Genomic DNA, 198015 nt, shown 5'->3' with positions numbered 1-198015 from the left:
AAGGTCGATTCGACCCTCACCACAGTGCCGGGAATCTGGGGAGCTGCACCAGTCGCTCTTGCCTACCAGTGGAACGCAAACGGGACCGCAATCCCCGGTGCCAACGCCAGCACCTATCGCCCCCTCCCATCCGACGCAGGAAAGACCCTCACCGTGACCGTCACCGGCACGAAGACCGGCTACACCACCGTCACAAAAACCTCCACACCAACCCCACCAATCACGCACTAAACAGGGACTTCCGAGGAATTGTTCACCGATGGCCCAAGCTCCTTTCATGCGGGATGCTCGTGAATTCAGCGCGAAATTTGGCCCCGGAGTACGCGGCATCGTTTTGCGAGCCGCCGGGGTCCTCAACCCAGGGCCAATTCGAGTTGTAGCCGCCACGCAAAATCGCGTACCCGATCCTTGGAACAACAAATTGCGAGTAGTGATCCCAAAAAATATGGGTATTTCCTACGGTGGCTCGAGCAATTACACGAACTTAGCGTTACCACTGTCGACCTACAGCAGGGATCAACTGGATAGCGGTACAACTTAGGCCAAGGACCGCATCCCTAGATTGCCTGACCTCCGCTGGGCTGGTGGACACGTCTCATCAGTTCATCGGATTGGGTGTGCAACCGTGACCAAAGAAATTAGCCAAAGTACGTCATCGCCATTGTTTCAAGGTGAGAGCGACATGAAACGTCGCGGCCTTCTAAGGCTCGGCACATTGGCGAGCGCAATTACAGGGGCATTAGCTCTGGCAGGTCTCAATGCCAATGACGCCAAAGCAGCGCCGCCCCTTTCAGAGAAGGACCTCTCCGCCTCCTACGTCCGAAAGGTCGCCATACGGACGCTGGTAGTTGAAGACTATTACCAGACAGGTGACAGCGACAATCAAACATGGCAGCGCGCGGTAAACGCAGCGATAGTTGCGGGCGGCGGCGTCAGACTGCTTGGGACGAAGCCGGTCTACGAATTCAAGGCGACTGTCGACCTTCGCAACTTAGTCAATAGCGTCATAGCGGGAAATGGCCAGCATGCCACGACATTCAAAGCAGCTAACGGTGCAGGCGCGCTGGGAAGCCTCTTCAACGTCGCTAAGTACTTCGGCGGAGTTGCTTCAAACATCACACTCGAGGACTTCTCCGTTGACGGGGGCTTGCAAGCAGAAGTCACTGGACACACCCGAGATCTCGGTCGTACTTTTGGAACCGACTACGTCGAGACGGCCATCCAATTCAACGGGCTTAGGGTGCCAGGCGAGAGCAAATCCGCCGAGGTCTCTCGGATAACTCTCCGTCGCCTGTCAATTACCGGTTGCCATGGGATGCCAGTACTGTTTCGAGGCTGCCGCAGCGTTTCAGTCGAAAGTTCTCGGTTTCGCCGTAATTACGATCCCGGTTTTACATTCACAGACGGAGTCCAGGTAATCAACAATATATCTGAGTGGTCTGGAGATAATGGGTTCTCAGTATCGCGCGGAAACACGAATGTAACGATCACAGGGAATACCGTTACGGGTGCTTACTTTGCAGGAATTCATGCCGGTGGATACGACGCTGATGCCGGACCGGTCAACGTGGTTATCGCGGATAACATCATTGTCGATTCCGGGACGGTGGGGATCTCCCTTGTAGAGGGACCTCAAAATGTGATGGTGAGTGGAAACGTCATCAAGACTGTACATCGGGGTTTGGATGCATATGCACTCGATGACTTGGGCGTAGGCATCCGCCTCCGTGGCCTAGAAGCTGTGCAGGGGAGTCAGGAGTACACTTTGAAGGCGCGAAACATCACGATCGTGGGTAATCTAATCGAGGATGCACACAATTCCGGTATTCATCTACTCGGCGTAGATACAGTGCAGATAAATGGGAATACGGTTGTTAATGTTGGTTCCGCGCTGACCGTTCATGGTGTCAGCATCGACGCAGGAAACACCGTTCGTAATATAGGAATAGGCGCGCCTGGAACCACGAGTCCACGGCACTGCACCAACGTCATGGTGACGAATAACCAAGTCATCGACACCCGGACGGCTCCCCTGACGAATAGAGCTATCTGGGGTCCGGCATGTAGCCCTGCACCTGTGAACTGGCTTAGCTTCGGGAATCGAGGCATAGCTATGCGCAACATATATACCGAGGATTGGGGCCCTGACTCAGCGGCAGAAAAATTTAGGGTCGGAACAGCCACTGCCACAAATGCTACGTACACCCTCCGCGGCTCGGGCTCGTCAATTCGGTCCTTCCTGTTCCAGTCTGGAATAACAAACGATTGGTCTCTGCGGGAGTCTACGACGAAGTCACTCGAAGTGTTTCACTACGCTACGAACCGTACCCCCCTGAAGTTCAACAATGACACAGGGGACGCCATTATGGACTTACCCACAATCACGGGTGTTTCGGCAAACGTATTTTTGGACATCAACGGCGTCCTGAAGAGGATCGTTTAGCCTCGTTGCGGGACGCGACTTTATAGATCGGTCCGAACTGTTAGGTGGCTCGAAGAGTTTTCTCCTTACGATTTAGATCCACTTTTGCCACCGTAAGGTGGCGGTATTACAAGTCAGCAAGTACTGCTCCGGACCTCAATCGAATCCGAGACCAGGTTCAAGGAATCTGCCAGTCGTTCCGCCGTCACATTCGAAGATCAAACGTCACGTAAGTTCCGAAAACTTCGGACTTCCACTCACCCCCAACCACCCGCGATTTGTCGAGGAGCAGGCCCGCCCCAAGAGTGGCCACCTACCGAGATGGTTTTCGATCATGGTCCATGCCACTGATGGCCGCGCCCACGATGATCGACTCGGCGGCGTGTCAAAACAGCGCTGCTCCCCGAAGGTCGGCTGGGGCTCGACAGTGCTGCGAAAGACCCTCCGCCCAGCATCCCGCCATCCTCACCAATCACCATAACGGAACGTTTAGTCCTGGATGCACAGCCATTCCTCGTATGTGAGGAACTAGAATATCCTGATTCGAGCCCCGGGTCTGCGGGAACAAGTAGTTGTGCCTAAGTTGCCAGCTGCGACTCATTGAGGTGACACACGTCGACTCAAAAAGCACATCAATGAGGCCGGGTACAATTGACGCAACCGCAACAGCTTGCCGTTCTCGTGGGGCCATTGGGCTGCCCGGCAATTTATTACAGGGGGACGTTGGTTTGGACCTACGCGATTACGTGCGCATTTTGAGGCGCAACTGGATCTTGATCGTCGCCACAACTCTGGCAGGTCTACTGATTGGTGGCACAGCCTCCGTTCTCACTAAACCCACTTACACGGCAGATACACAGCTGTTCGTTGCCATCACGAACTCTGGTTCGGTCCAGGAACTTCAGCAAGGCAATACCTTTAGCCAGGCCAGAGTGCAATCGTATGTGAAGACAGTAAGCTCGCCTCTAGTTCTTCAACCTGCGATCGACGCCCTAGGTCTATCCACTACAGCGGAAGCTCTGAGCGGTCGCGTTACCGCAAGCAAAGACCTAAACACGGTGCTGATCAATATCTCCGTTCGGGATCAATCGCCTGTTCAGGCCGCTGCTATCGCTCAGGCTGTGGCTAATAGCCTCATCAACACTGTGGACGCTCTTGAAAAACCCAAAACCGGTGGATCATCACCCGTCAGCTTGTCAATTACGAAACCTGCTGTGGCTCCGTCTACACCGTCAGCACCGAACACCCGGCTGAACTTACTGGTGTCGCTAGTGCTCGGTCTCGCCTTAGGGCTGGGTGCAGCGGTACTTCGCTCAACCTTAGACACGCGGATACGCGGCGAGGCCGACTTGCGCCGCGTTACGGACGCACCCCTACTGGGGGCTATTTCGTTCGATCAGGATGCGTCAAAGCGTCCGCTACTCACTCAGTCGGCTTCTCAAAGCCCTCGAGCTGAGTCATTTAGGCACCTGAGGACCAATCTGAAGTTCGCAAAAATCACCGGCAACTCAAACGTTATTCTTGTTACGTCATCCCTGCCCGGCGAAGGGAAGAGTACAACTGCCACAAACTTGGCCATAGCCACTGCTCAATCGGGCCAGTCCGTCTGCCTCATTGATGCTGATCTGCGCCGACCTATGGTAAACGACTACCTTGGGCTCGAACGGAACGCTGGTCTTACGACGGCGTTACTGGGGCAGGTAGACGTGGATGACCTCCTACAGCCTTGGGGCGAAGATCAGCTCTTTGTGCTGACTTCAGGACAAATACCTCCGAATCCCAGCGAACTCCTGGGATCTGAAACCATGCTGGATTTGCTGACTCGTCTAGAGCAAGTGTTCGACACAATCATTATCGATGCTCCTCCGCTGTTACCAGTAACCGATGCAGCAGTGCTCGCGCAGCATGTGGGAGGCGTTGTACTCGTAACTGGCGTGCAAACTGTTCGCCGGCAAGATTTGGAAAAATCGCTCAGCGCCTTGGATTTGGTAAAAGCAAAGCTCCTCGGTGTGGTTCTGAATCGACTGCCGGTTAAGGGCCCCGACGCATACGCATATAGCTACTACTCAAACGATGAAGCTTCATCATCTACAGAGCAGCAGGGTCAGGCCAGACGAACTAACTCAGACAGAGATTATGAAGAAACTGGCGAGCGGCGGGCGGCCTCTTACCAGACCGACGAGTACAGCCCGGAGAACCTTCAAACTACCGAACGCACTGCCGAGCGCTTTCCTCTAGCAGCGCTGAAGGATCGGCGGTAATACGAAGACGAAGCAGGCTCGGAAGTCACGTCCGCCAATTGCCGGAGAAATTCGAGATTAACGTTAGGCTAGATGCACCAAAGTAGGCAGGGTGTGACGGCTGTGGCAACGTCTGCTAGCTACGTAAATGTGTGGTGCGTCAAGCTGGGAGCTGTGTGACAGTTACTTGGTGTCCAAGCTGTTTTAGCCGGTGGAGCGCCGGTTCTCGCTCCGGTCAGTCTCGAGCCTCAGGAACTGATCCGGTTCTGGAACCGTGTAACACTCGCCCTTGGCGAGCATGTTCCAAGCTGCCGTCCGCAGGGAGTGTTCGGCGGCTACAAGGGCTTCCATTGGACCCCCGCGGCTGGAGATTCGCACAAATCTTGCCGCGAGGTATGTACCTTTGGGGCGGGAAGCCGCCAGCGCTGATATGTCAAGGGCTGCCTTGAGGTGTGACAAGTTAAGCCTGCGGATGATGGGCATTGATGAGCACCGGTTCCGGTCCGTGCCCTACTTATACGACGCGTCAACGAACGCGTGGACCCGGTTCGAACCATGGATGACAACCATCGTCGACTTGGACTTACCGGGCAGGTCCTGAGTGTGGTCGACGGCCGCGAATACTGTGGCGTCGGAGACTGGCTGTTCGCCGCTTCTGGAATGGCGCCTGGCTGTGCAGGTGGTCGCGATCGACCCCTCGCGGAGTTCCGGAAGGCGCTGCGGATCTGGTTGACCGGCACCGCGGTCGCTGTTGATCCCGTCCGCCTGATCTCGCTCGCCAACCAGGCCAGGACCGAGACGAGGCAGCACCTCTCCCAACAGGTCAAGGGGCGGCCCGGCCGAGCCATCGACAAGGCTCGGGCGCACTCCACGCTCCTGCTGCGCGGCGGCGACACACGCACCTACCGGGCCGCCCTCCGACTCGAGGAGGTGTTCGCCTTGGACTATCAAACTGGCACCCTCCAGCCCGTCTAAAAAGTCAAGGAACAGCTCGATGCCCTGCTCCGCACCGGCTCCCACGACACTGCGGCGGCAAAGAAGGTGCTCCAGGAGCTGGTCAAGGCAGCCGCTCGGCCGGAAATCAACAGCCTCTACCGCACTATCTGCAGATAGGTGTAAAGAGATCCAGGTGCTGATCATCACCGGTGCCACGACAGGCAAGGTCGAGGCCAACAACACCGCGATCAACAACATCAAACGTACTGCGCTGAGTTACCGCAACCCAACCAATTGCAAATTGGCGGTTCTCTTGAGACGTGCCGCTCGGACGGCAGACAGCGGAATAACGCTCATCTCAGGGATCCATTTCACCGGGCCCCGTGAAGAGCCGCCTACATTGGTTTAGCAAAAGCGACCGCCGGGAGGGGCGAAAAATTTATCGTCAAGAATAGATGACAACTTGCCGGAACGCGATTGCCGGCAGTGACCCAGAGAAAACCAAGCGAAGGAAATGGCTGCCGATCCTCAGTAAGCCCCACCCAGCAGTGAAGATGACCGTGGAATCCTATCGTCTGCCTGCACTTTGCTTGCAGCAACGCCGGAACTAGGTCCGGCGATATCGAGAGTCCGCCGGGAAGTCTTAGCCGCCAAGTAGGCCAAGAAAACCCATATCGGAATGAATGTCCACGACGACTGAGTCGTGATTGAAACGGCTACGAACACTCCCAACGCGAAGTCAAGGGGCTCAGCCTTGCGAAGTTTCATCAGAAGTAGAAGAATAAATAGGGTAAAAATAGCAAATGCTATGACCCCGAATTCAGATCCAATGTGTAAGTACACATTTTCAGCAATCGCACGGTTTACGCCGCTGAAGTAGTATTCAGGCGCTTCAGAGGCGGATGGATATGTGTAAAACCAAAATCCGAATCGACCTGGCCCCACGCCAGCAATAGGACTATCCATCATCATTTGTACAGCAATTTCCGACTTGATAGTCCGCAGGTCCAGGGACTGACCCGCACCCTCGATACTGCCCCCGTAGCCAAAGAGATCCAATTTTGCGAACTGCAGTTGGATAAGCGATCTGAGTTCAGGAACTATTGCAACAGCACCAGCTGCTCCCAGCAACGCCAGAGAAACTCGTCCCCACACTTTCCGCCCAGGCTTTACGGCTGCCATCACGCCGATGGAAATTGCCAGGCCAGCAATCCCTGTCGTTGACTGTGAGTACGCCAAAGTGATGGCCGCAGCCAGCATCGTCCACCTCGCGCGACACTGCCAGGCAACTATCAAAGCCCCTCCACTGAAGAAACCAAGGTGCTGACCCTCGGTAAAGGGTCCAGAACGCATCGCGCCGCCTTCACTACCGTCCAGGGCAGCACTTCGAATCTTCGTTTCGAAATTGAAGAGCTCCAATAAGTCGACTTGATTGAAAATAAAAAGCAGGAATTGCATAGCTGTTGCCACAAAAGTGACCCACACGGAAAAGATCAATGCACGTCGAAGCAATTCGGGACAGAGTCCAACGGCCAGTAGCCAAAAAACAATGATCAACCCGCCATAGGCGAGATAGAGCCCTGCATCAACTTCGGGCGCGCGTGTGAACCCAGGGTAATCTCCACTGGGCGCGGGCCTGAGAAGGTGGAAACAACTCGTCGCGAACACTACCGCTCCTAGGGCGACCACCAAATAACGCTCCGCTGAAGATTTCGAATCAGTCCTTTTCGAAAACGGAAACGCTATCAGTGCACACACTATAAGGAATTCGGAGACTTTTAGGGGAAACCCCACATTGACCGTAAACGCGGCTTGCAAGGGGGCAAGAACGACGGCCCAAAACAGGAGCTTTTTGTAGGCCGGCTGTCCACTGTAGAGGGATGCTGGCTTGGGGGCAGATCGGCCAAGGTCCATAGTCAATCCTAATTGTGATCGCGCCTGAATAAGAGATGTACTCGGATCCAAGCTCGCCGCTGCCGATGGATGATGCTGAAGTCCGCTCGCACCTAATGCTTTTGTAATCAAGGCATGCGCCTACCGCCGCCACCATCCTGTCAACGGCAAACCATCCCAGAATATCATTCGTGTGATGCTACTTCGTCATGCACCGCCACCAGCGGACGGCGCGTGATCCGCCAATGGCCAAAGCCTCCAGGATCCAGGAACAGCCCATGGGGCCGGCCAGAACATCTTCAGCCCACACATTCCTAACCGCAAACGGTACATAGCCCCTACTTCATCCGCTTCCCTCTACAGGGCCGCAGACATTAGGCATCCATGTTCGCCCTCGTGGTTCAGTGATGGGACCCATTCGAAACCTCACCCAAGACCTAGCCAGGACTTCTGGTAATGTGAGCACGGGATCCATGAACAACAAGGCCCTGAAAACTTAGCGACCTGGGGGCTTTTTTGAAATCCGTCGTCAAATCCTGGCTGATGCCAACTGTCCGAAAAGTGTGGCAATCGGACCCATACGCGAAATTGATGTTTGGGCTTGATTCCTTGGCCCAGCGGACCGTGCCTCAGTCGCAGGAAAGAGTCGCCGAATTCTGTGTTCTTATGTCTCCGGCCGGTGACGGCAACATTGGTGATAACGCAATGTTGAACGCCTTTCTTGCAAACACTACCGGTCGAGTCAAGGTTTTCATCAAGTTGCCAAAGAATCCCTTGGATTCCGCATTGGCAAGAAGCCTGGTCGCCAAACACGGTGACCGCATTCGTCTGTACCCTGCTAAGAGTCTATACAGGGCGATGCCATTCTTCAGGTTCGGACACGTGCGGCGATTTGCCAAGGAACTCAACGGAGCCACGCGCTTCTTTATTCACGGCGCGGACACAATAGACGGTGGCAACGCCTCGTCCAGTCTTGCTGGCTGGAGCCTTTGTAACGTAGCCAACGAACGCGGCGTAGACACTGCAGTTTTGGGCTTCAGTTGGCGAGACAAAGCGCCCAAAAATGTTGGGCAAGCGATGGTCAGGGTGAGTAAGTTTGGTACCCTGTTCCCGCGAGACGGCCTGTCGTACTCAAGAATGGTTGAGCTGGGTGCGAGTGACGTCGTTCAGGCAGCCGATATGGCGTTCTCGCTTCACGATGTTGAAGAGCCGCCCAACTACATAAAGTCTTGGGTCGAAGAAGCCTCATCGCATCCTGGTGGCTTTAGCATTCTAAATGTCAGCGGGCTCATCGCCAAAAAGCTCGACCAAAGGCCAGAAGTTGAGAAGATAGTGGCCGCCATGCACTCTGAGGGCAGTCGTGTACTCTTTCTTCCGCATGTCATTCGGCCCCAAGATTCCGATTTACCTGCATGCAAGGCGTCTTACAACGCTCTTGGCCTTCCCGGAGATCTCTTAGTCACTGACCTGCTGACCCCAGAGCAAGTTCGCTGGATAACACAACGAGCACAGATGACAGTTACGGGTCGTATGCATCTATCTATTCTTACCTTCGCCAATGGTGTTCCAGTTATCGCCTTGGCAACGGCTGGAAAAGTCGAGGGCCTCTTCGACTTCTTCGACCTGCGACGGTTTGTCGTAGAACCCAGCAAAGGCTTCGGCGACGAAGTAGCCGAACATGTGCAGATCATTCTCCGAAACCGACAATCGGTTGCGAGTGCCATCGATGCCAGGCTCGGACACATCCGACAACTCTCAGCCAGAAATTTCAGGCACGAAGAACTCACCCACTGAGTTTTCCGCCCAAGCTGTATAAGGGACCAAGGACACTTCAGTGTGACTCCCTTAGACATGTCTCGGATGTCCCAAAAGGGCTGCACAGCTAATGCTTCCAGACATCCGAAATCATCAAGACTCGAAGGGGGAACCAGATTGTGAAGCGGCTAGCTGGGATGCTCGCAAATTTGGGTGGTTTCGGACTCGCGCCTTTACTGGTTAGTTTTGCTTCGATTGCTTCTGTCCCGATTCTTCTGACAACCGTCGGGGAATCTGCATGGCTAAGTATCGCGATCGGCCAAGCAATGGGTGATCTTGCACGCTCCGTCACCCTATGGGGTTGGAATTCCGTTGGACTCACGACAATTGCCCGACTTAACAGGGGGGAAAGGATCCAGTACTACCTGGATTCCATTCCTCCTCGTTTGATGTTGCTTGCTCCCGTAACTATGATTTTGCTGGCGATGTCTCTCATCTGGCCCGTGGAAGACCATCTTGGCATGTTCGTTATGGCAGTGGCGGGGGCAATATTTGGCCTAAATGGCACTTGGATATTTATAGGTTCTCGAGAACCACGAAATCTAATCCTATTCAATGCCGTGCCACGGAGTCTTTCGATAATTGCCGGTTCACTTCTTACGTTCATAATTCCGTCCAGCGTACTCTTTGGAGTATTCAATATTTTCGGCAACATGGTGGCAGCGGTGGCACCGACAGTATTGCTCATGCGTCGTGCGAAGAGTATGGATCTGGATATCAAATGGCCTTCCTATCGCGATTCTATTCGAGAAATTAGAACTGGCTTCGCTGGCTTCAGCGTCGGTTTCGTCATGGCCGCCCGCATGAGTGTCCCAGTTATCGTAACGCCCCTTGTGGCACCCGCGGCCGGACCGACAATTGCATTGGCAGAGAAATTTATCAGATGGTCAAATACCGGAATGACCCCTCTGATTCAATATATTCAGACGGGAATCCCCCGCGGAAATAGATCTCTCGCCAGTCGCATTTTGAGAGGGACGACCATCACTTGGACGTTAGCTGTCGTGATGGGAACGACTGTCGCATTGCTGGTGCCTTTCGGTTCGGGCATCATGTCAAACGACACCATCAATCTTGATTGGCGTGTTGGTTGCCTTATCGGAGTTATCATCGCAATGATCTTCGTATCGAGTGTCACAGGCAATGCGAGTCTCGTCCTCCTCGGGCGAATCGGAGCAGTTGCCCGCTGCGCAGTTTCTGGGCTCGCCATCCTTATTTCGCTGACTCTCCTCTTGGCAAATACCTTTCAGACAAATGGGGCCATGATCGCATTTGCTACTGCGGAAATATTCATCGCCCTGTATCTAACTGCCATGCTTTTCCGCGAGCTGGGCACGGGGAAATACAATTGATTTGCCACCCGCCTTGGCCCGAATACCCCTATGCACGATGAAAACAAGACCGAGGATCACACATGAGAATCCTACATGTAACCGCAAGTCATGCCGGGGGCGTGAGTCGTGCCCTGGAAACCATTGCCTCAGAATACGAGGCGGAGCACCATTTGCTCTGGGCAGGTTCAGAAGAGCCAAGACTTGGGGTTCCCTACATGTCAACTCGGGAAATGCCGGACTCCCACATTCGGAGAGTCCTGGCATTTCTAAATACGGTTCGAGAACTAAAGCCCGACGTTGTGCACGCACATTCGAGTTGGGCTGGGTTTTACGCCCGTGCTCTTCCGATCAAAACACCTATTATTTATGAGCCTCATTGCTTTGTCTTCGATGATCCACAACGAAGTACCTTGGCGCGAATGACTTACCGTATAGCAGAGTCCGTTTTGAGTTGGAACACAAAGCTGACTGTGGTGTTATCGCAGCACGAACAGCGGCTTGCTCGGGGCTTGCGCCCACAAAATCCCACTAAGTTCCTGCCTAACGTCGCCTCTTTAGGCAATTCTGGCAGTAGGCCGCCTCTTAGCTCCAACAGGGTCGTTATGATAGGTCGGATAGTCCCCCAAAAGGATCCTAAGTTTTTTGCCGATGTAGCGAGATTGGTCAAGGCGCAAGGATTCAATGCCGAATTCGTTTGGATCGGCGATGGTGATGATTTCGAACTGACCCAGCGATTAAGGGACCAGAACGTGAGAATAACCGGGTGGCTCGATAAGGAAGGATTAGGTCAGGCACTCCTGGAGTCCTCTATATACTTACACTCTGCGGCATATGAGGGCTTCCCACTAAGTGTGCTAGATGCTGCTGCTCGAGGACTGCCTGTCGTTGTGAGAGACATCTCCTGCTTCGAGGATACAGGGCTGGTTACCATCCGATCCTCACAAGAAGCTGCAGACAGAATCATAGAGCTCTTGACCTCTAAGTCCGCACGGGAAGAGAGCGTGGCACTGAGCCACGAGGTAACCAGAACAATGAACATTGACGCGCATCTTGCGGCATTGACCGGCATTTACAGAGAGGCTGTCGACCAGTGATTTCAGTTCGCATGCCCGCACGTATCATCGACCGACATGTGGGAGGCAACACCACCTACGCCCGGAACATTGAAGCAGGCCTCTTTGAAAGAGGGCACGAAGTCCTTCGAATACCTTCCGGCAAGAACGCGCTTTCGACAATGCTTAAGGAGACCATATTCGGCCTGAAAACAGTCCCGACCGGGGAGATTCTGCATTATGTTGCGGACACCGGGCCGCTAGTTCCTACGCGCGGCCCATCGGTTGTGACTGTTCATGGCGTCGCGAGTCGCTGGATCTCAACAGCTCGAAACAGGCGACAAGAAGCCCTTTGGCGCCTTAGAGTGGCTCAAGCGATAAAGAGTACCAACCGCGTCATCACAGTGTCCGAGTCAAGCGCTCAAGATGTAGCATCTGTTTTTGAACTTCCACCGGAAAAAATTTCGGTTATTCCCCACGGAATTGATGCCGCAATGTTCAGGATTCCGCGTTTACTCTCGCAGGAAGTATCGTCCCGGGTCCCTTCCGATTTTGTCCTGTATCTCGGAAATGTAGAGCCCAGGAAAAATTTGCTTGCCTTGGTTCAGGCGTTTCAGGATCCGCGAATCCGACAGCTGCAACTACCTCTTGTAATTGCTGGGCGCCCGGCATGGAATTTCGAAGAAACAATGAAGGCAATCGGCGGCGTCGATAACGTTATCCACCTCGGTTTTGTTTCCGATGACGACCGAGTTGCTCTGATGCAAAAATGCACCGCCTTCGCCTTTCCTAGCCTGTACGAGGGCTTTGGTTTTCCTGTTTTGGAGGCAATGGCAGCTGGCGCCGTTGTTGTCACAACCGATCGTGGATCACTAGCGGAGGTGGCCGGACCTGCACTCCGCTTCCCAGGGACGGAACCGGAACAGCTCGTTGTCGGACTTCTGTCCGCCATCACCGACACTGCCGCCCGACAGAAATTGCATCGCGCATCCGATGACTGGGTGAACCGATTTTCCTGGGCCAATTCAGTTGACAAGCACATTGGTATCTACGAAGAGGTTTTAGGGCTTTGAACATACTCGTAATTCACGGCTATAGCGCCAAGAACCTCGGCGACGGACTTTTGGTTCGCGAAACATTGTCCTTAATTCGAAATGCGTTTGGGTCAGATGTTGAGATAACTGTTGCAGCCTCTCACCCTGAAACTTTTAGCGAACTGGCCGAAAACGTCGTTGATTCAGGTGTTGGACGCATGGGCTATAGCATCGGCTACCTTAGGCTGCTATGGGGAATAAGAAATTATGACCTCATTGTAGCGGTGGGCGGAGGTTACCTGCGAGCGGGGACTCCACTGGAGGCGCTGAAGTCAGCCCTCATCCACGGGCCGCAACTTATAGCCGCTCGGTATAGTAGGCGTGCGACAGTTTACCTGCCGCAGAGCATTGGTCCCGTGCGATACGGTTTGCGCCGGCCGCTTGCGAGCTTACTGCGTGGAATGTCCGTCGTCGCCTTACGGGACGACAGAAGTATGGTGGAATTCGCCGACGTTAATCCAAGGCGATATCCAGATTTGGCTCTCATCGGCGAGCAGAGTATCGAGCCACGCCGTCTGGATCCGGATCCCACCCCCATTCTTTCCGTGCGCAGCGTTCGAGGTAAAGTACCGTCGGGCGTCATGAAATTGGCCAATGTGCTACCAGAGTTTGACGTCTACATTCAGAGCACCACTTCGGGGAACGATGACCGGCCCGCCACGAACCAGTTGGGCGCCCGTCATGTTGTATCCCGCCCGGATTTGCTCGATTCGCAGGGCAAACCACCAAGGATCATTGTCGCAGTTAGACTGCACGCCGCTCTAATGGCCATGCAGGCTGGTCACTATGTAGTTCATCTGGCCTATGAGCGGAAAGGCTTCGGTGCCTTTTCAGACTTGGGATTGTCAGAGTTTGTCCATAACGTAAACACATTTGACCCGCAAATTGTCCTCGCCCAAGTGAAGTTGTTGCTGACGTCGGAAAGTGAACGAGACCGGTATCGTCAAAGCATTGAATCCACATCCCAGAGGCGCAACAGTGCTCGAGGGGACTTGGTCGAGGCAATGAAGGTTTCGGTGTACAGGTAACGAGGAGCGCCAGTCCCTGAATGCGTTGCTAAGGTGGTGCCAGGGGTTCTTGGACGCAACCTAGTCGTCTCACGAACTCTCGCGGACGGAAAGTCGAGGGACTCCGGAAGGACAGTCTAATAGTGCGGATGAGAAACTGTTCCACCACTTTGCACTGCAACTACGTCTGACGTCCGGAATTTATATAGGGTCCACGATGGGCGCGCGGGGTCAAAATTTAGAGGCATTCGTTTAAAACACCCCGTAAAGCCTTGGCTATGGAAACTTCAACGGAATTCGCTGCCACAAATTCGACCAAGAACCCTATTCACGACGAGTAATGTTCGACGATATTTGGTCCTTCGCAGGAGTCCGACAGATGGCTGACCCCGGCTTGGGTTAAGATCGTGAAGGGGTGCCTGACGAGGGAGAAACTCCTAGATCAGGGAAGGCAGAAGCAAACATGGAAAGCAACAACGATTGGCGAGTTAGAACCTCCCGCATAATACGGGCTGTTGACGCGTTCGTTGTGACCTGGGCAGTGCTCGGAGCGTACATCGTTCGTTTCGGATTTGACCCAAATCTAGACTCGATGAGCGACGAGACAGCGTATGCGCTCTTCTCTATAGGACTCATAGTCGCCTGGTGGCTCATGTTGGGAGCTTGGAATAGCCGCCAGAGCAGGATTCTTGGAGCTGGAACCGACGAGTACAAACGCGTTGCAGCTGCTTCGCTTTGGTTGTTCGGACTGGTAGCGATTTTCTCCTACGTGCTGAGGATAGAAACTGCACGCGGCTACGTGGGACTGGCCCTTCCCCTCGGCCTAGTTGGATTACTTCTGGCCCGTTGGTTGCTCCGTCAGCACCTGAGTATCAATCGCCAGACCGGCAAAAGCATGTCCCGGCTCCTTATCCTCGGTGGTCCGGGCGCTGTCGCCCATTTGGACAAGTCATTGACGAATTCGAGAGAGGCCGGCTATTTGCCGATAGCTGCGTACACGCCAGGCGTTCGAAACGACGACACTTCAGAGATGGAATCTAAGCTGCCAGTACTTGGTCGGGCAGCCGATACCGAGTCGATATTGCGTGCCATCGACCAATGTGGGGCCGACGCAGTCGCGGTTTCCGCTGGAGTACAGCTTCACCCACAGATACTTCGGCACTTAGGCTGGGAGCTGGCAGCGCGCAACATTGGCCTGATTATGGCTCCAGCCCTCACGGACATTGCAGGACCTCGCATTCACACCCAACAAATCGCGGGCCTGCCTCTCATCCATGTGACCACTCCTTCTCTTGAAGGGGGCCAGCGCGTAGCGAAGCGACTGTTCGACGTGTTCGTTTCTGCGGTCCTTATCGTGCTGACGTCTCCCATAATGGCGCTCGTCTGTCTCCTTGTGAAGGTGGACAGCCCTGGACCGATCCTCTTCAGGCAGAAGCGTGTAGGAATCGAAGGCGCGCCGTTCTCCATGCTCAAGTTTCGATCGATGGTTACAGATGCCGAGGAACGTCTCGCTGAACTGGCGGCCCGAAATGAGGGTAGCGGCGTTCTCTTTAAGATGAAGAACGATCCACGAATTACGCGGAGTGGCAGGCTTCTGAGGAAATACAGTCTGGACGAGCTACCGCAGTTGTTCAACATTTTTTCGGGATCCATGAGCTTAGTTGGTCCTCGCCCCCCGTTGCCTCAAGAAGTTGATGCATATGAGCACGACGTCCGCCGGAGGCTCCTCGTCAAGCCAGGACTCACGGGTCTGTGGCAAGTGAGCGGGCGGTCCAACCTTTCGTGGCAGGACTCCGTGCGACTTGATTTGTACTATGTGGAGAACTGGTCGTTGGCTGGCGACCTCGTCATCCTATTGCGCACCGTGCGCGCGGTGTTTCGTAGCACCGGGGCTTACTAACAACTTAACCACGGCGCCCTTGACTCCGTGCTGGAAGGATCATCTGAATGATCGAGGATAACGTCACGATCGCAAGAGCTAGCAAAAGGTCCCACCGTGGGGCACGAGCGACTAAGAGGCGCAATCGGCGACTATTTACGGTTGCTCTCTCAGTTACGGCGTTGGTTGTCTTGGCTTTGTCGTCGGCGGCCTGGCTAGGACACCGAGCGACCACTCTTCGCCAAGAGCTCACAGCAGCCACAGCCCTTGTCCCCCAACTCAAGGGTGACATCCTCAAGGATGACCCCGCTGCTGCTTCCGCTACCGTCGAGGAATTGAAAGGCCACGCATCAAGGGCAAGGGCAGCCTCCGAGGACCCGTTGTGGATCGCTGCCGGCACCTTGCCATGGATCGGTCCGAATTTCCAAGCTGCCAGTGTGGTCGCGCAAGCAGCTGATGACCTAGCCAATCGGGGAGCTGGGCCTCTGGTCAGTGTGTATCAAACCCTTGATTGGCGGTCGCTGACGCCGAGCAATTTAGAGGCTGGCCTAGCATCGCTGGCTGCTGCCGAACCCAAGGTCGTCTCGGCGGCTTACACAGTTACCCAGTCCTCCAACAGATTGGCAGGGATCGATACAAATGCTTTGTTACCGCAGGTATCGGACCCACTTATCCAAGCCAGAAGCGAACTTGACTCATTCCGCGATGGCCTCAATGCAGCAGCAAGCGCAGCGAGCATCCTACCGAGCATGTTGGGTGCGGAGGATCCCCGTAGCTACCTCCTGCTAATACAAAACAATGCTGAAGCACGTGCTTCAGGTGGTATTCCTGGCGCCCTCGCCGTTCTGAACGTTGACAAGGGAAAAATGGCCCTCGGTGCGCAGAGCAGCGCAAGTGAAATGGGCGCTACACTTCCCAGCGTTGACGTTGACCCGGAACAACAGCATTTGTTCTCGGGGCGTCTCGGCAAGTACATGCAGGACGTCAACTTGACGCCCGATTTCCCAACCTCGGCGAGTACTGCACAGGCCATGTGGGAGAAGAAGACTGGACAGAGAGTTGACGGTGTGATCTCCATGGACCCTGTCGTTTTGGGGTACATTTTGGACGCCACTGGACCCATCAAGCTGACTAATCCGGAAGTCATGGGGCTGGCAAGCACAGGGCTTCCAAAGGAACTGAGTGGAAAAAACGTCGTCCCGACACTGCTGTCTGACGTATACGCAAAGATTGAAGAGCCGAGGCTGCAGGACGCGTACTTTGCCGGCGTAGCCGAGGAGTTATTCAAGGCGCTTTCTGAAGACCGAAGCGATTCCCAGAAGTTGATCGACGGCATTACCCGAGGAGCGGCGGAGGGCCGTCTAAGTCTGTGGTCCTCGGTGAAGAATGAGCAAGAGACGATATCGAGGTTCCCGGTTAGTGGCTCAATCGCAGGGCCTAGCATCTCTCCGGCCCAATTTGGCGTCTACTTCAACGATGGAACTGGTGCCAAAATGGACTACTACATGAGGCGAACCGTTCAATTGGTCAAAGAATGTGCCCACGACGGCTATGAGCAGACAACCGTCCGCGTGACGAGTACGAACACGGCACCCGCTGACGCAGCAAGCTCGCTGCCCGCATACGTGACCGGTGCCGGACTATTTGGTGTGCCCCCAGGAACCGTACAGACAAATATCGTTGTCTATGGACCATCGCAAGCAACTGTTGAGACTTCAAAGGTGGACGGACAAAAAACTGATTTTGCACCCTACCGCCACAGCAATCGGCCCGTCGGAGTCTTGGCGGTGAAGCTCGCGCCGGGTGAGAGTAGGACGGTGGAATTTACCTTCGGGAAAATCGTTCAACACACTGAACCGAACGTGGTTGTCACACCTGGTGTACAAGCGGTCAAAGATGTGATTCAGCCCACGCAAATAGCCTCGTGCGGGTCTTAGACCTAGCCGATGCGTTAACACTATGTAAACCGACTGGATTGACGTTGCTCATGGTGCGTGCCGAATGGTACCGTCTTTTTGGGATAACTATCCGGCATTTCCGCACGGGTCTCGTGCGGTGAGGAACCCTCCTCAATTCGGGTACATCTAAGAAACTTAAACGTCTCCGGGGGGACACTAATGAAAAAAACATTCGCCGCACTTGCGCTCGCCGCATCCATCGCCCTTATCGGTTCGGCTCCTGCCGTAGCAGGTACTTACCCGCCCCTTCCGCCTCAGGCAGCCGTTTCCGACGGCACCGTAGGTCCGGGCGAGCAGTTCGTCTTCCGCGGCCAGGGCTTCCTGGCCGGCGAATCACTGACCATCAACGTTACGCCCGGCAACCCTCCGGCAGCCTCCGGAGCCAACATCGCCGGTGGTACGTCGTTCTCTGCCAAGATCCCTGTCTTCTTCGAAGCGCAGACTCATAAGGCCACAGCAGACGCACAGGGTGCCTTTGCTGTCACTCTTGCTATTGCCGAGCCCGGCACTTATCTTCTGACGGCTACCGGTGATACTTCGGGCATCAAGGTTGGTCCCGTCACCGTCGTTGTTGCAGCACCACTGGCCAACACCAGTGGCACGGTGACCACCGGCGCTGGCCTGGCCAACACCGGTTCCGGTCTCGCCAACACGGGTGCTGACTCCGGTTTGGTCCTCTGGACCTTGGTTGGCGCTGGCGCACTGGCTGCCGGTGCAACGTCCGTAGTGGTTGTTCGTCGCCGTGCCAAGGCTGAGGCTGCTGCATAGTCTGTAAGATCCAAAGCACCAAAGAAGGTGGGTGGTTCCCCGGAAACGGGAAACCACCCACCTTCTGCTTTTAAGGCTCGATAGGATTTCGATAGGTTCAACCACTGGGCCAGCGGGAGTCCTGCACGGCGTTGTGGTATCTATTAGGGCTATGGGGAGACATTGGAACAGACCACCGAGAGAATTCGATTTCTCCGTGCCGCTCCCCCGTCCTCAGGCAGGGCGGTATATCCCTCTGGCGATTCTGACAACTGTTGCCCTGGGAACAGCGGCAGTAGCCCTTCTAAGGACCGGCTGAGGCTGGCTTGAGGCACCTCCACAATCGCAGGCTTGGGCGATTCATTCTTGCCCTGATGCTTATCCCGCTAGCCTTGATCGCATTTTGGCCGTCTCCGGTAGATGAGCCAGTCCAAGGACAATTGATGAGCGTCCTGATGTTCCTTCACCGTCATGGGACCCCAACCTGGTTCAATTACAGGTTTGTGGAAGCTACAGCGAATGTTCTGCTGTTCATCCCGCTCGGATTTGCCAGCCGGCTTGCTTTTCCAGAAAAGTTCTGGTGGCGCATTGGCGCTTTTGGATTGGTCATATCGGGCTGCATGGAACTTGGTCAGTTGCTGTTTCTTCAGAACCGGTTTGCGAGCCCGTTAGACCTTGTCACAAACACGTCCGGCGCCATTCTCGGCGCACTCTTAGCCCCTAAAGCACTAACAAAAATAGAGGCCCGCCGCCTTCCGGCAACGGACCTCTAACAAGTCAAAAAGCGCCCGTCAGTTGACGAAAGCCTTCATCCAGGTCTTCAGGTCCTCGCCGAATTCAACGCGTTCGGATGCAAGAGTGATGACAGCTTTGAGGTAGCTCAGCTTGTCGCCTGTGTCGAAGCGGCGGCCCTTGAAGACCACACCATAAACGCCTGACCCTTCGCCCTCGCCAGCGGCTAGGGTCTGCAGCGCGTCGGTTAACTGGATCTCGTTGCCGCGGCCCGGCTCCGTGTTCTCCAGAACGCCGAAGACGGACGGGTGCAGCACGTACCGGCCGATCACGGCGAGGTTGGACGGCGCGTCAGCCACGGACGGCTTCTCCACAAGGCTGTTAACCCGGACATAGTCCTCACCCTCAACAGCAGTGATGTCTGCACAACCGTAGGCACTGATCTGGGAGGGATCCACCTCGATAAGAGCGATGACCGAACCGCCCGTCTTCTGCTGCACCTCGATCATGGTGGTCAGCAGGGACTCGGCCTCATCGATCAGGTCGTCACCCAGCAGCACAGCAAAGGGCTCGTCCCCTACATGCTGCTTGGCGCAGAGCACTGCGTGCCCCAGGCCCTTGGCCTCGCCCTGCCGGACGTAGTGGATGGGTCCCAGCTCTGACGCGTAGCGAATGGACTCCAAGCGGCCGTTATCGCCCTTTTCCTCAAGCACCCGTTCCAGGCCTGGAGCACGGTCGAAGTGATCCTCAAGGGCGCGCTTGCTGCGGCCTGTAATCATCAGGATGTCGTTGAGGCCGGACTTTACGGCTTCCTCCACCACGTACTGGATGGCCGGACGGTCAACCACCGGCAACATTTCCTTCGGCATTGCCTTGGTGGCGGGCAGGAAGCGAGTTCCCAATCCGGCAGCAGGAATGACGGCTTTGGTAACAGCTTTCCCCGTAGTCATAGCTGAACCTTACAAATCAGCCATGGCCGATGGCAATTTATCGCCGGCGTATAGCCGGTTTCTCTCGTCCAGCGACCATCTATACGTGCCTACGCCTCACTCCACCGAGAACGTAGTCCCGCCTTCATCTGTGACCATCTGGTCCGATTCCCGCAGGCCGGCCGGCCCGGAACAGTCGTCACACCGGCCAACAAACTGGTGGGGGCAGGTGGCAAGGTTGAAGTCGTCCCCCGTGGATAATCTGATGCGCATGGGATCCCGCCGTTCCTGGGTGCTCCCGGTCCGCCGGGAGACTCATTGTTCTAGCCGCCACGATGATGGTGCCGGCGAATGATGCGGTGGGTGCCCTCGTCGTCGAAAGCTCTCTCCTCGCCGGCACTTCCCAGTGAACAACCAACCGGAACGGAAAACACGAGTAAGTGATACCCGTTTCCTGCAGGCAAACCGTACCTACCTAAAAGTAGGGAAGCAGGGTTTACCTAAGCCCCCAGCCGGTTGCTAGCCCCAGGACCTCAACCACCGAACTGCGGCTCGCGCTTTTCCTGGAAAGCCCGGAATCCCTCGGTGTAGTCGTCGGTTTTGCAGAGCCTGGCCTGCTCGGTGTTTTCCTCCGCCATGGCCTCCCACAGGCCCAGGCGCTGGTCCCGAATGTGCGCCACCAGCTCCTTGCTCGCGGTGAACGCACCGGTAGCGCCCCGGGCCACCTTGCCCACGATCGCCCGGGTGTTCTCCAGCAGCTCGTCCGCCGGCATGGCGCGGCTGAACAGGCCCTGCGCCACTGCCTCGGTGCCGCTGATCAGCTCGGCGGCGTAGATCAGGTCCAGCGTCCGGTGCATGCCCAGCCGCTCGGTGAAGTACCAGTGCCCGCCCGAATCCAGGGTGGCGCCCAGCTTGGCGAACGGCGAGCCGAACTTCGCGTTCTCCGCCACGTACACCACGTCCGTGGCGAGCAGCAGCCCTAGCCCCACGCCCAGGCAGGCCCCGTGGGCGGCCGCGAACGTCGGAGCCGGGAACTGGCTCATCTTCTTCAGCAGCGGCTCCACCAGCCCGCCCAGGTACGCGGCGGCGTCGTCGCTCTCCGGCGTGACGTTCTGGATGTCGCGGCCCGCGCAGAAGGCTCGGCCCTCACCCCTGAGCAGCAGCGCCCGCACCTCACCGCGAGAGGCGGCGGCAGCAGCGTCGTCGTACGCCTGAGACAACTCCGCCAGCGCCTGCTCATCCAGCGAGTTCAGCTTCTGCGGGGCGTCCAGGACAACTTCGGCGACGTTGTTGCTGATGGAGAGGGAAATCATGCGGCTCCTTTATTGGTCCCCACCCGCACCCTAGCCTCGCAAGCTCGGCCAGGGAACCCTGCGGGCGTGGACCCGATTTGAAAAATTATTGGATTACACGTCGAAGTCGACGGTGACTTCCTTGCTGGTGGGGTGGCTCTGGCAAGTCAGCACATAGCCCTTGTCCAGCTCATCCTGCTCCAGCGCATAGTTTTCGTCCATGGTCACGCTGCCGGTGACCACCTTGGCCCGGCACGTGCCGCACACTCCCCCGGCGCACGCGAACGGCACATCCGGGCGGACCCGCAGCGCGGCGTTCAGGATGGACTCGCGGGCGTGCGTGGGGCTCGCCACCTCGCCCTGCAGACCGTCCAGCTTGAACGTGAACATGGCGTGCTTCTTCCAAGCTGCGGTGTTGGGGCAGACTACCTGTTTGCGTCGAGTCAATTACTTGTTTGCGTCCAGAACAGTACTCGAGTCCCGGAGATCCTCTTCGCTTCCCTGCCGTTGTCTGGTGGGGCTGCTAGTGTCGCCGGATCCCGCTCGCGCGGGTCCATCACAAAGAAGAGAGTCAATGATGCGTTTATCTTCCTTGGTGGCCGCGACGACGCTGGGACTTGTCGTCGTATTGGCACCAGCCGGACCGGCATTAGCTGGTCCCGCCGAACGGCAAGCCAACTGTACTGCGATAGGCGGAACGATCACCGGCACCGGCAACGGTACAAGGTGCACAGTCACCACACCCGTCGTAGGTCCTGATGTTCCATCAGGGGCTTCGACAACGACGTTCAGTGCGGACCGCCGCGTGGGTGATCCTGTCACCGTGGACACAGCGCTTCCCGCCAGGCAGCCAAATCCCACTGTGACATCCGAGGAACGGAATGTCGGTGAGGCGACTGTCCTTCGGACCGAGCGTCCCGGCCTAGCGGTTGTGACCCGGGAGGAGCGCAATGCAGGCGAGGCTGTCAGCGTGGACGCTGTTGTTCCCGGCACGCCGACAACCACAACCCGGACGGAACAGGGCACACCGACGAGCACGGAGTCGCCCACGACCACCAACTGCCAAAGGGTAAACAACGAGCGGGCAGCACGGCCTGTGGAAAGGTGCGAGAGGGCCGTCCTAACCACAACAACAACCCCCACGACGATCGTTGCCACGACAACCACCCCTCAGGAACAGGTCACCACCAGTACCCAGCAGCGGGAGACGCTGATTACCACCACAACGCCTTACACGGAGGTCTTCAGCAGCACGCAGCAACGTGAATCATGCACCACCACGATGTACCAGACGGTCATCGCCACAATGACGACGCAGCAGACGGAGCGCACGGCGACCACCACCCAGCCGACAACGCGGACCACTGTCACCACGACCACCACCTACAACTTCCTCCCCGGCAGTGACGCCCCCACCCCTACCGGAACACCGGTGGTGACGACGTCAACGGCTACAGGGACTCCAGTGGTGACTGAATCCGTAGTTCCGGGCACTCCGATCGTGACCACGGGAACCCGACCCGGCTCCGAGGAAGCGGACATTGTGTGCACGCCGATCGCCCCGGTAGTAACGGTTACCGAGGGGAACACCAGGGACGGGGTTACGACGGCAACCACGCGCGCAGCTCCTGTTGTCACCGTGACCCGTGAAAACATCGATCCGCTTGTCGCCGAGGCTCGAACCGTGGGAACTCCAGTGGTCACAACCGGCGTCCGCAGCGCCGGCGGGACCTGCTACAACAATCCTTCAAACGCTGAGCAGCGAGCCAACCGCTGCAGCTAACCGGTAAAGCACCGAACTCTAACGACGACAGCTGCCGCCTTCCAACCAGGAGGGCGGCAGCTGCCATGCTCACCCTACTCTGACTACGACGGAGTCCCGCCGCTAAACCGCGGCTCACGCTTCTCCTGGAACGCCCGGAAACCTTCGGCGTAGTCGTCTGTTTTGCAGAGCCTGGCCTGCTCGGTGTTTTCCTCCGCCATGGCTTCCCACAGGCCCAGGCGCTGGTCCCGTATGTGGGCCACCAGCTCTTTGCTCGCGTTGAAGGCTCCGGTGGCGCCGCGGGCCACCTTGGCGACAATCGCCCGGGTGTTCTCCAGCAGCTCGTCCGCCGGCATGGCGCGGCTGAACAGGCCCTGCGCCACGGCCTCGGTGCCGCTGATCAGCTCGGCCGTGTAGATCAGGTCCAGTGTCCGGTGCATGCCCAGCCGCTCCGTGAAGTACCAGTGACCGCCCGAATCCAGCGTGGCGCCCAGCTTGGCAAACGGCGAGCCGAACTTCGCGTTCTCCGCCACGTACACCACGTCCGTGGCCAGCAGCAGCCCCAGCCCCACGCCCAGGCAGGCCCCGTGGGCCGCCGCGAACGTCGGTGCCGGGAAGGATGCCATCTTCTTCAGCAGCGGCTCCACCAGCCCGCCCAGGTACGCGGCGGCATCGTCGCTCTCCGGCGTGACGTTCTGGATGTCGCGGCCCGCGCAGAAGGCGCGGCCCTCTCCCCTCAGCAGCAGCGCCCGCACCTCACCGCGCGAGGCGGCGGCAGCAGCGTCGTCGTACGCCTGCGACAACTCCGCCAGCGCCTGCTCATCCAGCGAGTTCAGCTTCTGCGGGGCATCCAGGACAACTTCGGCGACGTTGTTGCTGATGGAGAGGGAAATCATGGGGCTCCTTCGTTGAGACCGGGTCAAGTGTTTACACGTCGAAGTCGACGGTGACTTCCTTGCTGGTGGGGTGGCTCTGGCAAGTCAGCACGTAGCCCTTGTCCAGCTCATCCTGCTCCAGGGCGTAGTTTTCGTCCATGGTCACGCTGCCGGTGACCACCTTGGCCCGGCATGTGCCGCACACTCCCCCGGCGCACGCGAACGGCACATCCGGGCGGACCCGCAGCGCGGCGTTGAGGATGGACTCGCGGGCGTGGGTGGGGCTGGCCACCTCGCCCTGCAGGCCGTCCAGCTTGAACGTAATCTTGTACGTCTCTTTGGACTCGTCCACCACCACGGGCCGGCCCGCGTGCCCCTCCGGCCGGTCCGGCTTGCCGCTCGTAAACAGCTCGAACCGGATGTTCTCAGGCTTCACGCCACGCTCAGCCAGGGTGTCCCGGCACAGCTGCACCAGCTCGAACGGCCCGCACAGGAACCACTCGTCCACGTCGTCCGCGTGGATGGCGGTGCCCAGCAGCTGCTGGAGCTTCCCGGCGTCGATCCTTCCGGACAGCAGCGGCGCGATCCGCTGCTCGCGCGACAGCACGTGGTGGATGGCCAGCCGCTGCGGGTACTTGTCCTTCAGGTCCGCCAGCTCCTCCAGGAACATCACGTCCATGGCGGCCTTGTTGGCGTAGATCAGGTCGAACCGGCACTGCGGGTTGGCGGCCAGCAGCGTGCGGGCGATCGCGATCACCGGGGTAATCCCGCTGCCGGCAGCGATGGCCACAAAGCTAGCCTCCCCCTGCCCGGCGACGTCCCCGGCCAGCTCCTCCGGGTTGTTCATCGAGTTCATGCGGTTCTGCTCCACGGCCTTGCCGTCCCGGCCATGCTTGGACACAAACGCGCCCATGGGGCTCATCACGTCCAGCGTGTCCCCGGCCTTCAACTCGGCGTTGGCCCAGGTGGAGAACAGTCCGCCCAAGTCTTTCTTGACCGCCACGCGGATCTCGCTGCTGCCGTCCTCGAAGCTGCGCGGCTCGGCGCAGATGGAGTAGCTGCGGCGCACCTCTTTGGGTACTCCGGTTTCGTCCGGGAGCTTGGTGCGCAAGGCCACGTACTGGCCGGGCAGGTAGTCGAACCGGCCGGCGAGCTCCTGCGGCACGTGGAACGCCACCTCGATGGCGTCCTCGGTGAGCCGGCGCACCTCCTTCACGGCGAGCGTATGGAAGGACGGACGACGGCGGCCGGTGGCCTGCGCCGATTCGGCGGCAGTCTGGCGGACAACGGGCATGGGGCTTCCTTACAGCACTTTGAAGTAGTCGAACGGTTCCTTGCAGTCCTGGCACACGTACAGCGCCTTGCAGGAGGTGGAGCCGAAGCGGGTGAGCTCTTTGGTGTTCAGGCTGGCGCACTGCGGGCACTTGACCGCCATCTTCAGGCGGATGGGACCTGCGTGCCGTGCTGCATCGGACATGCCCGACGGCGGGGCGATGCCGTACTCCTGCAGCTTCGCCTTGCCTGCCTCAGTCATCCAGTCCGTGGTCCAGGCCGGGGCGAGGACCAGGTCCACCTCAACGTCCGCGTAGCCCTCTTTGGCGAAGGCTGTTTTCAGGTCGTCGCGGATGGCGTCCATGGCCGGGCAACCGGAGTAGGTGGGCGTGATGGTGACGATGACTTTTCCTGTTTGAGTCACCTGCACGTTCCGCAGGATGCCCAAGTCCTCGATGGTAAGCACGGGGATCTCGGGATCACACACGGTGGCCGCGATGTCCCACGCGTTCTGCCGCGGGGTCCGGGTGCGGCTTTCGAAGTCCGAAATGTACACGGCAGTCACCAGCTTGCTCCGGGATGCTCGCGGGCCAGCACCTGCATCTCGGCGAGGATATAGCCCAGGTGCTCGGAGTGCCTGCCGTGCCGGCCGCCGCCGGGTGCTGCCGGGACGTCCGGCACCTCGAGTTCGGCTTCGGTGAGGACTTCGCCCGTGAGCCGGTCAAAGTCCTCGCGCAGGCTGGAAGGCGCGACGGCGGCACCCGCCTCGGCGAGCCGCTGCGTCAGGTCATCGTCCTGGAACAGTTCGTTGACGTACGGCCACATCAGGCGCAGGCCGTGGATCATCCTCTTGCGGGATTCCTCGGTGCCGCCGGCCAGGCGGAGGATCCACTGGGCACTGTGGTCCCGGTGGTAATCCACTTCCTTCACGGCCTTGGCGGCGATGGCGGCCAGTGTGGCGTCCGTGGATTGGGTGAGCCGGCGGTACAGCTCGAACTGGTAATAGCTCACGATGAACTGGCGGGCGATGGTCACCGCGAAGTCGCCGTTGGGCTGCTCGAACAGCTGGACTGAGCGGAACTCGTGTTCGCGGCGGAAGTAGGCGAGGTCATCCTCGGACTTGTCCCAGGCGCCGCCGGCGTAGCTGAGGAAGCTCCGGGCGTGGCCCAGCTGGTCCAGGGCGATGTTGCCCAGGGCCACGTCCTCCTCCAGCTCCGGGGCGCGGGAGATCCAGTGGCCCAGGCGCTGCGCGAGGATCAGGGCGTCGTCGCCCAGGCGCAGGGCGAATTCGGCGACGTCTTCACTGGGTTTGGCGAGGCCGGTGCGGACCTCAAGCGCGATGTCCTCCGGGCGCAGGGCGTTGCCGGGCGTGATGCGGGTGGCGGAGGCGTTGGAGTCGCCACCAGCGACGCCGGTGGAGATGTCGCCGTGGCCGGTTGTGGTTTCGGGGGCTTCGGGGTTCACAGGTGCTTTACCCCTTCGCTCTTGGTGTAGTACGTGGCATGCCGGTAGTCCTTGCCCTGCGGCGACTCGAAGAACGAGCCCTTGGCATCCGGGTCGCTGGCGGCGATGGCGTCGGCCGGGACAACCCAGATGGAGACGCCCTCGTTGCGGCGGGTATAGAGGTCGCGGGCGTTACGCAGGGCCATGGCGGCATCCGGCGCGTGCAGGCTGCCGGCGTGGACATGGCTCAAACCGCGGCTCGACCGGACGAAAACCTCCCACAACCCCCAGGCACCGCGGTCTGCGTGGTTGACGGCGGGCTTGATCGAGGGAACCTGGTTCTCCGAGGCCGGGGTTGTTGCGGCGGCCTTGGTCTCGGTGGCGGCTGCCTCCGGGGTGGGGGCGCCGGCCGGAACCTGCTCCGCGCCGCGGATCACTTCACTGGCCGAACTTGCGGGGACTTCCGGGTTGCCGTGAGGGCTCATGCTGCGTATTCCTTCGTCTTCATTGACTGTTTTGCTGCGTAGGCTGCTGCTGCCTCGCGAACCCAGGCGCCGTCGTCGTGCGCTTCCCTCCGGCGCTCCAGGCGCTGGGCGTTGCAGGGGCCGCGGCCGGCAAGCACTTCCTGGAACTCATGCCAGTCCAGCGGGCCGTGCTCCCACTTCCTGGTGTCCTCGTTGTAGCGGACCTGGTCATCGGGGAGGGTCAGGCCCAGGACCCGGACCTGCTCCACCATCATGCCCACGAAGCGGCTGCGGAGTTCGTCGTTGCTGAAGCGCTTGATGTTCCAGGCCATGGACTGCTTGGAGTTGGGCGAATCGTCGTCCGGCGGGCCGAACATCATCAGGGCCGGGGCGTACCAGCGGTTCACGGCGTCCTGGGCCATCTGCTTCTGTTCGGGGGTGCCGTTGGAAAGTTCAAGGAGGATTTCGAAGCCCTGGCGCTGGTGGAACGATTCTTCCTTGCAGATGCGCACCATGGCCCGGCCGTAGGGGCCGTAGGAGGCGCGGCACAGCGGGACCTGATTGCAGATGGCGGCGCCGTCCACCAGCCAGCCGATAGCACCCATGTCCGCCCAGGTCAGCGCCGGGTAGTTGAAGATGGACGAGTAGCGGGCCTTGCCGGCGATGAGGTCTTCCATCATCTTGTCCCGGGTCTGGCCCAGGGTCTCGGCGGCGCTGTAGAGGTAGAGCCCGTGGCCGGCCTCGTCCTGGACCTTGGCCATGAGGATGGCCTTGCGCTTCAGGCTGGGGGCGCGGGAGATCCAGTTGGCTTCGGGCTGCATGCCGATGATCTCGGAGTGCGCGTGCTGGGAAATCTGGCGCAGGAGGGTCTTGCGGTAGGCCGCCGGCATCCAGTCCTTGGGCTCGATGCGTGAGTCCTCGGCCATGACGCGGTCAAAGTTGGCCTGGCCTGCCGCCTCTGCGGTTTCGCTGGTTCCAGCCGTTCGCTCAGCCGGCACTGACTGCAAGTTCTGCGCTGCCATGGTTGCTCCTCTGCAAAGACCTTCTGGGACGTGCCGAATTATTTACCGACCGTTCGTTCAGGATATGCGGAAGCGCTCCGGACCGTCAAGCGCCCACCCCCTGCCCTCCCCCTTGCGACGCTCTCTCACTTAATGCGCCCTTTTCCCAAACGCTCTCTCACTTGATGTCGGGTTTTCCCGAACGCTCTCTCACTGGAGGGCGCGCCCGCGCAGGCTCAAGTTTTCGTGAATGTTTCCTAAAGAGGAGCGGACTATTGATTGCAGTACGGCAGGATGAACGCTATTCGGGTACAGGGATCTTTTATTGCCGGAGAGTGGGAACGCATGCATAGCGAGAACGCGGGGATAGGTCTTCAGGGCGTGCCGGCGGGCCCGGAGTCCGGGGGCACACTGGTCATACGCACCTGGTTTGAACCGGACGAGGTCCCGCCTGGGTTTCGCGCCAGGATAACCTACGGACCTGCAGTTGGCGCCGAGACGACCCTCTACGCTGCCGATCCCGACGGAGCATTAAGCATTGTGCGTGAGTGGCTGCAGACTCAAACTGCTGGCCACGGCGGAGGATAGTCTTTCTGCGCTGACGCGGCTCTGGCTGTGCAGTATTTCCTGAACCAGACGGCGCAAGCCCTCGGAGGGGCCGACGCCGATGTCCGCCTTAAGCTGACCCTGGTACCTGTCGTAGGCGGACAGTGCCAGAGCCACGTTTCCCTGGGCCAGCTCTGAGGCAATGAGCACCCGCACGGCACTCTCATAGAGGGGTTCGATTTCCAGGGCCGCAATGGCGGCATCGGCGGCGGCCTCATTCTCGCCCCGGGCAACAAGTTGGCGTGAAACCCAGGTAAACGCCCTGACCCGGTCGTGCTGCAGCCTGCTCTGCTCGAACACCACCCAGTCCTCGTACCAGCCCGGCAGCAAGTCCACATCGCGAATCTCAGGCAGGACAGACGCCGGATCGCCTTTGCCCGCGCTGGTCGCTTCCGCCAAGGCGGCGCGCACGCGGTGCAGATCCACCTCGACCCTGGCGTCCAAGGAGAGCAGCGCGCCTGTCTTGACGAGCAGCCCCGGCATCTGCCGTGTCACCAGATGCACCGCCACCCGGAGGCTTTCCAGCGCGTTGGCCTCAGGACAGTCCGGCCACAGCATCCCGGCCAGGTAGTTTCTGAGGCAGGGCCCGCGGACCGCAAGTGCTGCGATAAGCCGCTGCTGACGGGCCGCCACATAGACTGCTGTTCCATCTTGGCGCAGTTGCCAGGAATGCATGAGGTCCAGTTTGAATATTCCACAGTCATCGTTGCCCATGGCTACCCGATCTCGGTTTTCACACTAGTCGTGCAAGTTCGAGGATCCTCACCTTGAAGTTGAAAGTCAATGCGGCGCATCCCCCTATTTCAGTAGGGAGAGGCGTCTATCAGACGCCGAATTTGTTGTCTGCCGCAGTCAGCTGCCACTGCCCATACGGGGTGAGCGAAAGCCCGACGGCGGCCGTGCGGCACCCAGCCGCGCCTCTCCACCCATGGTGCGTGCCGCCGTCGTGCCTTCCTGCGTTCCTGCCTTCCTGTCTTCCTGGAGAGGCGGCTCAGAGGCCCGAAAGCAGTTTCACGATGGGTTGTCCGAGCGGGCCCAGCCATGCGGCCAGGTTCTGGATGGGTCCGGCGAGCCCGGCAAGGGCCCCTGCAGCACTTGCGATTTCCGTTAGTTTCCGCAGGGGCCCTGCCACTTTGTCGGGCTCGGGGTGGGCGCTGCTGACTTCCTGGTCAATCTCCTTCAGGTGCCTTGAGATTGCCGCGAGCTGGCCGCCGGAAAGGCTCGATGCGGCGACGCCCTGTTCCAATTCCTGCACCGCTGCGCGCAGGGCGCGGGACTGGACCATCCCGCTGTGCTGGCCACCGCGGATGTACTGGTTCCCCTCGACGTTGTTAACCACTCCGCCTGTTTGATGATTGATGTTGAATCCCATCCAGATCGTCCTCCTTACTCGTTACCGGCCAACTGGCCTCCCGGAAAGGGCAACGGGAATTCGCGGTCCACTCTCTTCCGCCGGGACGTTGCCACTACGTGCAGGACAATGCCGATGATCATGAGGATTTGTCCTGCGCCTGCCATGAAAATTCCGATGATGTAGGAGCGAAAAGAGTCAGGCGGTCCCTCACCGGTGAAACTGGAGACGTCCTCCACAAATTGCAGGAAGTTGACTCCGGTCACCACCACTCCCGCGATGGTCAGGGCAAGCCCACTCCAGATGAGCCAGCGGGCCCTGGTTTTTGTGGCGGCAATGTCCCGCAGGAAGCTTTCGCGTTCCTGCCGCACGTGGCTGACGTAGGCCGTGTATTGGTTGCCTGCAACGTTGCTGATGTTCCCGGCGCGCTGGTTAGCAATCTCGTAGTTGCCCTGGATGTTTTCTTCGCGCGGGCGGTAGGCGGCCGGCCCCTGGATGGGGAGGGCGGCCGTGTCCTCCCCTTGGTCCGGCGGGCCCTGGTATTGGAAACGGGCGTTCCCGAAGGACACCACATCGCCTGAGTGCAGGACCACCTCGCCAGATGCCGGGCGTCCGTTGACGGTGGTGCCGGCACTGGAACCGAGATCATGGACGGACACCCGCCCTGCAGGGTCCACGGAGAGTGACGCGTGCACCCTGCTCACGGTGGGCTCCAACAGGACCAGGTCATTGGAGTGGCTGCGGCCCAGCGTCATCCGTCCGCGTGTCAGATCGAGGTCACCGCCCGTGCTGCCGCCCGGTCCGAGGGCAATGAGTCGGGAAGCCTTGGGATCCACTGTTTCAGTTTCCTTAGCTGTTCTCCATGGTGCGCCGGTGAGCATCAGGCTAAGGACATCGCGTTACTGCCGCGTTACCGGGCTTCGCCACCGATTGCCCTCCTGGTGAGCAGTAACGCCGCAATAACGCGGGAGGATGTGAACTCCCACTTAGAGCCTCCCCTCTCAAGTGGGGTGGGTGAACGGGAGAGGACTATTCCATGGAACCGCGAAGAAGCTGTGATGCGGGCAGCGGGGTCGCCCTCGACCTTCGGCTCCTGGGCGACTTCCGGCTGGGAGATGAGGCAGCAACAGTGGAACTGACGCCCCGCGCTGAGCATTTGTTAGCCTTTCTGGCGTTACGCAGCCATATGACCCGGACAGCAGTCGCCGCCCAGTTGTGGCCGGATCTCGACGAAGCCCAGGCACGGGGATGCCTTCGCTCAACATTGTGGAGGCTGCCCAGGCCGGACGGGTTACCGCTGGTGGCCACATCGGGTGACAGGCTGTACCTCACCGCGTTTGTGCAGGTCGATGTGACCCGGTTACGCGAAGGGCTGGATCGGTGGCTGCCGGGCGATGCACCGCCGGTGCAGATCGGCCCGCTCAGCGGGGACCTGTTGCCGGGCTGGTACGACGACTGGCTGGTGATCGACCGCGAGCGCCAGCGCCAGATCCGGCTTCATGCCTTGGAGCGGATATCCGCCTGGTACGTGGGCGCCGAAAGGTTTGACAAGGCGATCGAGGCAGCCTTGCAGGCGATTGCCGGTGACCCGTTGCGGGAGAGCGCGCACCGTTGCCTCATCCAGGCCCACCTGGCTGAGGGCAATGTCAGCGAGGCCCGCCGGCAGGTGGATATCTACAGGAGCCTCCTCGCCGAGGCCGGGATCCCCGCGCAGCTCTCGGCTCGGATGTACGAACTCATGCAGCCGGCCCGTGCCCGGACACCGTCTGCGGTGACTCCGCTGGTGAGAGGCCCCCGGTGTGGAGTCGCATTTTGAGGTAGCGATCATCGGCGGTGGGCCTGCCGGCCTGGCCGCCGCCCAGGTACTCGGCAGGCAGCGCCGGCGTGTGGTCCTGGTGGACAGCAGCCACGGGCGCAACGCCGCAGCCTCGCAGGTGCACATGGTGTTGGGCCGGGAAGGAACGACGCCGGCCGGCTTGGTTCTCGCCGGCGTCCAGGAACTTGCCGGGCTACCTTCGGTGTCCATCCTGAGTGCCGAGGCCACCAGCGTCCTCCTGGCGGATTCCAGCATCCTCGTGCGGGCACCGGCACGTGAGATTACTGCTGACTTCCTCATCCTGGCTACCGGCGTTGTTGACGAGCTCCCGCCGATCCGGGGCATCGACGCTGCCTTCGGCAAATGCCTGTTCCACTGTCCTCTCTGCCACGGGTTCGAGGCCAGGGATGAACCGCTGGTTGTGCTGGGCAACAGCGAACACGCCGCCTTCATGGCGGCTTACGTGCAGGACCGCATCAGCCGCGACGTACAGCTGTGCAGCAACGGGGAGCCGTGCTTCTCACGCGGGACCAGGGCCCGGCTCCACCGGAACGGCATCCGGATCATCGAGGACCCGGTGGCGGGCATCCACGCCCAAGCGGACGGTCTCACGCTGGTTCTTCCCCACTCCGGATCGATGACATACCGCGCTGGCTTCGTCTCCTCCACATACCGGCAGCGGTCGCCTTTCGCCCGGGCACTCGGGTGCGCCCTGACCGACGATGGCCGCGTCCGCGTGGACCATTTCCAGCGCACATCGGTGCCGCTCGTTTTCGCGGTGGGAGACATGGCAAAGGTGGCACCGGGCACCGGAAACATGACGTTCGTAGCCACGGCAATCGCCAGCGGCGTCACGGCGGCCGCGTTCCTGGACGAAGACATCTTCGCGAAGCAGTGGAACAGCCAGGAGACCCCCCGCTAGGCAATGTGTTCTGCTCCCCTACCCGCCAGCGGCAGGTCAGGGATCGAATTCATTACCCTTTACACCGGCAAGAAAAGCCCGCCACTCCTCCGCGGAGAATTCAATCCGGGCTGCAGGATCCGCGGAATTCCTTACATACACCTTTCCCATGTGCGGTGCCTGTGCCACCTCGACGCAACAACTGTTGGCGCAATAGGAAGAGCGCTCGAAGGTCAGTTCGCCATCCACTTCCACTCCTATGGTTCATTGGTAGCTCTATGAGTGTGGCCCGGCCAAGGTGTGTCCCCGTCCGGGCCCTGAATGAGTTGCTGCCACACCCGGCGGGTACGGCGTCTCAGCCGCTTACGGGAAACACTTGCTGGCGATTTGCTCGCCCGCGACGTACAGCTTGACGCAGACACCCGTGGGGATCCCCCACGAGGTGCGGGTACTCAGGCAGGCCCTGACTGCGGTGCCATTCGGAAGGTCAAACGGCACCGGAAGACAGACATTGCCGATTCCCAGCGGGAGCCTCAGGCAAACCCTGTTGTTGCCCGAAGTCACTGAAATGCATGACGCGCGGAGTTCGAGTTCCCCGCCGTCCATGGAGGTGAGGTCCGGGGCCGTCTGCCGGTTCCGTCCCTCGAACGGTTGCCTGGAGGCTTCAAGTGTGGCCGTGACCGCCTGCTCGTCGAACTCGGCGTACTCGTCGTTCGTTTCGTTTGCCATGGTTCTCCCCTTCGCGATTTTTGGTAAGCCATTTTTGGGCGGATCCGGATTGACCCGTTCCTGCATGGTTCCAACCGCTCGTCACCGGAGCGTCACGCTGCCCCAAGGTGGTTGCCCAGGCGGTGCTGCCGTGACGCCAGTGTGACGGGGGCGCGTCAGACTCGTCTCGGTTGTTCCGTTCCCTTATGGTGCGGGCCACTCAACTGCAGGACACTGGTGTGGCCGGAGCGTTCCGGCCACCGGATGGAGGTGGACCATGATCCCGGACGATTACCACGCCCTCTACGACCGCGGCGTTCAGGCTGCACGCAGCGCCGACCTGCCGGCCGCCGAGGCGCCTGCCGACGGGCGGGAGGAGTTCGCTGCCGACGTACCGGACTTGATCATCGAGGAGGACGAAACCACAGGACTCCCCAACCGGGTGATTAGCCGGCAGCCCGCCGGCAGGTTGTCGGAACCGGGGCCCGAGGACCCGGCCGAAGCGGCGCGGCAGTTCATCCACCGCAGGCGCGGCGTCTGGAACATGGCAGAAGAAGACGCCTCCAGTGTGCAGGTGCGCTCGGTCAGCCGCACCGGCCTCAAGACGGCGCAGTTGTACCAGAGCATGGACGGCGTGGACGTATTCGATTCCGAAATGACAGTTGCACTGGATGAGGGGAACGGCGTGATCTCCCTCGCTGGCCAGTTCTTCCCGGGCGTCGGGGCCGCGATGCGGGAGTCCCGCAGGTCACAGGGGCGGACACGGGAGGACGCGATCGCCCGGGCGGCGTTCGACCTCACCCGGGTGATCTACCAGGCAGCTGACTTCGTGGCCGCCGAAACGCAGCCCGAGGACGGGCCGTACCAGTCCTACGAGTTCAGGGCCGCCGACAACGATCGACGGCCCAGGTTCGAGCGGCCCGCGAGGGTCAAGGACGTGATGTTCCCGCTGGGAAACCAGCAGTTCGCAACAGGCCACTACGTAGAGCTGTGGATCGCCGGTTTTCCCGCGTTCAGCTACGTCATCGACGCGGTGGACACCCCCTACGTCCTCTACCGAAAGAACCTGTCCAGCGAGAGCGCACCGTTCACCTACCGGGTGCACAACACCGGCGGCACGCTGTTCCGGCCGCACGACGGCCCGGCCCCCGGCTCCCCCCATCCCACGGGGATACCTGACGGTTTCCAGGCGGACCCCGTTGAGGAACGCCTGGTCCAGCTCGAGAGCCTGCCGGGCCGGGATCCCTGGCTCCCGCCGGATGCTACGACAACACGGGGGAACAACTGCGTGGCCTACGCGGACCTGCAGGGACCCACAGGGCTGGGGACAGGTGATGTGTTGGGAAAGATCACCGCACCAGGGACCTTCGACTACACCTACGACCACTCCCGGGATGCCAGTGAGGCAACAAATCTGCAGAACAGCCTCGTAGGAATGTTCTTCCATGTGAACTGGCTCCACGACCGCTGGTATGAGGCCGGCTTTGACGAGGCGGCCGGCAACGCTCAGGCCGATAACTTCGGCCGCGGCGGGGCCGGCGGAGACCCCATCCTGGCGGAAGGCAACGACTTCAGCGGCACTGACAACGCGAACATGTCCACCCCTGCAGACGGGGCCAGCCCCAGGATGCAGATGTACGAGTTCCTCGGTCCGCAGCCGGACAAGCCCACCCGCACCAGCAACCACGAGGCGCTGATCACTTTCCATGAGATGGGCCATTACATCACCAACCGGCTGGTGGGGAACGCCACCGGCCTGACCAACCAGCAAGGCCGCGCCATGGGCGAGGGTTGGGGCGATTTCTTCGCCGTCAGCATGACGTCCGAGCCGGCGGACGACTTCGTTGCCGGGGTCTTCCCGGTAGGCGGCTGGACTGACCTCACGCCCACCTTCAACGACAACTACTACTACTCCATCCGGCGGTACCCCTACAGCGCAGACATGTCCAAGAACCCGTTGACCTTCCGCCATATCAGCGCCGGACAGATGCTCCCGGTGGGCCCGCCCATCAGTCCCAATGCCGGCGGGCCGAACAGTGCTGTACACAACGCCGGCGAGATCTGGTGCGCAGCGCTCTGGGAGGTTTTTGTGAACCTGGTGGCGAAGCACGGGCACGAAGAAGCGGAACGGCTGGTTCTGCTGGATGTTGTGGGCGGCCTCAAATTGACGCCGTCCCGCCCCACCTTCCTGCACGCCCGCGACGGGATCATCTCCGCGGCCGCCGCCCTCAATCCCGACGACCTCCCCGAGATATGGGCAGGCTTCGCCAAACGCGGAATGGGAGTGGGGGCGGTTGCGCCCGCCCAGAACTCGACCGATCTGACCGGGGTCACTGAAAGCTTTGCCGCACCGGAGAACTAGCAGTCCCACACAGCTTGTAATACTGCCCAACGGGGAGAGCCATGAATGCACAGGTGCCCACTTCAGGTTGCCGCGGCCAGGCGGCAGGGCGGCCGCGGCCGGTCCTGCTGCCGCGGACAGAGCGGGCCCCGCTCCGCCGCGCAGAAACTGCGACGACGACCCTGGCCGACGGCGTCTCCGCCGACACCTACCTTGAGGTACTCAAAGAGCTCACCGCCCACCCCACCCGCCATTCGTTCTCGCCGTCCTACCGCGACGCGGCACAAAGGGTTGGTGAACGGCTTACTGCGCTTGGCTACGCCACCCGGGAAGAGCCGGTCTCCTTCGGCGGGCGCCAGACCCTCAACGTCATTGCCGAGAAGCCCGGCACCGCCCCCGCAGATGAACGGCGGCTGGTGTACGTCGTCGCGCATCTGGACTCGATCAACGAGGCCGGCGGAACCAACGCACCAGCACCCGGGGCAGATGACAACGCCTCGGGCGCAGCCGGAGTCCTGGAAATTGCCCGCCTGTTGGCCGCCACCACAGCGCGGGACGACCTCCGCCTGGTCTTGTTCGGCGGCGAGGAACAAGGGCTGCACGGGAGCCGCGTCCACGTCGCAGGCCTGCCTGCCGCCGAAAAGTCGAGGATCAGCATGGCCGTCAACATGGACATGATCAGCCGGCGCAACACTGCAGCACCATCAGTGCTGCTTGAGGGCGCCACCGTTTCCCAACACGTCATCGACGCACTGGCACAGGCCGCCCATGACACTTCCGATCTGGAAGTGTTCGTCTCGCTCGAGCCCTTCGCCTCTGACCACGTGTCCTTCATCAACGCCGGCCTTCCTGCCGTGCTGACCATCGAAGGCGAGGACCAGTTGAACACCGATGAGCACACCGTCCGGGACACCCTCGAGGGACTGGAATTGTCTGTGGCAGTAAGTATCCTCCGGATGAACACCGCTGCCGTGGCGTCCGGGCTTGGTGCCTCAGTGTGACGGCTCCGTCCTGACATCGATCGAAAGGCAAGCACATGGAGGACCTCATCGGGCGCCTGCGGGCCGCCAACGCCCGGATAGAAAGCCGGGATGGCCAGTTGGGCGAGGAAATGCTCGAACGCCGTGCGGCCACCCCGTCCGTTCCAGGAGGGGCCGCGGGTGACCTTGAACTGGCCCAGCCGGGCCGTGGCCCGCAACTGGAAATTGCCGGGCAGACAGTGGGCAGGTTTGAGTTCGCGCAGGAGACCATCGTGTTGCGGACCGGGCGGCCGGTGCTGGCGGTGATGGATGATGAGGCGCAACTCGTGTTCTCCGATCCCGAAAGCAGCGTTTGGGAATCCCGGCTGCGGGACGCCGCAGAGCACCTGGAGGCTGCCGCCCGGGCCGTGGGCCGGATCGAGGTTGAGGGGCACAGCCTGGCATGGCTCGGCACTGGCTGGCTCGTGAGGCCCGATGTGGTGGTGACGAACCGGCACGTGGCGGCCGAATTCGGGCGCCACGACGGCACGGTATTCTCGTTCAAACAAGGCCTTGGCGGCAGCCCGATGAGCGCGTCGATCGACTTCCTCGAAGAGATCGGCAGCACCAGGGAGCGGACTTTCCGGCTGAACCGCATCCTGCACATCGAGGATTCGTCCGGACCGGACCTGGCGTTCATCGCCGTCACACCGAACAGGGGAAACGCTCTGGCCGCGCCGATCAGGCTGGCCGGCAATGCAGCCGAGGATGAAATGGTCGCGGTGATCGGGTATCCGGCCCGCGACAGCCGGATCCCGGATCAACAACTGATGGATGAAATCTTCGGGAACGTCTACAACAAAAAGCGGCTGGCGCCCGGACAATTGATCGGGTCCGATCCTGCGTCCGTCCGCCATGACTGTTCGACCCTTGGCGGCAACTCCGGGTCAGTGGTGCTGTCGCTCGCCACAGGCGAGGCGGTGGGCCTGCACTTCGCGGGCCGGTTCCTCCAAAGCAACTTCGCGGTACCGGGTCCCGTCGTGGCGGAGCGCCTGGACAACGTTTTGAATGGCCGACGCCGGCCGGTTCCCGTTGATCAGCAGGTTCCGGACAGTCCGGCGCCCACAGCCCACCCGGCGTCACCGGGCCCCCGCACGGAAGCGAAATTCTCCTTCGTGGTTCCACTGCGGGTGACAGTAGAGGCCGGGACCCCCTACGCCGAGGGCGAAGACCAGCGCGGCCGGGCGGTTTCGCCGGCCAACGCCGGGGACGAGGATGTATTCACGGAGGCAGTTGCCGCGGACTACAACGACCGGCTGGGCTACGAGGAGGCTTTCCTGGGGACTCCCGTGCCCCTGCCGTCGCTGACGACGCGGCGGGAGGATGTCCTGACCTTCACCGTCAACGGAAGAACAGAGGACGTGCTCCGGTACGAACACTTCTCCGTGATGATGAGCCGCAGCCGCCGGTTGTGCCTGTTCAGTGCCGTCAACATCGACGGGCTCCAGTCCGTCTCACTGCCCCGCACGGGCTGGCGCACGGATCCGCGCATCCCACTGGAAGCACAGATCCAGAAGGAGTGCTACGGCGCGGAACCTAAATTCTCGCGGGGACACATGACACGGCGGGAAGACCCGGTATGGGGGCCCCCGGCTTCCGCGTCGAAAGCAAACGCGGACTCCATGCACGTCACCAACGCCGTGCCCCAGATGCAGCCGTTCAATGGCGGAGTCTGGCTTGAGCTCGAAAATTACGCGCTGCAGAACGCACGCAAGGATGACATGCGGATTTCCGTCTTCACCGGTCCATTCCTGGCGGTGGAGGACCCGGTCCGGTTCGGCGTGCGGATTCCCACCGAATTCTGGAAGGTCATCGCGTTCATCCATGACGGGACGGGCCAACTCTGCGCCACCGGCTACACCATGTCCCAGCAGGATTTCCTTCGGGAAGAGGAATTTGTGTTCGGCAAGCATAAAACTGCCCAGCGATCCATTGCCTCCATCGAACAACGCGCGGGCCTCTCGTTCGGGGCACTCACCGCCTTGGACCCCTTCGAAGACATCGAAGGCCTTGCCACCGAGCTGACGGATCTCCGACAGATCCGGTTCGTGGCCCGCTAGGGACCGGCACCGGGTTTCCCTGATCCGGACGGCGAAAGCTGAACGCATGAACGCCCAACTAACCACCGAGCAACTGGCTTGGCTGGCCGCCGAGAACCTGCGGCAGGAACTTCTAGGCAATGCCTCCAGCACCTACCTGCGTGCCGTCATCGAGGGGGCAGCGCAGGAAGACAGCCTGCTGGCCACGGCGTTTGCGGAACTCCAGCGAAACCCCGCCGACGCGGGACTACTCAAGGCGTTTGCCACGGCGCTTGCAGAGGCCATAAGGCAGGATGCCGGCTTAGCGGAACGCCTCGTAAACTGGGTCCTGCGCAAGGTGCCGCCCCGCTACAGCGGCGACATCGAGGCTGAAGCAGTTCCGGCGGAGGCAAGCTCCGACGCCTTAGCCCCGCTGCCGCCGTCGAACGCGGCGCAAGCCTGGCTCAACGCCGAACTCGAAGACGCCGACGCAGCCCAGCCCCTGCAGGTGGGCGGAACGTACGCCCTGGCGATCAGCCTCGACCAGGCGGCAAGAAACACGGTCATTGCCAGCGGCGCCCCGGTCAACCTCCTGTTTCCCCCGGGAACTGACGAACTGACCCTCACGGTACAGCTCGACAGCGACCACTTTGAGGTCCGCGAACGGAGCCTGCCCCTGCGCTTCCGCCGAGGTGCGGCGGGCGGCAAGGCCACATTCCACATCGTTCCGCGCACGGCCGGCCGGCACGGCCTGGTGGCCACCGTGCATCACGCAGGGAACTTCCTTCAGCAGCTGACCATCACCATCGACGTAGGGTCGGTTGCCGACCAGCCCCGTACGTCGTCGCAGGGGCGGCCCATAACGGATGCCGCGTCCCTGCAGCCACGCGACATCGGTTTCGCCATCGAACCGGCACCCGGCGGAGGGTACAACTGCACCGCGTGGGGGGCGACGGCGGCGCGTGTCTTCCTGCCTATCGAGCAGCAGGAACTTGCCTCCGCAATCGATCAGGTGCGGCGTGCACTTCTGGACGTCGTGGGAAAACAGAACTTCCGTACCCGGCTGGACATTCCGCCCGAGGACCGCGACGGCGCCCTGCGTATCCTCGCCAAGGAAGGATTCCGCCTCTACCAGAAGATCTTCTACCACCCGGCCGGGGGCGCGGACGCCCGGCGCCTCGGCGACTGGCTGCGCCAACAAACCAGCGGCACGGACGAGGTACTAAAGATCCAACTTTTGACCCGCAACTTTCCGGTGCCCTGGGGACTTCTTTATATCGACGACGAGTGGACAGCCGGCGGAACGGATTGGCGGCGGTTCCTGGGCATGAGCCACATCATCGAGCAAATCCCGCTTCAAACAGCGATGACCACCCTCAACGGCCTGATCGACAACGGGCCGGGCGGGTTGTCCGTGAGCGTGAACTTCAACGAGAGCATCGACGAGCAGATGCACGCCGATTTCGTGGCCCGACAGGTATCGTACTGGGGCACCGCTGCCGACTTCACCCCGCCCGTCAACCTGGTGAGCCGCACAAGACGCGACGAGCTGGTTGATGCGCTCAAAGACGGAGCTACCCCGGACCAGATTCTTTATGTGTTCTGCCACGCGGTGGCGGCAGGCCTGACTGGTGACGGCCCGGACGCCTCCTGCCTGGTGCTCTCCGGCGATGAACGCATCACGCTGGGGGACCTGAACCTGGAAGCGCCCACCACCGTGCAACTTGCCGGCAGCCCGCTGGTGTTCATCAACGCCTGTGAATCAGCAGAACTCTCGCCTCTTTTCTACGACGGGTTCGTGCCCTACTTCATGGCAAAAGGTGCCCGCGGCGTCATCGGAACCGAGTGCAAGATACCTGCCCTCTTTGCTGCGGAATGGGCCACGTCATTCTTCGACCAGTTCCTGGACGGGGCCTCCCTCGGCGAGGTTTTCCTCCGGATGCGGCGCGACTTCTTCCAGCAGCACGGCAACCCGCTGGGCCTGATCTATGGCATCCACTGCGACGGCGATACCCGGGTCCACCCGGCCACGAGCCGAGCAGGTCACTGAACCCGCATCCCCTAGCAACGCACAGGAAGGACACCCCATGGTCATCAGGCACATCCCGGACAGGCCGGACCTGGCGTACCACCTCATCCGCTACGACAAACACGGCACTGAAATCCCCGAAGACTCAAACATGTTGGCGAGCCAGGCCGTACGCACTGAGCTGGAGTCCCCTGAAGCCGGCATCACTGACGTTTTCCTCCTCAGCCACGGTTGGAACTCCGATGCCGATGGTGCGATGGCGCAGTACGACGCCTGGGTGTCCACCACCAGGGATACCAGGCCAGCCGATATCGGACGCCCCTTCCGTCCCCTCATCGTTGGATTGCACTGGCCGAGCAAGGCGTGGGGCAATGACGCGATAGTAGCTGCCGGAGGTGACGGATTGCTGGGAGCTGAAGCGCCGCCGTCGGACGCCATCACCGTGGACGATGCCGTGGACAGGTACGCCGGCATCCTCACCGACACACCCGACGCACGGGCCGCCCTCCGCACCATCTTTGAAGCCGCCGCCGATTCCGGCGCGGATGGACACCTGACCGCCCACCTGCAGGCCGCGTACCAGACGCTGTTCCGCGAACTGCATGTCGGTGAGCTACCGGATGATGACCACGCCGCCGCTGGGGCCTGGGACGCCGAGAAGGTGTTCCAGCAGGCGCTCGAAGACACTGATGCCGCCTCAGGCCTCCTCGGTGGTACCTCATCGAGCCGGCTGAAGGACGCAATTCTCGCACCGTTCCGCCAGCTGTCATTCTGGGTGATGAAGGCCCGAGCCCTGACGTTCGGGGAGACCGGCGCCGCGAACCTGCTGCGCCAACTTCAGGACGCAGCAGACCAGAACGTGCGCTTCCACCTGATGGGACACAGCTTCGGATGCATCGTGGTCAGTGCAGCGGTGGCAGGCGCCGACGGGTCACCTGCCGTGCGGCCGGTGGATTCGCTGTTCCTGGTGCAGGGTGCCCTGTCCCTCTGGGCCTACGCCCGCGCCGTGCCGGACGAGGTTGAGCCCGGGCACTTCCACCGCATTGTGCGGGAAGAGCTGGTACGCGGCCCCATTGTGACAACCCGGTCCACGTTCGACTACGCGGTGGGGCGCTTCTATCCCCTCGGCGCCGGAATTGCCGGCCAGGTCCTCCTCGGGGACCTTCCCCGCTATGGCGGCCTGGGCGCCTTCGGTATACAGGGTGTACGGGACGCTGTTGATCGTCAGATAGGCGATGAGGGCACCGACTACCACCTGCATTCCGGGGTGGTCTACAACATCGATGCGTCCACGGTGATCAACAGGGTCAGTGGACCCGGCGGGGCACACAGCGACATTTCCCACCCTGCCGTTGCGTCGCTTGCATGGCAGGCCGCACTCGCCGGAACGTGACGCACCCTTGCACCGCCGCCGTAACGCGGCAGTAACGGCCCAATAACGCCAAACGGCGTACGAATGGGTGACGCGTCACTGGATGCCGGCAACAACAGGCACAAAGGAGAAAGAGATGGCCGAGAAGAACCAAAGTCATTACTGCTCAATTCCGTCAGCACCGGCCCATGCCAGCAAAGAAAGAGCGGCGGTGCTGAACGAAGCAAAGTGGCCCGAAGGCGCCACCATCAAGGTAGGTTTCCTGGGTGGAGATGGTGACCTTCAACGGCGCGTCCAGGATGTTGCGCAGGAATGGACCGGACCCCAGATGGCACGGCTGCAGTTGAACTTCGTGGATGGCGCCACAGCCGATATACGCATTGCCTTCGACCAGGGCAACGGCTCCTGGTCCTATCTGGGCACCGAAGCGCAGCAAATTCCCGCCGCAGACCCCACCATGAACTATGGCTGGCTGACGCCGGACTCAACAGATGACGAACTCCGGCGTGTGGTGCTGCACGAGTTCGGCCATGCGCTGGGCCTGATCCACGAGCATCAAAATCCGGACAAACCGATCGCCTGGAACAAGGCCGCCGTCATCGCAGACCTTTCGAAGCCTCCCAACTCCTGGACCCCGGAGGTGATCGAGAACAACATTTTCAAGACCTACGACAAGTCCGAGGTGGACACCACCTCCACCGACCCTGACTCGATCATGATGTACCCGATTCCCGCCTCGTGGACCACGGACGGGTTCTCTGCCGATCTCAACAAGGAACTATCCACCACGGACAAGGACTTCATCCGAACCGCGTACCCGTGGTGATGTGAAGGCGGGAGCGAATCATGGAAGACTACGCCGTCGTCGTTGGTGTGGCGCAATACCCGGAACTTTCCGCCGCGGGCATAGCCTCGGACCTGGACGGACCCAACAATGACGCCACGGCGATAGTGGACTGGTTGCTGGACCCGGGTGGTGGCGGCCTGCAACCAGGCAACGTCAAGGTCATCAGGTCCATTGACTACGTCCCGCCGGATCCGTTCGATCCGCAACCGGCCGAAGCTGAAGTGGAGCGCGCACTGCGGTGGGTGGAGGCGCAAACCCGCAACGCAACAGGACGCAGGCTGTACCTGTACTTCTCCGGGCACGGATTCTCCCCCGTCAGCCAGGAGGGAGCGCTATTCACCGCCGAAGCAACCCAGGTCAGCATGTCCTACGTCTACGCCCATGGCTGGCTGAAATGGTTCCGCACGGCCCAACGGTTCAAAGAACTTGTCCTGTGGATGGACTGCTGCATGAATTACCAGCAGTCCATCCCCGTCCGTCCCATCAATATGCGCCCGCAAATTGGGACCGGAGACCCGGGAGCGGAATTCGTCGCTACGGCAGCCGAAACCAAGAGCGCCATCGAAGGCCAGATGGCCGACGGCCTGGTGCACGGCGTGTTCACCTGGACCCTGCTTCAGGGCTTACGCGGCGGCGCCGCAGATTATCGGGGGCTGGTCACAGCTGACGGCCTGAAGAATTTCCTGCACACCGTGATGCCTGAGTTTCTCCCCGAGCCCGTAAGGGCAGCCAACACCGTTGATTTGCAGGCCTCCGTGCGCTTGGGTGGGGATATCCTCTTCGCGCGTTTCCCGGCTCGGCCAACGTACCCCGTGCGCCTCACCTTTCCTGCAGCCGCGGCCGGAGAACTGCTCAAGGTCTGGACGGGAAGTCCCCATAAGCCCGTTGTCGAGGCACTCCTGACGGGCGCGGAATGGACCGGCGAATTGGTTCGGGGCCTCTACGTGGCGGAGGTCACTGCGGCCGGACTGCGCCACGGCTTCCAGGTGACGGGGACCGGGAGCGTGACGTGTGCTGTCAGTGATCGAGGCAGCGCCGTCATCGAACCGACCGGTGAGGGGCAGTTCATGCTGGACGTTGTGGCACAGAATGCGGCCGCCACCATCACGGTCCTGGACCACACCTTCACAAAGAGGTACACGTCTACCGGAGAACTGCACGAGCGCGACGTCCCCGGGGTCTACAAAGTGCGAACCCAGATCGGACGCGAAATAGGAACCATAAAGGAGGAAATCCTCGTCCTCGATTGGGATACGGCCCGGGACAGCATGGCGGCGCGCGCACTGCCGTCCCCCGCCCCCATCCCGGGAAGCGCCTTCACGCACGAGTCCCACGTCTGGCCGTTTGCTGAGGCCGCGGCAGGCAGGGGGATGTTCGCGGACCGGAGAGCCGGCAGTGCCCAAATCTCGGTTCTCTCGCGGTATTGGACGGAGGAGCCGCTGACAGGTGTCCGGGCGCCGTCGTTGCACCCGATGCAGGGGCTCGATATCTTCCAGTTTGATGGAAAGCTTCTCGCGCACATGGCTGCGGAGTGCAGCTTTGACGACAAGTCTCCAGTGGACCGCGTGGCCGTATGGGAAAAGAACGTCGAGCCCGGCGTTTACTTTCTGCGGATCACGCCGCCCTCCGGCGGGCAACTGGAAGCAAGCATCGTTGCTGCGCCCAGCTGGCTGACACAGCTGGCCATCAAGCGTCCGACACCGGTTTCCGGGCAGTCGAAAATCAACAGGCTGGTGCCAACAGGCGATGCCGCCATCTTCATGCGTGACATCTGGAAGAAGCCGGAGACATCCGGGCAGGAAGCCGTCCAGGAGTTGTACGCCCTGGCCTCGACGGATGACCGGGAGCTCCCGCAGGCTGGGCAGGATGCTGTCATCGAAGCCGCGAGGATTGCCTTCGCACAAGGGCGCAACCTGCTCGGTGGTGCACGGGGCACCAAGCTGCAAAAGCTGCTGCTGGAGGAGTTTGATGACCCGATTGCCGGGATCATCGGCGGACACCTGCTGCTCATGGCCATGGACAGTGCCACTGAACCAGACCCGGCACTGGACGAGGTTTTCGCTGCCGCCGTTGCAAGGCTTCGGGGGCTGGTCCGGACCTGGCATCCCGACGTCGAGGCTCTGGCCTTGCGGTCCCCTGATCCCGCTGCGCGTCCGGACAAGCCCTTCACCGCGGCCCCCATGTTCAGCCGCAGTTGGCAAATCATCGTCGAGGCCAGTTACGACAAACCTGATCTTGTTCCCGCAAGCCTTTGGTCGCGGGTTCACGCCAACCGTAGCATTGGCCCGTATTTCGCCTGGGCCACCGACGAGGCCAGCCGCTCAGCACACGCGCAACAACTTGACCAGTGGAAGGCAGCGCACAGACCGCGAAGCAAGGGATCCAGCGGACGCCGGCCACCGGCCGCCATGCCGAACCCCGCCGGTCGGCCCCCGGCCGCTATGCCGGAGGAACTGCGGGAGGACGCGCGACGGCTCGGCATACCTGCTGTCGCAGCAGAGAGTATATGGCGCGGGACGGTCTCCGGCGAACCGGGGCAGTAGGCCCCGTGTACGAATATGAGATCGGCGAGGGCCTGTCAGTCTCTTTCCAGCGTTACCCGTACCCCGCAACCGGTTCCTTGTCCGCCTTGCCCTCCAGCCATGGCGCCCTGCCGATTCACGTCTCGGGGTCTGCGCGGCTTCACGTGCCCTCCCCGGCAAGCGAGGCATTCTGGATTGCGCTTCTGGGGAATTCCCGCGGTGCGGCCGCAGAGGTTGCACTGCTGGCGCACGGCCGCACCGGAACGCCGGTGGACGTCCTTACCGGAATGCCTGCCGCCGTACCCACTGCGCGGGTGGTTCTGCCCCCGCATCAATTCATTGCGGGCATTCGCATTCGCCAGGGACCCGGAACTTGGTGGCCCTTCGCGCGTGATCCGTCTGGCCCTGCCCCGGCCACAGCCGCCGTCGATCTCTTTGTCCGGACCTGGCCCGGCCCTGGTGCGGCAACTGCCCGGCCGGCATCCCCCACTCCCCAGCACATGCCCGGAGAAGAATCCCCTGACGATGGATTGGGGCCTGCCTCCGTGGCCGGTGTGGCTGAAAACTGCACCTTACGGATCGTCTTCACCGACGAAGCCCGCTTCAGGACGATCAGCGGCCAACAGGTTGCCCCGCTAAGTCATGATTCAGGCCTTCGGGATGGACGACTCCCCTAGACAGCAAGCACCCGCGTTGGCCGCTTCGCTGGGCGACGCGCAAATTCGCTTTCGACGCGGACATTCCGTTGCGCATCCCATATTTCGGGTGTGCCGGGGAACCTGCGCCTCGAGATGGAATATGCGCGTCGCCAGCAGTTCTCCACATGGCGGCACACACCCCTCCCGAAGCCGCCCTGCACCGGGCACCGTGGCTTTATGACAGACCTTCCGCCGCTTTTGTTGTCCCGCGACCGACTGATGCACGGATTCTCCCCCAACGAGCTCGCCAAAAGCGTCAAGGCCGGGCGGTTGGTGCGCGTCCGCCACGGCGTCTATACCGACGGGCCGGCCTGGCGGGAGCTGAAGCCGTGGGAGCAATACCGGCTCCGGATCCAGGCCGCCGCGGAAACGTTCGAGAAGCCAACGGTTTTCGCCCGCCGGTCCGCCGCCAGCGTTTGGGGAATTCCCACCATAGGGCTGCACCACCCGGTCCAGGCGCTCACGTTGAAGAACGACGGCGGCCGGTCGCGTGCCGGGGTCAGCCGCCACTTCAGTGCACGTGAGGGTTTGCAGGTGGCGCGGCGGGAGGGCCTCCTGGTCACCGACCGCATCCGGACTGTCCTGGATCTGGCGGCCTTCCTGCCGTTCGCCGAGGCGGTTGCACCCCTGGACCATGTGCTTCGCCCGGACAACATGCGGCACCTGCCCGCCCTGACCAAAGCCGAACTGGAGGCGGGCATCGGACCGATGTATTCGGCGGCTGCCGGCCGGAGAATCCGGGCTGCGCTCAGATTCGCGGATCCGGCTTCCGGTTCGCCCGGGGAGTCGTGGAGCCGCGGTTTGATACATGTGGCCGGATTTGAGGTTCCAGTCCTCCAACAGAAGCTTTCGGACGCTGACGGCACGGTGGGCTACACCGATTTCTACTGGAAGGAGTCCAGGGTGGTGGGCGAATTCGATGGCGTGGAGAAGTACGTCAAGCCCGAACTCCTCAAGGGGCGGACAGCGTCCCAGGCCGTTGTGGCGGAAAAGGCGCGTGAGAACCGGATTCGCGCTATGGGGATCAACGTCGTGCGGTGGGACTGGACCGACCTCATCGAGACGGGGACGCTGGAACGCAAGCTGGCGGCGGGAGGGGTGGCCCGCCGTCGTGCACGTTCCGCAATTCTCGACGCGCAAATGCGAAAGTGACGCGCACATTCCCCGGCGCGACCTTTATCCGGGGGTCGAAAGGGAATATGCGCAGCGCAAACGCGACGCCTGCGCCGCCCTTCCCCGTCGAAACGCCCGCGCCTACGATGAACACCTGCGGCGGCTCCGCATGCCGGGAGAAGAGCCGCGGACATCAGAGCTGATACCAGAAGGGAAATCGACATCATGGCTGAAACTCCGAACCCCATCCAGATCCAGAAGTTCCTCGGCGGCGTGGACTATCCCGCCAGCCGAGAAGCGCTGTTGTCCAAGGCGAAAGACTCGGGCGCCGGCAGCAACGTCATCCAGGCCCTCGAGGCCATCCCCGACAAGGAATACGACAGCCCGACGGCCGTAAGCTCCGCAGTTTCCGACAACTCCTAGACAGGTCAACGCGGAAGGCACCACGAGGCCCCCTCATCCCACATGCACCCACGGGCGTTTGGTCACATCCGGGACGGCCTCGCGCAGCACCTCCCGCGTGACGGGTGCGATTTCGCCTTCGCCCAGGAACAGGAACCGCAGCAGGTTGGTGACGGGATTGCCTTCAGTCCAGCGGAAGTAGATATGCGGCATCAGCCCGGTGACGTCCCGGATGTGGAGCAGGACCGACGCGATGGTGTTGGCAACCACCGGCCCGTGGACTTCGAGGATCCTGTACCCGTGCCGGACCACGCCGCGGACGTGGAGTTCGGTTTCAAAGTCGGAAGAGTCATCCACCACAACCTCCAGGAACAGGGCTTCCTGGGCGAGCGGGAGGTGGCTGACCTCGATGGCGTTGGCGAGCTTGCGGCGGTAGGCCTCCCGGGATTTCCGGAGCGGTTCATGGGCGATGATCGCGATGGGGCCCTCAAGGGCATCGGACATGAACTCCAGCGCCGGCCGGTCCAGGTGGACGTGCGTGGCGTGCAGTTCGAAGGAGCGGCGGACCCGCGAGAGCAGGGAGATCGCGATGATGCCCAGGATAAAGACTCCTGCGATCCGGATGCCCTCCGGCCGCTCAAAGATGTTCGCCACCGTGGTGTAAGTGAAGACTACAGCGATGGCGCCGAAGCCTAGGGTGCGTTTGGGCTGCCGACGCCGGCGGGCCGAGAGGGTGACAGCGACGGCTGCGGAGGTCATCAGTACCAGGACGCCGGTGGCGTACGCGCCGCCCTGCGCGTCGACGTCGGCATCGAAGAGGAAGGTGATCAGGAAGCCGACCACGGTGAAGACCAGCACCAGCGGCCGCACGCCCTTGGCCCAGGCAGGAGCCATGCCGTACCGGGGCAGGTACCTGGGCACCAGGTTCAACAGGCCTGCCATGGCGGAGGCCCCGGCGAACCACAGAATGGCGATGGTGCTGGCGTCGTAGATACTGCCAAAGCTGACGCCGAGGTATTCGTGGGCTAGGTAGGCCAGGGCTCGTCCATTTGCCTGGCCGCCCGGCTGGAATTCCCGCTCCGGGATCAGCACCACGGTGATGAAACTGGTGGTGATCAGGAAGCCGCTCATGATCACGGCGGCAGCGGTGAGCATCCGCCGGGTTCCCCGGATGCGGCCAGCAGGGTTCTCCTCGGTGTCGCCTTCGTCGCCCCGCACCTGGGGCATCACGGCGACGCCGGTCTCGAACCCTGAGAGGCCCAGGGCGAGTTTGGGGAAGACCAGCAGGGCGATGGCAACGGCCATCAACGGGTTGCCGTGGGACGTCCAGAGGCTGGTCCACCAGTCGCCCATGGCCAGTGGATGAGTGAAGACCTGGGCGAGGGTCACCGCCACGACCACGGCGTTGAGGGCCAGGTAAAGGACCACGAGGGCGACGGCCACGCCGATCGCCTCCCGGAAGCCCCGCAGGAACACCGCGGCCAGCAGCGCAAGCAGGAAGAGGGTGACGGGGACGTTCTGGCCCTGCAGCCAGCCGGGTGCCACCGGGTTCTGGATGAGGTGCGCACTGGCGTCCGCGGCGGACAGGGTCATGGTAATCATGAAGTCGGTGGCGGCAAACCCGAGCAGGACCAGGACGAACAGCTTTCCGCCCCAGCGCGGCAGGAGGCGCTCCAGCATGGCGATGGAGCCTTCTCCGCGGTGGCTTTCGCCTGCCACCCGCCGGTACACCGGCAGCGCACCCAGCAACGTCACGGCTACCAGCACCAGCGTGGCAAGTGGCGAGATGACGCCCGCGGCGAGGGCTGCGATGGCCGGCTGGTATCCGAGGGTGGAGAAGTAGTCCACGCCGGTGAGGCACATGACCTGCCACCACGGATGCTTTTTCTCGTGGTGGGTTGTCCTCCCGCCGGGGCCGGGGTGGGTGCCCTTGCTGTCCTGCAGTCCGAACAGCAGCCAGCTCCTGAAGGTGCCGTGCGGCCTGGGGGCGGATGGATCAGCCGGAGGCCTGCTCAACGTGGTCATGAAATCCTTTCCGCGGTGCGCAGTGCAGCGCGTTCAGTGCCGAAGCTAGCACCGGCGAAAACCGTGGAACCGGGAAACGGAGCTTTCTTAACGACTCCTTGACGCCGCCCGCCTGGAAGCCCTCTTGACCCGCCGCTATTCAGCGATACTATGTACTGGTAGTCATCATCACTAAGTAGCAGGAGGGGAGGTCCCATGGGCAAGCAAATGACCGAGATGCTCAAGGGGACGCTGGAGGGCATAGTCCTGGCGATCCTCGCGGGCCATCCGGCCTACGGCTACGAGATCACGGCCAGGCTGCGCGACCAGGGCTTTACCGACATCGCCGAGGGCACCATCTACGCCCTGCTGGTCAGGATCGAGCAGCGCGGCCTCGTCGACGTCGAAAAGGTCCCGTCAGAGAAGGGGCCGCCGCGCAAGGTCTACTCGCTGAACGCACAGGGCAGCGGATACCTCGAAGAGTTCTGGAAGTCGTGGAGCTTCCTGGCCGAACGCATCGAACACCTCCACACCGGGCACCCGCAGGAACAAGGAGAGAAGTAACCATGGCCGCAAAATGGATCGAAGCAATCACCGGCTCACTCGAGCAGAAGAAGCAGTTCAAGCAGTACAAGGCCCGGGTCGAGGCGCTCCCCGAGCCGCACCGCACCGCCGCCAAAGCCTTCGAGCGGTACTTCATGTACTACGGCGGAGTGACCGACGGCGACACCATGGTCCGGATGTTCGGCGACTTTGCGGACCTGTGGGAACGCGCCGCCGTCGACGGGACCCCGGTGGCCGACATCGTGGGCGAGGACCCGGTGGAGTTCGCCGAGACGTTCACCCAGGCCTACGGCGGCACGCGCTGGATCGACAAGGAACGCGCCCGCCTCACAAAAGCCATCGACGCCGCCACCGGCCGCACCGCAAAGGAGACGGAGCATGGCCATTGACCAGGCCCTGGAACCCGCCATCCGGGTGCAGGGCATTGAGAAGTCGTTCAAGGACTTGCATGTGCTGCGGGGCGTCGACTTCGAGGTGAAGGCGGGCAGCATCTTCGCCCTGCTCGGCTCGAACGGCGCGGGCAAAACCACCCTGGTGCGGATCCTGTCCACGTTGCTGAAAGCGGACTCTGGCACCGCCACCGTCAACGGCTTCGATGTTGCCGAAAGGCCCGACGACGTCCGCGAGTCGATCAGCCTGACCGGCCAGTTCGCCGCTGTGGACGAGGTGCTCACCGGCCGGGAAAACCTCATCCTGATCGCCCGGCTCCGCCACCTAAAAAACCCGGCAGCGATCGCCGACGACCTCCTCTCCCGCTTCTCCCTCACCGAGGCAGGGAACCGCAAGGCCGCCACCTACTCCGGCGGTATGCGGCGCCGGCTGGACATCGCGATGAGCCTGATCGGCAACCCGCCGGTCATCTTCCTCGACGAACCCACCACCGGCCTCGACCCCCAGGCGCGCCTCGAGGTATGGCAGACGGTGAAGCAACTCGCGAGCCGCGGCACCACGGCGCTGCTCACCACCCAGTACCTCGACGAGGCCGAGCAGCTGGCCGACCGGATCGCGATCCTGCACGAGGGCACCATCATCCAGAACGGTACCCTCGCCGAACTCAAGCGGCTGCTCCCGCCCGCCAAGGTGGAGTACGTGGAGAAGCAGCCCTCCCTCGAGGACGTCTTCCTGGCCCTCACCGTCCCTGCAGGAAAGGAACTCCGATGACCGTGCACGCCCTCGGCGACACCCGGGTCCTCACCAGCCGCTCCCTGCGCCACATCCTGCGCAGCCCGGACACCATCATTACGACGGCGGTCACCCCCATCGCGCTGATGCTGCTGTTCGTTTACGTGTTCGGCGGGGCCATCAACACCGGATCTAACCAGTCCTACGTCAACTACATGCTTCCCGGCATCCTGCTCATCACCATCGCGTCCGGCGTCGCCTACACCGCCTACCGCCTGTTCCTGGACCTGCAGGGCGGCATCTTCGAACGCTTCCAGTCGATGCCGATTGCGAGGTCCAGCGTGCTCTGGGCGCATGTGCTCACGTCCCTGGCGGCGAATGTGGTGTCAGTGGCGGTGGTCATCGGTGTCGCCCTGCTGATGGGGTTCCGCACCGGCGCATCCCCGGCCGCCTGGCTCGGCGTGGCCGGCCTCCTGGTCCTGTTCATCCTGGCACTGACCTGGATCGCGGTGATCGCGGGGCTTTCCGCGAAGAGCGTCGACGGCGCCAGCGCCTTCAGCTATCCGCTCATCTTCCTGCCGTTCATCAGCTCCGCGTTTGTGCCCACCGGCTCGATGCCCGGTCCGGTGGCCTGGTTCGCCGAGAACCAGCCCGTCACGTCCATCGTGAACACCATCCGGGCCCTGTTTGCCCAGGAACCCGTGGGCAGCGACATCTGGATCACCCTGGCCTGGCTCGCGGGAATCCTCCTCATCGCCTACGCCTTCGCGACTTCCATCTACCGCCGCAAGATCAGCTAGGGCGTCATCCGGTATCCGAGGCCGTGAACGGTTTCCAGCCAGCGGGGTGTCCGCGAGCTATCCCCAAGCCGTTTGCGGAGGTTGCTCAGGTGCACCTCCACCGCACGCAGTTCCCGGAGGCTGACGGACGAGCCGGTGTTGTAGGGCTCGTTGCGCAGCCACCGGACAAGGTCAGCCTTGGTTTGGATGGTCCGGCCGTTCTTCAGAAGGCACAGGAGAACGTCGAACTGGGTCTGTGTGAGTTCCACCGGCGAGCCGTCAACCGCAACACGGCGCAGGCCCTCGTGGAGCGTCAGCCCGTTGTGGGCGAAGTCGGGTTGGGGAAAGGGTTGCGCGGCTTCTTCCTCGGGAACCTCCCCCGCGGGCTGCAGCGTCAGGGGCCGGCGGAGCAGGGCGGCGATCCGGGCCCGCAATTCCCCGGGCCGGAAGGGCTTGGGGACGTAATCGTCAGCGCCGGCCGTCAAACCCATCACGGCGTCGGCCTCGTCAGCCCCGGCGGCCAGGATGATGAGGTAGGCGTCGCTGAAGAGGCGGATCCGGCGGGAGGCTTCAACGCCGTCGAAATCAGCGAGCGCGAGGTCCACGATGACAAGGCGCGGCTGGTGCTTCCGGACCGCCTCGACGCCGTCCAGGCCTGAGGACCTGGCGTGCACGGCGAAGCCGGATGTTTGCAGCAGTGCGGTCAGGCTGGTCCTGGTATCGTCGTCGTCCTCGATTACTACGGCAACACCGCGCTCCCCCATCTGGTACTAATCCCTCTCGCGCACTCTTCGGCCCGCCGGATTGGCAGGCACAACCAGATGGCATTCGGAGGAGCGGAGCAGTTGGATGGGTTCAATCAGAGATGATGGTTCCTAATCGTCCAGAACAGAGCACCGATTTCCGCAGAAAGAGCCACGATGAATACTGACCAGGGCGCCCATGGGCAGCTAAGCAGGCGGCTCAAGCGGGTGGTCCTGATCGTGGCAGGCCTCAACCTGGCCTATTTCTTTGTCGAGTTCACGGTGGCCTTGGCCATTGGATCGGTATCCCTGTTTGCCGACAGCGTGGACTTCCTCGAAGACACAGCGATCAACCTGTTGATCTTCCTGGCGCTGGGCTGGTCGCTGCACCGCCAGGCGCTTGCCGGGAAGGCCATGGCCGTCTTCATCCTGGTCCCAGCGTTGGCGGCGGCGTGGCAGGCCATCAGCAAATTCAGCAATCCGGAGCCGCCGGATCCCCTGTCGCTGGTAGTAACAGCCGGCGGTGCAGTGGCGGTGAACCTGGCTTGTTCGCTCGTCTTGGCCAGGTTCCGCCAGCACGGCAGCTCGATGGCCAGGGCGGCATTCCTCTCGGCCCGGAACGACGTGCTGATCAATCTCGCCATCATTGCCATGGGTGTCCTGACGCTCTGGACGGCCTCCGGGTGGCCCGATCTGGTGCTTGGCACGATTATCGTTGTCCTCAATCTCCGCGCGGCGAAAGAGGTCTGGGAGGTCGCTGAGGAAGAACGTCTGGCCGCCAAGGCGTTGGCTGGGGAAGAAATCGACTAAAAGGTGCCCGCGCAGGACTTTTTCAGAAGGATGCGACAAGCCGGGCCAGCGGCGGGGGCGCCTGTCCAGGCGGCAAGGCCTCGACGAGCAGCCGGGCGTAGCGGATCTTGTTGCCGCTGCGCCCCGCCAAGAACCGGCGCAGCTGTGCTGAAACGGGCTGCTCCCGCTGGGACGGCTGCTGTTGAAGGACCCGGAACGACGCGAGCTCGCCTTGAGCTGCGATGACCTTGAGGACCGCATCAATCCCCAGGCAGCTGATGAGTTCGTCCTCCAGGTCGGCCTCGCACACATGGAACCCCAGCTCGTCCAACGGACCGGATCCGATGCCTGACTTCGCGAGCGCACGGGCAATACCCGGCGACTCCCCCACATCACACAGGCCGAGCAGCCGGTGGCCTGCGCCGTAAGGGCCGTAGCGGTTGAGGAAGTGGACGATGCTGGTTGCGCCGCCCATCGGCACCACGGTCACCAGCTTGGACGCCAGGTCATGGCCAGCGCGGTGGGCCAGCGTCTCGACAGCAATCCTGTCGCTCTCGCCCTCGACCAGCACCGTCGTCGCCTGCATAGGACCAGTATGCCGAACGCGGACGACGCCGGCACTGGGCCGGGCGCCCGGCTGCCCCTTCAGAGGAGCCGGGCCTGCCTCCACAAGGTGAGTGCCGCCGTCGTACTTCCCTGCTTTTCCACATATGCAGGGAATTAGCAGCCCACGCACAGGTTCTGCAGGTATTCTCAGCACCATCAGGGCGGGCGGCTGAGGCCGGGCGCCCGTACGGGGTGGCAGGCGAAGGAGTCGGTTTGCGTCAGAGAATCTTCCCGCTGGCGGGGGTGCTGGCCTTGATTCTGGCGGCTGGCGCTTGTTCAGCCCCGCCCCCGCCGCCACCGCCGTCAGAGACGGAAACTGTCAGCGGACCTGGTACAAAGGTGTACCTGACGGCCTACACCTGGTTCGATAACACCCCTGCCGGCTCGCCTGTCATCAGCAACCCCGTGGTCCACCAGAGGGCCGGCGGAAGGGGAACCTACGACGATCCGGTGACCATCGCTGTGGGGCACTCGCTGGCCACCGGCAAGGACATCCTGGACTACGAACCGGGCACGCGCATCTACGTGCCGGACCTGCGCCGGTACTTCATTGTGGAGGACACGTGCGGGGACGGCCCCACGCCCGAGGACGGTCCGTGCCACTCCGGTGCCGAAGAATTCGGGGACGCCTCCATCTGGCTGGACATGTGGATTGGCGGCGAGGAGCAAAGTTCGGAGTTTGCCCGCCGCTGTACCAGGAAAGTCACAGGCGTGCGGACGGTGGTGTTCGATCCCGCCGACAACTACGTGGTGGCCGAGGGCAGCGGCGTGATCCACGACGGCAAATGCGATTCGGGATACGGAGACGAACTGGTTACCAAGTGACTTGCCGGGGAAGGCCGAAAGGTCCTGCTATCGGGCTTCCGGGACGACGAGGACGGGCCGCTGTTGTTGTCGGGCCAGTGCTGCAAGTACCGAGCCTTCGAGGGTTCTGTCCAGCCAAGCCAAGGTTCCCGTCCGGCCTGCGCCAACGACGAGTAAAGCTGCGTGGGTGCTTTCGGCCAAGCGGTTGAGGGCCTTGGGGACATCGCCATTGAGGACGCGGAAGGACCACGAGTCCCCCGGTTTTCCAAGAATGGCTTCAAGCCTTGCTTGCAGCTGCCCTGAAGGGAATTCGGCTTCTTCGTTGATGCTTGGGTCCAGGGATAGAGCCGCGCGTTGGTTCACGGGTTCCCATTCGATGAGGTAGCTCGCAGGGTCGACGAACGCGCAGACGAGATGCACTTTCAGGGCGGCCGCCAATGCTTCGGCAGTCCTGACCAGGTGCTCCGGGAAGTCCCATTCGACGCCGAGAATGATGGGACCCTCGGGCCATTCCTCAAGGGGCATTGGAACCCTCAGCATGGACGCTGCGGCGCGGGGGCGGACATGATCAGTTCCCGGCGAGCTCCGTGTAGAGCGCCTGGACCCGGGCCTTGATGTCGTCCCGGACCAGGCGCATCCGCTCCATGCCTTCGATGCCGCGCTCCGACGGTTCGTCCGTCTCCCAGATTTCGAACCGCTTGCCCTCGACCGGTTCAAGCTTGGCCTCGGTGCCCAGGACGATGACGGCGTCCACGCTATCCAGGACCTCGCCGGTGACGGGTTTTGGGTATTCGCCGGCGACGTCGATGCCCAGTTCAGTCAGCGATCCCACCGCCTGCGGGTTCAGGTCCTTGGCCGGTTTGGTGCCGGCCGAATAGACAGCAATTTTGTCTCCGCCGAGGTCACGCATCAGGCCGGCGGCGAGTTGGGACTTGCCGCCGTTCTTGCTGCAAACGAACAGCACGGACGGAGTCTTTTCCTGGGTCATGAGTACTTTGTTTCCTTTGTACGTGGGAAGGGGGGGTTAGTTGTTGGCGCCGGAGCGGCCGTGGGCAAGGCCCGTCGGGAAGCCCAGCAGCACAGGTTCCGGTGCGGCGCAGCATCCGGACTCCGTATCCGCGGCGTCCGCCGCAGTAGCGGGGACGTCGCAGCTGGTGCCGGCGTCGGTGGAGCAGACGCCGGTTTCGGGGAGTTCGAGGTGGACGGTGTCCGCTGATTCCTGGTCCCCGGCGAGGGCTGCGGCGACGGAGCGGACCTGTTCGTAGCCGGTGGCGAGCAGGAAGGTGGGAGCGCGGCCGTAGGACTTCATCCCCACGATGTAGAAGTCCTTGTCCGGGTGGGCCAGCAGCTTGGCGCCGTGCGGCGGGACAGTGCCGCAGGAGTGGAATTCGGGGTCGATCAGCGGGCCCAGTTCCATCGGCGCCTCGACGGCGGGATCCAGGTTCAGGCGGAGCTCGCGCAGGATGTCCAGGTCCGGACGGAAACCGGTGCAGGGAACCACGACGTCGGCCTCTATGGTGCGGCCGTCCGCCGCGCCGACGCTGACGGAGGAGTCCAGCGATTTGATCGAGCTGATGCCGAAGCCGGTGTGGAGTTCGATCTTCCCGGCCTCCACGAGCCGGCGGACCCGGCCGCCGAGCTGGCCGCGGGCAGGCAGCCCGTCGAGGTCGCCTCCGCCGTAGACCTTGTCTGCAGAGGCACCCCGGATGGCCCACAGGATCCGGGTGCCCGGCTCTTCCTTGGCCAGGTCAGCGAGGTTGATCAGGGTGTTGGCCGCAGAGTGGCCGGCACCGACCACCAGGACGCGGCGGCCGGCAAAGGCGGCGCGGTCGCGGCCGGTCACATCGGGCAGCGGCGCGGAGATCCGGTCCTGCGCTGCTTCTTCGCCGATGGCGGGCAGGCCCGAGGTGCCCAGCGGGTTGCGGGTGGACCAGGTGCCGGAGGCGTCGATGACTGCCGCCACGGTGTGGTCCCGGGTTTCGCCGTCGGCGTGCTCCACCCGCACCACGAAGGGGGTGCTGTCGCGGCCCTTGATGTGGGTCTTGTCCATGCCCTGCCGTGTGACGGCGGTGACCCGGGCACCGGTCTGCAGGCGGGACGAAATCTGCGGAAGCGCGGCCAGGGGCGCCAGATAGTTGTCGATCAGCTCCCCGCCGTAGGGCAGGGCCGTGGGCCGGGGCGCTTCCCAGCCGGCGGCTTCGAGGAGGCGGACGGCCGCGGCGTCCGTGTTGAACCGCCACGGTGAGAACAGACGGATGTGGCGCCAGTGCTCGATGGCCGCGCCCGCCGTCGTGCGTGCTTCAAAGATCAGCGGCTCCAGGCCCCGCTCGAGCAGGTGGGCCGCGGCGGCCAGGCCCACAGGGCCGGCGCCGATCACGGCGACCGGGAGGTTCTTCGCTGAATCCATCGTGTCCTCTTTCATCCGTAGTGGTGGTTTGGTGGTGCGGTTAATCCGACCCCCGTGCTATCTGGCGGCGGGGATCAGGGAGTCGATAAGGCCCTCGATGCGGGTTTTGATCTCGTCGCGGATGGGGCGGACGGACTCGACGCCCTTGCCGGCCGGATCCTCCAGCACCCAGTCCTCGTAGCGCTTGCCCGGGAAGTAGGGGCACTCGTCGCCGCAGCCCATGGTGATCACCACGTCGGACTCCTTCACGGCCTCGGTGGTGAGGACCTTCGGAACCTCCGCAGACATGTCGATGCCCACCTCGGCCATGGCTTCCACGGCGGCGGGGTTGATCTTCTCGGCGGGCTGCGACCCGGCGGAGCGGACCTCGATCTGGCCCTTGCCCAGCGTGGTGAGGAACGCGGCAGCCATCTGGGAGCGGCCGGCGTTGTGGACGCAGACGAACAGGACGGAGGGCTTCTTGGCGGTTTCGGTGCTCACGGGTTTCTCCTGGATCAGTTGGTGGATCGGTCTGGTTGAAGTCGTCCCACACATCCGAAGCAATATTGATGTTGATCGATGTATGGAGTATCGGACTATTCATTGATGGTTGTCAATATATGGCGCTGATCCTTCCCGCCACTGCTTGGCACCGCGGACGGGAGCGGCGTCTCAGGCCGCGTGCAGCCGGGGCGCGAGGTCGCCGATACGGCGGGAAATGTCGCTGAAGGCGTTCTCGAAGGCCTCCTCCGTGTTGATCCGCAGGGGATCCGGCACCGACCAGTGGGTGGCCCGGAGGCCGGGGAGTTCCTCGTGCGCGTTGTCGCAGACGGTGACCACAAAATCACCGTCGACAACAGGGCCCAGCCTCCGCGGCGGAACCTCCGGCAGGTCCACGCCATGGCGCCGGGCGACGTCGATGGCTCCTTGGGCGATGCGCTCCGCCGGGTGCGTCCCGGCTGAGCTGGAAGGAATGTCGCTGACCTGCCCCCAGAGGGCGGCAGCCAGCTGGGAACGGGCACTGTTATGCGTGCAGACAAACAGGATGCGGCTGGCCCCCTGCTCGACGCCGGGAGCGAGTCCGTCCAGGGCGCCGGCGGCGAGCCGGATGTAGCTGCGGCGCTTATCGGCTTCAGAGCGGTGCCTGATGGCCAGGCCCGCGCCCTCGAGGGCGCGCAGGTGGTGGGACAGCAGGTTGGAGGGCATACCCAGTTCGGCCTGGAGCTCGGTGGGCGAGAAGTCCCCGAGGGTCAGCAGGTCCACGATGCGCAGCCGCGCCGGATCGGCGAGGGCGGCGTGCTTGGCCACCCGCGTCCGGAACACCTCTGCTGGGTCAGTTTTCATTGCCTCAACTTTGACTGAGGTAATTCCTTGCGTCAAGCTTGGTGGCATGCCTACAAACCAGCCGCCGCTCTGGCGCCGTGCCGTCGCCGAACTTCTGGGCACCAGCCTGCTGGTGATGATCGTCGTCGGGTCCGGGATCATGGCCCAGCAGCTCTCGCCCAACGACGTCGGCCTGCAGCTGCTGCAGAACAGTACGGCCACCGTGTTGGGCCTGACCGTCCTGATCCTCGTTTTCGGACCCGTCAGCGGGGCGCACTTCAACCCCGTGGTGTCGCTGGCGGACTGGATCCTGGGCCGGCGCAGCGGCACCGGCCTGGCCCTGCCCGAGCTGGGAGCCTACGTGGCTGCCCAAATCCTCGGCGCCGTCGGCGGCAGCGTAGTGGCGAACGCGATGTTTGAGGTGGGGACGTCCATCTCCGGCAAGGACCGCGCCACGGGTGGACACTTGCTCGGGGAAGTGGTGGCCACCGCGGGCCTGATCCTGCTGATCTTCGCCCTTGCCGCCACCAAGCGGGGCGTGCTGGCAGCGCCAGCCGTCGGCGCCTACATCGGGGCCGCCTACTGGTTCACGTCCTCCACGTCGTTTGCGAACCCGGCGGTGACCGTGGGCCGGATCTTCAGTGACACCTTCGCCGGCATTGCACCAGGCTCGGTCCCCGCCTTCATCCTCGCCCAGCTGGCGGGAACTGCAGCAGGCCTGGGCCTCCTGCTCCTCCTCTTTCCCGCCGCAGGCCGGGCCGCGGACGACCTCGTTCTCCCGCACGCTGCGGGCAATGCCGGTTCCTAGCCCGCTTCCCCCGACCCGTCGATGCATTGATGATGATCGATATTGGCGCATAATAGGTAGATGACTTTGCCCGTTCTGGATCAGGCCACGGACACCTCCTGCTGCCCGCCTGCAGGAGAGCCTGCCCTGGGTGCGAAGGAAGCGAAACAGCAGGCGCTGGTCTTCAAGGCCCTGGCCGACCCCAACCGGCTCCGGCTGCTTTCCATCATCAAGGCTTCCCCTTCCGGATCCACCTGCGTGTGCGACCTTACCGACCCGCTGGACCTTAGCCAGCCCACGGTGTCCCACCACCTGAAGGTCCTGGTAGAAGCAGGGCTGCTGCTGCGCGAAAAGCGCGGAACCTGGGCCTATTTCTCGGTTGCTCCCGGCGCCTTGGACCGCACCGCCAACCTCCTGGCAAACCTGTGACTTCTACCCTGACCGTCCGGGCGATGGAACCGGGCGATTGGCCGCGGGTGCGGAGTATCTATCAGGAGGGCATCGATACCGGGTTTGCCACGTTCGAGTCCTCCGCTCCGGACTGGGAGTACTTCCACCAGTCCAGGCTTCCCAAGCACCGACTCATCGCCGCTTCTGCCGACGGCGGCGTTCTGGGCTGGGCGGCCGTCTCGCCCGTCTCCGCCCGGGCAGTTTATGCGGGCGTGGTGGAGCACTCGGTGTACGTTGCCGCGGATGCACGCGGCCTGGGTGCCGGCAAAGCCCTGCTCCAGGCGCTCATTAGCTCCACCGAAAGCGATGGCATCTGGACCATCCAGGCCAGCGTCTTCCCCGAGAATGAAGCCAGCCTCAAACTGCACCTGGCCAACGGCTTCTCAATTGTGGGCCGGCGCCAGCGCATCGCCCGGATGACCCACGGGCCGCTCAACGGCCAGTGGCGTGACACCCTCCTCATCGAACGCCGCTCCCCCGTCGTCTGAACAGCAGCCGGCACCGCGGAACCGACAAAGGAAGAAATCCGGGCGGACTACAGCCGGGTACGGACCGAACTGGACCAGTGGCTGGCGGGCGCCACCGCCGTCGGCCTTCGCTCCAGGAGCAACGGCACCATGTGGACTGCCATGATGGGACCCGTGACTATCGCCAAAACCATCCTGCTCTTCATAATTGCCGCCGCCGCTGAGATCGGCGGGGCATGGCTGGTGTGGCAGTCCGTCAGGGAAGGCAAAGACTGGTGGTGGGCCGGCCTGGGCGTCATTGCCCTGGGCATCTACTAATTCGCCGCCACCCTTCAGCCCGATGCGCACTTCGGCCGGATCCTCGCCGCCTACGGCGGGGTGTTCGTTGCCGGGTCACTGCTGTGGGGCATCGCCTTTGACGGCTTCCGGCCCGACAGGTGGGACATTGTGGGCTCGGCGATCTGCCTGCTGGGCGTCGCCGTCATCATGTTCGCGCCGCGCAACGCAGGTTGAACGTCTTTGCCTTTAGACCCATCCATCGTGAGTGCTGCTTCGAACCAGCCATAACGCCACGCATTGGGTGATTGACGACGGCGGCGCCTAGGTGAATTCAGCAGGCTCTACTCCGAGGACCAAGACTATGACCGTCCCCAGCTACCGCCGTTTCCTGGCAGAGTGCATCATCCATGATCCCTCCCAACAGCCCGGACTTCGTGAAGACGAGATGTACGGGGTGTACCTGAGCTGGTGCTTCCTGAACCAGGAGCAGCCGGCCCCTGACGCCGCTTTCTGGGCCGCCATGAGCGACTCCGGATACAAGAAGTCCAATACTGCCGGCCGGAAGGTGTGCCCCGGACTGGGCATGAAGGGCCCGGCGGCCGTGGACTACATCCTGTCCAGCCAGCCGAGTCTTATCTGAGCCGGAACGTCCCGGGCTTGGCGCGGACCGCCGTCGGGCGTTCCTGCCTACATGCGGCGGTTACGCGGCGGGCGGGCCTGGCCGGCGCGCATCTGCTTGGCTTTCCGGGCCTGCAGGATCCGGCTGATGATGGTGGGAAGCAGGGCAAAGAGCAGTTTCTTCATGGAATTCGTCCTTTGGTTGATCGTCTGTTGTCGGTTTTCAGCTGTAGCCGCTTACGGCTGGCGCTCCGCTGCCCGGACTTCGCTGAACGGGTCGTCCGGATCCTTCAGCGGCACACCGCCCGTTTCCGTGCCTGAGTAGGACGGACGGGCAGGTTCCCCGTAGATGGTTTCGCCGTAGGTGGGGGCTGCAGGGGTTTGGTCCCGGTAGACCGGCTCCGCACCCCACGGCGGAGCCTTTGTTCCGGCAGTTGGCGCCTGCTCGGGCATTGGCGGGACTGTGCGCTGCGCCTGCGGGGCCCCGGCCTGCAGTCCTCTGGCCACCCGGCCGGCAAGGATCCCCGCGCCGGCGGCAAGGAGCAGGAACGTGCCCGGATTGCGGCGGGCGAAGGACTGCACGTCAGCCAGCAGCGCAGACGGTTCCTTGCCCTCCACCCAGGACGCAACGGAAGACGCCCGGCCTGCGACCTCCCGGACCAGGTCACTGGCCACTCCCTGTTGCTCCGGGGAATCAGCCATGGCGTGCAGCTGGCTGGAGAGGGTCCGGATCCCGTCGGCGGCTTTCCGCTGCTGTTCGCCGGCCTGGCTGCTCACGCCCCGCTTCGCCTGCTGCAGCAGATCCTGCGCACTGGACTTGGCTTCGGAGGCGACGTTTCCGGCCTCAAGCTTGGCAGTCTGGGCCACATTGCGGGCCGCACCGGCCGCCTCCCCGGCGATCTTGGACGTCTCCTCCTTCGCTGCATCCTTCTTGGTGACGTAGGTGCCCGGCTCCGACGAAGCATCGGCCGGGGTGTGTCCGTACTGGTCGAGAGGGCTTCCGGCAGAAGCCTCAGGCCACTGGTTTTCCGTCATCGTCGCTCGTTTCCACTGACTGGCGGCCGGATCGTGGAAACCCGGCCGGGTCAATTAGTAAGTAGGGTTACTAATTGAATGGTACTCACACTTGATGCCTGTCGCGCAAGACGCCGGGCCGGGAAGGCGTGGTCACCCTGGCGTCCGAACCCTGCGCGAGATGCCACTTCACGGCTGTATTGGGACCTGGGACTGCCGTCAAATGCCCTCTCGCTGTGACAGCTATGTCAGAATATGCGTATGAATGCAGATAACAGTGCTTGCTCGCTGAGCGCCGACAGCCAATATGTGGAGCTGGCCGTCGAGGTCTTCGCGATGCTTGCCGACGCCACCCGCGTGCGGATCATCCTGGCCCTGCGCGACGGCGAGATGGCAGTGGGTGCGCTGGCCGACGTCGTGGGTAAATCACCGGCCGCCGTCTCCCAGCATCTGGCCAAAATGCGCCTGGCCCGCATGGTTTCCACCCGGCAGGACGGCACCCGAGTGCTGTACCGGCTGGAAAACGAGCACGCGCGGCAACTTGTGGCGGACGCGATCTTCCAGGCCGAGCACGCCCTCGGCGGCGAGCCGGCACACCACCGCCGCGAGCGGAAGGCGGCGTCATGAGCCAGCAGGATCACGTTCACGAGCATGCGGGCGCGGACGCCGGGCATGATCATGAGCATTCGCACGAGCACGATCACGGGCCTTCCCATGACCAGGAGCATGACCACGCCCATCACCACCACGGCGGCTTCAAGGGCTGGCTCTTCGAGCTGTTCGTCCCCCACACGCACGACGCCGCCGACTCCATCGATGACGCCATGGAAGCCAGCGTCGAAGGCATCCGCGCCCTGAAGATCAGCCTTCTCCTGCTTCTGGCTACCACCATCCTGCAGTTCCTGGTGGTGCTGGTCAGCGGTTCCGTGGCACTGTTGGCGGACACCATCCACAACTTCTCGGACGCCCTCACCGCCGTGCCGCTGTGGGTGGCTTTCATTCTGGGCCGCCGCGCCGCCACCCGCCGGTACACCTACGGCTTCGGCCGGGCGGAGGACCTCGCGGGCTTGTTCATCGTCGGCGTCGTGGCCCTGTCCGCCGTCGTCGCAGCCTGGCAGTCCGTGGACCGCCTCCTGAACCCCCAGCCGCTGACCAACCTGTGGTGGGTGTTCGCCGCCGGCCTGATCGGGTTTGCCGGCAACGAGGCAGTGGCCATCTACCGCATCAGGGTGGGCCGCCGCATCGGCTCTGCCGCCCTTGTGGCCGACGGCGTGCACGCCCGCACCGACGGCTTCACCTCCCTGGCCGTGGTGCTGGGCGCCGTCGGGGTGATGCTGGGCTTCCCCCTGGCCGACCCCATCGTGGGCATACTGATCTCCGCAGCCATCCTCGTGCTCCTGTGGGGGACGGTCCGCAGCATCGGGCGCCGCCTTATGGACGGCATCGAACCCGATCTGGTCGATGCGGCACGGAAGGCGCTCGAGGGTACGCCCGGCGTCCTGGCCGTGCCGCGGCTGCAGCTGCGCTGGTCAGGTCACCGGCTGCAGGGCGCGGCAACGTTGGTAATGGACGACGGCGTCACGCTGGCTGATGCTGACCAAGTCACCCGGGAGGCCGCGCACCGCCTCAAGCATGCGCTGCCCAAGGCGGACGACATGATCCTTACTCCCCTGCGTGCGATGGGCAGCAGAGCCTAGTCAGAAGTATTTGTGACTGTCGTGCTCGGGCGGACGGTCCTTTGGCCCAAGGTGTCCGGACCACGTATCGGCGCGGCGATCTGGTTTGCCGCATCGCGTACAGTGCCGGCGAAAAGTTCCTTTCGGATCCTCCACGGTCAACCAGTGGTGCCCCAGGTTCAGCTTACAAAGCAGCGTCTGCAACATGATGAAATCCATTCAAGGGTGCCCGGCTTCAAACTGATTCGGCCGGGTGTTCCAATTGTCCGCCCCTGTAGAGTGGCGCACCAGCACAACGCATTCTCTTCGGACTAGTCCACCTCCGGCTTACTGGTTCACACTGAGCTGTTGCCGGCGGACACGCCAACCGCGAAGCCCCATGAGGAGGCTCCCGCTTTCGGACATTTGCCGCGCCGTGAAGCATGCGGCTGCGGCATCAGTAGGCTTGGCTGATGGCCCTCCTCGCTGCCCTGGCACCTACCTTCGCAGCTGTGGCCATCCTCATGCTGCTCACTATGGCCGTGCTCCGGGGCGCGCGGACTTCGCAGTACTTTGCACCGGCCCTGGCCATCCTCCGCGGGGCCGCCCAGCTCGCCCTCATCAGCCTGATGCTCGGCGGCATCATCACCGATCCGCTGTGGGTGGCAGTTGCGCTCGCGGTGATGTTCACGGTCGCTGCCGTCACCGCAACGCGCAGGCTGACGTGGTCCTGGCCGCGGTTCCTGGTGGTGGCAGCGACCATGGCCGCGGGCATCACGGTGACTCTCGCCGTCGTCTTCGGCACGGGGGCCATCGACTTCGCGCCACGGTACGTCCTCGCCGTCGGGGGCATCGTGATCGGCAACTGCATGACCATCGCCGTCCTTGCCGGGCACCGGTTCTTCGAGGCCGTCCGTGAGCAGTGGGACCAGGTGGAAGGCTGGCTGGCACTGGGCGCCACGGCCCGGCGCGCCACACTGACACAGGCGCGCTACTCGGTCCATGCGGCCCTGATTCCCTCCACCGACCAGACCAAAACCACCGGCCTCATAACCCTGCCCGGCGCGTTTGTGGGCGCGATCTTCGGCGGCGCGTCCCCGCTGGAGGCCGGCCGGTTCCAGGTGGTGGTCCTGGCCTCGATCATGGCGGCAGGTGCCATTACCGCCGTCGCGCTGATCCGTTCCCTCGGCGCGGTGCGGGAACGCCCGGAACCTCTCTAAGCCCGCTCACTTCGGAAGCAGTTGATGCAGCTCTGCCGTTATCGCGTTGACCAACTCCGGCCGGCCATGGAACTGGGCGGGCGTGTTTTGGAAGAGTTCGATGCCCCAGACGCCGCCCTCGCGTACGGCCACCGTTGTTTGATGCGCGTTGGTTGCCGGCGAAATGTCCACCCGGCCCGGGGGCACAAGTCCGCTGATAGCGATCAGCAGTGCGGCATCTGGACCGAGCCGGCGTACTTCACGCACCTTGGTGACGTACGTGGCGGTGGCGTGATCCTTGAAGATGGGATCCAGGTGCCGGAAGATCTCCTCCGGTCCGGTGGCGGTGCTGCCGTCGAACCCGATCTGGAGGCCGCCTTTCCTGAAACACTCCGCCATTGCCCGGGCGTCCCGACGGTTCCAGGCACCAATCAGCGCCTCGTACAGGCTGCGGACTTCATTGAGTTCCGACTCACCCATCGCCGCCCCCTAGAAAAGTCCGGATAGTCTCTGCCATTTTCGGTGACTGCGTCCAGTGCAGGTAGTGGTTGCCTTCCAGCTTGACGATCTCGTGGCGTTTGACGTTACTCAGCAGGTTCTCGGCCGCGGCTGTTTTTTCCGCCGTGTGCTCGGTCTTTTCGTCGGCGATGAAAGCCAGCACGGGCAGATCATCCGGATACCTCACTCCCCGCAGGGCAACCGAGTTGTTCCCGATCCGGGCCGTTTCATCCACCACGGCCGGGTTGCCGAAGTTCCAATTCATCATCATCCGCATGCGCCGCAGCTCGTCGTCCGTGTAGGCCCTGCTGTCCGGGTCGATGAGGCCGGGCGCCACCGCAGTCACCGCGCGGACCACCCCGGTAACGGCCAGGGCCCGCTGCCAGTTGAACTCCGGCTGCGGGTCCGGCACCGGCCCATTCCCGGGCTTCGGAATGGTGGCATCGATGCCCACCACCGCAGCCACTTCCGAACGGTACCGGTTGGCGTAGTCGAGCATGTAGAAACCGGCGATCGAGTGCCCCGCCAGCACGTACGGCTGCTTCACCTGCAGCTTGGCCAGCGCGTCGTGCAGCTCATTGCTGATGTTCTCGTTGGTCCGCGGGCCGGCTTCCGGGTCGCTGTAGCCGTATCCGAAGCCCTCCACCACGATCGCGTCAAAGCCGTTGAGCTCACGGATCAGCGGCTGGAAATCGAGGGCAGGAGCCGGCGTTCCCAACCCGCTCAGGAGCACGATCGGCTGGCCCGCCTGGCCGTTCCGGTACACGTTCAGAAAACCGCTTCCGACGGCGACGCGCTCACCGTACACAGGCGTGTTCGCCTTTTCCGTCTGCTCCAGGATCAGGTTAACCGCGGTGGAGAGAAGGATCAGCCCCAGGATGATGAGGGCCGCGATGCCGGCGCGCCGCAGCCCGCGCCGCGGCTTTTTGGGGGCACCGGCGCCGGTTGGGACCGGCTGATTGGAGGTCATCCGCGGAGATGGCCGCATGCTAGGCCTGCTCTTCACTTCCTCCCGACTTATTGGTTGCGCCCGGTTGGTTGCGCCTAGGCAGGCTTTGCGAAAACGGCTGCGCTCATGATTTCGTACGCCACGAACGGCTGGTCGCCTTCGACCCACGCGTCATGGCCTGCGGGGATGGTGTAGGCGTGCCCGGCGCTGACCGTGGTCCGGGTGCCGTCATCCATTTGTACTGTCAGCGTTCCGGCCGCGCAGATCCCCACATGGTTGACCTGGCAGCTGTCCGTGTGCACCACGGTCTTGATGGTCTCGGACCACCGCCAGCCCGGCTCGAAAGTGAACCTGCCCAGGGTGGTGTCTCCGACGTTCACCACGTCCACGGCGGTCTTGGGCGGGCGGCGCCGTTCATCGGGTTCGTCGAATGACTTGGCTTCAAGGGCTCTGACTGTTTCTCCGGCCATTTCCTTCTCCTGAGGGGAGTTATTGGAACTATTCATCCGGAGCGCCCAGACCGCTCCCGGGCTTCGTTGGCCGGCCTAGGCGAGGCCTAATGCCGTGCCAACACTGGCACCCAGCGGTATCAGAGTGCGCCCAGGAGTGGATCGTGTCAATAGATCCGCCGCCGCGCCAGAACGGAATTAGGTCAAACAATTGGGTCTTTTTGATCCGCTCCATCGGGCCTACCGTAGGGAAACACAGGACGGCCAACCCGGGCTGCCGAAGTACGGAGGGTCTTCAAGATGACAACGCACGTCGCAGACTGCAGCGTAACCAACTGTTCCTTCAATGACCACACCAACTGCAACGCCGCCGCCATTACGGTCAGCGGCGCCGAAAGCCACGCCCATTGCGCAACCTTCATTGACACCGGCATGCACGGCGGCCTCCCCAAGGTGCTGGCCGACGTCGGAGCCTGCCAGCGCAGCGAATGCGTCCACAACGACCACCTGATGTGCCAGGCCCGGGAAATCCATGTCGGTCCCGGCGCGGATAATGCCGACTGCCTTACGTACGCCCACCAATAACCGTCAGAAGCCCTGGTGGTTGAGCCCGTCGACATTGTTTCGACCGGCTCAACCACCGGGGCTTTCCGCTGCCCGGCCTAATCCGCCGGCACCCAGACTGTGCAGTTGGCGGCGTCCGCCACCACGGCCTCAAGCTCCCCGGCGCGGTGCAGCACTTCCAGCTGCCGTGAAGCCCCGGTGCCCTCGTAGAGCAGGTTGTCGATCAGTTCCTCCACGCGGCCCACGTCCCCGGTGTCCTCCAAGGCCTCACGGATGTGGTCCAGCAGCACATTCACCACGGTGATGGCGGGCGCGGGTTGTAAGGTCAGCGGATCCAGCAGTTCCCCGCGCAGCCCCCAGCGGCTCGCTTTCCAGCCGGCCAGCCGCACCAGTTCCGTGGGGACCGCCACCGGCGGGACGCCGTCCCGCCACTCCCGGGCCGCCGTCTCCACCAGCCCGCGCACAATCCCTGCCAGCAGCACGGCGTTCTGCGGCCGGAGGCACACGTCTGCGATCCGGATCTCGACGGTGGGATAGTGCCGGGACAGCCGCGCGTCGAAATACACCATCCCTTCATCCAGCAGGACGCCGGTGCTCACCATGTCATGCACCAGCTGGTGGTACGCCTCCGGCGAGCCGAGGATATCCAGCGGCCCGGCGGACGGCCACCGGCTCCACACCTGCGCCCGGTAACTGGCGTATCCACTGTCCTGCCCATGCCAGAACGGCGAATTCGCACTGAGCGCCGACAGCACGGGAAGCCATGTGCGGATGCGGTCCAGCACCGCCACGCCCTCTTCGTCCGACTCCACTGAAACGTGGATGTGGCAGCCGCACGTGAGCTGCTCCCTGGCCGTCAGCCCGTACTCCTCCGTCATGGCGATAAACCGGCGAAGCTGCACCGGATGGGGATCGGTGGGCAGGGGCGACGTTCCCAGCGCAGCAGCCCGCACCCCGACCCTGCGCGCTTCGGCGTCCGCCATGGCCCGCCCCAGGATGATGTCTGCCTCCAGCGATGCCATGGTGGAATGCGGAGGAGTGACCACCTCAATCATTTCCTGCTGGAATTCGGCGGTGAGGACGGGCCCGCCGCCGGGGCCGGCCGGGCGTTTGTACCCCTCCAGCAGCCCTGCGGCCAACGGAACGGGCTCCCCCGTTTCGGGGCTCACCAGCAGCAGCTCCTCCTCCATACCAAACGTACGACGGCGGCGCTCGCCTCCGCTCCTGCCTTCAGTTGCCGCAGGGGTGCTTTCCGCTCCAGAGCCGCCCATCGCCGTCGTCCTTCTGTCATTCCATCCGGGCCAGTTCGTCCCAGAAACATGCAAGCGTCACCGCGCCGTTCACCAGGACCGCAAGGTTGGCACTCTCGTCGCTGTCGTGCCAGTGGTCCTCCCCCAGGCCGGTGCCGAAGAACAGGACAGGGGCGTCGAGTGCCCGGGCGAGCAACTCGGCCGGTCCGCCGCCGGCATTGCCCATCCTGCCCACGTTGGTGGACTGGAAGCCGGTGGCCATGGCCCGTTCCGGCGCGGAAACCGACGGATACTCCGGGGTCGGGTGCGGTTCCTGCGCCGTCTCCAGGTCCACGCTGAGGGTGTGCGAAAAATTGTCCCCCACAGTAGCTTCCACCCACTGCCGCAGCTGCTCCGCCACCTTTTCCATCCGCTGGCCCGGTTTGGACCGGATGTGGCTCATGCTGTTCTCCTGTCCCCTGGTCGCCGAGCCGCCACGCTGGCTTCGGACTTCAGGTGCGGCACGTGAGGCGAGGCCGTTTGAGGACGACTTTCCACGGACGGCGGTTTTGCGCTCTTATTTACGGAGCGGTATATGGACCTATTCCGGCACGCCATCCAGGGCGTGCCCGCCCAGCGCGCTTGAGGGAATCCGCAGGGCACCGCCATCGCTGCCGCCATCCACATGGCTGTACACCAGGTTCAACAGCTCCGCAGCCTTAAGGTTCAGCCGGCGCGATTCCTCCAGGTTCCGATCCAGCCGGGCAACCTCGGCCCGCAGCTCTGCGATATCGGTAGCGGCTATGGCCAGGCGCAGATTGATCTCTTCCAGAGGATCATTCAGAGGCTCGTGGTCGTGAATGGCCTCAATCAGGGGGTCATGCATGGCATGGCCTCACTTTCAATGGACTGGCAGCCATGCCCGTCTGGTTTCCCAAGCGGGAACTGGCGCGGTGGGCCATAAGGCCGCGGTCGCCGTCGGACTTAACGGCATCCCGCCCCGCAACGCTGCGGGCGCCGGCACCCCATAAGGCACTGGACTGCAAATGGTCGGGCACGGAAAGCATTCAGACTGCAGCAGGGCACAAGGAGCTTCCCTCCGGAGGGAGCCCATGAACAATGGGCGCCCGACGGGCTCTGCTTGCCGCCGAATGAAGAACATCATAAGCATGCTTATAAATCTTGGGAAGACTTGCTTTTGTTGCTGCCCGTTTATGACCATGCGCTGCTGGCCGGTGAACCGGCGGAAGTCCGTTTCAGCGGTCCCGGCGCTTCCGGGCACACCCCCGCATCCATGTACGTACCCGCACGCCGCGAGTAAATTCGGAGGTGGGACGTGGCTTGTTCCCGTCCCTCCGCAGCCCTCCTGCATAGCTGCGGGAGGGCTGCTGGAGCAGGCCGGTGGCACATGATGCAGAACCGGAGAGAGCGTGAAATGCCGTCCTCCCACTGCCAGCAGTTCCTTGATGAAGCCACCACTCCCGATCTGTCCGCGGACCACCCGCTGGGCCCCGATTGCCTCTGCGGCCTGTACGTCAGCTGGGCCTCGCTGCACGGTTTCCGGCCGAAACCGGACCAGGCCTTCCGCGCCGGCATGCTCCGGTGCGGCGTGGATCCACCTGCCAGCTGCACATGACAGGCCCGGCGGCCGCCGACTACATCCTCTACAGTTACCCCCGCCGTAGCCTGACGGCAGGTCCCCCGGCCGGAAGGGGGCAGCCATGGGATTCGATGTGCACGAACTGGAGGAACGCAGCCAGCTGAACCGCACGCTCCCTGCCGCTGACATCACCGTTTCGGAGCTCTGGTTGCGGTACTTCAGCATGAGCGGCATGGCCGCCGAGTATGAGGTCCAGGCCTACCTGGAGGGACTGATCTCCCTGCCGGCCCTCCAGCGCGACCTGCTGGCCATGGCCGCCGACGAACTGAACAGCGAGTCCCCGGGAACCCTGGGTCCGCCGGCCTGAGCCCGGGTGTTGCCGGCTACTCCGGCGCTGCTTGAAAACCCTTCCCCTGCGGCTCCTTTCCGCGCTACTGTGGGCACAACAACCCACTGGCCATGTGCCATGGGTTATTGGGCTCATGCAGTTGGGCCTCTGGAGCATCTCCGGAGGAGAACCGCGCGGTGAGCACCCCTAGACGAAACACTCCCGGTTGGCGGCGCTGGGCTGCCCTGTCCGTTGTCCCGGTCCTGATGGCGCTGACCTCGTGCTCGGCCGAAGTCCAGCGCGGGTGGCTTCCCGGTGAAAGGGACACTACCGATCACACTCCCCTGGTCACGGACCTGTGGGTGAACTCGTGGATCGCCGCCCTGATTATCGGCGTCATCACCTGGGCCCTCATCCTCTGGTGCGTCATCGCCTACCGCCGCAGGAAAAACACGGAGGGCTTCCCGCGGCAGATGAGCTACAACCTCCCGCTGGAAGTCTTCTACCTCTCCGTTCCGCTCATGATCATCATGGTCCTGTTCGTCTTTACCGACCGGGACCAGCGGGCCATGGACGACCGTTTCGAGGACCCGGACGTGGTGATCGACGTCCGGGGCAAACAGTGGGCGTGGGACTTCAACTACGTCAAGGAAGATGTCCACGAAGACCCGGGTGTACAGGCCCACCTCGATGGCAACTGGGGCACGCCGGACCGGCTTCCCACCCTCTACCTGCCGGTCAACAAAAAGGTTGAACTGCAGCTGAACTCCCGCGATGTCCAGCATTCGTTCTGGGTGGTGGAGTTCATGCAGAAACGGGACTTGTATCCCGGCGAGAACCAGTACAACAGGTACATCGACATCGTTCCCACCCGCACCGGTGAGTACACCGGCAAATGCGCCGAACTCTGCGGTGAATACCACTCCGAGATGCTCTTCAAGGTCCGGGTAGTCAGCGAGCAGGAATACAACAACCGCATTTCCGAATTGCGGGCAAAAGGCAATACCGGAATCCGGGGCGACGAATACGACCGTAATCCCGAACGGCCGGCCCTGGAGCAGGCACAGCAAAGGACGGAACCCTAAATGACCACCACCGGGCAGAACCTGGGCGCAACGTCGGCCACCGCCGCACCGGCGGCGGTCAAACGGCCCAAAGGCAGCATTGTTGTCAGCTGGATCACCTCCACCGACCACAAAACCATCGGGTTCATGTACCTGATCGCATCTTTTGTGTTCTTCTGCCTGGCCGGCGTGATGGCGCTGCTCATCCGGGCGGAGCTCTTCGAACCCGGCATGCAGATTCTGCAGACCAAGGAGCAGTACAACCAGCTCTTCACCATGCACGGCACCGCCATGCTGCTGATGTTCGCCACCCCGCTTTTCGCCGGCTTCGCAAACGTGATCATGCCGCTCCAGATCGGCGCACCCGACGTCGCGTTCCCCCGGCTGAACGCGCTCGCTTTCTGGTTCTTCCTCTTCGGCTCCATCATCGCAACCGCTGGCTTCATCACCCCGCAAGGTGCCGCTTCCTTCGGCTGGTTCGCCTACGCGCCGCTGTCCAACACCACTTTCACCCCCGGGGTGGGCGGGGACCTGTGGGTGTTCGGCCTGGCACTGTCCGGCTTCGGCACCATCCTGGGCGCGGTCAACTTCATCACCACCATCATCTGCATGCGCGCCCCGGGGCTCACCATGTGGCGGATGCCGATCTTTACCTGGAACACCCTGGTCACCGCCATCCTGGTGATCATGGCCTTCCCGCCTCTAGCTGCAGCCCTGTTCGCACTGGGTGCGGACAGGAAGTTCGGCGCCCACATCTATGACCCGGCCAATGGCGGGGCCATCCTCTGGCAGCACCTGTTCTGGTTCTTCGGCCACCCCGAGGTGTACATCATCGCGCTGCCGTTCTTCGGCATCGTCTCGGAGATCTTCCCGGTCTTCAGCCGCAAGCCGATCTTCGGCTACAAGGGCCTGGTCTACGCAACGATCGCCATCGCCGCGCTGTCCGTGACGGTGTGGGCGCACCACATGTACGTCACCGGCGCTGTGCTGCTGCCATTCTTTGCGTTTATGACCATGCTGATCGCGGTTCCCACCGGCGTGAAGTTCTTCAATTGGATCGGCACCTTGTGGGGCGGCTCGCTGACGTTCGAGACGCCCATGCTCTGGAGCCTGGGCTTCCTGATCACGTTCCTCTTCGGCGGGCTCACCGGCATCATCCTGGCTTCCCCGCCGCTGGATTTCCACGTCTCGGACACGTACTTCGTGGTGGCGCACTTCCACTACGTGGTGTTCGGCACGGTGGTGTTCGCGATGTTCGCGGGCTTCTACTTCTGGTGGCCCAAGTTCACCGGGACCATGCTGAATGAGCGCCTGGGCAAGATCCACTTCTGGATGCTGTTCCTCGGCTTCCACGGCACGTTCCTGATCCAGCACTGGCTCGGCGTGCTGGGCATGCCCCGCCGCTACGCGGACTACATGCCCGAGGACCAGTTCACCTTCATGAACCAGTTCTCCACCATCAGTTCCTACCTGCTGGGGGCGTCCCTGATTCCGTTCTTCTGGAACGTGTACATCACCTGGCGCAGGGGCAGGAAGGTCACGGTGGACGATCCCTGGGGCTTCGGCGCCTCACTCGAATGGGCCACGTCCTGCCCGCCGCCGCGGCACAACTTCACGTCGCTGCCCCGGATCCGCTCCGAGCGCCCCGCCCTCGACCTACACCACCCCGAGCTGAGCGTGCGTGAGAACGCGGCCGCTGACAACCCGGCCGCCGACATCCTGGGCGCCGCGGACATCGGGGAGCGGAACGTCAGGGATCCGGACCCCAACACGTAACAGCCAACGAAGCCCCTGCCGGCCGGTCCCGCGACCAGCCGGCAGGGGCCGCGTCTGCCCGAAATATCCCAGGCGCTTTGACCCAAACACATAACAGCTACCAGCGAGTCAGGCGGTACCGCCTGGCTCTGAATCTGAATTGAGGGAACAGCATGGCACAGTTCACGGATAAGGGAGCCCTGGTCACAGGCGGTGGCTCGGGGATCGGTGAGGCCACCAGCAAAGAATTGGCAGCCAAGGGCGCCAAGGTTGTTGTGGTGGACCTGAACCTGGAGGCCGCTCAACGGGTTGCCGGCGAGATCGGTAGCGCCGGCGGCTCCGCGGCCGCATTCCAGGCCAACACAGGCAGCAAGGAAGACAACGAAAACGCCGTCCGGTTCGCGGTGGACACCTATGGCAAGCTCAACTACGCCGTTAACAACGCCGGGATCGGTGGCAAACCTGCCCCCGCCGGAGACTTCGACCTGGACGAGTGGGACAAGGTCATCAGCATCAACCTCAACGGAGTCCTCTACGGCATGCGCTACCAGATCCCCGCCATGCTCGAGGCCGGGGCCCGGCAAAGCGCGATCGTCAACATGGCGTCCATCCACGGCGTGGTGGCCTCACCGTTCAGTGGTGCTTACACAGCTGCCAAGCACGGTGTTGTGGGCCTGACCAAAAATGCGGCGGCCGAGTACGGTGCACAGGGACTGCGTATCAACTGCGTGGGCCCCGGCTACATTGCCACGCCGCTGCTGGAGAACAACCTGGACGAAGAAGCCCGGAACGGCCTGGCCGCCAAACACCCGCTGGGCCGCCTGGGCACGGCCGAGGAGGTGGCCCACATGGTGGCCTTCCTGCTCTCGGACGAGGCCTCGTTCTCCACCGGTGGCTACTACCTCGTGGACGGCGGCTACACCAGCCTCTGACGGGTCAGCCCACCGCGACCCGGCGGCGCTCCCGGAATTTCGGGGGCGCTGGGCGTTTCGGCGCGTCGGGGAACGCTGGGGGGACGGCTGCCCGCTGCTGGACAGCCGCCGGTCTGTTCCTAGGCCTTCGGCCCTGTGGGGTTGTCTGCTTCCTTGAGCTCGATCTCCGCCGTGGCCTGGATAAGTGCGAGCAACTCCGGATCGAGTCCCGGGGCGAACTCCTCCTTACGCTCGGGGGACATCGTTGCGGGGACGCCCGTGGGCATGACTTCAGTGGTCAGCTCGGTGCCATCGTTCGACGGCGATGCTCCCCGATACAGTTTTCCTGCCTGGCTGAGGTTGTCGGCGCTGAAGGTGTACTGCACGCTTTGCAGCCCCAGGTCGAGCAGCTTCTTGACCTCAGGAAATTGCTCAGCGTTGGTTTTGGGGATCGGCAGAACCTTGCCCCAGTTCACTCCGAGGCTTTCGAGCGCCTTGGCAAAGGCGTTCTCATGCGCCTGGTCGCGGACAATCAGGTACGCAATGGTGGAGCGGGCAGTCTTGTTGTCCGTCATCTCGTAGATGCGGCATTTCTGCAGGCGGCCCGTGGATTCCAGCATCAGGTTATACAGCAGGTCCAGGACGAGGTTCCCGCTGTTGTAGACGTAGGATCCACTCCATGGGTTACCCGCCGCATCCACGGGCAGCGCGCCCTGGGCACCCACCAGGTAGTGATGGATGTTGCTGGTGTCCAGCGCGATCTTAAGCGGGGTGGCACCCTTGGCTCCAGGCTCGTCCACGGGATCGGTCTTTTTCCCCTGATACCGCGGGGATCCGTCTAGGAGTTGCGAGATGGTGGTGCCGATCAGCTCAACGTGGCTGATCTCCTCGGTCCCCACACCCTGAAGAAGGTCCTTGTAGGGCTTTGAGGCCGGATCGCCGCGAAAGTTTATGCTCTGGAACAGGTACTGCATCATGGTGCGCATCTCACCAAACTGGCCGCCCAAGCCTTCCTGCAAGGCATTTGCCGCTGCCGGATCAGGTTCATCGGCAGCAATTTCGTTGATGAGAAGTTCAGTATGCAGATACATGGTGATTCCCTTCTTGTCCGTGGATGCCGTGAGTATTTGCAATTCCGTGCCGGCCGGAACTGATGGCTCCTGCTGCTGATTTAATCAGCATGCTTACTATCTTGACCCAGCCTTGGCGATATGGCCATACGTTGGACTACCCCGAAACAGCAGCCACCCGGCCAACGCAAGAACCACGCTGAGTCCCAGGAAACCCAGGTCCCACGCGAGCGGCCCGCCCAGGTCGTCCCGGACGTGGTGGATCTGTAGCAGCTGATGGTTGACCAGGCCCTCGACGATGTTGAAAGCGCCCCAGCCGCACAGGACCAGTCCGGCGTGGAACCGCCGGCTGGCGGACAGGCGTCCCCGCCGGCGGGCGCGTACGGCGAGGATCGCGGCGGCCACTACCAGGACCCACATGGCGCCGTGGAACAGGCCGTCCGCGAGGGTGTTCAGTTCCAGGCCTGCCACGGTTTTGGTGTTGCCGGCCTCGGTATGACTGAGCATGTGGTGCCACTGCAGCAGCTGGTGCAGGACGAGGCCGTCCACGAACCCGCCGATCCCCGTGCCGAAAAGGAAGGCCGGCGCTTTGGCGGGCACCTTGCGGGGCACTTTCGACGGCGCACCAACCGGGAGGCCGTCAGCCGCAGGCACGCTTCGCTCATCCTGTGACACTCTTCGGTACCCCCTGTTCCGGCGTGCCTTTCACCTTGTCCCTACCCGCCGTCGGCCGCCCTATGCACTCTGGGCTCCGCTGTCGGTGACCTTTTGTAGAACCCTTGACCGGCTCCGGCACCAGGTGGAAACGTAGGGCACGCGGTGCGGCTCAAGCAGCGGGGTGGTTCCTGCAGGCGAGGGAACGCACTGCGAGCCACGACATTCGAGGTGGCGCTCATGCGAGCAATGGTTTACCGCGGCACGAACAAAATCCGGGTCGAAGAAAATGTCATGCGGCGGGTGTCAGGAGTGCGGCGGTGACGCAGGCTGCCGCCGGGCGGGCGGCGTTCAGCACCGTGGCCGAGGGCGTGCACCGCGTCTCCGAGGCGTTCGTCAACTTCTACGTGGTGGAAAGCGCTGACGGGCTCACCCTGGTGGACTCCGGGCTGCCGGCCATGTGGAAGTCCCTGGCGGAAGCCGTCCGGGGACTCGGGCATTCGGTAGGAGACATCAAGGCAGTGGTCCTCACCCACGCGCATTTCGACCACCTGGGCCTGGCTCACCGGCTGCACACGGAGTTCAAGGTGCCGGTGTGGGTCCATGGCGGCGACTCCTTCATCGCCCGCCACCCGTACCGGTATCAGCACGAGAAGTCCCGTTTTGTGTTCGCGTTGGCCCACCCGCGGGGCTTTCCGGTCCTTGCCAGCATGACCAAGGCGGGTGCACTGCGGGTTCGGGGCGTTGACGATCTGACGCTCTTCCCTGCCCAGTCCGGCGCCCTGCCCGTGCCGGGCCAGCCCGAGGTGGTGTTCTCACCCGGCCACACAGCCGGGCACTGCGGCCTCTACCTGCGCGACCGGGACGTGCTGTTCAGCGGAGACGCACTCGTGACGCTCGATCCCTATTCCGGCCGGACCGGTCCGCGCATCGTGGCCGGGGCCGCCACCATGGACACCCGGCAGAACCTGGACACGCTCACCCAGCTTGCGCAGACGGGCGCTTCCCTGGTCCTGCCGGGCCACGGTGAGCCCTGGACCGGCGGCATCGAGGAGGCGGTGGCAGCAGCACGGCGCGAGGCAGCCTTCTGAATCCCGCCGAAATTCGACACGCAGGTGCCCCTTCGACGCGCAGATTCACATGCGCACCGGTTATATCCAGCGCGCCAAGTAGTCTGCGCGTCGATGGTGCATTTCCGCGTCGAGGATGCTCCTGCGCGGCGGTGGCCCTCCGGAAAACATCAACCCGCGGCAGCCCGCCGTCGCACTCCCCTTGCTGGTCACAGAAAAAACACCCGGTTGAAACATTTCAGCAATCTCGGTTGGGCAAGCTGTGACTACGGGGATACAACAGCAGGAGGCACCGCATCATGGAGGCACAAGGAGTACGTACGGCCCAGCTTCGCATCGGCGATCAGATCGAAGCGTGGCACAACGGCAAGCTTTTCCACCGGGGGCGCGTCACCGACGTCGTTCCGGCCCTGGAACTGTTCTGGATTTTGGACGCCCGCACCGGCACACGCAAGTTGCTGGATCCCGAGGCGCTGGAGATCCGGCATGTGGAGGCGCCGGCACAGCCGCTCGCCACGGCCTGACCCTCTTTCCCGCAGCGGCCGGAAGACAGTAACCTCTGAAACCAAAGAAGTTTTTGGTGAAGGAAGCCGGGTTGGGCGAAAGTAGACCGCACGGCAGTGGGGAGTCCGGTGGCGAGCCGTGGGTCTCCGCCGGGGAGCGCCATCGGCAGGAGCTTGTCCTGAACAGTGTGGACGTCGGTGCGTTCTTCAAGGAACTCGCCGTCCTCACTGCGACATGAAGTGGCGGTGCAGGACGTCAGCCGGGAGAGGCGCCGGCCAGATTACGTCGGCACCGCACGGGAGCAGGGCATCGGTCTGGAGTTTGCCGGCGAGGCCGACGCAGTGGTGAACCTTACGTCGAGGAGCCAGCCTCTCCCCTCCGGACATCGATACTGCCCGGAACTTCTTCAAGGCTCTGTCTGCCGGCCGGTGCTTAGAATGAAGCCCATGCGGAACCACCGCGGCAGTACGGGCGCCACATGCCCGCAAAACCGAAGGAGAACACCGTGATTGGATTTATCGTTGCCGGCCTCATCATCGGCGCGCTGGCCCGCCTCATCAAGCCGGGCAAGCAGAACCTGGGCCTGCTCGCCACCCTGCTGCTGGGCCTCGTAGGCTCGGTCATCGGCGGAGTGGTGGCGTCGCTGCTGGGGACAGGGGACATTTTTGAGCTGAACTTCCTGGGCTTCATTGTGGCCGTCATCGCCTCGGTGCTCCTGGTGGGCACGGCTGAGGCTATCGCGGGTCGCCGGTCAGTGCGCCGCTAAACATCACCTGGGAGTTTTTTCCACGTATGCGGACTTCCGGGTAGCGGAACCCTGCCTAGCTGGACAAAAACTCCCGCTTAGGGGCGCTCCTGGTACACGTCCGGGATGCCGTCCCGGTCCGCGTCCAGCTTTTCGGCTTCCTCGGCCGCACGGTACTGGCGGTTCCTGGTCCGCAGCACGGCGGTGGCCAGCAGCGCCGCCAGCAGGGAGGCGGTCAGGATTCCCACCTTGGCGTGGTCATCATGCAGGCTCCCGTGCCCGAAGCTGAGTTCGGCCACCAGCAGGGACACCGTAAATCCGATCCCGGCGAGGAGGGCCACGCCGAAGACGTCAATCCACTTGAAGGACTCGTCCAGCCGTGCCCTGCTCATTTTCGTGAGCAGCCACGTGGTGCCCATAATGCCGATCGGCTTGCCCAGCACCAGGGCCACGATGATGCCCAGGGCCACCGGGTCAGCCAGGGCAGAGCCAAGCCCTTCCCAGCCTCCCACTGCAACCCCCGCGGAGAAGAACGCGAAAATGGGAACCGCGACGCCTGCCGAGATGGGCCGGAACCGGTGCTCGAAGATCTCCGCCAGGCCCGGTCCGGCATCCGGTCCGCCGGCGGCCTGTGAACGGATCACCGGAATGGCGAAGCCCAGCAGGACGCCTGCCACCGTTGCGTGGATGCCCGAGGCGTGGACCAGCGCCCACGTCACTACCCCGAGCGGCAGCAGGATTAGCCACGCAGCCGCCGTATGCCGGCCGAAGAAGTAGCGGAATTTCTGCGCCAGGAAGGCGTAGATGGCCAACGGGATGAGGGCCAGGAGCAGCGGCATCATGTGCAGGTCACTGGAGTAGAAGAACGCGATGATGCTGATGGCGATCAGATCGTCCACCACGGCCAGGGTCAGCAGGAAGATCCGCAGCGCGCTGGGGAGGTGTGAGCCGATGATGGCCAGTACTGCCACCGCGAAGGCGATGTCCGTGGCCGTGGGTATTGCCCAACCGCGCAATGTGTCCGGACTGGCGAGGTTGATCAAGGCGTAGATGACTGCCGGGGCCAGCACACCGCCGCAAGCCGCGGCCACGGGAACAATGGACTTGTTGAGCTGGCGCAGGTCCCCCGCCACGAACTCCCGCTTGAGCTCAAGCCCCACCAGGAAAAAGAAGATGGCAAGCAGCCCATCCGCCGCCCACGCGCCCAGGCTGAGCTCAAGATGCCAGGGCTCGTACCCGACTTTGAAATCCCGGAGGGCGAAGTAACTGTCCGACGCCGGCGAGTTGGCCCAGACCAGGGCGATCACCGCTGCGGCAACGAGCAGTGCCCCGCCCACGGTTTCCTTGCGCAGGATCTCCCCGATCCGCAGGGCTTCGGCATAACTGCCGCGTCCAAAGATGGTGGAAAGGCTGGGGCCGGAACGGGGCGTTAGGCTCATTAAGCGTCCTCAAACTTGGCTCGACAAAATCATGCCGACCAGACTTCCCGGCGCACCTTCGATCCATCCTACAGGGGCCCTACCCTGCCCGGCGCCGCCCGCTTCCCAGCCGGCTGTCCTGAACAATGGCAGCAACGGCGTCGTTCAGGTAGCGGTGCGTCCCTGTGGAGTTGGCCAGCTTCACGAGTTCGGCGGCCACCACGACAAGCTTCACGTTGCGGTGGCTGCTGGTGCTGACCAGCACCTGGAAGGCATCATCGGAGTTCATTTTCAGCTGGCCCATGAGGATTCCCCGCGCCTGGTCGATGACACTGCGGGTGGATGTTGCCCCCGCCACCGCTTCCCGGGCCGTTTCCTCGGTTTCACGCCGGAGGGTTGAGGTCAGGTCCACCATTACGCCGTCGATGGCGATGACTTTCCCGGTTGCATCCACTATCCCGTCGCCGGAGGTGAGCACCCGCCGGGTCCGCCCCCGGGAATCGATGATGCGGTGGTACATGCAGAAGTATCCGCCGGTCCTGCACACCTGCTCCACAATGTCCTGGCAGCGCGGCCTGTCCTCCGGATGCTTGTGCGAGAACAGCAGCTCCATGGAGGGGACCACTTCGCCCCGCTCGTAACCATGCAGCTGGAACATGCCGTCGGACCATTCAAACTTCCAGCCGTCCAATTGCACGTGAAAAGTACCAGCAATGCACTGGTCGTCCCCCAATGCACTGGAGTATGTGTAGGGGCCGCTGAGTTCAGCCACAAAGCCACCTCCGGTCTAAGTTTCCGGTTTCCGCCAACCGGGGCAGGCGCCATTGCCTTTGGACTCAAGTATGGCCACGAACACTGCCAAAGGCTAGGTGTGCCGGACGCCCGCCCTCTTGACGCGAATACCCCCTAGGGGTATATTTCGGAGTGTTGTCAGTGAAGTGGTATGTCCCGGCCGGTGCACCGCACCCGCTTTCACAGCCGTTCAACCCCAGCGCCATTAATCCTTCGCCAAGGAATGGAAACTGACATGCTCAACATCGAAAACCGGACACCGCTCCCCCTCGCCTCCGCGGCCGCCTGCAGTTGCTGCGGGCCGGCGGGGCTCGGGCCCGAGGCGCCTGCCGCCGTCGTGATTTCCGACGCCCCATCACCTTCCCCAGGCAACGCTCTCTCACTTAACGCGTAAATCCAGGCAACGCTCTCTCACTTAACGCGTGAATTCCGGCGACGCTCTCTCACTTTCCGCCCCTCAAGCAACGAGGGCGACGTCCTCCAAGGAGGAACCAATGCAGGACCATATGCACCATCACGACGACGACGACAGCCGGGCCAGCGGCACCCTCACCGAATCCGGGGCTGCTGCAGCCCCTGCCGCGGCTGGTGCCGACCATAGCCACGAGCACAGCCACCACCACCCCCAGCACGACGACGACCACACCGTCCATACCCACGGCCAGCACGCCGGACACAGCACGGCCATGTTCAAGAACAGGTTCTGGCTGACCCTGGCGCTCTCCCTTCCCGTGGTCTATTTCAGCCCCATGGTTGGCCACATCCTGGGTTACATGGCCCCGATGTTCGCCGGTTCCACCTGGATCCCGCCGGTCCTCGGCACGGTCATCTTCCTCTACGGCGGCCAGCCGTTCCTCAAAGGCGGGCTGCAGGAGCTGAAGGACCGCCGGCCCGGCATGATGCTCCTGATCGGCATGGCCATCACGGTGGCGTTTGTCGCGTCCTGGATCACCAGCCTGGGCCTGGGCGGGTTCGACCTGGACTTCTGGTGGGAGCTCGCGCTGCTGGTGGCCATCATGCTGCTGGGCCACTGGATCGAAATGCGCGCCCTCGGCTCGGCCCAGGGCGCCTTGGACGCGCTCGCCGCACTGCTGCCCGATGAAGCCGAACGTATCACGGACAGCGGCACCGAAACTGTGCCCGTCTCCGAACTCCGCCCGGCAGACCTCGTTCTGGTGCGCTCCGGCGCCCGGATGCCCGCCGACGGCACGGTGGTCCAGGGCCAGGCGGAGTTCGACGAGTCCATGATCACCGGCGAATCCAAAACCGTACCCCGGGGTCCCGGGGATGCGGTGGTAGCCGGGACCGTTGCCACGGACTCGAGCGTGCGCGTCCGGGTGGACGCCGTGGGCGAGGACACCGCCCTGGCCGGAATTCAGCGGCTGGTCGCCGAAGCACAGGCTTCATCGTCCCGGGCCCAGGCACTGGCCGACCGCGCCGCCGCCTTCCTGTTTTACTTTGCAGCGGGCGCGGGCGTCATCACCTTCGTTGTGTGGACGCTGCTGGGCAGTATCCCCGAAGCCGTGACCCGCACCGTGACAGTGCTGGTGATCGCCTGCCCGCACGCCCTGGGCCTCGCCATTCCGCTGGTCATCGCCATCTCCACTGAGCAGGCTGCCCGGGCCGGCGTCCTGATCAAGAACCGGATGGCGCTGGAGCGGATGCGCACCATCGACGTTGTCCTCTTCGACAAGACCGGCACCCTCACCACGGGCGAACCGGAGCTGAAGGACGTGGCCGCCGCGCCGGGTGTCGACGCCGATGCGCTGCTGGCCCTTGCCGCCGCCGTCGAGTCCGACAGCGAGCACCCCGTGGCGCGGGCCATCGTCCGCGCAGCCCGGGAACGGAACCTTGCCCTGCCTGCCGTCGCCGGCTTCGCGTCGCTGACCGGCCGCGGCGTCCGGGCCGCCGTGGACGGGCGCACGGTGCACGTCGGCGGGCCCGCGCTCCTGCGCGAGCTTGGCGCCGTCGTACCTTCCGCCCTGGAAACCACGACGCGCGGCTGGATGGACCGCGGCGCTGCCGTCCTGCATGTAATTGACGACGGCGGGACCGTCCTCGGGGCGGTCAGCCTTGAGGACGCGGTGCGGGCTGAGTCGCGGCAGGCGGTGGCTGCCCTGCAGCAGCGCGGCGTCAAGGTGGCCATGATCACCGGCGACGCGAGGCAGGTGGCACAGGCTGTCGCGGCCGACCTGAACATCGACGAGGTGTTTGCCGAGGTGCTGCCCGCGGACAAGGACAAGAAGGTGGCCGAGCTGCAGTCGCGCGGCCTGAAGGTGGCCATGGTGGGCGACGGCGTCAACGATTCACCCGCGCTGGCCCGCGCCGAAGTGGGGATCGCGATCGGGGCGGGGACGGACGTGGCCATGGAATCGGCCGGCGTGGTGCTGGCCGGGAACGACCCCCGCGCCGTGCTGTCCATGGTGGACCTGTCCCGGGCGAGCTACCGCAAGATGTGGCAGAACCTGGTGTGGGCCACGGGCTACAACGTCCTGTCCGTGCCGCTTGCCGCGGGAGTCCTGTCCTTCGCCGGCGTGGTGCTGTCCCCCGCGGCCGGGGCGGTGCTGATGTCGGTTTCCACTATCGTGGTGGCCTTGAACGCCCAACTGCTCCGGCGCGTCCGGCTCAACCCGTCCGAGGTGCGCTAGGGACACGCCCGCCCTCTCCAGACGCTCTCTCACTTAATGCTGCTAATCGAGTGACGCCCTCTCACTTAATGCTGCTAATCGAGTGACGCTCTCTCACTTCCAAAGGAAAGACCTGACATGAAGATCAGTACGTTCACCCTCGCCGCGGCGCTCGCGGCCTCGCTTGGCCTTGCCGGTTGCGCCGCCGACTCAGGAACCCCCGGCGGAGGCATGCACTCCAGCCACGCCAGCTCCAGCCCGATGTCCAACATGATGCCGGATGCCAACGCCGACCATAACCAGGCAGACATGATGTTCGCCCAGATGATGATTCCGCATCATGCCCAGGCTGTGGAGATGAGCGACATCGTCTTGGCCCAGCCGGACCTGCCCGCGGACGTCAGGGCCCTGGCCACCAGGATCAAGGACGCCCAGGCGCCGGAAATCGAGACCATGACCAGGTGGCTCAAGAGCTGGAATGTCCCCACTATGGCGGCTGACCACTCGGGGCATGGCATGTCCGGCATGGTGGACGCGGAGGGCCTCAGCAAGCTCAAGGCCGCCCAGGGAACCAAGGCTGCCCGGCTTTTTATGGAGCAGATGACCGGCCACCATGAAGGAGCCGTTGAGATGGCCAAGGACGAGATCGATGGGGGCAAGTACCCGGAGGCCGTCCAGTTGGCCCGCGACATTGTCACGGCCCAGGAAGCGGAGATCACCGAGATGAAGCAACTCTTGGCAGGTCTCTAACCCAACCCTCCCCCCCAAACGCTCTCTCACTTAATGCAACAAATCGACCAACGCTCTTTCGCTTTCCTTACGAAAGTGAGAGAGCGTCAGTCGGGAAGCCACGCTAAGTGAGAGAGCGTCAGTCGGGAAGCCGCGTTAAGTGAGAGAGCGTCAGTCGGGAAGCCACGTTAAGTGAGAGAGCGTCAGTCGGGAAGCCACGTTAAGTGAGAGAGCGTCAGCCGGAAAACCGCGTTAAGTGAGAGAGCGTCAGCCGGAAAACCACGTTAAGTGAGAGAGCGTCGCATCGGGTCGGCGGGTGGTGAGTCAGGCGCGGTGGTTGACGTGCTCCGGTCGGATTCCCAGCCCGACGAACCGTGCCGTGATCCTGCGCAACAACGGTGAGGCGGCACGAAGAACCATCACCAGCCAGCGGGGAGCGATCCGGTTCCCCGTGGCGGCCTTGGAGAGCACGCGGTGTCCGTTGCGCTGCAACTGCTGCATGATTTTCACTGGCTTCTCCCGCCGCTTCTGCACGTCGGCAAGCTTCCGCGTTGGCACCGTTCCAGCGGTTAGGTCCTCCGCAATAGTGTTGGCCAGCGCGACGGCGTCCTGGATGGCGAAGTTCACGCCCACGCCGAACATCGGCGACATCGCGTGGGCAGCGTCGCCGATGGCGATGAACCCGGGACGGTACCAGCGCCGCAGCCGGTTGAGCTGGACGGAGAGGAGCTTCACCTGGTCCCAGTCGGTGAGGTTCTCGACGACTGGGCGCAGGAATGGCGCGGCGCCAATGATCCGGGTTTGCAGGGCGCCCACCTCCCCCGCCCGAAGCTCGTCGAAACCGCCTTTGCGGATCACCATGCCCGACTGGTACCTGTCGCCGCGGTCGATCGTGAGGACCATTCCCTGCGCGGAAATGTAGCCAAGCGTCGGGGGCGGAGGGTCCGGCGGCTTGGGCAGGTTGAACCAGAGTACGTCGATGGGCACACCGAACGTCTCGGGCGTCAGCCCGGCAGCGGCACGCAAGGCCGACGCACGCCCATCGGCAGCGACGGTGAGCGTGGCACGGATCTCCAGTCCGCCGTCGGACGTGAGGACCCGGACCCCGCGCACCTGGCCCTCTTCAATGATGAGGCCGGTGGCCTCGGTGAGCATGCGCAGCTCGAAGTTGGGGAACGCATGCGCCTCGCGGGCAAGGAAGTTCAGGAAGTCCCACTGCGGCGCGAGGACGAGGAAGTTGTCCGGCGCGGGGAGGGTGCCGAAGTCGACGATGGTGACCCGCTGGCCATCAACCACGGCGTCCAGCGTGGACAGCTTGGTCAGTGGAAGGTCCAGGAACTTTTCCCGCAGCCCGAGTTCGCCCAACAGGGTGACTGTGGAGGGGTGGACGGTGTCGCCGCGGAAGTCGCGCAGGAAGTCGCCGTGCTTCTCCAGGACGGTCACCCGCAGGCCTTTTCTCGCGAGCAGGTATCCGAGCACCATGCCTCCTGGGCCGCCGCCGGCAATCACGCAGTCCCGTGTGATCTCGCTTTCCACAGTCATATCATCGTGCTTCCTTGCCTCAGGTGATAGAGCGTTGCCCGGAAGGCAGCCAAAAGTGGGCGGGCGTGCGGGGTGGGGCGGCCGCCGTCGGGCCGATGCGTGTTAAGTTGAAAAGCACGGACGCACCGGCTGGAAAGAGAAATCTCCCTTGGACTCACCCGCACCAGTAAGAATCCTCACTGTCTGCACGGGCAACATCTGCCGCTCACCCGTGGCCGAGCGGCTGCTGCAGGCGGGTCTGGACCAGGTGCTGCCGGGCGGTTTCGAGGTGCGCAGTGCAGGGACCCGCGCCATGGTGGGCGACCCCATCCAGCCCATCTCGGCCGACATCATCCGCACGTTCGGCGGCGACCCGGAGCAGTTCGCCGCCCGCCAGCTCACGCCCAAGATCCTGCGCGGCGTGGACCTGGTGCTGACCATGACCTCCGGGCACCGCGGCGAGGTCCTGCAGCTGGACGCCTCCCTCCTCAAGCGCACCTTCACCATCCGCGAGTTCGCCCGGATGCTCGACGTCCTGGACCAGCGCGCCGAGTCGGCGGGCACCGCACCGGAGGGGCCGTACGACGACGGCGATCCCCTGGCTGCCAACCTCACCTTCTGGCGCGGCTTGCCTGCGCGGGCTGCCGCTGTGCGCCATTTGTCGCTGCCCGCGGACTCGGCCGAGAACGACATCATCGACCCGTACCGCCGCGCGCCGGAGGTGTACCGGCAGATGGAGGACGAACTCGCGCCGGCCATTGTGTCCATCCTGCGCCACGCCCGCCTCAACGCCCCCGTTCGCTGGAACGGTGCACCGACGCCGTAGCGTTCCGGCGCACCTGCACCGTTCCGGCGAACGCGGCGCCCGTCACCCCAACTGCTGCCGCACGCTCGGCTGGGGTGCCCGCCCGACCCGGCCCGCCGCCGTCGTAACTACTGTGCGGAGAAGTGTGCGGTTCTTCTGTGGATTCCCCTGATGTATCGCGTTTCCGCCGCTGCTAATTTTCGGAAATGGGCAGCCAGCGACAGCACCCGCGCACGCAAACTCCCGGCTCCGAACCCCGGTCCGGGCGCCGCCCCCACCCCCTGCGCACCATCTTCCTGGTCCTGCTCGCCGTCGCGGTCCTGATCCCGGTTGCGGCCGGAGCGTACCTCTACAACCTGGGGCAGATCTACGAGTCCAAGACCAGCACCATCGAAAGCCCCTTCCCCGCAGAGTCCACAAGGCCCCAGCCGCGCGCCCCCGGAGCAGCAGGCGGATCCGGCGGTTCCGGCGCCATCCCGGGGCCCGGTCCCGCCGCGGGTCCTGCAGCGGGACCAGCCGCGGGACCAGCCGCGGGCGAACCGGATCCCTACGCCGACACGTCGCTGAACATCCTGGTGATGGGCAGCGACAGCCGGGGAGCAACGGCGGACGAGGCCCTCTCCGGCGCCAACTCAAACCAGCGCGCCGACACCCTGCTGCTGGTCCATATCCCGGGCGACCGGTCCAAGATCTACTCCATCTCGCTGATGCGGGACCTGTGGATCAGCATCCCTGACCACGGCCAGGCCAAGATCAACGCGGCCCTTGCCTTCGGCGGTGTTCCACTGATGGTCCAGACGGTCGAATCCCTCTTTCAGGCGCGGATAGACCACGTGGCCATGATCGACTTCGAAGGCTTCAAGGGAGTAACCGACGCCCTCGGCGGGGTGGAAGTCAACGTTCCCCAGCCCTTCGTCTCGCGCCACGACCACTACGCTTTCAACGCGGGAACCCAGACGCTGGACGGAGAGCACGCCCTCGAGTTTGTCCGCGAGCGCTACGCCTTTGCCGACGGCGACTACCAGCGGGTCCGCAACCAGCAGGCGTTTGTGCGCGCGCTGTTCGCGAAGAACCTCAGCCCGGAGACCCTCCTCAACCCGGTCAAGGTCCACAACGTACTCAGCGCCATGGCCCCGTTCATCAGTGTGGACGGCGGGCTGGACGCCGCAACCCTGGCCCGCCTGGCCCTCGAGCTCCGCGACGTTCGGGCCAACGACATGGTGATGTTCACCCTGCCCACGCTGGGCATCGGCACCTCCGCGGACGGCCAGTCGATCGTACTGCCGGACCCCTGGGCCGTCGAGCGCATTTCCGAGGCTTTGGCAGATGACAGTTTGGACACGTGTGTAGCCAGCGGGGCCCTGGCGGGCGGACACTGATCCCACCACACGCACAATGAGGTGAGGCACAATGAGCACGCCAGGCGGTTCTGACCCTTCCGGCACGGGCCCGTCCGGCTCCCATCCGCACGGCCTGGGCTGGGTGGCGCACGGACGGCGGCGCTGGATTGCTGCCCTGGTGGCGCTGGCACTCGTGGCCGTGGCCGTCGTCGCTATTGTGAACCTCAACCGGGCCGGCACGGTGGCGCAACCCGCAGGAACACAGAGTGCCTCGGAAACACCGACGCCCAGCGCGACGCCGACGGAAACCACCCCGGCACCCCCTCCTCCCCCGCCGCCGCCTCCCCCAATTCCGGAGCTCCCGGCTGTGCCCATGAACGTGCTGGTCATCGGCAGTGACATGCGCGGCAACGCCCGCGACGCCGCAGCCCAGACGGCAGTTTCGGGCCAGCCGATGGACCAGCGCGCAGACGTCCTGATCGTGGTCCATGTTCCGGCCGACCGGCGAAGCCTCTACATGATTTCCATCAACCGCGACCTCTGGGTGGATATCCCGGGGTTGGGCGGCGCCAAGGTCAACTCGGGCCTGCAGTACGGCGGCATCGACATGCAGACGGCTGCGGTCCAGTCGCTGCTGGGTATCACCATCGATCACACGCTGATGCTTGATTTCGGCGGCCTCAAGGTCCTGGTAGACGGGTTGGGCGGAATCGACGTCAACGTTCCCGTCCCGTTCCAGTCCACCCACGACACCGGGCACGTCTTCACCCCAGGCGTAAACCACCTGGACGGGCAGGCAGCGCTTGAGTTTTCCCGCGAACGCTACGCGTTTCTTGAGGGCGATTTCCAGCGGGTGCGGAACCAGCAGATCCTGGTCCGCTCCGTCCTGGCCAGACTAACTGCCAACGGTGCCCTGAACGATGTCAACGCGGTGCGGGGACTCGTGGACTTCGCGTCCTGCTGCCTCACCGTGGACAAAAGCTTTGACCTGGTGCAGGCGGCCATCCTCGCGTACAGCCTCCGCAACCTCGACGTAAATGCCATCGGCACCATGACCCTGCCCACGGCCGGTCCCGGATTTGTGGCGGGCCAGTCGGTGCTGTTTCCCGATTATGGCGGGGTCAACGCCGTAGGTGCAGCGCTGCGGGAGGGCCGGATCGCCGAGTTCGCGCTGCCGTAGGAGCGGACCGGGGCGGCGTGGCCGGGACGCTGGCGACGCGCAAAGTAACTGTCGACGCGGATATTTTTTGGCGCGACCGGTATATGCGGTGCGTCAGGTATTTTGCGCAGCGCAAATCAAATAGGGTGTCGAATTCGCGCACGGCCAAGGCAATCCGGGTTGTTCAACCCGGGCTTACCGTGCGTTCACCCGAGGGCAACAGTCCGTGCGCCCGGCGTCGGCAGGCTGGGCCCATGACTGATATTTCCCGCCGCACCATCGTCAAGGGTTCCGTCCTCGCCGCTGCGCTGGCCGCCGCACCGACCGCCGCACAGGCCACCCCCGGGCCGCGCCAGTCGCCGGCCGGCATCGCGCTGGTCCGGAACCGGCTCACCCTGCCCAGCGGCATCGCCACCGGCGACGTCACCTCCGATTCGGCCGTGCTGTGGTCCCGTGCGTCGGGTGCCGGGCGGATGACGGCGGTGCTGCGCGCAGTGGACGACGGCGGCGAGGTCCTGCGCGGGCGCGGCGCCTTTGAACGCACCCTCCGCGGGCCCCGCGCCACCCAGGCATCCGACTTCACGGCCAAGATCCACGCCGGGAACCTCCCGTCCAACACACGCTTTGCGCTGGAGATCAGCTTCGAGGACGACGGCGGCGCAACAGGTGAGAGCGTACGCGGCACCTTCCGGACGGCACCGGACGCGGGAACGTCCAATGGCAAGGGCCGCACCGGTGACACCAGCGCGGGAGGTGAGGTGCCGGCGTCGTCCGCCCAAAGCTTTGTATGGACGGGCGACACCGCCGGGCAGGGCTGGGGCATCAACGAGGAGATCGGCGGGATGCGCGGCTACCGCGCCATGCACCAGACGCAGCCGGACTTCTTCATCCACTCGGGCGACACCGTGTATGCGGATGGCCCCATCCCCGAAACCGTGGTGGAGAAGGACGGACAGGTGTGGCGGAACCTGGTCACGGAGGAGGTATCCAAGGTTGCCGAGACCCTCACCGAATACCGCGGCCGGCACCGGTACAACTCGATGGATGCCAACATGCGCGCCATGTTCGCTGACGTTCCCGTCATCGCCAACTGGGACGACCACGAAACCACCAACAACTGGTACCCCGGCGAGATCCTGGATGATCCCCGCTACACGGTCCGCGACGTGAACACCCTCGCCGCGCGCGGACGGCAGGCGTGGCAGGAGAACATGCCCATCGCGGACGCGGCAGCGCTGTGGCGGCCGGGGACATTCGACGACGCCGGCCAGTACCAGCCTGCGCGCATCTACCGGAAGATCAGCCGGGGACCGCAACTGGATGTCTTCTGCCTGGACATGCGCACGTTCAAGTCGCCCAACACCGACGGCAAGGAAACCTACGCCACGAACATCCTGGGCCAGGAGCAGGTGGACTGGCTGATCAGGGAGGTATCGGCGTCGAAGGCCACCTGGAAGGTGATCGCCGCGGACCTGCCGCTAGGGATTATTGTGCCCGACGGCGCTGTGAACCAGGAGAGCCTGTCCAACCGCGATCCCGGTGCTCCTTTGGGCCGGGAACTCGAGATCGCCGGGGTGCTGAGCGCTTTGAAGCACAACCGGGTTAAGAACGTGGTGTGGCTGACCGCCGACGTCCACTACTGCGCCGCCCACCACTACTCTCCCGGGCGCGCCGCGTTCACCGACTTCGACCCGTTCTGGGAATTTGTTGCCGGGCCCATTGCGGCAGGGTCTTTCGGGCCCAACGCGATGGACGGGACGTTCGGACCGGAGGTGGTGTTCTCCAAGGCCGGGCGTTTCGCCGGGGAGTCACCGCGCGACGGCGAAAACCAGTTCTTCGGCCACGTCCAGCTGGGTGCGGATAACAGTTTCACGGCGAGCCTTCGCAACGCCAACGGTGCCACCGTGTTCTCCAAGGTGCTGATGCCGGAGCGGTAGATTCTGCTGGGCGATGCCCCTCGTGTTAACTCTGGCGTTTACTGCCCGTGCCCCGTGGGTACGCCGCTGGTAGTGTTCCTGAATTCGGAAACCCAGGCGGACGGAGTGATTTCTTGTGAAAGAGGACGGGCTGACGGAGGCTGTGCAGGAGGCCGGGGCGGTGGAGCTGCTCCTGGTCCGCCACGGCGAGAGTGAAGGCAACGTGGCAGCCACGGATGCGCGGCTGGCCGGGGCTGAAGTCATCGATGTGCCCGCCCGGGATGCGGACGTGAACCTGTCCGGGACCGGCCAGGAGCAGGCCAAGGCCCTGGGGGCGGCCCTGGCCCGGGTCGCCGATGACCTGCGGCCCGATGCCGTGGTGTCATCCCCGTACGCCCGTGCGCGGCAGACTGCTGAGATCGCTGTTGAAACGGCGGGCTGGCCGGTGAAGGTCCGTGTTGATGAACGGTTGCGGGACCGTGAGCTGGGCATCCTGGACCGGCTGACGCGCCTGGGCGTGGAGAAGCGCTTCCCCGAGGAGGCCGAACGGCGCGAATGGCTGGGCAAGCTGTACTACCGGCCGCCGGGCGGGGAATCCTGGGCCGACGTTGCCCTGCGCCTGCGGTCCGTCCTGGACGAACTGAACAACCTCAGCACCGGGCACCGGGTGATGCTCGTCTGCCACGACGCCGTGATCCTCCTCTTCCGGTACGTCCTGGAAGGAATGAACGAGGAACAGATCCTGGATCTGGCGGCCAGCACCTCCGTCCTCAATGCCTCCCTGACCCGTTATGTCCGGCCGTCGGGGGAAGGGCCGTGGACGCTGGAAAGCTTCAACGTGGCCGATCACCTCACCGAACACGGTGTAACGGTCACCGAGCATGCAGGGGATGCCAGTGTCCACCCCAAGTGACCCAACGCTGGTAACGCCGTCGCTGCTGCGCGACTGGCCGCTGCCGGCCGCCGGCGAGGACAAGTATTCACGCGGCTCGGTCCTGGTGATCGGCGGTGCACGGGCCACGCCCGGTGCGGCCCTGCTGGCAGGAACCGCTGCGCTGCGGGCCGGGGCGGGAAAGCTCAGCCTTGCTGTGGCGGAGTCGGTGGCTGTTCAGGTGGCAGTGGCCCTCCCCGAATGCGGGGCGATAGGGTTGCCCGAAACTACCGATGGGTCGGTAACAGGTCGGGGGCTGGAACGGATCGCATCCTATCTCGACGGTGCCGATGCGATGCTGGTGGGTCCGGGCCTGGACGATCCTGACCTTGCCGAGGAGCTGCTGCGTGTCCTCTTGGAGCGCGAGGCTGGCTCCGGGTCCCGCTCAGGTGATTCGCGCCCTGGTGGCGGGACAGCAAATGGAGGTCCCGCCGTCGTACTCGACGCCTTTGCCCTGGGCGGGCTGCTGAAGGTGGCCGACCTGCTGGAACCGTGGAAGGGGCGGCTGATCCTCACCCCTAATCCCAAGGAAGCCGCGATCCTGCTGGAGCGGGAGGTGGACGACCTGGCGGCGGATGTGGCCGCGATTGCGGACAAATTCCAGGCGGTGGTGAGCTGCCAGGGACTCATCGCCCGGCCCTCCGGAGGGGATGCACCGGAAGAGTCCGAACTGTGGAAAATCACCACAGGCTATGGCGGACTGGGGACATCGGGAAGCGGTGATGTGCTGGCCGGGGCTATCACAGGCCTCCGTGCGCGGGGTACCAGCAATGCGCAGGCCGCGTGCTGGGGAACGCACCTCCACGCTGCCGCGGCCGATCGGCTGGCCAGCAGGATGGGGCCCCTCGGTTTCCTTGCCCGCGAACTCGCCGACGAGCTCCCGGCGCTGATGCTCGAGCTCAACACCTGAGCCGCCACTGGGGCAACGCGGGGTCACTTTCAGCCCAATGTTTCCGATTTATTGGGCCGGATCCGACCCCGCGTTGCCTTCCGGGGCTGGAGACGGCATGGGATGGCCCCCGGCTGAAGCCGGGGGCCACCGTATCGGGAGGTTCAGGCGTAGGCTGCCGATGCGCTTTAAGCGCTGTGGCGTGCATACTAGCGATCCGCCCAAAAGGCAGTCAGCAATAAATGAATACCCGACGTCCCGATCCTGATGAAACTAGGCGGCGATTTCCTGCTTTGCCCCCTTCGTTTCAATTTCGATCTTGCGCGGCTTGGCCTTTTCGGCGACAGGAATCCGCAGCGTCAGGACACCGGCGTCATAGCTTGCCTTGACGTTATCGGTATCCAGCGTGTCCCCGAGGATCAGCTGACGACTGAAGACGCCGCGCGGCCGTTCGGAGGCGATCAACTCGGTATCCTTGCCCGCGGGGTCGGGACGCTCGGCCCGCACCGTCAGGACATTCCGTTCCACATCAAGATCCACTGAATCCAGTGCGACTCCGGGCAGATCAAAGGCGACGACGAATTCCTGGTCCTCACGCCAAGCGTCCATGGGCATTGCTGCCGGGCGCGCTGCCGTGCCGAGGACCTGCTGGGCCAGCCTGTCCAGCTCGCGGAACGGATCGGTTCGCATCAACATGGCTTCCCTCCTCGTAAGAGACGGTCCAACAATGGTTTGTGCTACCAGCCAATCTGTATTGGCTGATATAGATTTTTTACCACTGGGCCGGTAGGTCTGCAAGCGGTTCGGCGGAGGAATTTTTCCTGATTTTGGCGCCGGTTTCGGGAGCGGCGAAGGGGCCTTCCGCGGCGTGGGGAAGGTCCCTTCTGTTGCGCGTTTCGGCTGGTCAGCTCCGGGTGGGATCGGGGCGCAGCGGCGTGGGCCCTGGGTCCGGCACGGGCAGCGGCCCCGGCGGTTCCGGGGTCGGGAACGGATTGGGCGGCTGCGGGCCGGGATGGCCTGGCTGGGTGGGATCGGGCTGGTCCGGGCCTGGTTCCGGCGGGAACGGTTCAGGCTCGTGCACTGGCGGGATGGTCATATGCTTCCCCTCTCACGCTGGGCGGATGTGCCATAGCGTGAACAGGATACGCCTGCGGCCCGAACCCCACTAGGGCACCCGACCCCATACGACGCCCGCTCACCTAATGCTGCCCTCCCGCAAACGCCCGCTCACTTAATGCCGCGCCCCCGCATACGCCCGCTCACTCCTGGCGCCACAAGTGCGCCCGGGTTTACACATCAGCGGCCACAAGTGCGCCCGGGTCTGGGGCGTTATCGTCCGGTAGCGAACGGCCGGTGCATTGTCGGAGCGGGTCTATATATTGAAACCATGACCCAGACTCCGCTGCAGGACTCCGCCGGCACCGCGACTGCCACCCCCGCTCCCCCGGTTGCCAAGAAGATCCCCACCGAACGCACCCACCACGGGGACACCTTCGTGGACAACTACGAGTGGCTGCGGGAGAAGGAATCCCCGGAGGTCGTGGAACACCTGAAGGCTGAGAATGCCTACCAGGAAGCCGTTACCGCGCACCAGGAGCCGCTGCGCGAGGCCATCTTCCAGGAGATCAAGGGCCGCACGCAGGAAACGGACCTTTCCGTCCCGCACCGCAAGGACGGCTGGTGGTACTTCAGCCGTTCCGTGGAGGGCAAGGAGTATGGCATCCAGTGCCGGGTCAAGGCACAGGACACCGGCAACCCGGTACAGGACTGGACGCCGCCCCGCGTGGAGCCCGGCGTCGAAATTCCCGGCGAGGAAGTCCTGCTGGACGGAAACATCGAGGCGGAGGGCAAGCCCTTTTTCTCCGTGGGCGGCACGGCCGTGACCGTGGACGGCAACACCTACGCCTACGCCGTGGACAACAGCGGCGACGAACGCTTCACCCTGCGCATCAAGGACCTCCGCACCGGCGAACTCCTGCCGGACGTCATCGAGAACATCTTCTACGGTGTCGCCTTCTCCCCGGACGGCACCCGCATCTTCTACACCGTGGTGGACGAGTCCTGGCGCCCCTACCAGGTCAAGGCGCACACCCTGGGCACCTCCGTCGAGGAAGACGTGGTGATCTACCAGGAGGACGACGCCGCCATGTGGCTGGGCTTCGAGCTCTCCGGGGACCGGCGCTACCTGGTGCTGGGCATCGGCTGCTCGGAGTATAGCGAAACCCGCCTGCTCCGCTTCGATGACCCGGCCCAGGAGCTCACCACCGTGATCTCCCGCAACGAGCGGGTGCTGTACGAAGCCGAACCGTTCCTGCTGCCCGGCCCGGACGGCGGGAAGACGGAAAAGATCCTGCTCACCCACAACCGCGCCGCCGTCAACTCCATGGTTTCCCTCGCGGACCCGGCCGAGCTGCAGAAGCCGCTGGCCCAGCAGCAGTGGGCCACCGTCGTCGAACATTCCGACGACGTCCGCGTCAACGGCGCAGGCGTCACCTCCACGCACCTCGTGGTGTCCATCCGCAAGGACACCATCGAGCGCGTCCAGGTGATCGGGCTGGCCGGGCTGGGCACCGCCGCGCAGGAGCCGCCGGTGGAGCCTGCGTTCGACGAAGAGCTGTACACGGCGGGGGTGGGCGGTTCGGACTACGAGGCCCCGGTGATCCGGCTGGGTTACACGTCCTACTTCACGCCGTCGCGGGTTTATGATTTCGTGCTGCCCACCGCGGAGCAGCCGGACGGCGAGCTGCTGCTGCGCAAGGAAAGCCCGGTGTTGGGCGGCTACGACGGCAGCGACTATGTGGCCACGCGCGAGTGGGCGCAGGCCCAGGACGGCACCCGCATCCCGCTTTCGGTGCTGCGGCACAAGGCCGTCAAGCAGGATTCGACGGCGGCCGGCCTGGTGTACGGGTACGGCTCCTATGAGATGAGCATGGACCCGGGCTTCGGCATTGCGCGGCTGTCCCTGCTGGACCGCGGAGTGGTGTTCGTGATCGCCCACATCCGCGGCGGCGGCGAGCTGGGCCGGCACTGGTACGAGAACGGCAAAAAGCTCACCAAGAAGAACACCTTCACCGATTTCATCGACGCCACCGACTGGCTGGCCGGCTCCGGCTGGGTGGATCCCTCCCGGATCGCTGCCCTGGGCGGCTCGGCCGGCGGGCTGCTCATGGGTGCCATCGCGAACATGGCACCCGAAAAGTACGCCGCGGTTGTGGCGCAGGTGCCGTTTGTGGACCCGCTGACCAGCATCCTGGATCCGGACCTGCCCCTGTCCGCGCTGGAGTGGGAAGAGTGGGGCAACCCCATCACGGACCCCGCGGTCTACGCCTACATGAAGTCCTACTCCCCTTACGAGAACGTGCGCCAGGCCGCCTACCCGAAGATCGCCGCCGTGACGTCGTTCAATGACACCCGGGTCCTCTACGTGGAACCCGCCAAGTGGGTGCAGGAGCTTCGGAACAAGACCACCGGAACCCAGCCGATCGTGATGAAGATCGAAATGGACGGCGGCCACGGCGGTGCCTCCGGCCGCTACGTCCAGTGGCGCGAACGGGCCTGGGACTACGCCTTCATCGCCGATTCCCTCGGAGCCACGGAGCTGCTTCCGGGCGCGGGCCTGAAGTAGGGGCAAGCGCACGACGGCGGGCGGCCCCGCCGTTGTTCGCTTGCCTCACGCCCGCCCGGCGTCCGGCCTTAGCCCTGCGGGTGCTCCGCCAGCCACTCGGCCAGGGTTTCGAGATTGGCGCGGACGGTCCTCCCCTGGGCCCGCTCCACCAGCGCGTCCGCCAGCTTGCCGAAGACCCCGCCCAGGCCGGAGGCGGCGTCGATCCTCTGGGTGACCCGCGTACCGCCGTCGGCCGGTTCGAGATCAAACGTCACGGTAAAGTCCAGCTTGCCCTCGACCGAACGGGACACCATGCGCCGCGGCGGATCGAACTCGGCGACCTCCACAACCCAGTCGAACTGCTGCCCCATGACTTTGCTGGTCCCGCGCCCCCGGGAACCCTTCCCGACAGGACCGTCCCCGACCTGCCCGGACGAGGTGACCGAGGAATCGTAGACTGCGATGTTTTCGAATCTTGACAGGAAGTCGAAGACCTCCTGCGGCGGCCTGGCGATGACAACGCTTTCTTCTACAACAGGCACTGCAATCTCCTTTGAAAGGCACCTGATGCCGGCCCGGCTTGGCCGGCGCAATGGCAGGCACAGCGCCAGATTGGACCCGCTGCCCGCCTCTGTCAATGCCCTTGCGGGAAGGTGCTTAACTACCGCCGAGTCAGGCCTCGCCCCGGTCAGCCACCTTGCGCCACCGTCCCTGACCAGCAGCAACATTCACGCGCGACCGATCCTCCGCAGTACCCAAAGAAGGTAATCATGCTTACTATTGTCTGGCGCCGGCTGCCCGCTGGGGGCAGGTTAACCGGCGCCGTATGTGGAGGTTTGAGTGAGCATGGAACAGGAAATGCGTCCCCTGACCGACGACGAACTGATCGCGGAACAGGTAACGGCCCTGCCGGACAAGGAAGTGGCCTCGGTCCTTGACCTGAATGCGGATCTGGACCTGGGCATCGATGCGGCAGCGCCCATCGACCTCGCCGTTGCAGCCAACGCCAACGTGGCAGCGCCCATCGACGCTGCTGCCTCTGCCAACATCCTTTCCTACGGCTCTGACGCCCAGGCCCTGGCGGACCAGGGCGTCATGATCGACCAGGGCATCGTGGCCGACGCGAACGCTGAGTCCACCCAGGACAGCGTCATCGACCAGGGCAACGACACCGTCGACGGCGGCACTGCAGCCAGCGGGGCTACGGGCACCGAGGGCACGGCTACTGGCACGGAAGGTACGGGAACAGCGATCGACGGCGGCACCCTCCTTCCGGACGGAACCGGCACCGACGGGCTCGTCCCCGAGGACGGCCTGGGCGAAGCACTGCCCGACGTCGGCGCGCTGCCGGTGGACCCGGCCGCCGCGCTGGACGGGGACCTGCTCAACGTCAATGTGGACCTTGCGGCCGACGCGGACATCGCCGCACCGATCAACGGTGCCGTGGCAGCAAACGCCAACGTGGCTGCCCCGATCGACGCCGCCGTGGCCGCGAACATCGGCTCCATCGACAGCCAGGCCTATGCCGTGGCGGACCAGGACGCGCTGATCACCCAGCACATCGAGGGCGAAGCCAACGCTTCCGCTGACCAGCAGTCCGACCTCGAGCAGTAAGCCCAGATGACCCACACCAGCGGCGGGCCGCGCTCCCAGGCCGGCCCGCCGTCGTCCGCTGCGCCCCTGGCCGAGGCGCCGCTGCCTGTCCCTGCCCGGGCTGACGGCGTCCAACTTATTGGCCGGTCGGAGGGCTCCGGTTACCGGGAGCCGCCTTCGCTGGTCCGCCGAGCGGACGGCCAGACCCTCCAGCTGACGCCCTTGCTGTACGCGGTGCTGGAGGCAGTGGACGGCGTGCGCACCGAAGAGGAGATCGCTGCGCACGCCAGCGCGGCGTCGGGAAGACTCATCAGCGCCGACAACGTGCGCACTTTAATGGGCTCACAGCTGCTGCCGCTGGGCCTGTTGCGGCTGGCGGACGGATCGCAGCCCGAGGTGCGCAAGGCCGACCCCCTGCTGGGCATGCGCTTCCGCTACACCGTGACGGATCCTGAACGCACCCGCCGGATCACTGCCCCGTTCACCGTGCTGTTCAACCCGCTGATCGTGGTGGCGGTGACGGCGGCGTTCCTGGCCTCGTGCTGGTGGGTGCTGATGGTGAAGGGGCTGGCGTCGGCCACGCACGAAGCGTTCGAAAAACCGGTCCTGCTCCTGCTGATTTTTGCCGTCACCATCCTGTCCGCTGGTTTCCATGAGTTCGGGCATGCCGCCGCTGCGCGCAAGGGCGGCTCCACGCCCGGTGCCATGGGAGCGGGCCTGTACCTCATCTGGCCGGCGTTCTTCACGGATGTCACCGATTCATACCGGCTGGGCCGCGCCGGCCGCCTCCGCACGGACTTCGGCGGCCTGTACTTCAACGCCATCGTGGCCGTGGCCATTATGGGACTCTGGTGGGCCACCGGATTCGATGCGCTGCTGCTGGTGGTTGTCACACAGATCCTGCAGATGGTCCGGCAACTGCTGCCCCTGGTCAGGTTTGACGGGTACCACATCCTGGCGGACGCCGCCGGGGTCCCGGACCTGTTCCAGCGCATCAAACCGACTCTGCTGGGCCTGCTGCCGTGGCACTGGGGCAAGCCGGAAAGCAGGGCCCTCAAGCCCTGGGCCCGGGCAGTGGTGACGCTGTGGGTCCTGGTCACCGTGCCGTTGCTGCTGTTCAGCCTGGCAATGATGGTCATTTCCCTGCCGCGGCTGCTGGCCACCGCCTGGAGCAGTGCAGCCAAGCAGCAGATGATGCTCGCCGAAAGCCTGTCCGGCGGCGACCTTGCCGGGGCTGCTGTGCGCGTCCTGGCCATCGCGGCCGTCGCCCTGCCCATGATTGGCATGCTCTACATCCTGCTGCGGCTCCTGCGGCAGCTGGTCACCGGTCTCTGGCAGAAGACCCGCGGAAAGTTTCTGCAGCGCATCGCTGCGATGGGTGCCGTCGCGGCTTTGCTGGCCGGGCTGGCCTGGGCATGGTGGCCCGACGGCGGGACGTACCGTCCGGTGCAGCCTTACGAACGCGGCACCCTGGCTGATGCGACCGCCTCCATCCTGCCGTCCGGGGGCACGGCCCTGCGTGAGGGCCGCAGCGGGAGGACCGTTGCGCTCTGGCCCGAAGGAGCCGTGAGGCCCACCCGCGAGAACCCGCAACTGGCCATGGTGCTGGTGCCGGTGGAGGGTTCCGCCACGGATTCATCCACCGGGTCTCCGGGCGGGTCCGGAAGCTCAGCCGCTCCGCCATGGGTATTCCCGTTCGACCGGCCGGCCGCGCCCGAAGAGGACGGCAACCAGGCGCTGGCCGTGAACACCACCGATGGTTCGGTGACGTACAGCGTAGCCTTCGCGCTCGTGTGGGCCGAGGACGGCGAACCGGTGGACACCCGGAACGAGGCTTATGCCTTCGCCAACTGCACCGGCTGCGCGGCAGTGGCCGTAGGGTTCCAGGTGGTCCTCATCGTGGGGCAGACGGACGTCATTGTCCCGGAGAACCTGTCAGCCGCGGCCAATTACAACTGCATGGACTGCCTCACCTACGCCCTCGCCAGCCAACTGGTCCTTACCCTGGACGGCCCGCTCGGCGAGGCCAGCCTGGCCCAGCTTAATGCTTTGTGGGCAGAGATCGCGGAGTACGGCCGGAACATCCAGAATGTGCCGCTTTCGGAGATCCAGGGCCGGCTCACTGCCTACAAGGAACAGATCACTGCTGTCATCCAGGCCGACCCCGGTGCAACGAAAGGCAAGACGGCGGGCAGCACATCGTCACCCGCAACACCGGCCGTTCCGGGTTCATCGCCCTCCGGTACCACCGCGTCCGGCACAAGCACGGGAGGCGAAGCACCCGCTCCGGCAGGGACAGCCCCGGCCAACGCACCGGCCACGCAGCCCGCTCCCGGCGACGCGCCGCCGTCGTACGCTCCCGTTGAGACAGTGGCGCCGACGGCGGATACTGGGGGCACGGCCCCGGCCGTGGAACCTGTACCCACAGCAAACCCCCGCTAGGAGAGCAGATGTCGTTGAGCAAGGGAACGTCCGTGGAATGGAACACGCCGCAGGGCAAGACGCACGGCAAGATCGTGGAGAAAAAGACCAGCGATTTCGAACTCGACGGCAACACCCACCGCGCCAGCGAGGAAGAACCGCAGTACGTGGTGGAATCGGCGAAAACCGGAGCGCGCGCGGCCCACAAGGCCTCGGCCCTGACGGAAAAGAAGTAAACCGATGGCGGCCCAGCACGAGGTTGTCATCATCGGCGGCGGCAACGCCGGCATCTCCCTCGCCGCCCGGCTGGAGCGGTACGGCGTGAAGGACGTGGCCCTGGTGGAACCCCGGGACCACCATCTCTACCAGCCGCTGTTCTCGCACATCGCCGGAGGCAGGGCCTCGGCCAAGGAGGCCATCCGGCCGCAGGAACCGCTGATTCCGGACGGTGTCACCTGGATCCGGGACGCCGCTGCCGGGATCGACACCGATGCGAACACCGTGACCCTCGCGTCCGGCGCCTCGGTGTCGTACGGGCAGCTGGTGGTGTGCCCGGGCCTTCAGTATGACTGGGATGCCGTGCCGGGTCTGGCCGAAGCCGTGCATTCACCGCACGGCGCCTCGCACTACGAGTTCGAGCTGGCGCCCAAGGCCTGGACCCTGCTGAGCGGGCTGAAGTCCGGCACCGCCCTCTTCACCATGCCCGCCGGGCCGATCAAATGCGGTGGCGCGGCGCAGAAGCCCATGTACCTGGCCTGCGACTACTGGAAAGCGCAGGGCGTGCTGGACCGGATCCGGGTGGTGATGGTCCAGCCCTATCCCACGGTATTCGGGGTGCCGGAGGTGGACCGCGAGCTGGACCGCAAGATCGCCGAGTACGGCATCGAGCTGTGGACCAACAGCGAACTCGTGTCCGTGGACGCGGCCGGCCAGCTGGCCACCATCCGGAACACCGCCACCGGCGCCGAGGAGAACCTGCACTACGACGTCCTCAACGGGGTTCCGCCGCAATCGGCGCCGGACTGGCTGAAGGCAACCGACCTGCCCGCCGCCGGTGACGCGGGCGGTTTCGTCGACGTGGACCGGCAAACCCTGCGCCACATCCGCTTCCCGAACGTCTGGTCCCTGGGCGACGCCGCCGGGACCACCAACTCCAAGTCGGGCGGCGCCTTGCGGAAACAGACCAAGGTGCTGGCCAAGAACCTGGTGGCCGCCCGGAAAGGCAAGCCGCTGCCGGCCAAGTACAACGGCTACTCCGTGTGCCCCTTCACGGTCTCCCGGAACACGGTGGTGTTCGCCGAATTCGACGACCGCTACCGGCCCATGCCCACCGTCCCCCGGATCCCCACCTGGAACGAGAGCAGGCTGTCCTGGATAGTGGATCGGGACATCTTCCCGCAGGTGTACTGGAACCTGATCCTCAAGGGCCGCGCCTAGCCGCCTGATCGGAGTTTTTGTCCAGATATGCAGACTTTGCCGCGTCGGAACCCTGCATATCTGGACAAAAACTCCCTGGTTAGTGCTCCGGGCGTGTGAGGGACCGGGTTACCCGCCACTCGTCGGCCAGGATTGCATAGATCACCTCGGTGGCCCACTGGCCTTTGTAGTGCCACTTGTCCACCTGCCGCGCTTCCTGCCGCATGCCCAAACGCCGGCAAAGCCCTGCGGACGCGGTGTTGAGCTCGTCCAGCCGTGCCTCGATCCGGTGCATCCCCAGTTCCTCGAAGCCAAGCCGAAGCACCGCGTTCGCCGCTTCCGTGGCGTAGCCCTTGCCTCTGGCATCGGGCGCCAGGGTCCAGCCCACTTCACCCTGGCCATGGCCGGGCAGCCACTTGAGCACCACCTCGCCCTGAAGCCCCGGCTCGCCGCAGGCCTCAATGGCCAGGGCCACCCAGTCCCCCTCCTTCTCGAAGACGAAGTTGGCGTATTTGCCCACCCGCTCCATCGACTGCGTGTACGTTTTGGCCGGCCCGGGCAGGAACCGGGCCGTTTCAGGCAGTGAATGGTAGGCGTGGAAGGCATCCAGGTCAGTGCCCTCAAACCGGCGCAGGATGAGCCGCTCCGTACGGATCGGCAGGGTGATGTGCGCCATGGACCGAGGCTAACCCATCGCCTGGCGATCCCTCACCCGGGCAGCCATCCGGCAACGCCGACACGCTGAACCTCCGCCGCAGAATTTACTTCGCAGCACCACGACTGTGATCTGACGGAAATCTTCGAACTATGTACTTATGGACATTCAGTGGTCTATATATGAAACATACAGACATTGAGCACTTGTAGCACTAATAATTGGACACCCATCGAAGTGTGTCCTCTGATCCTCATTAGGAGGGCCCGTGGCCTCAACAGCCGTCGATCCTGGTTCCACAGACATCACCCCTTTAATCCATCATCCTGTCCTGTGGGCGTCCGCGGTGGGCGTCTTCGCCGTCGTCGTCCTGCAGTCCGTCATCTATTTCAAGGCCATCAGGAAAGCAGCGCCGGCCGCTGACCTGTCGCCGGCCCAGGTGACCGGCTCAGTCCGCTCCGGAGCCGTCGCGGCGATCGGGCCATCACTCGCCGTCGCACTCATCGCCATCAGCTTGCTCCCCCTTTTTGGTACCCCCGCCGTGCTGACGCGCATCGGCCTGGTGGGGTCGGCTGCTTTCGATGTCGCCGCCGCAGGCATCTCGGCAGGGACGCAGGGCGCCCAGCTGGGCGGCCCCACGTATACCCAGAAAATCTTCGCCCTCGCTTTCGCGGCCATGACCATCGGGGGGCTCGTCTGGATGCTCACGGCCCTTATCCTCACCCCCATCCTGAGCAAGGGCGACGCCAAGCTGCGCAAGGTCAACCCGGCGGTGATGGCCATCGTCCCGACGGCGGCACTGCTGGGCGCGTTCTTCACCCTGGCATTCCAGGAGGTGCTCAAGTCGCCCGCCCACCTGGGGACCATGCTCGCTTCCTCCGCCGCCATGGCCGTCTGCCTGGTGCTGGCCCACAAGTTCCGGCTTCCCTGGCTGCGGGAATGGGGATTGGGAGTGGCCATCATCGTGGCGCTCTCCGCCGCCTACTTCATGACCGCAGCCTGAAAACCACCTGACAGGAGCCGTTCCGATGCCTACACCGACAACCACCGAGAAGACCGCAGGATTTTCAGCTTTCGACCGCACCACCTCTGTTTGGGGACCTATCACACTGGGCCTTGGGCTCATCATTTCCCTGGCCGCCGCCCTGTACGCCGCCTTCGGCACCGGCGTAGGTGTGACCCCGCTCGAGTTGATCACGGCAGTCGGCGCCGTCCTGGCCACGTTCGGCATCATCGCCGTGATCGAGCCGGTGTCCTACTTCCCCATCCTGGGCCGCTCCGCCATGTACCAGGCGTTCCTGATTGGGAACATCGCCAACAAACTGCTGCCCGCGGCTATCGTGGCCCAGGCCAACCTCGGCGAAAAACCAGGCACCCGGCGGGCTGAACTCATCGCCGGCAGCGCAATCATCGGCGCGGTCCTGGTTCACATCACCACCCTCATCCTCTTCGTAGGGGTCCTGGGAACCTGGCTTGTGGGAATGCTGCCTGCACCGCTCATTGCCACTGCCCGCAGCTATATCCTGCCCGCCATTTTCGGGGCTGTAGTCCTGCAGAGCGTCCTGGCCATGAAGAGCCACCGCACTGGCTGTTGTCATCACCATCACCGTTTCGTGGCTGGCCCGCTCGAAGGCGCCTGCTGTGCCCGCTCCGGAAAACCAAGCCACCCCGATTTCCGAACCCACCCACTGAAGGGAAGCCAGATATGACCACCACCACCGACACGCGGCTCACCGCCGGCGTCGCCGTTCCTGAGGCATTTGTGGACCGCTACATCGAGGTCTACAAGCATCTCCACACCCACCCCGAACTTTCAGCCCAGGAATTCCGGACGGCCGAATACATTGAGGCCCACCTCGCCGGGCTCGGAGTCGAGTCGTTCCGGTGCGGCAAGACCGGCGTCGTCGGGATCCTCCGGAACGGCGACGGCCCCGTCATCGGATTCCGTGCCGACACCGACGGCCTGCCCATCGCTGAACAAACGGGCCTGGACTACGCCAGCGAAGCAACGGGCACCCTGCCCGACGGCACCACCGCGCCGGTGATGCACGGTTGCGGCCACGACACCCATGTGGCTGCCGCCCTTGCGCTTGCAGCTCTCCTCAAGGAACGTGACGAGCTGTGGGCGGGGACGCTGGTGTTCATCTTCCAGCCCGGCGAAGAGACCGCCTACGGCGCCAAGGCAATGATCGACGACGGGCTGTGGGACCGCGCGCCGAAACCGGAAGTCGTGCTCGCCCAGCACGTCATGCCGCTGAGCGAGGGCAAGCTCCTCATCCGCGGCGGCCACATGGCCAGCCTTGCTGACTCCTGGAAAATCACCGTCCACGGCCAGCAGGCACACGGATCACAGCCGGAAAAGTCCATCGACCCCATTGTTGCCGCCGCCGCGATGGTCCTCCGCCTGCAGACCATCGTCTCGCGCGAACTGGCACCGACCACCCCGGCCGTGGTTACCGTGGGGACGTTCCACGCCGGGCTGAAGGAAAACATCATTCCGGAATCCGCTGAGTTCTCCATCAACGTCCGCACCCCTGATGAGGAAACCCGCACCGTGGTCCTGGCGGCAATCCGGCGCATCATTTCCGCCGAAGCCGCGGCCTCACGGGCCCCCGAACCCGTGATCGAGGAGCTGAACAACTTCCCCCGCTGCTACAACGACCCCGCGGCAGCTGCCCGGGTGGCGGAGGCCTTCACAGCAGATTTCGGGGCCGAGGCGCTGATCGAGGCGCCGCTGGGGATGGGGTCCGAAGACGCCGGCTGGCTCAGCGACGCGATCGGCGTCCCGGGCGTTTTCTGGGCCTTCGGAGCCTTCGACCCGGACCTCTTTGAGGACGGTGCATCACCGGCCGGCAACCACTCGCCGTTCTTCGCCCCTGATGCCCGCGCGGCCGTCGTCGGCGGAACGCGTGCGGCCCTCTCCGGGGTGCTAGCCTATCTGGGCCGGAACTGACGCGGGCAGGGCGGCAGCCTGGTTGCCGCCCTGCACCTTCCGCAGATGCAGGCGGTACGAGGTGAGAGCGTCCGGTGCACGCTTGTCCCGCCCGGGCATCGGCAGTTTCTTGAAGGGATCCGTAACGTGGAACAGCTTGACCGGCTCGACCGGCAGATCGTGGCTGCCCTGGTGCGGAACGGCAGAGCCCCGTGGCGGGTTATCGCGGACGTCCTGGGCCAGCAGGAGCGCACCGTAGCGCGCCGCGGCAACAAGCTCCTCGAATCCGGTGAAGTCCGCACCAATTCCTTTCTCAACCCGTCCTATGTCAGCTCACGGACCAGCTTCCTGCTCCGGGTCAGTGCAGCGCCGCGTAACCTGCGCGCCGTCTGTTCATGGTTGGCCGCACAGGATGAAACCACCTGGGTCAGCGCCCTGACTGCTGCCAGTGAAGGCGTCGCGGAACTCTTCCTGTCCACCGAGGAACTCGGCGGGTTCCTTTACGGCCGGCTGGCGGAAGTGGACGGGGTCCAGTCCTTCGAGATGACACCCCTGCTTGACTACTTCCGAACCCCTTCCGGTTGGACACCGGACATCCTGGACAGTGAACAGTACGCCGCCCTCCACCCCGGCGAGGACGGCCGGCTCGCAGGCCTTTCGCACCCGGACTTTGGGGTGCCGCTTGATGAAACCAACACCATGCTCGCTGAGGTGCTCCGCCGCAACGGCCGCGCCACAGTGGATGAGCTGGCAGCAGAATTGTCCGTCTCCAAGGCGACCATCAGCCGCCGGCTGGATGCCATGACCAGCTCCGGCGTCCTGTTCATCCGGGCCGTTGTTGACCCGGCACTCCTTGGCTTCCCGGTGGAGGCGCTGCTGACCATGGTCCGCACCCAGGCCAAGGCCGACGGAGTGGGGGAACACCTGGCAAGCCTTCCGGTGACCCGCTGGGCCGCAGCGTCCGGTGAGAAGGTGATGGCGCAGGTGGCAACGGCCTCCCTGGCCGACCTGCGCTTGCTGCTGGCAGACCTCCTGGCGAGGGACGATGTTCATTCCGTCACCAGCTCGATCTACGCCGAGGTCTTCAAACGAAGCACCGTACGCTACCGGGACGGCCTCCCGGTAAAACCGTAAGACGGCTCACACCGAGGAGGACACGACGGCGGCCGTCGCCTCCGCGATGGCGCGTTCCTCATCAGTGGGAACCACCAGGACGGGGAGGCGGGACTGCGGCGTGGAAATGACGCGAGGTTCCTTGGACCGCTCGGCGTTCAGGCCGGCGTCGAGCTCCACACCCAGGGCACCCAGCTTCTCCGCAACGAGGGCGCGGAACTGGTGCGAGTTCTCGCCGATGCCGGCGGTGAACACCAGGGCCTTGGCCCCGCCCACCGCCACGTGGTAGCCGCCGATGTACTTGGCGAGCCGGTACGAGGTGACCGCGAGCGCCGTAGCCGCCTTCTCGTTGCCGGCCTCGGCCGCTTCCACCACAGAGCGCATGTCGTTGTTGCCGGCCAGGCCCTTCAGCCCGGATTCCCGGTTGAGCATGGTGTCGATGTCTTCCGGGCTCCAGCCGGCCCTGCCGAGGAACACCAGGATGGAGGGGTCCAGGTCGCCCGAGCGGGTCCCCATTACCAGGCCCTCCAGCGGGGTGAAGCCCATGGAGGTGTCCACGGAGTGCCCGCCCCGGATTGCGGTGACGGACGCGCCGTTGCCCAGGTGGGCGATGACGCCGTCGAACTCCTCCACCGGAAGGTCCAGGAGCGCGGCGGCGCGGCGGGTGACGTACTCGTGGGAGGTGCCGTGGAAGCCGTAGCGGCGGATGCCGTGGTTCGTGTAGAGCTCGTCCGGGACGGCGTAGCGCCAGGCCTGCTCAGGAAGGGTGCGGTGGAAGGCGGTATCGAACACGGCCACCTGCGGCATCTTGGGCCACTTCTTGCTGATGGCCCGGATGCCCAGCACGTTGGCCGGGTTGTGGAGGGGCGCCAGCGGGTTGAGCCGCTCGATGGCGCGGGTGATCTCGTTGTCGATCAGGACCGGTTCGGCGAAGCGCTCGCCGCCGTGCACCACCCGGTGCCCCACGGCGGCCAGCTCCAGGTTTCCCAGCTCCTGGTGGATGGCTGTGTCCACCAGCTCGAGCGCCTCGGCGTGGTCCCGCGGGCCCTCGATTTCACCGTCCCCGTCGCCGCCGTTGCCCATGCCGATCTTTTCGATCAGCCCCTCGGTGAGGACGCTCCCGGCTGCGACATCGCGCACCTGGTACTTGAGGGAGGACGAGCCGGAATTGATGACGAGCACGAGCATGCGGGCCTCCTGAGCCTGTCTTCTGCAGTTCAAACCCCACTATATGTGGGCCGGTTGGCGGTTTCCTTGCGGATGGGCGCGGGCAGTGCATAGAGTCGGCGGACAGGCTGGACCACGGCGAGAGGACATTTTTATGACGAACGAGCCCAACCAGATCGACGGAAACGACCCCACCAACACGGGTTCCAGCAGCACCGCGCCCCTGAACGCCGGTTCCGGAAAGAAGGACCCCACCGTCGTTGAGGGCGCCAACCCTGCCCTGGACGACACAGGCGGGCTTAAGGCAGCCGAGACCGGCGATGCTCCGACAGCGCCCGAGAATACCGAGGATCTCGACCTCACGCCGCAGGGTCTCTCCGATGAACCCGCGAAGGAAGAGGACAAGGAGAGCCTGGCCAAGCCGGACAACAGCTGACAGGCTACTAAAAAGCAACGCGGGGTCACTCCGCGCCCAATGTGGGACCACAATTGGGCGTGGAGTGACCCCGCGTTGCTGTTGACTAGGACGCCGGCGCCTGCGCCTGGATGGCCGTGATGGCCACGGTGTTCACGATGTCCTCAACAGTGCAGCCGCGGGAGAGGTCGTTCACCGGCTTGCGCAGCCCCTGCAGGACGGGGCCGACGGCGACCGCCCCTGAGCTCTGCTGCACCGCCTTGTAGGTGTTGTTGCCGGTGTTCAGGTCCGGGAAGATGAACACGGTGGCCTGCCCCGCCACCGATGAGCCCGGCATCTTGGACTCGGCGATGGAGGCGTCCACGGCGGCGTCGTACTGGATGGGCCCTTCGACGGCGAGGTCCGGGCGGCGCTTGCGCACCAGCTCGGTGGCCTGCCGCACCTGTTCCACCGCCTCACCGGAACCGGAACCACCGGTGGAGTAAGACAGCATGGCCACCCGCGGCTCCACGCCGAACTGGGCAGCCGTTTCCGCCGAGGCCAGGGCGATGTCCGCCAGCTGCTCCACGTTCGGGTCCGGGTTCACCGCGCAGTCGCCGTACACCAGCACCCGGTCCGGCATCAGCATCAGGAACACCGAGGACACGATTTTCACGCCCTCGCGGGTCTTCACAAACTCGAGCGCCGGCCGGATGGTGTGCGCGGTGGTGTGCGCGGCCCCGGACACCATGCCGTCCACCACGCCGAGCTGGACCATCATGGTCCCGAAGTAGCTGACGTCCTGCATGATCTCCAGCGCCTTGGGCAGGTCCACGCCCTTGTGCGCCCGCAGTTCCGAGTACTTCTCGGCAAACTTCTGCCTGAGGTCCGAGGTGGCCGGGTCCACGATGTTGATCCCGGACAGGTCGATGCCGCGCGCGGCCGCCAGCTCCCGGACATCCGATTCGGGGCCGAGCACGGTGAGGTCGCAGACGTCGCGCCGGTGCAGGATTTCCGCCGCCCGCAGGATCCGCACGTCCGTCCCTTCCGGCAGGACAACGTGCCGGCGCTGTGCCCGGGCCCGTTCGATGAGGTCGTGGAGGAAGCGCAGCGGTGTCATGCGTTCGGCCCGCGGCAGGTGCAGGCGTTCCACCAGCTCTGCTTCATCCACCGTGCGGGACCAGAGGCCCAGGGCGGAGGCCACCTTGCGCCGGTGCCCGGACCAGATCTCGCTGCGGACCTCGGAGACACGGCGCGCAGTCTGGTAGGTATCCTCGGTCGCCGCGAACACCGGGAACGGTGCCTGCGCCAGGAGCGGGTAGATGTTCGCGTCCGGCGCCAGCCCGCCGGTGAGGATCAGCGCGGATGCCACCGGGAACTCGGGTGAGAAGGACGACGCCAGGCACGCCACCATCACGTCCGCGCGGTCGCCGGGCACGATCACCAGGGCGCCCTCATCCAGGACGTTCAGGAAGTTGCCCACGTTCATGGCCGCCACCTTGATGTCCCGGACGTCGCGTTCCATGTCCGCCCGGCCGGCAATCTGCCGCACCCCCAGCGCGGCAGCCACTTCTCCGGTGGTGGGCCGGGCAATCTCCTCCAGCTCCGGCAGCACATAGACCGGCCGCTTGGATGCGCCGGGCTTCACGGCGGCGGCGATCGCCTCGACGTCGTCCGGGTCCGCGCGGTTCACCATGATGGCCAGCAGGGCGCATTTCTCGGCGGCGAGCTCTTTGCGGGCAACCTCGACGGCGGCCGCGGCCTCGGCCACGGTGCGCCCCTTCGCGCCCACTACCGCCACAACCGGTGCTGCCAGGTTGTTGGCCAGGCGCGCGTTCAGGTCGAATTCGACGGCGGCGTCCTGGCCGGTGAGGTCGGTCCCTTCGATGATCACCACGTCGCAGTGCCGGGACATTTCGGCGAAGATCTCCACGCAGCGGGAGTCGATTTCCTCGCGTTTGCCTTCCGCGAGAAGGGACCGGACCTCCTCGTGTGTGAGGCCGCCTCGGCACCGCTCATCATCGAGCTCGAACCGCGACTTCATCAGCGCCACCATGGGATCGTCGCCGGCTGAAGGGCCGTGGACCACCGGCTTGAAGAAGCCGATCCTGTCCGCGTGGCGGTACAGGGTGTCCGCCAGGCCGAGGGCCACGAGGGACTTGCCCGATCCGGGAGTGGTTGCGCTGACGTAGATGCCTTTGGCCATGGTCCGCCCTTTGCTGGTGTGCTGCTGCCGGTACTCCATCCTTGCACTTACCGCACCGAGCCGCCTGCCATCCACTCCAGCCCAGGCTTTTGGCTGTCCTGCCCTAAGGCGTCCCACAGGTTGGGTCTGAATCGGCAAAAACTGGGCTGGTCTGGACGTGCCCGTCGGTTCCCCTCCCCTTGACACCGGCACCCCTCATGGGATTACCTAATGAACATTCGGTAAATAAAGCTGGAGGCAATGACGCATGGCTGAAACAACAGTTTCCGGGGCTATCCACCCCATCCTGGAAAACGACTACGCCTCCATATGGATGGGGATCGAGGTCCTCGCCCTCAGTGACGGGCACGCCACCATCCGGATGACCCTCCGCCAGGAGATGCTCAACGGCTTCGGCATGGCCCACGGCGGAATGATCTTCGCCTTCGGCGATACGGCGTTTGCGCTCGCGTGCAACCCGGCCGTCCCGGCGACCGGGGAGGAAAACAACATCACCGTGGCCTCCGGCGTCGACATCAACTTCCTCAAGCCCGCCTTCCGCGGCCAGGTGCTGACCGCCGTCGCCGACCGCCGCTCCAGCGCCGGCCGCAGCGGCCTCTACGACATCCAGATTTTCGCTGCCGACGCCGGCGCCCACCCCAATCCCGAAAAGCCGGGTGAACTCATCGCCGAGTTCCGCGGACGCAGCCGGACCATCCCCAAGAAGTAGGACAACCATGACCCTCCACGCCCCCGAAACCCCCGCCTCCCCGGTCGCGGCAACAGACGCCCCGCTGGACCGCGAGGAAACCATCTCCCGCGACGAGCTCGAAGCCCTCCAGCTCAGCCGGCTGCAGCACACCGTGGCCTACGCCTATGACCGCGTTCCCCTGTACAAGCGCAAGTTCGACGACGCCGGCGTCCACCCCAGCGACCTGCGCGAACTGAGCGACCTGGGCAACTTTCCGTTCACCACCAAGGAAGACCTGCGCGCCGAATACCCCTTCGGCATGTTCGCGGTTCCGCAGAGCGAAGTAGCCCGCATCCACGCCAGCTCGGGCACCACAGGCCGGCCCACCGTCGTCGGCTACACCAAGCAGGACCTGGCCGACTGGGCCAAACTCGTTGCCCGCAGCTTCCGCGCCTCCGGCGTCCGCCCCGGCATGAAGGTCCACAACGCCTACGGCTATGGACTGTTCACCGGCGGGCTCGGCGCCCACGCCGGCGCCGAAGCGCTGGGTTGCACGGTCATCCCGATGTCCGGCGGCCAGACCGAACGCCAGATCCAGCTGATCCAGGACTTCAAGCCGGATGCCATCCTGGCCACCCCCACCTACCTGCTCACGATCGCCGACGCCATGGCGCATATGGGCATCGATCCGGCTTCCACCTCACTGAAGTTCGCGGTGCTTGGCGCCGAGCCGTGGACGCAGGAGATGCGGCACGAACTCGAAGTCACCATGAACATCAAAGCCTGCGACATCTACGGCCTGTCCGAGGTGATGGGCCCGGGCGTCGCCGGCGAGGCCGTTGAGACGCAGGACGGCAGCCACATCTGGGAGGACCACTTCCGCCCCGAAATCATCGACGCCTTCAACCCCGTAGTGGGCAAGGAGAACGTGCTGCGCGACGGCGAACACGGCGAGCTGGTCTTCACCTCGCTCACCAAGGAAGCCCTCCCGATCATCCGTTACCGCACGAAGGACCTCACCCGGCTCCTGCCCGGCACCGCCCGGCCCGCGCACCGGCGGATGGGCCGCATCACGGGCCGCAGCGACGACATGATCATCCTGCGCGGCGTGAACCTCTTCCCGTCCCAGATCGAGGAAATCGCGCTCCGCATCCCCGAGCTGAGCCCGCACTTCCAGCTCGAACTCACCCGCCCCGAGGGCCAGCGGATGGACCAGCTCACCGTGAGGATCGAGCGGCGGGACGCCGTCACCCCCGAGCAGAGCACGACGGCGGCTCGCACTTTGAAGGAGCAGATCAAGATCCACGTGGGTTCTTCCTGCGTAGTGGACGTGGTGGAGCCGGGCTCGCTGGAGCGGTCCATCGGCAAGCTGCGCCGGATCTACGACCTGCGGCCGAAGGGATAAGCGGGCCCTGCTTGACGGATGAGCGCTGACCGACCGACCGTTCGTGAGAAACTAGCCACTATGCCCAGCACCACTGACACAGCCAGCACCGCCGGCACCAAGCGCGGCCGCCCCGGATACGACCAGCAATCGGTGCTGCGCATCGCCGTGGACGTCTTCAACCGCCACGGCTACGATGCGACGTCCATGGGCATACTGGCGGACAACCTGGGCATCTCGAAGTCGGCGATCTACCACCACGTGCCGTCCAAGGGTGATCTGCTCAAGCTCGCCCTGGACCACGCGCTGGGCGGACTGGAGGCGATCCTGGAGGAGCCGCAGGCAATGTCCGGGGCAGCAGATGCCCGGCTGGAGTTTGTCCTCCGGCAGACTGTGGCAGTCCTCGTGGAGCGGCTGCCCTTCGTCACCCTGCTGCTGCGGCTCCGCGGGAACACGGAGATTGAACGCGATGCGCTGGAACGTCGCCGCACCTTCGACCACAGGGTTGCCGGGCTGATTTCCGCCGCGCGGGACGAGGGCTCGCTGCGCCAGGATATCGACCCCCGGACGGTCACCCGACTCCTCTTCGGCATGATCAACTCGATCGTGGAGTGGTACAAACCGGGCGGTCCCCTCTCCCCCAAGCGGCTCGCCGACGACGTCATCACCATGGCATTCGACGGGCTTCACTCCCAGCCCTAGTCCCGGGAATAATAAGCGTGCTTGGTATTTCTGTTGTTGCACGGCTACGGTGGTAGGACAGCCAGCATCCGCAGGAGGTCTTGTCCATGAGCATCAGCACCAGCCAGGGATTACGCCATCCCTCACGCCTCGGGACAGCAGCCGGAGCCGTCTTGCTCGCCGGTTCCCTCGCGCTCACCGCCTGCACGGGATCGCAGCCGCCGCCGTCGCCCAGCGAAACGTCCGGCGCTACTACCGCGGGCGGCAGCACCAGCGCCTCGCCCGGGGCCAGTAACGCGCCGGCGCCTGACGCAGCCGGCGGTATCCCCGAACTGGTGGAGAACCTGGCCCCGTCCGTGGTGACCATCTTTACCGAGGGCGGGCTGGGCAGCGGAGTCGTCTATTCGGCGGACGGGCTCATCATCACCAATGAGCACGTGATCAGCGGCAATACCAGGGTGGAAGTTGGTTTCGCTGACGGCCAGCGGGTTCAGGGGACGGTTAAGGCCAGCGATCCCGTCACCGATCTGGCCTTGGTCCAGGCGGACCGGAAAGGCCTGCCCAAGCCCACGTACCAGAGCACGCTCCCCCGGGTAGGCGAGGGCGCCGTGGTCCTGGGGTCTCCGCTGGGCTTCGAGAACACCGCGACGGCCGGGATCATCTCCGGGCTGCACCGGTCCATCCCGGGTTCGGCCTCCAACAGCCTGTCCCTCGTGGACCTGATCCAGACTGACGCGCCCATCAGCCCCGGCAACTCCGGCGGCGCCGTGATCAACATGCGCGGCGAGATCATCGGCATCAGCGAGGCGTACATCCCGCCGTCAGCCGGTGCTGTTTCCCTCGGTTTTGCCATCCCGGCGGCCACTGCCGTGCAGGTGGCGGAGGAACTGCTGGCCGACGGCACAGCCGAACACGCATACCTCGGGCTGACCCCGGGCGAACTGACACCGCAGATCGCCGACCAGTTGGGCATCGAGGCGAGCACCGGCGTCGTGGTTCTGGCCGTGGACGAGGACGGCCCGGCGGGACGGGCAGGAATCCGCCCCGGGGACGTGCTGGAGTCCATGGAAGGCGTGGCGCTGAACGCCCCCGAGAAGCTCCTGGCAGAACTCCGAAACCGCAACCCCGGCGATACCGTCAGCTTCAAAGTGAAACGTGGCGACCAAAGCCTCGACCTCAAAGCGGACCTGATCGACCGACCCACCCAGTAGCAAAAACCCGAGAGGAAGGTAGCACCATGAGCCACCCCAAGGACGAAGCAGACGGCGGATACATCATTCCGGACCCGTCCAAGCTCCGTGAGGACGTGCCCGGCGACGCCGGAGACGAGGCCAACGCGATCCGCTTCAGCGAAGAGCAGGCCCTGATCGAGGAACAGTCCCACGGCATCCGCCCGGACACCTACAGCGTCCCCTCCGGCGGCCCGACGATGGACGAGGCCCGCGGCAACATGGACCTGTCGGACCAGACGGGCGAGGCGCCGTCGGACGACAGCAGCGACGACGGCCTGCACGGCGGCGCCGAATCCTGACAAGTTCAGCCACCAACAACGGTAGGCGCGTCCCGGTTTCCGGGGCGCGCCTACCGCTTTTTGTAGGTTCAGACGCTCTCTCACTTAATGTGCCCCAACGGCCAACGCTCTCTCACTTAATGTGCCCCAACCCGAAACGCTCTCTCACTTTCCTAAAGAGAGTGAGAGAGCGTGGGGGAAAAACCCGCGTTAAGTGAGAGAGCGTTGGGGAAAAACCCGCGTTAAGTGAGAGAGCGTCCCAGGGGGTGGGCTACTTTTCGACCAGGGTGAGGACGTCGTAGGTGGCCACGATCTCGTCGTTCTGGTTGGTGAGGACGGCGTCCCAGGCCACCTCGCCGTACTCGTCGGTTTCGCGCGGGGTGATCTTCTTGGCGGTGAGGGTCACCCGGATGGAGTCGCCCGCGGCCACCGGCGTGATGAAGCGCAGGTTCTCCAGGCCGTAGTTGGCCAGGACAGGGCCCGGCGCGGGTTCCACGAACAATCCGGCGCCCCAGGCGAGCAGCAGGTAGCCGTGCGCCACGATGCCGGGGAAGAACGGGTTGGCTTCCGCGGCTTTTTGGTTGGTGTGGGCGTAGAACGTGTCGCCGGTGGAGTTGGCGAAGGCGGTGATGTCCTCAAGGGTGACCTGGCGCAGGTCGGAGCGGACGGCGTCGCCGATCCGCAGCGTGGCCAGTGACTTCCGGAACGGGTGCGTCCCTTCGGTTTCAATGGTGAAGTTGCGGTCCGCTCCGGCGTGCCAGATGCCGGTGACGGCGGTCAGCATGTTGGGCGAGCCCTGAATGGCGGTGCGCTGCATGTGGTGCATCACGGAGCGGATGCCGCCCAGTTCCTCGCCGCCGCCGGCGCGGCCCGGACCGCCGTGGACCAGGTGCGGCACAGGCGAGCCGTGGCCGGTGGACGAGCGGGCGTCCTCGCGGTTGAGCATCAGGACACGGCCGTGGTGCGCGGCGATTCCTGTGACCAGCTCCCGTGCCACCTCGGGGTCGTTGGTGCACACGGAGGCTACCAGGGAGCCGCTGCCGCGGGCGGCGAGGCGGACGGCGTCGGGAATGTCCTGGTAGCCAATCACCGACGAAACGGGCCCGAATGCTTCCAGCGAGTGCACTTCCTCCGCTTCGGGGTTGTTCCAGTTGAGCAGGACGGGCGCCATAAAGGCGCCGGCGTCAGCTAGGCCGGTGGAGCCGTCGGCAGCGGTAACCGACGGCGAATCGAGGGTTCCGTACGCAAGCTCACCGCCGGCGTCGAGCATTGACTGCACGGCCGCGCGCACGTCGTTCAGCTGCTCCACGGAGGCGAGCGCGCCCATGGTGACGCCGTCAGCGCGGGGGTCGCCGAGTACAACCCGTTCGGTGATGCGCTTGCCGATGGCTGCGGACACGGCGGGGACCAGCTCCTGGGGCACGATGGCGCGGCGGATGGCGGTGCACTTCTGCCCTGCCTTGGCCGTCATCTCGGTGACCACGGACTTCACGAAGGCGTCGAACTCGGGCGTGCCCTCCACCGCATCCGGGCCGAGGATGGCTGCATTCAGCGAGTCGGTTTCGGAAGTGAAGCGGACCCCGCCCTGGACCACGTTCGGGTGGGACTTCAGGGACAGGGCGGTGGATGCGGAACCGGTGAAGGCCACCAGGTCGCGGTAGTCCAGCACGTCCAGCAGCCCACGGACCGAGCCGGAGATCAGCTGCAGCGAGCCCTTGGGCAGGATGTTGGATTCGACGATCGCCTTGACCACGGCCGCTGCCACGTATCCCGTGGGAGTTGCCGGCTTGACGATGGTGGGGACGCCGGCGATGAAGGCGGGGGCGAACTTCTCGAGCATGCCCCAAACCGGGAAGTTGAACGCGTTGATCTGGACGGCCACGCCCGGGATGCGGGTGTAGATGTGCTCGCCGGCGAAGGATCCGTCCTTGGACAGCACCTCCATGGGCCCGTCCACCACCACCTGCGAGTTGGGCAGCTCGCGCCGGCCCTTGGATCCGAAGGTGAAGAGGACGCCGATGCCGCCGTCGATGTCGATCATGGAGTCGACCTTGGTGGCGCCGGTCTGGGCGGAGAAGGTGTAGAAATGGTCGCGCCGGGCGTTCAGGTACTGCGCCAGTTCCTTGAGCTTGAGGGCCCGCTGGTGGAAAGTGAGCCGGCCGAGCTCTTCTTGGCCGGTGGCGCGGCCGTACTCAACCACGGCGCCCAGGTCCAGCCCTTCGGTGCTCACCTTGGCCAGGATCTCCCCGGTGCTCGCGTCACGGACGGGGACAGCGGAACCGGCGGAGGCGTCGTCGGGTGTCCACCATCCGTCCATGATAAAGCTGGGCACTGTCTCCACGGTGTCGACCGTGGCCTGGGGAGCTGTGGCGGTGGTGGTCATCGTTGACGGGTCCTTCCAACAAGGGGGCAGACAACGGCAGGCCATGATTACTGACCGTCCGTTCGGTAATATATTCACCATACATGACGTGCCGTACTGCAGACTAGAAGGCCCGGACTGAAATGGCCACCCTGAAGGAGAACGAATGAGCGCCCCAGCACCGCAGGATGCCGCGGACAACCAGCCGTCAGAGCACGAACTGTGGAAGATCCACCTCGGCGAACTCGACGAGAAGATGGGTGTGAAGATCCTCGAGGAGTCGGTGGAGCGTGTGGTGGCCACCATGCCGGTGGAGGGGAACAGGCAGTCCTTCGGGCTGCTGCACGGCGGCGCTTCCCTTGCCGTTGGCGAGGCCGTGGGATCGTGGGCAGCGGTGATTCACGCGAGCACCATGGGCAAGACCGCGGTGGGCGTTGACGTCTCGGCCACCCACCACCGCTCGGCGCGCGAGGGACAGGTGACCATCACGGCCACGCCCATTCACCTGGGCGGCACGCTCACCACGCACGAGGTGGTCATCACCAACGAGGCCGGGCAGCGGCTCTGCACCCTCCGCATCACTAACCTGCTGATGCGGCGCCACAAAACCCGTTGACCTATCAGATATCGTCGCCCTTTGGCCGGTTTGGCGACGATACCTGATGGCTCATTTCCGGATGCGTTGCTTCCGGCGGCGGACCAGCACCATCAGCACGCCCCCGACGACTATCGCCGCCGCGGCAGCCGATGCCGCCGGGATCTGTGCGTTGGCTCCGGTGACGGCAAGGTTGCCGCTGTTGCCGCTGTTGCCGCTGTTGCCCCGGTTGCCCGAGGTGTTGGCCAGGTCAGCGGGGGCGCTGACAGGCGGGATTACGACGACGGCGGCCGGGTCTTCTGCCGGAGCCGGAGGTACCGGCAGGGCGGGGACAGCCGGGGCCGGGTCAGCGGGGATTGGCTCCGGTACCGGAGCCGGGGGCACCTGTGCTGGCGGGTCAACGGGCGCAGGGTCCCCCGGAGCAGGCGGCGAAGGAGGGGTTGGTTCAGCGGGCCCCGCTTTGTGGAACTCGAAGCTGCTGGCGCCGGACGTGCTGAACCCGTTCACCGTTTCGGCGGTGAACCGAAGTGTTCCGCCGCTCCCGGGAGCCGGGAAGCTCCAGTTGCCGTCGCCGTCGACCGCCACGTCGAACGGATCCTGCCCCTGGAGAGTGATCCGGACTTTCGACCCCGCTGCCACCCCGGACGCGGGGGCAGCAGGGACATTTCCGCTGATGGCCTGCCCGTATTCGTAAGTCGACCCAGCCGCGGGAGAGGTGACTGCCGGCTTGTTGAGGAAGAGCTCCAACTCGTATCCAGGCAGGACTGCCAGGCTGTCCCTGAGGGTGGCAGCTACTGCGAAGTTCTGGATGACGTTGCCGTTTTCATCCGGGGTGTCCCCCGCTGCGTGGGTGCCCACGGCGTAGTTGCCGCTGACATAAGGTCCGCCGGAGTCCCCGCCGCTCGACTGGACCCCGTAAGACAGGAACCCGCGGAATGCCCTCAGGTCAGTTGGATCCGAGAAATACGTCGGTCCGGGCACCACAAAAATCCCTACGGCGTCAACGGTGCCGCAGGACCACGCGGAAGTCCGGCCCGAACGGCACACCGGCATCCCGGCGACGGGATCGGCCGTGCCGATGATCTTGACGTCAGGTTCCGGCTCCGATGTATCGCCCCAGGTGCTGGCCGCCGGAAGCGGGTCGAAGCGTGGGCTGATCGATTCAATAACGGCCACATCAGTTCCGACATTTCCCGGGTTGTCCGGATCCAGCGGATCCTCGATGATCCTGGAGTTGCCGGGGCCGCCGAACTGGCTGAAGCCGAAACTGCCCAGCGGCTCGGACCTGTCTGATTCCAGCTCGGCCGTCTCGGCTGCGTCATCCGCAGCGCAATGGCCTGCGGTCAGGACGGCAGGAAGACCGGCCGGATCAAAGGCCGAGAAGCCCGTGGAGCAGATCCAGCCAGTGTCTGCGATATAGCCCACTCCCCCGGGAACGTCAGCTTCAGGCGCGAGGGGAGCGCCGCCGTCGAGCTCCACGTTGGTATACCGGGACACGAACTCAGCCGGCGACTTCTTGCCGGACGCCGCTGATGCAGTGGCAGAGGCCGCGGCAGCACCGCCTACGGGTGGAGTCCCGTCGGATGCCGTCTCAGGAGCGGACTCCGGCGAGTTTACTCCCCCGGTCCGGATCACAAACTTCCCGCCGGACGCGACCACTGCCTGCAGGCCGTCGATACCCACTTCGCGGACATAGGCCTGGAAAAGCTGCTCAGTGCTGACCGCCAGCTCCGGCCCCTGCGATGGGGCACCCTGTGATGGACCAGCATCCTGGGATGGAGAAGCGGCGGCACGGGGAGATTCGACCGGTTCCGTGGTGGCCGGGTCTTCGACTGCCAACGGGAGGCCGCTGCCGGAAAGCACGGCCACTTTCGCCAGCAGCTCTTCACCGGAGCCCGACACAACAATGTGCCCGTCCTGCAACTTGGTTCCCACGTATCCGCGGACGTCCTGCAGCTGCGCTGCCACCTCCGCCGCCCGCGTACCCAGCTCGCCCGCAGCAGCGAACTCCGCGGGGGTCATGTCCAGATCACGGTGGACGGCTTCCTCCAAGGCGGCTTCGGACAAGCCAGAACCTTTGGAATCAGAGACGGTTGCGGATGGGGCGGGTGCGGATGGAGCGGGCGCAGAAGGGCCTGGCAGGTCAGTTTGGTCAGAGCCCCACACTGGTCCTGCGGCGTAGCCGGAGGCCGCCAGGACTCCGGCGGCAGCCCCGGCCGCGAGCATGCGCCGCAAGTTGCCCGCCGTCACCGCGACACTCCGGCTCCGCAGAGTGACAGCACAGCGTCAAGATCGGTGGCGGTGAGTCCGTTGCGCAGCAGGAAGTTCCGGGTGTCGAGACTCCGCACAAAGTCCACAACGGCGTCGCCGCGCTGGTCCAGAAGGGGTGCCAGCTCGTGTTCCTCGACATAGCGTTCGCGGTCGTGCGGCGGTCCGTGGGTACGGTAGCGCTCGTTGATGCCGCGGGCTGCCCGCCGGTAGCCCTCGGCGATGTTCTGGTCCGAGTCCCCTGCGAGGTCCTGCACCATGGCTGCCACCATGCCACTGCGGTCCCGTCCGGCAGCGCAGTGCAGCACCACCTCGCCTTTGGCAGACGCCGCGGCAAGGGCCTTGAAGACGCCCGCCAGCTTTTCCGGGAAAAGCCGGGCGTTATCCGCGTAGTAGGCGGGATCGTTCAGGTAGGGCCCGGCAAGCTGGGTGAAGCGGGGATCGCCCGGCTCTTCGGTGGGGGCGGAAACCACTGATATCTTCGACCAGGCCGATTCGGCCACTGCGGGGTCGCTGTCCCGGCGCCGCGCCTCCGCGGCGTTACGGAGGTCGATCACGGTGCGGACGCCGTCGTCGTACGCCTGTAGCCAGCCCGACTCCGTCAGCCATTCGCGCCGCCCCATGCGGTACACGCCCCCGGCCACATGCCACGCGTTGACAGCACCATCCCAGTCCATGGACCCGTCAGCTCTCTTCATCCGCACAGCTAACCACAAGCGCCATGGAGGTGCACGTCACATGCAGGTACATGAAACGCAAATATATGAGTACCCACTATCCGTGACCCATGCCGCAGGCGGGCGTACCGTGAGCGTACCTGTGTTTTGCCCACTGTTCGAAGGAGAACCCCCATGGCAGAAAGAACAGCACGACGGCGTCACTCGGCTTTTGCGGCCGGCGTCGCCACTGTTGCGATCACCCTGAGCCTCGCAGCTCCTGCCCAGGCCGTTACGATCCAGGACTACGTCGCCTTGGGCGATTCCTATGCCGCCGGAGTAGGGGGTGGAGACTACCTGGACGGCTGCGGCCGCAGTGCTAGCGCCTATTCCGAAATCGCGGACGATCTTAAATCCGTATGGGACGTCACAAACGTGGCGTGCGGCGGAGCCACGACCCAGGTTGTGGTGGATACCCAGCTCGGCCTGCTCGACAAAAAGACGGATCTTGTGACCATCACTGCTGGCGGCAATAACCTGGGCTTCGGGACCCTCGCGGCTGCTTGCGGCCCCGCGCTGATCGATCCTGCCGCCGGTCCGGTTTGTTTAGGTGCCATCACGGAGGCCCGAGCCCTGATTGCCAGCAGAGCCCTGTACAAGGACCTGGTCGAGATGATCCATGCCGTGCAGGCCGCCGCGCCCAAGGCCGATATCGTTCTGACCGGGTACCCCAACCTGTTCGATCCGATTTCCTTCGATCCGACCAATCCGACGTCTGTCTTCATCAGTCAAGCCAATCTCCTGGTGTCCGAGCTGAACGCCACAATCAGGGCCGCCGCCAAGGCCACCGGAGCGAAGTACATAGACGTCACTGACGAATTTGCTGGCCATGGCATTAACTTGCTACCGAACGACACCGACTCCTGGATCAAATTCGACCCAACGGACTTGAACAGCTTCGAAAATCTCCACCCCAACGCTGCCGGCCACGAGGCGTACTTCGCGGCACTCTACGGCGAGAGCGTCTTTAACTAGCCGCCCCTACCCGCGCCGGGCCAGCCGGTATTCGAGCCCGGCGCGGACCATGGGCCACTCGTGCTCAAGGATGGAGAACACCACGGTGTCGCGAAGGATCCCGTCGCGGGTCCTGGAGTGGTTGCGGAGGACGCCGTCCTGCTTCGCCCCGAGCCGGGCTATGGCCTCACGCGACTGGTGGTTGAGCCAGTGCGTCCGGAACTCCACGGCCGGGCAGCCCAGCACCTCAAACGCGTGGCGCAGGAGCAGCAGCTTAGAGTCCGGATTCGTCCCGGTCACCTGCACGGAAGCGGCATTCCAGGTGGAGCCGATCTCCACGCGGGGAGTGCCAGCGTCGACATTCATATAGGTGGTCATCCCAATAATCCGGCCCGGGCCGCCGGTGGCCGGATCGGTCAGCCGGGTGGTGAAGGGGAGCATGGAGCCCTGCTCCTGCAGGGCGAGACGCCGGTCGATCTCAGCCGCCATTTCGCCAGGGGCCGGCACCGAGGTGTACCAGAGGCGCCACAGCTCACCGTCGCTGGCCGCATCCACCAGGCCGTCGTGATGTTCCACGGACAGCGGTTCGAGGGTTACATACCGCCCGGTCAGGGTAAGGGGTTCAAGGAAAGTCACTGCACCAGCCTAGGTCCAACCACCCCGGCCGGTTACGCTGGGCAGAGGCCAGAACGTCGAGCGAGGGAGTAAACGTGTCAGGAGACAATCCGGACCCGGTAGACGACAAACTGACCGGCCTGGAGCCCGGCGGCGGAGTGCCGCCTGGCGAGACGCCGCCAGGCGAGGGATCGGTGGCAGGAACCCAGGAGCCCCGGCAGCCAGGTTCAGGCAAGGGCCAGCAGATCTTCTGGATCGGGGCCATCGGCGCCGGCGTCCTGCTGTTCCTGCTCTACTTCATCGGCTACATCGTGGGTTTCTTCGACTAACCGGCTCCGCTAGCTGGGCCAGTCAAAAAAGCCCTTTCCGGTTTTGCGTCCCAGTTCCCCGCGAGCCACCTTGTCCTTGAGGATCTGCGGCGGCTCGAAGCGTTCACCCAGCGTGGAGTGCAGGTACTCGGCGATGCCCAGCCGGACGTCCAGCCCCACGATGTCCGTGGTTTTCAGCGGACCGGTGGGGTGCTTGTAACCCAGGACCATGGCGGCGTCGATGTCTTCGGCGGACGCGACGCCCTCCTCCACCATCCGCATCGCCTCAAGAGCGATGGCCACGCCCAGCCTTGAGGACGCGAAGCCGGGAGCGTCATTGACGACGACGGCGGTCTTGCCGAGTGCCTCCACCCACCCTTTGGCCGCGGCGGCGAGTCCGGGAGACGTGCGCTTGCCGAGCACCACCTCGATGAGCGTGGATGCCGGGACCGGGTTGAAGAAATGCAGCCCCAGGAAATTTTCCGGCCGCTTCAGCTCGCCGGCCAGGCCGTCCACGGACAAGGAGGAAGTGTTGGACGCCAGGTACCCGCCGTCGGGCAGCCGGTCCTCGATGCCGCGCAGCGCCGTCACCTTCAGGTCCCAGTCCTCCGGTACCGCCTCGATCACCAGCTGCCGGTCCTTGAAGGCGTCGTAATCCACACCCACGGTCAGCCGTGACACCAGCTCATCCAGGTTCGCGTCGACGGCCCCGCGCTCAATGCTCTTGGCCGCGGCGGATTCCACCCGTTCCCGGGCTGCCTCTGCCGATTGGTCGTCGCGCTCGACCACCAGTACGTCGGCTCCCCTGACGAGGAAGGCATGCGCGATGCCCGCGCCCATACGGCCGCCGCCCAGGACGCCCACCCGTGACGGCAGGCCGGGGGAAAACTGTGGTGTGCTCATGAATTCTTCTCTCCGGTCTCAGTCTCAGTCTTCGCGCCGGCACCTGCATCGGCGCTCCTGGCGGCTTTCTTCTCCGCGTTCCGGTCCAGGAACTTCTGCATCCGGTCGAACTTGGCCTCGGACTCAAAAAGGATTCCCTGGGCCAGCTGGTCAATCAGCGGGTGCGCCTCTGCGGGGGCATGGAACACGGACTTGGTGATCCGCACCGCCATCGGGTCCTGCCGGCCGATCCGGTCCGCCAGGTCATGGGCGGCATCCAGCAGAACTTCCGGCTCGTGGATCCCGGTGATGAGGTTCACCGCGAGGGCTTCGTCCGCGCCAAGTACCCGCCCGGCGAGGAGGATCTGCTTGGCAACGGGCTCCCCCACCAGTTCCTTGAGCCGCCAGCTCGCACCGGCGGCAGCGAGGATACCCAGGCCGGTTTCCGGGTTGCCGATCCGGACGTTGGGCGTTCCGATCCGGAAGTCCGCAGCGTAGGCCAGTTCCGCCCCGCCGCCCAGGCAGTACCCGTCAAGCGCCGCAATAACCGGCATGGGCAGCTTGGCGATCCGGGCGAAAATCGTGGAATTGATCCCCTGCAGGGCATCGTCCCGGCGCCGCTCGCGCAGCTGGGCGATGTCCGCGCCGGAGGCAAATACACCGTCAACGCCTGCGATGATCAGTACCTTCGGGTTCTGCTCGAGGGCGGTGCAGACCACGTGGAGTTCATCCACCATCTGCTGGTCAATCGCGTTCCGCACCTCGGGCCGGTTGAGGAGCACCACGACACGGTCGGTACGCTCCTCCACCAGCAGCGCATGGAACTTCTCCGCCGCCAGGTCCACGGCGCCCGCCATCAGACCTTCTCCAGCAGCATCGCCGTACCCTGGCCCACACCAATGCACATCGTGGCGAGCCCCACCTTGGCGTCCTCACGCTCCATCCGCCCCAGCAGCGTGATGGCGATCCGGGCCCCGCTGGAACCCAGCGGGTGTCCCAAAGCGATGGCGCCGCCGTCGAGGTTCACAATGTCAGGGTCCAGGCCGAGCCGGCGGATACATGCCAGGGATTGCGTGGCAAAGGCTTCATTAAGTTCGACGGCGTCAAGGTCGCCTACGCTGAGGCCCGTCCGCTTCAGGATCTTCTGCGTAGCGGGCACCGGGCCGATGCCCATGATTTCCGGCTCGCAGCCGGCCGAGGCGCCGTCAATGATCCGGGCACGCGGTGTGAGGCCCAGCCGTTCGATGGCTGCCTCCGAGGCGACGATGATCGCTGAGGCGCCGTCGTTCAGCGACGAGGAGTTGCCGGCCGTGACTACGGTGCCACCGTGGGTTACCGGTTTCAGTCCGGCGAGGACGTCCAGGGTGGTGCCTTCGCGGGGGCCTTCGTCCGTGTCCACTACATGTTCGGATTTGCGGGTCTTGACGGTGACCGGGACGATTTCGTCCTTGAAGCGGCCGGCAGTGATGGCGTCCAGGGCACGCTGGTGCGAGCGGACGGCGAAGGCGTCGGCGTCCTCGCGGGAAATGTTGTCGACCCGGGCCACTTCTTCCGCGGTTTCCGGCATGGAGTATGTCATCTTCCCGTCGCGGGACAGCTCGCCCTTGTGGAACCGAGGGTTGGTGAAACGCCAGCCGATGGAGGTGTCGAAGATCTGGCCAGGCTTGGCAAAGGCGGCGGCGGGCTTTTCCTGTACCCACGGGGCCCGGCTCATGGACTCAACACCGCCGGCGATCACAATGTCCGCGGCGCCGGCCTTGATCATGTGGCTTGCCTGGATGATGGCGCTCAGGCCCGAGGCGCAGAGCCTGTTCACGGTAATGCCCGGAATGTGGAGGGGCAGCCCGGCGAGCAGTGTGGCCATCCGGGCCACGTTCCGGTTTTCCTCCCCGGCCCCGTTGGCGTTGCCCAGGATCACTTCGTCGATGCTGTCCGGATCCAGGCCTGCCCGGTTCACAGCTTCCCGGACCACCAGGGCCGCCAGGTCATCGGGGCGGATGGACGACAGCGCGCCGCCGTATTTGCCCACCGGCGTTCGGACCCCGCCAACAAGGAAAGCCTGCGGACCTGCGGTTGCAGCCATGGAAACACCCTTCACGCGATAAACAGCACTGTCATGTGCGGCCGGCAGCTCCCCCACTTACCGACCGTTCGTTCTGTAAATAGTACACGGGCCTGCATCCGTTGCGTACCTTCCGAATTTTGTCCAGATATGCAGGTCTAGCCCGCCCTGAAGTCTGCATATCTGGACAAAAACTCCGGGATTAGAGGACCGTGACGCCCAGATGCGCCGCGAGCAGGGGCGCCAGCAGACCCAGCTGGTAGTCATCGATCACCACGCCTGCCAGGCTGCCGAGCCCGCTGATGCTCCGGAATTCGGTGCCGCGGAGGTCGAAGTCCTTGAGCCTTGCCCCGCTGACGTCCAGCGATCCGATAGTGCAGTTCTTCAGCGCCACCCTGGTACCCGCCGCCGAACCGAGGTCCAGTTCATTAATGATGCAGTCAGTAATCAGGACGTCCGTGAGCTTGGCGCCGCGCAGGTTGAGGAAGTCCAGCTTGCCGCCGTCGATGCGGACAGACTGCCAGCCGCTCTCATACAGTTCCGCCGATCCCAGGCGGGGGTTCCGCAGCTCAACGTCCCGCCAGGTGGTCCGGGCGGCCCGAAAGACGGGCGCGTACAACTCGGCGAGGATGCAGTCGCGAAAGGAGGAACCGCGCAGCTGGGTGTCGTTGAAGGACACGCCTTGGAACTCACACTCGGCAAAATCCGTGCCGCCCAATTCCAGGCCGTCGGCCTCCACGCGGCTGTACCGGACGCCGTCGTGCCTTGCCCCGCGCTGGAAACCCCGGCCCGGATCCTCAGCCAGGTCCTGCAACACAACAGGCAAGAGCCTGGGGGCCGTAATTTTGGACGCTCCGGCTTTTGCTGTGCCGCCGCGACCGGCTGGAGCCGCCACTACGGGAGCGATTCCGCTTTGGCGGCGATTTCCGTCAAGTCCTTCGTGAGGGCCTTCCGGGTGGCGGCCATGCCCATCCTGCCGAACAGCAGCATCATGATCTTGCTGGCGAGGGTGGGCTTGATGACCTCGGCGCCGAACGTGAGGGTGAGGTCCGTGCCGCCGTCACGCGGGGCGAGGCTGAACCGGGTGGTGTAGTCCGCCCCGCCCTGCTCGGCCTTGACCGTGGTACTGCGGCCCGGCTCGGCTTCAGCCACCCACATCTCCACCGTTTCAGCCTTGCCGAACATCTTCCGGGTCTCCTTCCAGCGCGTCCCCTCGCCGTATGGGCCGTCGGAGAGGAGCTGGACGGAATCAACCCCGGAAAGGGTGGCCGCCGAGCCGGGGATGTCCGTGATAACAGACCATACCTTTTCCGGTGGGGCCTGGATGTGCTGCGTGAGACTCATGCTGTGGTCCATGTTCCGAGCCTAGCGGCGGGCTCCGACAATCGACAGGCGCCCCCAGCGTCCGGAACAGCCGGGTCTTGAAATAGTAAGCAAGCTTCGTGTTAGGGTGAAAACGCACTGTTTGATCAACGGAAACGAAAGGAGGCCACCACCATGGGCCTCGGAGACAAGATCAGTAACGCAGCAGAAGACCTCGGCGGCAAGGCCAAGGAAGCAACGGGCAATGCCACCGACAATGACCGTCTGAAGGCTGAAGGCCAGACCGACCAGGTCAAGGCTGACGCCAAGAAGGTCGGCGAAAGCGTCAAGGACGAGTTCAAGCGCGACTAGCCTCTGCTTGCGGCAGTCCGGCCCAACCAGGCCGGCTGTAACAGAGCGAAACGGCGGCGGATCCCCACGGATCCGCCGCCGTTCTGTTTCTCCCGTTCCAGTCCGGACCCGTCACCACCCGCTGCGCGTCGGCGTATGTCCCTGCCGGGAGTCCTCGGGCATCGTCATTTCGGCGCGCAACCCCAGGAGCCGGATGGGGCGGTCGGGTTCGATTTTGACTACCAACTCAAGGGCCCGGGCAAGTACTTCCGCAGGGTCTGATGTCTCGGGAATCTTCCGGGCGTACGTCTTCGTGAGGAACGGGGCATACCGGACCTTGAGCGTCAGCCCCACCACCGGCCGCCCCTCGGACGCGACGTCCTCGAGGACGTGCGCTGCCAGCTCCCTGACGGCGCCCTCGATCTGCCCGGGTTCCGTCAGATCGCGCTGGAACGTGGTTTCACGGCTGTGCCCGCGTGCCACCCACGGCGTGTCATCCACTTCCCGCGCACCGTCGCCCCGCCCGAGCTGCGCATACCAGGGGCCCATCTTCGGCCCGAACTCGGGGACCAGGTCATCGGGGTTGGATGCAGCGAGCTCGGCAACGGTTTTGATGCCAAGCGTGGCGAGGCGGCGTGACACCTTCGTTCCCACGCCCCACAGTTCGATGGTTGGCCGGCTCCCCATGACTTCGAGCCAGTTCTCTTCAGTGAGCCGGAAGACGCCTGCGGGCTTGCCGAACGTGGTCGCCACTTTGGCCCGGACCAGGGTGTCACCGATGCCCACACTGCAGTGCAGCCGGGTCTCGTCGAGGACGGCGCGCTGCATCTGCCGGGCATAGGCCTCGGGATCCTTAGCCTGCACCCCAACAAACGCTTCGTCCCAGCCCAGCACCTGGACGGTGGCCCCGGGTTGCGAGCGCAGCACGGCCATGACTTTGTCGGATGCTTCCAGGTACGCCTCCTGGTCAACCGGCAGGATAACGGCGTCGGGTACTTTCCGCGCGGCGATGCGCAGCGGCATACCGGAGCCGACGCCGTACTTCCTGGCCTCGTAGGACGCCGTCGAGACCACTGCCCGCTCGGTGGGATCGCCGCGGCCGCCGATGATCACCGCCTTGCCCGCCAGTTCGGGCCGGCGGAGCACCTCTACGGCCGCGATGAACTGGTCAAGGTCCACATGCAGCACCCACGGTTCATTCACAAGCCCCAGTCTGCCCCGGCCACGCGCCGGGCACCACTGTCTCGGCCGCCCGCCGTCGAAATCGCCGGAACGGTGCCGAGACACTGGAACGTTCCGGCGGCCCGGCATCGTTCCGGCGATTGCGGGACTTTTCCACATAACGACGGCGGCCCTCGCCCCGTACGGCGCACGCACCTGAAGCTGGGTGAATGACACAGCTCCCCGCGCCTTTGCCACAACTGCCCGCCGCAGGAAACCTGTGGCGGACTGACCAACTGCACGCCAGCGGGCTCAATTCGAGGGCCATCGGGCGCCTCGTAAGCCACGGAAGTTTGGTCCGCCTGAGGTACGGCTGCTACATCCGCGCCTCCTTATGGGAGAAGCAGCCTGCATCAGTTCGCAGCGTGCAGTTGATCCACGCCCACGCCCACGGGACACTGACCACTTCAACGGGGAGCTTCGTCTACAGCCACACCTCCGCGGCACGCCTTCACAAGCTCTTCCTGTGGAATGCGGACGACCTTATTCACATCCTGCTTAGGGTACGGCCCTCCAGCGAACGGCTCGGGAAGGATGTCCGAGGGCACAGCCGGCCCTACACCGATTCGGAAGTAACAACGGTCGGACGGCTCAGGGTGACGGTCCTTGAGCGAACAGTCGTGGACTGCTGCATGATGGTTGATTATCGCCAGGCGCTGGTACTCGCGGACCAGGCGCTGCGGCTTGGTGCCGACTTCGATCTTATGAAGGCGATGGCCGACAATCTGTCGGGCCACAGCGGAGTAAGAAATCTCCGGCTCGCACTTGCCCGCGCGGATGCCAGCGCCGAATCGGCCGGAGAAACGCTGACCCGGGAGCTCCTTGAACGCCTGAAGCTGCCTATGCCCGAGGCACAGGTCGAGGTCAGGAGCCGTGTGGGCTGGCACCGTCTCGATTTCGCCTGGAGGGAGAAGAAAGTAGCTCTTGAGTTCGACGGGAAGGTCAAATACTTCGACTACGCACCCACCGCCGAGGTCCTGTTCCAGGAGCGGCGCCGGGAGAAGGCACTCACTGAAGAGGGGTGGCTGTTCGTCCGGGTGGAATGGAAGGATCTCTTCCGGGAGCACGAGTTCAAGAACCGGATCCTTGCAGCCCTCTCCCACCGTGAAAGCGTCGAGATCGCCGGAACAGTGCCCGGACGCTGAAGCGTTCCGGCTACCCGGCACCATTCCGGCGATTCAGGTCCCGCGGCCGCGCCCCAGGTCCCGCACCAGCCGGAGAACGACGACGGCGGGCCGCCCCCGAGAGGGTGACCCGCCGTAGTACTCCTGAGGAAGTAGCCGGGGAGTTAGCTGTACAGCTCGCTCTTGGGCTGGTTGTTCTTGACCTTCTGCCAGCCCAGCCACAGGACCACGGCGAAGAACGGGATGGTGGCCAGGGTCCAGAGGCCCAGGTAGAACACCTCGCCGGTCTTGCTGGTCATGGTGTCGAAGCCGATCAGCACCGTGATGGCGAGCAGGCCCACCAGACCGGCCCAGCTGGTCCACGGCGAGCCGGGCATCGGCAGGCTGGACGTAACACCCTTGCGGTGGCGCAGCACAATCTGGCTGGCGAAGATGGAGCCCCAGCAGAAGATCACGCCGATGGAGGCCGAGTTCAGGGCCAGGTCGAACGCGTAGGAGCCGCCGAGCCAGATGTTCAGCAGGATGCCCACCAGGTAGAACGCCGCGATGGCGAGGATGGCCGCATACGGGACGTGGCGCTTGGACATCTTGGTGAGCCACTGCGGGGCGTGGCCGTTGTTGGCCATGGTGCGGAACACGCGGCCGATCGAGTACAGGCCGGAGTTGCAGGAGGACAGCGCGGCGGTGATGACGATCATGTTCATTACATCGCCGACCCAGCCAAGGCCCATCTGGCCGAAGACAGTGACGAACGGGGAGGTTCCGGCCACGTACTGGTCCGAGGGCAGCAGCATGGCGAGCAGGGTCACGGAACCGACGTAGAACACCACGATGCGGAGTACGACGGCGCGGATCGCCTTGGGCACTTCGCGTTCCGGATTCTGCATCTCACCTGCGGTGATGCCCACCAGTTCGATGCCGTTGTAGGCGAAGATCACGGCGTTGAGCACCAGGACCATCACCAGCGCACCCTTGGGGAACATCCCGCCTTCAGCGGCGAAGAGGTTGGCGACCGACGCGTGGCCATCACCCACCTGGGCGTTGGTGACCACCATAAACGTGCCCACCGCCAGGAAGATCAGGATGGCGCCCACCTTGAGGCAGGAGGCCCAGAATTCGAACTCGCCGAACGCCTTGACGCTGAGCAGGTTCACTGCCACCAGCAGGGCCAGGGCCGCGATGGCGGAGGCCTCCACCGGGACGTTGGGGAAGAAGAACTGGAAGTACAGGCCGATCGCGATCAGTTCGGCGATGCCGGTCATGCCCCAGTTGATGAAGTACATCCAGCCGGAGAGGTAGGCGCCCTTCTTGCCGAACATTTCGCCGGCGTAGCTGACGAACGAGCCGGAAGTCTGGCGGTACATGATCAGTTCGCCCAGGGCGCGCATCAGCAGGTAGGCGATGACGCCGGCAATGGCGTAGGAGAAAATCAGGGCCGGGCCCGTGGAGGCCAGGCGCCCGCCGGCACCCATGAACAGGCCGACGCCGATGGCGCCGCCCATGGCGATCATGGTGACGTGGCGCCTGCCCAGCGTCTTGCTGTAACCCTCAGCGCTGAGGGTGGGGTCGACGGCGGTGGATGGTGCCGTGGGGTTCTGGAGATCTGTGGGGGTACTTTGAGGCACAACGGTTCCTTGTGGGTTGGGGGTTGGCCGCATCCGGAACACGGAAGATTCCGCTCACAAATTCGGGGAAATGCCCATTGGGCAACCGAATGTGATCGGAATCGCTCGTGACGCCGAAGCTTCGCGCGGCTCGTCTATCCTACAAGACGCGCAGGGGTGCTACGTGACGCGCGCTACACCGGCATCTGCAGGACCACGTTCTGCTGCCCGTCCGTGGAGACCTCGTAAGGGTTCAGGTTGTCCGCGCCGGTGGTGGAACAGCCCGTAGCCAGGTCAAACGCGTGCTGGTGCAGCGGACACACCACCACGTCCAGGTCAATGGTGCCGTCAGCCAGCGGGCCGCCCCGGTGGGGGCAGACTGCCGGGAGCGCCCTGAGCGAACCGTCGCGGAGCCGGAACACGGCCACCTGTCCGCCCTCCACCGCGAAGGCCCTGCCCTCCCCCAACGGGATCTGCTCCACCGGGCCCAGGACGAACGTCTTTCCTCCTGCTGTTGCCCCGGAACTCATGGGACCGGAGCTCATCGGACCCGCACTCATCGGACAGGCACCTGCGGCAGCACGGTCAGCGGAAGCGAGGTGCGGAACTGCCCCGGAGTCATCGGGTCCGCGCGTTCCTTCCAGGGGTCCTCATAACTGTCTACCGAGTCCTGCATCGCCGCATCCAGCTGCGCTGCGAGGCCCTCCGAATCGGTAACAATCACGTCCCGCAGGTGTTCAATGCCAACCCGCGGAACAAACGTATAAGTCCGTTCCAGCCAGTTGGCCCGTTCCCGGTAATACTGCATGAACCTGCCGGCGAGGACCTTCACCTCCTCGGGATTATCAACAGTGGCCAGGAGATCGCCCTCGCGGATATGGGCACCAGCGGCACCACCCACATAGATCTCCCACCGGCCGCCTTCCACTGCCACCACGCCAACGTCCTTCACCAGCGACTCGGCGCAGTTCCGGGGGCACCCGGACACTGCCAGCTTCAGCTTGGCCGGCGCCTCGATCCCCTGGAAACGCGATTCGATCTCAATGCCCAGCTTGGTGGAATCCCCTGTTCCGTAGCGGCAGAAATCCTTGCCCACGCAGGTCTTCACGGTGCGGAAGCTCTTGCCGTACGCATAGCCCGAGGGCATATCCAGGTCCGCCCACACCCGGGGCAGGTCCTCCTTGCGGATCCCCAGCAGGTCGATCCGCTGCCCGCCGGTGAGCTTGATCAGCGGGACCTTGTGTTTTTCGGCAACATCGGCGATCCGGCGCAACTGCTGGACGCTCGTTACACCGCCTTTCATCTGCGGCACCACCGAGAAGGTCCCGTCGCGCTGGATGTTGGCGTGCACCCGGTCGTTGATGAACCGGGCGTCGCGTTCGTCGATGTACCGGTCAGCCAGCATCATCTTCAGCAGCGAGGCCAGCCCCATCTTGGACTTCGCATCCTCGCCGCCGGGCGCGAGCGCCTGGAACACGGCGGAGACCGAGCGCAGCCCGCGCTTCCGGATTTCCGCCATCAAAGCGGCCTTGTCCAGCGGGATGGCGGGGACATAGTAGTTGGCCGCAGGGTCCTCGTCCACGGCTCCGTCCGCAGCCCATTCCACCACCTGCCGCACCAGCAGCTTGCACGAGCCGCACCCCTTGCCGGCGCGGGTGGCTTCCATGGCTCCGGCAACGCTGGAGCAGCCGCCCTGCACGGCGTCCACCAGTGTTTTTTTGCTGACGCCGTTGCAGTTGCACACCTGCGCGTCGTCGCTAAGATCGGCCACTCCGGTGTCCCCGCCGGGGGTGCCGAGATCGAACATCAGCCCGATCCGTTCCTCGGGCAGGGGCAGCCCGCGGTCGTACGCCTGGGTCAGGTAGGCCACCTTCCGGCTGTCGCCGAGGAGGGTGGCACCGACCATTTTGTTGTCCCGCACCACGATGGACTTGAAGACGCCGCGGCTGGGTTCGGAGAAGACAATGTGTTCATCGGTGTCGAGTTCCGGCCCTTGCAATCCCATGGAGGCTACTTCGACGCCGGCCACCTTCAGTTTGGTGGCAGTGCGCGAACCCAGGTACATGGCGGAGGTGTCCGTCCCGGTCACATGGTTGGCCAGGACCACGGCCTGTTCCCAGAGCGGTGCCACGAGGCCGTACACCTCACCGCGGTGCTGGACACACTCCCCCACCGCGTAGATGTCGTCCTCGTCCTGGACCCGGAGCCTGTCATCCACCACGATGGCCCGCTCCACCGGAAGGCCGCTGAGCACGGCAAGCTCCACGTTGGGGCGGATTCCGGCGGCCACCACCACCATGTCGCAGGCGATCCCGGTGCCGTCGCGGAGGCTGACCCCGGTGACCCTGTCGCTGCCCAGCACGGCAGTGGTGCGGCTGCCGGTCAGTACCCCGATGCCCAGGGCCTCTACGCTGCGGCGGAGCACCGCACCGCCGTCGGGCCCCATCTGCGCGCTCATCAGGTGCCCGGCGGAATGGACCACGTCCACATCGATACCGTGACTCCGCAACCCGTAGGCTGCCTCAAGGCCCAGCAGTCCGCCGCCAATCACCACCGCCCGCCGGTGGTGCTCCTGCTGGGCATATGCCACCATCTTGCGGGTGTCATCGATGGTGCGGAACCCGAACACGCCCTGCTTGACCTGCCCGCCCGGGGTGTACAGCCCGTCCATAGGCGGCATGTGGGAACGGCTTCCGGTGGCAATGACCAGGGTGTCGTAGGGCGTCACCCTGCCATCATTGGAAAAGACGTGCTTGGTGAACCGGTCAATCCGGTCCACCCTGACGCCGGCGTGCAGTGTGATGCCGTTGTCCTGGTACCAGGACAGGGAGTTGAGGAAGATATCGGCGTCACTTTCCTCCCCGGAGAGGACATGGCTGAGCATGATCCGGTTGTAATTCCCATAGGGTTCATCGCCGAACATGGTGATGGTGAACTGTCCGGCGCCCCCGCGGGCGAGGATTTCCTCCACAGCCCGGGCTCCGGCCATGCCGTTGCCGATCACCACCAGCCGGCGGCGCCCGTGCCCGGATGACGCCGGTCCGGACGGCCGGGTCCGCGGGCTGTCCATCAGGCTGGTCATCAGTGTTCCACCATGCCCAAATCGATCACCACAGACCCGCTGACTCCCTCCGGAGCCGCAAGGTAAAGCTCGACGGCGGATCCGCCCTCGATGTCCTCCACTACCCGCAGCGGAACATGGACGTCGCTCTTGGCGCCGATGGGAAAGTACCGCATGGGCACGCCGTTGCGCAGCAGGACAACAGTGATCAGCTCAGAGCTCGAGTTACCTCCGCGGAAGTAGAGCGTCTGGTTGATGACCCCGTCCGGCACGAAGTGGGAGAGCTCGCTGTGGATGGGCACGGGCTTTTCCATACCGGCGCCCTGGAAGGGGAAGATGCCTTGCAGGAAAAGGTTTCTGGTCAGCATGGGCGTTCCCTTTCGGCCGGCAGCAACTGTTACAGCCCATCCTGCGGCGCCGATGTTTCGGCCGGCCGGTTCCCCGGTAACGATCCCTTAACGCAAAACTCACGGTTTTTCCCCGCCGGCGAATTCAGGCGGGAGCGAGCACGCCCTGGTCCATCGAGTAGCGGATCCAGCGGCCGGCGGTCCGGCCGCCAGTCCCGGCAGCAGCGACCCCGACAGCGGCGTCTCCGGCGGCCTGCTGGCACTCGGCAAACCACTTGCGGAGCGCGCGGTCGTGGCTGACCATGACCAGCGTTCCGGTGAACCCGGCGAGCGCCGCCTCCAGCTGCTCCACAAGGACGGGCGCCAGGTGGTTGGTGGGTTCGTCCACAATCAGGGTGCCGTAGCCGCCGAGCAGCAGCCGGGCGAGGGCCAGCCTGCGCTGCTGCCCGGCCGACAGACTGCCGACCGGAACATGGAACTCACTGGCGCGGAACAGTCCCAACCGCAGCAGGGCCTCGGCGTGTTCGTCGATGTTCCCGCCCAGCCCTGTTGCGAAGGCGGGCAGCAGCCGGAGCGACGGACGCGGCGGGAGTTCCAGTTCCTGCTGCAGGTAGCCCACCCGGTCCGGCCGGGAGACACTCCCGCCGGCAGGGGCCAGGGTTCCGGCGAGCACGGACAGCAGCGTGGACTTGCCGGCACCGTTCGGCCCAACGATCAGGATCTTCTCGCCGGCGCGGGCAGTGAAGTCGGTGGCCTGAAGCCTTCCCGGGACGCTGACGCCGCGGGCGGAGAAAACCGGACCATCGGCGCTGTCCGGTGAGGAAGCAGCCAGGGACTCCGGCGCGGCCAACCGCAGCGGCACCGGCGGCTGCTCCACCGGGCTGGCTTCGAGCCGCCGCAACCGTTCCCGGGCATTGCGGACCTGGCTGCTCGCGGCCCGTTCCCAGGTGCCTGTTTTGAAGCCGAACGCCATTTTGTCGGCGTCGCGCTTGCGGCCGTACCCCATGTTCCCGGCCCGCGTTTCCGCCTGCTGCTTTTCCGCGGCCATGGCGTCCAGCCACCCGTGGTACTGCTGGACCCAGCGTTGGCGTTCGGCGGCCTTCTCGCGGAGGTAGCCGTCATAGCCGTTGCCGTAGCGGGTCACGGTGCGTCGCTCGGCGTCCACTTCGATGACCGTGGCGGCCACCTTGCGGAGCAGCACCCTGTCGTGCGAAACCACCACCACGATGCCGCGGTGGGCCGCCAGCCGTTCCTCCAGCCAGGCCACGCCCCGGGCATCGAGATGGTTGGTGGGTTCGTCAAGGAGCAGGATGTCCGCGGGGTCGGCCAGGACGCAGGCCAGCGCCACGCGTTCCTGCTCACCGCCGGACAGTGATCCGAGGGTCCGGTTCCGGTCGAGGCCGCCCAGGCCAAGCCGGTCCAGCGCAGCTTCCACCCGGGATTCGGCGGCGTAACCCTCGCGCAGCTGGTATTCGGTCTGCAGCCTGCCGTAGGTTTCCAGGTCGTCGTCTGCAGCGTCGGCCAGTCCGCCCTCGAGCCGGTCCAGCTCCGCTTCCAAGGAGCGCAGGGACGCGAGCGAAGCGTCGATGGCTCCGCCTACTGTGAAGGCTTCCGGCAGCCCGTGGGTCTGGGCGAGGTAGCTCACCCGGCCGCTCGCGGTGGCGGCGCCCTCCTGCGGCTGTTCGATCCCGGCCAGGATTCGCAGGAGGGTGGATTTGCCGGCGCCGTTTTCGCCCACCACGGCAACGTGCTCGCGGGCGGTGATGGTCAGGTCAATGCCGTCCAGCAACAGGCGGTCCCCGTAGCCGTGGGAGACGCCGGAAAGGTTCAGGTGTTCAGTCAAGGGAAGTCCTCGCAAAGCTCCGGAGTGTGGCCGCGGGAGCTGGACGCATGCATGCGCTGCTCGACCAACGGCCTTGGATTTTGGGGGAACAGTCCGGCGCGGCCGGGCTGCTGTCAGGACTTCATCGCTCCAGCCTGCCCGCCGGCGCTTGGTGAGTCAAGCGGGAGTTGGCGCCGCTGCTGCCTTCCCTGGCACCAGAGGTACGACGGCGGCACCTGGCGAAGCGGCGCCGTCGTCCGCCCGGAGGTGGACGGGCTAGGCGGTGAGCGCCGCCGCTTTCCTGCGGCGGGCCTTGGCCAGCCGCGTACCGATGAGGCCCTGCCGGGGGCTGAAGAGGTAGACCACTGCGAACACCACTCCCTGCGTGAGTACCACCATGGCCCCTGAGGCGGTGTCCAGGTAGTAGCTGATGTAGATGCCGGCCAGTGAGCAGACGGCGGAGATCACTGGAGCGATGACCAGCATGCGCGAGAAGCGGTCTGTCAGCAGGTAGGCGGTGGCACCGGGGATGATGAGCATGGCCACTACCAGCACTACACCCACGGTCTGCAGTGCCACCACAGAGGTCAGCGCGAGCAGGCCCAGCAGCAGTGCGCCGAGGCGTTTGGGTGAGAGCCCGATGGCGTGCGCATGGGTGGGGTCGAAGGCGTACAGGGTGAGGTCGCGCCGCTTGAGGATCAGGATGGCGAAGGCCACCACGCCCAGCACGAGGACCTGGATCAGGTCCGGGATGCTGACGCCGAGGAGGTTGCCAAAGATGATGTGGTTGAGGTCGGTCTGGCTGGGCGTCACCGAAATCAGCACCAGGCCCAACGCGAACAGGGAGGAGAACACGATCCCGATCGCGGCGTCCTCCTTGACCCGGCTGGTATTGCGGACCACTCCGATCAGGGTGACGGCAACGAGCGCAAACACCAGCGCTCCGAGCGCAAACGGGGCGCCGACGATGTAGGCCAGCACCACCCCGGGGAGCACCGCATGGGAGACGGCGTCGCCCATCAAGGACCAGCCGATCAGCACCAGCCAGCAGCTCAGCACGGCGCAGACCACGGCGGCCAGTGCGGTGGTGAGCAGCGCCCGGACCATAAAGTCGTAGCCCAGCGGTTCGAGCAGCAGCTCCATTACTGGTCCCCCCTTTTGTGGCCCGGCGCTTCCCGGTCCAGCACGTCCAGGCCGAACGCCATGGCAAGGTTCTCCGGCTGCAGCACCACTTCGGGCGGCCCGTGCATCAGGACTTTGTGCATCAGGAGGATGGCTTCGTCGCACAGCTGCGGCAGGGCATGCAGATCGTGGGTGGACACCAGGATGGTGCAGCCGTCGGAGGACAGTTCGCGCAGGAGCCGGGTGATGGTGGCCTCGGAGCGCTTGTCCACGCCGGCGAAGGGTTCATCGAGGAGCATGGTGGTGGCGCCCTGGGCGATCCCGCGGGCAACGAAGGCGCGCTTCTTCTGGCCGCCCGAGAGCTGGCCGATCTGGCGCCCGGCGTACTGCCCCAACTCCACGCGGTCCAGGGCTTCGTCCACGGCCAGGCGGTCCGCCTTCGAAGCGCGGCGGGTGAAGCCCTGGTGGCCGTAGCGGCCCATCATCACCACGTCGCGGACGGACAGCGGGAACTGCCAGTCAACGTCCTCGCTTTGCGGCACATAGCCGATGCCGCCCTGCTTGCGTGCCTTGGAAGGTGACGCTCCGTTGATCCGGACGGTGCCGGCGTCGGGCTTGATCATTCCCATGATCACCTTGAACAGCGTGGACTTGCCGGAGCCGTTCATGCCCACCAGTCCGCAGATCCGGGCGGGCTCCAGGGCCAGGGACGCGGCGTCCAGCGCCAGGACATCGCCGTAATGGACAGTGACGTTGTCAACGAGGATGGCCTGCGCGGTCATGATGCGGCTCCTGCGGTGGTTCCGGCCAGTGCTTTGGTGATGAGGCCGGCGTCGTGCCGGATCAGGTCCAGGTAGGTGGGCACCGGTCCGTCCGCCTCGGACAGGGAGTCCACGTAGAGGGTGCCGCCGAATGTGGCGCCCGTGGCTCCCACTACCTGCTGCATGGGTGCATCCGAAACCGTGGATTCACAGAAAACTGCGGGGACTTTATTGGCCTTGACGTATTCGATGGCCCGGGTGATCTGCTGGGGCGTTGCCTGCTGTTCGGCGTTGACCGCCCAGATGTACACCTCCTTGAGCCCGGCGTCGCGGGCCAGATAGGAGAACGCGCCTTCGCAGGTGACCAGGGCGCGCTGGTTCTCCGGGAGACCGGACAGGCTCGTGACCATCTGGTCCTGCACAGCCTGCAGCTCGGCCTTGTAGGCGTCCCCGTTGGCCTTGAAGACTTCGGCGTTCCCAGGGTCCAGGTCGCTAAAGGCCTTCACCATGTTGTCCACGTAGATCTGCACGTTCACGGGCGACATCCACGCGTGCGGGTTCGGCTTGCCCTGATAGGAGTCCTCGCTGATGGACACCACCTCCACCCCGTCACTCACCACCGCATGCGGCACGTCCAGGCCTTCCACGAACTGGGCGAACCAGGCCTCCAGGTTCAGTCCGTTGTCCAGGATGAGGTCCGCTTTGGAAGCTTTCCGGATGTCGCCGGGGGTGGGTTCGTAACCGTGGATCTCGGCGCCGGCTTTGGTGATCGACTCGACGGTGAGTTTGTCCCCCGCAACGTTCTTCGCGACGTCGGCCAGCACCGTGAAGGTGGTCAGGACCACCTTTTTGCTGCCGCCGTCCGTTCCGGACGCCCCTCCCGAGCAGGCGGTCAACAGGAGGGAAAGCACGACGGCGGCTGCCGCGGCCAGGCGCAAGCGCCCCTGGCAGAGGGCGGGGGTCCGGGCGGCTACTTTGGCGCACCGAAACAAAAGTTTAGGCATACCGAATATTCTAGGCGACGCCTGAATCCTCCGGCAACGCTGTTACGGCAGTGCAGCGGGATATGTGGGGATAGGCTGAAACCATGGCCATCGCTCACCGCCGACCACCCGCTCCGCAGCCACAGCTCTACCGGTTTACGGCATTGGACTTCACCACTGCGGGTCTGTACGTGGCGATTGCCGGGTTCTTCGCGGTGGCCGGGCAACTGGTGGAACCGTTCCTGCGCAAGATTGCCCCTACCCCCGCAGCCGCCTCCTATGCCACCAACCTGCTCTTCTATGCCTCGGTGGGAATTCTTGCCGTGCTTGCTGCCCGGCGCGTAATCGCCCGGGACCTGCGGGTACTGGCAACCAGGCCGTGGTTCACCCTGCTGATGGTGCCTGCGGCTGTGATCGCCATGATGATCCTCTCGGCCATCGCCGTGGCGGCCAGCGGCAGTGTGGCGACGTCAGAGAACCAGGCGGGGCTGCAGGCGCTGATGCAGCAGGTCCCGGTCTGGCTGATGGTCCCGCTGCTGGTGGTGGTGGGCCCGTTTGTGGAGGAGTACATCTTCCGCCACCTGCTGATCGGCAAGCTGAGCCGGCGGATCAACATCTGGGTGTGCTGCATCCTGTCCGTGTTCCTGTTCGCGGCCCTTCACATCGTGGGCCAGGAAGCACTGACCCTGACCGTCCTGCTGCCGTACCTGGCCATGGGGGCAACGCTGGTGTTTGTGTATGTGTGGACCGGCAGGAACCTGATGTTCTCCTACTTCGTGCACGCCGCCAAGAACCTGCTGGCAGTGGTGTTCATCTACGCCATCCCGCCCGAGGTCTACGAACAGCTCCAGCAGGTCCAGGCCTAAGGGAGCGGCTCTTGCGGCCCGGCTTGCCCTGTCGCAATGACCCCGGCCCACGTAGCTTGGTGCCATGGGACTGAATATCCAGATCGTCATCGACTGCCGCGATCCGCACCGCCTTGCAGAATGGTGGGCGGAATCCCTCGGCTGGGCGGTGGAACCCCAGGACGAGGGCTTCATCCGGTCCATGATCGAGCAGGGCTACGCCGCCGAAGACCAGACAACAACCCACAACGGAAAACTGGTGTGGCGGGATGCGTGCGCCATCCGGCCGCCCGAGGAACTGGAATCGAAGGCACCGCAGCGCCGGCTCCTGTTCCAGACGGCGCCGGAGGAAAAGACGCTCAAGAACCGGGTGCACTGGGACTTGAACCTGGCAGGCCGGGACAAGGACGAGGTGCGCCGGGAACTCGAGGCCCGCGGCGCAACATTCCTGTGGACGGCCAATGAAGGACCACACTTCTGGCACACCATGGCGGACCCCGAGGGCAACGAGTTCTGCATCAGCTGACCCCGATTACTAGACTTGGACGGTGAGCAACCAAATCCCCGCCCCGGTGTCCGACGTCTTCGATCCCACCCGCTGGCGTGTTGTGTCCGGCTTCGAGGACTTCCAGGACATGACCTACCACCGGCAGGTGGAAAGGGATTCCGACGGCGGCTGGGTGCGTGACCTGCCCACGGTCCGGATCGCTTTCAACCGGCCCGAGGTCCGCAACGCCTTCCGGCCCGGCACCGTGGATGAGCTGTACCGGGCCATGGACCACGCCCGGATGTCACCGGACGTCGCCACCGTCCTGCTCACCGGCAACGGCCCCTCCCCCAAGGACGGCGGCCACTCCTTCTGCTCCGGCGGGGACCAGCGGATCAGGGGCCGGGACGGGTACCGGTATGCCGACGGCGAGACCCAGGAGAGCATCGACCCGGCCCGGGCGGGCAGGCTGCACATCCTGGAAGTCCAGCGGCTGATGCGGACCATGCCCAAGGTGGTCATCGCCGTCGTCAACGGCTGGGCAGCCGGCGGCGGGCACTCCCTGCACGTGGTGGCTGACCTCACCATCGCCTCCCGGCAGCACGGCAAGTTCAAGCAGACCGACGCCACGGTGGGAAGCTTTGACGCCGGCTACGGCTCCGCCCTGCTGGCGCGGCAGATCGGGCAGAAGGCGGCCAGGGAAATCTTCTTCCTGGCCCGCGAATATTCCGCAGAGGACATGGTTCGAATGGGCGCCGTCAATGAGGCGGTGGACCACGACCGCCTCGAGGAAGTGGCCCTGGAGTACGCCGCCGACATCGCCCGGCAGTCGCCGCAGGCCATTCGGATGCTGAAGTTCGCCTTCAACCTTGCCGACGACGGGCTGGCCGGCCAGCAGGTGTTCGCCGGTGAAGCCACGCGTCTGGCCTACATGACGGACGAGGCGGTGGAGGGCAAGGAGGCGTTCCTGCAAAAACGTGACCCGGACTGGTCCGGCTTCCCGCACTACTTCTAAGGCAGGACCGGCCATGAGCACCGAACCCACCGGCGCCCGCGTCAGCGGCGCCCTCAACATCGATCCCGCGCTGAAGGCCCTGGCTGCGGCCCTCCACGGCGAGGGCCCCGCAGTGGAACTTTCCGTCGACGACCAGGGCCGCCTGGTGGTGGGCCACGTGGAAACCCCCGGCTGCGACGACGCCGTCGCCGTGGTCCGCACGTCCGGTTCCACCGGGACCCCCAAGGCCACCGTCCTCACCGTTGAATCCCTGGCCGCGTCCTCCATGGCCACGGCCTTGGCGCTCAAGGGCGAGGGCCAGTGGCTGCTGGCGCTGCCCGTGCAGTTCGTCGCCGGCATCCAGGTCCTGGTCCGTTCCCTCTTCGCCGGCACCCGCCCGTGGGTGATGGACATGTCCGGGGGCTTTACCTCTGAAGCCTTCACTGCGGCAGCCCTGGAGTTGACCGATAAGATCCGGTTCACCTCACTGGTCCCCACCCAGCTGCAGCGGCTGCTGGAGGATCCGTCGCCGGAAACGCTGGCTGTGCTCCGCCGCTTCAATGCCGTCCTGCTGGGCGGGGCCCCTGCCTCCGCTTCGCTGCTGGCCGCTGCCAGGGATGCAGGCGTCCGCGTGGTCACCACGTACGGTTCCGCCGAGTCCTCCGGCGGCTGCATCTACAACGGCTATCCGCTGGAAGGCGTCTCGGTCCGGGTGGACGGGGACGGCCGGATCCTGCTGGGCGGCGACACCATCGCCGCCGGCTACCTGGAAGCCCCGGACCAGGAGTCCGGCACCTTCTTTGAAGAGGACGGCGTGCGCTGGTACCGCACCAGCGACCTCGGCACCATCGACGAGGACGGCCGCCTCACCGTCCTGGGCCGCGTCGACGACGTGATCATCACCGGCGGCATCAAAGTGTCTGCCGCGCATGTGCAGGAAGAGCTGGAAAAGTCCGACGCCGTCGCCGCGGCTTTTGTGGCGGGCGTCCCGTCCGCGGAATGGGGCCAGGCCGTGGCCGCTTACGTGGCACTGGCCGCAGAAGGCCCCGGCACGGGTACCGGGACCGCCTCCGAAAGCGGCGATGACGCATCCAGCCGGGACCACGCCGTCGTCCTTGAACAGGAATGGCACCGGACCTTGGGCATCCTGGCGCCCAAAACCGTGCTCGCTTCCTCCGCCCTGCTGATGCTCCCCAACGGCAAGCCGGACCGGCTGGCCATGGCCGCCGAACTCAACGCCCTGCACCAGGGTAAGTAAAGTAGACGTGCACCACCGGGCAGGACCCCATCCTGCCGCCTTCCCCGAACCAACGCGAGGTACTGACCGTGGCCACAGCCGCACAATGGATCCAAGGCGCCCGACTCCGGACGCTGCCCGCTGCGATTGCGCCGGTGCTGATCGGCTCCGCCGCCGCCTATGAGATGGATTCGTTCCGCCTGTTCAACGCCATCCTCGCGGCGCTCGTGGCACTCCTGCTCCAGGTGGGCGTGAACTTCGCCAACGACTACTCGGACGGCATCCGCGGCACGGACGATGACCGGGTGGGCCCGCTCCGCCTGGTCGGCTCAGGGGCCGCCAAGCCCGAACACGTCAAATATGCCGCTTTCGGTACGTTTGCTGCCGCCATGGTGTTTGGCCTCGTCCTGGTGGTGATCACCCAGAGCTGGTGGCTGATCCTGGTGGGCCTGGGATGCGTGATGGCCGCCTGGGGCTACACCGGCGGCAAAAACCCCTACGGCTACATGGGCCTGGGCGACGTATTTGTGTTTGTGTTCTTCGGGCTGGTGGCCACACTGGGCACCACCTACACCCAGGCGGGGCAGATCAACCTGCCGGCCATCATTGGTGCGATCGGCACCGGGCTGATCGCCACGGCGCTGCTCATGGCCAATAACGTCCGGGACATCCCCACCGACATCCAGGCCGGCAAGAAAACCCTGGCCGTGCGGCTGGGTGACAAGCACGCCCGCGAAAGCTACGTGCTGATGCTTGCCGTGGCCATCATGCTGGTGGTGATCCTGGCCCCGGGACGGCCGTGGATGCTGATTGTCCTGCTGCTGATTCCGGCCTGCCTGATGCCTGCGTGGCTCATGATCAACGGCCGCAAGCGCAAGAGCCTGATCCCTGTCCTGAAGCAGACCGGGCTGATCAACCTCGGGTACAGCCTGCTGTTCTCACTGGGCCTGGTGCTCAGCCACGGCTTCTAGCCTTTGCTGCTGCCCGCCTGCTGTTGTTGCTGACCGGGGCGCTGCTAGGGACGCTTGGGGTCCTTGGCGTCGTTGCTGATGGCGATATCCGGGTTGGCGTCCAGGAGCGCGTCCTCGGCGTTCGCATCCTGCACTTCGTTCGCTGAGCGCAGCGGCTGGGCCTTGCCGGAGAAACGCTGGTGCAGGGCTGCTGCAGCCTCGTCCCGCTGCTTCTGGAAGAACAGGTAGCTCACGGCGAAGGCGATCAGTGCTGCGCAGATGACAGACATCAGCACACCGAGCTGCAGGAGCATAAAAACCACAAACAGGGGCGCGAAGAGTGCCAGGCGGATCAGGGAATATTTCAAAAAGGCCACTATTCAAGTTTAGCCGCCTCCCGCCGAAGGCCCCCGCCCCTCCTGACGATAGACTTAATGGCATGCTCCTCCGTGTGGCTTTGGCCGTGGCAGTCCTCGTCATCTTTGTGTATGGCCTCGTGGACGTGATCCGCACTGATGGGCGACTCACCCGGGGAATCTCCAAACCGGCCTGGATTGTGGTCATGATTGTCCTGCCCGTGATCGGCGCAATCCTTTGGCTCCTCATCGGCCGGCCGCGCGGCACCTCCCCCCAGCAGAGCCAGCGCCATCCCACAGCCCCGGACGATGATCCGGACTTCCTCCGCAACCTTGAAGCGCGCCGGCGCAACCAGGCGGAAGCGGAGCGACTGAAGCGGCTCAAGGATGAACTGGACACCAAAGCGAAGAATAACGGCGACGGCAAGGCCGGCGGCATGGACAAGCACGAAACCGACAAGCACGAAACCGACGAGCACGATACCGACGAACTTAAGTAGGGGCTTATGGTTCAGGAACCTGAGGGAGAAGACCGGCTGCGGACCACCGCCAAGGGGGCCGCAGCGCCGCCTTCACCCTCGGGTCCGCCTGCGCCTCCGCCCAGGCCCGGTGTTTCCTGGGCCGCCCCCGCGCCCATCCTGGCCGTCCCGGAGGCACCGCGCAGCGTCCGGAACGGGAGGCTGCTGTGGATTTTCAGTTTCGTAGCGGGACTTGCCGTCCTCGCCGGATCCTTCATGACCCGCGATTCGCATCTCGAGCGGCTGAAAGCCGTGGTGGAGGGGATGGCGCAGGGCGGGGATGCCGAGGCCGTCACCACGGCAACGGCCGTGGTCTTCTGGGGCAGCCTGGGTGCTGTCCTCCTGGTGATCCTGCTGGAGGCCGCCATGCTGGGCGTGGTGATGGGCCGCAGGGGCTGGGCCAGGTGGGTGCTGCTCCTCCTGCTGGCCGGGCACGCCGTGGTCCTGCTGGTGGCCGCTGCCTTCCTCGTTCCAGACGGCGATGCCGGCAGCTATGTTGTGCTGCTCTGGGGCCTTGATCTCCTGCTGGCTGTTGCCGGCCTGGTGTTCTTCTTTATGCCCTCTGCCAACGCCTGGCTGAAGTCCGGCCGCTAGGGTCCTGATGCTGATGTCCTGACGCTAGGCAGGCTGACCGGCCAGCTGGGCGCATTCAGCGACCACCGCTTCGCAGCTGCGGATGACCACCCTGCAGACGTCGACGGCCGAACGGTCCGTAAACGGGTTTTCCGCCAAGGCATGCCAACGGTCCAGCCGGCGGCGCGCCTCGGCAACCAGCTGGTCCGGGCGGGCATCCGCGTCAAGGCCCAGCCGAACATGGGAAGCTGCACCCCGGCCCCCAATCAGGCCTTCGGCTTCAGCTGCGAGTTCCGGGGGAAGGGTGGTGCCGGTGGTTCTCAGGGTTGCCAACAGCCTCAGTTCACGGAACTCGTGGGCGTTGACCTGCAGCCGTTCAAGTGCCCCTGCCAGCTGGCCAGTCCCTTCGCGGGGAGACGTCGTGAGCAGCGTTTCCACGCCCACCAGCGCGGTCCTTGCTTTGAGTGCGTCGGCGCGTGCCTGGAACTGGCGCCCCAGCAAGTCAAGCAGCGGGTGCAGTCCGCTGCGCCGGGCGAGTTCGTGCGCCAGCGGCGTGGGCTCGGCAAACCCGTTGCGGATGAGGACCACTGCCAAACGGATGCCGAATACGCCGTACCTCTGCAGCAGCGAGGCACGGGCCGCCGTCGTCAATTTCTCCGGTCCTGCGGAGCGCAGGAACCGGTCGGCGGACAGCAGCAGCTTTTCCCGGTCTTTCCGTTCCATCCCCGCCAGCAGTTGGAGGGCCTCGAAGTCGGACTGGCGCATGCTGCGGGCGCTCTGCGCCAGGAGCCCCGCCACGGGGACCACCCCCAAGGCCAGCTTCCGCAGGCTGTGGTCCTGGCGGTACCTTTCGGCGATTTCCCCGGCGGAGAGGAGGGAATCGATCCGTCCGGCGCCCACCTCATCTGCCCGTGAGAGCACAGCCAGGGCATTAACGGTCCCGGACCTCCCCGCCTCGGTGTCCTTGAAGGACTCAAGGAACCGCAGGTCGGACGCGTGCATGTGGCGCATCAGGTAGATGATGGCGTCGGCTTCGGACGGCGTGTCCGCCGGGGTGAGGAAGGTGGTGGACCGTGCCGCTACGTCCGTTGAAAGTGACGCGATGCCCGGTGTATCGATCAGGGTCATGTCCCGCAGGCCCGGCGACGGCCATTCCACATCGAGCCGGTCGACGTCGTCCGCTGTGCTGTCGCCCAGGACAAACACCAGGCGGCCGTCCACGCGCTTGACGGGAAGGCTGCGGGGTTCGCCCTTGACGGGGTAGAGGGTAATCCGCGGCGCGTGGCCATAGCGGTACCAGGTGACGATCCGGGTGCATTCAGCTGTATCCGTGGGCGCAATTTCTTCGCCAAGGATGGCATTCAGGAGCGTGGACTTCCCGGCCTTGACCATGCCGGCGACGGCGATCCGCAGCGGTTCTTCCAATCGCCTGGCATAGCCCTCCAACAACGCCACGGCCGCCGGATCGTCCTTGTAGACGTCCAGCGCCTGCTCTACGAGGTCAGCCACACCCTCCATGGTTGAGAGTGTCATCCCACCGCCGCCACAGCCGGTGCCACCTCCAGTGTGCGGGCTGGGCCGGTCGGCGGCTCGGAATCCGAGGGTACAGGCTTGCCGGCCCGCGCCGCGCTTGCGGCCACTTCGGCGGCCACCGCCTCAGCAGCGCGGGTCAGGGCGTCAACCTTCTTGAGCTCGGCCTTGATCTCGCGGATGCGTACGTCCTTTTCCAGGGTGTAGGTGGTGGCAGCTTTCTGGGCTGCTGACACTGAATCCGATAGGGAGCGGTGGTGCTCGTCCGCGATCTCGGTGAAGTGGTCCCGGGTGGAACGCTGGACCAGCCGCAGCCGGTCCTTCAGCTGCTTGCCCACCTGGAAGGTCACGTCGTCCAGTTGGCGCCGCACCAGGGCCTTGGCCTCGGCCTGGCGGCGCTTGAGGCGGGCTTCCTTGTCCTCCCGGTAGGCCTTGCGCCCCAGCAGGAGGCCGGCGCCCACGGAGAGTGGATTGATCAGGGCCATGCCGAAGATCCCGGTGATAAGGCCGAACATCAGCACACCCCCGTAGGACCCGCGCATCCCGATCAACACTTTTTGCATGGCGTTGACGCGGCCGTCGTCGAGCGTGGGCATATCGTCCACCGGGTCGAGCGCGTCGCCTGAATCCGAGACGTGAAGGACGGGCAAGGTCACCTCGTCCGCCGCAAAGTGCTCGGCCACCTGGGCGGCCAGCCACTGCGCCCGCTCACTGGTCCAGACGAACGTGTCCGATATGGCCGCGGCGGCGCACTCTTCGAGCCACTTGGAAAACTGCGGCCAGGTGGGTCCCGGATCGCCCAGGTCGATCGCTGCCTCGGCCTCACGCTGGATCCGGCGGAGGCGGTCCCGCAGGTCGTACTCCATATCGGCGATCAGGTCGCTGATGCCGTCGTTGAGGGTGATCTGCCACCGGGCGGACCGCTTGCGAAGCTCGTCAGCCTCCGCTTTGGCCGCTTCCAGGCCGGCGATCATTTTCGGCGTGTTTTCCGGGTTTTCCAGCGCTTCCAGCTCCGACTGCAGCGACAGGCGGAGGTTCTCGGCGACTGACAGCAGGTCCTGGCTGACGGAGCGCCGCTGAAGGCGCTGTGCCTTGCCCACGATTTCGTTCCGGACGTGCGTGATCAGGCGGGGAAAGCCCGATTCTGAATTCAGTTCGGCGTCCTGGAGGCGTGCGGCTTCGAGCCTGAGGTCGGAGGAGACGGCAAACAGCGGAATGTCCGGGGACACCTGGGCCAGGTGGCCCCGGTCGATGTCCTGGACGCGCCGCCAGTCAGGGTAGATGTCGGTCTTGGACAGGACACCCACAACGCTGGGGGTGATGCGCATGGCCTGGCGCAGGAAGCGCAATTCCGGTTCGGTGTACTCCTGCGAGGCATCCGACACCAGCAGCATGGCATCGGCGGTGGGCAGCGCGGTGAGCGTGGACAGGGTGTGGGAGGAATTCAGTCCCCCTACGCCCGGAGAGTCAATGACGGTAAGGCCGCCTGTAAGGAATTTGCGGGGCAGGTACACCTCACCCGCCACAAGCTTTTTGGTGTTTCCGGGGTTGCCCCGTTCGGAAACATAGGAGGGCAAGTCAGCGATGGGGACTGGCCGGCGTTCGATGTTGGTTTCGTCGCCGGCGTCAGCGTCTCCCTTGGGAACCAGGATGGCAGCGGAAGCCGTGTCACCGTAGCGGACAACAGTGGGGACGGAGGTGGCGATGTCGTCGTCGACAGGGCATACCGGGGCATTGACGAGGGCGTTGATGAGTTTGCTTTTGCCTTGCTTGAATTCGCCCACAACGATCACGCGGATGCTGGGGTCTTTCAACCTCTTCAACGTGTGGTCGAGGCGTTTCCGAAGATCCGCCCGGTCTCCTGTGCTTGTCAGTTCGAGGCCGTGCTCAACCAGCCTTACGAGTTGCGCTGCCGTCGCCGGTGTTGTTGGTTTGGCCTGTCCTGCTTCTGCCACAGCGTGTCCTTTGCCTCTGGTCTTGGTCGGGAACGAGGGTTGGGCCGGGAAGAGCCCGGCAGGAGGTGGGTGCCTCCTGCCGGGCGCCTGCCGTACCCCGAGACTATTGCCGGGGCATCAGTCCTCGATTGTGGCGTCGTCGCCAGCGACTGCGGCGGTGACGTCCAGGTCGTTCTCGGCCACAACGAGCGAGTTCTCGATGTTGGTGAACTCGGCGTCAATGTCGCCAACCTCTACTTGGGTAACGTCTACGTCGCCGACATCCACAGACTCGTCGTTCAGGGAATCGTTGAGCGAATCGTTCACCGAGTTATCGGTATTGCCGAAGTTCTCAAGGGTTGCATCAACGTCAATCGAGCGGTCCGAGTTGTCATTCAACGAGTCATTGATCGAGTTGTCGGTATTGCCGATGTTCTCCAGAGTTGCATCAACGTCAACCGAACGGTCCGAGTTGTCGTTCAAGGAATCATTGATCGAGTTGTCGTTGCCGGAATCCCTGACATCGATGTCTGTGGAGTTGTCGGTGTTGCCGACATTATCCAGATCGGCGTCGATGTCGACATCGGTGTTGAAGGAGTCGTCGATGTCCGTGTCCGTGTTGCCGACACTGGCATCGCGGCCGGCGTTGATGGAGTTGTCCGTCGAGTTATCCGTTGAGTTGTCCGTGTTGTAGGAGTCCTCGATGTTGTTGGAATCCTCAACATCAGCGTCGTCGCCGGCCGCGATGGCACGGTCGCCCGAGGCCACTACGGAATCGTTGTCGAACCACTGCCGGACGTCGCCGTCAGCCCAGATGTTCTGGTTGACGGACTGGTCGGTGATGGTGTCCCGGTCGTCCACCGTGGAGGTGTAGGAGTAGTTGTTCACCACGTGGTGCAGCTGCTGGATGGCGTGTGCATGGTCGTCGTTATCGTGGTGGCCGCCGCCGTGGCCGCCGCCAGCCGGCGGCGGGGTGTAGCCGCCGCCACCGTTGTGGTCGGTGCTGGAGTTGTTGCCGCCGGTGTTGTAGTCCCGGTCGAACCGCGAAGCGTTGATCGTGACCGGTGCGTAGTCCAGGACAACCGGCATGGCTGCGTCAACGTCAGCCGAGCAGACGCCCCCAAGGCCATGGTCTTCAAGGACGCGTTCCGGATCATCCAGGAAGTCCTGGGCGGCCTGGCGGTCGCCGAAGAGATGCATCAGGAACTGGACGAGATCGTTTGCGAGTGTCATTTGATGGTCCTCAATCTTCTCGAAAGTTGCGGATCGCCCGGCGTCCTTACCGGGCTTGAATCAAACGTAGGGTTACCTGCGGGGGCCGGGCATCGGTCCATTTCCCCCTGCCGGCGGTCCCCCCTTCCGGGCAAGCGCCGGCAGGTCCGTTAGGGGCCTTAGGGGCTCATTCCTGTTCGGGATTTTCAGGGGCCAGGGCCAACCGGAGCCTGGCCAGCAGATCGGAGCGGCTTTCAGCTCCGAGGCGGCGCCGCATCCGGGCGATGTGGTGTTCGGCAGTCCGGGGGGAAATGTAGATTGCCTCCCCAATCTCCCGGTACGTCTTGCCTTCCAGCACCAGCCTGGCCACTTCCTTTTCCCGCTCGCTCAAACCCGAGCCGTCCGGATGCATGCCGTTGGCCGCTTCGGCCGCCGGGGTTCCGGCCTCAGGGACGGGAGCGGCTCCGTTTCCGCCCGGGTTCGACTGCGGGTGAAGATCCCTGGCGCAGGACAGCAGACGCACCATGTCCTTGCGCTCTTCGGCCCGCGCCGCTGCATGTCCGGCAAGCCTGGCGCCTTCCCACGGCATTCCTACCCTGCCCAGGCTCCGCGCTGCCGCCTCGACGTCCGCTGGCTGGAAGTTCCCTGCCAGCACCGAAACCCAGGCCTTGCCCGCGCGGGCGAGTACGGCGGCGAGGTGGTTATGGTTCGCGGCCCGTGCCAGAGCGGCGGCGTGGGGGGCAAGATCTGCCGGGCTCTCGCTGAGCAGCGCCGCCTGGACGGCTGCCCAATGGAACGGCACTGCCCAAAGGGGCGCATCACCAACGCGCCCCAAAAGCTGGTTCGCCTCGTCCAGGTAATACGCCACCCTGCGGGTCTCCCTCAGCCGGGCTGCGGCGATCATCAGCTCGCCCCACGGCAACAGGCTGTAAAGGTCCACCGCTGTGTGCAGCATTGCTTCGCGCGCCCGCTCCCAGGCCAGGATGAGTTCCGGGATTTCGCCGTTCCGCCGTGCGAGCCCCACTTCCAGCGCCGCACACAGGAATTCGTCGCGCGGGACCAGTGGCCAGGGGTTCGCCTTCGAGGCCTCATTGATGGCAAGCCGGGCGTCGTCCACCTTGTCCTGCTGCATGAGCGACCATGCCTGCAGCAGGAAGAGCCTTGGCTTGGCGGCATTTCCGCCCTGCCCAGCGGCAGCGGCCGACCGGCACACGGTTTCAGCCAAATGGGGTTCCCCTTGGTGCAGGGCGAGGAGCGCGGCAAGGACCGCCGGGGTATCCGGAAGGGGAAGGGCCGTGCCCGCGGCGTTGAGCATGTCCGAGGCGTGGATCAGCACCGGGAGCGCCTGGTGCGGGTCCTGGGCCAGCGACTCGAGGATGCCTTTCCCTGTTTCCGCGAGGGCTGCCGCCAGCAGCGTGGGAGCTGACGGCGGAGCGTCTGCCCGGAATAAGGATGTGGCACCGGCTATATTGCCGCAGCCGATCATGGCGACAGCGGCCATGGGCGCGGAGGGACCAACCCTCGCGGCACCAAGCCAGCTGTAGGCGTCGGCTCCCCTGGCGAGCATGCCCCGCTGCGCCCACACTGCCGCCGCAACATCCACCCCGCGGCGGACGTCCGGAGGATCGGTGCAAACCAGGAGGGTGTCGATGATCCGGGCGGCCGTATCCAGGTCCCCATCGGCTGCAGCAGCCTGGGCACGGCGTGCGGCCGTGGCAATGTCATCGGCTCCGGCCAGCAGGGCCTCGTCGTAGAGCTGGACGGCCAGTCCCGGATCATGTTCGAGTGCCTTGTCAGCTGCGTGTTCAAGCTCGAGCGCGACGCGGGAGTCTGCCAGGCCGCCGCGGGCCAGCTCGCGGGCGAGGTCTCCGAGCGGCTGGCCGTCCGCCGCATACGTGGACACGAGTTCGCGCTGGAGTGCGTGCACCCTGGCCGTTGACGCTACGGTCAGCAGGGCGTGCTGGGCGGGGCCCACCACCGTCCCGTCCGGGGTCAGCAACCCGGTGGATTCCGCCCGCTTCACCAGGGCGTCAAGGCTTTCCACCTCGCAGCCGTCAATCTTCCGCTGCAGGTCCGCGGGCAACGGACCCGGCAATACGAAACCTACGGACAGCGCCAGCAGGAGCTCGCGGACCGCCGCGTTTTCGCCTCTAAGCTGCCTGGCCATCTGTTCGGCAGCGTGCGGCGAATGGCCGGGGTTCAATTCCGACGCCAGGAAAACATGGCCTTCCGCGTGTGAATTATGGCCGACCATCCTAGACCGCCGGCACGGTGGGAACGGGTGTCACCGGCTCCGTCAGGGTTGGTGCGGTGGTGGGAGCCGGCTCCACTACAGGAGGCGGGGGCGGCGGCGCCACCGTGGTGGCAGGAGGCGGGGGCGGCGGCGCCACCGTGGTGGCAGGAGGCGGGGGTGGCGGCGCCACCGTGGTGACAGGCGGAGGCGGCGGCGGCGCTTCGGTAGTGACAGGTGGAGGCGGCGGCGCTTCGGTCGTGACAGGCGGAGGCGGCGGCACTTCCGTTGTGACAGGCGTAGGCGACGGCGCCTGCGTTGTGGGATCAGGGACCGGGGTCGTGGGAGCAGTCGTCGGCAACGGGAGACCCGTCACCGGATCAGTGGGCGTCGGAGTCGGCGTCGGCGTCGCAGGATCAGTTGTGGTCGGCACGGGCTGGCCCGTCACCGGATCGGTCGTTGTCGGCACCGGCTGACCGGTCACCGGATCAATTGCGGTTGGTGTTCCGGTGGGATTGGTGGTTCCGGGAGCACCACCGCCGCCCGCGGAACCCGCGCTTCCACCTGCGCCCGCTCCTGAACCAGCAGCGCCGTCCGATCCTGCCGCGCCATTGGCCGCGGCCGCTTGCTGCGAAGGCCGGCTGGTGGGAGAAGCCTCGACGTCAAGGCCCACTGCGCTGGCCGCCTCGGCTCTTTTGTCCACCTCGGCTCTTTTGTCCACCCCGGCTTCGATGCCGGCCAACGGCACGCCCGCTGCCGCAGCCGCTGGCGCACCCGCGCCGCCTCCGCCGCCTGAACCGCCGGCGTCGGCAGCAGCCGGACCCTCGTCAGCAGCCGCGCCCACTTCCGGCACAAAGATGGCCGTCAGCTCACTCAAGCCTGCCGGACTCTGGGCCGCAGTGGCAGTAAGGACAGTCACCAGAGCTGCCGCGGCCGCAATTGCCGTCAGCCGGACGGTCGGCTTCGGGGCGTGGGCGCCGCCGTGGCCGTGGCCGTGGGCAGCGGCGGCGGCTGCTGAAAGGGCGCCGCCCGCCGTCGTACCCTTGTGGCGTGACCAGCTGGCATGGTGCGCAACGTGCCCGCCGGCCTCCAGGGCGGGAACAACGCCGGCTTCCGGCGCCTCACCGCCCGCTGCCTGGGCTTCCGCCCGGGCGAGCACCGCGGACACCGCGGCGCCCAAGCAGATGGAGGATTTGGGGTCGGCGTCGACGGCGATGGGCCGGTCGAGCGTCTCGGAGATCAGCTGCGCCACGAGCGGGATCCGTGATGATCCGCCAATCAGCAGCACGGCGGAGAGGTCGGCCGGTTCCAGCTCCAGCTGCGCCAGCGACTGCTCCAGCGCCTCGACGGTATCGCGGACTGAATCCTCAATCAGCGCTTCGAAGTCCGCGCGCACCAGGCGGATCTGCTGCTGGAAGCCGGGAAGGAGCACCGAAATGCTGGCCTCGCTGTCCGAGGAGAGCGCTTCCTTGGCTTCCACGCATTCGCGCCGCAGCCTTCCGAGGGCACCGCGCACCCCTGTATCGGCCAGGTCAAGCGCAGACAGGACGTCGCCGGTGTGCCCGGCAACGTAGCGGAATACCGCCGCATCGAAGTCAGCGCCACCCAGGTTCTCGATTCCCTCCGGGCGCCCCACCAGCTGGAACCGGTTGCCACCGGCCTTCCGCAGGACAGCGGTGTCAAAGGTTCCGCCGCCAAGGTCGTAGACGGCGATGGTGCTGCCGGCCTCCACCCGGACCTGCGAGGCGTAGTACAAGGCCGCCGCCTCCGGCTCGGGGACGAGCGAAACGTGGTCCAGGCCTTTGGCGGCCAGGGCCGCCAGAATCACGGAAATCCGGTGGCTGCCCCAGGCAGCGGGGTGGGTGAGGATGACTTCCGACGGCGGAGCTCCCTCGCGCTCCGTTGCCCGGTCCACTACCCAGCGGGCCATCGTGGCGAAGACGTCTTCGGCAGGCAGGGACAAATCCCCCACCGAAATGGGGACAGCATCACCCACGCGGCGCTTGAATTCGCGCACCACCCGGCCGGGGGAATCGAGTCCGCGGCGTTCTGCCGCCTCCCCCACCAGCAGGGGGCCTTGCTCCGGGTAGTACAGCACCGAAGGCACCGCCGCTCCGCGGAGGCCCAGCGGCAGGGACTCAGGAGCAGGAGAAGCTTGCTGGCCAAATCTGGCCACGGCGGCAGCGGTGAAACTGGTCCCGACATCAATGGCGAGAACGTAGCTCATGGGAACCTCAGGAAAAACTCGCGTTTCGCCTGCAAGCTTCATCACTGGCGAACGTCACCAAGGTAGCATCACGGCACGACGGCGAACACCCCTATTGCTACACCGATTGGTTATTTTCCTGCGACTCCCCCGAGTTACGGAAGAAACCCCTGTTCAGAGCCCGGAGTACGAGTGAAGCCCGTTGAAGAACTGGTTCACGATAGTGAAGTTGAAGATGACGCACAGGTAGCCGACGATCGAGAGCCAGGCAGCACGTGTTCCGGTCCAGCCGCGGGTTGCGCGCGCGTGGAGGTAGCCAGCGTAAACCACCCAGATCACAAAGGTCCATACTTCCTTGGTGTCCCAGCCCCAGAACCTGCCCCACGCCTTTTCCGCCCAGATGGCACCGAACATCAGGGTGAACGTCCAGCCGATGAAGGCAATGGCGTTGATCCGGTAGGACAGGTTTTCCAGGCTCAGCGCGGACGGCACCAGGCGCATGAAGCCGAGCTTGTCCGCGCCCCCGGCTGCAACGGTTTTCTGCCGGTGGGACTGGACCAGCTGCAGGGCGGACATGGCGAACGTCAGGGTGAACAGCGCGGAGGAGAGCACCGCGATGGACACGTGGATGATCAGCCAATAGCTCTGCAGGGCGGGGACGAGGTGCCCCACCGGGGTCCAGTACGCCACCGAGGCAGCCACCAGCATGATGATGCCCAGGCCCACCACGAACGTTCCGAGGAACCGCAGGTCGCGCCGGATCAGCACCAGCAGGAACACGGCAATGGCCACGAAGGCACCGGTGGTGAGGAATTCGTACATGTTGCCCCACGGCACGCGGCCGGCGCCCAGGGCGCGGGTCAGCACGCCGGCGCCGTGGATCACTGCGCCCAGGACGGTCAGGGCCACGGCCACCCGTGCGGGGGCGCGCCGTTCAGCGGCGTACCGCATGTCGCCGTCGGCGGTGATGACTCCCCCGCCCCCTGCGCCTTCCGGCCGGGCAGTGGACGACGACGGCCGTTCAGCCCTGCCCGCCGGCCCGGCCAGGTGGGACTCACTCCGGCTCCCCGCACCTGCAATGGCCGGCACCTTAATCGACTCTTCGGCCTGCGCGGCCTTGAGGTCGATGGCCCGCAGGGCCTTGCTGCTCTTCGCTAGGTCCCATGCGAAAGCGATGAAGGCCACCGTGTACGTGCCGGCCGCCAGCAGCATAAAAAGCTCGCTGTACTGGCCCATGGTTTCGTTGATTCCGAACGGCATTACTGGTCCTTTTCGGGCCCGGAGGGGCCGGCTGGGGTGCGAGGGGCGGTCGTGGCAGCGCCTGCGTCATTATCGGGGATGCGGCTGGGAGTTTGCTGTGATTCGCGGGAGTCCGCATCTTCAGCCAGCTGCCACTCCCCGGCCAGCAGCTTCCGGACGGCGTCCGATTCACCGGCGAGCCGGTGGTCTTCGCCGCGGGCCAGGAGCCCGTATTCCACCATGGTGCGGCCGTCCGCGTGGGTGCCGGTACGGATCCAGACACGGCGGCGGTTGACGTAGAGGGACAGGATCAGGCCGGCTACCGCCAGGAGCGCAAAGATCAGGGCGTAGAGCTGGCCGGGGTTGTGGTGGATGTCCACGCCGATGTAGCGCTTTACGCCGTCAAAGCTGATGGTGCCCTTGCCGTCCGGGAGCGTGTAGCTGGTGCCGGGGGCCAGGGTGATGCCGCCGGCGTCAAGGTTGCGGGCGTTCAGCGGGGTCAGGTCCTTGACGTCCAGTTCGAAGACGTTCTGCGGGGAGCCCGCATCCAGGCCAAGGTCTCCGTAGTAGGAGTTCAGGGTCAGCTGCGGATTGAACAGCTCGGGATCGCCGCTGAAGGAAACGCCCGCATTGGAGACGAACGCGGTGGGCAGGAAGAAACCGGCGAATCCCAGCTGGTCCGGCTTGGCGTCGGGGACCTTGATCACCACGGAGGAGTAGTAGTTGTCCCCTTGCAGCTTGGCCACCACCGGGCCCTGCATGGCCACGTTGCCGGCGCCGTCCTTGATGGTTACCACGGGGGCGTAGCCGTTGCCGGTGAGGTAGATGCTGGTGCCGCCCAGGGTGACGGGATCGTTGACCTTGAGGATTTCCTGCTTGGCTGGCGCGTCCGGGCTTTCCTTGGTGGTCACGGCGGCGGAGAAGTCGATGGGCTGGCCGAATTTGCCCTGGGATTCGCGGTCGAACGTGATGTCGAACTTGTCCAGCTGGAGGGAGTAGGGCTGCAGTTGGCTGGACTGGAAGTTGGTGCCCGGTGTGAACTGGTCGTAGCCCACCAGGGTGTTCACGAACGTATCGCCCTCCACCAGGATGCGCTGGCCGCTGTAGCCGAACAGTCCGCCGATGGCCACTGACACCAGCACTCCGATCAGCGAGGTGTGGAACACGAGGTTTCCCACCTCTTTAGCGAAGCCGCGCTCGGCACCGAGGGAGGGGCGTTCGCCGTCGGCGTCGCGCACCTCCACACGGTAGCCGCGCTTCTTCAGCAGCCCGGCGGCACTGGTGATGGCTTCCGACGCCGGGATCCCGACGTCGGCCGGAATGACCAGCGTGCCGTACTCGGGCAGGCGCGAAAGCCGCGCGGGGGTACGTGGCGGCTGGGAGCGCATGGCCTTGTAGTGGGCGATGGCGCGCGGCACCACGCAGCCGATCAGCGAGATGAACAGCAGCAGGTAGATGGCCGAGAACCAGGCCGACGAGTAGACGTCGTACAGCTGAAGGGTGTCCAGCAGCTTGCCGTAGTCCGGGTTGTCCTTGATGTACTGCGTAACCACGGACGGGTTGGCCGGCCGCTGCGGGAACAGGGAGCCCGGGACCGCCGCGACGGCGAGCAGCAGCAGGAGGAACAACGCGGTGCGCATGCTGGTCAGCTGGGTCCAGGCCCAGCGGAGCATGCCCACGGGCCCCAACGCCGGCAGCGCAGCGTCAGCCTTGGCCTCCGCTACCGGAGTGGAGGACTTTTTCTTTACGTTCACACGCTCGCTCATCAGATCGGCAACTTCACATCGGTTTGGAACCAGTACTGCAGCCCGGTGACCCAGGTTCCCCAGACGCCGCTGGCCATCAGCAGGCCAAGGAGCACCAGGATGCCGCCGCCGGTGCGCTGGATGGCAAGGCGGTGCTTGCGGAAGAACGCCATCACGCCCATCCCCCGGCGCAACGCCAGGGCGATCAGCAGGAACGGGATCCCGAGCCCCAGGCTGTACACAAAGGCCAGGAAGGCGCCCTTCGCCGCGGACGAGCCGCCGGACAGGCTCAGGAGCTGGACCGCGGAGTAGGTGGGCCCGATGCAGGGCGCCCAGCCGAGCCCGAAGGTCAGGCCCAGCAGCGGCGCGCCCCACAGCCCTGCCGGCGGCTTGGCATGGATCTTGGCATCACGCTGCAGCCAGCCGAAGCCGCCCATAAACACGATGCCCATCACCATCACCAGGATGCCCAGGACTTGGGTGATCCAGGCGTTCTGCGAGCCGGTGATCAGGCTGCCCAGCTGGCCGAACGCACCGCCCAGCAGGACGAAGATGACGGAGAAGCCCAACACGAACAGGCCGATCCCCACCAGCATCCGGCCGCGCTTCTGCTTTTCCAGGTCCACCCCGGACAACCCCGTGACGTAGCCGAGGTAGCCGGGCACCAGCGGCAGGACGCACGGGGACAGGAAGGAGACCAGTCCGGCCAGCAGCGCCACCGGAATGGCAAGGAGGAGCGAGCCGTTGAGGATGGCTTCGGCGAAGGGGCTGTTCACGGCTACTCGGCCACGGCGGCAGCGATGAGGGCCTTCAGGGTGCCCTTTTGGATTTCGCCCAGGACGCGGGAGGCCACGCGTCCCTGCTTGTCCAGAACCAGCGTGGTGGGGACTGCGCCGGGGGGAACCAGCCCTGAGACGGACAGGAGGACGCCGCCGTCCTTGTCGTCAAAGCTGGGGTAGGTCAGGTTGAAGGACTTCTCGAAGGCTTCCGCGGTGGCTTTCTCATCGCGGAGGTTGACGCCGAAGAACTGCACGCCCTGCGGCTTGAACTCCTGGTGGAGCTCCTCGAGGATGGGCGCTTCCACCCGGCACGGGGCGCAGGCGGCGAACCAGAAGTTCAGGACGGTCACTTTGCCCTGGAAATCCGACGGCGCCACGGCAGCGCCGCTGAACAGAGTCCCGTTGACCTGCACGGCGGATTTGCGGTCCGCGGCGGCGAACTCCGTGACGGAGCCGTCGCCGGCGACATAGTTTTTGTTGTCCCCGGCCCTGGCCTGCTCGGCGAGTGCATCCTGCTGGGCGCAGCCCGAGAGGCCCAGGGTGAGGGCGGCCAGCGCGAAACCGCCCGCAGCAAGGACGCTGCGGCGGGAGGTTGACGGCACGGCCGGATTGTTGCTTTCAGTCACTACTAGGCTCCAGGGGTGCTGGCGGCACCGGGAAGAAGGGACGCCGCGGGTTCGCTGTACATAACGCGCACAAGCGCGCCGTCGTCGTCGAAGACCAGCGACGTGATGGAGGTCAGGGTGCACTCGCGCTTGCGCGGATCGTGCCACAGGGGTTTGCCTTCGGCACTGAGACGGGTTGCCCAGATGGGGAGCTGGTGGCTGACCATGATGGCCTCAGGCCCGTCCGTCCCGAACTCGCCGTCCGCCAGCTCGATGGCGCGCAGGCGCGCCTCCTGCACGGCTGCCATGACCCGGGCTGCCTGCTGCTTATACGGCTCACCCCACGAAGGCCGCAGGGGATTAACCAGGCGCGGCCAGTGCTTGGGCCGGCGGAGTTCAGCCTTGGTGACCTTCATACCCTCGAAGTAGTTCTCCGCTTCGATGATCCGCTCGTCCGTGTGGATCTGCAACTGCAGCGCTTCCGACGTCGGCCGGGCGGTTTCCTGCGCGCGGTCCAGCGGCGAGGCGGCCAGGTAAGTAATGCGGGCGCCGCCGGCAGCGCGCTGCCGGAAGTGCTCCGCGAGCATGCGCGCCATCTCCTGCCCCAGCTCGGAGAGGTGGAATTCGGGCAGCCGTCCGTACAAAACGCCGTCAGGGTTGTGGACCTCGCCGTGGCGGAGCAGATGGACAGTGGCTTGGGGCATGTTTACCAGTTTCTCAAAGATGGCGTGCGATCCGAAATCTTCTACATCCAGTAGAACTGAAGTTTATGAAGAAATGTTCCGGGATCGGGAACAAAAGATGCAAATGCATGTTTATAGTAGATGCAGCAGTTAGTTGAGACTTCAACAGATGAAGCTTCAACACGTACACCCGACAAACAGGCATCACCCTCTAAGGAGCAACATCATGGCACTTCCCGCAGACGTCACCACCGGAACCTGGACCCTCGACAACTCCCACAGCGAGATCGGCTTCACCGTTCGCCACGCTGGCATCAGCAAAGTCCGCGGCCAGTTCACGGAAGCCGCTGCCACCCTGGACCTCGCCGAGGACGTGGCCGATTCCAAGATCAGCGCCACCATCAACACCGCCAGCTTTGACTCCGGCGACGCCAACCGCGACGGCCACGTCAAGGGCGAGGACTTCTTCGACGTGGAGAAGTTCCCCGAAATCTCCTTCGTCTCCAACGGCCTGGTGGCCAAGGGCAACAGCTACGAACTGTCCGGCGACCTGACCATCAAGGGCGTCACCCGTCCCGTCACCCTCGAGACCGAGTTCAACGGTGTGGCCGTGGACCCGTTCGGCAACACCCGCGCCGGCGTCTCCGCCGAAACCACCATCAGCCGCAAGGACTTCGGCCTGACCTGGAACGCAGTCCTCGAGACCGGTGGCGTGCTGGTCAGCGACAAGGTTGCCATCAACCTCGAACTCGCCTTCATCGCTCCCGCGGCCTAATTCAACGGTCAGGTTTCTTTCCCTGAAGAACCCGGACTAAACAGCAGCACCCCGGCACCGGCTTCGGCCAGTGCCGGGGTGCTGCTGTTTAAGGTGCGGCCTTCTAAGGGTGCCGCCCTTTGTCCCATCCTGCGCCGTGAAGCCGGAACCCGTTGCGCAGGGGAAGTCCCTGCGCAACGAACCGCGAAGTCACTGCGCTTACGGGCCCGCCGCAGCGGTACTAAAACCCGTGGCGCGGCTACAGTGAGGGCCATGAGCAACTTTGAGGATGCCAGGCCGCGCAACGCTTTCGCCGCGATGTTCTCGGTGGCCGGCCTTCCCACCGAGCTCAAGGTCTCCTTCTGGATCTGGTTCGTCGGCGGCCTCCTCGGCCTGCTCGGCGGACTGCTCGGCATGCTCGCCTCGCTGACCCTGTTTGCCGCAGCACCCGGCGCGGCCCTCGGGGTCCTGTTGCTGATGGCGTTGGCGGCCGCCGTGGGCACCGCACAGATCGTTTTTGCCTTCCGGATAAAGGCAGGAAGGCAGTGGGCCCGGCTGGCCCTCACCATCCTCACCGCCGTTACCCTGGTCCTTGCCCTGGCCAACCTGGCGATGCGGGTAGGCCAGGGCGGCAACTGGGCCGGCTTCCTCATCAGCCTTGCAGCAACAATCCTGCTGTGGGTGCCCCGGTCACACGCGTGGTTCGCTGCTGCGGGCAGCAGGAGCGGCAGCAGCTGAGTGGCCCGGCGGGCAACTGCTTTTCAAGCAGGTGTACCCGCGGAACGGCGGGCGGAATACCTCCCTGGAATGACCCCCAAGCGGCCGGTCCGGGGGTACGGTGGACTTAAGCCATGCTGGGGGTAGGGCGCAGGACCGAAACCCGGCAGCCCACCTGGATCCCGACATGCAAAAGGACAGCTCATGAGTAATCCTCCCGTCCCGCCTCCCGTGCCCAACGACCCCGAGCAGGGCAACCAGCAGCCGCGCTACGGTGAAAACGCTCCGCAATACGGCCAGCAGTCCGGGCAGAACCCGCCCCAGTACGGTCAGAACGCCCCGCAGTACGGGCAGTCCGGCGCACCCCAATATGGGCAGAACGCCCCTCAGTACGGCCAGAACGCTCCCCAGTTTGGCCAGAACCCGCCGCAGGCGCCGGGCTACGGACAGCAGCCGTATGGCCAGCAGCCCTACGGCCAGTCCCCCTACGCCCAGTACCCGTCCGAGCAGCCGCAGGCAGGGGGCAGCACCGGTGTGCCGCAGCTGGTCAATATCTCGTTCTGGCTGCTGATCGCTTCCGCCGCGATTTTCGTCATCTCGATGCTCACCGGCCTCACCCAGCTGGATGACCCGGTGTTCCGCCAGACCTTCGAGCAGCAGGTGGAGGGCACCGGAGCAGGAGTCACCTACGAGGACATGAAGGGCGTCATCGCCGGCACGCTGGTGGTATTCGCCATTATCGGCGCCGGGCTCTACCTGCTGGTGGCGTTCTTCATCCGGAAGGGCAAAAACTGGGCCCGCATCCTGGGCACCGTGTTCGCCGCGCTGTCCATCTTCGGTCTGTTCGGCGTTCCTTCGCTTGGCACCCTCGGCACCCTGCTGGGGATCGCCGCGATCGTGCTGCTGTACCTGCCGGCGTCCGCTCCGTACTTCCGGAAGCAGCAGCCCTTCGCCAACCCGTACGGTGGCGGCATGGGCAACCCTTACGGCCGGTAATCAAGCATTTCCCACACCTGCGGGCGTGGGTCCCGGAACTGCCGGAATCAGGCAGTCTGCTCCGGGGCCTGCGCCCGTTGTGCGTGGTAGGCCAGGATCTGCAGTTCCGTGGCCATATCCACCTTGCGGAGGTTGACCCCCTCCGGTACCTGCAGCATCACGGGGGCGAAACTCAGGATGCTGTGCACTCCGGCGGCCACCACCCGGTCGCAGACGCCCTGCGCCACCGCGGCCGGCAAGGCCAGCACCACCATGTTGGCCCCGGTCCTGTGCAGCACGGTTTCCATGTCCGCCACGTCGCTGACCCGCAGCCAGCCCACTTCGTTGCCCACTACCATCTGGTCGGCGTCGAAGATGGCCACAACATCAAAGCCACGGGACTCGAAGCCGCCGTACCGCGCCAGGGCCTTGCCGAGGTTGCCCGCACCGACGATGGCGACCTTCCAGTCATGGGTCAGGCCCAGGGCCGCGGCGATGTGCCGGCTCAGGTACTGGACTTCGTAGCCCACGCCCCGGGTGCCGTAAGACCCCACGTGGGACAGGTCCTTGCGGAGCGTCGCAGAGCTGACGCCGGAGGCTTCGGCGAGGGATTCGGAGGAGACGCGCTCCACCCCCTCGGCCAGCAGGGTGTTCAGGGCGCGTAAATAGAGCGTCAGCCGGGCCACCGCGGCGGGCGGAATCTGTTTGGCCGGCGTGCCCGTGGTGTCCGGAAGGTCCGGGACAGCCTGGGGGGTTGAATCCAGCGAAGCCACCAGCCCCTCCCTCGCATCGCGTTGTGACTCCACTCTAGAGCCCTCCCGCCGGAGCCAACAAAGCAGGGGGAAACAAAGCAGGAAGCAACGATGTACGCGCCATCACCGGTAATGCTCCCCTACTGCGCCATGGCCCGCTGCAGCACGCGTTCCAGCCGGATCTCGTCGATCTTCCAGAAATCGCGCTGCACACCGTCCACCAGCACCACCGGGATCTCCTCCGCGTACCGGTCCCGCAGGTCCGGCTGGTTGTCCACCAGCTCTTCGGTCCACTCAAGGCCCAATGAGGCAGTAACCCGGCCTACGGCGTCGCGCGCTTCCTCGCAAAGGTGGCAGTCAGCTTTGGTGATCAGGACGACGCGGGGTGTAGCCATGGGTTAACCGTAGTCCCGTTCGCGGTGCCCGGCGACGCCGGCGCCGTCCGGCCAGTGGATTGACTAGACTCGACTCCATGCCCGAGGAGAAGTACGTCGCCGTAGTCACCAAGCCGGTTGCTGCGCCGCAGCCCGGCGAGGCGGCGTTCTTCGATGTGGACAATACCCTCATGCGCGGCGCCAGCCTCTTCCACGTGGCCCGGAAGATGCACCAGCGCGGGGCGTTCACCCTGGCCCAGGCAGCCGGCTTCGCATGGAAGCAATTCAAGTTCGTGGCCCGCGGCGAAAACATGGACGACGTCCACGCCGTCCGCGACTCCGCCCTTACCCTGGCCGCCGGCATCACCGTTGATGACGTCAAGGCGCTGGGCGAGGAAGTCTATGACGAGATGATCGTCTCCAGGATCTGGCCCGGCGCCAAGGCCCTCGCCGAGCAGCACCTGCGGGTGGGCCGGCGCGTGTGGCTGGTGACGGCCACCCCTATTGAGGTGGCCACCGTGATCTCCACCCGGCTGGGACTCACCGGCGCCCTGGGCACCGTGGGGGAAGTCTCCGAAGGCATGTATACCGGACGCTTGGTGGGCGACATCCTGCACGGCTCCGCCAAGGCCGTGGCAGTCCAGGAGCTGGCGGATGCAGAGGAGCTGGACCTCAAACGGTGCTGGGCCTACAGCGACTCCTACAACGACATCCCCTTGCTCACCCTCGTTGGCCACCCGGTGGCCATCAACCCTGACGCCCGCCTGCGCCGCCACGCCCGCGACCACAACTGGCCCGTCTACGACTTCCGGGCAGGCCGGCGCGCAGCAACCCTGGGCCTCAAGGCAGCCACGGTATGCGGCGCCGTCTACGGACTCTGGAAGGGCTTTGCCCGCATCCGCGGCCCGCGGGCGTAAAGAGTCCGGGCGTAAGAGTCCGTCGAATCATAGGCTTGTCCGCGAAGCCGAACCTTGACGGTCAGGATCTGCGAACACGACCGGGACGAACCAACAGGAAAACAAAAATGCCCGCCACCTCGGAAGGCGGCGGGCATTTCCACGCTGTTCGAAGTATCTCTACTTCTTGTTGCGGCGCTGGTGACGAGTCTTGCGAAGCAGCTTGCGGTGCTTCTTCTTGGCCATACGCTTGCGACGCTTCTTAATAACTGAACCCACGAAAGTTCCTTACAAACTAGATGCAGTACCTGTCTGATGGAGAATGTTCGTGGACAGAGCTACGAACTGAACAACTGACAGATTCTTACAATGACGTAAAACGTTCCTTAACAGGGTACCGCCTATCCGGGGCGGCTTCTGACCGGAATGGCTTCGACCGGCCGAAACGGAGGTTTGCGACGTACCCGCGTCAGGCGGTTTCGGTGTGGCCGTCCACCACAGCACCCTTGAGGTACTGCTCCACGGCGTTCTCAGGAACCCGGTAGGAGCGGCCGAACCGCACCGCGGGCATCTCGCCGGCGTGGACCAGCCGGTAGACGGTCATTTTGGAGACGCGCATGACCTGGGCTACTTCAGCCACGGTCAGGAACTTCGCGTTGGAGAAGTTCTGTTCTGCCGACATTTCCCTATTTTCCTTTGCTGACGGATGGACAACAGTGACCCCAGGTACGTGCCAATGCGGTGTTCCGATGCTGAGCCATCCACCAACCACCTTCTAGATACTCTAGATGTTCCTGTGGCCAATGTGAAAGTAGTGCGCTCCCCTATTTCACTCCCTAATTAACCGCGCGGCGCTTCCGGGCCGAGGCCGCCAGCTGGTCCAGCACGGACACCGAGACGTCCCATTCCATGCACGCGTCCGTCACGCTCTGGCCGTACACCAGCTCCGACCGGCCGGCTGCGTGCTCGGCAACGTCCAGGTTCTGGGCGCCGCCCACCAGGAAGCTTTCGAGCATGACACCGGCGATCGCTTGCGCGGCAAGCCCGCCGTCCTCCAGCTGGGCGCCGATTTCCAGTGCCACTTCGGCCTGGCGGTGGTGGCTCTTGCCGCTGTTGGCGTGGCTGGCGTCCACGATGAGGCGGGGGTTCAACTGCTTGCCGGCGAGCTTGGCCGAAGCCGCCTCGACGTCGGCAGCAGAGTAATTGGGTCCCTTGCGGCCGCCGCGCAGGATGACGTGGGTGTCCGGGTTTCCGGCGGTGGCCACCAGCGCTGCCCGGCCGTCGCCGTCGATGCCGAGGAAGGCCTGTGCTGCCGCGGCGGCACCGCAGGCGTCAATGGCCACCTGGAGATCGCCGTCGGTCCCGTTCTTGAAACCGATGGGCATGGACAGGCCGGAGGCGAGCTGCCGGTGGATCTGGCTTTCGGTGGTGCGTGCCCCGATGGCGCCCCAGGAGATCAGGTCCGCCATGTACTGCGGGCTGATCGGCTCAAGGAATTCGGTGGCCGTGGGCAGCCCCAGCGCGGTGACCTGCTGGAGGAAGTGCCGCGCGGTGCGGAGGCCGGAGACCATGTCGTGGCTGCCGTCGAGCCGCGGATCGTTGATCAGGCCCTTCCAGCCCACCGTGGTGCGGGGCTTTTCGAAGTAGGTCCGCATCACGATCAGCAGGTCTTCCTTGTGCTTTTCGGCCTGGCTGACCAGCCGGCGGGCGTATTCCAGCCCGGCCTTGGGATCGTGGATGGAGCAGGGCCCCACGATGACCAGCAGGCGGTCGTCCACGCCGTCCATGATGGCCCGGACCTCATCGCGTCCGCGTTCGACGACGTCTGCCGCCTCGGGTGCCAGCGGCAGTTCCGCGATGAGTTCCTGCGGAGTGGGCAGCGCGGTGAATTCGCTGACTCGCAGGTTTGACGTGGATTTAGCCGGTGCTGCGCTGCGGGGATTGCCGGTGGCGGTAAGGGCGGGGGCTGTTGCGGTGCTCATGTGCGGGTCCTGTTCCAGGTGGGAAGCGGGCCCAGTTCAGAACCCGCCGGAGAAACGGCGAAGGGCAGAGAAATCATCTCTGCCCTGTTGGCTCTGAAGGAAAGTTGGATGCGTGTCAGTTAGACGCGGGCCCCTCCAGAGCCAACGAAAAATACGCATACCAACGGTTTGTCATGCCATGAACCATAACCGGCAAACTGCCACCCTGCAAAAGTGTTACGTAGCGTCACGGGAGAGGCTGGCCACCAGTTCCGCGTGTTTCTGGTCCGTCAGGCGGTACCAGTACATAATGCCGACGGCGGCCAGCACCAGGGCCCCGGGCAGCAGTCCCGCGGCGGCCCGGATGGCGAGCGTGGCCGCATCGGACTGCTCCGCCGTCCCCGAAACATAGCCGCCCCAGGCCAGCGAGAAGGCCACCAGCCCGCCGCCGAACCCCATGCCCAGCTTCCGGGTGGCGGCCAGGAGGGCGTAGTTGATGCCCTGGACCCGGACGCCGGTTTTCCACTCCCCGTATTCCACCGTGTCCGCGATCAGCGCCCATGTGAGGATGCTGACCGAGGCCGAGGCCAGGAGTCCCAGCACGAGGCCCGCAAGGCCGAGCAAAGGCGCCTCCGCCGGTGCCACGAAGACCAGCATTCCGCCTACTACCCCCAGGGCCCCGCCGGCGCTGTAGACGGCACGCTTGCCCCAGCGCGCCACCGGCCGCGGCAACAGCACCGCCAGGGTGAGGGTAATGAGCACTTGGGCGCCGGCCATCACCGGGAACAGGTCCACCCGGGACAGAACGTCACGGAGGTAGTAGAACTGGGCGGCACCCGTGGCGGACGTGCCGGTGACAAAAAGTATCGAGCTGAGGCACAGGACCACCAGCGGTGAATTGGCTTTCAAGGCGGCGATGCTTTGGCCGAGGGTGACCTTGGGGACGCTGCCGGCAACCCGCTCAACGCAGACGGCGCCGGTCAGGACATACAGCCCGGAGCCAACAACGGCGAACGCCAGGGTGAGCCAGGTGAAAATCTGCTGCATGTCCTGGCCGGTCCCGAGGAGCGGTGCGATGAAGAAGCCCAGGGTGGCGCCTACCGACAGGCCGCCGATGGTCCTGGCCCCGCCCAGCCGGGCGCGGTCCCTGGCGTCCTGGGTCATGGCTCCCACCAGGCAGCCGTAGGGCACGTTGACCATGCTGTACGCGACACAGACCAGGCCGTAGGTGCTGTAGGCGTAGAGCAGTTTCAGCCCCGGCTCCACGTCCGGAACGTGGAACACGGCCACACTCAGCAGCAGGGGGATGAAGCCGAATATCAGGAAGGGCCGGAACTTTCCCCAGCGCCTGCTGTGGACGCGGTCCACGATCCGGCCGGCGGCGATGTCCGTGAAGGCGTTGAAGATCCGTGCCACCAGCAGCAGGGTTCCTGCAGCTGCTGCCCCGATCCCCGCGACATCCGTGTAGTAGACAAGCAGGAACATGTTCCCGGTACTGATGATCATGCTGTTGGCGGCGTCGCCGGCACCGTAGCCGAAAACACTGAGCCTGCTGAGTTTCTTCATTGCTTCCTTGTCGAGCGGAATGAGAAACCGTTTTCTCACGCCGCCGAAAGGAACTTACCCCAAAATCTTGCGAAGAAACAGCAACTGCCTGATCCAGTGGTGCTCCTGGCCCCCTTCATGGTTGTTGAAGCGGTAGACCTCGATCTCTTTGGCCGCACCGGTTCCTGATGAACCAGTGCCGCCGGAGCCGTAGGCATTGAAGCTGGCGAAGACCGTGGACGGCGGGCAGATGTCGTCCATCTGGGCGGCCGAGTAGAGCGCTGGCACGGTTGCCCTGCGGGCCAGGTTGACGCCGTCGAAATAGCGCAGGACTTCAAGGATGGGCTGGTACCGGTCCCGGTGCCGTCCCAGGAAAGCCGCGATCTCGGCGTACGGGCCGCGTGGGGTGATGTCGATGGCGCGGGGGAAGTCCTGGAGGAAGGGGACGTCGGGCAGCGCGGCGATGACGCCGTCGAGCCTTCCTGCCGCAAGCCCGGCGACGGCCACCACGATGCCGCCGCCCTGGCTGACGCCCGTCAGCACCACCCTGGACGCATCCACGTCCGGGTGGGACTGGGCGGCTTCCACGGCACGGAAGGCATCCACGTACACGCGCCGGTAGTAGTAGTCTTCGCGGCTGCCCGCTCCCCTGGTCATCAGGCCGGCGTGCGCCACGTCCCCGGCGGAGGGATGCGGATCAGGGGTCTCGCCTATGCTGCCGCCGTAGCCCTGGCCGCGGGTGTCCATGATGAAGTGCGCGTAGCCGGCCTGCGCCCACCGCGTCTCCTGGTTGACCAGCCCGCGGCCGCCGGAATAGCCCACGTACTGGACCACCACGGGCCGCGTGCTGCCCGCTTCCCGGCTGGCGGGCAGGTGCAGCCAGCCCTTGATGGGGGCGCCGCCGTACCCGGAAAACGTCACGTCGAAGGTATCGATCACCGAGAGGTAGTTCTCCACCTGGTCAAAGGAGGCACCCAGCGGAAAGGCCTGTGCCTCCCTGATGGTGTTGTCCCAGAATTCGTCGAAGTCCTGCGGGGGCGTCACCGTGGAGGTATAGCTGCGGAGCTGGTCAAGCGGGAGGTCGAAGAGGGGCATCGTTGTCCGTCCTGTCGGTTGAAGTTCCTTGGAAGCGGGGTCTGTTCAGGTGACAGCGGACCCGGCCTGCGATGGTCAGCGCACGACGATGACGTCCAGGCGGCGGGGCCCGTGCACGCCTTCGACCCGCTCGAGTTCGATATCGGACGTTGCGCTGGGTCCGCTGATCATGGTCAGCGGCCGGGTCCCGTCCAGGCGGCGGAGGGCCTCGGGGAGGATGGCGGTGACATCGCGCAGATGGACCACACACACGTGGTGGTCGGGAATCAGCGAAATGGCTCGGCGGCCCTGGTCCGGGCTGCCGTCGAGGATGATGGTTCCGGATTCGGCGACCGTCACCGCACTGGAGGTCACGACGGCGTCAATCGCGTCGAGTTCCGCCACTGACCGCACGCCGTGCGCGCCGCCGTCGTACTTAATCCGTGCGGGATCCATCTCCCAGGCAAGCCAGCCCGGCTCCAGCCCCGCGGGAACAACATAGGACGAGGCGCCGGCAAGCAGCCCCTGGATGGTGGCCGGCACGTCCGCCTCCGACACCACGGTGACGCCGGCCTTGTAGTCCTCGAGCCGGTCCACCAGGATGTGCGTCAGTTCGTCAGGGCCAAGTTCGACGGCAGAACGGTAGCCGCGCGGAACCTCCGGCACCGCGGGGGAATCCTTCAATGCTGTCCGGACGGCGTCCAGGATGTGGGCGCGGGCGCTCATGCGTTCTCCTCGGGTGCCTTGCCTGCATCGGGTGCGGGTGCCTTCGTTGCCTGGTGTTCCTTGGCCCACCAGTCGCGGAAGGACTGCGGCGGGGGTGCCGGAATGTCACGGCTCTGGGTCCAGCCCGCGGCGATGCCGGGCAGTTTCTTGATCTTCTTGTCCCGCCCGGCGGCGAGGCGTCCCAGCGGGAGGAGCTTCTCCGCGGCGCCGAGCCGGCGGCCGTCGGAGAGCAGCCACGACGCTGCTTTGAGCCCGACGTCCATTTGCGTGGGCAGGCCGCCGCGGTGCGCGTCCACATCCTTCCCGCGCAGGTGCACCAGGATGTCCGGGATGTTGATTTTGACCGGGCAGGCGTCGTAGCAGGCCCCGCACAGCGAGGATGCGTAGGGCAGCGAGCCGTTTTCCTCGGCCTGGATACCGGTCATGAGCGGGGACAGGATGGCGCCGATGGGGCCCGGGTAGGTGGATCCGTAGGCGTGGCCGCCGGTGCGTTCATAGACCGGGCAGACGTTGATGCAGGCGCTGCAGCGGATGCAGTGCAGGGCCGAGCGCCCCATCTCGTCGGCGAGGGCGTTGGTGCGTCCGTTGTCCAGCAGGACCACGTGGAACTTCGAGGGTCCATCACCTTCGGTAACGCCGGTCCACAGCGACGTGTAGGGGTTCATCCGCTCGCCGGTGGAGGATCGCGGCAGCAGCTGCAGGAAGACTTCAAGGTCGGAGAACGTGGGCAGGAGCTTCTCGATACCCATCACGGTGATCAGGGTTTCCGGCAGGGTCAGGCACATGCGTCCGTTGCCCTCGGACTCCACCACGCCGAGGGTTCCGGAATCGGCGATACCGAAGTTCGCCCCTGAAATCGCCACCTTTGCCGAAAGGAACTTGGCGCGCAGGTGGGAGCGTGCCGCCATGGCGAGCTTGCGCGGCTCGTCGGTCAGCTCCGGATCGACGCCGGGCATCTCCTGAAGGAAGATGTCACGGACTTCGGTGCGGTTCTTGTGGATGGCCGGCACCAGGATATGGCTGGGCTTGTCGTGGCCGAGCTGGACGATGAGCTCGGCCAGGTCGGTCTCGAAGGCGTCAATGCCGTGCTCTTCCAGGTACTCGTTCATGCCGATTTCCTGGGTGGCCATGGATTTGACCTTGACCACCTCGTCCACGCCTTCTGCTTTGACGAGGTCGAGGATGATGCGGTTGGCCTCGTCGGCGTCGCGTGCCCAATGCACCACGCCGCCGCGGGCAGTGACGTTGGCTTCGAATGCTTCGAGGAGTTCGGGAAGGCGTGCCATGACAGCGGTCTTCAGGGCACTGCCGGCGTCGCGCAGTTCCTCCCAGTCGGGCAGCTCGCCGGTGACGTTGAGGCGCTTGCCGCGAATGGTGGAGGTGGCGTGCTTCAGGTTCTTCCGGAGCTGCGTATTTCCGAGCTCGCGGCGGGCGGCGGAGGGGAACTTCTCTTCGGCGAACAGGTTGCCTGAACCGGGCCGCAGCCCCGGCATTCCAAGCTGGGTGCGGGACATTACTTGACCATCACTTTCACCGTTTGTCCGGCCGGTCCTGGGACGGCGGCCGGTTCTTGTTCCGTGCTGGCCAGGATTTCCGCCAGGTGGAGGGTGGCTACGCCATCTCCCTGGCGCGACAGGCCGCCGCCGATGTGCATCAGGCACGAGTAGTCCCCGCCGGCGCATACCGAAGCACCCGTGCTGCGGATGTTCGCCGTCTTGTCCGCCAGCATTGCCGAGGAAACGTCGGCGTTCTTGACGGAAAAGGTGCCGCCGAAACCGCAGCACTGGTCGGCCTCGGGCAGGTCCACCAGCTCCAGTCCCTTCACTCCGCGCAGCAGGCCGGCCTGCCGGTCGCCCAGCTTGAGCAGGCGCATGCCGTGGCATGAGGGGTGGTAGGTCACTGTGTGCGGGAAGTAGGAGCCGAGCTGTTCCGCGGGGTTGGTGACGCCCAAAACGTCCACCAGGAGTTCGGACAGCTCGTAGGTTTTCTTCCCGACGGCGACCGACCGCTCCTCGAGCCCGGCGTCCCCGGCACGGCGGGCCACCATGGGGTGCTGGTGTTTCACCGACGCGACGCAGGAGCCCGAAGGCGCCACGGCAACGTCATAGTCCTCGGACTCGAAGGCGCGGACATGGTTCGCCACCACCGGCACGGCTTCCTTGAAGTAGCCGCTGTTGACGTGCATCTGCCCGCAGCAGGCCTGGCCGGCGGGAAAAACCACCTCGTGGCCAAGCCGCTCCAGGACCTCTACCGTGGCCTGGGCCGCGCGGGGATACATGCCATCCACAATGCAGGTGGCAAAAAGTGCGATTCTCATGGGTTCGTTTCTGGTGTCAGTGCTGTCGAGAAAGGGTGTTTGCCGGCTCGTACTGCTCGAGGTTTGTGCCAGCCGCCACCAGGGTGCGCAGCTGGGTGAGCCCGCCGTCGACCACTCCGGCCGCGCGCGCCTGCACCAGGACGTTGCCCAATGCCGTGGCCTCAACGGGCCCGGCGATCACCTTTTTCCCCGTGGCGTCCGCGGTGAGCTGGCAGAGGAGGCGGTTCTGGGAACCGCCTCCCACCACGTGGACCACGTCCACGGAGCGGCCGGCGAGGCGTTCGGCGTCGCGGATGGTGCGGGCGTACCCGGCAGCGAGGCTGTCCATGATGCAGCGGGTGATGGCCGCCGGATCGTTCGGCAGCACCTCGCCCGTGCGGCGGACGGCCGCCCGGATCCGGTCCGGCATGTTGTCGGGGGCGATGAAGTAGGGATCGTCCGCATTGACCTGCGGCCCGCCGGGCGGCAACGCAGCCGCCGCCCCCAGCAGTGCAGTGAGTTCCAGCTGGAACCCTTCCTGCGCCCAGGTCCGCTGGCATTCGCTCAGGAGCCAGAGCCCGCCGATGTTCCGCAGGTACCGGATGGTGCCGTCCACGCCGCGTTCGTTGGTGAAGTTCGCTTCGCGGCTGGCCTCGGTGAGCACCGGATGCTTCAGTTCCAGTCCCACCAGGGACCAGGTCCCGGAGGAGATGTAGGCAAAGTCCTCCGCCTGGGCAGGGACAGCGGCGACGGCGGACGCCGTGTCGTGCGAGCCGACGGCCACCACGCGGGTGTCCTGCGGCAGCCCCACCTGCGCGGCGATGTCCGGCAGGAGCGTGCCCACCGTGTCGCCCGGCTGGACCAGCGGCGGGAACAAATCCTTCCGCAGGCCAAGGGCGGTGAAGAACTCGGTGGCCCACTCCCCCGCCACGGCGTCGAACAGTCCGGTGGTGGAGGCGTTGGTCGCCTCGGTCCGGCGCTGCCCGGTAAGGAGGAACGCGATCAGGTCCGGGATCAGGAGCGCCTGCAGTCCGTCCAGGTCCGGCTCGGTGGCGAGCTGGTAGATGGTGTTGAACTGCAGGAACTGCAGTCCGGTGGTGGCGTAAAGGCGCGCGGGATCCAGTTTCCGGTGCACGGGTTCGACGGCGGCGCGGCTGCGGTCGTCCCGGTAGCTGAACGGCTGGGCAGTCAGCGCGCCCGCGGCGTTGACCAGGCCGTAGTCCACGGCCCAGGTGTCGATGCCGATGCTGGCCACCCGCTCACCTTGCACGGCGGCAACGGTCGCTGCCGCACGCAGGCCTTCAAACACCTCGGCGAAGAGCGCGTTGAAATCCCAGCGGAGGCGGCCGTCGATCTCCACCACGCCGTTGGGAAAGCGGTGGACCACTTCCAGCTCCACGCTGCGGTCCTCATCGGCGTGGACCCGGCCCAGGATGACCCGGCCCGAGGAGGCGCCGATGTCGACGGCGGCGAATACGGTGGCGGGGGCCGCCGCGGAAACTGCCCCGGCCGGGGCCGGGGCAGTTTCGGTGGTGCGTTCGCGGCTCATCGCAGGAAGGCTGCGGCCACTCCGGCGTCCACGGGGATGTGCAGGCCGGTGGTGTGGGACAGTTCGTTGCTGGTGAGGACGGCGGCGGCATTGGCCACATGCTCGGGCAGGACTTCGCGCTTGAGCAGGGTGCGCTGGGCGTAGTACTCACCCAGCTTCTCCTCGTCCACGCCGTAGACAGCGGCGCGCTTGGCGCCCCAGCCGCCGGCGAAGATGCCCGAGCCGCGGACCACGCCGTCGGGGTTGATGCCGTTGACGCGGATGCCGTACTCGCCCAGTTCGGCGGCAAGCAGGCGCACCTGGTGGGCCTGGTCCGCCTTTGTGGCGGAGTAGGCGATGTTATTGGGGCCGGCGAACACGGAGTTCTTGGAGGAGATGTAGATGATGTCTCCGCCCAGGCCCTGCGCGATCATGACCTTAGCCGCGGCCTTGGCCACCAGGAACGAGCCCTTGGCCATGACGTTGTGCTGCAGGTCCCAGTCCTTCTCGGTGGTTTCCAGCAGCGGCTTGGAGATGGACAGGCCGGCGTTGTTGACCACCAGGTCCACGCCGCCGAATGCCAGGACGGCGGCGTCGATCGCGGCTGCGACCTGGGCTTCGTCCGTGACGTCGGCCTGGACGCCGATGGCAACGTCCGGCCCGCCGAGTTCTTCGGCGACCTTCTCGGCGTTCTCCAGGTTCAGGTCGGCGATGACAACGCAGGCGCCTTCCGCGGCGAGGCGGGTGGCGATGGCCTTGCCGATGCCCGACGCCGCGCCGGTGACCAGCGCGATGCGGGTGGCGTGGGACTTGGGCTTGGGCATGCGTGCCAGCTTGGCTTCCTCCAGCGCCCAGTACTCGATCCGGAACTTCTCGGATTCCTCGATCGGGGCGTAGGTGGAGATCGCTTCCGCGCCGCGCATCACGTTGATGGCGTTGATGTAGAACTCGCCGGCAACGCGGGCGGTCTGCTTGTTGGCGCCGAAGGAGAACATGCCCACGCCGGGAACCAGCACGATGGCCGGGTCCGCACCGCGCAGGGCGGGGCTGCTTTCGTCCGCATGGCGGTCGTAGTAGGCCTGGTAGTCCTCGCGGTAATCCGCGTGCAGCTCGTGCAGGCGTGCGATCGAATCCTCGACCGAGGCGCCGGCGGGCAGGTCCAGGATCAGCGGCTTGACCTTGGTGCGCAAGAAGTGGTCCGGGCAGGAAGTGCCCAGGGCGCCCAGGCGCGGGTGCTCGGCGGCTTCGAGGAAGTCCAGGACGACGGCGTCATCGCTGAAGTGCCCCAACTGCGGCTTGTCCGTCGAGGCCAGGCCGCGGATCACGGGTGCCAGGGCTGCGGCCTTGGCACGGCGCTCTGCCTCCGGCAGGGCCGCATAGCCGGGGAGCTTGGGCCCGAACGGCTCGGCCTTGCCGTTGTCCTTGATGTACTTCTCGGCCTGCTCGATGATCCACAGCGAGTTCTGCTCGGCCTCTTCGCTGCTGGCGCCCCAGGCAGTGATGCCGTGGCCGCCCAGGATGGTGCCGATCGCCTGCGGGTTGGCTTCCTTGATCGCGGCGATGTCCAGGCCCAGCTGGAACCCGGGGCGGCGCCAGGGCACCCAGACCACCTTGCTGCCGAAGATCTTGGTGGTCAACGCCTCGCCGTCCACCGCCGTGGCAATGGCGATGCCGGAGTCCGGGTGCAGGTGGTCCACGTGGGCGGCGTCCACCAGGCCGTGCATCGCGGTGTCGATCGAGGGGGCTGCGCCGCCCTTCCCGTGCAGGCAGTAATCGAACGCTGCCACCATCTCGTCTTCACGGTCCACGCCCGGGTAGACGTTCTTCAGGGCGTTGAGCCGGTCCAGGCGCAGCACCGCAAGGTTCTCCGCCTTCAGCGTGCCCAGGTCCCCGCCGGAGCCCTTGACCCACAGCAGCTGGACGTCCTCGCCCGTCACCGGGTCCTTCTCGGTGCCCTTGGCGGAGGTATTGCCGCCGGCAAAGTTGGTGTTCCGCTTGTCCGCACCCAAGCGGTTGGAACGGGAAATCAGGTCTTCGACAGTCTTGTTACTCATGGCTATTTAGGCGCCCCATCCGGCTTGCTGGCCGCCTACGCGGTCCTCGTTGATCTTCTTCTGGTAACCGCTGGCCTTGAAGGCGGCCAGCGGGTCCGCGGGCAGCCCGCGGGATTCACGCCACTCGGCCAGGACGGGCCGGACGTCGGTGTAGAAGGCATCGTTGAAGATGCCGTTGGCAGCGAGCACGTCACCGGCGCGCTGGGCTTCGGCCAGGGCAGCGGTATCCACCAGCAGGGCCCGGGCGGTCATTTCCTGCACGTTCAGGACCGAGCGGATCTGGCCCGGGATCTTCTCCTCCAGGTTGTGGCACTGGTCCAGCATCAGGGCCACCCCGGAGCCCTTGCCGAAGCCGCCGCCGCGGATCACCTCGTACATGATGCGGAAGAGCTGGAACGGGTCCGCGGCACCCACAATGAGGTCGTCGTCGGCGTAGAAGCGGGAGTTGAAGTCGAAGGAGCCCAGCTTGCCCAGGCGCAGCAGCTGCATCACGATGAACTCAATGTTCGTTCCCGGCGCGTGGTGGCCGGTGTCCAGGCAGACGAACGCCTTCTCGCCCAGCGCGAGGGTCTGGGCGTAGGAGGTGCCCCAGTCCGGAACATCGGTGTGGTAGAAAGCCGGCTCGAAGAATTTGTACTCGAGCACCAGGCGCTGCTCGTCGCCCAGGGCGGCGTAGATCTCCTGCAGGGATTCGGCCAGGCGGTCCTGGCGGCCGCGCATGTCATCCTGCCCCGGGTAGTTGGTGCCGTCCGCCAGCCAGATCTTCAGGTCCTTTGAGCCCGTGGCGTGCATGATCCCGATGCAGTCCAGGTGGTGGTCGATGGCGCGGCGGCGCACCGCCTCGTTGGACGAGGTCAGGGAGCCGAACTTGTACTCGTCGTCCTGGAAGGTGTTGGAGTTGATGGTTCCCAGGCCCACGCCCAGGCCGGCCGCATACTCCTTCAGGGCGGCGTAGTCATCCACCTTGTCCCAGGGAATGTGCAGGGCCACGGTGGGGGCCAGGCCGGTCAGTTCGTGGACCTTGGCGGCATCCGCCAGCTTCTCCTGCACGGTCCGGGGCGTACCGGGGGTGCCGAACACCTTGAACCGGGTGCCTGAATTTCCATAGGCCCACGAGGGGACCTCGATGGCAAGCTCCCCGAGCCTGCCCAGCGCCGTTGCTACGTCATTCATGATGGTGGTTCTTTCCGGTGTCTTGGTGTGTGGTCTTGGTGGTCTTGCTGTTATGGGACGGCCCCGCTGCTGGAGCGCCGTGTGTGTCCCGCAGTGCTTGTCAGTGTCAGCCGGCGGAGGACTCTGCCGCTGCCAGTTGGCTGTCGAGGTTGAAGACTTCCTCCAGGACCTGGAACCCCTCATCGGGTGCCTGGTCCGTGTTCTCGAAGAGTGCGGCCATTTCCGCCTGCCAGCGTGCGTTCACGTCCGCAAGGGCCATCCGTGCCCGGGCTGCGTCGAAATCGTCGCACTCGAGGTAGCCGATCAGGAGCCCGTCGTCCGCAAGGAAGAGGGAGTAGTTGTTCCAGCCGGCGTCCTTCAGGGCCCGGAGCATTTCGGGCCATACCGCGGCGTGGCGGCGGCGGTATTCGTCCATCAGCGCCGGTTGGACCGACGAACGGAAGCACACCCTCATTTGGAACTCTCCTGAACTCGCGCATCTTTGAATCGTTTCATTGTTACGATTCAAAGTACTCTTGAACGTGAGTAGGTGTCAAGCATTCCGGAGCCCTCTTCTTGGGCAGCACCGGCGATGCGCAGGCACGGGGTCCATCAGCACGGAGAATCATGAACCGCACAGCCAGCATCAAGGACGTCGCCAACCATGCCAGCGTGGCGGTAGGCACTGTTTCCAATGTGCTGAACTACCCGGACAGGGTCTCGCAGCGGACCAAGGAACGGGTACTCCGCGCCATCGACGAGCTCGGCTTTGTCCGCAACGACGCTGCCCGCCAGCTGCGCGCAGGCCACAGCCGCACCATCGGGCTGATCGTCCTGGACGTTGGCAACCCCTTCTTCACCTCCGTGGTGCGGGCCGCCGAGGATGCGGCAGCCCTCCAGGGCAGCGCCGTGCTGCTGGGCGACAGCGGCCACGACGCCGGCCGCGAGGCCAACTACATCGACCTGTTCCAGGAGCAGCGCGTCCAGGGCCTGCTCATCTCTCCGGTAGGCGACGTGACCGAGCGCCTGGACCTCCTCCGCGAGCGCGGCGTGCCCACCGTCCTGGTGGACCGGCTGGCTGACGACGAAAAGTTCAGTTCAGTGGCAGTTGATGACGACGCCGGCGGGTACCTTGCTGCCCGGCACCTGCTCGACACCGGCCGTCGTCGGCTCGCCTTTGTGGGTGGTTCCACCTCCATCCGGCAGGTGGCGGACCGCCTGCAGGGCGCCCGGCGGGCGGTTCAGGAAGAGCCGGACGCCACCCTGGAAGTGCTGGCGTCCGAGGGCATGACGGTCCTGGCCGGCCGCAGCGTCGGCAACACACTGGTGGAACGCAACCGTGAAGACCTTCCGGACGGGATCTTCTGCGCGAACGACCTTTTGGCACTGGGGATCATGCAGTCACTGACCATGACGCACACCTTCAGGATTCCGGAGGATATTGCCTTGATCGGCTATGACGACATCGACTTCGCCGTCTCCGCGGTGGTGCCGTTGTCCTCCATCCGGCAGCCCACCGAAGCCCTGGGCCGGACAGCCATCGAGCTCCTGGCCGAAGAGGTTGAGGCCCAGCATCCACGGCACCGGGCAGTGGTCTTCACTCCGGAACTGGTGGTCCGGCAAAGCACCGGCACGCCGTCGGCGGGCTGATACGGGCCCGGCGGTTACTCGTTCTCCTGCTGCTGCAGCCACTTCATCGACTCGGTCCTGGACGTGAAGAACCGGGTGGGACAGGGCGGTATGTGCACTCCGAGGAAGAAGTTCGCCAGGATCCGGTCCACGGGACTGGCACCCAAAAGGGCGATCCGGTTTGCGGCGCAGGGGATGGAAAACACGGAACGGGCCGCCCTGGTGACTGACTCGGTAGTGGCCATGTCCACCAGCATGGGGTACGTTTTATCCCCCGCTATTTCGTTGACAGCGGCCATGGCCGCCTGCGCATCGTGTTGCTCAATCCGGACTTTAGGTTCCCAGATAAGGTGGATCACGCCGTCGGAACGCAACTCCAGCGTGCCCTTGCCGCCATCAACCGCTACAGGCTCCATGCCCTGCTCCCCTCACTGTGCAGACTCTCCCATTCTGCCCCTACTCTGCCATCCCGGGGCCAACTTGGACGCAGGCCGCGTTCCAAGCGCTCTTCCAGCTCGCTCCCAGGCATCCTGGACCGCAGGCACAGGACCGCACGGTATGAAGGGAACATGACACATCGTGGCAGACCGGTTCCGGCACTCATTGTCCTGCTGGGCATCGACGGTGCCGGCAAGTCCACCGCAGCCAGGGAAGTGGAAGCGCTGCTGCCGGACATACCCGTGCTGGTCCTGGGCAACTTCTCGGGGCGGAAAACCATCTCGGCCCTGGCGCAGCGCTTAAATGTCGCTTTGCCGGTCCAGCTTGCGGATGTCCTGGAGACCGCGGTCCGGGTGTTCAATCTCCTGCGCAACCATCTGCGGGCGGCGCGTTTTGACGGCGTAGTGGTTATGGACCGGCACCTGTACTGCCAGCTGGCGCTGCGGAAAGCCCGCGGGATCCGCCGGGGGCGGTTGCTGTCAGTGCTGTTGCGTCTGCTGCCGCAGGCGCAGGCCGTGGTCTACTTCGATGTTCCGGCGGAGCTGGCGCACGAACGGATCATGGTGCGGGGCGAGGACCAGGAGACCCTCGAGGACCTCGAGAAGTTCCGCAAGGGGTACGCCGCGCTGCCTTGGTATCCGGACTTTACCGTGGTGGACGCCGGCGGCAGTACGGAGGACAGTGCACGCCAGCTTGGCCGGATCATCGCCGGTCTGACGGCACCCGATGCGCCCCTGGCCCCCGGCCGGTGACCCCCGGGCAAATTCTCTTGGGGCAAACCGTGCACTGCTCTTGTGGGCTGCGGGGAGCAGAAGCAAGGATTGGTTATGGACGACCTGCGGCACACAGCAAGAGTTCTGCTGCAGCGGAAGGATCTTGGCCTGATCGATCTCTGGGTTCTTTACTGGAACCACGGCGGGCACTGCCATCCCTTTGATTTTGATGCGTTTATCCACGACGTGCTGCCCGCGGCGTGGTTCGACATGGGAGCGCTTCAGGAAGCTGTGGAGGAATTGTCCCTGGAGGCGATTGCCTGATCCAGCCCGCGACCCGTCCAGAGGGGCTGAATTCCTTCAACCACGAGGTTCCGGTAGGCCGCACGCAGCGGAGCCATCTGCCGGAATCCCACGTAGCCTCCGCCGTGCACCGTGCCCGAGCGGTCCTGCCAGTCGAAGAGCGGCAGTCCATTGATGGAAAACGCCACCCTCGGTCCGTCCTTCACCACTTCCAGCCGGTAAAAGTCCACCGCGTCCCCAGCGGGCGGCAGCGGGTCCGCGCCCTGTGCCACCAGCTCAAAGCCGGCGCTCTTGCGCAGGTTGCAGGTCCGGAAGGCACGCTCGGACTCGTATTTGTGCCGGAAGTAGGACACGTGGAAGGCATCAATATCTCCGGAGTGGTACTGCGGGTAGTAGCCGGTCCGGGGTGCGAGCGCCGGGGAAAACAGGTCCTGTCCGCCGTGTCCGTTGGCTGCAAAGAACAGCATGGCCAACCCGGGTTCCTCCAGCGGCAGGAACTCCCAGCTGATCCGGATCCTGTCCGGGAACTCCACCGGGCACCAGAAAGTCCAGTGCGCGTGGTCCCCGAGTTCCTCGTCGTCCAGCGCGCCGGAGAGCTCGAGCGACTCCCGGCGGCTGCCCACTTTCAGCGGTCCTTCGGCCACCCAGTCCGCCACGTCATCCGGACCGCTCAGGGCGTTGCGGTAAAGCACCTTCGTTCCCACGTCCGCGGCCCCCACTTAGCCGCGGCCCGCCGTCGTACCTAACACCAACGCGGGGTCACTTTTGGCCCCATTTGCGGCCTCTACTGGGCCGGATGTGACCCCGCGTTGGGCTATATCCAGGCCCAACCGCTGAAGCTGCCGGGCAACATGTTCGGCCACCAGGGCGGCGCCATGCTGCGAGAAGTGGGTGTTGTCAGTCAGGCCGCCCGGCCAGTGGGCGTGCGTCCCGGGTTCGAAATGGCAGAAGAGGGCCTTCGAGCCGTCCAGCCCAAGCCGCAGGTAGAGCCCGCGGGTCCAGGCGTTCAAGTCGATCACCGGCACACCCAACTCCAGGCCGATCTCACGGACCACTTCCGGATAATCCTCCAGGCTCGCTTCCAGGGCAGCGTCCGACGACGGCCCGGCCAGGAAGTGCCGCCGCTCCACGGAGGTGCACAGGACAGGCAGCCCGCCCAGTGCCCGGACCTCGGCCACCATGGTGCGCAGGTTGGCGGCGTAGCCGATCCGTGCCGCGAGGTGGGGCTTCTTCTGGTCGTTGTGGCCGAACTGGATGAGGACCAGGTCGCCGTCGCCCGCCTCGGCCAGCAGCCTGTCCCACAGGCCCTCATCCCGGAACGACTCCGTGCTGGCCCCGCCCTTGGCGAAGTTGTGCACGGCGGCCCAGGTGTAGGTGCGCGGGGCGAGCTGGGCTCCCCAGCCGCTCATGGGGTACTCGTACGTGGGGCAGTTGGCGACGGTGGAGTCTCCGGCGAGCAGGATTTTCATGCTGTGCTTTCTGTTGGCGGGTCAGCCCTTGACGGAGCCGATGAGCATGCCCTTGGCGAAGTGCTTCTGCAGGAACGGGTAGAAGATGAGGATGGGCAGGGTGGCCACCACGATGACGGCGAACTTGATGCCTTGTTCGGGCGGGATGTAGGTGGGGTCCACGTTGCCGGTGCCCAGGAGGTCTGATGCGGCGGTGACCTGGCGCAGGTACATCTGCAGCGTCCACTTGGAGTTGTCGCTGAGGTAGAGCAGCGGCGACATGAAGTCGTTCCAGATCCCCACGGCATAGAACAGGGCAAAAGTGGCCAGCACGGGTTTGGACAGGGGCAGCAGGATCCGCCAGAGGATCCCGATCTCGGTGGCGCCGTCCATCTTGGCTGACTCCTCCAGCTCGGCGGGGAGTTCCTGGAAGAAGTTCTTGATGATGATCAGGCTGAACGGGTTGATCGCCGCGGGCAGGATCAGCGCCCAGTAGGAGTTCAGCAGCCCCAGGTCCTTGACCAGCAGGAAGGTGGGGATCATGCCGCCGGAGAACACCATGGCGAACACCACCAGGGACAGGATCACCTTGCGGCCGCGCAGGGTTTTCTTGGCCAGCGGGTAGGCCATGGTCACGGTGAACGCAAGCTGGACCAGGGTGCCGACGGCGGTGACCAGGATGGTGGTCACCAGCGCCCGGATGAACGCAGGCGTGGAGAAGATGTATTCGTACGAGCCCAGGGTGAACTGCTCGGGCCAGACGAAGAACGCGCGCCGGGTGATTTCCGCTTCGTTGGCGAAGGACCCGGCGATCACGTAGATGAACGGCAGCAGGGTGATGATGCCGATCAGGGACAGGAAGACGTAGTTGACGGCATCGAAGATCCGCCCGCCGGTGGTGTTGTGGATTTTCATGGCTAGAACAGTCCGCTCTGGTTGAAGCGTTTGGCCAGGGCGTTGGTGCCGAAGATCAGCACGATGCCCACCAGGGATTTGAAGAGCCCGACGGCGGTGGAGTAGCTGTAGGCGCCCTGCGTGATGCCCACGAAGTACACGTAGGTATCGAACACGTCAGCCACACTGCGGTTCAGGGCGTTGGTCATCAGGTAGATCTGTTCGAAGCCGGTGTTCAGCATCTGCCCGATGGCCAGGATCAGCATCACGATGATGGTGGAGCGGATGCCCGGCAGGGTGATGTGCCAGACCCGGCGGAACCTGCCGGCACCGTCGATGATCGCGGCCTCGTACTGGTCCTGGTCCACGGTGGCCAGGGCGGCGAGGAAGATGATGGTGCCCCAGCCGGTGTTCTTCCAGATTTCCTGCAGCACAATCAGCGGCCGGAACCAGGCGGGGTCGGACAGGAAATCGATGTTGGTGCCCAGAACACTGTTCAGGAACAGGAACAGCGGGCCGAAGTCCAGGGCGAACAGCAGGAAGCTCAGGGACGCCACGATGGTCCAGGACAAGAAGTGCGGGATGTACACGAGGGTCTGGACGGTGCGCTTGAGGATGCTCAGGCGCACCTCGTTCAGCAGCAGCGCCAGGACGATGGTCAGCGGAAACGCGATTCCCAGGTTCAGGAACGCCAGGATCAGGGTGTTGCCCAGCAGCCGCGGGAAGTCCGGGTTGGCGAAGAAGTCCTGGAAGTGCTGGAACCCTACCCACGGGCTGCCGTTGACACCCAGGAACGGAACGTAGTCCTTGAACGCGATGCTGACCCCGTACATGGGCCCGTACCGGAACACGGCGAAGTACAGCACGCCGGGAAGCAGCAGCAGGTACAGCCATTTGTAGTGCGCGAAGTGGACGGAGAAGCTGCCCCGCTTCCGGGGAGCGGGCATCGACTGCGTCCGCTCCCCGGCCTGGGTGTCAATGACAGGGGCTGCCATTTACTTGGTGTCCTGCCAGAGCTTGTTGATCTCTTCCTTGACCTTGTCGCCGCCGCTGGTGTTCCACAGCTTGATGGCGTCCTTCAGGCCCTGCTCATCGATCTGGCCGGCAAGGTATTTGATCCGGGCATCAGCCACGATGTTGTCCAGCTGGGCGCCCTTGGCCACGTAGGTGGCGGATACGTACGGGGCGGCGGGGTTGTAGACCGCGCTCTTGAGATCATCCGCCATCACTTCGGTGCGCTTGTCGAAGACCTGCTGTTCATACTCGCTGGGCTGCTTGACCGGGTAGAAGGTGTTGCCGGCGACGTTCATGCCCAGCTGCGCGTAGCTCTTGATGTCCGTGGTGACCGCTTTGCCTTCCTCGGTCTCGGGCTTGATGGTGGCGGCCTTGCCGTCCTCCACGGTGAAGTTCACGCCTTCGATGCCGTTGTTGAGCAGCACGGCAACGTCCTTGCCGTTCATGGTGTTCAGGAATTCCAGCACGGTCTTCAGTTCGGCTTCGGTGCGGACACTGGACTTGGGGATGGCCAGGAAGCCTGAGTAGCCGTCGGTGGGGTGGGCGTGGAGTTCGCCGTCGGGGCCCTCGAGGTTGCCCACGAAGCCCACCTTGTTCTGGAAGTTGTTGGGGTCCGCCTGCTTGAACAGGTTGATGAGGACGCTGACGCGCGAGTCGACGTCCACAATGATGCCGCCCTTGCCGTTGAAGAACGGCTCATTCCACTTGGTGCCGTCGAAGGTGGCGAAGTCCGGGTTGATGAGCTTCTCGTCCACCATCTTCTTCACGAACCGGTTGGCTTCGAGGAATTCCTCGGTTTCGAAGCTCGGGACCAGTTTCCCGTCCTTCTCCGTCCAGCGGTTGCCTGTGCCGTACCACTCCTCGATCAGGTCATATGGGCTGTTGGTGCCCAATGCGCCCCACTTCGGGATGGTGATGCCCCAGGTGTCGTCCTGGCCGTTGCCGTCAGGGTCCTGCTCGGTGAAGGCCTTGGCCACCTTGTACAGGTCCTCGGTGGTCTTGGGCGGCTGGAGCCCCAGCTTGTCCAGCCAGTCCTGGCGGAACATGACGGCGGCACGCATGGGGGCACGTCCGCGGAACACGCCGTACACCTTGCCGTTGATGCTCGCGTTCTGCTGGATATCCGGGAACGTGGTCTTCAGGTTCGGGTAGTCATCCAGCTTGTCCGTCAGATCCCAGAAAGCGCCGGCTTCAGCGTTCTTGACGAATCCCGGGGTCTTACCCTGGATGACCATCACGTGCGGAATCTCAGAGGAAGCGAGGGTGATGTTGGTCTTGTCCTCGTAGGAGGCGTTGGGAGCCCAGGTGATGTTGACGTCCTTGCCTGTCAGCTCCTCGAGCTTCTTCTGCACGGCACCGTCTGCCGACGGCGGCTGGGCCTCGAGGAAGGGGGCCATCACCTTCACCGTGGAAATGTCGGCGGACTGCGTTTCACCCCCGCCGCAGGCCGTCAGGGTGAGTGCCGTGGCGGTGACGACGGCGGCGGCCAGGGAAATTTTTCTGCGGATCATTATGTTCCTTTTCCACTTCTTCGGGGTTGGTTTTGCCGTAACCGGGCAGCATTCAGCCAGGCAACAGGAAGTCGGTCTTGGTTTTGGTCGAGCGGGCGCCCTCAGCGCCGGATTATCCGGCCGGGAGTGCCTGGCGATGCGCCGGGCCGGCAGCAGGAGCCTGCTGTTGTTCGGCAAGAGCGGCCATGGACTCATCGTTGGCCGTGAAGTAGCGGTCACACAGCCATCCGGTCAGGAACAGCCAGGCCCCCACGCTGAAAAACGGGATCAGGCCGGGGACTGCACCACTGGCGTAGACCACGGCGGCGGATACAAAAAGCAGGATGACTGTCCCTGCCAGGTGCCGCACGGCGAACCGCGATGACATCAGGAAGTACTGCGCCAGGGGCAGCTCGTACCGCGCATACATGGGAAACAGGTAGCAGACAGAGCCCGCCAGGAAGATAGCACCAACGAACGTGGCCGCTGCGCCCAGCTGGGACGGAAGATCGCCGCCCTGCGAGAAGCGGTTCCAGTTCATGGTGAGGGCCGCTGCCACGCCCATTACCGGCAGGGCAAGCGCGTTGCCGCGGACAAAGTTCCGGATAAATTCCCGGGCGAAACCAGGCAGGAGCCGGGCCGCTTCGCCGGTGGCCCTCTTCCGTACCAGGATCTGGGCGGCAGCGGTGGCCGGGCCCGCCCCGAGGACGCCGAGCCCCAGCACGGTGAAGGTGAGCCACAGCAGGTTCAGGCAGGCGATCCAGAGGAGCGTGTCAAAGAACGAGTACGCGCGGCTGTTCCACGAAGACGCAGGCATGGCACGGCTCCCTTCGGTTCTCCATCGTTGCAGAAACGGGGACTATGGTGGTCCACGTCACGTAGGTAATCGGTTTCTCGAAAATCTAGACCGCTTTACAGGGCAGGTCAAGCCAAAATTTGAATCGTTACATTACTGGACGGAAGCGGTGGGCGTGCTTCACACTGGAGTTTGGAAAGCGCTTGCCCCTCGTGGTTGAGCGTTGAAAAAACTGTGCCCTCCGGGGCGAACGGAGCACCATGGGAACGCCAGCCGCCACAGACGCCGGGACTCAAACGAACAGGGGTACCCCTGCCAACGGACCCGGCGGAACCGAAGCCACAGCAAACGGCCCCGAGGCAACACCTGCCGGCCAGCTGTCGCCCGGGCAGGCCGGAGGGTCCGCGGCCAGGGTGGCCCTGGTAGGTGTCCACGGCTTCGGCACCCACCACCTGCGGAACCTGGAACGCCTCCGGGCAGCCGGCGTCGTCGATCTTGTTGCCGTGGCCGATCCCAATCCCCCTGCACCGGGCGCAGTCCCCGAAACAACGCACGTCTTCCGGGGCCTGGGGGAACTGCTCGCGGAGACCAGCGGCCTGGATCTCATCATTGTTGCCACCCCCATCCAAACCCACGCACCGCTGGGCCTGGCAGCCCTGGCCACCGCCGCGGACCTCTACCTGGAAAAGCCGCCTGTCGCCTCGCTGGCGGACTTCAACCGGCTTTGCGACGCTGCCGCCGTCTCCGGCCGGAGCGTTCAGATCGGTTTCCAGAGCCTCGGCTCGCACGCGCTGACGGCCATCGAAAAGCTTCTCGCCGACGGCACCATCGGAACGCTGCAGGGCATCTCGGCAACCGGCCGCTGGGTGCGGGACCGGGCGTACTACAAGCGGTCCCGCTGGGCCGGCAAGCGTGTCATCGACGGGGTGGATGTGGTGGACGGCGTGGCCACCAATCCCCTGGCCCACGCGGTGGCAACGGCGCTGAGGATTGCCGGGGCCCGGACCACAGCGGACATCGCGTCCCTGGAAACCGAGCTGTACCGCGCCAACCAGATCGAGTCCGATGACACCTCGGTGATCCGGATCCGCACCAGCTCGGGCTTGCCCATTACGTGTGCCCTGACGCTGTGCGCCGCCGAATCCGTGGAACCGTACGTGACGCTCCAAGGTTCCGCGGGCACCGCCGTCTTCCACTACACCGAGGACCGGCTGACCGTTGAAACGGCATCCGGCCGAACCGAGCAGGTCTTTGGCCGGGACGACCTCACCGAGAACCTGCTCGCCCACCGCCGCAGCGGCGCCGCGCTCCTCAGCCCGCTCCTGGACAGCGGCGCCTTTATGCTCGTCCTGGAGGCCATCCGCACCGCCCCGCTGCCGGCACCGATTGACGGGAAGTACGTCCGGTGGGAGGGCGACGAAGAGGCAGCGCATGCAGTGGTGGCGGACATCGAGGATGCCTTGGAACGCGCAGCCGGCCGGCACGCCACATTTAGCGAACTGGGGCTCCCCTGGGCCACCTCGGCTCCGCACGCCTTCACTCTGCCGGTTTCCTGAACGGCGTCCCGGATGAACCGCCCGCCGGTGGCTGAGCAGCTGCCCGTCGTGACCGTATCCGGCCAGCTCCACGCCACGGGTTTCACCACCGACGGGCTGTCCCCTTGCCTGACGGCGCGGCCCAGCCCAACCTTCAGCTGGCAGCTCGGGCAGTCCGAGGGCGCAGATCCGTCGCGGGCCCGGCAGACCGGCTACGAGCTTGTGGTCGAGGACTGCGCTGGTGAGGTGTTGTGGGGCTCGGGGCGGGTTGCCTCGGCCCGCTTGTCAGCTGAGTTTGGGGGGCCGGCGCTCGACGACGATACGGACTACGCCTGGCAGGTCCGCGTGTGGGACGCGGCGGGTATGCCGGGCGCCTGGTCGGAGCCCCAGCAGTTCAGCACCGGCCTCACCGACGGCGCCTGGGATGCGGACTGGATCCACCGTGCTCCAGGCGGCCGCCCGCCCCTTGAGGTTCTGGACGGGGCACTGCGTGTGGCCGGCACACCGTTCATCCCCGTCCCCTGCCTCCCCCTCCAACACTTCCGGCTGGACGCCCGCTTCCGGCCGGTGATGGGCATGGCCGGGCTCCTGCTCCGGACCACCGGCCCGGGAACGGGTTTGCTGCTGGAGCTCAGCGCGGCCGGAGACGTAGTGCTGCGCCGGGCTGCCGAGTGGGAGCTTCCGGCCCCGTCTGTTCCCGCCACCGATATCCTTGCCACCGCTCAGGCACCTGCCCGCACCAGTCCGCCGCTCACGGACTGGCACGACGTAACTGTCACCGACTACGGGGAGCAACTCACCGTAACCGTGGACGGCCACCGGCTCCTGGTTGTCAACGAGCCGTCGGCGCCGGGGATGCAGGGGCGGGTCGCCCTCCACCAGGCGCCCCGGAGCCAGGCCGAGTACGCGTCCCTCAGGATCACCGACACCTCCGGCGGACATCCCGGAGAGCCCGTGCTGGACCATCAGTTCGATACCGGTACGGAGCTCGCCCATGCCTACCGTGCACACTGGACCGGCGCCACTGCGCATCGCCAACCGGATGAGTGGACCCTGTTCAACACCACCATCACGCTCACCGGATCGGTGGCGAGGGCCCGCCTCTTTGTGGCGGCGCACCATCACGCCCAGTTTTCCCTGGGCGGGGTTCCCTGCCTCAGCACCACGTCCTTCGGCTACCCCGGAGAAGGGTATTACGACGCCGCCGACGTCACCGGGCTGCTCGCCGGGCTCGCCCCGCTGCGGCCAGCCAAGCCAGGTACGCCAGGTACGGCGCCCCAGGCAGACACCAAGGTGCCCCTCACGGCGCTGCTCCACTGGTACGGCCCGGGCCAGGGCCGGGCCGCCGGGCTTCCCGGCCTGCTGGTCCGCCTCAGCGTTGACTATTCGGACGGGCGGCGGGAGGTTTTCGCGTCCGGCCCGCACTGGAAGGCGGCCGAGGCACCCTACCGGCAGTCGGGCTACCGCAACGACGAGGGCGACCCCGTGGAGCACCTGGACGGACTGGCCGCGGCGGCCCTGCCCGCCGTCGAACCACTGCCCCCGGCACTGGGCTACGGCACCCACCCCTGCCCCGAGTTCCCGGCGTTGCACCCGCGCCGGACCCTGCTTGCGGAAGAGTTTATGGCCCCGCAGGCATTCCTGTCGGCCGACGACGGAACACTGGTGGCGGACTTCGGCCAGGTCATTCCCGGCCGGCCCGAGGTGGACTTCCTGGACGGCGTACCCGGCCGTACCGTGATGATCCGGGCCGGATACGTCCTGCGTGCGGACGGCAGGGTGGACACCGGCAAGACGGCCAGCCAGAACACGGACATGTCCTTCCCTTACACGCAGACGGTGGGGCCGCAGCAGTACCGGGCCTCGGTGCACCTGGGCTTCCGGTACCTCGAACTGCCGGGCGTTGACGCCGGAGATCTGTCCCGGGTAGGGGCCATGGTGGTGCATGGCAAGCATCCGGCCGAGGGAAGCTTCAGCAGCTCCGATGACACCCTCAATGCCGTGTTCCGGCTGCTGCGGGACTCGGCGCTCTACGGTGTGCAGGAGCAGTTCGTGGACACGCCCACCCGGGAGAAAGGCCAGTTCCTGGCGGACGCCGTCAACATCTCCTATGCCACCATGTCCCTCTTCGGCGAGCATGCGTACACGGCACAGGCGCTGCGGGAATTCGGCTGGTCGGCGGCCCGCTACTGGACCAGCGGTGACGAGAAAGGCCGCTATAACGCGGTCTATCCCAACGGCGACGGCAAGCGCGACATCCCCGATTTCTCCCTCATGATTCCGGAGTGGGCCGAGGAGTACTACCAGCGCACCGGAGACCTGGCGCTGGTCACCGAACTGCTGCCGCACCTCTGCGATACCGCGGACTACGCCTTGCGGCACATCCCGGCTGACGGTCCGATGGCGGGACTGGTCACCACACTGGGCGGCGGCTCCGGCCCCTACCACCATGGCATCGTTGACTGGCCGGCCCCCGGCCGCTTCGGTTACGACATGGAGTGCGCGGCCAAAACCACCGTCAACGCTCAGGCGTATTCGGCACTGGTGTCCACGGCGCGCCTCTGCGCCGCTGCCGGGCGCGAGGATGCCGCCGTCGACTATGCACGGCATGCCCGCGAACTGGCCGCAGCCATCCGCGCCCGCCTCCGTGTGGACGGGGTGATGGTGGACGGGTTGCACGCAGACGGGACCCCCAGCACGCATGCCTCCCAGCACGCCACCTCGTTCCCGCTTTCCCTGGGCATTATGGAGCCGGAGCATGCCGAGTCCGACGGCCGGCGGATTGCCTCCATGGGCATGCGGCAGGGGCCCATGACGGTGCACCGCCTGGTCCGCGCGCTGCTCTCCCAAGGCCTCACCGACGCTGTCCTGGACCTCCTCACCAGCAAGGACCAGCCCGGGTGGGCGCAGCTCCTGGAGCGGGGCGCCACCTTCACGTGGGAAGCCTGGGACCTGGCGGACGGGACCGACTACAGCCAGTCCCACGCCTGGTCCGCATCCGTGGTCAAGGAGATCCTGGAACACCTGCTGGGCGTGCGGTACGCCTCCGCCGGCGGATCCGAACTCGTGATTGAGCCGCCGCTGTGCCGGCTGGAACATGCGCGCGGCGCCGTGCCCGTGGGCAGCGGCAGTGTGGAGGTCAGCTGGAACCGGAGCGGCGAACATCTGAAGCTTGAGTGCACCGTGCCCGCCGGCGTCACCGCGGTGGTCAGGCTGCCGGCCGGCACCTACGCGATCCAGGGCCCGACGGCGGGGCCCGCCGTCGAACGTTCCGCTCCGGAAAGTGCCGCTCCCGTCGGAGTGGATCGCGACGGCGGCCCCGCCGGCAGCGGGACCAAGGTGGACTTCCGCATCCACACGGGCACCTGGACCTTCACGCCCGGCGGCTGATTCCCCGCCTAATCTCAACCAGGTAGCAACCTCATAGCGAGACTTGCTGCTAATGAGTTGGGTGGACCAGGGTGCTTCCAGTCCCTTTGTTCCGGGCGTTCCGCCACAGCAGCAGACCGATCACTGCGGCGGACAGCATGCCCAAAGCGCCGGTGGCCACAAGCCCCAGCCGCACCCCGAACTGCTCCGTCAACCAGCCGGCCAGCAGCCCTCCCATGGCATGTCCGCCCAGCAGCAGCGGCAGGTACAGCGCCATCACCCTGCCGCGGATTTCCGGTCCTGCCTCAAGCTGGACGGCAGTGGCCGCGCTGGTCAGGAACAGCAGGGTCATCAGGCCCACCACCACCAGCATCACGGTGAAGAGAATGAGGTTTGGCATCAGGGCAGCAACCAGCTGGGCGAGCCCGAAGAGGCCGGCCGCCAGGACGATCCCCTTCCGGCCCAGGCTCCGCAGGCGGGCGGCCAAAAGCGCGCCGGCCAGCGCACCAACTGCACTGACAGTGTTGAACAGGCCGAACCCTTCAACCCCGTTGTGCCAGACGCGTTCGGCAAAGGCGGCCAGCACCACGGGCCCGTTCATTCCGAACATCCCCAGCAGCCCTGCGAGCGCGATGATCAGCAGCAGCGAGGGGCGTTCCTTGACGTACCGGAACCCGGCCAGGAGCTGGCCCCTCCCCCGTTCCGCCGGGGTGCCGGGATGCAGCTCCGCGGGGCGGATGGCGGCGATCATGCAGAGGACCAACACGCAAAGCACGGAGTTGGCGGCAAACGCCGCTGCCGATCCCGCCTGGGCAATAACGGTGCCGGCCAGCGCCGGTCCTGCCATGGCACCGAGCTGGCCGATGGCGTTATTGAGGCCGATGGCCGGGCGCAGGGCGGCGTCGCCCACCACTTCATTAACGAAAACCTGGCTGGCGGGCTGGTTGATGGCTGACGTTATCCCGAGCGCCACGCAGCTGGCGTAGACGGCCCAGACGGTGATGGTCCCGCTCGCGGCCCAGGCGGCCAGACCCATGGCCAGGAGCGCGATAACGCCCTGGCACACGAGCATGATGCGGCGCTTGGGAAAGAGGTCCACCAGCAGGCCGCTGAGCGGGCCCACCACCAGCATCGGCAGGAATTGCAGGGCAACAGCCACACCCACCGCGGCGGGACTTCCGGTCAGCTGCAGGACCAGCCAGTCCTGGGCCAGGCGCTGCATCCAGACACCCACGCTGCCCGTGAACACCAGCGCCAGGAAGAGCCGGTAGTTGCGCTGGGTCAGGGGCTGGTACCACGGGGGCTGGTTCTGCCCGGGACGGAGGGACTGCTCGGAACGCTGGCGGTCGGAAGACACGTCGGACTCAACTCGATAGTGACGGACAGAACCAGGAGTACCTGGGGTGCTTCAGGTGGGGGTGCTTCAGTTGGGGGTGCTTCAGTTGCGGTGGGAACGCAGTTTGACGGCTGCCGAGGCCAGGATCAGGGTTCCTGGGACCACAACGAACAGTGCAGCGAGCATCCAGACGAACACCACTGCCCCGAAGAGCGCGGCAACCAGCAGGAGGGATCCCGTCCAGTCCCGGACGGACACGGCCTGCCCGGTTTCGAGGGCGGAGCGCCAGGCACTGCTGCCGTCGCTTTGGGGGCCTGCGAAGGCGGACCAGGCGGCAGCGGTGCGCAGGAGCAGGACGGCACCTGCGGCGGCGAGGATCAGGGTGGCGGGCAACACCACTTCCCGGCCGGGCAGCTGCCCCACCCATGCGAGCAAGAGGTTTAGGACAATCACGACGGCGGCAGCCGCCGTCGTGATTCCCAGCTTCCAGCTGCCGGGCAGGGCGGCCTTGAACGTGCTCCAGAGGCTGCGGACGGAGTCGTCCCGGCCGGAAAGGTGCCGTTCCAGATGGGCGATCCCCGCCGCATAGGCGGCGGGGATCGTGACCAGCGGAATGGACAGCACCAGCACCAGCACCCCGGCCAGGAGGGTCTCGGAGAACAGTGCGAAGCGGTTGACCGGGACGGGTTCGTGGTGGTTCGGTGCGGGTGTGGTGCTGTCCATGACGCTCATTTTCTTGGATTCTTCCGCTAACCTTTGAGGCCCTGGGTGGAGACGCCTTCGACGATGTAGCGCTGGAACACGAGGAAGAAGATCAGTACCGGCAGCAGGGCCAGGACGGACATGGCGATCATGGCGCCGTAGTCCGAGCTTTGGGTCTGGTCCACGAAGAGGCGCAAAGCCAGCGGCAGCGGGTACTTCTCCGGGGTGTTCAGGTAGAGCAGCGGGCCCAGGAAGTCGTTCCAGCTCCAGATGAAGGAGAAGATCGAGGTGGAGATCAGGGCCGGCTTCATCAGCGGCAGCATGATGGAGGTGAAGATCCGGACATGGCCGGCGCCGTCGATCCTTGCTGCCTCGTCCAGCTCAGCGGGCAGGTTGCGCATGAACTGGACCATCAGGAAGACGAAGAACGCGTCGGCGGCGAGGAACTTGCCGATCAGCAGCGGAACATAGGTGTCCACCAGGCCAAGCTGCTGGAACACGATGTACTGCGGGATGATCACCACGTGGAACGGCAGGAGCAGGGTGGCGATCATCATGCCGAAGAAGATGCTCCGGCCGGGGAACTTGATCCTTGCGAAGGCGTACGCGGACACGGACGCCGAGAGGATGGTTCCCACCACGGCACCAATGGCCAGGATCAGGGAGTTGGTGAAGAACTGCAGGGTGGAGACGCCGCCGATGCCTTCCATCGCGGTGACGAAGTTGTCGAAGCTGAAGTTGTTGGACCACAGCGACGTGTTCGCACCGCCGATTTCGGAGTTCGGTTTGAAGGACGAGGCGATCATCCACAGGCCCGGGTACAGGACCACGGCTGTGAGCGCGAGGGCCACGATGTGGAAGAGCGTGCTCTTGGCGCGCTTGGTCCCGGCCGATTCGGACTTGGGGTTGTAATGCTGCACCTGTGCGTCCGGAGCGGACTGGGTGGGGGTTGCCATGGTTGTCATTTTGCATCACCGCTGTAGTGGACCCAGGACTTGGAGGTGCGGAAGAAGATCAGGGTAATGATGCCCACCACGATCACCAGGAGCCAGGCCATCGCCGAGGCGTAGCCCATCCGGAAGTCGCTGAAGCCCCGCAGGTACAGGTAGAGGGTGTAGAAGAGGGTGGAGCCGGCCGGGCCGCCTTCACCGTTGGAGATGATGTAGGCCGAGGCGAAGATCTGGAACGCGTGGATGGTTTCCATCAGCAGGTTGAAGAAGATCACCGGGGAGAGCATGGGCCACGTGATGTTGAAGAACTTCCGCACCGGGCCGGCGCCGTCCATGGACGCGGCCTCGTAGAGATCGTTGGGGATCTGCTTCAGGCCGGCCAGGAAGATCACCATCGGGGCGCCGAACTGCCACACCGTGAGGAGGATGAACATCGGCATGGTCATGGACGGGTTGCCCACCCAGCCGCCGAGGTTGATTCCGAAGAAGGACAGGCCCTGGTCCACCGGACCGGAATCGCCGAACATGGCCTTCCAGACAATCGCGATGGATACGGACGCGCCGATCAGGGACGGGGCGTAGAAGGCGGAGCGGTAGAAACCCTGGCCGCGGCGTTTGCTGTTCAGCAGCATGGCCACCGCGAGTGCAGCGGCGAGCTTGAGAGGGGTACCGAAAACCACGTAGCCCACGGTCACGCCTACTGACTGCAGGAACCGTTCGTCCTGGAAGAGGGTGGTGTAGTTGTCCAGGCCGATCCACTTGGGCGGATCGAAGAGGTTGTAGTTGGTGAAGGACAGGTACAGCGAGGAAATCATGGGCCCGACAGTGAGGGCGATGAATCCCAGCAGCCAAGGCAGCAGGAAGGTGTAGCCGGCGCGGGCGTCCGCCCCGCGCTGCTTCGACTTGCGAAGCTGCGCGGGAGCGGACGACGCCGAACGCCTGCTCAGTGTTGGGCTTTGAGTCACGAGTTCATTCCGTCAGTTGTGGACGTCTTGGTCAGACAGTCTGCCTGATCAGGCGTTCTGCTTGATGAGGTCTTCGGCTTCCTTGAACCATGCGTCGGCTGCGCCGTCGATGGTCAGTTTGCCGTAGTTCAGGTCGGAGGAGACGCGCTTGAACGAAGCTTCGAGGGTGCCGAAGCCGACGATGGGCGGCTCGGGAGCGTCCTTGAGGTACTTCTCGATGGACTTCTCGTAGTCCACCACGAGCTTGTCGGTACCTTCGAAGGTGGTGCCGTCCCGCTGGGTCTTGGAGGCGGGGACGCCGCGGGAGGTCTTGAAGATCTGGCCTACCTCGGGGTCGTTGACCATGAAGTCGATGAAGCGGGCTGCAGCGTCCTTGTACTTGGTCTTGGCGCTGGCCACCATCAGCATGGACGGCTTGAGGAACAGGCCCAGGTTGTCCGGGTCGTCGGACGGGACCGGAACGAGCTTGAGTTCTTTCGCGCCGCTGTCGCCGAGGTAGCCGGCCATGAAGTTGTCCCAGGTGACCTCGGTGGCGGTGACGTTGGAGCCGAACGGGGACTTGGGGGCGAGCTGGGTGACGCGCTCTTCGGAGACGATGGCGGGGGTGCCGCGAAGGCCGGCGGTGGTGTTCCACCATTTCTTCATGTCGTCCTTGGTGAAGCCGAGCTTGCCGTCTTCAGTGAACGCTTCGATGTTGTTTTGGCGCAGCCAGATGTTGAACATCCACCACACGCCGGTGTAGTCGGTGGAGCCGAAGAGCGCACTGTTGCTCTTGGTGCCCACTTCGGTGAGGAAGTCGTTGAATTCCTTGTAGGTCCAGGAGCCGTCCGGCTCGGCGATGCCCAGGGATGCCAGCTTCGCGGGGTCGTAGTAAACGGCAAAAGCGTTGGTGCTAGTGGGGATGCCGTAAGTCTTACCCTTGATCTGGCCTGAGGGCAGCAGGGACTTTTCAAAGGCGTCGGTGTTAATCTTCACGGTGCCGAGGTCCAGGAGCTGGTTGCGCTGGCCGTAGTCGCGCAGGTAGGAGAGATCCCACTGCATCACGTCCGGCAGGCCGCCACCTGCTGCCTCGGTGGCACGCTTCTGCCAATAACCGGCGAAGTCAGTGAAGTTACCGTTGACCTTGATGTCCGGGTTCTTCGACTCGAACAGGGCGATGGCCTTGCGGGTACGCTCGGCGCGGTCATCGTTGCCCCACCAGGTGTAGTTGATGGTGACGGGCTTCTCCGCGGTGCCGGTTTCCCCTCCGGAGGAGCTGGAGCCAGTTCCACAAGCCGCCAGTGCCGCGGCAGATGCGGTGCCGACGGCTACGGTGGTGAGGAAATGCCTTCTGTTGATCATGGGAGCCTCCTTGCTCGATGTGTGCAATCCCGTCGCCCAAAACTACAACGTGAGTAGTGAGCTGGCTTACACGGCTTCTGAAACGATACAATATCGGCATTCCCGGAAATGGGCAAGCGTTTTCCAAAGATCCGATTTTCGCGCCGGTTCCATCTTCCCAACAGACAAAGGAGTCCCATGAACTTGCAGGAAACCTCCAGCCCGGCCAGCGTCTGGAACAACATCGAAGGCATCGCCTACGGCGGCGACTACAACCCGGAGCAGTGGCCCGTCAGCGTCCGGCTTGAGGACCTGGAGCTGATGAAGGAAGCGGGCGTGAGCTTCCTCAGCGTCGGCATCTTCTCCTGGGCATTGCTGGAGCCAGCCGAGGACACGTACGACTTTGACTGGCTGGACGAGGTGATGGACAACCTCGCGGGCATCGGCGTCAGGGTTGCCCTCGCCACTGCCACCGCCGCTCCCCCGGCGTGGCTGGTACGGAAGCATCCGGAGATCCTGCCGGTCACGGCTGACGGAACCGTGCTGGGACCGGGGTCGCGGCGGCACTACTCGCCGTCGTCGGCCGTTTACCGCCGCTACGCTACGGGAATCACGCGCGTGCTCGCGGAACGTTACAAGGACCACCCGGCCCTGGCACTCTGGCACGTGGACAACGAACTGGGCTGCCACGTCTCCGAGTTCTACGGCGAAGAGGATGCCGCCGCTTTCCGGGCCTGGCTGGAGCGCCGGTACGGAAGCATCGATGCGCTCAATGCCTCCTGGGGCACAGCATTCTGGTCCCAGAACTACGGTTCGGTCGAAGAGATCCTGCCGCCCGCCGTCGCCCCGTCCACGCTGAATCCGGGCCAGCAGCTGGACTTCCAGCGCTTCAATTCCTGGGCGCTGATGGACTATTACCGGGAGCTCGTTGCCGTCCTGCGTGAAGTGACCCCCGGCGTGCCGTGCACCACCAACCTGATGGCATCCAGCGCCACAAAGTCCATGGACTACTTCGACTGGGCCAAGGACCTGGACGTCATCGCGAACGACCACTACCTGGTGGCCGCGGACTCCGAGCGGCAGATCGAACTCGCGTTCAGCGCGGACCTCACCCGCGGCATCGCGGGGGGTGACCCGTGGATCCTGATGGAACATTCGACGTCGGCCGTCAACTGGCAGCCGCGCAACCAGCCCAAGATGCCGGGCGAGATGCTGCGCAACTCGCTGGCGCACGTGGCCCGCGGCGCCGATGCGGTGATGTTCTTCCAGTGGCGACAAAGCTTCGCCGGGTCGGAGAAGTTCCACTCAGCCATGGTGCCCCACGGCGGGCGGGACACCCGGGTTTGGCGCGAGGTGGTGGACCTGGGTTCGGCCTTGAAGCGGCTGGCGCCGGTGCGCGGTTCCCGCGTGGAGTCGCGCGTTGCCATCGTTTTCGACTACGAGGCCTGGTGGGCCAGCGAAATCGATTCCAAGCCGAGCATCGACGTGAAGTACCTGGACCTGCTGCGGGCCTTCCACCGGTCCCTGTTCCTGCGCGGAGTGTCCGTGGATATGGTGCACCCGTCGGCGTCGCTGGAGGGGTACGACCTCGTCCTGGTGTGCACCTTGTACTCCGTGACTGATGATGCCGCGGCCAATATCGCCGCGGCCGCCTCCGCCGGCGCCACGGTGCTGGTGAGCTACTTCAGCGGGATTACGGATGAGGAGGACCATGTGCGGCTGGGCGGCTACCCGGGCGCGTTCCGGGAACTGCTGGGCGTGCGGGTGGAGGAATTCCACCCCCTGCTGGCGGGTTCGCAACTGAAGCTGAGCGACGGCACGGTGTCCTCGATCTGGAGCGAGCACGTCCATCTTGCCGGCGCCGAAGCCGTGCAGACCTTTACGGAGTATCCGCTGGAGGGCGTTCCGTCGCTGACCCGGCGTGCCGTGGGTTCCGGTGCGGCCTGGTACCTGGCCACGTTCCCGGACCGGGACGGCATCGAGTCTGTGGTGGACCGGTTGCTGGAAGAGTCCGGTGTTGCGCCCGTTGCTGTTGCCGATCCTGGTGTGGAGCTGACGCGCCGCCGTTCCGACGACGGCCGCACCTTCCTTTTCGCGATCAACCACTCGCGGTCTTCCGGGTCGGTTCAGGCTTCCGGTGTTGACCTGGTCTCCGGTGAGCGGTTTAACGGTACGGTTTCTGCCGGCGGCGTGGTGGTGGTTGCGGAGGACTGACCCGCCTCGGTTATCCACATACTTCGGTTATCCACATAGGAGCGTTGGCAGTCAGGTTCTGCCGGCGACGTTTGGCAGAGTTGACCTATGGAGGCCATTGGGGATCAGCTCGCAGAGTTCGACGGCTCCGCCGCCGCGCCTGCGCTGGTTCCTGATGGCTCCTTAGGCGCTGATGCTGCACCTCAGCCGGGGGCGAGTTCGCACTCCTTTCGGGCTGGTGCCCTTGACGGCAGGATTGTCAGACCCCCACACCAGAATGGGATAATGGAAGCCATTGGGGAACGGCCTGAGCAGTACGGCGGCAACGTCGTGGTGCTGGGACGGGCTGGGGTTGCCGCACCGCCGGGCCCTTCGGGCTTTGGCGCTCCCCTGGCGGGCAGTTCCGGTTCTCTCCCGGGCTCTTACGCGTACGACGATGGCACTCGGCTGAGTCCCGGCTGGCGCCTTCACGCTGTGCCCGCGGAGCCCACGCAGGCTGATGCCGATTCAGCAGGCTCGGTAACAGGGCCCACGGATGGGGATACCGCACCAGGCGGGCCCGCGGAGGCTGAATCCCAACCAGCGGGGTCACAGCAGGCTGATTCCGCAGTCGCCGCGGCCTCGGAGGCTGATTCCGCACCGACCGGACCCACTGGGCCTGCTTCAGCACTCGCAGGGCCCGCGACAGGGCCGGTTCCGGCAGATTCCCTGCGGGCCGGGGAGCCGCTGGGTCTGGCGGAGCTCGGCAGGCTCGTGGCGCAGGCTGCTGCTGCCGCGCCGTCGATACTTGC

At 64.7% G+C, this 198015-nt stretch carries 188 protein-coding genes and 4 pseudogenes; 94 read left to right on the top strand and 98 right to left on the bottom strand.

Annotated features, from left to right (window positions below; all coding sequences use genetic code 11):
* From AC3A4Z_RS15685 to AC3A4Z_RS15675, 3 genes and pseudogenes are all read left to right on the top strand, one after another.
* A pseudogene (locus tag AC3A4Z_RS15685) lies at window positions 1–231 on the top strand (peptidoglycan DD-metalloendopeptidase family protein); the annotation flags it as partial.
* A 451-nt stretch (window positions 232–682) separates the two neighbouring features.
* Entirely contained in the window at window positions 683–2443 is a 1761-nt protein-coding gene (locus AC3A4Z_RS15680; protein WP_498712596.1) for a right-handed parallel beta-helix repeat-containing protein, read from the top strand.
* Between the two features lie 707 nt (window positions 2444–3150).
* A complete protein-coding gene (locus tag AC3A4Z_RS15675; protein WP_498712602.1) occupies window positions 3151–4683 on the top strand; it encodes a tyrosine-protein kinase domain-containing protein in 1533 nt (510 codons plus the stop codon).
* Between the two features lie 489 nt (window positions 4684–5172).
* On the opposite strand, the gene AC3A4Z_RS15670 is transcribed toward AC3A4Z_RS15675, so the two are convergent.
* Together AC3A4Z_RS15670 and AC3A4Z_RS15665 are read right to left on the bottom strand one after the other, a co-directional pair.
* The gene (locus tag AC3A4Z_RS15670) at window positions 5173–5856 is read right to left on the bottom strand and encodes a hypothetical protein (protein ID WP_498712595.1); all 684 of its coding nucleotides are present in this window, start codon (window positions 5854–5856) and stop codon (window positions 5173–5175) included.
* A gap of 270 nt (window positions 5857–6126) precedes the next feature.
* Window positions 6127–7623, bottom strand: a complete 1497-nt coding sequence (locus tag AC3A4Z_RS15665; RefSeq protein ID WP_498712594.1) for an O-antigen ligase family protein — start codon at window positions 7621–7623, stop codon at window positions 6127–6129.
* A 384-nt stretch (window positions 7624–8007) separates the two neighbouring features.
* Between AC3A4Z_RS15665 and AC3A4Z_RS15660 the strand changes: the two genes are divergently transcribed.
* The 9 genes from AC3A4Z_RS15660 to AC3A4Z_RS15620 all read left to right on the top strand — a co-directional run bounded on the left by AC3A4Z_RS15660 (window position 8008) and on the right by AC3A4Z_RS15620 (window position 19150).
* Window positions 8008–9285, top strand: a complete 1278-nt coding sequence (locus tag AC3A4Z_RS15660) for a polysaccharide pyruvyl transferase family protein (RefSeq protein ID WP_498712593.1) — start codon at window positions 8008–8010, stop codon at window positions 9283–9285.
* A 140-nt stretch (window positions 9286–9425) separates the two neighbouring features.
* The gene (locus tag AC3A4Z_RS15655) at window positions 9426–10658 is read left to right on the top strand and encodes a hypothetical protein (protein ID WP_498712592.1); all 1233 of its coding nucleotides are present in this window, start codon (window positions 9426–9428) and stop codon (window positions 10656–10658) included.
* A 62-nt stretch (window positions 10659–10720) separates the two neighbouring features.
* Window positions 10721–11734 (top strand): glycosyltransferase, encoded by a 1014-nt coding sequence (locus tag AC3A4Z_RS15650; protein ID WP_498712591.1) that lies wholly within the window; start codon window positions 10721–10723, stop codon window positions 11732–11734.
* An 11-nt stretch (window positions 11735–11745) separates the two neighbouring features.
* Window positions 11746–12765: a glycosyltransferase family 4 protein gene (locus tag AC3A4Z_RS15645; protein ID WP_498712590.1), complete on the top strand. Its 1020-nt coding sequence runs from the start codon at window positions 11746–11748 to the stop codon at window positions 12763–12765.
* A complete protein-coding gene (locus AC3A4Z_RS15640; protein ID WP_498712589.1) occupies window positions 12762–13814 on the top strand; it encodes a polysaccharide pyruvyl transferase family protein in 1053 nt (350 codons plus the stop codon). Before AC3A4Z_RS15645 ends, AC3A4Z_RS15640 begins: the two co-directional genes overlap by 4 nt.
* 442 nt (window positions 13815–14256) lie before the next feature.
* Window positions 14257–15693, top strand: a complete 1437-nt coding sequence (locus AC3A4Z_RS15635) for a sugar transferase (RefSeq protein WP_498712588.1) — start codon at window positions 14257–14259, stop codon at window positions 15691–15693.
* Between the two features lie 47 nt (window positions 15694–15740).
* Window positions 15741–17609 carry a DUF4012 domain-containing protein gene (locus tag AC3A4Z_RS15630; protein WP_498712587.1) on the top strand — a complete coding sequence of 623 codons (1869 nt, stop codon included), beginning with the start codon at window positions 15741–15743 and terminating at the stop codon, window positions 17607–17609.
* A 180-nt stretch (window positions 17610–17789) separates the two neighbouring features.
* Window positions 17790–18398: an LPXTG cell wall anchor domain-containing protein gene (locus AC3A4Z_RS15625; RefSeq protein WP_498712586.1), complete on the top strand. Its 609-nt coding sequence runs from the start codon at window positions 17790–17792 to the stop codon at window positions 18396–18398.
* 353 nt (window positions 18399–18751) lie between these two features.
* The gene (locus AC3A4Z_RS15620; protein ID WP_498712585.1) at window positions 18752–19150 is read left to right on the top strand and encodes a VanZ family protein; all 399 of its coding nucleotides are present in this window, start codon (window positions 18752–18754) and stop codon (window positions 19148–19150) included.
* 18 nt (window positions 19151–19168) lie between these two features.
* Here AC3A4Z_RS15620 and galU read toward each other — a convergent pair whose 3' ends face one another.
* The 4 genes and pseudogenes from galU to AC3A4Z_RS15600 form a co-directional block, all read right to left on the bottom strand.
* Window positions 19169–20059 carry a UTP--glucose-1-phosphate uridylyltransferase GalU gene (gene galU / locus AC3A4Z_RS15615; protein WP_498712584.1) on the bottom strand — a complete coding sequence of 297 codons (891 nt, stop codon included), beginning with the start codon at window positions 20057–20059 and terminating at the stop codon, window positions 19169–19171.
* 96 nt (window positions 20060–20155) lie between these two features.
* Window positions 20156–20311, bottom strand: a complete 156-nt coding sequence (locus AC3A4Z_RS15610) for a hypothetical protein (RefSeq protein WP_498712583.1) — start codon at window positions 20309–20311, stop codon at window positions 20156–20158.
* Window positions 20312–20571: 260 nt separating this feature from the next.
* Window positions 20572–21351 carry an enoyl-CoA hydratase/isomerase family protein gene (locus AC3A4Z_RS15605; RefSeq protein ID WP_498712582.1) on the bottom strand — a complete coding sequence of 260 codons (780 nt, stop codon included), beginning with the start codon at window positions 21349–21351 and terminating at the stop codon, window positions 20572–20574.
* A 93-nt stretch (window positions 21352–21444) separates the two neighbouring features.
* Window positions 21445–21714 (bottom strand): annotated as a pseudogene (locus AC3A4Z_RS15600) (2Fe-2S iron-sulfur cluster-binding protein); the annotation flags it as partial.
* A gap of 478 nt (window positions 21715–22192) precedes the next feature.
* On the opposite strand from AC3A4Z_RS15600, the gene AC3A4Z_RS15595 reads away from it, so the two are divergent.
* Window positions 22193–23113: a hypothetical protein gene (locus AC3A4Z_RS15595; protein ID WP_498712581.1), complete on the top strand. Its 921-nt coding sequence runs from the start codon at window positions 22193–22195 to the stop codon at window positions 23111–23113.
* A gap of 83 nt (window positions 23114–23196) precedes the next feature.
* On the opposite strand, the gene AC3A4Z_RS15590 is transcribed toward AC3A4Z_RS15595, so the two are convergent.
* The 9 genes from AC3A4Z_RS15590 to AC3A4Z_RS15550 form a co-directional block, all read right to left on the bottom strand.
* Window positions 23197–23988 (bottom strand): enoyl-CoA hydratase/isomerase family protein, encoded by a 792-nt coding sequence (locus AC3A4Z_RS15590; protein WP_498712580.1) that lies wholly within the window; start codon window positions 23986–23988, stop codon window positions 23197–23199.
* A gap of 31 nt (window positions 23989–24019) precedes the next feature.
* Window positions 24020–25261, bottom strand: a complete 1242-nt coding sequence (paaE, locus tag AC3A4Z_RS15585) for a 1,2-phenylacetyl-CoA epoxidase subunit PaaE (protein ID WP_498712579.1) — start codon at window positions 25259–25261, stop codon at window positions 24020–24022.
* 9 nt (window positions 25262–25270) lie between these two features.
* Window positions 25271–25804 carry a 1,2-phenylacetyl-CoA epoxidase subunit PaaD gene (paaD, locus tag AC3A4Z_RS15580; protein WP_498712578.1) on the bottom strand — a complete coding sequence of 178 codons (534 nt, stop codon included), beginning with the start codon at window positions 25802–25804 and terminating at the stop codon, window positions 25271–25273.
* The gene (gene paaC, locus AC3A4Z_RS15575) at window positions 25801–26703 is read right to left on the bottom strand and encodes a 1,2-phenylacetyl-CoA epoxidase subunit PaaC (protein ID WP_498712577.1); all 903 of its coding nucleotides are present in this window, start codon (window positions 26701–26703) and stop codon (window positions 25801–25803) included. The genes paaD and paaC overlap by 4 nt, the downstream gene beginning before the upstream one ends.
* Complete coding sequence (gene paaB, locus AC3A4Z_RS15570) at window positions 26700–27167, bottom strand: 1,2-phenylacetyl-CoA epoxidase subunit PaaB (protein ID WP_498712576.1); 468 nt, start codon at window positions 27165–27167, stop codon at window positions 26700–26702. The genes paaC and paaB overlap by 4 nt, the downstream gene beginning before the upstream one ends.
* Complete coding sequence (paaA, locus tag AC3A4Z_RS15565; RefSeq protein WP_455835226.1) at window positions 27164–28168, bottom strand: 1,2-phenylacetyl-CoA epoxidase subunit PaaA; 1005 nt, start codon at window positions 28166–28168, stop codon at window positions 27164–27166. The genes paaB and paaA overlap by 4 nt, the downstream gene beginning before the upstream one ends.
* A gap of 510 nt (window positions 28169–28678) precedes the next feature.
* Entirely contained in the window at window positions 28679–29428 is a 750-nt protein-coding gene (locus AC3A4Z_RS15560) for an AfsR/SARP family transcriptional regulator (RefSeq protein WP_498712575.1), read from the bottom strand.
* Window positions 29429–29744: 316 nt separating this feature from the next.
* Window positions 29745–30125, bottom strand: coding sequence for a hypothetical protein (locus tag AC3A4Z_RS15555; RefSeq protein ID WP_498712574.1), 381 nt, complete (start codon window positions 30123–30125; stop codon window positions 29745–29747).
* A gap of 14 nt (window positions 30126–30139) precedes the next feature.
* Window positions 30140–30940 carry an FHA domain-containing protein gene (locus AC3A4Z_RS15550; RefSeq protein ID WP_498712573.1) on the bottom strand — a complete coding sequence of 267 codons (801 nt, stop codon included), beginning with the start codon at window positions 30938–30940 and terminating at the stop codon, window positions 30140–30142.
* 200 nt (window positions 30941–31140) lie between these two features.
* Between AC3A4Z_RS15550 and AC3A4Z_RS15545 the strand changes: the two genes are divergently transcribed.
* Together AC3A4Z_RS15545 and AC3A4Z_RS15540 are read left to right on the top strand one after the other, a co-directional pair.
* Window positions 31141–31920 (top strand): AfsR/SARP family transcriptional regulator, encoded by a 780-nt coding sequence (locus tag AC3A4Z_RS15545; protein ID WP_498712572.1) that lies wholly within the window; start codon window positions 31141–31143, stop codon window positions 31918–31920.
* Complete coding sequence (locus tag AC3A4Z_RS15540) at window positions 31904–32842, top strand: NAD(P)/FAD-dependent oxidoreductase (protein ID WP_498712571.1); 939 nt, start codon at window positions 31904–31906, stop codon at window positions 32840–32842. Before AC3A4Z_RS15545 ends, AC3A4Z_RS15540 begins: the two co-directional genes overlap by 17 nt.
* 36 nt (window positions 32843–32878) lie before the next feature.
* Here the strand turns inward: AC3A4Z_RS15540 and AC3A4Z_RS15535 are convergent, their stop codons facing one another.
* Window positions 32879–33070 carry a DUF397 domain-containing protein gene (locus AC3A4Z_RS15535; RefSeq protein WP_498712570.1) on the bottom strand — a complete coding sequence of 64 codons (192 nt, stop codon included), beginning with the start codon at window positions 33068–33070 and terminating at the stop codon, window positions 32879–32881.
* Between the two features lie 114 nt (window positions 33071–33184).
* Window positions 33185–33550: a hypothetical protein gene (locus AC3A4Z_RS15530; RefSeq protein ID WP_498712569.1), complete on the bottom strand. Its 366-nt coding sequence runs from the start codon at window positions 33548–33550 to the stop codon at window positions 33185–33187.
* A gap of 256 nt (window positions 33551–33806) precedes the next feature.
* Between AC3A4Z_RS15530 and AC3A4Z_RS15525 the strand changes: the two genes are divergently transcribed.
* The 9 genes from AC3A4Z_RS15525 to AC3A4Z_RS15485 all read left to right on the top strand — a co-directional run bounded on the left by AC3A4Z_RS15525 (window position 33807) and on the right by AC3A4Z_RS15485 (window position 47911).
* Entirely contained in the window at window positions 33807–35891 is a 2085-nt protein-coding gene (locus tag AC3A4Z_RS15525) for a M36 family metallopeptidase (protein ID WP_498712568.1), read from the top strand.
* Window positions 35892–35932: 41 nt separating this feature from the next.
* Window positions 35933–36871: a M28 family metallopeptidase gene (locus tag AC3A4Z_RS15520; RefSeq protein ID WP_498712567.1), complete on the top strand. Its 939-nt coding sequence runs from the start codon at window positions 35933–35935 to the stop codon at window positions 36869–36871.
* Window positions 36872–36906: 35 nt separating this feature from the next.
* Window positions 36907–38949: a DNA/RNA non-specific endonuclease gene (locus AC3A4Z_RS15515; RefSeq protein ID WP_498712566.1), complete on the top strand. Its 2043-nt coding sequence runs from the start codon at window positions 36907–36909 to the stop codon at window positions 38947–38949.
* 46 nt (window positions 38950–38995) lie between these two features.
* Entirely contained in the window at window positions 38996–40957 is a 1962-nt protein-coding gene (locus AC3A4Z_RS15510) for a CHAT domain-containing protein (protein ID WP_498712565.1), read from the top strand.
* Window positions 40958–40994: 37 nt separating this feature from the next.
* The gene (locus tag AC3A4Z_RS15505; RefSeq protein ID WP_498712564.1) at window positions 40995–42329 is read left to right on the top strand and encodes a hypothetical protein; all 1335 of its coding nucleotides are present in this window, start codon (window positions 40995–40997) and stop codon (window positions 42327–42329) included.
* A 190-nt stretch (window positions 42330–42519) separates the two neighbouring features.
* The gene (locus AC3A4Z_RS15500) at window positions 42520–43134 is read left to right on the top strand and encodes a M12 family metallopeptidase (RefSeq protein ID WP_498712563.1); all 615 of its coding nucleotides are present in this window, start codon (window positions 42520–42522) and stop codon (window positions 43132–43134) included.
* A gap of 20 nt (window positions 43135–43154) precedes the next feature.
* Window positions 43155–45698 carry a caspase family protein gene (locus AC3A4Z_RS15495; protein WP_498712562.1) on the top strand — a complete coding sequence of 848 codons (2544 nt, stop codon included), beginning with the start codon at window positions 43155–43157 and terminating at the stop codon, window positions 45696–45698.
* An 854-nt stretch (window positions 45699–46552) separates the two neighbouring features.
* Window positions 46553–47527 carry a hypothetical protein gene (locus AC3A4Z_RS15490; protein ID WP_498712561.1) on the top strand — a complete coding sequence of 325 codons (975 nt, stop codon included), beginning with the start codon at window positions 46553–46555 and terminating at the stop codon, window positions 47525–47527.
* 186 nt (window positions 47528–47713) lie between these two features.
* Window positions 47714–47911, top strand: coding sequence for a DUF2795 domain-containing protein (locus tag AC3A4Z_RS15485; protein ID WP_498712560.1), 198 nt, complete (start codon window positions 47714–47716; stop codon window positions 47909–47911).
* Window positions 47912–47944: 33 nt separating this feature from the next.
* Here AC3A4Z_RS15485 and AC3A4Z_RS15480 read toward each other — a convergent pair whose 3' ends face one another.
* The gene (locus AC3A4Z_RS15480) at window positions 47945–49915 is read right to left on the bottom strand and encodes an APC family permease (protein ID WP_498712559.1); all 1971 of its coding nucleotides are present in this window, start codon (window positions 49913–49915) and stop codon (window positions 47945–47947) included.
* Between the two features lie 195 nt (window positions 49916–50110).
* On the opposite strand from AC3A4Z_RS15480, the gene AC3A4Z_RS15475 reads away from it, so the two are divergent.
* Genes AC3A4Z_RS15475 through AC3A4Z_RS15460 form a run of 4 tightly spaced genes read left to right on the top strand, consistent with a single transcriptional unit; the run spans window position 50111 to window position 52380 of the window.
* Window positions 50111–50458 carry a PadR family transcriptional regulator gene (locus tag AC3A4Z_RS15475; RefSeq protein WP_498712558.1) on the top strand — a complete coding sequence of 116 codons (348 nt, stop codon included), beginning with the start codon at window positions 50111–50113 and terminating at the stop codon, window positions 50456–50458.
* A 2-nt stretch (window positions 50459–50460) separates the two neighbouring features.
* Entirely contained in the window at window positions 50461–50847 is a 387-nt protein-coding gene (locus AC3A4Z_RS15470) for a DUF1048 domain-containing protein (protein ID WP_498712557.1), read from the top strand.
* Window positions 50837–51619 (top strand): ABC transporter ATP-binding protein, encoded by a 783-nt coding sequence (locus tag AC3A4Z_RS15465; RefSeq protein ID WP_498712556.1) that lies wholly within the window; start codon window positions 50837–50839, stop codon window positions 51617–51619. Before AC3A4Z_RS15470 ends, AC3A4Z_RS15465 begins: the two co-directional genes overlap by 11 nt.
* Window positions 51616–52380, top strand: a complete 765-nt coding sequence (locus tag AC3A4Z_RS15460; RefSeq protein ID WP_498712555.1) for an ABC transporter permease — start codon at window positions 51616–51618, stop codon at window positions 52378–52380. Before AC3A4Z_RS15465 ends, AC3A4Z_RS15460 begins: the two co-directional genes overlap by 4 nt.
* Here the strand turns inward: AC3A4Z_RS15460 and AC3A4Z_RS15455 are convergent.
* Complete coding sequence (locus AC3A4Z_RS15455) at window positions 52377–53123, bottom strand: response regulator transcription factor (protein ID WP_498712554.1); 747 nt, start codon at window positions 53121–53123, stop codon at window positions 52377–52379. The two genes, AC3A4Z_RS15460 and AC3A4Z_RS15455, sit on opposite strands and share 4 nt — an antisense overlap.
* A gap of 156 nt (window positions 53124–53279) precedes the next feature.
* Between AC3A4Z_RS15455 and AC3A4Z_RS15450 the strand changes: the two genes are divergently transcribed.
* Window positions 53280–53912 carry a cation efflux transmembrane domain-containing protein gene (locus AC3A4Z_RS15450; RefSeq protein ID WP_498712553.1) on the top strand — a complete coding sequence of 211 codons (633 nt, stop codon included), beginning with the start codon at window positions 53280–53282 and terminating at the stop codon, window positions 53910–53912.
* Between the two features lie 22 nt (window positions 53913–53934).
* Here AC3A4Z_RS15450 and AC3A4Z_RS15445 read toward each other — a convergent pair whose 3' ends face one another.
* On the bottom strand, window positions 53935–54477 hold the full coding sequence (locus AC3A4Z_RS15445; protein ID WP_498712552.1) for a TOPRIM nucleotidyl transferase/hydrolase domain-containing protein: 543 nt from the start codon (window positions 54475–54477) through the stop codon (window positions 53935–53937).
* 233 nt (window positions 54478–54710) lie between these two features.
* Here AC3A4Z_RS15445 and AC3A4Z_RS15440 point away from each other — a divergent pair, with 233 nt between their 5' ends.
* The gene (locus AC3A4Z_RS15440) at window positions 54711–55322 is read left to right on the top strand and encodes a hypothetical protein (RefSeq protein ID WP_498712551.1); all 612 of its coding nucleotides are present in this window, start codon (window positions 54711–54713) and stop codon (window positions 55320–55322) included.
* A gap of 27 nt (window positions 55323–55349) precedes the next feature.
* On the opposite strand, the gene AC3A4Z_RS15435 is transcribed toward AC3A4Z_RS15440, so the two are convergent.
* The 5 genes from AC3A4Z_RS15435 to AC3A4Z_RS15415 form a co-directional block, all read right to left on the bottom strand.
* Entirely contained in the window at window positions 55350–55826 is a 477-nt protein-coding gene (locus tag AC3A4Z_RS15435; protein ID WP_498712550.1) for a universal stress protein, read from the bottom strand.
* Window positions 55827–55869: 43 nt separating this feature from the next.
* Complete coding sequence (locus AC3A4Z_RS15430) at window positions 55870–56289, bottom strand: arsenate-mycothiol transferase ArsC (protein ID WP_498712549.1); 420 nt, start codon at window positions 56287–56289, stop codon at window positions 55870–55872.
* 36 nt (window positions 56290–56325) lie between these two features.
* A complete protein-coding gene (locus AC3A4Z_RS15425) occupies window positions 56326–57708 on the bottom strand; it encodes an NAD(P)-binding domain-containing protein (RefSeq protein ID WP_498712548.1) in 1383 nt (460 codons plus the stop codon).
* Window positions 57709–57765: 57 nt separating this feature from the next.
* Window positions 57766–58188 (bottom strand): arsenate reductase ArsC, encoded by a 423-nt coding sequence (locus AC3A4Z_RS15420; protein WP_498712547.1) that lies wholly within the window; start codon window positions 58186–58188, stop codon window positions 57766–57768.
* A 171-nt stretch (window positions 58189–58359) separates the two neighbouring features.
* The gene (locus AC3A4Z_RS15415; protein ID WP_498712546.1) at window positions 58360–59031 is read right to left on the bottom strand and encodes an arsenate reductase/protein-tyrosine-phosphatase family protein; all 672 of its coding nucleotides are present in this window, start codon (window positions 59029–59031) and stop codon (window positions 58360–58362) included.
* Window positions 59032–59077: 46 nt separating this feature from the next.
* On the opposite strand from AC3A4Z_RS15415, the gene AC3A4Z_RS15410 reads away from it, so the two are divergent.
* The 5 genes and pseudogenes from AC3A4Z_RS15410 to AC3A4Z_RS15390 all read left to right on the top strand — a co-directional run bounded on the left by AC3A4Z_RS15410 (window position 59078) and on the right by AC3A4Z_RS15390 (window position 61633).
* The gene (locus AC3A4Z_RS15410) at window positions 59078–59818 is read left to right on the top strand and encodes an aquaporin (RefSeq protein WP_498712545.1); all 741 of its coding nucleotides are present in this window, start codon (window positions 59078–59080) and stop codon (window positions 59816–59818) included.
* Window positions 59819–59878: 60 nt separating this feature from the next.
* On the top strand, window positions 59879–60226 hold the full coding sequence (locus AC3A4Z_RS15405) for an ArsR/SmtB family transcription factor (RefSeq protein WP_498712544.1): 348 nt from the start codon (window positions 59879–59881) through the stop codon (window positions 60224–60226).
* Between the two features lie 23 nt (window positions 60227–60249).
* Complete coding sequence (locus AC3A4Z_RS15400; RefSeq protein ID WP_498712601.1) at window positions 60250–60735, top strand: GNAT family N-acetyltransferase; 486 nt, start codon at window positions 60250–60252, stop codon at window positions 60733–60735.
* 141 nt (window positions 60736–60876) lie between these two features.
* Window positions 60877–61227: pseudogene (locus tag AC3A4Z_RS15395) on the top strand (YnfA family protein).
* Between the two features lie 127 nt (window positions 61228–61354).
* A complete protein-coding gene (locus AC3A4Z_RS15390; protein WP_498712543.1) occupies window positions 61355–61633 on the top strand; it encodes a hypothetical protein in 279 nt (92 codons plus the stop codon).
* Window positions 61634–61848: 215 nt separating this feature from the next.
* Here the strand turns inward: AC3A4Z_RS15390 and AC3A4Z_RS15385 are convergent, their stop codons facing one another.
* Window positions 61849–62646 (bottom strand): hypothetical protein, encoded by a 798-nt coding sequence (locus tag AC3A4Z_RS15385; protein ID WP_498712542.1) that lies wholly within the window; start codon window positions 62644–62646, stop codon window positions 61849–61851.
* A 240-nt stretch (window positions 62647–62886) separates the two neighbouring features.
* On the opposite strand from AC3A4Z_RS15385, the gene AC3A4Z_RS15380 reads away from it, so the two are divergent.
* From AC3A4Z_RS15380 to AC3A4Z_RS15370, 3 genes are all read left to right on the top strand, one after another.
* Window positions 62887–63252 (top strand): metalloregulator ArsR/SmtB family transcription factor, encoded by a 366-nt coding sequence (locus tag AC3A4Z_RS15380; protein ID WP_493970865.1) that lies wholly within the window; start codon window positions 62887–62889, stop codon window positions 63250–63252.
* Window positions 63249–64322 (top strand): cation diffusion facilitator family transporter, encoded by a 1074-nt coding sequence (locus AC3A4Z_RS15375; protein WP_498712541.1) that lies wholly within the window; start codon window positions 63249–63251, stop codon window positions 64320–64322. Before AC3A4Z_RS15380 ends, AC3A4Z_RS15375 begins: the two co-directional genes overlap by 4 nt.
* A gap of 431 nt (window positions 64323–64753) precedes the next feature.
* The gene (locus tag AC3A4Z_RS15370) at window positions 64754–65500 is read left to right on the top strand and encodes an ABC transporter permease (protein WP_498712540.1); all 747 of its coding nucleotides are present in this window, start codon (window positions 64754–64756) and stop codon (window positions 65498–65500) included.
* Window positions 65501–65506: 6 nt separating this feature from the next.
* Here AC3A4Z_RS15370 and AC3A4Z_RS15365 read toward each other — a convergent pair whose 3' ends face one another.
* The 3 genes from AC3A4Z_RS15365 to AC3A4Z_RS15355 all read right to left on the bottom strand — a co-directional run bounded on the left by AC3A4Z_RS15365 (window position 65507) and on the right by AC3A4Z_RS15355 (window position 67396).
* Window positions 65507–65959, bottom strand: a complete 453-nt coding sequence (locus AC3A4Z_RS15365; protein ID WP_498712539.1) for an SgcJ/EcaC family oxidoreductase — start codon at window positions 65957–65959, stop codon at window positions 65507–65509.
* Window positions 65952–66947, bottom strand: coding sequence for an alpha/beta fold hydrolase (locus AC3A4Z_RS15360; RefSeq protein ID WP_498712538.1), 996 nt, complete (start codon window positions 66945–66947; stop codon window positions 65952–65954). Before AC3A4Z_RS15360 ends, AC3A4Z_RS15365 begins: the two co-directional genes overlap by 8 nt.
* A gap of 74 nt (window positions 66948–67021) precedes the next feature.
* Window positions 67022–67396, bottom strand: coding sequence for a cupin domain-containing protein (locus AC3A4Z_RS15355; RefSeq protein WP_498712537.1), 375 nt, complete (start codon window positions 67394–67396; stop codon window positions 67022–67024).
* A gap of 279 nt (window positions 67397–67675) precedes the next feature.
* Here AC3A4Z_RS15355 and AC3A4Z_RS15350 point away from each other — a divergent pair, with 279 nt between their 5' ends.
* Window positions 67676–67960 carry a DUF1540 domain-containing protein gene (locus AC3A4Z_RS15350; protein ID WP_493970881.1) on the top strand — a complete coding sequence of 95 codons (285 nt, stop codon included), beginning with the start codon at window positions 67676–67678 and terminating at the stop codon, window positions 67958–67960.
* Window positions 67961–68037: 77 nt separating this feature from the next.
* Here the strand turns inward: AC3A4Z_RS15350 and AC3A4Z_RS15345 are convergent, their stop codons facing one another.
* The 3 genes from AC3A4Z_RS15345 to AC3A4Z_RS15335 all read right to left on the bottom strand — a co-directional run bounded on the left by AC3A4Z_RS15345 (window position 68038) and on the right by AC3A4Z_RS15335 (window position 70054).
* Window positions 68038–69210: a carboxylate-amine ligase gene (locus tag AC3A4Z_RS15345; RefSeq protein ID WP_498712536.1), complete on the bottom strand. Its 1173-nt coding sequence runs from the start codon at window positions 69208–69210 to the stop codon at window positions 68038–68040.
* Between the two features lie 16 nt (window positions 69211–69226).
* Window positions 69227–69631 carry a hypothetical protein gene (locus AC3A4Z_RS15340; RefSeq protein ID WP_498712535.1) on the bottom strand — a complete coding sequence of 135 codons (405 nt, stop codon included), beginning with the start codon at window positions 69629–69631 and terminating at the stop codon, window positions 69227–69229.
* Between the two features lie 138 nt (window positions 69632–69769).
* Window positions 69770–70054: a hypothetical protein gene (locus tag AC3A4Z_RS15335; RefSeq protein WP_498712534.1), complete on the bottom strand. Its 285-nt coding sequence runs from the start codon at window positions 70052–70054 to the stop codon at window positions 69770–69772.
* A 522-nt stretch (window positions 70055–70576) separates the two neighbouring features.
* Here AC3A4Z_RS15335 and AC3A4Z_RS15330 point away from each other — a divergent pair.
* From AC3A4Z_RS15330 to AC3A4Z_RS15310, 5 genes are all read left to right on the top strand, one after another.
* Complete coding sequence (locus AC3A4Z_RS15330) at window positions 70577–70804, top strand: hypothetical protein (RefSeq protein WP_498712533.1); 228 nt, start codon at window positions 70577–70579, stop codon at window positions 70802–70804.
* 85 nt (window positions 70805–70889) lie between these two features.
* Window positions 70890–71135, top strand: a complete 246-nt coding sequence (locus tag AC3A4Z_RS15325; protein ID WP_498712532.1) for a hypothetical protein — start codon at window positions 70890–70892, stop codon at window positions 71133–71135.
* A gap of 206 nt (window positions 71136–71341) precedes the next feature.
* Window positions 71342–72181 (top strand): aa3-type cytochrome oxidase subunit II, encoded by an 840-nt coding sequence (ctaC, locus tag AC3A4Z_RS15320; RefSeq protein WP_498712600.1) that lies wholly within the window; start codon window positions 71342–71344, stop codon window positions 72179–72181.
* Complete coding sequence (ctaD, locus tag AC3A4Z_RS15315; protein WP_498712531.1) at window positions 72182–73936, top strand: aa3-type cytochrome oxidase subunit I; 1755 nt, start codon at window positions 72182–72184, stop codon at window positions 73934–73936.
* Window positions 73937–74088: 152 nt separating this feature from the next.
* Window positions 74089–74847: an SDR family NAD(P)-dependent oxidoreductase gene (locus AC3A4Z_RS15310; protein WP_498712530.1), complete on the top strand. Its 759-nt coding sequence runs from the start codon at window positions 74089–74091 to the stop codon at window positions 74845–74847.
* Window positions 74848–74966: 119 nt separating this feature from the next.
* Here AC3A4Z_RS15310 and AC3A4Z_RS15305 read toward each other — a convergent pair whose 3' ends face one another.
* Both AC3A4Z_RS15305 and AC3A4Z_RS15300 read right to left on the bottom strand, forming a co-directional pair.
* The gene (locus tag AC3A4Z_RS15305) at window positions 74967–75917 is read right to left on the bottom strand and encodes a manganese catalase family protein (RefSeq protein ID WP_498712529.1); all 951 of its coding nucleotides are present in this window, start codon (window positions 75915–75917) and stop codon (window positions 74967–74969) included.
* 96 nt (window positions 75918–76013) lie between these two features.
* Complete coding sequence (locus AC3A4Z_RS15300; protein WP_498712528.1) at window positions 76014–76550, bottom strand: DUF2243 domain-containing protein; 537 nt, start codon at window positions 76548–76550, stop codon at window positions 76014–76016.
* Window positions 76551–76870: 320 nt separating this feature from the next.
* Between AC3A4Z_RS15300 and AC3A4Z_RS15295 the strand changes: the two genes are divergently transcribed.
* From AC3A4Z_RS15295 to AC3A4Z_RS15280, 4 genes are all read left to right on the top strand, one after another.
* A complete protein-coding gene (locus AC3A4Z_RS15295; RefSeq protein WP_498712527.1) occupies window positions 76871–77641 on the top strand; it encodes an MBL fold metallo-hydrolase in 771 nt (256 codons plus the stop codon).
* Between the two features lie 278 nt (window positions 77642–77919).
* A complete protein-coding gene (locus AC3A4Z_RS15290; protein WP_498712526.1) occupies window positions 77920–78144 on the top strand; it encodes a hypothetical protein in 225 nt (74 codons plus the stop codon).
* 71 nt (window positions 78145–78215) lie between these two features.
* Complete coding sequence (locus AC3A4Z_RS15285) at window positions 78216–78362, top strand: hypothetical protein (RefSeq protein ID WP_498712525.1); 147 nt, start codon at window positions 78216–78218, stop codon at window positions 78360–78362.
* A 267-nt stretch (window positions 78363–78629) separates the two neighbouring features.
* Window positions 78630–78890 (top strand): GlsB/YeaQ/YmgE family stress response membrane protein, encoded by a 261-nt coding sequence (locus tag AC3A4Z_RS15280; protein ID WP_307608822.1) that lies wholly within the window; start codon window positions 78630–78632, stop codon window positions 78888–78890.
* 77 nt (window positions 78891–78967) lie between these two features.
* On the opposite strand, the gene nhaA is transcribed toward AC3A4Z_RS15280, so the two are convergent.
* Together nhaA and AC3A4Z_RS15270 are read right to left on the bottom strand one after the other, a co-directional pair.
* Entirely contained in the window at window positions 78968–80308 is a 1341-nt protein-coding gene (nhaA, locus tag AC3A4Z_RS15275; RefSeq protein ID WP_498712524.1) for a Na+/H+ antiporter NhaA, read from the bottom strand.
* A 79-nt stretch (window positions 80309–80387) separates the two neighbouring features.
* A complete protein-coding gene (locus tag AC3A4Z_RS15270; RefSeq protein WP_498712523.1) occupies window positions 80388–81059 on the bottom strand; it encodes a PAS and ANTAR domain-containing protein in 672 nt (223 codons plus the stop codon).
* A gap of 514 nt (window positions 81060–81573) precedes the next feature.
* Here AC3A4Z_RS15270 and AC3A4Z_RS15265 point away from each other — a divergent pair.
* Both AC3A4Z_RS15265 and AC3A4Z_RS15260 read left to right on the top strand, forming a co-directional pair.
* On the top strand, window positions 81574–83727 hold the full coding sequence (locus AC3A4Z_RS15265; RefSeq protein WP_498712522.1) for a heavy metal translocating P-type ATPase: 2154 nt from the start codon (window positions 81574–81576) through the stop codon (window positions 83725–83727).
* Between the two features lie 117 nt (window positions 83728–83844).
* Window positions 83845–84456, top strand: coding sequence for a DUF305 domain-containing protein (locus tag AC3A4Z_RS15260; protein ID WP_498712521.1), 612 nt, complete (start codon window positions 83845–83847; stop codon window positions 84454–84456).
* 303 nt (window positions 84457–84759) lie between these two features.
* Here the strand turns inward: AC3A4Z_RS15260 and AC3A4Z_RS15255 are convergent, their stop codons facing one another.
* Complete coding sequence (locus AC3A4Z_RS15255; protein WP_498712520.1) at window positions 84760–85977, bottom strand: FAD-dependent oxidoreductase; 1218 nt, start codon at window positions 85975–85977, stop codon at window positions 84760–84762.
* A gap of 148 nt (window positions 85978–86125) precedes the next feature.
* Between AC3A4Z_RS15255 and AC3A4Z_RS15250 the strand changes: the two genes are divergently transcribed.
* The 6 genes from AC3A4Z_RS15250 (at window position 86126) to AC3A4Z_RS15225 (ending at window position 93017) form a co-directional block, all read left to right on the top strand.
* Window positions 86126–86782 carry an arsenate reductase/protein-tyrosine-phosphatase family protein gene (locus AC3A4Z_RS15250; RefSeq protein ID WP_498712519.1) on the top strand — a complete coding sequence of 219 codons (657 nt, stop codon included), beginning with the start codon at window positions 86126–86128 and terminating at the stop codon, window positions 86780–86782.
* A 185-nt stretch (window positions 86783–86967) separates the two neighbouring features.
* The gene (locus tag AC3A4Z_RS15245; RefSeq protein ID WP_498712518.1) at window positions 86968–88140 is read left to right on the top strand and encodes an LCP family protein; all 1173 of its coding nucleotides are present in this window, start codon (window positions 86968–86970) and stop codon (window positions 88138–88140) included.
* Window positions 88141–88171: 31 nt separating this feature from the next.
* Window positions 88172–89281, top strand: a complete 1110-nt coding sequence (locus tag AC3A4Z_RS15240) for an LCP family protein (RefSeq protein ID WP_498712517.1) — start codon at window positions 88172–88174, stop codon at window positions 89279–89281.
* 233 nt (window positions 89282–89514) lie between these two features.
* The gene (locus tag AC3A4Z_RS15235; RefSeq protein WP_498712516.1) at window positions 89515–91197 is read left to right on the top strand and encodes an alkaline phosphatase D family protein; all 1683 of its coding nucleotides are present in this window, start codon (window positions 89515–89517) and stop codon (window positions 91195–91197) included.
* A gap of 115 nt (window positions 91198–91312) precedes the next feature.
* The gene (locus AC3A4Z_RS15230; protein ID WP_498712515.1) at window positions 91313–92089 is read left to right on the top strand and encodes a histidine phosphatase family protein; all 777 of its coding nucleotides are present in this window, start codon (window positions 91313–91315) and stop codon (window positions 92087–92089) included.
* Entirely contained in the window at window positions 92067–93017 is a 951-nt protein-coding gene (locus tag AC3A4Z_RS15225) for an ADP-dependent NAD(P)H-hydrate dehydratase (protein ID WP_498712514.1), read from the top strand. Before AC3A4Z_RS15230 ends, AC3A4Z_RS15225 begins: the two co-directional genes overlap by 23 nt.
* Before the next feature lie 252 nt (window positions 93018–93269).
* Here AC3A4Z_RS15225 and AC3A4Z_RS15220 read toward each other — a convergent pair whose 3' ends face one another.
* Window positions 93270–93692, bottom strand: coding sequence for an Hsp20/alpha crystallin family protein (locus tag AC3A4Z_RS15220; protein ID WP_104998909.1), 423 nt, complete (start codon window positions 93690–93692; stop codon window positions 93270–93272).
* 208 nt (window positions 93693–93900) lie between these two features.
* Window positions 93901–94092, bottom strand: a complete 192-nt coding sequence (locus AC3A4Z_RS15215) for a hypothetical protein (RefSeq protein ID WP_050053959.1) — start codon at window positions 94090–94092, stop codon at window positions 93901–93903.
* Between the two features lie 291 nt (window positions 94093–94383).
* Between AC3A4Z_RS15215 and AC3A4Z_RS15210 the strand changes: the two genes are divergently transcribed.
* On the top strand, window positions 94384–96621 hold the full coding sequence (locus AC3A4Z_RS15210; RefSeq protein ID WP_498712513.1) for a S9 family peptidase: 2238 nt from the start codon (window positions 94384–94386) through the stop codon (window positions 96619–96621).
* Window positions 96622–96689: 68 nt separating this feature from the next.
* On the opposite strand, the gene AC3A4Z_RS15205 is transcribed toward AC3A4Z_RS15210, so the two are convergent.
* Window positions 96690–97142, bottom strand: a complete 453-nt coding sequence (locus tag AC3A4Z_RS15205) for an SRPBCC family protein (protein ID WP_498712512.1) — start codon at window positions 97140–97142, stop codon at window positions 96690–96692.
* 304 nt (window positions 97143–97446) lie between these two features.
* On the opposite strand from AC3A4Z_RS15205, the gene AC3A4Z_RS15200 reads away from it, so the two are divergent.
* Genes AC3A4Z_RS15200 through AC3A4Z_RS15185 form a run of 4 tightly spaced genes read left to right on the top strand, consistent with a single transcriptional unit; the run spans window position 97447 to window position 102051 of the window.
* Entirely contained in the window at window positions 97447–98214 is a 768-nt protein-coding gene (locus AC3A4Z_RS15200; protein ID WP_498712599.1) for a peptidoglycan-binding protein, read from the top strand.
* A gap of 6 nt (window positions 98215–98220) precedes the next feature.
* The gene (locus AC3A4Z_RS15195; protein WP_498712511.1) at window positions 98221–100635 is read left to right on the top strand and encodes a zinc metalloprotease; all 2415 of its coding nucleotides are present in this window, start codon (window positions 98221–98223) and stop codon (window positions 100633–100635) included.
* 8 nt (window positions 100636–100643) lie between these two features.
* Window positions 100644–100850: a hypervirulence associated TUDOR domain-containing protein gene (locus AC3A4Z_RS15190; protein ID WP_498712510.1), complete on the top strand. Its 207-nt coding sequence runs from the start codon at window positions 100644–100646 to the stop codon at window positions 100848–100850.
* A 4-nt stretch (window positions 100851–100854) separates the two neighbouring features.
* Window positions 100855–102051: an NAD(P)/FAD-dependent oxidoreductase gene (locus tag AC3A4Z_RS15185; RefSeq protein ID WP_498712509.1), complete on the top strand. Its 1197-nt coding sequence runs from the start codon at window positions 100855–100857 to the stop codon at window positions 102049–102051.
* Window positions 102052–102130: 79 nt separating this feature from the next.
* Here the strand turns inward: AC3A4Z_RS15185 and AC3A4Z_RS15180 are convergent, their stop codons facing one another.
* Window positions 102131–102706, bottom strand: a complete 576-nt coding sequence (locus tag AC3A4Z_RS15180) for a GNAT family N-acetyltransferase (RefSeq protein WP_498712508.1) — start codon at window positions 102704–102706, stop codon at window positions 102131–102133.
* Window positions 102707–102953: 247 nt separating this feature from the next.
* Here AC3A4Z_RS15180 and AC3A4Z_RS15175 point away from each other — a divergent pair, with 247 nt between their 5' ends.
* The 4 genes from AC3A4Z_RS15175 (at window position 102954) to AC3A4Z_RS15160 (ending at window position 106751) form a co-directional block, all read left to right on the top strand.
* Window positions 102954–103688, top strand: a complete 735-nt coding sequence (locus AC3A4Z_RS15175; protein WP_498712507.1) for a DUF5058 family protein — start codon at window positions 102954–102956, stop codon at window positions 103686–103688.
* Between the two features lie 25 nt (window positions 103689–103713).
* Window positions 103714–104394, top strand: coding sequence for a hypothetical protein (locus AC3A4Z_RS15170; protein ID WP_498712506.1), 681 nt, complete (start codon window positions 103714–103716; stop codon window positions 104392–104394).
* Window positions 104391–105638, top strand: coding sequence for an amidohydrolase (locus AC3A4Z_RS15165; protein ID WP_498712505.1), 1248 nt, complete (start codon window positions 104391–104393; stop codon window positions 105636–105638). Before AC3A4Z_RS15170 ends, AC3A4Z_RS15165 begins: the two co-directional genes overlap by 4 nt.
* Window positions 105639–105764: 126 nt before the next feature.
* On the top strand, window positions 105765–106751 hold the full coding sequence (locus AC3A4Z_RS15160) for an Lrp/AsnC family transcriptional regulator (protein ID WP_498712504.1): 987 nt from the start codon (window positions 105765–105767) through the stop codon (window positions 106749–106751).
* Window positions 106752–106757: 6 nt separating this feature from the next.
* On the opposite strand, the gene AC3A4Z_RS15155 is transcribed toward AC3A4Z_RS15160, so the two are convergent.
* On the bottom strand, window positions 106758–107918 hold the full coding sequence (locus AC3A4Z_RS15155) for an acetate kinase (protein WP_498712503.1): 1161 nt from the start codon (window positions 107916–107918) through the stop codon (window positions 106758–106760).
* A 133-nt stretch (window positions 107919–108051) separates the two neighbouring features.
* Here AC3A4Z_RS15155 and AC3A4Z_RS15150 point away from each other — a divergent pair, with 133 nt between their 5' ends.
* Window positions 108052–108333, top strand: a complete 282-nt coding sequence (locus AC3A4Z_RS15150) for a hypothetical protein (protein ID WP_498712502.1) — start codon at window positions 108052–108054, stop codon at window positions 108331–108333.
* Window positions 108334–108418: 85 nt separating this feature from the next.
* On the opposite strand, the gene pta is transcribed toward AC3A4Z_RS15150, so the two are convergent.
* The gene (pta, locus tag AC3A4Z_RS15145) at window positions 108419–110497 is read right to left on the bottom strand and encodes a phosphate acetyltransferase (RefSeq protein ID WP_498712501.1); all 2079 of its coding nucleotides are present in this window, start codon (window positions 110495–110497) and stop codon (window positions 108419–108421) included.
* Window positions 110498–110744: 247 nt separating this feature from the next.
* Here pta and AC3A4Z_RS15140 point away from each other — a divergent pair, with 247 nt between their 5' ends.
* The 5 genes from AC3A4Z_RS15140 to AC3A4Z_RS15120 all read left to right on the top strand — a co-directional run bounded on the left by AC3A4Z_RS15140 (window position 110745) and on the right by AC3A4Z_RS15120 (window position 114763).
* On the top strand, window positions 110745–111206 hold the full coding sequence (locus AC3A4Z_RS15140) for a hotdog fold thioesterase (RefSeq protein ID WP_498712500.1): 462 nt from the start codon (window positions 110745–110747) through the stop codon (window positions 111204–111206).
* 7 nt (window positions 111207–111213) lie between these two features.
* On the top strand, window positions 111214–112572 hold the full coding sequence (paaK, locus tag AC3A4Z_RS15135) for a phenylacetate--CoA ligase PaaK (RefSeq protein WP_498712499.1): 1359 nt from the start codon (window positions 111214–111216) through the stop codon (window positions 112570–112572).
* 60 nt (window positions 112573–112632) lie between these two features.
* On the top strand, window positions 112633–113253 hold the full coding sequence (locus AC3A4Z_RS15130) for a TetR/AcrR family transcriptional regulator (RefSeq protein WP_498712498.1): 621 nt from the start codon (window positions 112633–112635) through the stop codon (window positions 113251–113253).
* Window positions 113254–113339: 86 nt separating this feature from the next.
* Window positions 113340–114443 (top strand): S1C family serine protease, encoded by a 1104-nt coding sequence (locus tag AC3A4Z_RS15125; protein WP_498712497.1) that lies wholly within the window; start codon window positions 113340–113342, stop codon window positions 114441–114443.
* Between the two features lie 26 nt (window positions 114444–114469).
* On the top strand, window positions 114470–114763 hold the full coding sequence (locus tag AC3A4Z_RS15120; protein WP_498712496.1) for a hypothetical protein: 294 nt from the start codon (window positions 114470–114472) through the stop codon (window positions 114761–114763).
* 250 nt (window positions 114764–115013) lie between these two features.
* Here the strand turns inward: AC3A4Z_RS15120 and paaZ are convergent, their stop codons facing one another.
* Window positions 115014–117125, bottom strand: a complete 2112-nt coding sequence (paaZ, locus tag AC3A4Z_RS15115; RefSeq protein ID WP_498712495.1) for a phenylacetic acid degradation bifunctional protein PaaZ — start codon at window positions 117123–117125, stop codon at window positions 115014–115016.
* A 145-nt stretch (window positions 117126–117270) separates the two neighbouring features.
* Between paaZ and AC3A4Z_RS15110 the strand changes: the two genes are divergently transcribed.
* Complete coding sequence (locus AC3A4Z_RS15110; RefSeq protein ID WP_050053921.1) at window positions 117271–117720, top strand: PaaI family thioesterase; 450 nt, start codon at window positions 117271–117273, stop codon at window positions 117718–117720.
* A 51-nt stretch (window positions 117721–117771) separates the two neighbouring features.
* On the opposite strand, the gene AC3A4Z_RS15105 is transcribed toward AC3A4Z_RS15110, so the two are convergent.
* Window positions 117772–119766, bottom strand: coding sequence for a S1 family peptidase (locus tag AC3A4Z_RS15105; protein WP_498712494.1), 1995 nt, complete (start codon window positions 119764–119766; stop codon window positions 117772–117774).
* Window positions 119767–119945: 179 nt separating this feature from the next.
* Complete coding sequence (locus tag AC3A4Z_RS15100; protein WP_498712493.1) at window positions 119946–120665, bottom strand: tyrosine-protein phosphatase; 720 nt, start codon at window positions 120663–120665, stop codon at window positions 119946–119948.
* 153 nt (window positions 120666–120818) lie between these two features.
* Here AC3A4Z_RS15100 and AC3A4Z_RS15095 point away from each other — a divergent pair, with 153 nt between their 5' ends.
* Window positions 120819–121658, top strand: coding sequence for an SGNH/GDSL hydrolase family protein (locus tag AC3A4Z_RS15095; RefSeq protein WP_498712492.1), 840 nt, complete (start codon window positions 120819–120821; stop codon window positions 121656–121658).
* A 6-nt stretch (window positions 121659–121664) separates the two neighbouring features.
* On the opposite strand, the gene AC3A4Z_RS15090 is transcribed toward AC3A4Z_RS15095, so the two are convergent.
* Window positions 121665–122273, bottom strand: a complete 609-nt coding sequence (locus AC3A4Z_RS15090; RefSeq protein WP_498712491.1) for a GNAT family N-acetyltransferase — start codon at window positions 122271–122273, stop codon at window positions 121665–121667.
* Window positions 122274–122347: 74 nt separating this feature from the next.
* Between AC3A4Z_RS15090 and AC3A4Z_RS15085 the strand changes: the two genes are divergently transcribed.
* The gene (locus tag AC3A4Z_RS15085) at window positions 122348–122581 is read left to right on the top strand and encodes a DUF6480 family protein (RefSeq protein WP_493972401.1); all 234 of its coding nucleotides are present in this window, start codon (window positions 122348–122350) and stop codon (window positions 122579–122581) included.
* A 9-nt stretch (window positions 122582–122590) separates the two neighbouring features.
* On the opposite strand, the gene AC3A4Z_RS15080 is transcribed toward AC3A4Z_RS15085, so the two are convergent.
* The 5 genes from AC3A4Z_RS15080 to AC3A4Z_RS15060 form a co-directional block, all read right to left on the bottom strand.
* Window positions 122591–123463, bottom strand: a complete 873-nt coding sequence (locus AC3A4Z_RS15080; protein ID WP_498712490.1) for a 3-hydroxyacyl-CoA dehydrogenase family protein — start codon at window positions 123461–123463, stop codon at window positions 122591–122593.
* A complete protein-coding gene (locus AC3A4Z_RS15075; protein WP_498712489.1) occupies window positions 123460–124299 on the bottom strand; it encodes an enoyl-CoA hydratase/isomerase family protein in 840 nt (279 codons plus the stop codon). The genes AC3A4Z_RS15080 and AC3A4Z_RS15075 overlap by 4 nt, the downstream gene beginning before the upstream one ends.
* Complete coding sequence (locus AC3A4Z_RS15070) at window positions 124299–125525, bottom strand: thiolase family protein (protein WP_498712488.1); 1227 nt, start codon at window positions 125523–125525, stop codon at window positions 124299–124301. The genes AC3A4Z_RS15075 and AC3A4Z_RS15070 overlap by 1 nt, the downstream gene beginning before the upstream one ends.
* 181 nt (window positions 125526–125706) lie before the next feature.
* A complete protein-coding gene (locus AC3A4Z_RS15065; protein WP_498712598.1) occupies window positions 125707–126348 on the bottom strand; it encodes a pentapeptide repeat-containing protein in 642 nt (213 codons plus the stop codon).
* Window positions 126349–126398: 50 nt separating this feature from the next.
* On the bottom strand, window positions 126399–126860 hold the full coding sequence (locus tag AC3A4Z_RS15060; RefSeq protein ID WP_498712487.1) for an SRPBCC family protein: 462 nt from the start codon (window positions 126858–126860) through the stop codon (window positions 126399–126401).
* A gap of 141 nt (window positions 126861–127001) precedes the next feature.
* Between AC3A4Z_RS15060 and AC3A4Z_RS15055 the strand changes: the two genes are divergently transcribed.
* Window positions 127002–127178 carry a CsbD family protein gene (locus tag AC3A4Z_RS15055; protein WP_050053911.1) on the top strand — a complete coding sequence of 59 codons (177 nt, stop codon included), beginning with the start codon at window positions 127002–127004 and terminating at the stop codon, window positions 127176–127178.
* 111 nt (window positions 127179–127289) lie between these two features.
* Here AC3A4Z_RS15055 and AC3A4Z_RS15050 read toward each other — a convergent pair whose 3' ends face one another.
* A complete protein-coding gene (locus tag AC3A4Z_RS15050; RefSeq protein ID WP_498712486.1) occupies window positions 127290–128360 on the bottom strand; it encodes a DNA polymerase IV in 1071 nt (356 codons plus the stop codon).
* A 188-nt stretch (window positions 128361–128548) separates the two neighbouring features.
* Between AC3A4Z_RS15050 and AC3A4Z_RS15045 the strand changes: the two genes are divergently transcribed.
* Window positions 128549–129523 carry a type IV toxin-antitoxin system AbiEi family antitoxin domain-containing protein gene (locus AC3A4Z_RS15045; RefSeq protein ID WP_498712485.1) on the top strand — a complete coding sequence of 325 codons (975 nt, stop codon included), beginning with the start codon at window positions 128549–128551 and terminating at the stop codon, window positions 129521–129523.
* 143 nt (window positions 129524–129666) lie between these two features.
* Here AC3A4Z_RS15045 and AC3A4Z_RS15040 read toward each other — a convergent pair whose 3' ends face one another.
* The 8 genes from AC3A4Z_RS15040 to AC3A4Z_RS15005 form a co-directional block, all read right to left on the bottom strand.
* Window positions 129667–131127 carry an amino acid permease gene (locus tag AC3A4Z_RS15040; protein WP_493972407.1) on the bottom strand — a complete coding sequence of 487 codons (1461 nt, stop codon included), beginning with the start codon at window positions 131125–131127 and terminating at the stop codon, window positions 129667–129669.
* Window positions 131128–131300: 173 nt separating this feature from the next.
* Window positions 131301–131636: a Rieske (2Fe-2S) protein gene (locus tag AC3A4Z_RS15035; protein WP_498712484.1), complete on the bottom strand. Its 336-nt coding sequence runs from the start codon at window positions 131634–131636 to the stop codon at window positions 131301–131303.
* Window positions 131637–131662: 26 nt separating this feature from the next.
* The gene (nirB, locus tag AC3A4Z_RS15030) at window positions 131663–134176 is read right to left on the bottom strand and encodes a nitrite reductase large subunit NirB (RefSeq protein WP_498712597.1); all 2514 of its coding nucleotides are present in this window, start codon (window positions 134174–134176) and stop codon (window positions 131663–131665) included.
* Between the two features lie 11 nt (window positions 134177–134187).
* Window positions 134188–134535: a molybdopterin oxidoreductase gene (locus tag AC3A4Z_RS15025; protein WP_498712483.1), complete on the bottom strand. Its 348-nt coding sequence runs from the start codon at window positions 134533–134535 to the stop codon at window positions 134188–134190.
* A gap of 124 nt (window positions 134536–134659) precedes the next feature.
* Window positions 134660–136357 carry an ABC-F family ATP-binding cassette domain-containing protein gene (locus AC3A4Z_RS15020; protein ID WP_498712482.1) on the bottom strand — a complete coding sequence of 566 codons (1698 nt, stop codon included), beginning with the start codon at window positions 136355–136357 and terminating at the stop codon, window positions 134660–134662.
* A 255-nt stretch (window positions 136358–136612) separates the two neighbouring features.
* Window positions 136613–137479, bottom strand: coding sequence for a metal ABC transporter permease (locus AC3A4Z_RS15015; protein ID WP_498712481.1), 867 nt, complete (start codon window positions 137477–137479; stop codon window positions 136613–136615).
* A complete protein-coding gene (locus tag AC3A4Z_RS15010; RefSeq protein WP_498712480.1) occupies window positions 137479–138240 on the bottom strand; it encodes a metal ABC transporter ATP-binding protein in 762 nt (253 codons plus the stop codon). The genes AC3A4Z_RS15015 and AC3A4Z_RS15010 overlap by 1 nt, the downstream gene beginning before the upstream one ends.
* Window positions 138237–139223 carry a metal ABC transporter substrate-binding protein gene (locus tag AC3A4Z_RS15005; protein WP_498712479.1) on the bottom strand — a complete coding sequence of 329 codons (987 nt, stop codon included), beginning with the start codon at window positions 139221–139223 and terminating at the stop codon, window positions 138237–138239. The genes AC3A4Z_RS15010 and AC3A4Z_RS15005 overlap by 4 nt, the downstream gene beginning before the upstream one ends.
* A gap of 83 nt (window positions 139224–139306) precedes the next feature.
* Between AC3A4Z_RS15005 and AC3A4Z_RS15000 the strand changes: the two genes are divergently transcribed.
* The 5 genes from AC3A4Z_RS15000 (at window position 139307) to AC3A4Z_RS14980 (ending at window position 143736) form a co-directional block, all read left to right on the top strand.
* Window positions 139307–140068 (top strand): CPBP family intramembrane glutamic endopeptidase, encoded by a 762-nt coding sequence (locus AC3A4Z_RS15000; RefSeq protein ID WP_498712478.1) that lies wholly within the window; start codon window positions 139307–139309, stop codon window positions 140066–140068.
* A 64-nt stretch (window positions 140069–140132) separates the two neighbouring features.
* Window positions 140133–140573, top strand: coding sequence for a VOC family protein (locus AC3A4Z_RS14995; protein WP_498712477.1), 441 nt, complete (start codon window positions 140133–140135; stop codon window positions 140571–140573).
* Between the two features lie 22 nt (window positions 140574–140595).
* Window positions 140596–141549 (top strand): 1,4-dihydroxy-2-naphthoyl-CoA synthase, encoded by a 954-nt coding sequence (locus AC3A4Z_RS14990; protein WP_498712476.1) that lies wholly within the window; start codon window positions 140596–140598, stop codon window positions 141547–141549.
* Window positions 141550–141562: 13 nt separating this feature from the next.
* Window positions 141563–142786 (top strand): AMP-binding protein, encoded by a 1224-nt coding sequence (locus tag AC3A4Z_RS14985; protein ID WP_498712475.1) that lies wholly within the window; start codon window positions 141563–141565, stop codon window positions 142784–142786.
* A 68-nt stretch (window positions 142787–142854) separates the two neighbouring features.
* Window positions 142855–143736, top strand: a complete 882-nt coding sequence (locus AC3A4Z_RS14980) for a 1,4-dihydroxy-2-naphthoate polyprenyltransferase (protein ID WP_498712474.1) — start codon at window positions 142855–142857, stop codon at window positions 143734–143736.
* A gap of 44 nt (window positions 143737–143780) precedes the next feature.
* Here AC3A4Z_RS14980 and AC3A4Z_RS14975 read toward each other — a convergent pair whose 3' ends face one another.
* Complete coding sequence (locus AC3A4Z_RS14975; RefSeq protein ID WP_498712473.1) at window positions 143781–144092, bottom strand: DUF4229 domain-containing protein; 312 nt, start codon at window positions 144090–144092, stop codon at window positions 143781–143783.
* Window positions 144093–144154: 62 nt separating this feature from the next.
* On the opposite strand from AC3A4Z_RS14975, the gene AC3A4Z_RS14970 reads away from it, so the two are divergent.
* Together AC3A4Z_RS14970 and AC3A4Z_RS14965 are read left to right on the top strand one after the other, a co-directional pair.
* Complete coding sequence (locus AC3A4Z_RS14970) at window positions 144155–144571, top strand: PLD nuclease N-terminal domain-containing protein (RefSeq protein WP_498712472.1); 417 nt, start codon at window positions 144155–144157, stop codon at window positions 144569–144571.
* Between the two features lie 6 nt (window positions 144572–144577).
* Window positions 144578–145183 (top strand): hypothetical protein, encoded by a 606-nt coding sequence (locus AC3A4Z_RS14965; protein WP_498712471.1) that lies wholly within the window; start codon window positions 144578–144580, stop codon window positions 145181–145183.
* Window positions 145184–145207: 24 nt separating this feature from the next.
* On the opposite strand, the gene AC3A4Z_RS14960 is transcribed toward AC3A4Z_RS14965, so the two are convergent.
* The 10 genes from AC3A4Z_RS14960 to AC3A4Z_RS14915 form a co-directional block, all read right to left on the bottom strand.
* Complete coding sequence (locus AC3A4Z_RS14960) at window positions 145208–146695, bottom strand: dynamin family protein (protein WP_498712470.1); 1488 nt, start codon at window positions 146693–146695, stop codon at window positions 145208–145210.
* Window positions 146692–148647 carry a dynamin family protein gene (locus tag AC3A4Z_RS14955; protein ID WP_498712469.1) on the bottom strand — a complete coding sequence of 652 codons (1956 nt, stop codon included), beginning with the start codon at window positions 148645–148647 and terminating at the stop codon, window positions 146692–146694. The genes AC3A4Z_RS14960 and AC3A4Z_RS14955 overlap by 4 nt, the downstream gene beginning before the upstream one ends.
* Window positions 148648–148764: 117 nt before the next feature.
* Complete coding sequence (locus tag AC3A4Z_RS14950; protein ID WP_498712468.1) at window positions 148765–149859, bottom strand: IniB N-terminal domain-containing protein; 1095 nt, start codon at window positions 149857–149859, stop codon at window positions 148765–148767.
* 166 nt (window positions 149860–150025) lie between these two features.
* Window positions 150026–152092 (bottom strand): LuxR C-terminal-related transcriptional regulator, encoded by a 2067-nt coding sequence (locus AC3A4Z_RS14945; RefSeq protein WP_498712467.1) that lies wholly within the window; start codon window positions 152090–152092, stop codon window positions 150026–150028.
* A gap of 1 nt (window position 152093) precedes the next feature.
* Window positions 152094–154295 carry an Hsp70 family protein gene (locus AC3A4Z_RS14940; protein WP_498712466.1) on the bottom strand — a complete coding sequence of 734 codons (2202 nt, stop codon included), beginning with the start codon at window positions 154293–154295 and terminating at the stop codon, window positions 152094–152096.
* 153 nt (window positions 154296–154448) lie between these two features.
* Entirely contained in the window at window positions 154449–155534 is a 1086-nt protein-coding gene (ccsB, locus tag AC3A4Z_RS14935) for a c-type cytochrome biogenesis protein CcsB (RefSeq protein ID WP_493972427.1), read from the bottom strand.
* Window positions 155534–157279, bottom strand: coding sequence for a cytochrome c biogenesis protein ResB (resB, locus tag AC3A4Z_RS14930; RefSeq protein WP_498712465.1), 1746 nt, complete (start codon window positions 157277–157279; stop codon window positions 155534–155536). The genes ccsB and resB overlap by 1 nt, the downstream gene beginning before the upstream one ends.
* Window positions 157279–158034, bottom strand: coding sequence for a cytochrome c biogenesis protein CcdA (locus AC3A4Z_RS14925; protein WP_493972429.1), 756 nt, complete (start codon window positions 158032–158034; stop codon window positions 157279–157281). Before AC3A4Z_RS14925 ends, resB begins: the two co-directional genes overlap by 1 nt.
* A 2-nt stretch (window positions 158035–158036) precedes the next feature.
* Complete coding sequence (locus AC3A4Z_RS14920) at window positions 158037–158663, bottom strand: TlpA family protein disulfide reductase (RefSeq protein WP_498712464.1); 627 nt, start codon at window positions 158661–158663, stop codon at window positions 158037–158039.
* A 2-nt stretch (window positions 158664–158665) separates the two neighbouring features.
* Window positions 158666–159346: a histidine phosphatase family protein gene (locus AC3A4Z_RS14915; RefSeq protein ID WP_493972431.1), complete on the bottom strand. Its 681-nt coding sequence runs from the start codon at window positions 159344–159346 to the stop codon at window positions 158666–158668.
* Window positions 159347–159551: 205 nt separating this feature from the next.
* Here AC3A4Z_RS14915 and AC3A4Z_RS14910 point away from each other — a divergent pair, with 205 nt between their 5' ends.
* The 3 genes from AC3A4Z_RS14910 (at window position 159552) to AC3A4Z_RS14900 (ending at window position 161792) form a co-directional block, all read left to right on the top strand.
* Window positions 159552–160100 (top strand): YceI family protein, encoded by a 549-nt coding sequence (locus AC3A4Z_RS14910; RefSeq protein ID WP_493961511.1) that lies wholly within the window; start codon window positions 159552–159554, stop codon window positions 160098–160100.
* Between the two features lie 252 nt (window positions 160101–160352).
* Window positions 160353–160817, top strand: coding sequence for a hypothetical protein (locus AC3A4Z_RS14905; RefSeq protein ID WP_498712463.1), 465 nt, complete (start codon window positions 160353–160355; stop codon window positions 160815–160817).
* A gap of 183 nt (window positions 160818–161000) precedes the next feature.
* Window positions 161001–161792, top strand: a complete 792-nt coding sequence (locus AC3A4Z_RS14900; protein WP_498712462.1) for a hypothetical protein — start codon at window positions 161001–161003, stop codon at window positions 161790–161792.
* A gap of 47 nt (window positions 161793–161839) precedes the next feature.
* Here the strand turns inward: AC3A4Z_RS14900 and AC3A4Z_RS14895 are convergent, their stop codons facing one another.
* Together AC3A4Z_RS14895 and AC3A4Z_RS14890 are read right to left on the bottom strand one after the other, a co-directional pair.
* Window positions 161840–162544, bottom strand: a complete 705-nt coding sequence (locus tag AC3A4Z_RS14895; RefSeq protein ID WP_493972434.1) for a redox-sensing transcriptional repressor Rex — start codon at window positions 162542–162544, stop codon at window positions 161840–161842.
* A 119-nt stretch (window positions 162545–162663) separates the two neighbouring features.
* Window positions 162664–162918: a glutaredoxin family protein gene (locus AC3A4Z_RS14890; protein ID WP_498712461.1), complete on the bottom strand. Its 255-nt coding sequence runs from the start codon at window positions 162916–162918 to the stop codon at window positions 162664–162666.
* A gap of 77 nt (window positions 162919–162995) precedes the next feature.
* Here AC3A4Z_RS14890 and AC3A4Z_RS14885 point away from each other — a divergent pair, with 77 nt between their 5' ends.
* Complete coding sequence (locus AC3A4Z_RS14885) at window positions 162996–163814, top strand: HAD-IB family hydrolase (RefSeq protein ID WP_493972436.1); 819 nt, start codon at window positions 162996–162998, stop codon at window positions 163812–163814.
* Between the two features lie 159 nt (window positions 163815–163973).
* On the opposite strand, the gene AC3A4Z_RS14880 is transcribed toward AC3A4Z_RS14885, so the two are convergent.
* The 12 genes from AC3A4Z_RS14880 to AC3A4Z_RS14825 all read right to left on the bottom strand — a co-directional run bounded on the left by AC3A4Z_RS14880 (window position 163974) and on the right by AC3A4Z_RS14825 (window position 176604).
* Window positions 163974–164072 (bottom strand): 30S ribosomal protein bS22, encoded by a 99-nt coding sequence (locus AC3A4Z_RS14880; protein ID WP_003792170.1) that lies wholly within the window; start codon window positions 164070–164072, stop codon window positions 163974–163976.
* A gap of 190 nt (window positions 164073–164262) precedes the next feature.
* Window positions 164263–164475 carry a helix-turn-helix domain-containing protein gene (locus tag AC3A4Z_RS14875; RefSeq protein ID WP_050053879.1) on the bottom strand — a complete coding sequence of 71 codons (213 nt, stop codon included), beginning with the start codon at window positions 164473–164475 and terminating at the stop codon, window positions 164263–164265.
* A gap of 154 nt (window positions 164476–164629) precedes the next feature.
* Complete coding sequence (locus AC3A4Z_RS14870; protein ID WP_498712460.1) at window positions 164630–165775, bottom strand: 3-deoxy-7-phosphoheptulonate synthase; 1146 nt, start codon at window positions 165773–165775, stop codon at window positions 164630–164632.
* 216 nt (window positions 165776–165991) lie between these two features.
* Complete coding sequence (locus AC3A4Z_RS14865) at window positions 165992–167320, bottom strand: glycoside-pentoside-hexuronide (GPH):cation symporter (protein WP_498712459.1); 1329 nt, start codon at window positions 167318–167320, stop codon at window positions 165992–165994.
* A gap of 54 nt (window positions 167321–167374) precedes the next feature.
* A complete protein-coding gene (locus tag AC3A4Z_RS14860; protein ID WP_498712458.1) occupies window positions 167375–168394 on the bottom strand; it encodes an acetylxylan esterase in 1020 nt (339 codons plus the stop codon).
* Between the two features lie 75 nt (window positions 168395–168469).
* A complete protein-coding gene (locus tag AC3A4Z_RS14855) occupies window positions 168470–169099 on the bottom strand; it encodes a LutC/YkgG family protein (RefSeq protein ID WP_498712457.1) in 630 nt (209 codons plus the stop codon).
* Window positions 169096–170613: a LutB/LldF family L-lactate oxidation iron-sulfur protein gene (locus tag AC3A4Z_RS14850; RefSeq protein WP_498712456.1), complete on the bottom strand. Its 1518-nt coding sequence runs from the start codon at window positions 170611–170613 to the stop codon at window positions 169096–169098. The genes AC3A4Z_RS14855 and AC3A4Z_RS14850 overlap by 4 nt, the downstream gene beginning before the upstream one ends.
* Complete coding sequence (locus tag AC3A4Z_RS14845) at window positions 170613–171416, bottom strand: heterodisulfide reductase-related iron-sulfur binding cluster (RefSeq protein WP_493972442.1); 804 nt, start codon at window positions 171414–171416, stop codon at window positions 170613–170615. The genes AC3A4Z_RS14850 and AC3A4Z_RS14845 overlap by 1 nt, the downstream gene beginning before the upstream one ends.
* Before the next feature lie 16 nt (window positions 171417–171432).
* Entirely contained in the window at window positions 171433–172944 is a 1512-nt protein-coding gene (locus tag AC3A4Z_RS14840; RefSeq protein ID WP_498712455.1) for a rhamnulokinase, read from the bottom strand.
* Window positions 172941–174977 carry a bifunctional aldolase/short-chain dehydrogenase gene (locus tag AC3A4Z_RS14835; protein ID WP_498712454.1) on the bottom strand — a complete coding sequence of 679 codons (2037 nt, stop codon included), beginning with the start codon at window positions 174975–174977 and terminating at the stop codon, window positions 172941–172943. Before AC3A4Z_RS14835 ends, AC3A4Z_RS14840 begins: the two co-directional genes overlap by 4 nt.
* A gap of 6 nt (window positions 174978–174983) precedes the next feature.
* Window positions 174984–176150 carry an L-rhamnose isomerase gene (gene rhaI / locus AC3A4Z_RS14830; RefSeq protein WP_498712453.1) on the bottom strand — a complete coding sequence of 389 codons (1167 nt, stop codon included), beginning with the start codon at window positions 176148–176150 and terminating at the stop codon, window positions 174984–174986.
* 106 nt (window positions 176151–176256) lie between these two features.
* Window positions 176257–176604 carry an L-rhamnose mutarotase gene (locus tag AC3A4Z_RS14825; RefSeq protein WP_498712452.1) on the bottom strand — a complete coding sequence of 116 codons (348 nt, stop codon included), beginning with the start codon at window positions 176602–176604 and terminating at the stop codon, window positions 176257–176259.
* A gap of 152 nt (window positions 176605–176756) precedes the next feature.
* On the opposite strand from AC3A4Z_RS14825, the gene AC3A4Z_RS14820 reads away from it, so the two are divergent.
* Entirely contained in the window at window positions 176757–177779 is a 1023-nt protein-coding gene (locus AC3A4Z_RS14820) for a LacI family DNA-binding transcriptional regulator (protein WP_498712451.1), read from the top strand.
* A 14-nt stretch (window positions 177780–177793) separates the two neighbouring features.
* Here the strand turns inward: AC3A4Z_RS14820 and AC3A4Z_RS14815 are convergent, their stop codons facing one another.
* Window positions 177794–178174 (bottom strand): DUF7793 family protein, encoded by a 381-nt coding sequence (locus tag AC3A4Z_RS14815; RefSeq protein WP_498712450.1) that lies wholly within the window; start codon window positions 178172–178174, stop codon window positions 177794–177796.
* Between the two features lie 153 nt (window positions 178175–178327).
* On the opposite strand from AC3A4Z_RS14815, the gene AC3A4Z_RS14810 reads away from it, so the two are divergent.
* Together AC3A4Z_RS14810 and AC3A4Z_RS14805 are read left to right on the top strand one after the other, a co-directional pair.
* Entirely contained in the window at window positions 178328–178948 is a 621-nt protein-coding gene (locus AC3A4Z_RS14810) for a nucleoside/nucleotide kinase family protein (RefSeq protein WP_498712448.1), read from the top strand.
* Window positions 178949–179023: 75 nt separating this feature from the next.
* Window positions 179024–179233, top strand: coding sequence for a hypothetical protein (locus AC3A4Z_RS14805; protein WP_050053867.1), 210 nt, complete (start codon window positions 179024–179026; stop codon window positions 179231–179233).
* Here the strand turns inward: AC3A4Z_RS14805 and AC3A4Z_RS14800 are convergent.
* The 6 genes from AC3A4Z_RS14800 to AC3A4Z_RS14775 all read right to left on the bottom strand — a co-directional run bounded on the left by AC3A4Z_RS14800 (window position 179191) and on the right by AC3A4Z_RS14775 (window position 184875).
* On the bottom strand, window positions 179191–179904 hold the full coding sequence (locus AC3A4Z_RS14800) for a DUF1961 family protein (RefSeq protein WP_498712447.1): 714 nt from the start codon (window positions 179902–179904) through the stop codon (window positions 179191–179193). The genes AC3A4Z_RS14805 and AC3A4Z_RS14800 overlap by 43 nt on opposite strands.
* Window positions 179905–179931: 27 nt before the next feature.
* Complete coding sequence (locus tag AC3A4Z_RS14795) at window positions 179932–180681, bottom strand: rhamnogalacturonan acetylesterase (RefSeq protein WP_498712445.1); 750 nt, start codon at window positions 180679–180681, stop codon at window positions 179932–179934.
* A 21-nt stretch (window positions 180682–180702) separates the two neighbouring features.
* Entirely contained in the window at window positions 180703–181575 is an 873-nt protein-coding gene (locus tag AC3A4Z_RS14790; RefSeq protein WP_455835350.1) for a carbohydrate ABC transporter permease, read from the bottom strand.
* 2 nt (window positions 181576–181577) lie between these two features.
* Complete coding sequence (locus AC3A4Z_RS14785; RefSeq protein WP_493972453.1) at window positions 181578–182549, bottom strand: ABC transporter permease subunit; 972 nt, start codon at window positions 182547–182549, stop codon at window positions 181578–181580.
* Entirely contained in the window at window positions 182550–184079 is a 1530-nt protein-coding gene (locus AC3A4Z_RS14780; RefSeq protein WP_498712443.1) for an extracellular solute-binding protein, read from the bottom strand.
* A gap of 112 nt (window positions 184080–184191) precedes the next feature.
* Window positions 184192–184875 carry a YesL family protein gene (locus AC3A4Z_RS14775; protein ID WP_498712441.1) on the bottom strand — a complete coding sequence of 228 codons (684 nt, stop codon included), beginning with the start codon at window positions 184873–184875 and terminating at the stop codon, window positions 184192–184194.
* 239 nt (window positions 184876–185114) lie between these two features.
* Here AC3A4Z_RS14775 and AC3A4Z_RS14770 point away from each other — a divergent pair, with 239 nt between their 5' ends.
* Together AC3A4Z_RS14770 and AC3A4Z_RS14765 are read left to right on the top strand one after the other, a co-directional pair.
* The gene (locus AC3A4Z_RS14770; protein WP_498712439.1) at window positions 185115–186410 is read left to right on the top strand and encodes a Gfo/Idh/MocA family protein; all 1296 of its coding nucleotides are present in this window, start codon (window positions 185115–185117) and stop codon (window positions 186408–186410) included.
* Window positions 186411–186422: 12 nt separating this feature from the next.
* Window positions 186423–189779, top strand: a complete 3357-nt coding sequence (locus tag AC3A4Z_RS14765; RefSeq protein ID WP_498712437.1) for a family 78 glycoside hydrolase catalytic domain — start codon at window positions 186423–186425, stop codon at window positions 189777–189779.
* Between the two features lie 49 nt (window positions 189780–189828).
* Here AC3A4Z_RS14765 and AC3A4Z_RS14760 read toward each other — a convergent pair whose 3' ends face one another.
* From AC3A4Z_RS14760 to AC3A4Z_RS14740, 5 genes are all read right to left on the bottom strand, one after another.
* The gene (locus AC3A4Z_RS14760) at window positions 189829–191115 is read right to left on the bottom strand and encodes an MFS transporter (protein WP_498712435.1); all 1287 of its coding nucleotides are present in this window, start codon (window positions 191113–191115) and stop codon (window positions 189829–189831) included.
* A gap of 81 nt (window positions 191116–191196) precedes the next feature.
* Window positions 191197–191826 (bottom strand): Poxvirus protein I5, encoded by a 630-nt coding sequence (locus AC3A4Z_RS14755; RefSeq protein WP_498712433.1) that lies wholly within the window; start codon window positions 191824–191826, stop codon window positions 191197–191199.
* A 17-nt stretch (window positions 191827–191843) separates the two neighbouring features.
* A complete protein-coding gene (locus tag AC3A4Z_RS14750) occupies window positions 191844–192761 on the bottom strand; it encodes a carbohydrate ABC transporter permease (protein ID WP_498712432.1) in 918 nt (305 codons plus the stop codon).
* Window positions 192758–193711, bottom strand: coding sequence for an ABC transporter permease subunit (locus tag AC3A4Z_RS14745; protein ID WP_493972461.1), 954 nt, complete (start codon window positions 193709–193711; stop codon window positions 192758–192760). The genes AC3A4Z_RS14750 and AC3A4Z_RS14745 overlap by 4 nt, the downstream gene beginning before the upstream one ends.
* 48 nt (window positions 193712–193759) lie before the next feature.
* Window positions 193760–195052, bottom strand: coding sequence for an extracellular solute-binding protein (locus tag AC3A4Z_RS14740; RefSeq protein WP_493972462.1), 1293 nt, complete (start codon window positions 195050–195052; stop codon window positions 193760–193762).
* Between the two features lie 177 nt (window positions 195053–195229).
* On the opposite strand from AC3A4Z_RS14740, the gene AC3A4Z_RS14735 reads away from it, so the two are divergent.
* Window positions 195230–197245 carry a beta-galactosidase gene (locus AC3A4Z_RS14735; RefSeq protein ID WP_498712429.1) on the top strand — a complete coding sequence of 672 codons (2016 nt, stop codon included), beginning with the start codon at window positions 195230–195232 and terminating at the stop codon, window positions 197243–197245.
* 264 nt (window positions 197246–197509) lie between these two features.
* Window positions 197510–198015, top strand: a pseudogene (locus AC3A4Z_RS14730) (hypothetical protein); the annotation flags it as partial.

It is taken from the genome of Arthrobacter sp. Soil_C_49, from assembly GCF_057656635.1.
Note: the sequence above shows the minus strand (reverse complement) of the source record. Positions and strands in the feature narration are given on the sequence as shown.

What these genes read in the sequence shown, in the direction of transcription:
- AC3A4Z_RS15680 (WP_498712596.1), top strand. Translation starts at nt 683, where the DNA reads ATGAAACGTCGCGGCCTTCTAAGGCTCGGCACATTGGCGAGCGCAATT.
- AC3A4Z_RS15670 (WP_498712595.1), bottom strand. Translation starts at nt 5,856, where the DNA reads ATGTTGTTGATCGCGGTGTTGTTGGCCTCGACCTTGCCTGTCGTGGCA.
- AC3A4Z_RS15650 (WP_498712591.1), top strand. Translation starts at nt 10,721, where the DNA reads ATGAGAATCCTACATGTAACCGCAAGTCATGCCGGGGGCGTGAGTCGT.
- AC3A4Z_RS15645 (WP_498712590.1), top strand. Translation starts at nt 11,746, where the DNA reads ATGCCCGCACGTATCATCGACCGACATGTGGGAGGCAACACCACCTAC.
- AC3A4Z_RS15635 (WP_498712588.1), top strand. Translation starts at nt 14,257, where the DNA reads ATGGAAAGCAACAACGATTGGCGAGTTAGAACCTCCCGCATAATACGG.
- AC3A4Z_RS15630 (WP_498712587.1), top strand. Translation starts at nt 15,741, where the DNA reads ATGATCGAGGATAACGTCACGATCGCAAGAGCTAGCAAAAGGTCCCAC.
- AC3A4Z_RS15625 (WP_498712586.1), top strand. Translation starts at nt 17,790, where the DNA reads ATGAAAAAAACATTCGCCGCACTTGCGCTCGCCGCATCCATCGCCCTT.
- AC3A4Z_RS15620 (WP_498712585.1), top strand. Translation starts at nt 18,752, where the DNA reads ATGCTTATCCCGCTAGCCTTGATCGCATTTTGGCCGTCTCCGGTAGAT.
- galU (WP_498712584.1), bottom strand. Translation starts at nt 20,059, where the DNA reads ATGACTACGGGGAAAGCTGTTACCAAAGCCGTCATTCCTGCTGCCGGA.
- AC3A4Z_RS15610 (WP_498712583.1), bottom strand. Translation starts at nt 20,311, where the DNA reads ATGCGCATCAGATTATCCACGGGGGACGACTTCAACCTTGCCACCTGC.
- AC3A4Z_RS15605 (WP_498712582.1), bottom strand. Translation starts at nt 21,351, where the DNA reads ATGATTTCCCTCTCCATCAGCAACAACGTCGCCGAAGTTGTCCTGGAC.
- AC3A4Z_RS15590 (WP_498712580.1), bottom strand. Translation starts at nt 23,988, where the DNA reads ATGATTTCCCTCTCCATCAGCAACAACGTCGCCGAAGTTGTCCTGGAT.
- paaE (WP_498712579.1), bottom strand. Translation starts at nt 25,261, where the DNA reads ATGCCCGTTGTCCGCCAGACTGCCGCCGAATCGGCGCAGGCCACCGGC.
- paaB (WP_498712576.1), bottom strand. Translation starts at nt 27,167, where the DNA reads ATGAGCCCTCACGGCAACCCGGAAGTCCCCGCAAGTTCGGCCAGTGAA.
- paaA (WP_455835226.1), bottom strand. Translation starts at nt 28,168, where the DNA reads ATGGCAGCGCAGAACTTGCAGTCAGTGCCGGCTGAGCGAACGGCTGGA.
- AC3A4Z_RS15560 (WP_498712575.1), bottom strand. Translation starts at nt 29,428, where the DNA reads ATGCATTCCTGGCAACTGCGCCAAGATGGAACAGCAGTCTATGTGGCG.
- AC3A4Z_RS15555 (WP_498712574.1), bottom strand. Translation starts at nt 30,125, where the DNA reads ATGGGATTCAACATCAATCATCAAACAGGCGGAGTGGTTAACAACGTC.
- AC3A4Z_RS15545 (WP_498712572.1), top strand. Translation starts at nt 31,141, where the DNA reads ATGGAACCGCGAAGAAGCTGTGATGCGGGCAGCGGGGTCGCCCTCGAC.
- AC3A4Z_RS15530 (WP_498712569.1), bottom strand. Translation starts at nt 33,550, where the DNA reads ATGGCAAACGAAACGAACGACGAGTACGCCGAGTTCGACGAGCAGGCG.
- AC3A4Z_RS15525 (WP_498712568.1), top strand. Translation starts at nt 33,807, where the DNA reads ATGATCCCGGACGATTACCACGCCCTCTACGACCGCGGCGTTCAGGCT.
- AC3A4Z_RS15520 (WP_498712567.1), top strand. Translation starts at nt 35,933, where the DNA reads ATGAATGCACAGGTGCCCACTTCAGGTTGCCGCGGCCAGGCGGCAGGG.
- AC3A4Z_RS15515 (WP_498712566.1), top strand. Translation starts at nt 36,907, where the DNA reads ATGGAGGACCTCATCGGGCGCCTGCGGGCCGCCAACGCCCGGATAGAA.
- AC3A4Z_RS15510 (WP_498712565.1), top strand. Translation starts at nt 38,996, where the DNA reads ATGAACGCCCAACTAACCACCGAGCAACTGGCTTGGCTGGCCGCCGAG.
- AC3A4Z_RS15505 (WP_498712564.1), top strand. Translation starts at nt 40,995, where the DNA reads ATGGTCATCAGGCACATCCCGGACAGGCCGGACCTGGCGTACCACCTC.
- AC3A4Z_RS15495 (WP_498712562.1), top strand. Translation starts at nt 43,155, where the DNA reads ATGGAAGACTACGCCGTCGTCGTTGGTGTGGCGCAATACCCGGAACTT.
- AC3A4Z_RS15490 (WP_498712561.1), top strand. Translation starts at nt 46,553, where the DNA reads ATGACAGACCTTCCGCCGCTTTTGTTGTCCCGCGACCGACTGATGCAC.
- AC3A4Z_RS15485 (WP_498712560.1), top strand. Translation starts at nt 47,714, where the DNA reads ATGGCTGAAACTCCGAACCCCATCCAGATCCAGAAGTTCCTCGGCGGC.
- AC3A4Z_RS15480 (WP_498712559.1), bottom strand. Translation starts at nt 49,915, where the DNA reads ATGACCACGTTGAGCAGGCCTCCGGCTGATCCATCCGCCCCCAGGCCG.
- AC3A4Z_RS15475 (WP_498712558.1), top strand. Translation starts at nt 50,111, where the DNA reads ATGGGCAAGCAAATGACCGAGATGCTCAAGGGGACGCTGGAGGGCATA.
- AC3A4Z_RS15470 (WP_498712557.1), top strand. Translation starts at nt 50,461, where the DNA reads ATGGCCGCAAAATGGATCGAAGCAATCACCGGCTCACTCGAGCAGAAG.
- AC3A4Z_RS15465 (WP_498712556.1), top strand. Translation starts at nt 50,837, where the DNA reads ATGGCCATTGACCAGGCCCTGGAACCCGCCATCCGGGTGCAGGGCATT.
- AC3A4Z_RS15460 (WP_498712555.1), top strand. Translation starts at nt 51,616, where the DNA reads ATGACCGTGCACGCCCTCGGCGACACCCGGGTCCTCACCAGCCGCTCC.
- AC3A4Z_RS15455 (WP_498712554.1), bottom strand. Translation starts at nt 53,123, where the DNA reads ATGGGGGAGCGCGGTGTTGCCGTAGTAATCGAGGACGACGACGATACC.
- AC3A4Z_RS15450 (WP_498712553.1), top strand. Translation starts at nt 53,280, where the DNA reads ATGAATACTGACCAGGGCGCCCATGGGCAGCTAAGCAGGCGGCTCAAG.
- AC3A4Z_RS15445 (WP_498712552.1), bottom strand. Translation starts at nt 54,477, where the DNA reads ATGCAGGCGACGACGGTGCTGGTCGAGGGCGAGAGCGACAGGATTGCT.
- AC3A4Z_RS15435 (WP_498712550.1), bottom strand. Translation starts at nt 55,826, where the DNA reads ATGCCCCTTGAGGAATGGCCCGAGGGTCCCATCATTCTCGGCGTCGAA.
- AC3A4Z_RS15430 (WP_498712549.1), bottom strand. Translation starts at nt 56,289, where the DNA reads ATGACCCAGGAAAAGACTCCGTCCGTGCTGTTCGTTTGCAGCAAGAAC.
- AC3A4Z_RS15425 (WP_498712548.1), bottom strand. Translation starts at nt 57,708, where the DNA reads ATGGATTCAGCGAAGAACCTCCCGGTCGCCGTGATCGGCGCCGGCCCT.
- AC3A4Z_RS15415 (WP_498712546.1), bottom strand. Translation starts at nt 59,031, where the DNA reads ATGAAAACTGACCCAGCAGAGGTGTTCCGGACGCGGGTGGCCAAGCAC.
- AC3A4Z_RS15410 (WP_498712545.1), top strand. Translation starts at nt 59,078, where the DNA reads ATGCCTACAAACCAGCCGCCGCTCTGGCGCCGTGCCGTCGCCGAACTT.
- AC3A4Z_RS15405 (WP_498712544.1), top strand. Translation starts at nt 59,879, where the DNA reads ATGACTTTGCCCGTTCTGGATCAGGCCACGGACACCTCCTGCTGCCCG.
- AC3A4Z_RS15400 (WP_498712601.1), top strand. Translation starts at nt 60,250, where the DNA reads ATGGAACCGGGCGATTGGCCGCGGGTGCGGAGTATCTATCAGGAGGGC.
- AC3A4Z_RS15390 (WP_498712543.1), top strand. Translation starts at nt 61,355, where the DNA reads ATGACCGTCCCCAGCTACCGCCGTTTCCTGGCAGAGTGCATCATCCAT.
- AC3A4Z_RS15385 (WP_498712542.1), bottom strand. Translation starts at nt 62,646, where the DNA reads ATGACGGAAAACCAGTGGCCTGAGGCTTCTGCCGGAAGCCCTCTCGAC.
- AC3A4Z_RS15380 (WP_493970865.1), top strand. Translation starts at nt 62,887, where the DNA reads ATGAATGCAGATAACAGTGCTTGCTCGCTGAGCGCCGACAGCCAATAT.
- AC3A4Z_RS15375 (WP_498712541.1), top strand. Translation starts at nt 63,249, where the DNA reads ATGAGCCAGCAGGATCACGTTCACGAGCATGCGGGCGCGGACGCCGGG.
- AC3A4Z_RS15370 (WP_498712540.1), top strand. Translation starts at nt 64,754, where the DNA reads ATGGCCCTCCTCGCTGCCCTGGCACCTACCTTCGCAGCTGTGGCCATC.
- AC3A4Z_RS15365 (WP_498712539.1), bottom strand. Translation starts at nt 65,959, where the DNA reads ATGGGTGAGTCGGAACTCAATGAAGTCCGCAGCCTGTACGAGGCGCTG.
- AC3A4Z_RS15360 (WP_498712538.1), bottom strand. Translation starts at nt 66,947, where the DNA reads ATGACCTCCAATCAGCCGGTCCCAACCGGCGCCGGTGCCCCCAAAAAG.
- AC3A4Z_RS15355 (WP_498712537.1), bottom strand. Translation starts at nt 67,396, where the DNA reads ATGGCCGGAGAAACAGTCAGAGCCCTTGAAGCCAAGTCATTCGACGAA.
- AC3A4Z_RS15350 (WP_493970881.1), top strand. Translation starts at nt 67,676, where the DNA reads ATGACAACGCACGTCGCAGACTGCAGCGTAACCAACTGTTCCTTCAAT.
- AC3A4Z_RS15345 (WP_498712536.1), bottom strand. Translation starts at nt 69,210, where the DNA reads ATGGGCGGCTCTGGAGCGGAAAGCACCCCTGCGGCAACTGAAGGCAGG.
- AC3A4Z_RS15340 (WP_498712535.1), bottom strand. Translation starts at nt 69,631, where the DNA reads ATGAGCCACATCCGGTCCAAACCGGGCCAGCGGATGGAAAAGGTGGCG.
- AC3A4Z_RS15335 (WP_498712534.1), bottom strand. Translation starts at nt 70,054, where the DNA reads ATGCATGACCCCCTGATTGAGGCCATTCACGACCACGAGCCTCTGAAT.
- AC3A4Z_RS15330 (WP_498712533.1), top strand. Translation starts at nt 70,577, where the DNA reads ATGATGCAGAACCGGAGAGAGCGTGAAATGCCGTCCTCCCACTGCCAG.
- AC3A4Z_RS15325 (WP_498712532.1), top strand. Translation starts at nt 70,890, where the DNA reads ATGGGATTCGATGTGCACGAACTGGAGGAACGCAGCCAGCTGAACCGC.
- ctaD (WP_498712531.1), top strand. Translation starts at nt 72,182, where the DNA reads ATGACCACCACCGGGCAGAACCTGGGCGCAACGTCGGCCACCGCCGCA.
- AC3A4Z_RS15310 (WP_498712530.1), top strand. Translation starts at nt 74,089, where the DNA reads ATGGCACAGTTCACGGATAAGGGAGCCCTGGTCACAGGCGGTGGCTCG.
- AC3A4Z_RS15305 (WP_498712529.1), bottom strand. Translation starts at nt 75,917, where the DNA reads ATGTATCTGCATACTGAACTTCTCATCAACGAAATTGCTGCCGATGAA.
- AC3A4Z_RS15290 (WP_498712526.1), top strand. Translation starts at nt 77,920, where the DNA reads ATGGAGGCACAAGGAGTACGTACGGCCCAGCTTCGCATCGGCGATCAG.
- nhaA (WP_498712524.1), bottom strand. Translation starts at nt 80,308, where the DNA reads ATGAGCCTAACGCCCCGTTCCGGCCCCAGCCTTTCCACCATCTTTGGA.
- AC3A4Z_RS15265 (WP_498712522.1), top strand. Translation starts at nt 81,574, where the DNA reads ATGCAGGACCATATGCACCATCACGACGACGACGACAGCCGGGCCAGC.
- AC3A4Z_RS15260 (WP_498712521.1), top strand. Translation starts at nt 83,845, where the DNA reads ATGAAGATCAGTACGTTCACCCTCGCCGCGGCGCTCGCGGCCTCGCTT.
- AC3A4Z_RS15255 (WP_498712520.1), bottom strand. Translation starts at nt 85,977, where the DNA reads ATGACTGTGGAAAGCGAGATCACACGGGACTGCGTGATTGCCGGCGGC.
- AC3A4Z_RS15245 (WP_498712518.1), top strand. Translation starts at nt 86,968, where the DNA reads ATGGGCAGCCAGCGACAGCACCCGCGCACGCAAACTCCCGGCTCCGAA.
- AC3A4Z_RS15240 (WP_498712517.1), top strand. Translation starts at nt 88,172, where the DNA reads ATGAGCACGCCAGGCGGTTCTGACCCTTCCGGCACGGGCCCGTCCGGC.
- AC3A4Z_RS15235 (WP_498712516.1), top strand. Translation starts at nt 89,515, where the DNA reads ATGACTGATATTTCCCGCCGCACCATCGTCAAGGGTTCCGTCCTCGCC.
- AC3A4Z_RS15225 (WP_498712514.1), top strand. Translation starts at nt 92,067, where the DNA reads ATGCCAGTGTCCACCCCAAGTGACCCAACGCTGGTAACGCCGTCGCTG.
- AC3A4Z_RS15220 (WP_104998909.1), bottom strand. Translation starts at nt 93,692, where the DNA reads ATGTTGATGCGAACCGATCCGTTCCGCGAGCTGGACAGGCTGGCCCAG.
- AC3A4Z_RS15215 (WP_050053959.1), bottom strand. Translation starts at nt 94,092, where the DNA reads ATGACCATCCCGCCAGTGCACGAGCCTGAACCGTTCCCGCCGGAACCA.
- AC3A4Z_RS15210 (WP_498712513.1), top strand. Translation starts at nt 94,384, where the DNA reads ATGACCCAGACTCCGCTGCAGGACTCCGCCGGCACCGCGACTGCCACC.
- AC3A4Z_RS15200 (WP_498712599.1), top strand. Translation starts at nt 97,447, where the DNA reads ATGGAACAGGAAATGCGTCCCCTGACCGACGACGAACTGATCGCGGAA.
- AC3A4Z_RS15195 (WP_498712511.1), top strand. Translation starts at nt 98,221, where the DNA reads ATGACCCACACCAGCGGCGGGCCGCGCTCCCAGGCCGGCCCGCCGTCG.
- AC3A4Z_RS15190 (WP_498712510.1), top strand. Translation starts at nt 100,644, where the DNA reads ATGTCGTTGAGCAAGGGAACGTCCGTGGAATGGAACACGCCGCAGGGC.
- AC3A4Z_RS15185 (WP_498712509.1), top strand. Translation starts at nt 100,855, where the DNA reads ATGGCGGCCCAGCACGAGGTTGTCATCATCGGCGGCGGCAACGCCGGC.
- AC3A4Z_RS15180 (WP_498712508.1), bottom strand. Translation starts at nt 102,706, where the DNA reads ATGGCGCACATCACCCTGCCGATCCGTACGGAGCGGCTCATCCTGCGC.
- AC3A4Z_RS15170 (WP_498712506.1), top strand. Translation starts at nt 103,714, where the DNA reads ATGCCTACACCGACAACCACCGAGAAGACCGCAGGATTTTCAGCTTTC.
- AC3A4Z_RS15165 (WP_498712505.1), top strand. Translation starts at nt 104,391, where the DNA reads ATGACCACCACCACCGACACGCGGCTCACCGCCGGCGTCGCCGTTCCT.
- AC3A4Z_RS15155 (WP_498712503.1), bottom strand. Translation starts at nt 107,918, where the DNA reads ATGCTCGTGCTCGTCATCAATTCCGGCTCGTCCTCCCTCAAGTACCAG.
- AC3A4Z_RS15150 (WP_498712502.1), top strand. Translation starts at nt 108,052, where the DNA reads ATGACGAACGAGCCCAACCAGATCGACGGAAACGACCCCACCAACACG.
- pta (WP_498712501.1), bottom strand. Translation starts at nt 110,497, where the DNA reads ATGGCCAAAGGCATCTACGTCAGCGCAACCACTCCCGGATCGGGCAAG.
- AC3A4Z_RS15140 (WP_498712500.1), top strand. Translation starts at nt 110,745, where the DNA reads ATGGCTGAAACAACAGTTTCCGGGGCTATCCACCCCATCCTGGAAAAC.
- paaK (WP_498712499.1), top strand. Translation starts at nt 111,214, where the DNA reads ATGACCCTCCACGCCCCCGAAACCCCCGCCTCCCCGGTCGCGGCAACA.
- AC3A4Z_RS15130 (WP_498712498.1), top strand. Translation starts at nt 112,633, where the DNA reads ATGCCCAGCACCACTGACACAGCCAGCACCGCCGGCACCAAGCGCGGC.
- AC3A4Z_RS15125 (WP_498712497.1), top strand. Translation starts at nt 113,340, where the DNA reads ATGAGCATCAGCACCAGCCAGGGATTACGCCATCCCTCACGCCTCGGG.
- AC3A4Z_RS15120 (WP_498712496.1), top strand. Translation starts at nt 114,470, where the DNA reads ATGAGCCACCCCAAGGACGAAGCAGACGGCGGATACATCATTCCGGAC.
- paaZ (WP_498712495.1), bottom strand. Translation starts at nt 117,125, where the DNA reads ATGACCACCACCGCCACAGCTCCCCAGGCCACGGTCGACACCGTGGAG.
- AC3A4Z_RS15110 (WP_050053921.1), top strand. Translation starts at nt 117,271, where the DNA reads ATGAGCGCCCCAGCACCGCAGGATGCCGCGGACAACCAGCCGTCAGAG.
- AC3A4Z_RS15100 (WP_498712493.1), bottom strand. Translation starts at nt 120,665, where the DNA reads ATGAAGAGAGCTGACGGGTCCATGGACTGGGATGGTGCTGTCAACGCG.
- AC3A4Z_RS15095 (WP_498712492.1), top strand. Translation starts at nt 120,819, where the DNA reads ATGGCAGAAAGAACAGCACGACGGCGTCACTCGGCTTTTGCGGCCGGC.
- AC3A4Z_RS15080 (WP_498712490.1), bottom strand. Translation starts at nt 123,463, where the DNA reads ATGAGCACACCACAGTTTTCCCCCGGCCTGCCGTCACGGGTGGGCGTC.
- AC3A4Z_RS15075 (WP_498712489.1), bottom strand. Translation starts at nt 124,299, where the DNA reads ATGGCGGGCGCCGTGGACCTGGCGGCGGAGAAGTTCCATGCGCTGCTG.
- AC3A4Z_RS15070 (WP_498712488.1), bottom strand. Translation starts at nt 125,525, where the DNA reads ATGGCTGCAACCGCAGGTCCGCAGGCTTTCCTTGTTGGCGGGGTCCGA.
- AC3A4Z_RS15060 (WP_498712487.1), bottom strand. Translation starts at nt 126,860, where the DNA reads ATGGACCACAGCATGAGTCTCACGCAGCACATCCAGGCCCCACCGGAA.
- AC3A4Z_RS15055 (WP_050053911.1), top strand. Translation starts at nt 127,002, where the DNA reads ATGGGCCTCGGAGACAAGATCAGTAACGCAGCAGAAGACCTCGGCGGC.
- AC3A4Z_RS15045 (WP_498712485.1), top strand. Translation starts at nt 128,549, where the DNA reads ATGACACAGCTCCCCGCGCCTTTGCCACAACTGCCCGCCGCAGGAAAC.
- AC3A4Z_RS15035 (WP_498712484.1), bottom strand. Translation starts at nt 131,636, where the DNA reads ATGAGTTCCGGGGCAACAGCAGGAGGAAAGACGTTCGTCCTGGGCCCG.
- nirB (WP_498712597.1), bottom strand. Translation starts at nt 134,176, where the DNA reads ATGGACAGCCCGCGGACCCGGCCGTCCGGACCGGCGTCATCCGGGCAC.
- AC3A4Z_RS15025 (WP_498712483.1), bottom strand. Translation starts at nt 134,535, where the DNA reads ATGCTGACCAGAAACCTTTTCCTGCAAGGCATCTTCCCCTTCCAGGGC.
- AC3A4Z_RS15015 (WP_498712481.1), bottom strand. Translation starts at nt 137,479, where the DNA reads ATGGAGCTGCTGCTCGAACCGCTGGGCTACGACTTTATGGTCCGGGCG.
- AC3A4Z_RS15010 (WP_498712480.1), bottom strand. Translation starts at nt 138,240, where the DNA reads ATGACCGCGCAGGCCATCCTCGTTGACAACGTCACTGTCCATTACGGC.
- AC3A4Z_RS15005 (WP_498712479.1), bottom strand. Translation starts at nt 139,223, where the DNA reads ATGCCTAAACTTTTGTTTCGGTGCGCCAAAGTAGCCGCCCGGACCCCC.
- AC3A4Z_RS15000 (WP_498712478.1), top strand. Translation starts at nt 139,307, where the DNA reads ATGGCCATCGCTCACCGCCGACCACCCGCTCCGCAGCCACAGCTCTAC.
- AC3A4Z_RS14995 (WP_498712477.1), top strand. Translation starts at nt 140,133, where the DNA reads ATGGGACTGAATATCCAGATCGTCATCGACTGCCGCGATCCGCACCGC.
- AC3A4Z_RS14985 (WP_498712475.1), top strand. Translation starts at nt 141,563, where the DNA reads ATGAGCACCGAACCCACCGGCGCCCGCGTCAGCGGCGCCCTCAACATC.
- AC3A4Z_RS14970 (WP_498712472.1), top strand. Translation starts at nt 144,155, where the DNA reads ATGCTCCTCCGTGTGGCTTTGGCCGTGGCAGTCCTCGTCATCTTTGTG.
- AC3A4Z_RS14965 (WP_498712471.1), top strand. Translation starts at nt 144,578, where the DNA reads ATGGTTCAGGAACCTGAGGGAGAAGACCGGCTGCGGACCACCGCCAAG.
- AC3A4Z_RS14960 (WP_498712470.1), bottom strand. Translation starts at nt 146,695, where the DNA reads ATGACACTCTCAACCATGGAGGGTGTGGCTGACCTCGTAGAGCAGGCG.
- AC3A4Z_RS14950 (WP_498712468.1), bottom strand. Translation starts at nt 149,859, where the DNA reads ATGACACTCGCAAACGATCTCGTCCAGTTCCTGATGCATCTCTTCGGC.
- AC3A4Z_RS14945 (WP_498712467.1), bottom strand. Translation starts at nt 152,092, where the DNA reads ATGGTCGGCCATAATTCACACGCGGAAGGCCATGTTTTCCTGGCGTCG.
- AC3A4Z_RS14940 (WP_498712466.1), bottom strand. Translation starts at nt 154,295, where the DNA reads ATGAGCTACGTTCTCGCCATTGATGTCGGGACCAGTTTCACCGCTGCC.
- ccsB (WP_493972427.1), bottom strand. Translation starts at nt 155,534, where the DNA reads ATGCCGTTCGGAATCAACGAAACCATGGGCCAGTACAGCGAGCTTTTT.
- resB (WP_498712465.1), bottom strand. Translation starts at nt 157,279, where the DNA reads ATGAGCGAGCGTGTGAACGTAAAGAAAAAGTCCTCCACTCCGGTAGCG.
- AC3A4Z_RS14915 (WP_493972431.1), bottom strand. Translation starts at nt 159,346, where the DNA reads ATGCCCCAAGCCACTGTCCATCTGCTCCGCCACGGCGAGGTCCACAAC.
- AC3A4Z_RS14910 (WP_493961511.1), top strand. Translation starts at nt 159,552, where the DNA reads ATGGCACTTCCCGCAGACGTCACCACCGGAACCTGGACCCTCGACAAC.
- AC3A4Z_RS14905 (WP_498712463.1), top strand. Translation starts at nt 160,353, where the DNA reads ATGAGCAACTTTGAGGATGCCAGGCCGCGCAACGCTTTCGCCGCGATG.
- AC3A4Z_RS14900 (WP_498712462.1), top strand. Translation starts at nt 161,001, where the DNA reads ATGAGTAATCCTCCCGTCCCGCCTCCCGTGCCCAACGACCCCGAGCAG.
- AC3A4Z_RS14890 (WP_498712461.1), bottom strand. Translation starts at nt 162,918, where the DNA reads ATGGCTACACCCCGCGTCGTCCTGATCACCAAAGCTGACTGCCACCTT.
- AC3A4Z_RS14885 (WP_493972436.1), top strand. Translation starts at nt 162,996, where the DNA reads ATGCCCGAGGAGAAGTACGTCGCCGTAGTCACCAAGCCGGTTGCTGCG.
- AC3A4Z_RS14875 (WP_050053879.1), bottom strand. Translation starts at nt 164,475, where the DNA reads ATGTCGGCAGAACAGAACTTCTCCAACGCGAAGTTCCTGACCGTGGCT.
- AC3A4Z_RS14870 (WP_498712460.1), bottom strand. Translation starts at nt 165,775, where the DNA reads ATGAGCACCGCAACAGCCCCCGCCCTTACCGCCACCGGCAATCCCCGC.
- AC3A4Z_RS14865 (WP_498712459.1), bottom strand. Translation starts at nt 167,320, where the DNA reads ATGAAGAAACTCAGCAGGCTCAGTGTTTTCGGCTACGGTGCCGGCGAC.
- AC3A4Z_RS14860 (WP_498712458.1), bottom strand. Translation starts at nt 168,394, where the DNA reads ATGCCCCTCTTCGACCTCCCGCTTGACCAGCTCCGCAGCTATACCTCC.
- AC3A4Z_RS14855 (WP_498712457.1), bottom strand. Translation starts at nt 169,099, where the DNA reads ATGAGCGCCCGCGCCCACATCCTGGACGCCGTCCGGACAGCATTGAAG.
- AC3A4Z_RS14850 (WP_498712456.1), bottom strand. Translation starts at nt 170,613, where the DNA reads ATGTCCCGCACCCAGCTTGGAATGCCGGGGCTGCGGCCCGGTTCAGGC.
- AC3A4Z_RS14845 (WP_493972442.1), bottom strand. Translation starts at nt 171,416, where the DNA reads ATGAGAATCGCACTTTTTGCCACCTGCATTGTGGATGGCATGTATCCC.
- AC3A4Z_RS14840 (WP_498712455.1), bottom strand. Translation starts at nt 172,944, where the DNA reads ATGAGCCGCGAACGCACCACCGAAACTGCCCCGGCCCCGGCCGGGGCA.
- AC3A4Z_RS14835 (WP_498712454.1), bottom strand. Translation starts at nt 174,977, where the DNA reads ATGAGTAACAAGACTGTCGAAGACCTGATTTCCCGTTCCAACCGCTTG.
- rhaI (WP_498712453.1), bottom strand. Translation starts at nt 176,150, where the DNA reads ATGAATGACGTAGCAACGGCGCTGGGCAGGCTCGGGGAGCTTGCCATC.
- AC3A4Z_RS14825 (WP_498712452.1), bottom strand. Translation starts at nt 176,604, where the DNA reads ATGAGGGTGTGCTTCCGTTCGTCGGTCCAACCGGCGCTGATGGACGAA.
- AC3A4Z_RS14820 (WP_498712451.1), top strand. Translation starts at nt 176,757, where the DNA reads ATGAACCGCACAGCCAGCATCAAGGACGTCGCCAACCATGCCAGCGTG.
- AC3A4Z_RS14815 (WP_498712450.1), bottom strand. Translation starts at nt 178,174, where the DNA reads ATGGAGCCTGTAGCGGTTGATGGCGGCAAGGGCACGCTGGAGTTGCGT.
- AC3A4Z_RS14810 (WP_498712448.1), top strand. Translation starts at nt 178,328, where the DNA reads ATGACACATCGTGGCAGACCGGTTCCGGCACTCATTGTCCTGCTGGGC.
- AC3A4Z_RS14805 (WP_050053867.1), top strand. Translation starts at nt 179,024, where the DNA reads ATGGACGACCTGCGGCACACAGCAAGAGTTCTGCTGCAGCGGAAGGAT.
- AC3A4Z_RS14795 (WP_498712445.1), bottom strand. Translation starts at nt 180,681, where the DNA reads ATGAAAATCCTGCTCGCCGGAGACTCCACCGTCGCCAACTGCCCCACG.
- AC3A4Z_RS14790 (WP_455835350.1), bottom strand. Translation starts at nt 181,575, where the DNA reads ATGAAAATCCACAACACCACCGGCGGGCGGATCTTCGATGCCGTCAAC.
- AC3A4Z_RS14785 (WP_493972453.1), bottom strand. Translation starts at nt 182,549, where the DNA reads ATGGCAGCCCCTGTCATTGACACCCAGGCCGGGGAGCGGACGCAGTCG.
- AC3A4Z_RS14780 (WP_498712443.1), bottom strand. Translation starts at nt 184,079, where the DNA reads ATGATCCGCAGAAAAATTTCCCTGGCCGCCGCCGTCGTCACCGCCACG.
- AC3A4Z_RS14775 (WP_498712441.1), bottom strand. Translation starts at nt 184,875, where the DNA reads ATGCCTGCGTCTTCGTGGAACAGCCGCGCGTACTCGTTCTTTGACACG.
- AC3A4Z_RS14770 (WP_498712439.1), top strand. Translation starts at nt 185,115, where the DNA reads ATGGGAACGCCAGCCGCCACAGACGCCGGGACTCAAACGAACAGGGGT.
- AC3A4Z_RS14765 (WP_498712437.1), top strand. Translation starts at nt 186,423, where the DNA reads ATGAACCGCCCGCCGGTGGCTGAGCAGCTGCCCGTCGTGACCGTATCC.
- AC3A4Z_RS14755 (WP_498712433.1), bottom strand. Translation starts at nt 191,826, where the DNA reads ATGAGCGTCATGGACAGCACCACACCCGCACCGAACCACCACGAACCC.
- AC3A4Z_RS14750 (WP_498712432.1), bottom strand. Translation starts at nt 192,761, where the DNA reads ATGACAACCATGGCAACCCCCACCCAGTCCGCTCCGGACGCACAGGTG.
- AC3A4Z_RS14740 (WP_493972462.1), bottom strand. Translation starts at nt 195,052, where the DNA reads ATGATCAACAGAAGGCATTTCCTCACCACCGTAGCCGTCGGCACCGCA.
- AC3A4Z_RS14735 (WP_498712429.1), top strand. Translation starts at nt 195,230, where the DNA reads ATGAACTTGCAGGAAACCTCCAGCCCGGCCAGCGTCTGGAACAACATC.